The following is a 230,686-nucleotide window of genomic DNA, read 5'->3' as shown; positions in this document are numbered from 1 at the left end:
CCAAAGGGAGTAAGCATCCATCACTGGGGCTAGTAGCAGGGCGATCGCGGCAATTTGGCTGACGGTTTTCAGTTTGCCCCAGAGGTTTGCGCCGGAAATGCTGGTTTGGTTCACGCGCCAACCCGCGATCGTCAGCTCCCGCGCCAAAATCACAAAAACGCCCCAAGCCGGAATTCGTCCCAGCTCCACCAACAGCAGCAAGGGAGCCAAAACCAGCAACTTATCCACCAACGGATCCAAAAATTTGCCCAAGTCCGTCACTTGGTTCAGCTTGCGGGCCAAATATCCATCCAGCCAGTCTGTGCCCGCAGCCACCAAAAACACGCCCAGCGCCCACCAGCGATCGGCTGTGGTGGGTTCGCCGCTGAGCCACCACAACAATAGGGGCACTGCTGCCAACCGCGACACGGTGATCCAAGTGGGCAAATTCACGGCTATTTCTCCAATGCTTGAACAACACTTTTAGCGCGATCGGGTCGGAAAGGCTAGCGATCGCGCCAAAAGTCAGCCCGAAGTCAGTTCAGAATTGATTATTCATGGAGTGGTGATCTTGAGTAATGGTTTTGAGCTAATCCTGAGCTGCTTTTGAGATCTCCAGGAGGGCGATCGGGGTTGATTGCAGTCTATTCAAACGTTAAGGGTTGCAGGTCGATCGACTTTCGATAAATGAGATTGGAGGCATATTCTAGGTAGCGTGTGGCGGCGGTTTCTAGGCGATCAATGCTGGCTTTCATTTGGGCAACGTCATTCGGTGTGGGTTGACAGGTTTTGCTCCGCACACAGTCGGTGACGCGGAGGGTCGATCGTTCCGCGATCGCAAAAAATCCTGCCAAGCTTTTGGGATTTTGTAAGTTAAGATCCTGGGTTTCGTTGCCGGTGCGTAACAGCTCTTTCATGCCCGGAGCTAAGAGTAAATTCGCCTTGCTTTGGTGCAGTGGTAAGTCCATGTACCACTTGTTGCGGCCCTCCCTAAAGGCGGCCCAAACCTTTTCTAACTCCTCTGGGTTGGCCGGTGTGGTGCTTGATAGCAATAGCTCCAGTTCGCGCAAGTTCCAAAGGTGCAGGCTGACGGAATTGGAAAGCCTATCCATGAATTTTTGGGCTTCGTCCAATTGGCGCTTTTCGTATTCAAACTGGGATTGTCTGCGCCAATTTTGATCTTGATACCACTGGGTGAGCAATCCACCAACCAGAGTGGTCAGCACAAAGCCAATGATGAGGCGTGATAGGTCAGAGTTTAATGATTGCCAAACTTTTTCGCGATCCATGGTGCATGAATGATTGATTGGGTTATGAATTCGATAATTTGATAATCCATTGATAAATCATGGGGCGATTAATCGTCATCAATCAAAACCCTCACCCTAAATCCCTCTCCCAGGTCGGGAGAGGGACTTGGCAACCAGCAACGAAATCGCCGTAATTCCCGATTGCTGGCTTCCTTTGGCCCTCCTTGGGAGGAGGGGTTGGGGGATGAGGGTTTTGAGCTGATTCGCGCAAGAGGTCTATTGATCGTGTTGATCGTGTGATTAGCTTGCGTGGTTTAATCGTGCGATTAGATCGTGCGATTAGATTGTGTGGTTAACAATGGCTTGCTGACGGGCAACGGTGAGCAGACCATCGGCCAGGCTGGCTCCATTCACTCCCAAAATCGATCGCTCCTGCACGGCTTGAATACCTGCTTGGGCGTGCCACCAGGCGGCCGTAGCGGCCCAGTAGCCCCAATCGGTGAGGGTGGTGGGGCGAGCTTGGGCGACCAATCCTCCCAGTAATCCGGCCAAAACATCGCCGCTGCCACCCCGAGCTAAACCGGGGGTGCTTTCGGGTACCATCCAGCTTTGGCCGCCGGGTTCGGCCACCACGGTGCGGGCCCCTTTCAACAGGACGATCGCCCCGGTTTGTTGGGCCGCCCGTTGGGCCAGTTCCAGTCGATCGCTGGTTTGGGCAACCAAGTTGGGAAACAGCCGCTGAAATTCTCCCCAGTGGGGGGTGAGAACGACGGGGCCTTGGCGATCGCGCCAGCCCAGTTGGGCCAGGGCGTTCAAGCCGTCCGCATCCAACACCAAGGGCCGATCGCTCTCCCAGACCGCTTGCACAATCGGGGTGGCTTCTCGGGTGAGGCCACAACCACAGGCGATCGCATCGTAGCGGGCGAGATCTAGATCAACGCGGGCAATTTTGCCCATATCCGTTTCGGGACAGGCCACTACGAGGGCTTCGGGAATTTGGGCCACCAACCAAGGTTTGAGACTGGCGGGCACGGCAACGGTTAACATGCCCACGCCGCTCGATCGGGCCCCCAAGGCGGCCAGGAACGCGGCTCCCATATAAACAGCGGAACCCGCCACCACTAGCAAGTGACCTTGCTCGTATTTGTGGGTGGCGGGCGATCGGTTCAGGGGTAATTGGGCGAGGTGGGCGGTGATTCGGTTCAGTTGGGGGTCTGGGCCCAGGATGGCTTGAATGTCGGCTAGGGGCAGGTCAAAGTCAATCAGTTCCGCTTGACCGACCCAATCCAGGGCCCGATCGAGCAGAAGACCCCGTTTCCAGAGGCCCAAACAGAGGGTGAGGGTCGATCGAATGGCTTTACCCAAGACTGCGCCGCTGTCGGTGTGGAGGCCGGAGGGAAGGTCAATGCTAACGATCGGTTTGCCGCTGTTGTTTACTTGCTCGATCGCCTCGGCCAAGGCTCCCTCGATCGGCCGTTCCAACCCAAAGCCAAACAACCCATCCACCAGCCAATCGGCCGCCAAAACGGGGGCTAGATCAGGGCTGACCTCAATGCCTAAGCTGGCGGCGTATTGGGCATGGCGATCGGTCAGTTCCTTGCGTCGCTCAAAGGGCAAGTAAACGGAAACTTGATAGCCGCGCAGGTGCAACTCCCGGGCCACCACCAGAGCATCGCCGCCGTTGTGGCCAGGGCCGGCCAAAATTCCCACCCGGGGCCCTTGGGCGATCGAGCGCCAAGCCAGGACTCGCTGGGTAATGAGTCCGGCCACTTTTTCCATCAAGGCTGCGACGGGCATTCCCGCCGCAAACACCCGAGACTCGATCGCCTGCATTTGGGCCGCCGTGACGACGTAGCGATCGCGCATTTCCCCCATTGGCCCGTTTGACGGTTGCACACCAAGCCTCCTCAAAACCATGCCTTCTCAAAACCACGGAGCAGGGCCGGCCAACTCATGCCAGACCCGATCGTACAGGATCGAGCGGCTAGGGATAGCGCAGGCTCAATCCTGTTAATAAATGGCTTTGCTGCAAAAAATTGGCCCCATCGGGTATTTTGCGCCAAGAATCCCGGTTTTAGGGCAAATTTCGGGGCTGACGTTGGTGCTGGGTGTTTTGGGTCGGCTCTAGGGGCTGATGCTATTGACCATCGCCTGATGCGTCATGGTTGGCCTGTTGCGCTTCTTTAATCATGTCTACCAAAACATGATGGGCGGCCTTGGCATCGGCCAAAGGCGCTTTGAATTCGATGCGCAGGGGCTGGAGATGGCCATCCACTTCCACAGCTAAGTCCATGCCCACTGAATCGATCGACCGCATTCGGGCGCTGGTGGCCGTCGTGATCTGGCCGAAATATTGGGCATAGACCAACACCGCGTCGGCGTGGTCATCGTTCATATGCTTACAGATGCGATCGCTCACTTGGGTCGTGAACGGATTTTCGGGGGTTGTGGTTACCGAGTCGCTCATGGTTCTGATCTGAATGGTTTTAAATCGATTAGCCCGAAACCCACAATCTGCCGTTAGCAGATCGGAGGGGACAAGGGGCTTAGGGGCTGTTGTCAAATCGCCTGAAACCCTGATTTTGCCGTTAGCGGATCGTGGGGGGCAAGGGGCTTAAGCCCCTTGTTACGACAGTTGAGGTAGGGAAAATCAACTGTTAGCAGATCGGAGGGGACAAGGGGCTTAGGGGCTGTTGTCAAATCGCCTGAAACCCTGATTTTGCCGTTAGCGGATCGTGGGGGGCAAGGGGCTTAAGCCCCTTGTTACGACAGTTGAGGTAGGGAAAATCAACTGCTTCAGCCTCGCATCGAGAGACATGCAGCTTGCCTCCAGGAAACAACGACGGGCCCTAAGAGGATGTCTGAGAAGTATCTTGCAGTACGGGCTAAAGGTTAATTGTCGTGGGGGGCAAGGGGCTTAAGCCCCTTGTCTACATCGATCGCTGGGGCGTACAGAGTAGCAATTTTGGTTTTTCAGACATCCATCCTCTAAGCCCTTTGTCTTTGTCCTCGCCAGGCTTTTCCTATTCAACCATTTCTGCCACCACGTCTCGGAGGGTTTGGGTCAGCGATCGGGGTTGCCAGCCCAGCTCTTGGCGGGCTTTGGTAGCATCCACTCGCACGCAGCGATCGTAGATGTAGCGCACTCGCTCGCGGCTGAGGGGGGGTTGCCAGCGAAATAGCCGCCCGATCGGGTCAAGAATCGTCCCCAAAATTCGCACCAACCAAGCGGGCACTTCTTTGGGGGGAGGGATTTCAGCCGTCTCGCCCACCATCCGAAACATTTCTCGGGTGGGACATTCTCCAGCCGAGAGGATATACCAGCCGCCCGCTGTGCCCCGTTCGGCCGCCAAAATCATGCCCGCCACCAAATCGTCCACATGCACAATCCCGGTGGGGCGATCGCCCCCGACCCAGAAGGGCAGTTTTCCGCGCAAAAACTGGCGCAGGACGGGGCCAAAGTGTGGATCGTCGCCACCAAAAATGCCGGAGGGCATGACGCTGATGGCGGCCAGTCCGTTTTCGGCCGCGCGATCAACCAGCACTTGGGCTTCATATTTGGTGTGGTCGTAGGCGGAATCAAACTGAGCTTGCACCCGCTGGAACGTTTCGTCCACCACCTGGCCAAAGGTGTGGCCAAACACCCCGATCGTGCTGCAATAAACCAACCGTTTCACCCCAGCGGCCTGGGCCGCCGCCAGCACCTGGCGGGTTCCTTCCACGTTGGTTTGCCACATTTTTTCGCTGTCCACCAGGCCCAATTCCACATAGGCCGCCGTGTGAAACACCCAGTCCGCTTCGGCCATTCCCTGGGCCAGAGCAGCGGGCTGCTGAAGGTCGCCTTCAATGATTTCAATGGGCAGGCCGGCCAGGCGCGATCGATCCGCCCGGGGCCGCACCAGGGCCACCACCCGATCGCCCCGTTGCACCAGGGCCCGCACCAAATGAGACCCGGTAAATCCCGTTGCACCGGTCACAAATACCCGCACGATCGCCCCCTTTCTAGCCCAATGGTGTGGATTTGCGATTTTCGAGCCACAGGGACACGGCCACCACCAGCCCGATCGCCAGCAGCGCCACCCAGGTGAACTGACTGGCCCAGCTCATCAGGGTTTCCAAGGACACCAACCGCCCGCAGAAGTAGGCCGCTGTGACCGTGACTCCGGCCCAAACGGCGGCCCCGGCTGCGTTATAGGCTAAAAATTTGCCATAGGGCATTTCCACCAAGCCGGCCATCGGGCCCGCAAAAATCCGCAGCAGGGCCACGAACCGGCCCCAAAACACAGCCTTACCGGCATTGTTGCTAAATTGCTCGCGAGCGCCTTCCAGCTTCTCTTCGCCAATCCGAAAGAGTTTGCCCAACCGCACCAACAGCGACCAACCGCCCCAGCGGCCCAGCCAGTAACCCAGGTTGTCGCCCAAAATTGCGCCGCCGATGGCTGTTCCCAGAACGCCGCCATAGCTCAGTTCGCCACTGCCCGCCAAAAAACCGCCCACAAGGGTGATGGTTTCGCCCGGCAGGGGGATACCGGCGTTTTCCAGGGCAATTCCCAGGAATACGGCCCAGTAGCCATATTCTTGCGCGAGCGCTTCGATAGTTTCGAGCGTGATCAGCTCGGGAATCAAAGCGAGCATGGAGGAGGATAGGGGTGGTGTAAAACTTTGTTAACTCATTCTAAACGGCGGGTTGGCGATCGCGGCCATGGAGTGACGAAGTTTTGGGTGGTTGGGGCGAATTGGCACCCGATCGCCCGGGGCCGGCAATTCAAAATAGCCAGTGATAGCCAAGTCAGGGCAGCCAGTTCAAGACAGCCAATTCAGGACAGCAACCAACGCATGGAACCAGCGCATTACTCGGAACGGGATTCAGAGCCGCAGGGAATGCGATCGCCCCGGCCCTATTTGGATGCGATCGCCTATGGCCAGGCCCTGAGCGCTTTGGTGATTACCTGTGTGGATTTGTTGTTCTGCGAGGGCGATCGACGGCTTTTGGGCTTTCGACGACGGCCGCCGCGAGTGGGTTGGTGGTTGGTGGGCGGGCGGATGTTTCCGGGCGAAAGTCCCCACAGCAGCGCCATCCGCAAAGCCAGGGAAGAAGCTGGCCTAGAAATTTTGCCCAACCAGTTGCAGTGGATTGGGGCCTATTCCACGGAATTTGCGGAGCGATCACAGCCACCGGCCGAGGAAGGGTTGCACAGTGTGAATCTAACCTTTGCCGTGAGGCTGACGGCGGCCCAGGCGGCCCAGGTACAACTCAGTGAGGATGAATATTCTGAATGGGCTTGGGTGCGATCGGGTGAGTTGCCCCAGTGGGTGACGGGCAATGGGCCGATGGATGAAGCCCTATTGGCGATCGGGCGGGCTTACGATCGGTTGGGCAGTAATTTAATGGGCAACGGTTCGATCGATCTTGATTCAGATCGAGATCGATCCGATGAAAGGCCTGATTGAGATTTCGATTAACTTCTAATTTCGATCAATATATTGAAGTCCATTCCAATTGCCGACCTTGATTCGGAATCCCCAACGTGATCCAGAGAGCCATCCAGCGAGCAATCCGAACCATCATCCAACGTCGATCGAGGCGATCGGCGGGACGACGCTGGCCATTGGGGGCGATCGTCCTGGGGCTGATCCTCTGGTTGGGGGCCAGCAGTCCCCTGAATGCTCAGGCTCCGGCCGGCTCGACCCTGGAAACCAACTGGGCCAATAGCCTCATTCAGCCTTGGGCTGCTCCTTGGGTGGGCGCTGAGGCCGATCGCCCCCAGGCCGCATGGATTGAATTTGATGGGCGGCCAGTGTTTCAGATTGCAGCCACGCCCAAAGAATTGGCCCGGCGCACCGCCACCATCACCACCCAGTTACAGGGAGCGGGCGATCGGTTCCTCAGCGACCCTAAGGGATCGTTAGCGGTCACCATTGAACTCAGCGCCCCCGCCACCCCGGCCCCCAATGCGGCAGTTCCCGGCCCTGGGTCGGCTCCCACCGTTGCTGCTCCTGTGGCCCCCGCTGCAACCTTGCCCGCTGCGGCTTTGGTTGATGCGCCTCGAATTTTGGTCAATGGTCGCTACATCATGACGGTGACGGCCCTGGATGCGGGAACCCAGCTCACCCAGCCCCGAATCTATGCCACTTCCGTGAAAACGGCCATTGAGGAATCCTTGCAACAGGCCCGGGCCGATCGACAACCGGCGGCCTTGGGGCAACAGGTGCGATCGAGCTTGGCCATTTGGTTAGTGGCCTTGGGGGCCCATTTGATGTTGGGTTGGGGTCTGCAACGGCTCGATCGACTCAGCCACAGCACCCCGCCCGTTGACCCGAAACCCAACGACAGTTTTCCCCTGGCCGCTTGGTTGCAACGCCAGCGCCGAGATCATTGGCTGGCGATCGGGCGGATCTTGATTCAAATTGCCCAGCCTTCCGTATGGGCCGCTGCCAGTTTGTGGGTGTTGGGCAACTTCCCCGCCACCCGCTGGCTCCAGGCCCGAATCTTTGATGCCCTTGAGGCCTATCTCAAGCTGGGTTTGGCCACCCTGGTCACCTACATTGCAATTTTGTTGAGCTACATCGCCGTCGATCGGGCAACGGCGATCCTCACGGCCGGAACCCAAATTGCTCCCCGCACTCGCCCCCGTTTGCAACAGCGCGTCCTCACCCTATCCAGCATTCTCAAAAGTTTCCTGACCGTGTTGCTGGTCATTTTGGGGGCGATCGTCGGCCTGGCTGGCATTGGCGTAGATGTGGGGCCACTGATTGCCGGGGCGGGGTTAATTGGGGTGGCCCTGTCGCTGGCTTCCCAAAACCTAATTAAGGATGCCATTAACGGGTTTTTGATTTTGGCGGAGGATCAATTTTCCGTGGGCGACGCGATCGCGGTGGGCAACCTGACCGGTCGGGTGGAGGCGCTCACCCTGCGGGTCACGAAGCTACGGGATGCAGAACAGCGGCTGATTGTGATTCCCAACAGCGAAATCCGCACGGTGGCCAACCTGTCCAACCACTATTCCCAAGCGGATTTACGAATCCCGATCGCCTATGGAGCCGACTTGGATCAAGCCCTGGCAATTTTGAATCAGCTCAGTGATGATCTGGCGGCGGATCCGCAGTGGTCAGAAATTTTGCTCGATCGTCCCCAAGTGTTGGGGATTGATGAGTTTTCCGCCAGTGGTTCCATGGTGCGGGTTTGGATTCGCACCACTCCCTTGCAACAGTGGGGCGCGGCTCGAGAATTTCGGCGGCGCGTGGCGATCGCCTTTAATGCGGCCCAAATTGGCTTGATGGGGCAAACCGATCCACCTGCTCCGATCGTGCCTTTGGAAATGGAGGACAACGGGGCGCGCGATCGAGCAGAGGAGCGCGACAATGCTGAGCGCGACACCCTGGCCCAACAGTCCCAGTCCCGAAACCCAGACCCCGCAACCAACACAACCACAACGACCAAATCACCGAAGTCCGACAGTAACGGCCAGGGCGCTCACCATGCCCACGCTCCCCGCGATCGGGATGGCGGCGACTCGGCCCCGATCGCGGATGGAATGACCGCTTCTGCGCCCAATCCGGGGGCCGATCTGGAGGCGGGCCCGATCGACCCGTCGGCAAAACCCAGCTAGCTATCTTGCACCGGGTGACTTGTGCCAGTCTGGTTGAGACAGGTCTTGTCCGTATTGGTTGTGTTTGAATAGGTTGCAATAATTACCCTTACCCCCGTGCGATCGTCTCTAATAGGCGATCGCTTCTTTTTTGCACCCACTTGCATCCAGCCAAGCAAGGTTCCCCCCGCCGCAATCCTATTGCGGGCCGGAGTTTGGGGCTGGCCACGAACTGCACCCTAAACGACCATAGAACTGTTAGGCAAGTGTGAAGCTTTCGTAATAGCCAATTTAGGTGGCGAGAACCCAAATTTGACGAAACAGGGTTCATTTAGGAAGGAAAAGCTGTTTTCTGAAATAAAAAGAGGGAAGCTAATCTCGATTAGCTCCCCAAACTACAGGTTCTTGATACCTGCTATACCATTTCAATTATTGACATAATGATGGCCACTTTGCCGAATCACACCGCAGTTAGTAACATTTTGAAGCCAAGCAAAATCAGAATCACACCGCCCACAATCTCTACCTTGCCCACGTGGGAGTAGAGTCGGCAGCCAAAGGACTTCCCTAAAAAGACCCCCGCCAAGCAGACTGCAAAGGTGATGAGGCCAATCACGCCGGCCACTTGCAGGATGGGCGTGTTTACCACCGTCAGCCCCACACCCGCCGCCAGGGCATCGATGCTTGTGGCGATCGCGAGGCCCGTGAGCATTCTGGTGTCAGCGGGGTTGCAGGCTTGCTCGCTGGGGTTGTCGTCGCCATCCCCCAGGGCTTCGCGAATTGTCTTGGCCCCGATCGCCACCAACAACAAGAAGGCAATCCACTGATCGTAGGCCTCAATGGTCGATCGCCAAGTCAGGCTCAGACCCCAACCCAGGATCGGCATCAACATTTGAAACCCACCAAAAAACAGCGCAATTTTGATGGCTTTGTGCCAGCGAGCATACTTCATGGATAAGCCGCTGGACACGGAGACTGCGAAGGCATCTGCTGATAGTCCTAGTCCTAGAGAAGCTGCCGTTAAAATGTCCATAGTGGTTGTTGGGGAGCCTAGTTGAGTTGGGAATCAAGGATGTTTATAAAAATGCTTGATTTCTGATTGGGAACAATTCATCAAGCATAAAATCAGAAATTTTTATTTCAATTCTGAAACAGTGTCATTATAGATAATTTTTTGATTTCTTTGTTTCATATTCAGTTCATCTTTTTCAGTTCATCTTTATTGTTTTATTTTAAATTCATTTTTGATTCATTTTTTAATTCAAATTAATGTCAGCGAGTTGATCAAAATTGGGTTGATCAGAAAAAAATTGAGCAAGATAATCACGATTTTGGACTTTCTTCGGACTAATAATATCCCTTCATTCCAATAAGAGAATTTGCTTAAAATATTTACTGCCAGGGCATTTCGAGCGATTGTGACTTGGTTTAAATCTGTATTTAATCGATTATCATAGTAATGTGGAAACCTTCAAGATCAGTAGTAATAAATTTATTTTGACGAAAATGAAATGATAATGAATAGAAAATGAATTAAATTTGAATTTCAACTCAAAATCTTGGACTCAATCTCCTGTAATCCTTTGGAGAGTTGCGAGCACCCCAAAATACCATCCAGGTGTTCTCTTGACCCTTGATCTTGACTTTTGGTGAGTGATGATTTTCTGGCGCTGGGTAGCTCCTGCCGTAACTTATTTTTTCTGAAATTCCTTAAACTATTTAAACTATATTCAATCGATGAGATAGTCTTTCGCGACGATCTTTTTCAGTCAGTCAGGATGACTTGAGAGGAAAATTCATGGCCAAGGCTCAGCCCTATCAACCTTCGTTATTGCGGTTTTTGCATGGCATCAGTGCCAGCTTGGGGATTGGGGCAATTGTGACGGCGGCCCTGACCTACAACACTTACGACGGTCGGTGGGGCCGGTTGCCGTTGCCCCCGATCGCGGACATTGAAGGCTTGCACGGCACATTCGGTCTGTTTTTCCTGGTGATGCTGTTGCCGCTGGCGCTATATAGCTTCTATTTGGGTTCCCATCGGTTGCTTTCGATCGCGGCGCTGCGGCAACTGGGCAATCAGCAGGCGGGTCAATCTTGGCGATCGCTCCATCGCCTGGCGAATACGTTGATGTTGTTGGCGGCGGGGCTGGCGGTGGTTTCCGGCCGACAAATTAAGGAGGAATGGCTGCCAGCCGGGGAGTTTCACCATGTTTGGTATTCCGTACATTTGGCGGCTTGGGTGGTGATGGTGTTGTGTTTGGGACTGCATGTGGCGGCGGCGTTGCGATCGGGCGGTTGGCCTCTGATTCGATCGATGTTGAGCTGGCAGGTGCGATCGAGCGATCGGCCCCAAGCTTGGTGGTCGCAGGTTCAAGGCATTTGGCGACGTTAAGCCGCTGCTTTTGAGGCAAGGAAGCACTGAGAAATTCGGTATTGCACGGGGGACAAGGGGTTTAAACCCCTTGTCTGTTTGTTTTGTCTGTTTGTTTGTATTTGTTTAAACCCCTTGTTTATTTGTTTGTATTTGGGGCATTGGCAATTTAAGGGCCGGATTTGAGATGGCATAGACCGCAGTTGAGGCATAGACCGCAATTTTGTATCGCAACTTCTAGTTTCTGGAGTGCCTTGGGACTAACTGGCGGTGAGGTCAGGCTCCGTTCGGGGGGGATGGGTCTGTTGGGGGACTGGTGCTGACGGTTCTGTTTTGATCGATTTATTAGAAATCATTTTGAGTTTTTAACAAGTTGACAATTTAAATGTTTGTATTCTCATAAATTTGTATTTTGAAATTCTCAAGACGTTAAATTCTCATAAATTTAAATTCTTTTATTTTTGAGTGGTTGAATGGTTAACCAGTGAGCAAGATGGCGAGTGAGGCGGTAGAATTCGCCTGTGGTCTGGGATGTGGGCAAAACGGGTGGCAAGCACAACGATCGCGATCGTGAATCCCAAAGGGGGTGTGGGCAAAACCACGACGGCGCTTTGTTTGGCGGAACTATTGGCGGCTCGCTTACCTATGGAGTCGCCTGTGGTGATGGTGGATTTGGATCCCCAAGCGCACCTAACGGCCCTGTTGGGGGCGACGGATTCACCCTCGATCGCGACGACGTTGCAAGAGCAGGGGGCGATCGGCGATCGACTGGTTGCGGCGGGCGATCGGGGGTGGCTGTTGCCGGGTGGTTTGGATTTGGAGTCGGCGGCGGTGGCCCTGGCGCGATCGCCCGAAGGGTTGTTGCGGCTTCGTCAGACCCTGGCGCAACCTTGGCCACCTCTGGAATCATTGGGAAAACTTGATGAGCAGAAAACCAAACCGTTTTTGGCAACCTCTCCCGCCCAAACCCAAAGCCCTCTGGTGTTGCTGGATTGCCCGCCGGGATTGGGGTTTTGGACGCTGAGTGCGTTGGTGGCGGCGGATGGGTTGTTGATTCCGGTACAATGCCAACCCTTGGCCTTGCGCAGTTTGTTGGCTCTGATGGAAACGGTGGCCAGTGTTCGATCTCAGCTCAATCCCAATTTGCGGGTTGTGGGGGTGTTGCCGACCATGAGTGAACGACGGGCCCCTTGGTGTGATCAGGTGTTGGCGGGATTGCAAGATTGGGCCCTGGCCAGCCGAGGCGCGATCGCCCTGTTTCCGCCCATTCCTCGATCGGCTTGTTTCCCCAAGCTCACGGTCGATGGAAAATTGTTGAGATCGGGACTTGCTCGCCAACGCCGATCGGTTGTGTTGCAGGGTTATGAGGCGATCGCGGCGGTTTTGGTCGATCGCCCCTCACCCACCAAGCCAACCTGATCGATCGTCTCTATTCATCTCCTCTACAGAGTCTTAAACCGATTGACCTATTTCCCTGCTTTTCCGGATCCATTTCCCAGTTCACCGCTTTAAATCCCCAATCCAGCAATTCACCATGTCTCCAGAACCCACGGCCGGCGATCAGTTGTTAGCGCAATATCTGCAACCCACGGAATCTGAGGCGGATTCGCTGCCGCCCGCACCCAAGGGCCAGGCGGCCAGTTTGCGCCGGGCCACTTTTCAAGTGCGGGAGTCGGTGCTGGACGAACTCGATCGCTTCCATTTGGAGCTGCAATTGGCCCTGGGTAAAAGCAATGCGCCCTACAAGGAAACGATCGTGGAAGCGGCGATCGTCCATCTCCTGAACCAAGCCAAGGAAGATGGGGGGCAATGGATTGAACGATTGCAACAGTGGCAGCAAAGCCGGTTGCGATCGCGTCGCTAGCGCCGTTAAGACCGCGCCAGAATCTGCACCCAAATTGCGCCGTTAGCGCCGTTACTCGTCACTCATCGATCGAGGGGCGATCAAGCGGGTTCACCTCTTCGGGTTGTTCTTGGCCCCAGCGATCGAGCCACCGCAAGCCCCCATAGCCCAACAGGGCCCCAAGGCCGTAGTGGACAAAATCCCACCAATCGAAGTAGCTGCCAAAAATAATTTGCCCCAGGAAGGTGGCGCGAATCGCCTGCAACATCGGTGGATGCCACAGTTGCAGCAGTTCGATCCCGATCGCGATCGCCATCACCCAAGCACTCAGCACCCCAGCCGATCGCCGGGGCCACAGCCAACGGGCCACCCCAATCAGAAAAATCATCACCAACACATCGCCCAGGTGATGTTGCACCCAATTTTCCAGGGGGCCGTGGTAGCGCTTGGTTCCCAACCCGAGGGCTGTGAGCACCCCCAGAATGCCGGCCAATAGCCAACGATTTTGGGGTCTAGAAGCGGTTGGAGTCGCCATCGAAGGGTTTGGGTCACGTAATGGGGTTTCGACCCCCAATTTAGCGTTCTTGAATGCAAGATTAGTTTAGTAATCTTGCATTCAAATCGTCATTCGTCGCCCATTTTTGGATTTGCTGACCGTTAACCAGGGCTTTGACCCGATCGCGCCGCTAACCGAGATGTCAAAATAGCGCGGCGGAGTTTTGGTACAGAGCCATGGGTTCGGCAACGGTAATCGGGGTAGATTTGGGCGGCACAGCCATCAAGTTGGGACGGTATACGGCCACGGGTGATTGCTTGGCTTCGTTGGTGATTGATACTCCCCAGCCGGCCACACCCACAGCAGTCACGGAGGCGATCGCCACCGCCATTCAGCAACTCGACCCCGATCGCTCCTCGATCGCGATCGGGATTGGCACGCCGGGCCCCGCCGACGCGGCCGGCCGGATCGCCCGAGTCGCCATCAACCTAGAAGGCTGGCGCGATGTGCCCTTAGCCGATTGGATGGAAGCGGCCACGGGCCGATCGACCATTTTGGCCAACGATGCCAACTGTGCCGGTTTAGGAGAAGCCTGGTTAGGAGCCGGTCGCCAATTCCAAGACCTGCTGGTGTTGACCCTGGGTACGGGCGTAGGCGGAGCCGTCATTTTGGGGGGCGAACTGTTCACGGGCCGCACCGGAGCCGCCGGGGAATTGGGTCTAATTACCCTCAATCCCGACGGGCCCCCTTGCAACAGCGGCAATCAAGGATCGTTGGAGCAATACACCTCCGTGCAGGCGGTGCGGCGGCGCACGGGTCTGGAACCTCACCAGGTGGCGGCCCAGGCCGCGGCAGGCGATGTTGAGGCGATCGACTTTTGGGCCGCCTACGGCCGAGACTTGGGAGCTGGATTAGCCAGCCTAATCTACATTTTCACGCCCGAAGCCGTGGTGATTGGCGGTGGCATCAGTGCCGGGGCCCAGTGGTTTTTCCCGGCCATGGAAGCGGAAGTGAACCGGCGGGTGCTGCCTTCCTCTCGGGAAGGATTGCAACTGGTGGTGGCGGAATTGGGCAATCAGGCGGGCATGGCCGGGGCGGCCCGGTTGGCTTGGCAGCGATTGGCCTCCTAGGGTGTGACGATCGCGGCGATCGGGACGGGTGAATCAAAAGCGTCCGGATTCAACCCTGCCAGCCAGAAGAGCAAAGTGGGGATACGACCGCCGGGCCTTGGCTAGACACCGCAAGCCCAGGGTGGTTGTGCTGGCTCAGGCCAATCGCTTGGCCCCCTGATTTGCCGTTTTTTGATCGCTTGATTGACGATCCCAGGTCGTTCCTATGCCGCCGCGCGTCACGCTGAACCCCCATCTCAGCCTCGATCGCCTGCGCGATCGCTACCGTCAAGCCAAGGAAGCCACCGAGGCCCGCCGATGGCACCTGCTCTATTTAATTGCCCAAGGCTGGACCATTACCCAAGCGGCCCGAGTGGTGGACTTGAGCTACGACTATGCCAAGGAGTTGGTTCGTCGCTATAACCAACTGGGCCCCAATGCGATCGACCGGCGACCCAGCCAACGCCACCGATCGGCTCGATCGCTCCTGACCACAGAGCAACAACAGGAATTAGCGCAATTGCTGGATCAACCAGCTCCCGACGGGGGCCCTTGGTCAGGGCCCAAAGTAGCCCAATGGATTGCCGAACGAACCGGGCGCGATCGGGTTTGGCCCCAGCGGGGTTGGGAATATTTGCAACGACTCCAAGAGGGGAAACCGAGCAACCACCGCACCAATGGGAAGCAACATTAACGGACAACACCAACAGAGGGGTTAATCAACGGTTGCTAATCGGGCTGAACCAGTGACGCTAAAAACGCTTCCCACTGGGCAACTTCAGCAGGATCGGCCTGTGTTTGCTGTTTCCAAGCCAAGATTCCCTCCGCCCCTTGCCGGGCCGCCGTCAATCGCCCCAACGCCCGATCGGCATAGCACCGAAACTCCAGCGCCATAATTTGCAATTGCGGATCCTGGTTTTCTAGCCCAAAACCATTCACATCGGCGCAATGCTCATCCAGCGCCGCCCAAGCGCTGTGATATTTTTCCCAATACAAAACCCAATACCAAACCGTGCGAAATCGCTCGGCATCCCGTAAATATTCCGTGGCCACATTCATGGCATGGGCAAAGCGATCGATCGCTTCCTCCAGTAAAGACAAATGCCCCAGCGTGTTGCCATAGGCCAGATAGAAATCAAAGATTTCCTCCGTTTCCAACTGCCCGGCCATGCCTCGATCGAGTTCCTGAAAAATCGCCTGAGCGGCTTCATAATTCCGCAAGCTCATCAGGCAATAGGCCTTGCGCAGTTCCACCAGCGCCAAAAATTGTCCCGTCACCAACCCTGAAGGCGGATTACCCAGGCCAGCGAACACCGTTTCGTATTGGGCAAGGGCGCTGGCAATGTCCCCTTCGCCGGCCAACCGGGCTGCCTCATTGAAGCGATCGAGACAAACCTGAGGAACAACCTGAGAACCACCAAAAGATGCGGGATCGGCCATGAACCAACCTCAAAAACAAGCGTCATCGCCCAGCATAACAACGCGATCGCCTGGTAATTTCCGGTGCGATCGCGCTGTTAGGGTTCATCAATTGTTTGTCTTGCGATCTTGAGAGTTTCGCGATGGGGTTCGATGACAGGGGGCGATGGATTCCCGATCGCCCCCTGCACCTAAGAATCCAATTGGAACCTAGAAACTAACGAACTCACCAGCCTACGAACCAATGATGCCGCCGTCCTTCTTGCGAATCACCAGCGTGCAATCGCGAGGAATCCGACCGCTACCTTGGGGCGCTGGGAAATTGGTCTTCGCCGGGTTCCCATCCCCAGGGTGCTGCAGATTCACAAACATCGTGCGGCGATCGGGCGTAACCGTAATGCCCGTCACCTCACAGTCCGTAACCCCCGTCAGCAGGCGGCGAATATCACCCGTTTCCAGGTTGGCCACCAACAACTGATCATTCAGACCCTTCTTCTGAGCACCATCGGTTTCAATGAACAGACGGCCATCGGGATCCGCCCACAGACCATCGGGGCTGCTGAACGTGCGCTCATCGCCGTTACCGTGGGTATCCTTCGCCAGGATGAAAATATCCCAAGTGAAGCTAGTTCCCGTGTAATCATCGCTGTCGCGCCAACTGATGATGTGGCCATCGGGGTTGGGGCCCAAGGGGTTTGCCGCATTCACCTGCGTGTCTTTGCGCTGGGTGTTGTTGGTCAGGGTGCAATAAACCCGTCCATTCGCCGCCGCCGTAATCCACTCGGGGCGATCCATCGGCGTTGCGCCCAAAGCATCCGCCGCCAACCGGGCATAGGTCAACACTTCCGCCTGATCACTGAACTTGCCGCGCAGGGCCGGGTTGCTGATGTTCATCTCCAGCCAACTGCCCGTGCCGTTGTCATTGAACTTGGCCACATAAAGCTTGCCTTCGTCCAAGGGGCTGACCCCACGGGCCCGCATCGATCGCCAGTTGTCCGCCGAAACGAACTTGTAGATATAGTCAAAGCGCTCGTCGTCGCCCATGTAGACCACAATCCGGCCGCCGCGACCTTCCACCACTTCAGCCCCTTCATGCTTAATCCGACCCAGGGCGGTGCGCTTGACGGGGGTTTGGTTGGGGTTCATGGGGTCAATTTCCACGACCCAACCGAAGCGGTTTTCTTCGTTGGCATGTTCAGCACTGGCCAAGTCAAAACGCTTGTCAAACAGTTCCCAGCCATAACCAGCACCGGCCGCCGCAAAGCCGTAACGCTTTTGGGCGTTGGTCGTTTTCCAAGTGCCCGTTTTGGTTTGGGCGTTATAGGTGCTGTCGCCAAAATAGCCGTTGAAGTTTTCTTCGCAGGTGAGGTAAGTGCCCCAAGGGGTTTTGCCGTTGGCGCAGTTGTTCAGGGTTCCCAAGGGCGGGTTACCGGCAGCGGTGCGCAGCAGGGGGCTGTTGGCGGCGGGGCCGCTGAAGGTGACGGGGGTGTTCACATGGATCCGGCGCGATCGGGGGCTGGGCACCGCTTGCCACTTGGCTCCCCGCACCCGCCGAATTTCCACCACCGACACCCCATGGGCGTGCTGCGAAACCCGCACATCTTCCAGGCTGGTGGGCAAGTCTTTGCCAATGACGTGGCTGTTGGTTCCATACTCGTGGTTAATGGCCAACATCCCGTTATCGTTGCCTTGATCCAACGGGAAATACCACATCCCATCGTGACCGATGCCGATTTGCTGGGCCTGTTCGGCCGAACTGGGGCGACGCTTCGGATCCCCGTTGTAATTGGGGCCTTGGCCGGGGCCTTGCAAGGGGCTGCCCCAGGGAATCAGAATGTCGTACTCATAGGCGGAGGAGATGGCCGGCACCGGGCCAGAACCGGCGGAAACGGGGACGATCGGGAAGTCCACCAATTTCCGCGCCTGGGCCAGCAGTTCCCCACCGGCCTGGCCGGCTTCGGGGTTGGCTCCCGTGGCCGCAGCGGCCCCTTGGGCCAGCAGTTTATCGCCAGCCAAGGCCGCTAAAAAGCCGCTGGCTCCCAACATGGCGCTGCGGGCCAAGAGGTTTCGGCGGGACAAGCGGGCGCGCAAAATGTCTTCAAAGGGGCGGTTGTTCGATCGATTGCTGATGCCGTTGTCGTGAATCACGGGTCTTCTCCTAGTCCTGGCGATGCAAGTGGTGGAAACAGGCTGATGAATAGGGCTGGCCCCAGGCGATCGGGGCATCAGGGCCAGGTCACCCCCCAAGAGGTTGCTGTCTTCGTCACTGTTTTAATCGAGGTCGCTGAGATAGTCCTGAGCTTGCGATCGCGTCATTTGACCCGTATCCCAGGCCTGATCAATGGTTGCGCCGCGACCACCCACACCCCGAGGGCCCGTTCCCGGTTGCCCCGACTGCGTTGGGTTAGCCGGTTGTGCCGCCACCAAAGAATCGGGCGGCTCCGCTGGCTGAGGATCCGGCCGTTGCAGCAAGCGACCGGACGCATAATATTGCGTCCAGGCGTTGACCCGTGGGTTTTGTTGCCACTGCGATCGGGTAACACTCACCGTCAAAATGGGCACTAAATTTCCATGGCGATTGCCCAACACCACAACCTGAACCATCGAAAGGGCCGGTTTTTGCTGAAATTCCCGCGCGATCGCCGCTTGAGCCATCCGTTCGGCTTGGGCCACTAAATCGCGCTGTTCGGTCAGGGTATAAATCGGCAATTCGAGAGTTAGGCTGGGGGGGTTGGCCAGGGCCGGCTGATCAATTAAAACCAGGCCGCTCCCAACGTTCCAAGGCCCGATCGCAACGGGATTCAGAACAGCCATGCAAACTGAGGCCAATGCAAACCTAACCAAGCTCATAAATTCAGCGACGCACGAGACCCATTTGCCAAGAAACCAACATCCACCATGTCGGCTTCCGCAAAGAGCCATAGACGCTATTTACGCTAGGTTTCTTCAGTAAAGATAGGGTTAAGTGAAAACTGGATTTTGATTAACTTTTGAGATCCTTGACCCTTAGAAAATCTTAATTTCTTGATTTATTGCATCAAATTCAATCAGAGACAGTCTTAAATCGATCAATCTTAAAATTCTTCGCAATTTGATACAATTCAAGTTTTATAAATTTTCAACGATCTTGAGAAATACAATACAAGGGCCTGTCGTCATTTCCTAGGATCGGGCGGAAACGATTGATTTTCCATGTCCCAGTCGTTGTAACAAGGGGCTTAAGCCCCTTGTCCCCCACGATCTGCCAACGGCGGAATCAAGGTTTCAGGCGATTTGACGACAGGCCCTAGATTTTCGAGTTTAAATTCTTAAAACCGAATCTTCCAGAATTGAATCTAGGCTCAAATTCAAAAATTTAGTCTCAAACAATCAAGGACAAAATTCAGAATTAGAAATTGTCGAAAAATTGTCAAAAAATTAAAGCTAGAATCTAAAGCCAACAATTTAAACTTAGCAACTTGAAATTAATGATTCAAGAGAATCTGAAACCCCAGAAAGTCTCATCCAGAAGCCCTAAAAAAAGGATAGATTTTGACTCTATCCCTTTGGCTCAATCACTCAAAAGCCTGTATCGGTGATGATCCGGAATGGGGATCGGGGATGATGATCCCCCTCGATCCCCATTTCACAGTTAGATCCTTCAGCTCAATCCCTAAGAGGATGTCTGAAACGCCAAAATCGATACTCTGCACGCCTCATCGATCGACGGAGACAAGATGCTCAAGCCCCTTGCCCCCACGACTATTGGTGCATTGCCCGTGCCAAAAGACACTTTTCAAACATCCCCTAAGCCAGGGCCGGCAGCGCTACCCGCAGATGGGGATAGAGCGGGAAGCGATCGCACAGGGCCGCCACCCGATCGCGGCAGGCTTCTTCCGTCGAGGCATCGGCCGCGTTGATCAACCGCTCGGCAATGATGTCGCCGATTTCGGTGAATTCCGCCTTACCCATGCCGCGCGTGGTCATGGCCGGCGAACCCAACCGGATACCGCTGGTGACGAAGGGCGATTGGGGATCAAAGGGCACGGTGTTTTTGTTGGCGGTGATGTTGATTTCACCCAACAGGCGATCGGCTTCCTTGCCGGTCATCTCGATCGAGCGTAGATCCACCAGCACCAAGTGGTTATCAGTGCCGCCGGACACCAGCTTCAGGCCGCGCGCTTGCAACTGAGCACCCATCGCTTGGGCGTTGGCAATCACCTGGGCGGCGTAGGTCTTGAACTCCGGGCGCAGGGCTTCCCCAAAGGCCACCGCCTTAGCAGCGATCACATGCTCCAGGGGGCCGCCTTGGGTTCCGGGAAACACGGATTTATCAAACTTCTTGCCCAGTTCCTCATCGCGGCACAGAATCAAGCCGCCACGGGGGCCGCGCAGGGTCTTGTGGGTGGTGGTGGTCACCACGTCGCAGTAGGGCAGGGGGCTGGGATGCAGACCCGCGGCCACCAACCCGGCAATGTGGGCAATATCCGCCATCAGGTATGCGCCCACTTCATCGGCGATCGCCCGGAATTGGGCAAAGTCGATCGTCCGGGGATAGGCGGAATAGCCGCAAATAATTAGCTTGGGCTTGTGCTCGATCGCCAGCTTCCGGATCAGGTCAAAGTCCAGTTGCTCGGTCTCGGGACTCACGCCATACTGCACGACGTTGAACCACTTGCCGGATACATTCACGGGCGAACCGTGGGTCAAGTGGCCACCATGGGACAAGTCCATGCCCATGATCGTGTCGCCCGGTTGCAGCAGGGTCAGGAACACGGCGAAGTTGGCTTGCGCGCCCGAGTGGGGTTGCACGTTGGCCCAAGCCGCGCCGAACAGTTCCTTCACGCGATCGATCGCCAACTGCTCTGCGCGATCGACAAATTCACAGCCGCCGTAGTAGCGCTTGGCGGGCAGGCCTTCCGCATATTTGTTGGTCAGCACCGAGCCTTGGGCCGCCATCACCGCCGCCGAGGTGAAGTTTTCGCTGGCAATCAGTTCGAGGTGGTCGCGCTGGCGCTGTAACTCGAGACCGATAATTTCGGCCACGAGGGGATCGGATTCGGCCAAAAAATCCAGGTTCGTGCGAGTCACGATGTCAGTTTCCTTGCTTGTTGCGTGGGGGTTGAAAGGCTGGGGCGAGTGAGGGTCGCGCGATCGATCTCAGTACCACATCGGTGCAGCGAAAACACCCCAAGCCAATCATCATACGGCCGATTGGACGGCGGGGCGATCGATCCATAATGCAATCAGCAGTTTCACCAGCCCCGACAGGGCGCGATCGATCATGGTGACGTGGCAATCGTTAAGTGAGCAAGCCGAACAACTGTCCTGGCGCGATCGGCTGCTGTTGATCTGGCAACTGGTGCGATCGTTGGGCAGGCGATCGGCTCCAGTTCAGCCACCGAAAACGCGATCAGTGTTGGATGTTCTCCAACCATTTGTGGGTGTGGGTGATGGGCCTGAAGACCTATCAACAAATCCCGCCTACCTAGAAGGTTATGGTGAGCCTCGTTCCAAATTGATCGCTCCCCTTGATCGGGATCATCAGTCATGACTGATTGGGTTGTGATGATCAGCCCTACTTCGTATCCCCGATCGCCACGAATGCCGCCCAGTTTTGGGGCCCCGGATATTGTGCCCGCACCTGCAACATTGCCGATCGCAAAGCCGTAGCCGCATCTTTTCCGGCTGCTCGCTCCGCATAGAACGCTTGCATCATCAGAGCCGTGGGTTCATCGGGCACTTTCCAGAGGCTCGCCACCACCGTCGGCACACCGGCCTTGAGAAATGCCCGCGCCAAACCGATCACCCCTTCACCGCTGACCGTTCCGCGGCCCGTGTCGCAAGCACTCAGCACGGCCAGCCGCGCTTGCAACTTGCGATCGAAAATTTCCGCGATCGTGAGCCGCCCGTCCTCATTGCCATCGGGAACCAGGGCCAACCAACTCTCCAGCCCGCCAGCGGCCGTTCTGGGCACAACACCGTGGGTCGCAAAATGCAGCAGACTCGCTTGATCAATCTGCTCTTTCACCGTCGATTCAGTGGCTTGGGCCCCGATTAATGGCTTGGCATTTAGGGTTTGGGCGATCGCTTGGGCCTCAACTTCCGAGCCGGGTAATGCTTTTAAACCGTCGGGCATCGGGGCTGGATTGCCCACAATCAAGGCTGGGCCGCTGCTGGTTTTGGGACGGCGAATCGCTTCGTCCAGCACTGAAACCGAGGGAGCAAAGGCGAGAGTGTAGCGATCGATCAGAAATTTGCCTGCTTCATCCCGCAGGGCCGCAAAGGGAACCACCGCCAATTCCCGGTGGGGAATGATGATCAATTTGCTGCCCGTTTCTGAAGGCAATAGGTCAGCGATCGGCTTGATCAACAGATCATAGCCTTGTCGTAAATCTGTTGGATTTTCAGCAACTTGTTGATCGCTCGTTCCTCGGACTTGATTCACAAAGCTGATGAGGGGTTGATCATCACTCGGCATGGCCATTAACCGCAGGGTGACAGCACTGTTGCGTAAGGCTTCAGCCGTTTGACCCAAGCCTTTTGTGGAGTCGGGTAAGGGAATCTTCCGAAAAGCGATCGCCCCCTGAGGTGGAATCACCCAAATATAGAGTTCTCCCCAAACAGCGGAATAGTGAATGATGGTGCCATTTTGCTGTTGGGCGATCGCCTGAATTTCAGCAGCCGTCAGAGATGAACTGGGGGATGTGGAATTAGACTGCAAAAAAGACAGCAAAGAGCGGGCTCGACCGCGATCGGCAACGACAACCCCTTCAGCCGTTTGATTCATGGCGATCAAGGTTCGTTGCAAGGATTGATAAACACTTTGTTGGGTTTCCAGCAGCGAAGTGCGATCGCGATCGTTCTGGCCCAAATCAGCTTGAATGGCTTCTAATCTGTCTAAGCCAGACTGCAACATCTGGGCAGATTTTGCCAATTGATTGGTATAGAAATAAGCAAGGCCGAGGTTGCTAAGTGTCATAGCTACCACCTCGCGATCGCCAATGGATCGGGCGATCGATAAGGACTGTTCGTAATAGTCAATGGCTCGCTGATATTGTTTGAGAGCGTAGTGAGCCATTCCCAAAACACTCAGGGAGTAAGCTTCTCCGGATCGATCGCCAATTTTGCGTTTAATCGCTAGGGACTGTTCATGATAGGCGATGGCGCGTTGATAGTCTCCGAGGTCATGGTAACTATTACCCAAGCTACTCAAAACCACAGATTCACCCGCTTGATCACCGATCGCCCGCTGAATCCCTAAAGCTTGTTCATAAGAAGTAATCGCCTGCTGATGCTGACCCAGATCGTTATAGGCATTGCCCAAACTATTCAGAGAAGTGGCTTCTCCATGGCGATCGCCAATTTCGCGTTTGATCGTCAGGGATTGTTCTTGATATTCAATTGCCCGCTGAGACTGACCAAGAGAATTGTAGATCCCGCCAAGATTACCGAGTGAAATGGCTTCCCCGTTGCGATCGCCAATTTCGCGCTTAATCGCCAGGGATTGTTCTTGATAATTAATTGCTTGTTGATATTGACCCAATGAGCTGTAAATAGTACCAAGATTGCCCAGAGAAATTGCTTCTCCCTGGCGATCGCCCAATTGACGATCGAGGGCTAAAGATTGCTCATGATAGTCAAGGGCACGCTGATAGTTGCCCAAGGCTTGGTAGGCTAATCCCAAATTACCTAAAGAAGCAGAAATTCCTCGTTGATTGCCGATCGCTCGGTCAATTTCCAGAGATTGTTCGTAATAGGTAATGGCGCGTTGATATTGTCCAAGGCGGTTATAAGCAATGCCCAGACTGCCAAGGGAATCGGCCAGGCCTGCTTGGTTACCTAATTGACGTTTGATCGCCAGGGATTGCTCATAATAGGTAATCGCACGTTGATAGTCTCCGAGGGATTGATAAGCATTGCCCAGGTTATGAAGAGACCGGGCAGCTCCCTGGAAATTTCCCCGTTGGCGATCGAGGGCTAAGGCCTGTTCGTGATATTCAACGGCGCGTTGGTATTGACCCAAAGCATCATAGGCATTGCCCAAATTTCCGAGGGCCGCTGCTTCCCCGCTCTGAGATCGAAGGGCGCGATAAATTTCCAGTGCTGCTTCCCAGGACTGAAGGGCCGCCCGAAACTGACTGGTTTGGTATTGTTGAATTCCCTGTTGCAACAGTCGATCGGCCGTTGGCTTTTGGGGCGAGTTGGGGCCAGACTGGGCGAGGTGCAAGGGCGAATTGACCGGCAGCGGTAGGGCGATCGCCCCCGTTGTGCCCAGAACCCACAGCAACCCACCAATCCATAGTCCTCGCATAACCCATTCCTCCGACATGAGCGATCGCCTCGCCACCCACCATAGCCCCGCAATTTTTCAAGCGTCACCTGTGGGTACTGAGTCAGGCGTGATCGCCCCGGCAGACCATGGCAGAATGAGAACCGGTTTTCCGTCCCAAATCGCAACCCGGTAACTGTCCTATGCCGCCCCGTTGGCCCCGTGAACCCGATCGCGCCGATCCTGAATATCGCAAACTCGACGATCGGATGACCTTTGCCACCCATGTGGCGATTTTTGCCGCCAGCAACTCTGGCCTGTGGTTTTTTGAAACCCTGAACCGGGCGAGTGATCCTTGGGCCGTTTGGGTCACCCTGGGCTGGTTGGGAGCCTTGACCCTCCATGGGGTTTATATCTTCGCGATCGCGGACTATTCCGCCTAGATGGGTTGCCCATGACTGCGCTGCTAGAGGCGATCGAACAGGCCCTGGATCATTGGGATCGTCAGCCCTTTGCGCCGGAACCCCTGGCCCAATTGCGGAATCTGCGTCGTCAATTGGCGGAACAGTGGCTGGCCACGCCGGACGCAGCCATGGCGACCCAATGGGAAACCGGACGCGCCGCCCAAGCGGCCCTTTGGGATTGCAACTTGCGCTATGAGGCCTTGACCCCCGAGGAACGCCAGTGGCTGGAGCCGATCGAGCGGGAATTGGCCGCCACTTGGCCGGCTCCCCGCCTCCAAGCGGTTTGGGCGATCGCCCTCTATCAACGGGCCGAAACCTGGTTGCCCGATCTGCATGGGTTGCAACTGCCGCCTTGGGCGATCGAACCCTTTTTTGACTATTGCTTGGCCTTTCCCTGCTTTTTTCGGGAATTGGGCGAGGTCGATCGCTATGCCAACTTCACCATCGCCCTGGTGGACTATTTGCATGAACAAATTTTCCGCTATCCGCAATCGGCACAATGGCAAAAAATCGCCCTGACCTTTAGTAATTTGGCGAACCTGGTTCCGCTTTATTTTTGTGATCGGAACTTGCGATCGACCTTTGCCAAACGGGCCGCGATTTTGGAATTTTCCCTGCGGTTAGCGGGTCATCAATTGGAATATGACTTTGCACCCCGATCGCCCGATCGCCCCAAAATTCGGCTCGGAATCCTGAAAACCAATTATTTATCTCACCCGGAAACTTTTACAACGTTTCCGGTGTTTGAGTGGCTCGATCGCGATCGGTTTGAAGTAATTTTGTATGTCATTGATCGCGATCCAGATTTGCTGAATGCCTATCAACAACGCCGATCGGGAGATGCGATCGTGCCGCTGGTGGGTGATTTAAAACAACAGGTGGCCCGAATTCGGCAAGATGATTTGGATTTGCTGTTGGTGGCCACGATCGTCACCAATTCCCTGCATCGGGTGTTGATGATTGGGGCCCATCGGTTGGCGCGGGTGCAAATCCATTCCGTTTCTTCCCCCGTCACCAGCGGCATGACCCATATGGATTACTACCTGTCGGGTCAGCTCACGGAAATCGCCACCGCCGCCGCCCATTATCAGGAAAAGTTGCTCTGTGTATCGGGGCCCGCCCACTGTTTTGACTATTCCTTGGAAGCCGCCGAACCGCGATTAGTGATCGATCGGGCCAGTGTGGGGATTCCTGAGGGGGCGATCGCCTTTGTTTCGGGAGCCAATTTATATAAAACCATCCCCGAACAGCGAGAAACCTGGGCGAAATTGCTGGCGGCGATTCCTGATAGTTACCTATTGCTTTGTCCCTTTGGAGCCAGTTGGAAACGCAACTATCCCAAGGTGCAATTTTGGCAGCGCTTGCGGGAAACCTTGGCCGCCCATGGAGTCAATCCCGATCGAGCCATTGTGTTTGACCAACTGCCCAGCCGTGCCGATGTGAAAGCGGTGTTGCAATTGGCTGATATCTATCTCGATTCGTTTCCCTTTGGTGGGGCGAATTCCATTGTGGATGCGATCGAGGTGGGGTTGCCGGTGGTGGCCCGTGAAAGCGACTGGTTTCGATCGCGCCAAGGAGCCGCCATTTTGCGCGATGTGGACTTGGGAGATTGGGTCGCCCGCTCAGAGGCCGATTACCTGGCTCTGGCGGGACGTTTGGCGGCGGATCCAACCCTGCGGCAATCGATTCGCCATCACCTGACCCGAGCCTTGGCCCAGCCGCCGCGCTGCCTGGACAGCCGAGCCTACGCGGCCGAGGTGAGCCAGCAGTTAATGCGGGCGTTGGAACAGTGGCAGGGCAATCGGGTTGAGTGATCGAACCTAGTAGCGCGACAGGCTTAATACATTGGGTCAAAGTTGCGGAGCCAGTCGTGTTAACAAGGGGCTTGAGCATCTTGTTGCTTAACGATCAGGTGACGGTAACAGCCATATCATTTGACCCAGCGAATTAAGGCAGCCACGCTACTAGGGTGAAGTTTGGCCGTCGCCGGTCGATCGTTGCATTTGCAGCAGCGACCCGTTGTAAGGGTTCGGTAAGTCCTGTGTCCGAATCCAAGGATCCGACAGGCTTTGGCGCTGAAGCACCTCGTAATACAGGCGGCTGATGTTGCGGCTGTCGGCGTTTGTGCCCTTTTCGGGGAACGGTAGCCCTAGGATGACCTGCAACTGTCCCCAAATCGTTTGATCGGTGTGGGTTGGGGGGTTGTGGCGATAAAACGTTGCGTCAAAGGCTTGGGGAATGGTGGTGATCGGAATGGCGGCCGAGGAACGACTGCCGGGAGTACCGGTTTGCGCCGGGCCGCTGCCCAAGGGGTCGTTTGGCCCCGGCACAATGACCCGATCGCCATAGTCAGCCGACTGGGCCAAGGCGGGGCCCACGCTCAAAACCGTGGCGGCGATCGCCGAGCCGATCACAGTAGCCCAAGTGGTGGTCTTCATTTACTTTGCTCCTAATCGATCGCAGTCTTGCATCGTGCTCGATCGCTTCTCAGACGACCGCCAACGAGTCACGGGCCAATGGCTCCAAAGATCAGCCCCATCTTGCCACGGGTTCCCGAAAGGATGCAATGGACGAAGAGTTTGCAGAGTCCTGATTCCCAATCCTTAAAGATCCAAATAACGCCCAGAACTGTCCTGGGGTCGGGCATGGAGATAGCGGCCTGTGGTGGCAATGCTGGCATGGCCCAGGGTGGCTTGCACCAGGTGAATCGGCGCACCCCGATCGAGGCTGTGGCTGGCGTGGGCGTGGCGCAACCAGTGGGGCGAAACATTGGCCTCAATGCCCACTCGCTGGGCCGCCGATCGCACAATTCGCATCAGTTGCGAGGGATCCAGGTGGCCCCCCTTGCGGCTCCGAAAAATCGGATCTTGGCGATGGGGCAACGGCTCGATCGACTCGCGATAGGCCTGGAGTTCTTGCCAGAGCGTTGGCGGCAGCAACACCGCGCGGGTTTTGTTGCCCTTGCCATAGACCGTCACTTGGCCCCCATCCCCTCGGGGTTGCAAATCTCGCCAACAAAGTCCACAAAGCTCACTAGCTCGTACCCCGGCCGCATAGAGCAATCGCAACATTAATCGATTGCGCAGTTGTGGTTCTGCCGCCAGCATTTCTTGTACTTGAGTCTCACTTAAAATTCGCTCCGAAAGAGTGTCTTTCGTACTGGGGACTTTAAAAGCCACTGCCGGATTGTCGGGAGCCAGGCCCATTTGATGCGCAAACCGCAGCAGGGATTTAATGGCCGCGATCGAACGGCCCATGCTGCTCGGAGCCAGTCGATCGCGCTCCAACTCATCCAAAAACCCCTGCACATCAATGGCGCTCACCTGCTCGATCGGGCAATCCACAAAGGCCAGAAACCGCAAGGCCTCCCGCTGGTAATAGCGACGGGTGTGGCGACTTTTGCCATGGAGCCACAGGGCCAAGAGTCGTTCATGGGCTGGCGAAAGGGGCAAATCTGGGCGATCGACCCGATCGGGTTCAGGCCGTGAGCCGATCGATTTTCGAGAAGCGCCGCCCAATTTCGCCATGAAACCTTTCCCCCAGAACCTATTCCATAATCATCATAATTGTTTAAACAGAAGTTTAAAGTCTCAAAGCCTGTCACAATCGAGTTTTAAGCGAATGTTTAGGATATTAAAAAAGCTCAAATTAATCTATTGTTGATCTGATTGATAATCACTCAGATCATTCGATTGATCAATGAAAATAAAGGCTACCGATCAATTAAGACAAGGGGCTTAAGCCCCTTGCTCCCAGGTGATGAAAACTATGATCGAAAAATCAAGATAAAGGCTACCGATCAATTAAGACAAGGGGCTTAAGCCCCTTGCTTCCAGGTGATGGAAACTATGATCGAAAAATGACCACCAAGCCCACCATAATCATCATCACCGCCGCCATCCGATTCATGATCACCCCTAGTCGTTGGCCAAAACGCAACCTAGCACGACTCGCCAAATAGACATATCCCAATTTAACGCCACCCACCGCCAAAGCCGCAATCGCCATCAGCAACAGAATATCCAAAGTTGTCAACCGCTTCAAATCGACAAAAGCTGGCAAAAATCCTAAATAAAACAAAACAGCCTTTTGATCACCCAAAGTAATCGCTAAACCGGTGATGAAGTGCCCCCAACTCGATGTCCGCATAGAAATAGTTTCGGTTGGCTCCAGTTCCTCCGTAGCGCTCAGGGAGTCATGGTTAATGCGCGACCGCTCCGTTGAACGCCACAACAAACAGCCGATCGCCATCAAATAAGCACCACCCAAATACTGAACAACAGCAAAAGCATTCCCCAGCGATTCAACCAGTAGGGTTAGACCAAACACCGCCAGCAAAATCAACAGTAAATCCCCCAGAACAATGCCCAGCGTTGTCCAAGCGCCTGACCGGAACCCTCCTTGAGCTGCGGCCGCCACCACCGTGAAAACACTGACACTGGGTAATGTGGCCAGGACTGTCATTGCTCCAAAAAGTGCAATTATGCTAGAAAATTCAAAGCTCATTTGAGTTTTTATTTTTTAAGTGATTTAATTGAGTAATTTATTCGGATATTTAAAAAATTGTTTTTGTAAGCTGAATTTAAATTATTTTTAATGAGTTTTTGTCATACATAAAGTCTATTACAAAAAACTTGTTTTAAAGATTTTTTGAGTACCCTTAAAGCGCTTTTATTGCACCCACTGTAACGCAAACAGGCGCGATCGCCCCTCAAAACCAGCCTATCAGCCGCCATGATCATGATTGCGGCCTATAAATTGCGATACAAAACCACAAAGCTAAAAAACCAGCTCGGCCGCGCCGATCGCACCGTTTCGCCCAACCGAGGCCAGTCCTCGATCGCCAACTAAGACCCCATGGGCGATTCAGAACTTGGAACAGTCCACAAGACCAGCGAAATGAGTCGTCTATGATATGCACAATCGTGCAGCGGGGCTGATGGCTAGCTCGCACGGGGTGAGGAGTTGCACCGGGTTTCAGAGCTATGCAGTCGCCAGGAAATTTGCCCGATCGGGAGCCGGATCAGCCCTCCGAGCTTGAGCCATCCCCACCCAGATCGCGCCGTCCCCAAAGGAATCGAAGATCCCTGTGGCGTTGGGTGGGACGGGCGGCCGTTTTGGGGTCGATCGGGCTGGTGGCCGGGGGCCTGGGGTTTGGTTGGTATTGGCTGCACTATCGATTTTCGGATTTTTTGTCCGCGGCCCTCAGCGATGCTCTGATGCGGCCGGTGAAGGTGGGGCCCCTGACGGGGGTGTCTCTGGGCGGGCTGACCTTTGGGGAATCGGCCCTGTTGCCCACTGACCAGGATCCTGACCAGGCGAAGGCCGGTGCGGTTGAGGCCAGGTTTGATTTTTGGTCGATCGCCCAGTTACCCAACTTGCTAGGCGATCGCGTCATCCCGATCGCGATTACCTTTCGGGAGCCGTCGGTGTATGTGGAGCAAACCAACGACGGCAATTTATTTGAAGTGCGCTTGAAGTCGGGCCCGAAGCCGCCCTTTGAGCTGCGGCCCAGTCGGTTTGAGTTCCAAAATGCCCAGGTAACCTTGGTGCCTGCGCCGGCCTTGGTCAATCGACCCCGGCGATCGGCCCCGCCATTGCCCGTGAAGATGGTGGCTTCCGGTTCGGCGGATTTGGAGCAGTGGCGTGCTGGCCAGCCGGAACTGGCGAGGTTTTCGGTGTTGGGAACCGTGGGGCAAGGGCGGCCCGGACAGTTTGACCTCAAAGGAGAGTTCAAAATTCCGACCCAGGAGTTGGCCGTGCGATCGCGCCTGCAAAACCTGGATGTGACCGGATTGGCCCAGGCCATGCCCGCCCCGATGACGATCGAGCGGGGACGGGTGGATGGGGTAGCCGATGGGCGATATCAATTGGGGACGGGCATTCCGGCGCTTCAGGGCACGCTGCAACTGCGAGATTGGCGAATCACCAGTCCCCTCGTGCCTAAGCCCATGGCCCTGACTACGGGGCGGTTGCGGTTGCGGGGGCCTGTTGTGACGCTGGATCAGGCCCAAGGTCAATATGGATCCTTGCAGGCGATCGCCAATGGGCCGGTGGATTTTTCAGGAACAGTGTTGAATCTGCAAAATCCCCTAAAAACCACCCTGGAAGCTGAATATGATCTGACGTTGCGGGCGGAGGCATTGCGGCCGGCGGATGTGGCAACCACGCTCGATCAGACCTTGCCGCTCCCGATCGTGGGGCCAGTGGAGGTGAATGCAAGGCTACGGGGCACGCTCGATCGCCCGCAAATTACCGGCAATTTCGTCTCGGTGGGCGGCCTACGGGTCGATCGCCTGGCCCTTCGGCGCGTTCAGGGCAATTTCTCCGCGATCGGCCAAGGATCGGAACCGCCCCCAAATTCTCCCCTGCGCCTGTTTGAAAATTGGCAAAGTCGGTTAGTGCGGGCCTTTCCCCTGGCGGCTCGGCTCGATCGGCTGCGCGTTGAACCAACGGCCGGGGGCACAATCACCGCCGATGGCTCGGCTCGTTTGTTGGCGAATGGGGCCTTGGATCGGTTGGGGATCGATCGGCTGTCGGCCGATTGGCGGGTTCAGAATCTGCCCCTGGCCCCGATCGCTCAAACCTATGGCCTGAATTTACCCCAGGATCCGGGGCCGGTCTCCGTCACGGGGCGATCGCGCGGCAACCTAACCGCACTGGACACAGAAGCCCGCACGGAACTGCTGGGCGGGCAAATCACAACGGCGGTGCAACTGCGCGATCGGGCTTGGGCTGGTTCAGCCCGGCTGCAAAATCTGCAAGTGGGGCGGGTGATTCCGCAACTCTCGGGCCAACTGACCGCCACGGCCCAAGCCCGGGGCACTTTAGATCGTCCCTTGACCGGTTTGGCTGTGCAGGCGGCGGGCAACTTACAGAATTTGGCCGGCGGCAAGCTGGATTGGGCCGCCCGGGCCACGGGCGATCGCTGGCAATTGCAAACCCAGTTGGCGGGCATTCAGTTGGCGCGGATCGTGCCCCAAGCCACCGGCCAACTCAGCAGCCAAGTCACGGCCCAAGGAACCGTGGCCGGCCTGTTGGCCCGGAATCCCACTTCGATCGCGGCCCAAGTCACGGGGCAACTGCGGCCGGGCGATCGCTCCAGTTTGTTGACCGTTGCCCAGGCCAATTACCTCAACCAACGGCTGCCGATCGACTTTGCGGCCCGTTGGGATGGGCAAGCGATTCGGCTCGATCGGGCCGTGGGGCCCGGATTGCGGGCCGAAGGCTCCTTGTTTCCCTCCATTCCCCCACAACTGGCCGGCTTGCCCACCCTCCGCCATTTGGATTTGCAAGTGGCGGTGCAAAACGTCAACTTGGAACCCTTGCCCGGTTTGGTTCCCGATCTGATCCCGGCTGGGGTGCGGGATGCGTTTCGCGATCGGCCCCTGCTGGCGGGGCGGGCGAATTTTACCGGCCAGATCAATGGCCCTCTAGCTGGTTTACGGGCGATCGGGACGGCCAACCTGGTGGGCTTGGAAGCGGCGGGCGCAAACTTTAATCTGCTGATGAGCGGGCCCGTGGACGTGAGCTTGAATCGGGGATTGTCGATCGACCTGCGGGGCGAGTCCGATCGCCTGGCTCTGCGACTCGATCGACAATTTCTACCCACCAGCCTTGATTTGCAATGGCAAGGGGCCACCGCCACCGGCCGCCGTCAAGGGCGAGATTTCTTGGCCGAGCTGGCAAATTTGCAATTGGAGCGATTGCGTTGGCCCGCGGCCCTCACGGAACCGGCCGGCATTCCCCGAGGGACGATCGCCGCCCAAGCACGCTTGAACCTTGATCGCTTCACCGCCCAGGGTCAAATCAGCGCCGAACAACCGGGCGTGGGGGTAGCCTTTGGCGATCGATTCACCGGCCTGTTTGGGTATGCCAACAACCGCGCCGTGCTGACCGATGGCAAATTAACCCAAGGGGACAGTGAATATCTCGTGGGCGCGGAATTGGTGGTGGCCGCTGATCCGCGCTTCAAGGGCCAGGTGCAAGCTCGCAACGGCAAGCTAGAAACCCTGATTCGGATCCTGCAACTAACGGATTTTGAATCCGCGGCCCAATGGGCCAAAAACCTGCGGCCGCCCACCTATGCCGCCGCTGCCCAGGTGGTGCCCTTGGCGGTGGAGGTGGCAGATCAACCCCTTGCCCAACAGTTGCGGAAGTTGGCGGAAATCAAGGCCCTGCTGAACCAGTCGATCGCCGATCGCTGCAATGCCAGCCCGATCGCCAATCTCGATCGCATCCGGGGCGGGTTTGGGGCCAATCTCACCTTCAACGGCAGCGTGCAAACGGGCATTGCCGCCAAGTTCAATCTCTCGGGTCGCGACTGGAGTTGGTTACCGGAAGAGGCCTGTAGCTTGGCTCAAGTGGCCCTGAATGCGGATCAGGTGGATATTCGCGGCGACTTCCAAGACAACACCCTCACCCTGGCTCCCCTGGAATTTCGCCGCAACGATATCCTGCTGGCCTTTGCGGGGCAAATTGGCAAAACCCAATCGGGTCAATTTCAGCTCACCAACTTTCCCGCCGAATCCCTGGAAAGTATTCCCCAAGTGCGCGAACTTTACGGCCGCACCGGTTTGCCCCGCCTCAGTGGCCGGGTGAATATCACGGCGGCTCTGGCCGGCACGATCGACGATCCAAGGGCCGTGGGGCAAGTGGTGCTCAACAGCGGCAAACTGAACAACACCCCGATCGAAACGGCCACCAGCAACTTTAACTATGCCCAAGCGCGGCTAAATTTCAGCAGCGCCGTGGCGGTTCAAGGCAGCCAAGACAAAGACCCGATCGCGATCACCGGCAGCATTCCCCAAAAGCTTCCCTTCGCCAAGGTGGAACCGGACAACGACAGCCTGCGCCTGAATGCCGAACTGGAAGATAAGGAACTGGGGTTGGCGAGCTTGCTCATTCCACAGTTCCAATGGCTGGGCGGTCAGGGGCGTGTGCGGCTGAGTGTGGGTGGAACCTTGGCCCAACCGCAGGCCACCGGAGAAGCCCAGTTTGCCAACGCGGCGATCGGGCTGCAGGGTCTCTCCCAAACCATCACCAACATCAACGGCCAAGCCACTTTCACGGGCGATCGACTGGTGGTGAACGGCATCAACGGAGCCTTTGGCCAGGGGCAAATTCGGATGGGGGGCATCTTGCCCATTGCCGATACCAAGGCCCTCGGGCCCAATGATTCCCCCCTGAACGTGGCGTTGGATCAATTGCAGCTTAATGTGCGGGATCTCTACGAAGGAGGCGTGAACGGCCAAATCAGCATCACGGGCACGGCCCTCAAGCCGATCGTGGGCGGCAGCCTGGGTCTGGTCAATGGTCGGGTGATCTTGCCCACGGATCCGGCGGCCCTGATGGCCAGCGCACCCAATGCCGCCACCGTGGGGATTACGCCTCGCTTCCAAAACCTGCAAGTGAACTTGGGCCGGGGTCTGCAAATTTTGAAATTGCCCGTGTTGAATTTTCTGGCGGAGGGTGGCCTGGAGCTGAACGGAACCTTGGCTGATCCGCGCCCCAGCGGCCGCATTCGACTGCAACGGGGCTTAATTAACCTGTTCACCACGCAATTTACCCTGGAGCGCGGAGAACCTCAATTTGCGGAGTTTCGCCCCCGATCGGGTCTGGATCCCTACCTGGATGTGAAGATGGTGGCCTTTGTGCCCGACTCCAGCCGCAACCCCCTGCAAATGGACAACACCAGCGGCTTCAACCCCGCCGAAATTCGAGAAAGTGTGGTTGGATCCATGAGTTCCGCTCGCACCGTTCGGATTAAGGCCACCGTCCAAGGTCGCGCCAGCCAACTGCTCGATCAAATTCGCCTCACCAGTCGGCCCGCCCGCAGCGAGGCGCAAATTTTGGCCCTGATTGGTGGCAGCTTAATTAATACCTTTGACGATCGCAGCGGTGGGGCCGTGGTGCTGGCTAACTTGGCCGGCGCTGGGTTGCTCAACAACATTCAAACCAACATTGCCACCGCGATCGGGCTGACGGATTTTCGGATTTATCCCACCACCGTCACTGCTCGGCCTCGGGGCGATAATAACCGGAACGATCGAGCCACCGCCCTCGGTCTCGGCATTGAAGCGGGCGTTGATTTGAATAACAATCTCTCCGTTTCGATCGCTCAGATCATCTCGGAGATTAACAACACCACCCGCCTCAATCTGGACTATCGCCTCAACGACGACACCGTAATTCGCGGCTCCACAGACTTTGCGGGCGAGTCGCGTCTTTCGGTGCAATTCGAGCGCCGCTTTTAGGGGGCTAGTCCAGTCCCTAGCAATCAGCCATAGCCGATTTGTCTGCGCATTTATCTATCGAACTCTTGCCCAACCCCTGCTAAACCCTCACCAGACAAGGGGCTTAAGCCCCTTGTCTCCGCCATCTCAGACCTTTGTCTCCGCCATCTCAGACCTCTCAGGCCTTTGTTCCCAGAATCTTGCAGCGCACCTAGCGAGCTGCCGCCGCCAGATAGCGGGCAATTTCCATCAGTTGATCCTTGGGAAACGTGGAAATCAGAATCCGAGCAGCACCCTTGGGATCCCGGGGAATGCTGACTTGTCCATTGGCCGGGGCTGGGGCCGGAGTAGCGGCCGGAGCGGCTGGGGTCGCAGCGGGAGCGGCCGCAGCGGCTGCGGTGGCCGGTGGAGCAAATTTTTGGAGTTCGGGGCCCAGGGTGATGCTGTGGCCTTTGCCCCCGGCCATTAACTCAGTGGCCTGTTTCAGCTCCCGCACCACGATCGGGGCGATCGCATTGAAGGGCACTTTGGGATGGGCGATCGCCCGGCGGGTGGCTTGGATCAGGGTTTGCCAAGTGGCATAGCCATCACCCAATTGCAGCAGCTTTTGACAGAGGCGATCGAGCTGTGCGCGCAACTCCGGCGTGGCCGGCTGCCTAAACAGCACCACCATTTGCTTCAGCGCTTCCATCACCAACGGGCCAAAATTGGCCGGCAGTGGCTTAGCCGCCGTCGCAGGCGCTGGGGCAGGTGTTTCCGGTTCGCCCGCTGCCCGCTTCTTAATTCGCGCGTACAAAGCTTCCAGAGATGGGCGCAGACTGTCCACGGCCGGAACCGCTTGATCATCGCTGTAGTTGCCGCTCTCCAGGGCTCGGGTCAATTTCTCCAAAAGGGCAATGCCATTTGTGAAATCTCCGTGATCCTTAGCATCTAACTTGATAGGGTTCTCGCGCAGGAATTTAAAACAGTTTTCAAGCAACAAAGCCAGGTGGCGCATTCCCTCAAAGCCAAGCATGGCCGCACTGCCCTTAATGGTGTGGGCGGCTCGGTAGATGGTGTTGCACTCCTCATATTCTTCGATGACTGCTTGCAAGTTCCCCAGGGCCGCCTGCATCGCCTCCAGATGCTCATTGGCTTCCATGATGAAGTACTTGACAACTTGTTCGTTACCACTCACGGGCGGCACTCCTCGCGACGACAGGACGGAAGCAGCGGCCGGACTAGGATCTGAGGCAATCAAAAGGGGGGCAAAACCCCTGGAAGATGTGATGCCACTGAACTAGCCCGCGTTGGTTGGCACGGCTGGGGAATAGCTACGCCCGCGCCACTGCGTCGGCGTTTGCACCGATGATAGCCCAATTCTCAGGGCGGCCAAGGGATCCGCCAAGGGCGACAAGAAGAAAAGCCAGGGAAGCTTTGCGCCGCTGAGGTTATAGGACGGTGCGATCGCCCAATTTAAGGCAAATCGGATGAGCAACAGTGCCAGATTCAGGCCCCAGGCAGCGGTTACCAACCAGGAAGCACTGGCACAGGCCGGCTCGAATAATAACAATACCAAGGGTAAGGGCAAGCCCTGCACTGCTAACAAAAAGAGACAATCCCCCAGGGTTTGGGCCCGGGGGCTGGCATCCTTAAGATCGAGCGATCGGCCCCACTCTCTCCAGGTTTCGGCGGCCCCTTCATACATGCGCACCTCGATCAGCTTGCCCCCATCCAAAAAGCCCACCTTCATCCCTTGGGCCGCCGCCGCCCGCGCCAGGGTCACATCATCACAAAAAGACCCCCGAGCGCTGCTATAGCCGCCCAAGTCCACGAGCCGATCGCGCCGCACCAAAAAGCATTGACCATTGGCCATGGTGCGAGTGGGCCCCCCGATCGAGCTGCCCGCCGGCCCAAACCGATACACCAGCGTCATCAACAGGGCTGGTTGCAAAATCAGCTCACCGGGGGTTTGCAGCAAAAAGCGCGGCGAAAAAGAAACCAGGTCATAGCCCCCCGCTTCGGCCGCCGCGATCGCCGCCGACACCAAGCCCGCCTTGGGCCTCGTATCCGCATCAATCCCTAAAATCCAACGACTTTGTTCGTTGCTGTGGCGAAATCCTGTGTGCAACGCCCAGGGCCGCCCCACCCAACCCCCCGGCAAGGGATCATCCGGCAACAATCGCAGGCGGGGATCTTGGCGGCCGGCGGCCTTCACCAGTTCCGGCGTGCCATCGGTGGAGTCGCTGTCAATCACCAAAATTTCCCGCACCTCGTAGCCCTGAAGCCCCAAGCCCGTTAGGCAGGGCCCCAGCCTGGCCGCCTCGTTCAGGGTGGGCACCAGGATGCTGACGGAACCAAGCTGGTCGTGGGTGGTGTCCCTGGGTTGCAGGGGCTGTTGGCGACCGGGGCCTTGCATTAACCGAGCCAACAAAATGGCAACGGCCGGAAGCTGCACCAATAACAACCCAAGGGCGATCGCCCCCCAAACTACCGCTCCGGTCTCAGTTTCCGCTCCGGTCACCATGCTGCTGTTCTCCAGTGGGATTGATCGCAAAGGGCGATCGAAACAAGGCGCAATATCAAGCGCAATATAAGGCGAAATTCGTCAGCCCAAGGCATTCGTGAACACCCGTCAGGCTCTCAACGTGAATTTTACAGGGGGCTTGCGGCCAATTGGAGCTTGCATCCCTGGCTGAATGGTTTGCTGAACCTCTGGTTGGATTTCTGGCTAAATGCTTCGCTGAACAACAACCCCCCGCACCCGCTCAGAGGGGATTGGGGGGAAAGATTGGAGTTATGGTGCGATCGGCCAAAAGCGGCCAAGCTCCCGTTCGTTACTGAGCAACCACTACTTAGCAACCACTTCCAGCGGGGGAGCATTCAGGGGCGCAGTCTCCGCCGGTTCCGCATTGGGAGCCTCCGTCGGCGCGATCGCCCACAACAGCACCGCCGGCAACACCCCGATCGCCACACTCATCATCGTGGGCACCAGGAAGCCCGGATCCAGCGAAAACACCGTAATTGCTGCCCCAAAGGCAAAGTTCACCAGATAGACAATCACCGGAACCGTCAGTTGCGATCGGGTCAAATTCAACCGCTGACCACGCCACAACAGCGCCGCCACCGACATAAACACCATCCCCGTCGCCACCCAACCCGACAGGTTGCGATAGGGCATTCCAAAGAACTCGCCAATTTCCTCAAATTCCCAGAAGGGCAGCGACGTTTGGCTCATGGCCGGATCCAACACCAGATCCCAAGCCATCAGTAACACCGCACCGCCCACCACGGCCCCCGCCTGGCGCAGCAGTCCTGGCAAATTCAAACGCTCCAGCCCGACCATCACCAGCAGGTAGCACACCGCACCCATATAAAACCAAGACAGCGGAATCGTGAACGGCACTAAACCCGCAACCTTGTATCCCAACCCCGACAGGTAGTGATAGTGGCCAAAGGGGAAGCCTGTGCTGGTTCCGAGCAGTTCGCTACCCAAGGACAAGCCCACCGAGGGCAAGAAAAACAGCAACATCCGTTGCCAACCCAAAACGCGGGCCAGGTACAGGGCCACGGCCGCTGCACCCAGGATGATGTAGCCAACACCCCCCTGACCCATACTCCATTGAAAAAATTGGATCCCAATGGGCGGCAAGCTGGCGATCAGGTCAGGACGAGGCAAGACGTACAGCAACCCAGCCAGGCCAAACGCCATGGCAATAATGTGACCTATCAGGCAAGCGCGCTCAATCAACGAGAGCGGCTGTTGGGGCAGTGACTTCATGACACTCCTCAAAGTTTCGAGACACCGATCGCATCCGGCCAGTCGGGCCCGGATGGTGTCTAACTAGTTTACGAATCTTTAAGAGGATTTTTTAAAAAAGATGAGATTTTGCCAATCCAAGGCCGATCATTCCCCTGGATTGCTACCAGCTCAGCCGAATCATGGCCAACGCCTGGAGTGATGTCAGTTTCGATTGTCAATGCTACAAATCCTCCGCTGAAACCCTTATCAGCCAAGAATCTTGAGTAGCGTCAATTCACGAAATTGGTATTAGCCCCAGGAGTTGCCCTCAGGGATTGACCGCAAGGGGGTGACCTTAAGGGCTTCATTGGATGCCAGCCCCTAGGTTGCGGGATGGGAAGTCGAGGCCATGGGGCCCGTTTGGTGGTGTGGAATTTCAATGACGAAGGTGGCTCCCTGACCGGGCGCAGATTCGCAAATCAAGCGGCCCCCATGGCGCTCTGTCACGATTTGATAGCTGATCGACATGCCCAGACCCGTACCCTTGCCTACGGGCTTGGTGGTGAAGAAGGGATCGAAGAGTCGTTGTTGAATGTCTGGTGCGATGCCCGGCCCATTGTCTGACAGTTGAACTTGCACCCAATGCGGGCCGATCGCCCGGGTCGTGATTGTGATTTGGCTGGGGTGGTTTTTGATGGCTTCGGTGTCGCGGAGGCGATCGCGCTCCTCAAGGGCATCGATCGCATTCACCAAAATATTCATAAACACCTGATTGAGCTGCCCCGCATAGCACTCCACCCTGGGCAAAACGCCGTATTGCTTCACCACCTCAATTCCCGGATGTTCCGGCTTGGGTTTCAGGCGATTTTGCAAAATCAGCAGGGTGCTATCAATTCCCTCGTGCAAATCCACCTCCTTCACGTCCGCTTCGTCCAGTCGGGAGAAGTTCCGCAAGGAGGAGACAATCTCGCGAATTCGATCGGTGCCCACCCGCATGGACTGCAACAGCTTGGGCAAATCTTCCGCCACAAATTCCAAATCCACTGCCTCAATCAGGTCGTTGAGATCAGGGTCTGGATTGGGAATGCGTTCTTGATAGGCTTGCACAATTTCCAGCAGGTCTTCCGCGTAGCGATGGGCATGGCTGAGGTTGCCGTGGATGAAGTTCACGGGGTTGTTGATTTCATGGGCCACGCCCGCCACCAATTGCCCCAGGCTGGACATTTTTTCGCTTTGGATCAGTTGATTTTGCGTATGTTGTAGATCCAGCAATGCTGCTTCGAGGTCGGCGGCCTTTTGTTGGAGGGCATCTTCGGCTTGGCGACGCTTGGTGATGTCGATCGAGGTGGCCACAATTCGATAAACACGCCCCTTCTTGTCAAACAGCGGATTCAGGGTAGTCAACAGCCACAAACGTCCCCGCTGGGTGGTGACGTATTCATCCTGAACAATGGTTTGGCGTTGGTCTACGCAGCTCCAATAATGAGCTTCCATGATGGTTCCGTATTCTTCGCCAAACACTTCGGTGGGGGTGTGGTGATAGACCCGGGATTCATGCAAGCCGGTCACGCGGGCGCTGGCCGCATTCCAACCGATATATTCCAACCGGTGATCGGGCAGGACGGCCAAAACGAAGATGGGATATTCCACCCCGTCAAAGATGGTGCGCAGGAAGGCTTCGCGATCGAACAGTTCCAGTTCCGCCAACTTGCGATCGGTAATATCCGTGTGAACCCCCACCCACTCATAGACATTGGCCACATCATCCAGAATCGGCACGGCCCGCACACTCATGTAGCGATATTGCCCGTCATAGCGCCGCAGCCGGTGCTCCAGGGTGAAGGGCTGTTTGCTGATGATGGAACGAGACCAGGCGGCCTCCGTGGTGGCGCGATCGTTGGGGTGAATGGCATTCAGCCAACCCCAACCCAACAAATCCTGGCGCGATTGGCCCGTAAAGGCCCGCCACTTGGGTTGATCGGCCGCAAACTCTCCCAGGCGACTGGTGACCCAAACAATTTGCGAGGTGGCTTCAATCAGGGTGCGGAACCGCACTTCGCTCCGGCGACGGATGGCCTCCGCCTGTTTGAGATCGCTGATATCCATCAAAATGCCGTAGACCCGCACGATTTGACCGTTGGTATCTCGTTCCGGCAGTCCCTTGACGCGGAAGTAGCGCGGTAACCCGTTGATGTGCTCCAGGCTCTCGAGTTCCAGATCGTAGGGTTGGCCGTCGCTGAGGCATTCTTCAAACGCCATCCGCAAGCGTTGCTGGGAGGAGGGGCTGTAGATGGCAATCGATTGATCCAACTCCGGCACGCCTCCCTCGATCGGGTAGTTAAACAGCCGAAAAATTTCCTCTGACCAACTGACTTGACCGGTTGCCACGTGATATTCCCAGGAACCCAAATGGGCCACCCGTTGGGCCTCTTGCAGGCTTTCGGTGAGGCGACGGAGCCGCTCTTGGGCTTCGTAATACTCCGTCACGTCATACATCACGACCATGGCCCCGATTTGGTAGCCATCGCTTTCCCGCAAGGGTTCTGCGTGGCAAACGATCCGGTGGGGGTCTTCGTTGGGCACATGAACCACCATCTCGAAATCATGCACCGATTCCCCTAGTATTGCCCGGCTTAAGGGCATTTGGGATGGGGCGATCGGGGTGATGCCATCCGACTCCAGGACGGTGTAGAGGCTCATCCACTCTTCGGGCAAGAGTCCTTGCAGGTTGCAGTTGTACCACTGTCGGGCCGTGTGGTTGGCGAGGGTGATGCGCCCGGCCATGTCACAGGCCATCACTCCGTCGGAAACGTTATCCAACACCAACTGCATGAGCGATCGCTCCTGTTGCAGGGCCACTTCCGCAGCCTTGCGATCAGTTACATCCAAAATCAACCCATCCCAGATCGATCGCCCGTCATTTAGAAACCGTCCTCGAGCGGCGGACTGGAGCCACTTCACTTCCCCTTGGGGGGTAATGATTCGATACTCATACTGCCAATTGGTGCGGGCTGCAATGGCAACCTGAATCGATGCTTGGACGCTGAGCAAGTCATCGGGGTGGGTCAGCGTCCAGAGACTGAGGGGATCGTTTTGGCCGCGGATGGGGTCAATGCCATAGACCTCCTGGCAACCGGGACTGAGATACAGAAAACGCCCGACGGGATCATTGCCGGACGTTTCGTACTGATAAATCACGCCGGGTATGCTGTCCGCCAGTCGCTGGAACCGATCGCGCATTTGCTCCAGGTTTTGCAGCGCCAATTGGCGATCGGTAATGTCCAACAGCAATCCATCGGCATGTAGCGTACCTTCTTCACCCATTACCATGCGCGAAATGCCTTGAATCCAGCGCAATTCACCCGAGGGCAACAGAATTCGATATTTATGTCGCCATTCCAGTCCATGGTTCACGGCCCGCTCCATGGATTCCACAAAAGCAGTCACATCATCGGGATGCACACAACCCCACATCACCGCCGAATCCGCCAGGATCGCATCCGGCTCCACATGGAAGATCTCGCGCACCCGGGAGCTGATATAGATAAATTCCCCGAGGGGGTCGCCGGCTCTGCGTCGGTACTGGAAGACGATGCCCGGCAAATTATCGGCGATTTGTTGGAACCGGCTATTGGCCTGGCGCAGGGCCGTTTCGATCCGCCGCTGTTCGGTGATTTCAACCACGATCGTTCCGATCGCGCTGATGGTTCCTTCTCGATCCCAAATGGGGAAATAGGACAGGTTCCAAACCCGATCGGGGTCGGGGTGATGCAGTTGGGCCCCGGTCACTTCTAGGTTTGAAATGGCTTGGCCCGTTTGCCACACTTCCTCATAAAGACGCTCCAACTGAGGGGCCAAGTTGGGCGCGGTGGTCTGCATCGTTTGTCCGAGGTGGTCTGCCACCGTGAGGCCGTTCAACTCGGACAAGCGATGATTGGCTTCCAGAATGCGATAGTGGCGATCGGTAATCGCAATCCCGATCGGGGCCGCCGCAATCAGGGACTTCAGCAACGCCTGTTGTCGCAACAGCTCCTGTTCAGACTGGTAGCGCTCCGTCACATCCTCGTAAATCACCATCAGATACTGCGGGCGATCGCCGTTCCAAATGGCAATGCGGCGGCTTTGTAACCAACGCTGCTCACCACCAATCCGCATGGGCATTGGCGGCTGATCCAAAATTTGTCGCTGGGCCAAGGCCGCCCGATCGTCCGATCGCAACTCCGCCGCCTGTTCCGGCGCAAACAGTTCATCCATGGGCTGGCCCAACAGATCCGCCGCCGCCACCCCAAACAACCGCTCTGCGGCCGGGTTCAAGGTGCTGACTCGCAACTCCGCCGCCTCCTTCACCACCACCGGCATCGGCAAAGCATCCAACACCGCCGACAGGAATCGTTGAGTGCGCCGCAGCTCCTCCTCCGCCTGTCGCTGCTGCGTCACATCAATCACCAAGCCATCCCAAAGCGTCCTCCCATCGGCCAACCGTTCCGGCCGAGACACCAAGCGCAACCAACGCTCTTTCCCCGAGGGCAACATGAACGGCCCTTCCCAGTGAAAATCCGACAGGCTTTGCCGCGATCGCTCCGTGGCCTGCTTCATCGCTTCCTGATCAGCCGGTGACAACATTCCAAACACCTGCGCCATGGCCGCCGGTTCCACCTCGAATAGCTCACGACAGCCGATCGAGGCGTAGGGAAACGTCATCTCACCCGCCGCGTCTACTTGGAATTGGTAGACCACGCCCGGTAAGTTTTGCGTTAGACGATCAAACTGAGTTTGCTGCTGATGAACCTTCAGGCGCAGGGTTTCCAGCTCTTGCTGAAGAGCATTGAACACTTCAGGTTCCAGAACAATCGAAGCAGTCATGGCAGGCGCAGGATGGGGAGAAGGAGCAACTAGGAAGCAACTAGAGATGAACTAGAGCCAATTGGTCAGCCTCAGTGAGTAAATCTGAAGGGCAACTAGAGCCAATTGGTCAACCTCAATTGATTCAAATTAATCACTTTAAAATGGTGAAATATGAGCGAAACATGATGAAAATTCAGCAAAAACACAATATTTTACGGCCCTGCTTTATGTCATGACTTGTACCTCAGTTGCAAAAAGAAATCCATGAGTTTGCTGGTGGAAATTGGCAGAAACTGACAGAAACTGACAGTAATTAATCACCATTGATTCATGACTCAATCACAATCATCTGTAAAAGCATCCACGATTACCATTCACGATCGATATTTACGATTAATGATTACCATTCATCATGGTCACTAGCGATAGTCACTGATTATTGCATCCATAGCAATTGATCATTTCCCCCGAAACTAATCAATCATAGGAGTACAAAATCTGTGAATGCTGATTAATGATCTAGAAATGGTCGATCGGGGCAGGATTTCGGAATTGCAGATGAAATGCAACCTCAACTTGTGAAATTGCGCCCCAAGATTGCTCCAAAAGATCACCAATCTCCCAAACCCATGCCCAAAGTCAAGGCAGAACGTAGACGTTAGCAACTGAGCTGGCAAAAACGAAGAACCCAGCAGGGCTGACTCAAGGCGCTGCTGCCCAAGGGTTGGCTAGCATTTGTTTCGTTTTTGTGAATGAATTTTCGAGAACCCGGATGATTTGACCCGATCGACCTGAGTTCAGCCTATTGACGCAAATCCGGGAGTGATGCATTTGCTGATAGTCTAAGTCTATTCATCCAAGATCCCCAAGCATGAAGATGCCAAAGTTTTTTGAGGCTTGGAGATTGCAGCTCAAAAATGTGCATCGGGATCGTGCCTCGGAAATGCGCAATCGAATCTTCAAATTGCAGTATTGGGTAGAGCAGTGACGGGTTTAGCTGCGATCGAGAGAGCATTAAGGCGGTGGTCATCCCTCGGACTCTCAACAAGACTGAAGAAGCACCCAAAACCGGATGATTACCCATGCATCACCCGTGAATCATTATCACTCTTTGCAGCAGAAGGGAGCGTAAGTAGAATGGCTCAGCGGGCGATCGCCCAATGGTGGCCTTTGGCTCAGTTGCCGGGGCTAAGTGCGAAGGATTTGTTGCAACTTCAGGAATTGGGATTGGTCGATACCCGATCGCTCCTGCGATCGGCCGCGAGTCGCGATCAACAACGGGAGATCGCCGCCCAATTGCAGCTCCACGAGCACCATGTGCGTAAATGGGTTGCCTTGGCGGATTTGGCCCGGGTTCCCAGTGTTGGCCTAGATTACTGTGGTTTGCTGTTGCATTCAGGCATCATTAGCACCGTTCAACTGGCCCAGCAACCGACCCACAAACTCCATCAGCAGGTGCTGCGGTTGCATGTGCGAGAGTTGCAGCGGCGCAATCTTTGTCCCGGCCCGGGTGAGGTGACGCGCTGGATTTTGCAGGCCCGAGAGTTGGTGGGGCGATCGTCGTCCTGATCGCCTCCCCCGATTGCTTGAGTCCCCAGTGGATTCCCAGTTAATTCCAGAGCGAATTCCAGCGGCGATGGCTAAATCACGCGCAGGACGCTGGCTACCGATCGAATGGCATCACTGGCGTGGATGTCGGCCAGGGCGGCGCGGAAGTCCCCTTCTCGCACCGCATGGGTGACCACCACCACTTGGGCTTCATCGCCGTTCACCTCCGTTTGCACCAGCGATTCCAAGCTGACCAGACGGTTCCCAAAGCAACTGCCGATATGGCCGATCGTGCCGGGGCGATCGCTCGTCAGGAAGCGAACATAGAACCGGGTTTCCAGGTCATCCAGCGAGGCGATGGGGCAAAAATCGCTGTGGCTACAAGCCAGCATGGGATTAATGACCGGTGTAGCCCGATCGCCCATGGCTTGCATGGCCGCCGCCACATTCAACACGTCGGAAACCACGGCACTGGCGGTGGGGCCAGACCCGGCCCCGGGGCCAAAGAACATCACCTGCCCGATCGGCTGGCCTTCCACAAAAATTGCGTTGAATGCGCCATCCACGCGGGCTAGGGGGTGGCTGTGGGGCACAAGGGTGGGATGCACCCGCAGGGATACGGCAGGCCCCTGGCGACGGGCGATCGCCAGCAATTTGATCGCAAAGCCCAACTTATCTGCGTAGGTGATATCCGTGGCGGTGATGTTGCGAATGCCTTCCGTATGCACCGCGTCCCGCTTGATGCGGCCTCCAAAGGCCAAAGATGCCAGGATTGCGATTTTGTCGGCCGCGTCCAGGCCATCCACGTCGGCGGTGGGGTCGGCTTCCGCATAGCCCAACCGCTGGGCATCGGCGAGCACATCGCCAAAGTCGGCTCCTTCGGCGGTCATCCGCGACAGGATGTAGTTGGTGGTGCCGTTGATGATGCCGGTGATGCCATTGAGGCGATCGCCCCCCAGGGATTGCTTCAGGGGTTGAATAATCGGGATGCCGCCGCCCACGGCCGCTTCCAGCATCAAATAAACCCCCGCTTGCTTGGCCGCATCAAATAGCTCTGGGCCAAAGCGGGCGATCGCGGCTTTGTTGGCGGTCACCACATGTTTTCCGTGGCGAATGGCTTCCAACATCAGTGATCGCGCCGGTTCCAGTCCGCCAATCACCTCCACCACAATATCCACATTGGGATCGGTGACGATCGATTGCAAATCGGTTGTGAGCTGTTCGCGGGGAATTTCCACCGGCCGGGGCTTATCGAGCGATCGGGCCCCCACCCGATAGAGTTCCAACGATTGCAGGAGCGGGCTGCGGCCGGTCGCGTCCAGCAAAATCTGCGCCACACCCGCTCCAACGGTTCCGAGACCCAACAGACCGACTTTGAAACCCACGACTTTTCCCAACTTTCTCTAAACAATTCGTCCTGGGCCAGGGTGGCCACCCACGGGAGCCACTGACGGAGGAAACGCCCGATCGCAATTGGGATCGCTTGCTCAACGAGCCTGCTCAGCAAACCACCCAAACCAGTTTTCGGAGTTTCGCGATCGATCAAAGTCCCAATCGTCAAATTCCTGACCATGGATATTCTGACATTGGGCGGCCCGCTCAAACGGGCCGGTTCCCCGGGTTCACCCATCACCAAACGATCGCCAGGCAATCACCAGACAACGGCTGGGCGATCGCTAGACAACGGCTGGGCGATCGTCCCTAGGATTCCGAATCCATTTGCTCTAGGTCGATTTGATTCAGGTCGATCGGTTGCAGTTGCGATTCAAAGGGCTTGGTGAATCGGGCGGCCGCAATTTCGTTTAGCTTGTCCAGCGGCGTATCCCAAATAAATTGGGTTGCAGCCTTGGCAAATTCCTGATTTGGGCATTGGTCACCCAAAACACAACCATTGACACAGGCGGTTTTACAGTCGATCGACTGGGGATCCAGGGAATTCGTGATTTGGCTCATGGTGATGATTCCGGCTCTTCTCTGGCCCCTTAACATAGCTGATTTTCCCGTTCAAGCCATCGTAGGTAAGGTGACCTTGCGGGTCTCATCAACCGACACAGACAAGGGGCTTAAGCCCCTTGCCCCCACGACTGCTAATGATTGCCCTCTACCAAAAGACATGCTTCAGATATCCTTCCAAAATAAGGGTTTCAAGGATTTTTGGCCGATCACAAGTCGATCGCAGGGATCTAAAAACTCGCCTTAGAGGATGTCTGAAAAGCCAAAATTGCTACGCTGTGCGCCCCAGAGATCGATGTAGACAAGGGGCTTAAGCCCCTTGTTCCTACGACAATTAGTCTTTAGCCCGTACTGAAAGATACTTCTCAGACATCCTCTTAGCTGTGAACCCGTGCTTGGGGATGCAGCGTCGCCAAAACATTGCTTTCGATCGCCGCCAACTCCGCCAGCCGTTCCATCACCACCGGGCGATCGTAATAGGTATCCGCCAAAACCCAATAAATTCCGTAATGTCGCGCTTCGGAAGCCATTAGGCTGCGATAGAAGGCCGCCAACTTCGGGTTAGGGCAATGTTGCGCCAACAGGCCCAGTCGTTCATGGCTGCGGGCTTCGATTAGCCCCGCCACCAGCAGGGAATCCAGCAGGCGACCCGGTTCTTGGCGGCGAATTTGCGATCGCAGGGTGCCCCCATAGGGCGGAGCTGCCAAGGCCCGAGGGGCAATTTCCAGGCGATCGAGCCATTGGTTCACCTGCTCAAAATGCTCCAACTCTTCCTGGGCGATCGCGGTGAGCTTGCGCACCAGCAGCGTTTTTGTGGGGTATTGGCCCATCAGTTGCAGGGCAACCCCGGCCGCCTTCCGCTCGCAGTTGGCATGATCAATCAGCACCTCATCCAAATGGGCGATCGCCTGGTTCACCCAAGCTTGGGAGGTGGGCTGCTGCAAAAAACGCACCGAGGGCAACTCAGAAACGGCCGGCTGCGGCAGGGAAGGGGAAGACATGGCGATCGGGAGAAAATGACAAAGAACTTGAATTGTCGATGAAGTAGTTGATCGAGCAAGTTCATCAACCTGGCGATCGATTGGGCGATCGACTGGGCGATCGACTCAATGCGAACAAATCCAGTGAACCAGGCCATTGAACAACTGGGCAACCCAAGAGACCAAAACACCTCAAACCGGCCGCGGGCGATCGGGACTGCCTCGAAACCATCCCGGAATTCGCGAAATACAATGGCAAACGTTTCCTAGCCGATCGGGCCAGTTCGCCGCCCCGTCCGCAACCTACGCCGCCGCCCCTCACTCTCCCCACCCCCGTCTATGGCCGTCGCTCGCAAAGCCAAAGCCCGCCCCACGAAAGCCAAAAAACGCAACACCAAAACCAAGAAAAAACGCAATCAGAAACGCAAAAATGCCAAGGTCAAAGTTGATCCCAAGGAGCTGAAAAAGCGCCAGCGGGAACAAGCCAAAGCTCGCCAAGCCTTTATTCAATCCCTCACACCGTCCCTCATTGTGGGGGTGATTTTAGGGGCGATCGCCGCCGTTACTGTTGATCCCAAAATGGGCGTAGTGGCCGGTGCGGCCATTCCGGTTTTGTCCCTGTCCTTGAAATATCCGCGTCAGGCGTTTTGGGGCTTTTTAATGTATTTGCCCCTCAGCGGCACGGTGACCTACGCCTTGGGTGGCAGCGTGGTGTTGCAATTAGCCAAAGACGGGATTTATTTACCTGCTTTGATTGGCATTTGGCGATCGTGTCGGCAAATGAGGATCCCGTTTTGGGCCTCGAAAGCCCTGAAACCCACGCTTCTGATTTTGTTGACTTGCTCCGTAATTACGCTGCTGTCTGTGAATGGAATGCAGCAGCTTAAAAAGCCATTTCCCGACGACAAATCGCCCCTTGCTTTGGGGATTTTGGGCTTCAAGGTTTTCATGGGCTATATTCCCATTATCTTCTGTACCTATCACCTAATTCGCAGCAAAAAAGAACTGCTCTTTGCCACGCGAATCACATCGGTTTTGGCCATTGTTTGTTGTGCATTAGCCTATGTGCAATATTACTTTCTACTGACGGGGCGCTGTGCGGGCACTGACCACTTGGAAGGATCGGGATTGTTTAAGGCTTCGATCGATGCTCGTTGTTTTGTGGGTGGCTCCTTGGTGTGGAGTCCATCGCAAAACATGGTGCGATTACCGGGAACCTTTGTGGCCCCTTGGCAATGGGCTTGGTTCCTAATTTCCAATGCCTTTTTTACCTATACGACGGCTTTTAATGACCCATCTCCCCTGTGGCGGTTGATTGGCTTGGGAGCCATGGGTGGCATCTTCATGAATGCGGTGATTTCAGGCCAGCGAATTGCCTTGGCGCTCGTGCCAGTGGTGACGGTGATTCTGTTGGTTTTAACGGGACAAGTCACCAACTTAAAACGCTTTTTGCCGATCGCCCTCGGTTTGGTGTTGCTGTTGGGTGGCGCTGCGGTTTTATTCCCTGATGTGTTGCAAGAGCGGATCGATAGTTTCACCAGCCGTTGGGCTGCTTCTCCGGCCGATGAATTCATTGGGGAACAGTTTGGATTTGTGCTTAAAAAAGCCCAAAACAATCCCTTTGGAGCGGGCTTAGGCCGAGCCACCAACTCAGCGCGGGTTTTTGGTCGCACAACCTTGATTGAAACCTGGTTTCCCAAGGTGATGTGGGAGGTGGGTTTTCCGGGCATTGCGGCGTTTTTGGCCTTCGTAACGGTGATTACCGTAACCACGTTTAAGGCCTATCGATCGGTCAAGGAAAAAAATCTGCGCGGCATCGGAGCCAGCTATTGGGTGTTTGTGCTGTTCATCAGTTATCAAACCTATTACTACCCGTTGGATGTGGATCCAGTGGCGGTTTATTACTGGTATGCAGTCGGGGTGCTGTTGCGATTGCCCGAGATCGATCGCGCCGATCGCAAGCAACGACTCCTAAACGCTGAGGACGATTCAGAAGACTTAGAGGCAGATTTAACCGATGATTTAGAGGAATCAGCCAATAATGGAACCAGCCGCCGGGGAACCGCCAAGGCCGCTCCCGGTTAGTATCTGGTTTTAGCATCTCGCCATTTTTGTGCCAGTCTTGTGGGATTGAATCAACGAATCGTCAGGAGCGTCAGGGAGCTTTGTGGATGAGACTGACACCCAACACCAAGGTTTTGATTTGTGGGATTGCCGAACCGCTGGCGATCGCCCATGTGCCGCTGATGCGGGACTACGGCACACAGGTGCTGGCGGGTGTCAGCCCCGGCGAAGGGGGCCGATCGATCAATGAAATTCCCGTTTTTGATTTGGTAGAAGAGGCGATCGCCACGGTGGGGCCGATCGATGTGGTGATTGTTTTCTCGCCAGCCTATGCGGCGGTGGATGCGGCTTTGGAGGCGATCGCGGCCGGCATTCGCCAGGTGGTGATGGTGTCGGCCGGTGTGCCGCCGCTGGATATGGTGCGCCTGGTACGGCGGGCAGAGGCCACCGATACGTTGGTGCTGGGCCCCAATTGCCCGGGAATTATTGTGCCGGGACAGGTGTTGTTGGGAATGCACCCGGCCGAATGCTATCAACCGGGGTCGATCGGGATTGTCAGCCGATGCAGCACCCTGGCCTATGAGGTGGCGCTGCAACTGACGCGGGCTGGGTTTGGTCAATCGATCGCCGCTTGCATTGGGGCCGATCGCGTGGTGGGATCGTCGTTGCTGCAGTGGCTGCAAATGCTGGATGAGGACGATCGCACCGAGGCCATTGTGCTGATTGGCGAAGTCAGCGGCGATGGGGAACTGCGGGCCGCGCGTTACATTGCCGAAACGATCGATAAACCCGTAATTGCCTACATTGCCGGACACTTTGCCCCCGTGAACCGCTCGATCGGCCATGCCAACCAGATCGTGGCCTCGCGCACGGAGTTGGGCAAACGGGGCAAAACCGATGTGGCTACCAAGGTCGCCGCCCTCAAGGCCGCCAAGGTGAGAGTGGCCGATCGGCCCTCCAAAATTCCCGAGCTATTGCAAAGGGCCCTGAACACCAAAGCCAAGGCCCCTAGTGCTAAGTCGTAATCGGTTGAGCTAGATCTGATCGTTGGCCAACCTAAGAAGCAGCCAGCAACTCATCTAGCTTGCCTTCCTGTTCCAGGGCGTGGATATCATCACAGCCGCCCACATGCTGGTTATTGATAAAAATTTGGGGAACCGATCGCCGACCATTGGCCCGTTCCGCCATCTTGGCCCGCCCTGGCTCATCGCCGTCTAGGACATATTCCGTATAGTTCACCCCTTTGCGGTCGAGCAATCGCTTGGCCCGAATGCAAAAGGGGCAAGTTGTCCAGAGATAAATTTCAACGTTGGCAGCCATAGGACGCGATCGCAGTGGTGTTCAAGATTTATGAAGGATTGTATCTAGTTTCTCGATCGCTTGTGGCCTAGCCCAGGTGCCAGCCCGCCTTCAGACACCAGAAGGGCGATCGCCCCGTCGGTCGATCGCCCTTCTATTCAGACCCAGTTGAGCCAAGACGCATTGGGATCAGCACCCCAGTGAGCCACCGCGATCAACCGGTGTTCCGCATTCCGGCCGCAATTCCGTTAATGGTCAGCAGGGCCCCGCGCAACAGCTCGCTGCGGCTATAGCGCGATCGCGCCATGCCGGTGGCTGACTGTTGTTTGTGTTGGCGTAACCGCTTGAGCAACGACGCTTGCAGGAAGCCCAGGGGCACGATCGTGCCGTTGCGCAACTGCACCGATCGCTGCAATGCCGGATCTCCATCCAACAGGCGATCGTGGCCCGTAATTTTCAGCACCAGATCCCGAGTCGTCATGTACTCATGGGCAATTTGCTCAAACAGCGCCTCAAACCGGTCTCGGTTGGCCGGCTGCGTCAACTCATTGGTGTAGTGGCGGGCAATTTGCAGATCCACCTTCGCCAGGGTCATCTCCACCTTCGAGATTGCCATCTTGAAGAACGGCCACTTGAAGTAGAAATATTGCAGGAGCTTCAGGTGCTCTTCCGGCTCCTGATCCACAAAGTCTTGCAGGGCCGTGCCCACCCCATACCAAGCGGGCAACAGGAAGCGGCTTTGGGTCCAGCTAAACACCCAGGGAATGGCCCGCAGGCTGCTGAGATCCTTCTTGCCACCCCGGCGGGCCGGCCGCGAAGAGATTTGCAATTGACTAATTTCCTCGATCGGGGTGACCTCATGGAAAAAGTCAATGAAATCCGGTTGTTCGTAAATCAGCGATCGGTAATGTTCCCGCGATCGCGCCGACAGGGACTCCACAATCTCATTCCAAGCCTCGATGTCATCAAACCCCGTGCCCAGCAGGCTTGATTGAATCGTGGCGGCGGCCACCTTCTCCAGGTTATAGAGCGCCAACTCGGGCAAGGAATATTTGGAAGCCAGCACTTCCCCTTGCTCCGTGATTTTGATCCGGCCTTGGATACTGCGGCCCGGTTGGGCCAAGATAGCTTCGTAAGCTGGGCCGCCGCCACGCCCCACGGATCCACCGCGCCCGTGGAAAATCTTGAGGGCCACCCCAAAGCGATCGGCCACCCCTTGCAGCGCCTTTTGGGCCTTGTGAATTTCCCAATTACTGCTGAGGAAGCCCGAATCCTTGTTACTGTCCGAATAACCGAGCATCACCTCTTGCTGATTGCTGGTGGGGGTGTGGGGGCGCATTTTGGCAAATTCTGCGCCCGTTTGCCCTTCGGTGGCCGCTTCCAAAACGGCATCGAGGCGATCGTAGCCACCCGCCAACAATGCGCGGTAAAGCCGCATGGAGAACAGCCCCTCCATCACCGACGGCGCACATTTCAAATCTTCCACCGTCTCAAACAGCGGCACAACGCGCAGGGTTCCTGACCCGGTGGCGGGGTCATAGAGGCCTGCCTCCTTGGCCAGCAGCAACACCTCCAGCAGATCGCTGGCGTTGTGGCTCATGCTGATGATGTAGGTTTGGCAGACTCCGGGGCCAAACTCGTGCTGTAGCTGCCGCACCACCCGCAGGGTTTCGATCGCCTCGCGGGTTTTGTCGGAAAAGGGCAACTCCGCCGGAATCAGAGGACGACGGGTGCTTAATTCCTGCACCAGCCAGGCCGTTCGTTCTGCCTCGTCCATGTCCCGATAGGGCTTGGGCAACAGTTGCAGATATTCCGTGATTTCATCGATCGCAGCCGAGTGACGGCTGCTCTCTTGGCGAATATCCAAATGGGCCAAACTAAACCCAAAAATTTCCACCCGACAGATCAGATCTTCCAAATCCGAGCAAACTAAGCCCGTTTGTTGCAAACTGCGCCGAATGAGGTTCAATTCTGCCAAAAATTCCGTGCCCGATCGATAGATGCTGACCGGATTGTTTTCCAACATATCCGAGTGCAATTCATCTCCTTCATAGAGCCGGTTCGATCGAGCCAGGGTGTTAATCAACCGCTGTTCAATGTAAGCCAGCTTCAGGCGATAGGGTTCTTGGCGGAAACGCACCGCATATTTTTCGTAAATATCCGGCAGTCGAGCCTGCTCCTGCTCCAAGGATTCCAGCAGCTCCGGCAGCACATCGCTCCAGTGCAAAGAAAGGCTCAACAAACTGCTGAGACTTTTCACCGATTGCAGATATTTCTTCAGCACCAAGTTGCGCTGATAGCAAGCGGTTTTCCAGGTCACTTCTGGAGTCACGGAAGGGTTGCCATCGCGATCGGAACCCACCCAAGATCCAAACCGACAAAAATCGAAACGGGGCGGAGTCAGTCCCGGAAATGATGATTTCAAGGCCCGATCGAACCGGTGATAGAGCTGGGGAATCACCTCAAACAGCACTTCTTCAAAATAGTGCAAGGCGTAGTCCACCTCATCGAGCACCGTTGGCTTGAATTGGTGTAATTCATCAGTGCGCCACCAAAGGCGAATTTCCTCCGTGAGTTTTTGGCGCAGGGTTTGGGCCTCGATCGAGGTGCTTAATCCCCGATCGCGCAAATCTTCCTCCACCAAATCCAGCTCTCGCAAAATTTTCACCAATCGCCGCTGTTTGTCGCGAATCGTGTGGCGCACAATTTCCGTTGGGTGAGCCGTAAAGACCAACTGAATATCCAATTGATCAATCAGCTTTTGAATTTGCCGAGGCGGCACATTCAGTTGTTGCAAATAGGGAAATAGCCAATAGAACGTCCCGCAATTATCCGGAATTTGATCTGGTTTCGGAATGCTCCGCTCCAGCACCTTTGCTTCAATTCCGCCCTTTGATTCAGGATTGTCAAAGGGACTATGGTTGCTAAAAAGCTTCGTCGAAATGGGTTGGCTACTGGCGGTTTCGTATTGCCGTTGTTGATCGCGTTGTTCGTAATGTTGCTCAACGATATTAATCAGTTGAAAATAAAGGGCAAAGGCACGCGCAGCCCGAATTGCCGAATTAAGGTCTAGGTTTTCAACCAGCTTCAAAACATCAGCTTCGCAAAAATCAGCGGCTTGGCCGTCCGGTGCGCAGAGATCCAACAGTCGATCTAGCAGGGATACCAATTCCTGACCGCACTCCTGTTGCAACACCTGCCGCCACAGGTCTTCCATCACCTTGAGACGATGCCGCAAAAACAAGTCTGATGCCGAGGCTGCGGCAACTTCTCGATCGAGCGAATGGATGGTCGAACTCATAGAGCGATCGGCTGGCTCGGTAAGGTTGGTCATGCTCCCTAGATTATAGGAAGGCGGGGCTTTAGAAACCCATCCGCATCCCGCCAGCTCGCCAGCGGGTGGGTTGTTGATGAGGGAAGGGAAACCTGAATCCTGTTTGGGTTTGGGGGTGGGCAGTTCCCCCCCAAGGAGGCCACATGGTGCATGAAATCCCGGATGGATTGTGCGTTTAAACGGCCCCAGAATCGGTATAGCCCTGTACGGTTTCCGGGTTTTGCAGCCGAATTAAATCATTTGCTTGGCGGGTTTGCATCGGATCAAGATTTTTGATCACCAACAGGTATTGATCTTGGTCAAGTCGATTGCGATAGGCCAGCACATCGCCGTTACCTCCCGTCAGGCCCAGGCCGCCCCCAACGGTCACGCTGCCCATGGCTCCCCCGATCGCCCCCAACAGGCCACCCACCAGGTGATTGCCCACCGGGCCGGCCCATTCCGTGAAGGTTTGCAACCCCGTTGCCAAGCTGAATCCCACACCGGCCAAAAAGCCAAAGGGAATCGTCCAAAAAGCCATCATCTTAATTTGGCGACGAGCCTGCTGGCTGGGGTCAATGAATCCAAATTCATCGGCGGTTTTGTAGCCCTTGCCCAAAATGGCCATTTGCTTGAGGTCAAAGCCTGCCGCTTCCAGGGCCGTGTAAGCCGCTTCCACGCCCATGCGATCGGCAAAGACAGCAATTAGGTAGTTCATAAACCAGCTCCAAGAAACAAGCCCTAAAAACCAAAATCAGGATTGAGCTTACACTCCATCCTGATTCTGACTCGACAGGCATCATAGCCTACGCACTGTCTTGAGGATTGCCACCGGGCAATCTGACGAGTTGCGGGGCCGGCTGCTGGTCTAGTTGCTGGGCAGGTTAATGGCCATCAGCGATCGATCCAAACCCGCCGAAGTGGCCAGCGCTTGCCAAGCGGCTGCCCGATCGCCCGAGCGATCGGCTTCAATCACGCTGCTCACCGCGTCGTACCAAATGCCCGCACGAGCATAGGCCGCCGCCGCCGCCAGCCGATCGGGAGCTGCCGTTGCTTCCGCCACCGCAGAGCTGGCTTCCACCCGTTGAATCCAGCCGCTAGCGAAGGTGTTGCGCGGTTCTTCACCGTTGGCCGTTTCGCAAGCTACCGAAACGTACCATTGATAGGCTTTGCCAGCGGTCAGGCCTTGGCCCTTATCCCGCAGCTTCACCTGCACCAAGCCACCTTCCTGGGGAAGAGCAATGGTTTGCTCGTCCAGGTCGGCTTCCGTTTCGTCCGTCAACCGGAAACGAGCCGTGCTGCCCATCCCGGCGGGCACATAGACCCACAGCGAAGGATGAGCACTGGCCGTCAGCGCACCCTGTTGGCCTGGAACTAAGGGCATGAGGGCCAAGGCCGAGGAACCACAAGCACCGCGCCGGCCTCCACTGACCGTGTGGCGAAGGGTGCGGTTACCCCGGGGAGCGAACCCAGCTTCTTGGCTCGGGAGCGAATTAAAGCTAACGGCGGGCCCTTCTGAGCCAGCTTGACCGTTAACCAAAGGCATTCCTGCCGAAGCGGTGAAACTTGAAAGGGCGATCGCCCCGGCCGTCAAAACCGAGGAAACAAAGAATCGGGAGAGCATGCGATTGGGCACCATAAGAACTACCCCTCATGAGACTGATACAAGCAAAAGCAGTAGCGACCTACAAGGGCTGGATGTCATCTGTCCTCGCGGCTGCTGTTCCCTACCCCTGAGACTCTATTGAAAACGATACTCGGGAAAAAGTAGTGAACCATGTTCCGATCGCGGCTTCGGTCGGGCCATGGTCTGGATTGATCGTGACCATAGCTGTGCCCTGCGAACCGCAAACTCAACACCAGGCGAGGACGGAAGCGAATTCCCCTTCAGTCAATAGATGCCCCTGGAAGCCGAGTCCGTCTAGACAGTTAACAAACTGTCTCCCAGTGTATGGCATTCCCCCAAACCAGCTATGTACCGATCAACACTCAGTTCACGGTGAGCTGACTGATCTTACCGGCGGGATGACGCGGAACAGGAACCAGATCGATCGCGCTAAATCCTACGCTGAGCAGGATTCACAAGGCAAACTTGGGGGAAGCTTGGCGAAAGCAACCCCCTATTCAGGGTTTTGAAGAAATGTGAAGAAATGTAAAGAATCGCAAACAATCGAAAGCTTGAATTGGGCTTCCTCAAGCTGGATCGAAACGCTAGATCGAATCTGACTCAATCGAAGAGCTAGATCGAATTTGATTCAACTGAATTTTCGGGAGCGGGGCAACACCTCGCCGGCCGGTTCTGAAATCTGAAAACCGCGCTTTTGCCGTTGATTAACCCATTGGCTCCCTAACCCATCAGAATTACCCGATCGAGCACATGGATCACGCCATTGGCCGCTTCGATGTCGGCCGCCACCACCGTGGCATTTTTCACCTCAAAGTTTTTACCAACCCGTACCGGAATTGGAGCACCTTCGAGCGATTCCAATTGGGTCACCTGGGCCAAATCCGCTTGGGTGTATTTACCAGCCACCACGTGATATTTCAGGATGCGAGCCAGTTGTGGGGGGTTTTGCACCAGGGTTTGCACCGTGCCGGGTGGGAGCTGAGCAAAGGCCTGGTCGTTGGGCGCAAACACGGTGAAGGGGCCTGGACTTTTCAGGGCTTCGACCAATCCAGCCACCTTGACGGCGGTTACGAGGGTTTCAAAGGAACCGGCATTAATGGCAATGTCAACAATGTCGGGCATGGTCAAGGATGGGGGTGAAGTCCAGGTACAGGGCAATGCAGAGCCGCTGGGGCCCAAGGTCGCCGCTAAATCCCAATCATCCTACCGCCGATCGCCCGATCGATTGGGGATGGGCAATTTTGGAGTTTTAATACCTTCGATTGGACATGGTTGGCCCGCCTCGCTGTCCTGGGTGTAATGATTGCCAACCCAAAACAGCGGAGCAGGACTCAAACTAGCGACTGGGAGCTACATCGATCGACCTTGATTGATCAACCTTGAGCGCGATCGATTCGGCAACGGGTCACCGCCTCGTTACCAGCCCAACACGTAGGCAAACACCAACGGAGCCACGATCGTTGCGTCACTTTCAATCACAAACCGGGGCGTGTCGATCGACAGTTTGCCCCAAGTAATTTTCTCGTTGGGCACGGCTCCCGAATAGGAACCATAGCTGGTGGTGGAATCGCTGATTTGGCAGAAATAGCCCCACAGCGGCGTTTCCCGCAGCAGGTCTTGTTGCAACATGGGCACAACGCAAATGGGGAAGTCGCCCGCAATGCCGCCCGCAATTTGGAAGAACCCGATCGACTGGCCGCTTTCGATCGAAACCTTCGTGTAGTAGTCCGCCAGGGCCATCATGTATTCAATGCCCGTGCGTACCGTGTGGACATTTTTAATGTCGCCCTCAATGCAGCGAGCCGCAAAAATGTTCCCCAGGGTCGAATCTTCCCAGCCGGGCACAAAAATCGGCAAGTTTCGTTCAGCCGCCGCCAACATCCAGGAATTCTTCGGATCAATTTGGTAATACTCCTTCAAGGAGCCATTCAGCAGCACTTCGTAGAAGAATTCGTGGGGGAACTTCCGTTGCCCAGCCGCATCGGCCGCTTTCCACACATCCAGCACGGCCTTTTCCATGCGGCGAATGGCTTCCTCTTCCGGAATACAGGTATCGGTGACCCGGTTCAGATGCTTGTCCAGCAGTTTTTGTTCATCTTCTGGGGTCAAGTCCCGATAGTTCGGAATCCGCACATAGTAATCGTGGGCCACCAGGTTAAAGATGTCTTCTTCCAGGTTGGCCCCCGTGCAAGAAATCGCGTTGATTTTGCCTTGGCGAATCATTTCCGCCAGCGACAGGCCCAATTCTGCCGTGCTCATGGCTCCGGCCATGGCCAGCAACATCGGATTTCCGGCTTCCACATGCACCTTAAATGCTTCAGCGGCATCCACCAAGGCCGCTGCGTTGAAGTGGCGGTAGTGGTGTTTGATGAACTGACTGACGGGGCCCATAGGTTACTTGCCTTTCAACAAAAGAGTGCGACACAACCAGCAGCCCCGGAATTTGCGTTCAAGGGTCGATCGCGCTGCCCCAGCGTTGACCGAGGATGATTCAAACCCAGCATCCTTCGGCCCAGGGGGGCGATCACGCGCGATCGAAAAAACGGGGCTGCAATCCAAAACGATCATCCTACCGCCTTGGCCTCAACGAAACATTAAGAAGCGGCACAAACCCGGTTCCGTCCTCCATGTTTGGCGGCATAGAGATAGCGATCGGCCTCTGCAATCATCGCCTCATAATCTCCCAAGGCTAAGTGGTCAGAAACACCAATGCTGAGGGTGACGCTGAGTTCTGGGTGAATTTTGGGCCAAGGCGCTTGCTCGATCGCCTGGCGAACTTTGTTGCAAGCCGCCACCGCATCCGCTAAGCCTATGCCCGGCAGTGCAATCACAAATTCTTCGCCCCCATAGCGGGCACAAAGATCACTCGATCGCAGATTTTTTTGCAGAATTTGCGCCACACCTTTCAAGACCCGATCGCCCACCGCGTGCGAAAACCGATCGTTGATTCGCTTAAAGAAATCCACATCCCCGATCGCCACGCTCAAGGAAGAACGATAGCGCTGAGCCTGCTCAAATAATTGGCTCATTTGCCCATTAAAGTGGCGACGATTAAACAGTCCCGTCAGCTCATCTCGAATGCTCAATTCCGTGATCTTGGCGTTCGCCTTTTCCAGATCCAAGATCTTTTGATTCAGGGCCTGTTGCAGTCGATAAATCTGTAAATGGGTGTTGACCCTTGCCAACACTTCCAACTCTTGAAACGGCTTGGCGATATAGTCCACACCGCCGACCTCAAAACCCTTAACCTTGTCGTGAACGGCGTTGGCCGCGCTGATAAAAATGATCGGAATAGATTGCGATTGGCGATCGGCCTTCAAGCGTTGACAAACTTCATAACCATCTAGATTCGGCATCCGAATATCCAATAGGATCAGGTCTGGGCGATGGGCCGCGATCGCCTTCAGTGCCTGTTCTCCGCTGTTGACCGGCCGCACCTTGTGCCCCTCCCGCACCAGTAACTGGCTCAAGACTCGCAGATTCACCAAATTGTCATCCACCAAGAGGATGTTGCCCTGCACTGTGGGGATTGTGCAGGGCGGTTGCGCCAGCTCATGGATGGCTTCATGCTGGCCATCTTCTGGGGGGACACGATCGATCATTGAATAGTTCATCGGCTCTGCATCCTGAAGATTGTGGTCTTGAGTTTCTGAAAATTTGCAAATTTAATTCACAAATTATGAAACTCGAATCATGAAATTCGTGAATTTATACTAATTGCCAATGCAGCGAAGGAGCAAAATACAAGCACAATACTTAAAAAATTCACTAAGCGCTAATTGTAAATACCAATCAAATACCAATCAAATATCAATCAAATCTCATGACAGTTTCATGGCAAATTCATACTCAACAATGACTGCAGTTGCTCATAATCATAATCATGCAAAATACGATTCAGTTGAGCAATGATTAATGCCTCTTCTGGTGGCAACTTATGAATTAAGTATTCCAGTTCAAAAAAGTCCGCTTCTTGGGCTGCTTTCAGCATTTGCTTGCGCCAAGGTTCTGGCAAATTTCGTAATTTTTGACTCACACGATCCGTTAGTTCAGGGCTGCCCACGGGCGATCGCCCGCTGAAACTGCTGCTGATCTCGCTTTCCAGACCGGTGGATAAGTTGGCATATAGATAGCGAACCTGGAGATGATGGGCGATCGCATCTAGAATCGTTTGTTCTCGGAAGGGCTTGCGTACAAATCCATCAAAGCCTGCAGACAAAACCCGTTTCTCATCTTCCTGGAACGCACTGGCTGTCAGGGCCAAAATCGCTACAAACTGTTGTTTTGACTGGGCTAGCTGCTTAATCTGTCTCATGGCCGAAATGCCATCAAGCTGAGGCATTCGTAAATCCATCCAAATCAGGTGAGGCTGCCATTTAGACCACTCCTCGATCGCCTGGTAGCCATCATGCACTTCCCGTACTTCAAACCCTATGCGCTTGAGCAATTGACTCAAAAGGGTGCAATTTTCCAGGCGATCGTCAGCAATCAAAATGCGGGGAATTGGGGAATCGGGCGCTAACCCAATAATTTGCCGGGGATCGGGGTTGGTGCTGTTGGGTTCTCCGATAGGCGCACGGATCCAAAAATGAAAAGCAGTTCCCTGATTGGGCTGGCTTCTGACCGTAATTTCGCCCCCCATGAGTTGTATAAAAGAGCGACTGAGGGCTAAGCCCAATCCGGTTCCCACGCGGCTCGATCGCCCCGATGCAGTTTGCTCAAAAGACTGAAATAACTTGGGCAACTCAGCCGGTTCAATGCCCACCCCGGAATCAATCACCTCCACCACAAGGCGATCGGGCGGGGCATATCGCACTTGCACCGAAATGCCCCCTTCCGGCGTGAACTTAATAGCATTGCCTAATAGATTGACCAACACTTGACGCAATTTTCCATCATCCATCACCAGATAGGCAGGCAAGGCTGAATCCAGTTCAAAATCGAGGCGCAAACCCTTTTGATGGGCAGCTAACTCGAACATAGCCACGATTTCTTTAAAGAGCGATCGCACCTCGATCGACTGTGTAATTAACTCCGCCTTGCCCGCCTCAATTTTGGCCATCGATAGAAAATTATCAATGAGCCTTAATAGATGTTCACCGCTCATTTGAATTACGGCTAGATTCGTTTTTTGTTCCTCAGTTAAGCCCACATCACGCCTCATCAATTGCGAAAATCCAATGACAGCATTCAGCGGCGTTCGCAACTCGTGACTCATATTCGATAAAAACTCACTCTTAGCCTGATTAGCTAATTCCGCCTGGTGCTTGGCTACTTCGGCCTGCTGTTTTTGGCGGGCTAATTTTTGCTCTGCCAATTGCCGTTGGGATCGCATGGCCACAAACTCAGTTGCCAGTTGGCCAATTTCACCATTCGCCCTAACCTTGATCGCGCGGTCTAAATTACCTTGCTTCATCAAACGAACGGCTTCTGTTAATTGCTCCAAAGGCTGAGCGATCGTATTTCCCAAAAAATAACCCATCATGCCAATGGGAAGCGTTGTGACCAAAAAAGCCAACAGAAAACTAACTCGCACACTTTGTTCATAGGCCAGGAAGCTATCATCTACTTCCGAGTCATTTTCAAACACAATGAAGCCAATGGTTTGATCCTTCAATTGCAGCTCAGAAATGCGCTGCGACCATGCTTGAGACCACCAACGTTGCAGGTCAAAAAACGGGACACGATCGCCCCGTGCGGCCCGCTCAGGGGGCAGGATATAGTTGCCTTCTGAGTCCACCACGGAAAACAGCGGTCGGCTGGGGGGCCAGGCTCGCTGATTGGTTCTGGGTTGTCCTGGTTTGGGGGGCAAGAACAGGCCAGGAATCGTTGCTGAATCTTCTGGCAACTCCGGGAAATTCGGCGGCAAAGCGGCTTCCGAATTGCACGATGATGCATCCAAGCTGCCCTGAGCCATGGGAGGCGGGGAAGGCCGCCCAAACATCACCAGGGGGCCTAACCAGGCTTTGAGCCGCTGAAGCCAGCTTTCAACAGGGCAATCGATCGGGCGGGGATCCCTAGGCAGGTCAGCGCTGTGACTACGGGCTAGTTCTGCCCGCCGGCGCTGGATGAAGTGGCCTAAATCTTCCCGCTGCTTGGCCGCATCCCAGGATCCAGCCGATTGGTAATAGGCCAACACATGCGATCGATACTTTTCCTGGTGTCCCTGCACGGTGGCCGGCGAAAAGGAAGCCCGCATCATTTCCAGGGTTAAGTGACCGACCAGCGCCGCCCCCAGCCAGCCACTAGCCATCACAGCCAGGACAATTTTGGTGCGCAGGGGCAAAAACTTCATGGGCAAATTAGGGGCTGAAGACCCTTGCTTCTCACTAGTTCAGTCCACGATCAAAGTCCACGATCGCACGCCACGATCGTCAGAGGGTAGGCTTGGGGATCAATCGTCAGAGGGTAGGCTTGGGGATCAAGGGATCAACTGCACAACCTATCCCTTGGCGCGGCGGCGATGCTTGCGGGCTGCCCGCTCCACCTGATCTTGTTCATAGTCAATTAGCCGGCCAAAGTAGGGATGTTGTCCCAAATCGAGCGACATATAAACGTGGCGGCGCACATTGTCAAAGCCCTTGCGGGTAAAGAACTTCACCGCCGGTTCATTGGCGGGATCCGTGTCAATGAATAGGCTGCGGGCCCCTTGGTGGATCGTGCGCTCCACGAATCGATCGACCAAGGAGTCGGCCACGCCCCGGCGTTGGAATCGGTGATCAACCCCTAGCCAATTGATGTAGCCGTAGGTCACCTGCTTCTCAATCACCGTACCCAACACAAACCCCGCAAACTCGCCCTCCACTTCCGCAATCAGGCAATATTCCGGATCCGTGTTGTAGAGGCCCGTGACCTCCCACTCATCCCAAGTGCGGTAAAGCGTGGGATACAACTCATTTTGGAAAAGCTGCTCGCCCAGGTGAAAGACCGGAGCGAGATCATCGATCGTCATGTCGCGAGTAACCACCGCATTGGCCGGGGCCGGCTTGGCGGCCGCAGATTCCGCAAGGGGTGAAGACTCAGACCCAGAACCAGCATTAGCCCCAGCCTGCAATTCGGACGGCTGAGAAGATAGATGAGGCGGATGAGAAGGTGATGCGTCAGTGGTCACAGTAAACCTTAGGGCTGGTTGAACAACACCAAAACCAGCCCGCGATCGCCATTTTATGCGATCGCCATTTGTCCAGGATCAATGGGAACGGATGCGGAGGGACTCGAACCCCCGACCCTCAGAACCGGAATCTGATGCTCTATCCAACTGAGCTACGCATCCAGGGTCGGCTACGCTAGCGGCCGCACAAGCGCCACTCAACATCGCTTGGCTATATTACCACTTCTGCCAGCGATCGCCCCTCTCATTTTAAAATTTTAGGGTTGTAAAAATGGTTTGATATTCGCCAACCCCATCACAACCAACCATTACACCCAACTAAGGAGAAGCTCGCTGTGGTTGCCACTGCCCTTAACACCACCCGTTCAGAAGAAATTTTTGCCGCTGCCCAAGCGCTGATGCCCGGTGGCGTGAACTCGCCCGTGCGCGCCTTCAAGTCCGTGGGTGGTCAGCCGATCGTGTTCGATCGCGTCCAAGGAGCCTATGCCTGGGATGTGGACAACAACCGCTACATCGACTACGTGGGCACTTGGGGCCCCGCCATCTGTGGCCATGCCCATCCCGAAGTGTTGGAAGCCCTGAAAGCCGCGATCGACAAAGGAACCAGCTTTGGTGCGCCCTGCTACCTAGAAAACGTGCTGGCCCAGATGGTGATCGATGCCGTCCCCAGCATTGAAATGGTGCGCTTCGTCAACTCCGGCACCGAAGCCTGCATCGCCGTCCAGCGTCTGATGCGTGCCTACACCGGCCGCACCAAACTGCTGAAGTTTGAAGGCTGCTACCACGGCCACGGCGACATGTTCTTGGTCAAGGCCGGCTCTGGCGTGGCTACCCTCGGCTTGCCCGACTCCCCCGGCGTGCCGAAAACCGTCACCGCCGACACCCTGACCGCCCCCTACAACGACCTGGAAGCCGTCAAGGCCCTGTTCGCGGAATATCCCGGTGAAATCGCGGGCGTGATCCTGGAGCCGATCGTGGGTAACGCGGGCTTCATCGTCCCCGAACCCGGCTTCCTGGCCGGCCTGCGCGAAATCACCAAGGAAGACGGTGCGCTGCTGGTGTTCGACGAAGTGATGACCGGCTTCCGGATTGCCTACGGTGGCGTGCAAGAAAAATTCGGCATTACCCCCGACCTGACCACCCTCGGCAAGGTGATCGGTGGCGGGTTGCCCGTGGGCGCTTACGGTGGCCGCCGCGAAATCATGCAAATGGTCGCACCCGCTGGCCCCATGTACCAAGCGGGAACCCTGTCGGGCAACCCCCTGGCCATGACCGCCGGGATCAAAACCCTGGAGCTGTTGCGTCGTCCCGGCAGCTACGAATATCTCGATCAAATCACCGGCAAGCTGATTAACGGTTTGCTGGAAATTGCCCGAGAAGCGGGTCACGAAGTCTGCGGCGGCCACATCAGCGGCATGTTCGGCATGTTCTTCACGGCGGGCCCCGTGCGCAACTACGAAGAAGCCAAGGCCGCTGACCTGACCAAGTTCAGCCGTTTCCACCGGGGCATGTTGGAACGGGGCGTGTACCTGGCTCCCTCGCAGTTTGAGGCGGGCTTCACGTCGTTGGCCCACACCGACGAGGACATCGAAGCGACTTTGACCGCGGCCCGCGAGGTGCTATTGAGCTTGTAGTTGCTACCGTTCCAATCCCGAGTTGAGGAAACAGAACTCGGGGCAAATTAGGTGTAAATCTGAATGGGGGCAGGCATAAAATCTGCTCCCAAAACCGATCAAGAAATCCAACAAAACATCAACTCAAGTCCGACAAAGCAGCGGCAGTAAGAACAGCAGGCAACCGATTAGATAGAGATATCGAATTCGGAGTGCAGCCGATGGAAACCCTTGAAGACATCAAGTTGTTGTTGGAAGTGGTGGCGGCTTTGGCGGCTTTGTCGCAAACCTTTCCGGTGGCGGCAATGTTGGCCGGTTCAGCGGCGATCGCCTGGTTGGTGTTTCCTGGCTTGAAGCGATCGCGTGACAAGAAGTAGGTGCGATCGAGGGCGCGGGAACTAGCAACCCTGCGTCCTCAATTTGTTTGGCGCAACAGGGCAACAAAACCGGCTTGTTCAAAGTGGCGATCGTGGGCGAGGGCTTCGCGAATTTGCCGATCGCCCATCACACAAAAGGAGATGCAGTCGGTGTGGCTCCAGGCAGAATCGGGGCGATCGCGATAGAGCTTCAGGGCGCGGTCAAAGAGTTGAGATGTTGCTGGAATGATTTCAACGTTGGGATCGCTCTGGAGCGACTCAACAAACGCTGCTGCTAGTTGACGAACCCGGCGATCTTTTTTGGAAAATGCATTCAGTAATTCGTTGAGTACCCAGTCAGTGGTGACAACTCGAAAAGGGAAAAGTCGCTGGCTCACAACTTTGGCAATGTCGTGTAGTGGATCTTGTGGATAAAGGGTGGCGATCCAATAGCCAGTATCAGCAAAAAAGGTTTTCATTCTTCAACCTTCGGGCTGCCATAAAGGTAGTGATCAAGGTTGATTGAAAAATCGGCTGGCCAATCTTTCCAGGCTTCTTCGGGGAGATCTGCACTTAGGCGCTGGGCGGTGGCAAAAAAGCTGGGTAATGGTGCAGCTTCATCCGTAGTAGATTCTGGTGCTTCTGGTTGGGGTTGTAACGATGACTGAAATTGTTGCTGAACAAACATCAGAAACATCAAAACAATCTCTAGGACGGTTTCGGGTGCTTGGTCGATCGCCAAGAGGAGTCGTTCTTTGACAGTCATCATAATGTTGGCTCGCTAGGGTTGGTAGAAGGCTTTGTTGGTGCGATCAATCTGGAGTGGGGCATCGAACGATCGATAGAGTTCTTGGGCGCGATCGGGCAGCACCTTCAGCCTAGATTATTGCAAGGCTAGTACTAAGGGAGGAGGCAAGCGATCGCCCCCAGCAACATTTTGGTAGTGACCCTTGAGAATTATCGTACTAAAATCAAGTGACGGTTGCTGTAACCGTCGTTGTTACAGCCGTTGTTGCGGCCGTTCAAATAGTCTCTGATGGAGGAGGCGCGATCGATGAAAGGTCACTGTCTGTGTGGGGCGATCGCCATTGAAGTTCCCGACAGAACCACCGTGGAGGCTTGTCACTGTGGGATGTGTCGTCGATGGAGTGGTGGCCCAGCGCTGGGGATTGCTTGCGGTTCCGATGTGCAAATCGAAGGAAGCGAGAAACTGAAGGTTTACCGATCGTCAGACTGGGCCGAGCGAGCATTTTGCGGTGAATGCGGCACTCATTTGTTTTATCGGCTGGTTCCAACTCAGGACTATTTTGTGCCAGCGGGATTATTTGCCGATGACCAGCCTTTTGAATTCACGGAGCAAATTTTCGTTGATCGCAAGCCCCATTACTATGACTTTGCGAATCAGACGGTGAACCTGACGGAGGCGGAAGTGTTTGCTAAGTTTGCCGCGATCGCCCCTGACTCTTCGGAAGGGGAACCCGCATAGTTCCGAATTAATTTGCTGAGTTGAAGTGCCCCATCATTTTGAGTTTCCAACTCGATCGGGGCATTGCAGTTTTGACTGTGAATCATGAAAAACACTGGCAGGGCGATCGATTATTTTCGATCAACTTGCCAGTGTTTTTTTGGGACTGATTGCCCATGTATTGCCCAAAAAGCCAGTAAAGTTTGATTTTTGGGTTGCAAAAATGCAGTTCCTAGATTTGCTCGGGAACCCCAATTTTCATCACCTTCATGGGAGTGGTGATCTGTCTGGCTTTCAGGGCTGCGGCGAACTGTTCCGGTGTACCCGGCAATGAGAACAAGCCGTAGTGCATGGGCACCACTAATTTGGGGCGCACCAATTCCACCGCTTCAGCGGCGCGATCGGGGCCCATGGTGAATTTGCCGCCAATGCAGGTCAACATCAAATCCACGGGGCCAAATTTGGGAATTAGGGCCATGTCTCCGAACAGGTCTGTATCGCCAGTGTGGTAAAGGGTGGGGCCGTTTTTCACCTTGATCCAAAAGCCGCCTGGATTTCCTGCATAAAATGGCTGCGGGTTGCCATCGGTGCTGACGGTGGAACTATGAACCGCTGGCACGAAGGCCACTTCCACATCCCCGTCCAGCAAGGAAATTTGACCGCCAAAGTTGCCTAGGGCCGGAAATTGCATTTGTTCTTGGGGGTAGCCCAACACGGAAACCAGGGCCTTGGCTAGGTCAAAGGTGGCCACCAGTTGGGCCCCGGTTTTTTTGCCGATCGCCACGGCATCTCCCACATGGTCGTTGTGTCCATGGGTGATGAGCACCAAATCAGCGCGATCGAGCTGGTTCAGGACTGCTTTGCCTTCGGGGTTGGCCGGATTTTGCAGCCAGGGATCGAGCCACAGCACTTTGCCCGAAGGGGTGGTGAGCTTGAAGGCCGATTGGCCATACCAAACCAGTTCCGTGCCGCCGGGGGTTGCGGCCTGGCTGGGCTGGGTGGCTCCCCAACTGACGATGCCCCCGATCGCGGCCAGGCCAATGACCAACATGGTTAAGAGTCCCCATTTCAGACTGCCCAAGGGGGGCCAGTGGGGTCGCCAACGGGGCGATCGCGCCGCCAAATTACGCATACTGATCAACCTCTTAATCTCTGAATTTCTGCAACCAAGGTTCTACGCAGGCTTGACGAAGGCTCGACGGTCGAGTTTTCTCGAAGTTTTGCGATCGAATCACCGTCCCATCACCCCCTCATCACCGCTCCAAACGGCATGAGGCGATCGATCCTCTGCGGAGATAATGACTACCCCATTTAGAATTCCCTGGGGTAGATCAAGCCAATGGTAAAGTAGACGGCGTTTGGTGTGCGGGTGCTAACGGCATTCTTGGGCCCCGCTCCCTTAATTTCTCGTCACTTTCCTGTTTTTTGAGGCGATTATTTCGCATGAGTAGCAATCCCCCAAGCATCGCTAACCATCCCGCTCTGGTGGATCAAAATGAGCCAGGCGATCGCTCTGGGGAAATAGCCTATCCTGCTTTTTCTTTGGTGTTGCCGGTTTTTAATGAAGAATTGGGCGTTGCCCCCACCATTGAACATTTGCAAGCCACCCTCAGGGCCTATCCGGGTGTCTATGAAATCATTGCGGTGAACGATGGTTCCAGCGATCGAACCGGTGAAATTTTGCATCAACTGCCCGGTCTTCGGGTCATTGATCACAACATCAATCGGGGCTATGGTGCGGCCTTAAAAACCGGAATTCGTCACGCCAAATATTCTTTGATTGTGATTACCGATGCGGATGGAACCTATCCCAATGAACGGATTCCAGCCTTGGTGAATTTAATTCAACTGGCGGAAGCGGACATGGTTGTGGGGTCGCGAACTGGGGAGAATGTGCAATATTCCAATTTGCGGAAAATTCCCAAGTGGTTTCTCGTTCGCTTTGCGGAGTGGATTACCAAAACCAAGATTCCTGATTTGAACAGTGGCTTGCGGATTTTTCGGAAGGAAATTGTCGATCAATTTTTGAATATTTTGCCCAATACCTTTAGCTTCACCACCACCATTACGGTGGCCATGCTCACCAATGGCTATACGGTGCATTACGAGCCGATCGACTATCACCCGCGCCAAGGCCGCAGCAAAATTAAACCGATTCGGGATACTTTGCGATTTGTGCAAATTATTCTGCGCACGGGGCTTTATTTTGCGCCGATGCGAATTTTGATGCCCGTTTCAGCGGCCTTTGCGATCGGGTTTTGTGTTTCGTTGGCGCAAGATATCTTTGTGCGCAATGACTTGACGGAAACCACCCTAATTCTGCTGTTGGCTGCCACCCAAACGGCCATTTTGGCCTTGCTGGCCGACATGATTGATAAACGGCTTTGAGGGCTGTTTCGTGGGTTTTACGTGGCGTTTGCGTGGGCTTGGCGAGTCAGCGCGAATCAACCGATCGCCCCGTGGCCCCTTAAAACTTATTGGGTTCGGGCTTGGGGGCTTCGCAGGGTTGCCGCACCAACGTGCCATTGGGCAGGGTTGCCCCACATAACTCGGCTCCGTCGCTCCGAATATTCACCAGGTGAGCATCTCTGAGGTTGGCATTGGCCAAGCTGGCTCCCCGCAAGTCCGCGAACATCAAATTAGAACGAGCAAAGTTCACTCGATCGAGCTGGGCTGCACTGAAATTGGTGGCCCGTAAATTCGCCCGTTCTAAGTTGGCTCCCCGAAAATCGGCCCTGGTGCAGTCGGCTGCGCCTAAGTTGGCCTCTGCCAAGTTTGCCCGCTGGAGATTGACGTTTCGCAGGTTGGCTCCGTAGAGGTTCGCCGATCGCAGATCCGCGTCTTGCAGGTTCAAACTGGTGAGGTCTCGATAGCGCAAATCGCAGCCTTGGCAATGGTTGAAAGCCCGCAGTTGCGCCAGCGGATCCAAATTGGGACGGGCGGCAGAAACTTGGGCCACAGGGGCCAACGGCAACCCGATCGCCAGGCCGACCCCCAAAGCCATGCCCCCGATCGGCCCTAAACGGGCCAGTCGATCAAGATTGCGCCAAGACTGGTGAGCGGTAATTTTGGCCACGAATCCAAATCCTCAGGGGAGCGGGAGGCAACGCTTGGGAAAGCGCCTCTATCCTAGCCAGACCCGGGGGCAACTGGCAGCCACTGAAGACCGCTCGATCGCCCCCAGCGCACTGCTCGCGAAAAAACCTTGAAAAACCTTGGTCAAAGCTTTGCGTTTTTTCAAGAGATCATGGTATGGTGATAACCCGTTGCGGACGTATAGCTCAGTTGGTTAGAGCACCACGTTGACATCGTGGGGGTCACTGGTTCGAGTCCAGTTACGTCCATTCAGGCTCCGCAAATTCTTCTACAACACCTGGTAAAAAATCTGGCAAAAATTAGCCGGATCATTTGCTCGATCGCAATTGGGTGACCAACGCCCGCAGCCCCAACCGGTAGCTTTCGGGGCCAAAACCAGAAATTTGCCCGATCGCCACGGGAGCAATATAGGAATGGTGGCGGAAGCTCTCCCGTTTGTGGATATTGCTGAGATGTACTTCCACGGTGGGAATCGCAACCCCGGCGATCGCGTCGCGGATGGCCACGCTGGTGTGGGTGTAGCCACCGGGATTAATCACCAAACCGTCAAATTGCCCCAGAGCTTCATGGATCCAGTCAATTAAGGTTCCTTCGTGGTTGGACTGGCGACAGTCGATCGCCACTTGCAGCTCCGCCGCATCCTGTTCCAAACGTTCGTTAATGGCCGCCAGGGTCAGGGTTCCGTAGACTCCCGGTTCCCGTTGCCCCAGCAAATTCAGATTAGGGCCATGCAAAATCAAGATTTTCACGCGGATTTCGGCGCTCTTTCGCGGTCTAATTCAAGGGATTGAGTAGCCCATTCTCGCAAAATTTCAGCCCCAGTTTTTCTGAGGGTCGCGCCAACCTCAGCTCGGAATTCGCTACCCCAATCTCCTAACTCCACCGTGGCGAGATCGTGGGGGGCAAGGGGCTTAAGCCCCTTGTCTGCCATGGTTGGGACTGCCGTGGTTGGGACTGCCGTGGTTGGGACTGCCGTGGTTGGGACTGCCGTGGTTGGGACTATGGTTTGGACCAGAAAATCAGCATTTCCATGGGGTTAACTGACCGTGCCCAACCCCTTCTTAAAGCACAAGCAAGAGGATAGTCCCCTTGCTTGGCGAATCGTCGGTTTAAATCGGTTGTTGAAAGATACGAACGCTTGACGCTAACTTCTCAGGACAAATATCCAATTAGCGGCGGCGATAGGCGCGATCATCCACAGGCACGGGGATCGGTTCCGCCTCCGGCTGGGCCTGTGGGCCAAGCAGCGCTTCGATCACCTTCTGTGCCCACTGTTTCAGCTTTTCTATCACCTGTTCGATATAGTCCATTAATCGAAGGCTCCTTGACGGCGGTTCGATCGACTGTTGAGGGATCGCTCAGAGTCGCATGTCTTTAGATTAACCCAATCCTCTGTTGAGATGGTGCAAATTTGGTTGCAGTTTGCCCATTGATTTTGCCCTGAATCCCGATCGAAGGACGGGGTGGCCGCTCTCGGGCGTTAGGTATGGATCCGTTAAATTTGCTAAATTTGCGAAGTTAAGTGTAAAGCCGAGCGCAATGTTGTGCCCTTGGCGCGGGGCTGACCGATGCTTTGGCTCTCCTGCGCACTGGTTAGGGAACGAGCGATCGCGCAACGAGCAAGGACGAAACTGTGAGTGTAAGTGATCTGTTTACCAAGGGCGGCCCGGCCATGTGGCCGTTGTTAACGCTGTCGGTGCTGTCAGTGGGGACGGTCTTTGAGCGCTGTTGGTTTTGGGGGCGCATTTTGCTTCGGGAACGGGAAGTGGCCGATCGAATTTTGGAGTCGGCCCGCAATGACTGGAGCAGCGCCGGCCCGATCGCCAGCAAGGCCCGCGACCAACCGATCGGGCGGTTTTTGGCAGCTCCCCTAAAGCTGGAAGACCCAGACCCAGAACTCTTTCGCCTGGCCCTGGAGTCGGCCGCCGAAGAAGAACTCAGCGCCATGCGCAAGGGCGACAAACTGCTAGAGGCGGTGATTGCCCTCTCGCCCCTGTTGGGCCTGTTGGGTACGGTGTTGGGGCTGATTGGCTCCTTGGGATCCATCCGAATTGGGCAGTTGGGAACCGATGCCACGGCGGGGGTCACCCTGGGCATTGGGGAAGCACTGATCAGCACGGCGACGGGGTTGGTGGTGGCGATCGGGTCGTTGGCGTTTTATCGCCTCTTTCAAGGTTTAGTGTTTACCCAAGCCAAGCTGTTTCGGCGGGCGGGCAACGATTTGGAATTGCTCTATCGACAACTGTGGGCCCAGCGGCGCGATCGCCCCGTTCCCCATGGAGAAACGGAGCCAATCCCGGAAGCCTAGGATTTTTAATCCATTGCGATTGATTCTGTATTGATCTGCATTGACCTGTGCCGATCTGTCCCGATCTGTACTGATCCATTCCATATTGATATTGATCGCTATTGATCGATATTGATCGCGGCGATCAGCCACAGCCGATCGACCCTTGTTATCTCGACCGTCGTTATCATCGACCGTAGCGATTATGGCGCTGTTAAATTCTGATTCCATGCGGCAAGCGTTAACCTGCGATCGCCTACCGCTGGCGGTTTACCGTGAACTGGCGGCCCACCTGAACTTGGTGGTTGGGGTGCAGGCGGTCTTGCTGCCCCAAACTTCCCAGGAGTTTGATTATTTGCAAAGTCAGGTGGGAGGCGTGGCGATCGAGCTGGATCCGGTGCTGGGCGATCGGGCCCGGCAGCAGGTGGAAGCGATTTTGAATCACTATGCCGATCGGTTTGGCCCCTGGCGATCGCTCCCCACGGCCTAGGAAGTTGCGGGGGTTAATCAACAGAATTTGCAGGATCTCGGGGCCCCAACCGCTCTAGGATATTGAACGCTTCACCGCCATTTCAATTCGATTTTTTTACCTCGACTCGATCGCCTGCCATGACTGCCATTCAAGCCCTACGCGGAACCAAAGACATTTTGCCGACCGAAATCGGCTATTGGCAGCATGTGGAAGCCACCGCCCGCCAAGTGCTGGGCCGCGCCGCATTCCGAGAAATTCGTACCCCCATCTTTGAGCAAACGGAGCTGTTTGCCCGTGGCATTGGGGAAGCAACGGATGTGGTGGGTAAGGAAATGTATACCTTCACCGATCGGGGCGATCGCTCCTTGACCCTGCGGCCGGAAGGCACGGCGGGCGCGGTGCGGGCCTTTGTGGAGCACAAGCTCTTTGCGGCTGGCGGCCCCCAGCGATTGTGGTATTGCGGCCCCATGTTCCGGTACGAGCGGCCCCAGGCGGGTCGGCAGCGGCAGTTTCACCAAATTGGCGCGGAACTGTTGGGCAGTGGGGATGCGCGGGCGGATGTGGAAGCGATCGCGGTGGCCGTGGAGCTGCTGAATTGCTTGGGGTTGAAATCCTTGCGGATGTTGCTGAATTCCGTGGGCGATCGGGTCGATCGCGCCACCTACCGGGCCCAACTGGTGGACTACCTCACCCCTTATTTTGCGGATTTGGATCCGGATTCCCAAGATCGCCTCAATCGCAATCCCCTGCGAATCTTGGATAGCAAAGTGGCTAAAACCCAGGAAATTTGCCGGGAAGCCCCCAGCATTTTAGATGCCCTCTCGCCCGAGTCGGCCGCACGGTTCGCCAAGGTGCAACAGGCCCTGACGGATTTGGGCATTGCTTATCAGGTGGATTCACGACTGGTGCGGGGATTGGACTACTACAGCCACACGGCCTTTGAAATCCAGTCCGATGATTTGGGCGCACAGGCCACCGTTTGCGGCGGTGGTCGCTACGATGGCTTGGTGAGCGAGTTGGGGGGCCCGGAAACGCCGGCCGTGGGCTGGGCGATCGGGATGGAACGGTTGATTTTGCTGTTGCAGCAGTTGCAACCCTTGACGGGCGATCGGGTGGATTTTTACGTGGTTTCCCGGGGCGAACAGGCGGAACAACAGGCCTTAAAAGTGGCCCAAGTGCTGCGTCAGGGAGGCTTTGCGGTGGAAATGGACTTGAGCGCCAGTGCTTTTGGGAAGCAATTCAAACGGGCCGATCGTGCGGGAGCCGCCGCTTGCGTCATTTTGGGTGATGCGGAGGCCGAAAACGGCACGGTGCAGCTCAAATGGCTGGCTTCTGGGAATCAGGAGGCGATCGCCCAAACGGACTTGGCGGCCAAGGCTGAACAGCTTCGTCAGCAGATCACCCAGCAAATTCCCCAGCAGATTCCCCAATAAATCTGCAAAAGCACTGCAAATAAGCCAAATCAGCGCTTATTTCTGATCTGCTTATGGCTGATCTTCAGGGGTGCGATCGGGAATGCGAGCCGCCGTGCGCAGGATTTGGCCCGCCAGGATCGCCGCCCCGAAGCCATTGTCAATGTTCACCACTCCCACGCCCGCCGCGCAGGAGTTGAGCATCGTCAGCAGCGGGGCCAATCCGTTGAAGTTGGCCCCATAGCCCACGCTGGTCGGCACGGCCACCACCGGCACATCCACCAGCCCCGCCACCACACTGGGCAAGGCCCCTTCCATCCCCGCCACCACAATCAACACGTCCGCCTGGGCCAGGCGATCGCGGTGGGCAAACAGCCGATGAATGCCCGCAATACCCACATCCCAGAGCCGATCGACCCGAAATCCCATTAACTCAGCGGTCACCGCCGCCTCTTCCGCCACGGGTAAATCAGCCGTCCCCGCCGACACCAGGGCGATCGTGCCGGGTCGAAGTGGGCGACGCAGGGCGGCCGGCGACTGCCAAGCACAAATCCGCGCCAAGGCGTGGTAGTACAAATCCGGCACGATCGCGGCAATTTGGTCATAGGCCGCGCGATCGACCCGCGTCGCCAAAATCACCGATGCGCCCCGATCGCGCATCGCCAACATAATTGCTGCGATCTGTTCCGGGGTCTTGTTTTGGCCCCAAATGGCCTCCGGGAACCCCGTGCGCCGTTCCCGTTGCCAATCCACCTTGGCAAACCCTTCCACGGCAAAAAAACCCTGGTCTTGCAGGTTGGCCATGGCCTGGTCAGGAGCCACCCGCCCTGCGGCGACCGCCTCCAGCAACCGTTTCAAGTCCTCCATGGGTTCGCCCTGCTCCATCCTTGCCTTAACGTTTCCCAAACTGCCCAGATTGTGCGGCCATCTTGGCTCCTAGAGATCCAGTTGCAAAATGGGCGATCGGGGATTGGCAATCGTTCTGGCGATCATTTCCGCCACCAATTCCGGTGCTTCCTGAATGCGTTGTCCCCCTTCCAGGGGCAAAAAAGCCTGTCGAGTGCGGGCCAGCCAAGCCGCGTGGGGCCCCTTGGCCGAACGCTCCCGATCGCGCCCGGTTTCGCGCACAGCCCGCAACGTCCAAACCGGACAAACCAGGCTATCCCAATTCTTCGTTTCCAGAATTTCGGCCCGAACCGTGCCCCATTCCAGATTGATCGGTAATTCAGGCGATCGAACCGCTCGCTTCAGCAAGGATGGGGCCGCCGTTTGTCGCCTGCGACGGGGGGAACCCAACTGCGGCCACCGGAATCGTAATTGAGCGCCTTTCAGGGGTTGCTCCGGATCCACCAGCAACACCCCCAACACACGCTGGGGACGATACAGGGCATAGCTGATGGCAATCCAAGCGCCCAAGTCGGCTCCCAACAGCCACAGCCGATCGACCCGCAGCGCGTCCAACCACTCATCGATCGCCGCCAGCAACCCCGGCAACGACTCCCAGCGCGGCCGCCCCGACTCCCCCACCCCGGGCAAGTCCGGCGCAAGGCAATGGTTCGATCGCCCCAAGGCTTCCAAAAGTCCCTGCCATTGGCCACCATCATGGGCCGCCCCGTGCAAACAAACCACCGCCAGCGAGTTCGGCTTTCCCGCCTCTCGCCAAAACCAATCCCCTCGCGGCAGCCGCATTCGGGCATTACGCACCAGTTGAGCCGTTTCCTGGGGCTTAATCCACAACGGCTTGGCCTCTGAAATAATCCTGGACTTGTCTCGCATGATCGTGCGCCAACAACATCCCCCCGATCGAACCTGGCGCAAACAAGCCCACTTCTGCGATTTCCAGTTGATCCACCGGGGCGATCGCCCCAGTTACCTGCACTTCCACGGAAATGTTCACGGCATGGATTCGAGGGTCGCGGTCAAATGCCGAATAAACCCCCACTAACCGCCCCACTGCCACAACGGTGAGCCCCGTTTCCTCCGCCAGCTCACGGTGAATGGTCGAAGCGATCGTGTCGCCCCAATCCACCAAACCACCGGGCAGCGACCAAAGGCCGTTATCTCGCCGCTTCACCAGCACGAATCGGCCATCCGGCATCACCGGAATCATCGTCACGCCCACCAGAGGATGGCGAAACACCACACCCAGAACTGTTTTGACATAGCGCCAAACTTGGGCCCAAGGACGAAAACCGGTCACGGCCAAACTTCCCAGTTCATTCAGGGGATGCCAACGAGGTTGAGAGGTCAGCGAGAACCTGAGCTGGATGAATTTCAGGCTTCACTTTCCGATAGATTTGCTCAATCCTACCATCTACCCCAATAACGAAAGTCTGTCGAAAAACTCCGATATATTCTTTGCCCATGAATTTTTTCGGGCCATAGCTCTCATAGGCTGTGGCGACGGAACCGTCGAGATCACAGAGTAACGGAAAGGGAAGTGAAAATTTTTGAGTGAATTTCTGGTGAGCTTTTGCATCATCTGTGCTGATACCCAAGATCACAGTGTTTGCTGCTTGAAATTCAGCGTGATGGTCGCGGAAACCGCAGGCCTCTTTGGTGCAACCGGGCGTGTTGTCCCGGGGATAAAAATAGAGCACCACCCGCTGGCCCCGCAGCGCCGACAGTTGCACAAGGTTGCCCTCGCCATCGGGCAAGGTGAAATCGGGGGCGAGATCGCCAACTGAAAGGGTCATAGGCCAAAAAACGCACTGCAAGATGGATCTGGAAGCAACGGAGCTGAATTCAACCTGAACTCAACCTGAATTCAACCTGAACTCAACCGAAATTCAAATAGCCAATTCCATCGCAAAACAGCAAAACCCGATCGAGTCAGGCCAATCCCACAGCAGGGCAGCACCTGAACGAGATCGGGTTGCCAATTCGTTCATCAAGCCTTTAAACGGTCATGATGTCCTTTTCTTTTTCCGCTAGCAAGCTGTCAATTTTAGAGATGAATTTGTCCGTGGTTTTTTGCACCTGATCTTGCAAATCACGGGCCTCATCTTCTGACAACTCGGCGCTCTTTTCTTGCTTACGAATTTGGTCGATCGCCTCTCGCCGCACGTTGCGAATGGCGACCTTGCCTTCTTCGGCATACTTCGAGGCCACCTTCACCAGTTCCTTACGGCGCTCCGAGGTGAGCGGCGGAATATTCAAACGAATCACCGAACCATCGTTATTGGGCGTGAGGCCAATATCTTCATCCATCGAGATCGCTTTTTCGATCAACGACAGGGTGGTTTTATCGTAGGGCTGAATCGCAATGGTGCTGGCATCGGGGGTGCTGATGCCGGCCAAGGACTTCAAAGGCGTAGGAGTGCCGTAATATTCCACCACAATTCGATCGAGCAGGGAGGTGTTCGCCCGCCCCGTTCGAAGCGTATTAAAAGAGCGCAGGGTGGCTTCCACACTCTTTTGCATGTTGCTTTCAACGTCAGCTAACTTCACAGCGTCCTCCAACAATCGTGCCGACTGATTCTCCCATGACCGCGCGCTGAATATTGCCGCTAACGGTCAAGTCAAACACCACGATCGGGATGTTGTTTTCCTTGCACAGGGCGATCGCGGTGCCATCCATCACGCGCAGATCCTGCGTCAGAACATGATTGTAATTGAGGCTGGTGTAGCGTTTTGCCTCAGGATTGGTCTTCGGATCCGCATCGTAGATCCCATCCACCTTCGTGGCTTTGAAGATCACATCCGCATCAATTTCCGCCGCTCGCAGTGCTGCCGTTGTGTCAGTGGTAAAAAACGGGTTGCCGGAACCAGCCCCAAAGATCACCACTCGCCCCTTTTCCAGATGACGAATGGCACGCCGTCGAATGTAGGGTTCGGCCACTTCTTGCATGGCGATCGCGGTTTGCACCCGGGTGGGCACTCCTTGGCGCTCTAGGGCATCTTGCAGGGTCATGGCGTTCATTACCGTGGCAATCATGCCGATATAGTCACCCGTGGCTCGATCCATGCCGCCGGCCGCCGCTTTGACCCCTCGGAAAATATTGCCACCGCCCACCACGATCGCCAGTTGCACCCCCGTGGCCATCACCTCCGCCACTTCGCGGGCAATGCCGTGGACAATTTCGGGATCGATGCCATAGGACAAGTCACCCATCAGCGCTTCGCCGCTGAGTTTCAGTAGAATTCTTCGGTATTTAGAGTCCATTCGGCTACGATCTCGCGTTGCTAGAGTCCAAGCTTCCCCCATAGGATATCGCAAGGCATTCCATGCGTATCAGCTTGCCTGAAGGGGCTGCCGCACGACCCTTGGGCGATCGGGCGATCAATAGCAGCCGTCTATTCGGGCCATTTTTGTAAGCTTTCTAAAAAAACTATTAAACTCTTTATGGCTATCCAGTTATACTTATCGGGTCACCATTGGGCCATGACGCGCCAATGCTGCATCGCCCTCGCCCACGGTTTGTTTGCGCCCAACCGCTTGTTGATTCTCCAACGCCATTGCTTGGCCCCCTTCTGGCATGACTGATCAAGATTGCAACCCGCTGACCCCTGAAGTTTTGACCTCGATCGCTGACTATTTCAAGGTGCTTTCGGAAGTGAGCCGCTTGCAGATTTTGTGTTGTTTGCGATCGGGGCCCATGAACGTGATGGAACTGACGGAAGCAACGGGTTTCAGTCAAGCCAACTTGTCCAAACACCTGAAGATTATGACTCAGGCGGGCATCTTGTCTCGGCAGCCCAAGGGCGTTAGCGCCTATTACGAAGTGGCGGATCCCAAGGTGTTTGTGCTTTGTCAGAGTGTTTGCGATGGCATTGGCGATCGACTGCGACAACAGGCTCAACAATTCCAATTGGGCCCGACGGGAATGGGCGATCGAGCAGGGCGATCGGCCGCCCAAAGCCACCCCGGATGATCGCGGCAATTGCGCCAGAGCAACTATTCAAGCGGCCATGAGTAGCGATTAAACAGGCCGTTAACCGAATTCATCGATAGGAAATCACGGACTTTATGGACGTGCAAGAACTGATTCAGCGCGGTGCAGCGGGTGAACAAAAATTCCATCTCATCCAAATGCGGGATGTGGAATTAACCGCCATGAATTTCCAGGGCTTTGATTTTAAGCAAGCGGATTTTCGGCAAGCAAGATTAGGCAAAAGTAACCTCAGCCATTGCAATCTACAACAGGCGGATCTCAGTGAATCCTTACTTTGGGGAACGAATCTGAATGGGGCCGATTTAAGCCGGGCGACCCTGCGGGAGGCGGATTTAACGGGGGCAATTCTGACACAAGCTTGCTTGAAGTTTGCCAACTTTTGCAAGGCAATTTTAAGCGGCGCGGATTTGGCGCGGGCAGACTTGCAAGGGGCCGTTTTATATGAAGCGGATTTTCGATCGACCCCCAATCACCACACCAATTTGCAGCACGCCAACTTTGCAGAAGCGGACTTGAGCTATGGCCAGCTCAGTGGGGCCCTGTTGCGCTATGTATCTTTGGAGGGGGCGAAGCTCTGTCGCGCCAATTTACGCCGTATTTCCGGCGCAACCCCTCTGATTACGGATCTCACGGGGGCCAATCTGAAGCGTGCTGACCTCAGCTATGCGGATCTGACGGGAGCGATTTTGCGGGATGCGGATTTGCGCGGGGCAGACTTGACAGGAACCCTGTTGGGACAAGCGGATTTGCAGGGGGCAGCCCTACCGGATGGATTTGCGTTGCAGATGTCCTAGGGGCGATCGCCCGATCGGGTTGATAGCTCGATCGGCTCCCTATCGTTCTGGCTGTTAAAGCCGCTCAAGATTGCCACCCGCTGCCAGCGCTCATCTTTCAGCTATTGCTTCGGGAAAATTAGAGATCATCCGTTTCCTCGATCGCCTGGTGCTGCAATCGGCGTGAGGTGCGGCGAAATCGTTTGCTATTCAACCGGGGTTCCAGGGCTTCGCGCCCGTCCCGCTGGATTTTGCGCTTAAAGGAGCTTTCGGTTTGGCGTTGGCGCTCTTGGGCCGCTTCGTAGGCGATCGCCTCCTCAAGCAACTCGAGGTAGAAAGGATATCGTTCCCAGTCGCCACGCACGGCACAGTCCGGCTCATTGCGGTGGCGACAATCCCCATAGCGACAGGGGGCGATCGCCAACCGTTGCTGAATTTCGGGAAATAGGGCCGGAATGGCGGCGGGGCCACAGGTCAGTTGAGGCTGATTGAATCCCGGCGTATCCGCCAGCAGGCCACCACCCGGCAGCTCAAATAGCTCCACGTGGCGGGTGGTGTGGCGGCCGCGGGCTAATTTGCCAGAAACGGCGGCCGTTCGCAGATCCGTGCCAATTAAGGCCCCGATCGTGCTGGATTTGCCAACGCCGGACGGGCCCGCCACAACGGTTGTTTGCCCCGAAAGGGCTGCGTGCAGGGTTTGAAGCCCCTGTTGTTGATAAACACTAATCAGCAATGGGTCATAGCCCCAACTTCGCAGCCGATCACGCCATTGTTGGCAGTCCGCCGCCGACAGCAAATCCCGTTTGTTCAAACAAAGGGTGACGGCTAATCCCGTAGACTCCGCTTTCGCTAAGAATCGACTCAGTTGATGGGGATCCAAGGCGGGTTCCGCCAGGGCAAAGATCAACAACACCCGATCCACATTGGCCACGGGCGGCCGATCGAGCCAACTGCGACGGGGTAAGACTTCTTCGATCGCCCCCCGTTGGCCTTGCCAGTCCGGTTCCACCACCACCACTCGATCGCCCACGGCCACTTGCTGACCCACCTTTTTCAGGCGGGCCCGGCGCAAACACAGCAACCGTTGAGTGGCGCAGGTGTCGGGAATGGGAGAACCAGGGTCAAGCTGCACCCAATAGTAGTTGGCTTGCACGGCCAAAACCGTGCCCGTTAACCGCTCGATCGCGATCGGCTCTGGGGTGGGAGTCGTCGCTGGCCCGGTCATGACTCCGCAGCAGCAGCGGCCGGCTTGCGCACTTGCAGCACAAAGTGACCATCCGCCGCCTCGGGTTGGGGGCCCAAAAACTCGATCGCGTAGCCCGCCATGGTTAAACTATCGGGCACTTGCTCGATCGGCTCCCCCGCATCCAACCACACCTCCAGTAGCGATCCAGCCGCCATCTGTTGCAGTTTCAACTTGGTGCGCACAAAGTTGATGGGGCAGGGTGTTCCCCGTAGATCAAGCCGTTCATCCGGTTCCAGGGCGATCGCCGCCATCCTGTCCACTCCCCTTCAAATCCTCTAATGGAACAAATTACCTAAAAAACCGCGGCCCCCCTTATGGGTTGAGTCGCCACGCAGGGCCGCCAGCTTTTCGAGAATTTCCCGTTCCTCATTGCTGATCCGCGTGGGAATTTCAATTTGCACCGTAATCAGATGATCGCCCCGCTGGCTGGGGTTCCCCAGGCGAGGCACGCCCTTGCCTTCCAGGGTTAACACCGTGCTGGGTTGGGTTCCGGCCGGAATTTCCAGCGCCTCCGTGCCATCGATCGTTTCCACCTCGATCGTGGCCCCCAAAATAGCCTGCAAATAGCTCACGGACAGTTCCGACAGAATATTGATGCCATCTCGTTGGAACTGTTCCTCCTCATTCACAAACAGGTAAACGTAAAGATCCCCAGGCGGGCCGCCGGCCTTGCCTGCGTCGCCTTCGTTGGAAACCCGCAGTCGCGTGCCGTTGTCTACCCCGGCTGGGATGGAGATTTTAAGCTTTTTGGTAACCTGTTTAGTGCCGCGGCCGCCGCAGTCGGTGCATTTGTCCTCAATCACCTGACCCGTACCGTTACAGGTCGGGCAAACGGACACTTGTGCAAAACTGCCGAAGGGCGTGCGGGTGGCTCGGCGCACCTGGCCCGAACCGCCACAGGTGCCACAGGTTTTGGGGCTGGTTCCCGGCTTGGCTCCAGAACCGTTGCAGGTGTTGCAGGTTTCCAGATGGCTAATCCGGATTTCCTTTTCCCCGCCAAAGATGGCTTCCTTGAAGTCCAGGCGCAAATCTAGGCGGAGATCATCCCCACGCACCGGCCCGCTGCGTCGTCGGCCACCCCCTGGCCCCCCGACCCCGCCGGTTCCGGCAAACCCCCCAAAGAAGGTCTCGAAAATGTCGGCGAAGCCCCCCATATCGCCCACACCAAAATCGCTGAAGCCTGGCCCCCCGGCGGCTCCCGACACACCGGCTTCACCAAAGCGATCGTACCGGGCCCGCATTTCTGGCTCCGAGAGCACTTCGTAGGCTCGGTTAATTTCCTTAAACCGCTCTTCTGCTCCCGCTTCTTTGTTCACGTCGGGGTGATACTTCCGAGCTAACCGACGGTAGGCTCGCTTAATTTCGTCCTTATCTGCGTCGCGAGATACGCCGAGAGTCTCGTAGTAATCAGCCATAGCGCGATTTCAATCGGTGTGTGGGTGGTTAGGGGCAACTCCAACAGACGAAACTTAACAAAAGGGGGTGTAACGCTGCAACTGGCGAGGGGGCGTAATTGCCGTCTATGGATCAGGGGGGTTACGAAGGCCCGTTTTTGCAGGTTGGCCTTGACGGTTGACTGTTGGAATAGGTCGGAGCTTGATCGGAAATTGATCGAGACTGGCGCGATCGGGCGTTTAGTCTTCGATCGCCTCGTAGTCGGCCGCAATCGTGGAGTCATCGTATTCCGAATCGTCATCGTCCGGTAACTCAATGCCCAAATCCGTGAGGGCGATCGAGGCGATCGGGGACGGCGGATCCACACTCAATTCCGGCATCGCCAGGCTATTCCCATCCCCATTGGCCAACAGGTTCACCGCAGGCGCAGCAGGGGTGACCGCCGGAACTGGGCTGGGGACACTGACAGGCGCGGGACTGGCGGCCACGGGAGTCACGGGCGGCGGCGTGACCGGGGTGGGGGCGATCGGGGGGGAGCTGAATGCTGAACTGGTCGGCCCCGTCACGGAAGGAGCAGGAGCGGGGGATGGGAATTGTGGGGAAGATGGGGGCTTGTTGGCAGCTTCCGAACTCTGATAAGCCCGTTTACCCACCGAGAGCAGGGATTCCTGAAGTGCATTGAACGCCGATTGCAAATCCTCAAAGCGTGCTTCTGGATCGCTATCCAATCGCCCAAGGGTGTCGGCCTGGGTTTTCAGCACTTGGCGCAACGAATCATCGATCAAATCGGCATTACTTTGGAGCGCCGATTCATAGCTATACATCAGGCCATCAATCTGGTTTTTCAGATCCACGCGCTGCCGTCGGCTGCGATCGAGATCTGCAAATCTTTCCGCATCCTGCCGCATCCGCTCCACTTCTTCCGTGGACAGGCCACCAGTATTGGTGATGCGAATACTTTGCCTTTGGCCCGTGCCCTTGTCCACGGCGGAGACCTTGAGGATCCCGTCAGCGTCGATTTCAAAGGAGACTTCGATTTGTGGCAGGCCGCGGGGGGCGGGGGGAATGCCGGTCAGCAGGAACCGGCCAAGGCTCTTGTTGTCGGCAACCATGGCCCGCTCCCCTTGGGCCACATGGATTTCCACGGAGGTTTGACCATCGATCGCGGTGGAGAAGACTTGCGATCGGCAGGTGGGAATTGGGGTGTTGCGATCGACAATCCGCGTAAACATGCCCCCCAGCGTTTCCAACCCCAAGGACAGGGGAGTCACATCTAGCAACAGCAGGTTTTGCACTTCGCCGCCCAAGACCCCCGCTTGGATGGCGGCCCCCAGGGCCACGGCCTCATCGGGGTTCACGGAGCGATCGGGCTGACGACCCGCAAACCGGGCACTGACAGCCTGTTGAACGGCGGGAATGCGGGTGGAACCACCGACCAAAATGATGCGATCGATCTGATCGGGCGAAAGACCCGAGTCCCGCATGGCTTGATCCACCGGGTCGAGCGTGGCCTGCACCAAGTGTGCCACCAGTTCTTCAAACTTGGTGCGGGTCAGCTCCATTTCCAAATTCTTCGGCCCCGTTTCGTCGGCGGTGATGAACGGCAGGTTCAGGGAGGTGGTGGGGGAGCCGGACAGTTCAATTTTGGCCCGCTCTGCCGCTTCTCGCAGGCGCTGGAGGGCCATTTTGTCTTCGAGCAGGTCAATACCCTCGATCGCCTTGAACTCTTCGATCGCCCAGCTAATGATGCAGTTATCAAAGTCATCGCCCCCCAGGTGGTTATTCCCGGCCGTGGCCTTCACTTCAAAAACCCCATCCCCCAGTTGCAGCACCGACACATCAAATGTGCCGCCGCCCAGGTCAAACACCAGCACCGCCCGATCGACATCCTGCTTATCCACGCCGTAGGCCAAAGCCGCCGCCGTTGGTTCATTCACGATCCGCAGCACTTCCAGCCCCGCAATCTGGCCCGCGTCTTTCGTGGCCTGGCGCTGGGCATCGGTGAAATAGGCAGGAACCGTGATCACCGCTTGGGTGACCGCCTCCCCCAGGTAGGACTCCGCGTCCTGCTTCAGCTTGTTCAGCACCATGGCAGAAATCTGCTGGGGCGTGTAGGACTGGTCGCGAATTTTCACATCCACGGTCTCATCCCGTCCGGCCACGCAGGTGTAGGGCATGACGCGCCGCTCGGAATCGGTTTCGTTCCAGCGACGACCGATAAAGCGCTTAATGCTGAAAACCGTATTTTCGGCGTTGGTGACCGCTTGCCGTTTCGCCATTTCCCCTACAAGTCGTTCGCCTCCCTTGCCAAACCCGACGATGCTGGGCGTGGTGCGGGCCCCCTCCGAGTTGGGAATGACGATCGCTTGGCCGCCTTCCAGAACGGCGACGCAGCTATTGGTTGTGCCAAGATCGATCCCGATAACTTTTCCCATAGTTTTCAACTCAATGGCAGCAGCGGTTCGATCATCCCCAATAATTGCAAGATTGATCGATACCTGATCAATACCCAGGCAGTTTCCATCGGCCTTCATATTGACCGGTTTTTGGAACAAACGCACCGCAACCAGGCGATGGATGGTTCAAAACTCAATTTCTAGAACTTAAATTTTTAGAACTTAAATTTCTAGAACTCAAATTTTTGAGAACCCCAACGGTCAGAACCCAAATTTCTAGAACAAGCTGCTAGAACGAATTGCCAGGTAGAGTCAATGACGAAGCTAGGCTGAAGAGGAGGCCACCACATCAGCACTGAACCCGGAACCATACCCAGAGTCGTTGGGCCAGGGACTGGGACGATCGATTCACCGATCACTAACCGATCACCGAGGCGATCGCCCCAGGGCCATCGCTGAATCATCATTGACCCCGGGCCCAACGGGTGCGCCATTGCTCATCCGGCGGCCCTTAGGACTCAGAGGCGGCCTGGTCGTTGTCCTCAGACGCTACCACAGGCTCACCGGGAGCGGCAACTTTCACCATGGCATGGCGCAACACCCGATCGCCCAACAGATAACCATCCTGCAACTGCTCCAGCACCGTGCCTTCCGGGTGCTCATTGGACGGCTCCCGCATCACCGCCTCATGCAAATTCGGGTCAAATTCTTGGCCTTCGGGGCGCATTTTCACCACCCCTAGCCGCTTCAGGCTGTCCACCAATTGGCGATAGATGCCTTGATAGCTCTTGTGCAGATTCAATTCCCCATCGGTTTGGGGCTTGATGAACGATCGGGCCCGCTCAAAGTTATCAATAACGGACAACAGCTCGCGGATCGTATCGCAGCGAATCCGCAACTCCAATTCCTCGCGCTCTTTGGCGGTGCGGCGGCGGAAGTTCTCAAAGTCAGCCGTTAAACGCATGTGCTGGCTGGTGCGATCGTCCAGTTGCCCCTTCAAGCCCTCAATTTCCCGCAACAAATCCGCCACCTGCGGCCCATGGGTTCCTTCGGCTGCCGGTTCTTCCAACTCAGACAAGTCCAGATCGTCCAGGGTGGCCGGTGCTTCCTCGGTGGCGCTGGTTTCGGGGGTAGCGGCTTCGGGGGTCGGGGTTTCGGTGGCCGGGGTTTCGACTGCCGCTTCGGGGGCCGGGGCATTCACCGAGGCATTGTCTTCCGCCAGGTTTTCTTCAGGGCTGTAGGTCATTGGTTCCTCGCTAGCAGTGATCACAGTTGAGTTTTTGTTGAGTTCTTGTTGAGTTTTGACAATCAACAGTCCAACAACGGTCAAATTTCCTGACCTGTGCAAATTGGCCAAATCGGGGCGATCGCCCGTGGGTAGCCCTCACCACTCCAGTGCTCGCTGGAGTGCAGATGGCCCATCACCCACTTGTCCCGCAGGGCTGCCCGGACAGTGACCCGCACAGGCTCAACCTATGTTAGAACGCCACCCGACCGAATCGAACATTTCCCGCCCTGGCCCCTGCCTCCGATGCGAGCTTTCCCGAGACCTTTAGCTTAGGATTGATTTGGTTTTGATCCATTGGCTTTGCCTGACCCGCCAACCAACCCTGAAGCCGGCCCGAGAACAGGCTCGAAACCATAGACCAAAACTCAAAACCATGGCCCAAAAACCAATCAGTGTCAATGCCTTCTATTTCTAAGGATCCAGCTTCAGGATCCAGCTTCGATCCTGAAGCTGCATGGCTGTGGGCTGTTGTTTTAGGGAGGTAGACCGGGGTATACCTTGGTCATGCTGGAGCTGAGTTAGACCCTGTAGCTGAATTGATTGCCCGTCCGTTTCGCTTCTCGCGCCCGATCGCCCGATCGATGCGCCTTCGATCCCGCTAGGTGTCACCTGCTATGACAAACTCCATAAACCGGCGCGCCCTGGTTGTCCAAAGCAATTTTTCGCCCTTCGGTAACAAACTTGTGCAGTCGGGCTATGTGGATCCCGACCAAATGAGCCGCGCTTTGGCTGAACACCGCCAGTCGGGCCGGCCGCTGATGGAAGTGCTGGCAGCGATCGCCGGCAAAGAAGTGCCACCGGAATTGGTGCGCCAGTACAAAAAGCAACTGCTGTTTGAACTCAAAATTCTCCACGGGGTTGAGGCGATCGACCCGGAAATTGAAGAGGTGTCCGCAGCCCAGGTGGAGCAATGCATTGAAACCCTGATTCCGGTGGATGTTTGCCGTCGCTATCGGTTGCTGCCCCTGGGGCGGGCCCAACGGGGCGACTCGCCGGCCATGATGGTGGCCATGGCTGACCCGGACAACCTGGACGCGCTGGACGATTTGAATCGCATCCTGCGGCCCCAAAACCTGGCCCTGATTCGGCGGGTGATTGCCCCCGAAGATTACCAGGCGATCATTAGCCAATACCTAGACGAAGCGGCTCGCAAGTCCCAACAGGCTTCCCGCCAAACTTCCGCCGCCGTCAGTTTCGATGAGTCGGATTTGCAGAACCTCGAAGCCATGCAAATGGAAGAGGCTTCCGACGAATTGGAGACGGACGACCTGGCCAGCTCCATGAACGATGCGGAGTCGGGGCCGATCGTCAACCTGGTGAATAAGGTCTTGATTAAGGCCCTGCAAGACGGCGTTTCGGATATTCACGTGGAACCCCAAGAGGAAGAAATGCGGATTCGGTTCCGCAAAGATGGGGTGCTGCAAGAGGTGTTCCGGCTCCCGAAAAAGGTGGTTCCGGCCGTAACTTCCCGGTTCAAGATCATTTCCAACCTGGACATTGCCGAACGACGGGACACCCAGGATGGGCGGATTCGCCGGGTCTTTGAAGGGCGGAAAGTGGACTTTCGGGTCAATGTGCTGCCCAGTCGCTACGGCGAAAAGATCGTGTTGCGGATTTTGGATAACTCCTCAACACAACTGGGGCTGGATAAGCTGATTGGTCGGCCAGAATCGTTGCAGTTGGTGCGGGAGATGGCCAGCCGCCCCTTTGGGTTGATTTTGGTGACGGGGCCGACGGGTTCCGGGAAGTCCACCACGCTCTATTCAATTTTGGCGGAACGGAACGACCCGGGCATTAACATCAGTACCGCTGAAGACCCGATCGAATATGCCTTGCCCGGGATTACCCAGGTGCAGGTGATTCGGGAGAAGGGGCTCGACTTTTCGCGGATTCTACGGGCATTCCTGCGCCAAGACCCGGATGTGATTCTGGTGGGTGAGACGCGGGACAAGGAAACAGCCAAAACGGCGATCGAGGCGGCCCTCACGGGTCACTTGGTGTTAACCACCCTGCACACCAACGACGCATCCGGGGCGATCGCCCGTTTGGATGAAATGGGCGTGGAGCCTTTCATGGTGGCGGGGGCCCTGTTGGGCGTGGTGGCCCAGCGGCTGATGCGGCGCGTGTGTAGCGAATGCCGCGTTCCCTACACCCCCACGCCCGAAGAGTTGGCCCGCTATGGCATGAGCGCCAACCAAGAATCCCATCTGACCTTCTACAAAGCCAATGTGGTGTCGCCCGATGAGCGCAAGGCCCTGGGCGAAATGGGCAAACTTTGTCCCAAGTGTGGCGGTGTGGGCTATAAGGGCCGTTGCGGGGTTTATGAGGTGTTGCAAGTGACGGAAACCTTGCAAAATCTGATTACCCAAGGGGCCCCGACCGATCGCATCAAAGAAGCCGCCGTTGAAGAAGGGATGGTCACTCTGTTGGCCTACAGTCTGGATCTGGTGCGAGAAGGGCTGACCACCTTTGAGGAAGTGGAACGGGTCACCTTTACCGACACCGGGCTAGAAGCGGAGTTGAAAGCCAAACGCAAGAGCGCTCTCACCTGTCGCACCTGCGCGGCAGAACTCCAGCCAGATTGGATGGACTGTCCCTATTGCCTCACGCCTCGATTTGAAGAGCCGTTGGTGACCGGTCGCTAGCTTTTGGCGATCGCCCATGAATGGCGTGCAGGTGGGCAGGGCATCCAGTCTTGATACGATCGCCCGCACAATTGGGCATCCTCAGGCCAAGTTCACGGCTGAACTCACGGCTAACCGTATCCCCAGTTCCGATGGTTCGCGCTGGTTTGCCCCGTTTAGACTCTTCAAACCCCGCCAGCCTTTCGGGTTCTTCAAGCGTTGTGATTGCGATCGAACCCCATTCGATCGACCCTTCATTCAACCCCTATTCGACCTAACCTCACTCGACAGGAGTAGCGACCATGCCACTGGATTACATGATCGAAGACGTGATGGAATCGCTGATCGAACAAGGCGGCTCCGACATGCATATCCAAGCCGGTGCGCCCATCTATTTTCGGATTAGCGGCAAACTGACCCCCCAACCGCAATTTGGCGAAGTCCTCGACTCCCAGGACTGCCAAAAGCTGATTTTCAGTATGCTCAACAACAACCAGCGGAAAGACCTGGAGCAAAACTGGGAATTGGACTGCGCCTATGGGGTGAAGGGCCTGTCGCGGTTTCGGGTGAATGTCTATCGCGAGCGGGGCTGCTGGGCCGCCTGTTTGCGGGCCCTGGCTTCCCAAATTCCCAACTTTGAAAAACTCGGTTTGCCCCAGGTGCTGCTGGAGATGGCGGAGCGGCCCCGGGGCATGGTGCTGATCACGGGACAAACGGGATCCGGCAAAACCACCACCCTGGCCGCCTGCCTGGACTACATCAACCGCACCCGCGCGGAGCATGTCCTAACGGTGGAAGACCCGATCGAGTATGTGTTCCCGAACATGAAAAGCCTGTTCCACCAGCGGCAAAAGGGCGAAGACACCAAGAGTTTTGCCAACGCCCTAAAGGCAGCGCTGCGGGAAGACCCGGATATCATCCTGGTGGGGGAAATGCGGGACTTGGAAACCATTTCCTTGGCCATCTCCGCCGCTGAAACCGGTCACTTGGTTTTCGGAACCCTGCACACCAACTCCGCCGCCGGGACGATCGACCGGATTTTGGACGTGTTCCCCCCCATCCAACAGCCCCAAGTCCGAGCCCAGATGGCCAACTCCCTCGTGGGGGTTTGCTCACAAAACTTGGTCAAGAAAGTTGGGGGCGGTCGCTGTGCAGCACACGAAATTATGCTGAATACCCCCGCTGTGGCGAACCTGATTCGGGAGGGCAAAACCTCGCAAATCTATTCCACCATTCAAATGGGTGGTAAGCAGGGGATGCAAACCATGGAATCTTGCCTGGCCAAGCTATACCAAGAAAACAAGATCACCTACGAAGATGCCCTGGGTAAAAGCTCCAAGCCCGACGAGCTACAGCGGTTGTTGGGCGGCAAGGTCGGCGCTGGTCGCTAGGCACGCCGCATCACTGCGACATCACTAATGCGACACAACCGATCGGGTGGATAACCGATCAACCCATGGCAACGGACGGGGCGCGATCGCTCGGTAAACCCCCAGGGCGATCGCCCCCATCCCCAGCCCGATTGCCTCCCACCCCTGCCGCCACCCCTGGCCACAGACCCTCGACAGAATTCTTAGGACTCACGTAGTTTGAGCAGCGCCCTATGGCTAAATTCATCGCCACCATCGCTGGCCCCGACGGCAAAGGCAAGCGCGAAGTTGTTGAAGCAGAAAGCATCAACGGGGCGCGCAATAAACTGATTGCCGCTGGGTTTAGCCAAGCCCAAATCCGCGATCTCAAGGAACAGAAAAGCGGCCTAGACATTGACCTCGCTAGTCTCACGGCCAGCGTGACCGTAAAGGATTTGGCTGTGTTTTCTCGGCAATTTTCCGCCATGTTCAATGCGGGCATTGCCATGGTGAAATGTTTGGATATTTTGAGCAATCAATGTGAAAATCCCAAACTGAAAAAAGCCCTATTTAAAATCAATGCTGATGTGCAAGAAGGGGAAACCCTGTCTTCTTCGCTGAAACGACACGGCGACATCTTCAGTAAGCTCTATTGCGCCATGGTGGAAGCGGGTGAAATTGGGGGGGTGCTCGATGAAGTGCTCACCCGACTGGCAACCCTGCTGGAAAATGCCGCCCGGCTACAAAACCAAATTAAGTCCGCCATGTCCTATCCCTCAACGGTGGGATCTTTGGCGGTCATTATCTTTTTGGGAATGACCATTTTCCTGCTGCCAACCTTTACGGGAATTTTCGATAAGTTGGGAGCTGAATTGCCGGCGTTCACGCAAATCATGATTAATATCAGTGAATTTTTGCGTGGCCCCACCTTCCCCGACGATGATCCCAAGGGGCGCAAGAATTTCTATGTGGTGTTTTTGGTCATTGCTTTGGTTGCCGGCAAAGTTGTCTATGACCTGTGGTATAAAACACCGGCTGGCAAGCGCCAAATGGATGCCGTTTTTCTGAAGTTGCCGATTTTTGGAGACATCATTCAGAAAAGCTCGGTGGCTAGTTTTTGCCGCACCTTTGGGACATTGACGCGATCGGGTGTGCCGATTATTCAAGCCCTCGAAATTTGTAAAGATACCGCCGATAACCAGGTGGTTTCGGATGCGGTGGCTTCCTCCATTACCGAAATTCAAGGTGGGGGAACAATCAGTGCGGCGATCGAGCGATATAAAGTCTTCCCGGCCATGGCCATTCAGATGATGATGATTGGTGAGGAAACCGGGGAACTCGACAAAATGTTGATGAAGGTGGCGGACTTCTATGAAGATGAAGTGGAGCAAGCGATCAAGGGTCTAACCAGTATGTTGGAGCCGTTGATGATTGTGGTGATTGGGGGGATGGTTGGTTCGATTCTGTTGGCGATGTATTTGCCCATCTTTGCGGTAATGGATGCGATTAAGTAGTGCTGCAAGGCAACACTATTAACCATCAAAATTCCAAGGCAAAGCGATCGATCATCAAAACTTCCGGTGAATTTTTCGCGGGCGAATTCTTCTCAGATCAGCTTTTCTCAGGCAAACTTTTCTCAGGCGAATTTTTCCAGCGATCGAGTGAGCAGTAGCATCAGCGAGGCAGCCTATGTCCATAAAGTCTGCGGACTATGAGGAAATTCTGGCGACTTATAGTGGGCGGCAGGCGGCGATCGAGCTGCTGCGGGAATATCGGCCCTACTTGGAACTGTTGCCCAGTATGCGGCGGCCCCTGGACAGCACCGTGGTGATTACGTTGCCGTTGGCGCGGATCGATCCCGATGTGTTGGAAATGACCCAACTGGCCGAGGTGGCCGATGTGAGCCGATCGCGCCGTCGCCATTCGATCGAGTCCGAGCGATCGACCAACAAGCCGGGCCGACAGGCGGTGCGGTTGCCCTGCGAGATTGCCCTCCTGATGTGCGATCCCGAGTGGCAGGTGACCACGGGCGTGGCGGTGTTTGTGTTTGTGCATCGGCCCAATGAGGATTTTTATGGGCTGATGAGTCGCTGGCGACAGACGCAATTGCTGCTCGATCGGGATTATGAATGGGTGATGCCTCTGGCTTACCGGCATGTGGTGGGCGATCGGGCCGATCGGATCTATCCGCTGTTTTTGCTGTCGGAGCGATCGCCCGAACGATTGCAACGGGGCTTGAAGGGCGCAACCTTACCCTATGTGGTTTGTCCAACCCAGGCGGAACCCCCTGCCCGATTCGATCTTCAGGCCGACCATACCCCCGCTCCCACCACCGATCTGACCCGCGAAACGCCCCATCCGGGCCCGGGGCGATCGGCCCGCGATGCCCAACCCACCTCTGATCCAGAGCTGGAAGGCGATCTTTGGGTTTAGTGAGGGTCACTGATCGTTTTCTTTGGGGCCAATTCGGTCTTAGGCAACGACTGAGACCCGGATTGGGCCCGGTATCCAATCGGTTGCTTTTGTACCTTGAGTGGCATTGGGCGACACAGCGCCGTTTTCAGCGTGATCGTATAATGCCAAAGCCATCCCACAAGGCTGGCCATCCCCTCCCCACAGCGTTTAGCTAGGTTAACGATGGACTTGCTGGAGTATCAGGCAAAAGCCCTGTTTGCCGCCATGGGCATTCCGGTGCTGCCTTCCCAACCGATCGCCAGCTTGCAGGAATTGCGGGAATTGAAGATTCCCTACCCGATCGCCCTGAAATCCCAAGTGCGGGCCGGGGGGCGGGGGCGTGCTGGTGGGATCCGGTTCGCCAGCAACACGATCGACGCGGTGGCCGCCGCCCAAGCCATTTTCAGCTTGCCGATCGGGGGGGAATGTCCTGCGTTGCTGTTGGCGGAGGCCAAATATAACGTGGAGCAGGAGTTTTATCTGGCGGTGGCGCTGGATGACAACGCCCGGCGGCCGGTGCTGCTGGGATCCACCCAAGGGGGGATGGATGGCAAGCTTTCCGCCGGTACGGTGCATCAAGTGTTGGTGGATGGGGAATTTTCGCCCTTCTATGCCCGCCGTTTGGTGCTGAAGATGGGGCTGCGGGGCGACTTAGTGCCTTCCGTCAGCGAGATTGTGGAGCGGATGTATGCCCTGTTTGTCCAAAATGATTTGGATTTGGTGGAAATCAATCCCCTAGGGGTCGATCGCGCCGGGGGACTGATGGCCCTGGACGGCAAAGTCACCGTGAACGACAGTGCGATCGATCGCCACACGGAGTTGAAATGCTTGCTCAACGGCGTAGTGATGCCGCCCAGCCTCAAGCCCGTTTGGATTGAGGGCGGAACCGCGCCCACTCCGGCGGCCAATGCGGCCCATGGTGCTCAGGGGGCCGTGAACGGTCAGGGCAGCAATTCCACCAATGGCGATCGCAGCAAAAAGAACGCCAGCGCCTCGATCGGGATTGTTTGCAATGGCATGGGGCTAACCCTAGCGGCCTTGGATCTGGTTTGTCGCTTTGGGGGCAACGTGGCCGGGTTCATCAATGTGGGCTGGACCGTGGGCGGTGGCCGCCCCGAAACCCTAGAAGAGCGCCTCGAACAGGCCTTAGCTAGCCTCAGCAGTCCGCACCCCATGCGGGTGGTGCTGCTGGATCTGTTGGGCAGTGCCATCACCCTGGATGGCGTTTTGGCAGTCATTCACCAGTATGCCAAGCGCCATGGTTGGTGGCGACAGGAAACCCAACCGATGGAGGAACTACCACAACCCCTCACAACCACCCGCAGTGAAGGGGACTTGGCTGTGAATAGTTTGGCTAATAATTTGGCCCTGAATAAGGGACGGGGCCCCGCGATCGTGCTGCGGGTGTTGGGAGAACCCAGTGATGAAACGCGCGAGTTAATTGAAAGCTTGCCGATTTCCCTAGCTGACAGCCTCGAAGCCGCCGCAAAACTGACGGCCGTTTTAGCCAGTGCTCCTCAGGCTTAGGGAACTGGTTGAAATGGAGAATAGCGGACTCGAACCGCTGGCCTCTGCGGTGCGATCGCAGCGCTCTACCAACTGAGCTAATTCCCCGAGGCAATTGGCGTATCGGACATGGTAGCACCAATCGGCGGTTCGGGCCGTTCCCGACCGGAAAAAAGCCGCTGCACCCGATCGAGATCCAAGGTATTCAAAAAATCCACCACCCAATCGGCCCGGCGATGCACCATTTGGAATGGGTGACTAGTGGCCACGCCCACCACTTGCATTCCAGCAGCCTTGGCCGCCGCAATCCCCGGATAGGTGTCTTCGATCGCCAAACAATCTTGGGGTTGTAGATCCGGCCGATCGAGCTGCGATCGCAACTGGGCCACCGCTTGCAAATAACCATCGGGAGCGGGTTTGCTCTCTAGGCCCAGATCACCCGTAATCAGCACGCTAAAGAACGATCGCAGCCCCGCCCGACTCAAAACCGTCTCCACCTCCGCCGCCAGGGCCCCGGTCACAATCCCCATGGGCAAACCCAAGGTGCGCACTCGGCTGCAAAAATCCACCACGCCCGGATAGATCGGCAGTTGGGGCAAGTGGGCCAGGCGATCGAGATACAGTTGCGACTTCCGGGCCACCAACCGATCGAGCGTGTCATCATCCACCATCCGCCCCCGCCGCGCCAGCAGATCCCGCAAACAGGCCCGATCGCTCCGGCCCAAACAGACCTCGCGGAATTCCTCCGAATCCGGCCGCAAATTTTCACTCAGCAACATCTCTTGCAGAAGTTGCGCGTGCAGCGGTTCGTCATTGATGATCGTGCCGTTAAAGTCCAGCAGAATTGCTTTGAGGGTCATGGGCAATTGGGCAAACAACGGCCAACGGAGCCATTACCGATTCCCAACTCGGAGCTGGATCCTCGGTGCGGATTTGAGTCCTGAATCTTGGGAACGGGAATTGCGTCCTAAAAGTTTAGCGCCAAACCAGTACCCAACCGTTGAACACCAAAGACCAGGGCCCGATCGCCCGCCCCCTAGCGAGCCGCCGCCCCCAACAGCCGGGGTCGATCGCGCCGTCGCACCCGTTGCCACTGTTCCCGCAAAGCCGCCACATCCGCCGGCCGATCGCCATAGCGCCAATCGCTGTAGGCCCCGGCCACCGCCGCCAACAGAGCCAGGCGATCGCCCGCGCCGGGGCCGCCCCCCTGCTGGGCGAGCCACTGTTCATAGGCGGCCACATATTCCAACGGGGTTTGCCAAGGATAGGCGGGGCAGTCTTCCGCTAGCCAATCGCGCACCTCCTGATACAACGCGGCGATCGGGGCTAACCGAGCCAATCGCCGTCGCCGTTGCCAATTGTGCCAACCCAACCACCCCAACCACAGGGCCCCGCCCACCACCAAGGCCAGGGCGATCGCCGCCAAGATGCCCGTCCAGCCCCCCGTTAACAAACCCAGCAACCGACCCACCAGCGCCAGCAGCCCCCCCAACAACCCTGAAATCACCCCATCCAGCCAATTGCGCAGGGGCGTGGGCAACCAACCGGCCACCCAAGCCCAGAGTTTTTCCAGGGTGCTGAAGGTTTCATTTTTCTCGATCGAGGGCGGAATCAAGGGATGGCCAGGAATCGGGTCAAAGCTATACCAGCCATACCCGGGAAAATAAACCTCCGTGATCAAATGGGCATCGGTGTTGTAAACCTCGTATAGGCCGGTGAAAGGATTGAACCGACCCGGCGCAAACCCGGCCGCCACCCGTGCCGGAATCCCCAAACTCCGCAACATCAGGGTGAGGGTAGTGGGGAAATGGTCGGGATAGCCCCCTTGATACTGAAACAAAAAGCGATCGACCAAATCTTCACCCGCAGCCGGTGGCGGCAAGTCCGGTTGCACGGTGTAGGTTTGCTTCAGGGCTTGGGCTAAGAACAGCGCCTGCTCATACGCGTCATTGCGGGCATTGGGAGCCTTCGCGAGTAACTCTTGGGCCCGTTGTTGCAACTTGGGCCGCAGGGCCGCGGGCACATCGAGGTAATAGTTCCGAATGAAGGGGGGATAGGTGCGGCGGGCCTGGCGCAGTCGGGTGCGATCGCGGTAGGCCACTTGGGAGATGACCGAGTAGGTTAACCCCTCATCCAAAATGCGGGGCGATCGAATGCTGCCTTCCTTGTCGATCGCAATCCCTCGAGTCGGAAAAAACAGCTCCGTCGGTTGGGCCAGGGTGGGAATCAGGTTCGGCAGGGCCGAAAGCACCGTGTAGCTTTGCACCACCTCTTCAATTTGGGCCCGAGTTGGCTCCGGCGGAATCACAAAGCGATAGGACCAATCGGGCCGCACCAGGCTTTGGGTATCGTCATTGCGGGAAATTTCCCATCCGCGGCCGGTGTAGCGATCGAACCCCAACACTCGCCAAAAGCCCGGCGACTGCGATCGCACCCGCATCACCAAGGTGGGAACCAGTTGCCCCTGAAGGGTTTGATCGATCGTGCTGCTAAAGCCGTAATAGAACGTGTTGTCCGTTTGGCCGCGGCCTGCGCCGCTGGTTCCCCCGAGGGCTTGGCCATCTTGCCCATAACCGGGATTGCGAATCGATGCAGACTGATCCCGATTATCAAACATCTGATCCATCAAATTGGGCGGGGCCGTCACCGGGAACTGGCGCAGTTGGTAGCCCGGAAAACGCGGCAGCAGAGCAAAGACCACCATCCCCAAAACCGCCACCACCCCAAACAGCCGCGCCATCTGACCGGGCCGAATTAGCCCCGTGAGGGTGCGCCAATCCCGATCGCCCGGTTCCAAACCCAGGCGCGATCGATAGTCCAACACCAACATCGGCAGCGCCACCCCCACAAAGGCCACCAACACGGGCGCAAACAACATGGTTTGGCTGAGGGTTCCGGCCACCCCCATCAGAATCAGCCCGATCAGCATCGAGTAGCCCAAATCCTTGCGCCGGGGCAAGTCGAAGCAATGGAGCACTTGCAAATGGATCAGCAGTTCCGCCAAAACCAGGCGCGTATCGCCCAAATTGCCCAGGAGCGATCGAAAGAAAACAGCCAAGGCCACCAGCATTCCCGCCGCGATCGCCAGTTGCGCCCCCAGGTTGCGCCGCCGCCGTTGTCGCCAACTCCAGTAGGCCCCACCAAAGCTGAGGGGAATGGCCCACCAACTGGTTTGGGTGCCAGCGGCCACATCGGTGGCCAAAATCCCGATCGCCACCAAAATTTGCACCAAAATTCGCAGGGCGATCGACTCTTCCGGTTGCGGCCGGGGTTGATTTTGCCAAGTTTGCAGCCGTTGCCACCAAGCCTTCCTTGCCGCTTCCGAAACCATGCCTGTTCCCCGGTCTTGCTTCAGCTATTCCCAGGATAATAGGTTGGCCAAAGATCCCCAGATCCTCAACCGGTCGATGCTCAAGATCTTCAACCAAAGGGTTTCGATCGGTCGGGTTTCAATCGGTTGAACTTTGATTCGATCAATCACAGGCACAATCACGATCGCGATCATGACCACGATCGCAACCCCCATCAAAGGGCAATTTCAGGGGTTGGCTCGCGCGATCGCAACTCCGACGGCCCCGAGTCGGTTCCAGGGGGCACAGGGGCCGGCGTTTCTTCCGAGGCCGAGTTGGCTTCCGGATTGGGCCAGGGACTCGATCGCCGCCGCACATAGAGATAGGCCGTCATTCGGCCGCGCCCCTTCACCGGTAAATTAGACCAGCGCTCGAACTCGTAATGATCCTTCAGGTAGGCATAGGTTGCCTCGGTCACCTGAATTTTGCCGGGAATCCCCTGGGACTCCATTCGACTGGCCACATTTACCGTGTCGCCCCAAAGGTCATAGCTAAATTTTTTGATGCCAATCACGCCGGCCACCACCGCCCCCGTGTTGATGCCAATTCGCAAGGCCAGGGGCAGCCCCGTTTCTCGCCGCAGTTGATTAATTTCCCGGCGCATGGCGATCGCCATTTCCATGATGGTGAGGGCATGGTCAGGCCGCGGCACGGGAATTCCGCCGGCCACCATGTAGGCATCCCCGATCGTTTTAATTTTTTCGAGGCCAAACTCTTCGGCTAATCGATCGAACGCCGAAAAAATTCGATTCAACAATTGCACCAACTCCAAAGGCGGCAACTGCACCGAAAGGGGCGTGAAATCCACAATATCGGCAAATAAAATCGTGGCTTCTTCAAACCGATCGGCGAGGATTTCGTTTTCCATCGCCAACCCATCCCCCCTTGCCAGGCGATCGACAATGGCTTGGGGCAACACATTCAACAGCAACTTTTGCGTGCGGCTTTGCTCCTCGCGCAGGGCCGATTCCATTTGCCGCCGCTCCCGCACTTCCCGATCGAGCAAAAAGAGCTGATCTTGCAATAACTCCGCCTGTCGTCGCAAACGCTTTTGCAAACTGGCGGCCAACAGGGCGGGCCCCCGAAACAACGTGAGATTGCGGGCCCGCTCATGGAGTCGATCGAGCCGACTGCGATCCAAATGCAATCGAATGCGCGCCAAAGCCTCCGCCGGTTCCAAGGGCAACAGCAAATAGTCCGCCGCCCCCGCCGCAAACAACGCGCCCCGATCGAGTTGCCCCGCCGCCCCCACCAGCACGATCGGGGTGTTTTGGTAAGGGGCCGCCGATCGCAACTGATGGCACAGTTCCAAGGCCGCCAACTCCGGCCAAGACCCCACCAACACCAAAAGCGGCTGGAGCCGAGCGGCCGCCGCCATCAACTCATCCAAACTCGCGGGGCAATGGGCTTCGCACCCTAACTCCACCGCCACCTGGGCCAAGGCCTGAGCCAACTCCCGATCGGCAATGCCAATCAGAATTGGGCTACCGGAGGCAACCACAGCCGAGCTTGTCGTTGGAGCATTCACAATAATCGCAGCGCCATGCGGCCGAAAACGATGCAGCCTGTCGTAACCATCAGTTACTAGGTAGGGGCTACAACTCCGCACAGACCAAATCCGCCTCAAACCGGAGATTCAGAGGAAATTGCCCCCAAAATCCCGGTATTTCGTGGTCAAAATTCGGTAAATGATGACAACCGACCGCCACAGCGGCGATCGCCCCCCCAAAAGACAGACTGCGTGACAATACGCCGATTAAAGATGCACCAACGGTTTAGCTCCCTGAGGCCGCACTGTGGCATCAAGCAACCTTCAGCTCAGGGTTTTGAGCCAAAAGTATCTTGAGCCTTGAGCCAGCAACAAAGCTGCTGCGATCGTATCAAAATTCCCCCGAATCCAGGTTTCCTGGGCCCCACAAACCCCCACCGGGCGATCGCAGGCTCCGTTGGCATAATGAGACCAACCGCGATCGTGAGGACTAACCGATGATTGCCCAACCCACCCCCACTACGATCACGCCAGGGATTCAGCCCCCACCGATCGACTATCCCGACAGCGATGGCCAGCCCATGGCAGATAACACCAAGCAATTTCAATGGATTCAGACCATTCAAAGCAATCTCGCCGCCATCTTTACCAACGATCCGCAAGTTTTTGTGGCGGGCGATTTGCTCTGGTATCCGGTGGAAGGGGACAACAAAACCCGCCAAGCGCCCGATGTGATGGTGGTGTTTGGGGTTTCCAAGGGCGATCGGGGTTCCTACAAGCAATGGTGTGAAAACAACATTGCGCCCCAAGTGGTGTTTGAGATTTTGTCGCCGGGCAATCGCTTTGGGGAAATGCTGAAAAAGCAGGCGTTTTATGACACCTACGGCGTTGAGGAATATTACATCTACGATCCCGATCGCCATGACCTGAGCATTTTGGGGCGATCGGAACGAGGCGATTTGCAGCTCCGGGGCGATCGCGCAGACGATTGGGTGAGTCCCCGGCTCGGCATTCGGTTCCAAATGGGCGAAGACACCCTCACCCTGTTTCGGCCGGACGGTCAGCCCTTTTCGACCCTGGCGGAAGAAATCCAACGCACCGAACAAGAACGCCAACGGGCCGAGGAAGCAAACCAACGGGCCGATCGCCTGGCGGCCAAGCTACGGGAGTTGGGCATCGATCCCGAGGCGATCGAGTCGGATTGATTGGGTTATGGCGATTATCCAGCGGCGAAATCAGTCAGGCGGCGGCGATAGGGCGATTGAAAACCCAACACGATATCGGTTTTGGGAACACCGAGGGCGAGTAATTCGGTGGCGATACCCAGTTCGGTGCCATCGCGTTCAATCCAGATTTTGCCGTCCTGCAACGTGACGTAGATGATGCAGCCAAATACTCGCTTGGAACCATCCCAACCAAGGTGTAGCAGTTGGTAGCGATCGCGCTCGGTGTCAAAAATTAGTTGTAGGTCGGTTTCACCCCGGCTCAATCCTTTGGTGGTGTGCCGTTTCAGCACATCTTGGATCAGTTGGCTGTAGTTCATTCCTTCCATAGCAAGTCGGATTGATTGGTTTATGGCGGGTCGGGGGTGATCCAATCCGTGAGCGATCGCCCCAGGTAGGCTTCCAAAAAGGCGCGGGCGGCGGCGGGTTCGATCGCCTCTAGGGCTGCCACGATCGCTGGAATTGCGTCGGCTTGGGGATCTTGGGTTTCGTTGAACCAATAATGCACGGTCGATCGGGCAATGCCCATGGTGACGGCGAGCCGGTTTTGGCTGATGCCGTAGTCTTGCAACGTTTGTTTGAGTGCTTTTCCTGCTCGCGCCATGCCCCCAATGGTCTCAAAGGGGGGCGATCGGGTAAATGTTCATAGTTATGAGCAGGTGCAGTATGATCAGAGATGTTCATGATTACGAACATTCGGAAACCTATGAACTCTCAAGCAAGTGACGATGGCCCGGTACTGGAACGCTTAAACCGCCTGGACGATCGCTGTAATCGGATCATCCTGGTTGGTCAGGGCGAGTGGATTGAGCAATTGATCAAAACGTTGCACCTGTGCGGTGTGGGGGAGCCGATTTTGTGGAGTCCGGCTGTCCCCACCGGCCAGGGTGAGCAACGGGTGCGTATTTTGGCGCGATCTCGTCTGTAGCGATCGCGTTGGGCTTGGGTAGGGTGCATGGGAGTACGCCCTAATGGTCACGAAATGGTTGATTCGTACTCCTATGCACCGAGGATTGAGGCGACCCAACCGATCCGTTGTCGTTGAATGTGCCATGGGTGGCGGTGCATGGGAGCGGTGCATGGGAGATGAATTGCGATTGGTATTGTCTTCCGAGCGTTCTCCCATGCACCCTACGGGTTGATCGAGCGGTGAATGGTGGAATAGGGCCAGTCGGTGGGGGTGGTGACGTGGCCGTGTTTGACGGGATTTTGGTGAATGTAGTGGATGTGGTTTTGGAAGTCAGTTTCATCGCGAACTTTGTGCTCCCAGAACCGACGCTGCCAATAGGGGCGATCGCCTCGATGACGACGCGATCGACTGCTGGGTAAGTCGATCGGTAAGTGACGGGTGCAAATCTGAGTGGTGCGGGTTTTGATCAGCCGCCACCGCGTCGAAAAATCATCGTCGCCTGCCGGTAACGTCCAGATGCAATGGAGATGATCGGGCAGCAGCACCCATGCATCGATCGAAAATGGATAGGCGGCTTGGGTGGTGCGAATGGCCTGGCGCAGGGCTTGTCGGGCGATCGGCTCACAAAGCCACGGATAGCGAGCGTAGGTGACAACCGTAAAAAAGTACGTACCCCCTGCCTCTCGCCAGCGCCGATAATTGGGCATCGTATCCATCCTCCCCATGAATTACCGCATCCATTATTCACAACCCCACAAATCCCGTAGGGTGCATGGGAGCAAGCCCCAATGGTCACGAGCCGGTGGATTTGTTCTCCCATGCACCGCAGAGTGATCGCCCCCAACCGATCGATGTTGTTGAATGCGTTATGAATTTCGCCACATCGTAGGGTGCATGGGAGTAATTTCAGTTATTACAAAATGGCACATTTGTTCTCTCATGCACCGCAGAGCGATCGCCCCCAATCGATCAATGTTGTTGAATGCGTTATGGGTTGTGGAAATGGTCGTTGAATGCGTTATGGGTTGTGGTGCATGGGAGAGGAATGGTGATGGTCGTTTGTTCCCGAGCGCGCTCCCATGCACCCTACGGGGTTATGGGGTGAGGTGGGATTGGAGTAGGTCGATCGCCCGGTGTAGGTCGGGGGTTTGGAGGGGCGATCGGGCGATCGCTTGGGAGGCTTCCAGCACGCCGCCGCGAATTACGCAGATTTCGTTGGGGTTGGGGAGGCTGGCGAGGGTCTGGGTGAGTTGCTCAAAACCGGCTTCGACGTTGCCCAACAGGATGGACAGGATCGACCAATGGAGTTGTTCTTGATCGCCAGAGTTGGGGCAGAGTTGCAGGCTTTCGGCTAGGAGCGATCGCGCCTGTTCCAAGTCCGATTGCAGGGCGCGAACGGCGGCCAAGTTAAAGACTGGCATATAGAAATCGGGTTTGAGTTCTCTGGCTTTCAATAAATAGGCGCTGGCTTCGTCTAGGCGATCGCTAATTAGGCACAAAAAGCCGAGATTATTGGGCGAAATTTCATCACTGGGATCGAGTTCTGCTACTTTTTGGAAAGTGGCGATCGATCCAGCAATATCCCCTTGCTCAAATTGAAGCAATCCTAAGTCGTAGTAGGGCGAAGTGTTTTGCGGGTCAAGCTCGATCGCCCGTTGGAAAGCAGCGACCGCCTCATCGTAGCGTTCTTGGGCTTTCAGAACATCACCCAAATTTCTGAAATCACGGGCGCGTTCTTCGATGCTGAGAGCTTGTCGATAGGCGGCTTCGGCTTCGGAATAGCGCTGAAGATTATTGAGTGACAATCCCAGATTGCTGTGGGCATAGACATAGTTCGGGTCAAGCTCGATCGCCCGTTGGTAAGCAGCGATCGCCTCCTCATACCGCTTCAGATCGCTATACGCAAGACCCAAATTGTTGTGGACATAGACAAAGTTTGGGTCAAGCTCGATCGCCCGTTGGTAAGCAGCAATCGCTTCCTCATACCGCTTCAGATCGCGATACGCAATACCCAAATTGTTGTGGGCATAGACATAGTTTAGATCAAGCTCGATCGCCCGTTGGTAAGCAGCGATCGCCTCCTCATACCGCTTCAGATCGCTATACGCAAGACCCAAATTGTTGTGATAAGCAGATCCATTTGAGTCAAGCTCGATCGCCCGTTGGAAAGCAGCGATCGCCTCCTCATGCCGCTTCAGATCGCGATACGCAGCACCCAATCCGTTGTGGGGAGCAGCATAGTTTGGGTCAAGCTCGATCGCCCGTTGGCAAGCAGCGATCGCCTCCTCATAACGCTTCAGCTCGCGATACGCATTACCCAAATTGTTGTAGCGAACTGCATTTGGTTCGATCTCGATCGCCCGTTGGTAAGCAGCGATGGCCTCTTCATAGCGTTCCAGATCGCGATACGCATTACCCAATCCGTTGTGGGCATAGACAAAGTTTGGGTCAAGCTCGATCGCCCGTTGGTAAGCAGCGATCGCCTCCTCATACCGCTTCAGATCGCGATACACATTACCTGAATTGTTGTGATAACCAGCTTCATTGGGGTCAAGCTTGATCGCCCGTTGGTAAGCAGCGATCGCTTCTTCATACCGCTTCAGATTGCAATACGCAATACCCAAATTGTTGTGGGCATAGACATAGTTTTGATCAAGCTTGATCACCCGTTGGTAAGCAGCGATCGCCTCCTCATACCGCTTCAGATCGCGATACGCAAGACCCAAATTGTTGTGGGCATAGACAAAGTTTGGGTCAAGCTTGATCGCCTGTTGGAAAGCAGCGATCGCCTCCTCATACTGCTTCAAACCGTAATACGCATTACCCAATCCGTTGTGGGCATAGACATAGTTTGGGTCAAGCTCGATCGCCCGTTGATAAATCTCAACTGCCTCTTCATTTCGTTTGGCTTCATTCAGCGCAACGGCCTGTCTGTAGAGATACCATGCGCGATCGGGTTGGAGGGTGCAGGCTCGTTCCGCCGCGCGGAGACCTTCCGGGGAAGGCACTGCGGATGTTTTGCCTTCTGGCCAGAGGAAACGGAGAGCCAGATCGTCGTAGAGATCAGCAATTTCTTCGCGCAGGGAATTGCTAGGGTCAGGGTAGCGACGATCGAGCGCTTCCAAAGCCTGAAGCGCCGCGACAAATTGCTTTTGGCCATAGAGCAACCGAGCGCGCTCCAATTCCAGCGTGGCCGCCCGCTCCGGGTAGCTGTCCGTGGCCAGCCAGCCCCGCCGCGCCAACTTGTCCAGCTCATCCAACAACGCCCGCCGCCGATCGCAGTCAAAGTCGCGCCGTTTGTTCCAGTCCCCCTTAAAGCACTCATAGCGGCGGCGACCATCCGCCGACAAACACCGCTCAAACTTGCCCAACACCCGCACCAATTCCCAGGCAAAAACGCGATCGGCTAGCCACCCTTCCACAAACGCCCCCAACCAAAATTTCCAAGCCGCGATTTCGTCCCGATCGGGATCTCGGGCTTTCCAGAAGTGATGGTGCGCCACATCCAACCACAGATCCTTGGCGTTTTTGGACTCAAACCGATCGGCCAAGTCCGGCAACTCCTCGGCTTTGGCCGCTAGCCGATCGCTCAGATGGGCCAAGGCGCGATCGTTTAAGGCTTGTACGGTCGGCCGTTCCCGCTGGGCCGCCATCCGTAAATAGGGCTGCAAATAGTTCAACAAGTTGTCGTGCAGTCGGCAATCATCCGCAAACACAAAGGAATAGCGGGTTTGCAAATTCTCCAGCGCCACACTCAGATCCTCGGTCTGCAACATCGCCGCCAACAGGGATCGATCGGGCCGCCGCACCATCGCCAAGCTATAAATCGCCGCCAAATCTTGCCCCAGCGCTGCCGCCCCATCGCCCGCTTGCAAACAATGCACCAAAAATCGCTCCGTCATGGCCGCGATCGCCCGATCTCGCGGGGTTTTGGTTGCATCCGCCGGAGCCGGAGCCAAAATCTACTTCAGGGTCAAATTCGGGCGATCACGCCAAATGCTGGCAATTTCCGCCACCATGAACGGAATCCCCAAGGAAAACTCCCGAATCGCCTGGGCATCCGCATCTTCATCGTCGATCGGGTGATCGGGCACTTTGCGGGCAAAATACTCGCGAATTTCCGCCTCCCCAAACTCATCCAGCGCCTTGGCATAGAGCTTGGCTTCGGGAAAATCATCGCCATAGCCCTTGAAATAAATCTCGCCCCGCTTGCCGCTGTTCCGCAGGTTCGATCGCCCCGACACCACCCAGCTCACCCGGCCGCCCGCCGCCTGCATCACCAACCGCACGATCGCATCACATTCGGGGCGATCGACCACCTCATAGGTATCCAAAAACATCAGCACGGGTCTTTGGGCCGCCAACTTGCCCAACCCCTTACCCAACGCAGCAGCCAACACCTGAGCGGGCCGCTCAAAAACTTCTAGCTCTTCGCGCTTCAGTTGGGTTTGCAACCAGGTTTTGACCTGCGGCAACACTTTGGTGGTCACTTCGGCCAGGGTGTCGATTTGTCCTTCATAGTCCTTGGCAAAGTCGCTGCGATTGGCCAAGCTCAAAGCTCCTTTCGCCAAACTCGCCAAGGCTTTCGACCAATCTGGATTGCCGCCCTGCTGTTCTTCTTGGAGTTTTTTGCTGACTTTTTCGTTAGCGTCTTCCAAGTTCTTCAGCCGCTGCTCGTAATCACTAAACACCTTGCGATCGATCTTGGCGGCACAATCAAACACCACATCCAACACGGCCCGCGCCGCGATTTGGTCGCGCGGCCCTTGTAGGCTCGGCCGATTGGTGCGCTCGGTTTCCCAGTCAATTTTCAGGATCGTGAACCGATCGACCCAAGCCCGATCACCCGGATTTTTGTCGCGCAATTTCCCTTCCGCGATCGCCATCAACCGCCGAATCAGGGTGCTTTTGCCCATGCCCCCTTCCCCATGAAACAAAAAGATCCAAGGGCTGTTGGGGTGCGGATCGGGTTCGCGATCGTCGCGCATTAACCCGATCGTGTTGAGTAATTTGCGTCGGCGAGATAAGCCCACCTGCGATCGCAACAGTTCCCGAAATCGGCGCTGTTCTTCGGTACGCGCCAGAAAAAACTCAACCTCAGATCCAGCAGGCAAAGCAGCAGGGCGATCGGTCATGGTGAACCAGCAGGAGACGGCCTTCTTTGTAGCTTAGGCCGTCACTTGGGTTCTGAGTAGGGCCGCAACCCGGAAGGCGCGATCGCCCCTAGTGACCGCCGGTTGGTGCTCGGCCCTTGCGACCCTTGCCCAGCAACAACAACAGCGGCAACGAAGCCAAAAACGCCATCCCCACCACCCAAAACGTATCGGCAAACGACAAAATCGACGATTGCAAACTGAGAACGCGATCGAGCGAGGCGATCGCCTGTTGGTGCGCCGTCGTGGGGTCAATGCCGCGACCTTGAAACGCGCCGGTCAGGGCATCCAGCCGCCCTTGGGTTTCCGGGTTATACAGACTCAAGTGCTCACTCAACACACTGCGGTGAAACGCATTCCGCTGATCCAACAGCGTCGTCAAAATCGCGATGCCAATGCTGCCGCCCAATTGCCGCGTCAGGTTATAAAACCCCGACCCGGCGGGAATGTCAGCCGGGGGCAACGAACCGAGGGTCGCCAAACTCAGGGGCAAAAACATCATCACCGTGCCCACGCCCCGGAAAATCAGCGGATAGAACAACGAATCGCTGCTGGAGTCGGGGTTGAGGGTCGCTAGGGAAAACATCACGCCGCTGGTCATGACGCTGCCCACCGCGATCGCCCAGCGGGGATCGATGAAGCTGCTCACTTTGCCCAGGAGCATCATCGTGGCGGCGGAGGCCAGGGCCCCCGGCAACAGCAACAGGCCCGTTTGCTGGGCGGTGTAGTGCAACACGCTCTGGGCAAAAATCGGCACGGCGAACAACGTGCCATACAGCCCCATGCCCACCACGGCGGAATAGACACTGCCGGCCGCGAGCGAGCGATGGCGCAACACGCGCAAGTCCACGGCCGGGTGGCGCACGGTCAGCTCCCGCCAAATAAACAGGGCTAGCCCAACAATCGCGGCGATCGCCAGGGCGATGATCATGGGCGATTCAAACCAGTTGTCCTGCTCCCCTTCTTCCAGGAAGGTTTGCAAGCTGCCCACGGCGATCGTTAGCAGGGCAATGCCCCACCAATCGACCGATCGCCGCTGGCCGGAGCGATCGGGCGGGCGATCGGCCGGCAAAAACAGCAGGGCCATCACCACCGCCGCGATGCCGAAGGGAATATTAATGAAGAAGATCCAGCGCCACCCGAGGGTATCGGTCAAATAGCCGCCGAGGGTCGGGCCGATCGCTGGGCCCGTAATCACGCCGACCCCGAAGACCGCTTGGGCCAGACCCTGTTCGGCGGGCGGAAAGCTTTGGAACAAAATCGATTGGGCCTTGGCCAGCAAACCGCCGCCCAGCAGCCCTTGCAAGATGCGGGCGGCCACTAGCTCGGTCAAACTGCCGGACAGGCCGCAGAGGATGGAGGCGATCGTGAAGCCCGCCAGCGAGAGGACGAAGTAGCGCTTTTGGCCAAAGGTTTCGCCCAGCCAAGCCGTCAGGGGAATCACGATCACGTTGGCGATCGCGTAGCCCGTGACGATCCAGCCGATTTCACTGAGGGTGGCTCCGACGCTGGATTGAATATCCGTGAGGGCGACGTTGACGATGCTGGTGTCGATCACTTCCAGGATTGCGCCCAGGGAAGCGGTGGCGGCGATCGCCCATTTCAGCCAGCCGGTGGGATAGGCCGGGGCGATCGCGGGATGGGAGGTTGCACTCATGGGGCCTGGCTCCTAGCGCACCGCCACGCTGACATTGGCGGACATGCCCGGCGTGACCTGGGCTTCGTAGCCGCGCAAACTGTCGGGGTCGATCGCAATCCGCACGGGAATCCGCTGCACCACTTTGGTGAAGTTGCCCGTGGCGTTGTCCGGGGGCAGCAGGGCAAATTGCGCGCCGGAGGCGGGGGCCAGGCTTTCCACCTGGCCGCGGAACGGGTGATCGGGAAAGGCATCGAGCCGAATTTCGACCGCTTCGCCGGGATGCATCCGCTGCACTTGGGTTTCTTTGAAGTTGGCTTCGATCCAGAGTTGATCCCCGACGATCGCCATTAGGGGCTGGCCCGCCTGCACCTGTGCGCCCACTTCCACGGATTTGCGGCCAATCCGACCGCTGACGGGGGCAACGATCGTCGTGTAGGACAACTGCAACTGGGCGGCGCGCAGGTCGGCGGCCTGGCGGGCAATTTGGGCCGTGGCGGCGGCGTAGCGATCGCGGTTCACCTGGGTTTGGTTGCCGGTGGCGCGGGCCTGTTGCAGATCCCCCTGGCGCGATTGGCGGGTGGCCTTGGCCCGATCGACCCCTTGGCGGGCCTGGGCCACGCGGGCGATCGCCTGTTGCACCTGTTGGCGGGCGGCGGCGGTTTGGGCCAGGGCCACATCGTAGGCCGCCTTGGCCGCATCCCGTTGCTGGGCGGCGATCGCCCCGTCTTGGTAGAGCGCATTGTAGCGATCGAAGTCCGCCTTCGCTTTGGTCAGGGCCGCTTGAGCCTCGGCCAAATTCGCCTGCGCCACCGGCACACCTGCGCTGGCTTCATTCAAGGCTGCCTCGGCATTGGCGATCGCAGCGGTGGCATCGTTCAGGTCACCCCGCGCCGTGGTCAGTTGGGCGGCGGTGTTGGCTCCGGCCAGGGCGATCGAAGATTGGGCCGCCCGGGCATCCTGCTGCGCTGCCACTAATGCCGCCTGGGATTGCTGCATCTTCACTTGATAGTCCGTCGGGTCGAGGCGCACCAACACTGAACCCGCCGCCACATGCTGGTTTTCCTCGATCGCCACCGCCGTTACTGTGCCCGGTACGCGGCTGGCCACTTGATAAAGATGGCCCGCCACCTGGGCGTTGTCCGTTTCCTCGTGGGTGGAGGCGTATTGCCAAAACTGCCAGGCCCAACGACCACCCGCGATCGCCCCGACCGTCACCACCAACACCGCGATCGCCAGGCCGATCGGGTGACGCTTTTGGGGCGCAGGCTCGGGCGTGGGGTCAATGGTTGGGGCGATCGGGCGATCGGTTTCGGGCGCTTCGATCGGCTCCAGCTTGGTCACGGGCGGCTGAGAGCCATTGCGATCAATGTCATTCATCAACTGGGGTTTCACAATCTCTAACCTCCGTGGAACAGTGAAATGGCAGATTATTACGGGTGTTTTTATTTCGTATGCGTATTATTGGGCCGATTAATTAGAGGGCGGTGGGTATTGCCCACCCTACTAGCGGGTTCTGGATTTAGTCGGATCGGATCAAATTGCCGATCGCCCGATCGACTAAATCGGACATCAGTTGGCGATCGGGTTCGGAAAATCCATGCAGGGTTTCCTCGCGCATTTGCACCGCGATCGGCGGCAAAATTTCTCGCATTTGCCAACCCAGATCCGTCAGCCAAATTCGCCAGACGCGCCGATCGTGGCAGTCGCGCTCCCGCCGAATCAGGCCGCGCTCCTCCATTCGATCAAGTGCGCCGGTCATCGTCCCGCCCACCTGCCGCAGCCGATCGCCGATCGCGCAGGTGGCCAGCCCGTCTTGATCCCACAGGCAACAGAGCACCACCCAGTGAAACGGCGTGAGGCCATGGGGTTCCAGCAGTTCTTGAAACCGCCGTCCCATCAGTTGCGACAGCAGCCGGATCCGATAGCCCAGGCCATTGGGAGCCAAGACCTCTCGCCAAGGCGCAGTGGAAAGGGACGATCGAGCAGTGGCGTTCATGGGAAAACCGTAAGCATGATTTATTTCGTGTACTAACTATTTAAGCACGAAATAAAATTCTGAGTACTATCTGAGCACCGCTGGCCATCTGGGCCATGATGAGGTGCTTAGGATCAGGGACGATCACCCCCGATCGCCCCTAAGCCTTGGCTACAATCCGATCGAGCTGCTCGATCGCCCTGACCTATGCCGCCGATCCTTGCTGAAGCCCTGACCCTGCGACCGCTGCAAGTGCGCGATTATCAATGCCTGATTGATCAGGGTTGTTTTGGCCCGGAAGAACATATTGAATTGCTCAATGGTCAACTGATTCAAATGGCTGCTAAGGGAACCCGCCATGCCGCCGCTGTCAGTCGTTTGGCGCGGCTGCTGGGTCGGCAATTGGGCGAAACGGTGCTGATTCGGCTGCAAGACCCGATCGCCCTGAATGACCAGTCCCAACCTGAACCCGACCTGGCGATCGTCCGGCCCCATCCCCTCGACTATGCCGACCATCACCCCACCCCAGCGGAAATCCATTGGCTGATTGAAGTGGCGGACAGCACCCTCACCTACGACACCCAAACCAAGGCCCGTGCCTATGCCCAAGCAAGCTTGGCGGATTATTGGGTGCTAGATTTACCGGGCGATCGGCTCTGGGTGTTCCGCAATCCAAACCAGGCGGGCTATGGACTGGTTATGCAGCTCGATCGCGTCCAATCGATCGCCCCGATCGCCTTTCCGAATTGCACTTGGCCCCTGGCGGACTTGCTGCCGATCGCCTCGGACTCTTGAGCAACCTGGGCCAAGGGGCGTTAGGCTGGGCAAGAGCGCGGCCAAGGAACCTCAAAATGGCATTGGAATCGATCGAACGGGCGGAAACGGTGGAGCGAGCGACCCTGCTGGCGGGGTTCCATGCCCTCGGCGATCCGATTCGGTTGGGGGCGATCGAACATTTGCGGCAGGGCGAATTGTGCGTGTGCGACCTCTGCGAGCTGCTGGGGGTCAGCCAATCAAAGCTGTCGTTTCACCTGAAAGTGCTTCGGGAAGCGGGCTTGATTGAAGTGCGCCAGGACGGCCGCTGGAACTATTACCGGCTGAATCCGGCGGGCTTTGAGCGTTTAGAACAATATTTAACGAGTTTTGCGGGGTTGGTGATTACGGGCGATCGCGCCGCCTGTTCCTAGCGATTCCGCCGCGCCTACCAACTAGCCGCGCCCGCAAACAAGGCTTGCCCCTTCGGTGGGACAGACAAGGGGTTTAAACCCCTTGCCCCCTCGATGGGATTGCTGGGGGTTTTCAAATCAATTTTTTTTGAATTCATCAATTTTTTTTGAACTATTCCTGGCACAATGGAGGCGATCGGGGCAATCGGTGCGCATTGCCCGATCGCGAGGTGCTATGACCATCAATCCCAGTGCCAAGGCCCCGAAGGTGGGCGGCCAACTCAGTTTTTTTGAACGCTATCTGACCGTTTGGGTGCTGGTTTGCATCGGGGTCGGCATTCTGTTGGGGCGGTTGTTTCCCGATGTGGCGATCGCCCTGGATGCCTGGACGGTGCATCAGGTGTCAATCCCGATCGCGGTCTGCCTGTTTTTCATGATGTATCCCATCATGGTGAAAATCGATTTCACCCAAGCCAAACGGGCCATGCGATCGCCCAAGCCGGTATTGCTGACTTTGGTTGTGAATTGGGGGATCAAGCCCTTCACGATGATCGCGATCGCCCAGCTATTTTTAGGCCATTGGTTCCGCCCACTGATCCAAGGTTCCGAGTTATTGCGTGGTGAATCAATTGCTCTCGCAGATTCCTACATTGCCGGGGCAATTTTGTTAGGCATTGCGCCCTGCACGGCCATGGTGTTGATGTGGGGCTATCTCTGCTATGGCAATCAGGGCCACACCTTGGTGATGGTGGCGGTGAATTCGCTGACCATGCTGCTGCTCTATGCGCCTTTGGGGCGATGGCTATTGGCGGCCAACGATTTGGCGGTTCCTTGGGCTACGATCGCCCTGTCCGTGTTGATCTATGTGGGCTTGCCCTTGGCAGCGGGCATCTACACACGCCACTGGATTTTTAAATACAAGGGAGCCGATTGGTTTGAGCAAAAATTTTTGCACTACCTCAGCCCGATCGCCACTTCAGCATTGCTCTTAACCCTGATTTTGCTCTTTGCCTTTAAGGGAGAGTTAATCGTTAACAATCCGCTGCATATTTTCCTAATTGCCGTGCCGTTACTGATTCAAACCCTGGCAATTTTTGGGATCACCTATGCCTTAGCGAAACCCCTGAAATTGGTCTATGAAGATGCGGCTCCGGCGGCTTTAATTGGCGCGAGCAATCATTTTGAAGTGGCGATCGCCACGGCGGTGATGTTGTTTGGGTTGAATTCGGGGGCGGCCCTAGCGACGGTGGTGGGCGTGTTGATTGAAGTGCCGGTGATGTTGTTGCTGGTGGAATGCTGTCGGCGCACGGCCCACTGGTTCCCCCGATCGCCCGAAAAGGCCACCTTGCTCGATCCCCGTTGTGCGCGTCTTTAAGTTGTGTGTGTCTTTAAGTTGTTGAGCTTAGTGCGTTTTGAGATTGGGAGGGCAATGGAATGAAATCGGTGATGTTTGTTTGTCGGCGCAATTCTTGTCGATCGCAGATGGCGGAAGGCTGGGCGAAAACCCTGGGGGCGGGCAAAATTCGGGTGGTGAGTTCCGGTCTCGAAGCCAGCCGGGTGCATCCCACGGCGATCGCGGTGATGGACGAAGCGGGAATTGAGATCAGCGACCAAACCTCCAACGCCCTGGCGGAGTTCTCGCCGGAGGACTTTGATGGGGTGATTTCCCTCTGTGGCTGTGGGGTGAATTTGCCGGAAGCTTGGGCGCTGCGGGAACTATTTGAGGATTGGCAACTGGACGATCCCGATGGCCAACCGATCGAGGTGTTTCGGCGGGTGCGCGACGAAATTCGCGATCGCGTCACGGCCTTGATCGATCAGATCAGCCAGATTAGCCAAATCAGTCCCTAATTCAGTGGCACTAAGGCTTCAACCGCCGCCACCAAGCGCGATCGCACCGTGGGCAAGTCGGCGGCCGGATCCGTGAGCGAAATGACCGATCGGGCTGTTCCCAGCAGCATGGCGTTGAAACCGCCCGCATCGCCGGAGCCGCGAAAATCCGTGCGCAGCGCCACGATCGGCAACTGACGTGCGAACGCATAGCCACATTCCCAACAGGTTCCCGAATCCGCATCGGCCCCGTCCAATACCGCGATCACGGCATTGGCCTGATCCAGCCCCAATCGACAGCGTTCAAAAATCGCTTGCGGATCACTGAGGCCCGCACATTCCGCCTGGGGCAAGAAAACGGCATAGCCCAAGGTTTGCAGTTCCTCGGCGAGGGTTTGGTTCAGCCAGCGCTCTCCCAAGGAAAACAGTGGGCCAGCCCAATAAAGCCGCAAGGGGCGATCGGCCCTTGGGGCGGCCAAATGGGCGCGGCCGGTTTGCAAAATGGCGTGAAACGGTTCCATCAGGGCCGGTGGCATAGGCCCCAGGGCAGTCACCACCTGTTCAGCCCAGTCGAAATAGGCCTGGCGACGGGCGATCGACCAGCGTTCCGGCGGCGACTGATCCACATCCCGCAAGTTGCAAATTTTGTCCACCAGCTTCACCAGCTTGGCCCGATCGCTCAAGGTGGGTGCATGGTCAATTTGCAACTGCTTTCGCTCGGCCTGGGGCAATCGCTTATCGTCCGTTACTTCTTGCACCAGGGCGGCAATGTCGGGGCCAAAGTGGGCGACCAATTCGGCGGCGGTGGTGTCTGTATCCTCGATCGTGTCATGGAGCAGGGCTGCCGCCAACACTTGAGGGTCTGTGATTTGGGCCTCATGCACCAGCGCCCGCAACAGGGCGATCGGGTGGTTGATATAGGGCGATCGCTCTCGATCCTTGCGCCGTTGGTGTCGATGCTTTTCCGCTGCAAAGGCCAAGGCTCGCGCTAACAAATCCAGTTGGGGCCAACCGTTGGGGAAATCGATCGGGCGATGGCTTTCCGATTCAGTGATCGGCTGAGAATCCATAGAACTAAGGGCAAAAACAGCGGTTAAACAGTGGGTGCAGCCGAAAGCGGGAGCGCCTCATCCCCCACACGCGATCGCAACAGTTGCCAAAGTCGTCGATCGGTGAAGTTTTCAATCACCAACGAGGCCCCGGCTTGGGTCAGTTCTTCTGGCGCGTGGGTGGTGCTCAGACCCACGGTGAAAATCCCTGCCGCCACCGCCGATCGCACCCCGGGGGGTGAATCCTCAAAGGCGATCGCCCCACTGGCCAGCAGGTTCAGCCGTTCCAGCCCCAACCGATAGGGCGCGGGATCCGGTTTGCCGGGGGGCGCTTCTTCCGCCAGCACCACCGTTGCGAACCGTTCCCGCAGCCCCAAAGCCGTCAGCATATGGATCGCATTGTCCTTGGGCGCATTGGTCACCACCGCCATCGGCAGATTGCAAGGTTCCAGGGTTTTCAGCAGCAAGGGCAACCCCAGCACCGGTTCCAGGTCGGGGGCTAACTGCCGAAATAGCGCTTCCTTGCGATCGCTCAGGGCTGCTCCCTCGGCCACGGAATAGCTGGGCAACAAATCCACCACAATTTGGGCATTGGTGCGGCCGCTGATGATTTGTTCATAAATCGTGGGCGTAAGGTCATAGCCCACTTCCGCCAAAACCAGTTCCCAAGCTCGGTAATGCAAGGGATTGGTTTCAGTTAAAGTGCCATCCAAATCGAATAGCAAGCCGAAGGAATTGGGCAACGAATCAGCGGACAACATGGCAAACGCAAGGGGAGAAGGGGAAGGAGATGTTATGCAAGTCGATCAATGCAAACCAATTGATTGAATTTGATCGATCAACCATCGATCGAATCTATGAGTTGGTGTTTGATTTTTGATCGCTCGAATCCATGAGTTGGTGTTTGATTTTTGATCGCTCGAATCCATGAGTTAGTGCTTGATCGCGAACGCTTGATCAATCGTGAATGCTTGATCATCAGTTTCGCAATTCACTCATCGGTCATTAGCCGCCACTGCGTTTGGCCTTATAGCCCTGCTCCACCAGCAACACCACCAGTCGATCGGCATAGTCCCCTTGAATCTCAAGGTTGTTGTCCTTGACTGTGCCGCCGGTTCCGCAGCGATTTTTCAGAGTTTTCAGCAGGGCCTGCAACGTCTCGGGCTTGTGCTGAAAGCCGCTGATGACCGTGACGGTTTTGCCGCCGCGGCCTTTACGGGACAGTTGCACTTTCAGGTTTTGTTGGTTGGGCGGCAGGTCAGGAACCGCCCGGGCGATCGCGTCTGGATTCACCGCATCGCCAAATTCCGAATAGACCACACGGCGATCGGGGCGATCGTCAGCAGCACGGCGGGGACTCGGCATTGGTAGCAACCATTCCTTTGCAGTTGGGATTCGTACATTATGATGAAACGACGTTAATCCATGCGGGTTTCATGGCCCTGAGTCGGGGTTTAGCGCCATTGCCCCGCCGCCGGCCCTGGCCCGCAGGTCGATCGCCCGTTTCGCCCGGAGGAGTTGCGTGAACGCCGCCGAACGTGCCCACTCGATCGCCCTAGCCAGCCAAATCGCGGCTGCGGTGAATTTGTTTCGCATCGCTTTTCCCGATGTGCGCGTGGATCTGAAACCTTGGCTCAATGATGCAGAAACCCGCGCCACCGTTGATCCTGATTCGATCGACATTGGGTTTCACTTTCCGGGTTACAGCCGCGCCTGTGCCTGCCGCAGTTTGCTGGTGCAAGTGCGCTTTTTTGCGGATCCGGTGGAAGACACCCAACGGGCGATCGGTGTGGAGGTGGCGGGCTACGACCATCGAGGGCAACAGTGGCGCTTTTCCACGATCGAGGCCTGGCAGTTTGAGGGCGACAGCCAACCCCGCGCCGAACCGGCCGATCGAATTAAGCATTACTGCCGCGAGGTGATGGAACTGTTCAACGGGCGATCGAGCAGCGATTCGGCTGCCTAAGTATGGCTCGATCGTATGGCTCGATCGTATGGCTCGATCGCGCCAACTCAGGTGCAGCCAGTCGAACCGGGAGACGCGAGTAAATTACGAGCGTAAATTACCTTACTCCTGTCCCCAACCATTAGGATTCAGGGTGTTATAGCCACTGATCAGTTTCTTTTGCCCCTTCAACTGATAATAATCATCTTCGTAGATTGAGAACATACAAAGGTCGATCGGGGTCACTTCCGAAGCATTAATCGACCCGATCGCCCCGCTGGCTTCCAAGGCCGCCGCTGCCAATTCTGAACAGAAGAACCGTGAAAAATCTTCCGCATTACGGGTTAATTTCCCGGGAATGGGTAAATTGCTGGGCAAATCAAAGGCGGAGCGAATTGCCTGGGCAATGTCGTAGGAGCGGTGCTCGTTATGGAGCAAAAAATTATAAAAAGCCCGTAAGTCCATGCGATCGCGCACATCCTGTCTGAGGGGCAACCACCACATATCCCCTGGATAAAACTTCACCCGATCGCTCAACCGATTGGCAATGACCCCGGCTCTCGTGCCGCTGGCCACGGTGGACTCCATCACCTGATTAAAGAATCCCTCTTGGGCCTCTCCATAGATAAAAAGTTTGGTTTGAAAAACAATGCCAATGTGGGTGATGTTCGATCGCGTGGCCATCTTAATCAGCGATGAAAATCCCACATTGCTCGAAAACGCAACAATATCGCCGGGATTCATGGCTTTCCGAACTGATTCGTAGGGGGCAGATTTCCAGGGCATGAAACCTCTCCAAAGTTTTTGCTGAGATTGAATGGAATAGATAGATGGGAAAATTAGACAGTCGGGAGCCGCCAAAAAAAGGCTAAGGGTGTGTTCTCATATAGCCTATGATGTGCATCCCATGGTTGGCGAATCCCTGAGCAGATCATGGGTAGCGTAGCCAGTCGCTCAATCGGTAGCGTAGTCAGTCGCTCAAACAAATTTTGAATGCATAATCCCAGGCGATCGCATTCTTTCGCGTCCTTGGCCCACGTCCTTGGCACAGTCGTTCCCTAACCCCCTATGGCAGCCTGCTACGAACAACACGATTGGATCATTTTGGGCGGAACTGCGGCCGGACGGCTGGCGGCCCAACAGGCGACCCGATCGGGGTTGCGGGTGGCGCTGATTGAGCCGTTGGAGTCGGAAACGCGCCCTTGGGCTGAGTTGCTGGTGAGCCAAGGGGCGGCCCTGGCGGCCGGAACGATCGATTGGCGATCGCTGCAACGCCAGGCCCAATGGCACGATCGCCTCTGGGGCGATCAACGGGCTGCCTTGGCGGCGGGTGGGGTGGACTGCCTGGTGGGCGATGGGTTGCTGATGCGACACCGGAATCAGTGGCGGGTGCAATTGGGCGATCGCCTACTGGCGGGGCGGCGTTGCCTGTTGGCGTTGCCGGGCCGATCGACCGTGCCCCTATGGACAGAGCGGGCCCCCGTGGCGGCCTACACCCCGGACACGATCGCCCAATTGGCTCATCGGGGGGTGCGGCCCGGCGAGCGTTGGTTGGTCACCGCCGACAGTCCCATGGCGATCGAGCTGGCCCAGGTGCTCCGGGGGTTGGGGGCCCAAGTGACCTTGGCGGCGGCGGGCGATCGGGTCTTGGGAGGGTTACCGGCGGCCGCGGCCAAATGGTTGCAGGCGGAACTAGAAGCCCAGGCGATCGAGGTGATTTTGCGGGCCGCTCCCCAGCAGTGCAAAGTGTTGGAGGGACAAACTTGGATTCAAGTTGGCGATCGGGCCCGGGAAGTGGATTGCTTGCTCACGGATGGCAACTATCAAGCCCTCTTGCCCAAAGGATTTGAGCAGCTTTGCCCCCGGGCGATCGGGATTGGCGATTGGCCCGCCAATGACCGATTGCAACTGCCCCTCGCGCCAGAACTCTATGGCTGCGGGGCCCTGCTCGGAGGCCACCCGATCGGGGCGATCGCCGCCACCGAAGCCCAACTAATCATCCGCAATAGCCTGCAAAACCCAATCCAACGCCCCCACTGCATCCGCTATGAACAGCAGCCTTGGGCCGTGCGGGGGCCGCTGCCCTTGGCATTGGTGGGCGGCGGCGAAGGGCCCAAACTGCGCACCGCAACCTTGACCCTAGCGGCCGGCCGTTGCCAAATCCAGCATGATCGCCAGGGCCAATTGCAAGGGGCCCTGTTACTCGCGCTGGGGGCGATCGAAGCGATCAGCACCGTCGCCGCCCTGATTGCCCGATCGGGAACCGTTGCCGACCTGGCCCACCTGCCCGCCAACGAATCCCCGGAGATCGACCTGCTGCGGCGCACCGCTCAACAGGCCCTGATCGCCGATCGCTTCCGCCAGTAGCGGGCCTACTCCTGTCCAGATACCAAGTTCGAGTAGGTATCCGCCGTCATCGCCCGATCTAATTCCTGCGGATCGCTCATCCGAATTTTCACCAACCAGCCATCCCCGTAGGGATCCTCATTCACCAACTCTGGAGAACTGTCCACCTCGTTATTGATTGCCACCACGTCCCCGGACACCATGGCATATAGCTCGCTGACGGCCTTCACGGACTCGATCGATCCCACCGATTCGCCGGCCTCGACTCTTTGTCCCACGGACGGCAAGTCCACAAACACCACCTCGCCCAGTTGCTCGGCCGCAAACTCTGTGACCCCCATCGTGGCTTCATTGCCTTCAACCCGGACATATTCATGGGAATCGCTATATTTCAAATCATGGGGAAATTGGTTAGCCATTGCTTTGCCATTCCTTGGGATCGTTGGAACTAAAGACTAAAAATTGCGAATTGCGACCTTGATGGGCCATGAGCCACCGGTCACGAACTGAATGATGAATGACCGAATCGCACGTGAGCGATCGTAAATCGCCCTTGGCCTATTGCACGGGCCCGGCGATTGACTGCAACACAGACACCAACTCCGGCGGCCAGCGACGCATCACCCGCCCCGTTGTTCGATCGACCGGTACTAGGGTGACACAGGCCGTGGCATAACATTCCCCCGTTGCCGCCGATTCCACTTGGTAGTCAAACATCAAGCGGACTCCCTCGATCGGCTCCAGGGCCACCTTCACCACCACCGCTTCGCCCATCCGCGCCGGGCGGTGATATTGAATCCCCAGGTCAACTACCGGCAGCTCACAGCCCATCTCCACCAGTTGCTCATAGGCCAACCCACGCGATCGTAAATATTCCACCCGCGCCGACTCCATCCAAGACAGATAAGTGCCGTGCCACACCACCCCGGCATAGTCCGTGTGATGGGGCTGAACCCGCGCCGGGTAAGCAAAACCCTGAAAATCCGTTGAATTTTGAGTCATCGGAGCTGAGGAGGCAGTTACAGAGGCATTCATAGCGCACATTGCAAAACACATTGCAAAATTGCAGAAGGATTTAATCGGCCAAGGTTCGGGCCGGGCCAATCCCCTTTGTTTGGTCAAACCGCCGATCTCAGGGGGCGATCGAACCGGCGATCGCATGGATTAAACCAGGATTAAACCAGCGATCGTCATTGGGCCCGAGGTCATTCAGAACGCAATCCTCTGATTAACAAATTAAGCGCATGGCCCTCAGACCCACCACCCCCATTTAACACCTCCAGACCCGATCCCGTTGTAATTCTTTAAGGTTTTAATTTTTCCAGCAATTCTTGAAAAATGTAACTATTACAAGGGGTTCTGGCGGCAACTCAGGAATTCGGTGGTAGGCTTTAAATGAACTGTTGAAGTCTGTTGAATCAGCTCATCAACGGTCAGCAAGTGGTGTGCCTACTGTGTTTGTGCCACCCCTGACTCGGTTGATTCACACCGTAAAGAGACATCCTTAAAATAATACCAATCCTAATCAATACCAATTTTGGGATATTCGCCAAATATCCAATTGGTTAGTATTAGGTTGGTATTAGCAGCTTATCGATCTCTTTTGGGTTCAATTTCAACGTTGTTCTTGAGTAGTTCTTGATCGGTCTAGCAACGCGACTCCTTCAGAAGCCATGATTAAAAAAATCTTGTTCGCTGACTCGGGCACGGGACAGTCAGAAGAAATGCTGAAATTTCTGATGGAGATCCCCGCGATCAAAGATGCCCATGTCACCATCTTGCATGTGGTTCCTGGTCGGATTGGGTCTGACCAAATGACCGAAAAGCTGGAAGCGGGTGGCAAGATGCTGGCCAAGGCGATCGAGTTCTTGGGCTTACCACCGGAGCAAGTGTCACCCATGTTGCAGCAGGGTGAACCCAAAGATTTGGTGCTGCGGGTGGCGGACAGTGTGGACGCAGACTTGATCGTGATGGGATCGCGGGGTCTGAAGCGGCTGCAATCGATCCTGGAAAACTCGGTGAGTCAGTATGTTTTCCAATTGTCGGGGCGGCCGATGTTGTTGGTGAAGGATGATATCTACGTCAAGCGGATTAACCGCGTGATGGTGGCGATCGATAAGTCCGATGCCTCTAAGCAAGCGCTGCAATTGGGACTGTTTTTGACGCGGGATATCAAGGGTAGCCAATTGATCTTGACCCACGTGGATGCTAAGCGGAAGCCGGATGAGGTGATCAGCGGCGAGAGCGATGAGGTGCTGGCTGGGGCGATCGCGGAAGCGAAGAAGTTTGGGGTTGGCTACAAGGCCATTTCCGCCGGGGGGCGGGCTGGGGAAACCATCTGTCGCCTAGCGGATGATAACAACGCGGATCTGTTGCTGTTGGGGTCGCCCGATCGCCGGCCGTCGGTGGCGAAGGGGCTGCCGGATCTCGATCGCCTGTTGGGATCGTCTCTGTCGGACTATGTGCGGGTTTATGCCAACTGTCCGGTGTTGCTGACGCGGATTCCGAGTGCGTAAGGTTTTCAGTTTGGGCGCTTGAGCTTAGGGCTTTGAGCGCGAGCCAAGCTTCAGGGGCAAGGGGTTTAAACCCCTTGTCTATTTGTTTTTAGTGTTTGAGCTTAGGGTTTTGAGCACGCGCCAAGCTTTTGGGGGCAAGGGGTTGAAACCCCTTGTCTATTTGTTTTTAGTGTTTGAGCTTAGGGCTTTGAGCACGCGCCAAGCTTCGGGGGCAAGGGGTTTAAACCCCTTGTCTATTTGTTGGTCTAGAGAAAACTGCGGCTCAAGGCCAGGTTTTCTCGCAGTTGATCGCGCGTTTCCATCAGCACCTTGCCCAGTTCATTTTTACCGGTGCGATCGGCTCCACATCCCCAGTAATAATCCGTGGGCGAATCTTCAATGAGTTCTTCGTTACCCGTACTGAGCAACACTTGTGCCAATTCAGGATGGCTGGAAAACTTGACCCATACGCCCTGAGCCATGATCGATCGCTTCACCCGATTCCAGTCCGATCGTAACTGATGGGCCGGGTTGCGCCCCAAGGCGGCCGCTTCTGATGCAGTCAGCGCCGATCGAATTCGATCGATCACCGCCGCCGATTCCGTGCCCACAAACTTCTGCGCCTGATAGAAATGCTCCACCGTTGGCCAATCAACGCCATCAACAACAATCCAATGGGGTGAAAAGTTGGAGAAACACCCATAGGGATCGCCAACTTTGTAGAAGTAAATGGTCATGGGAAATCGATCGGGCAACGGCGGACAGCCCATCAAACCCGGCAAGCATTCCAGCCTGGGATCAATGGGCAAAGATGGATGAGGCGATCGCTGTGTTCTCAAGATTTTTGGGAGCGTGCCTGTTGTTGATCATCGCATAGCAATGATCCCTGAGAGGATGTCTGAAAAGCCAAAATCGATACTCTGCACGCCTCATCGATCGACGAAGACAAGATGCTCAAGCCCCTTGCCCCCAAGACTATTGGTGCATTGCCCGTGCCAAAAGACACTTTTCAGACATCCTCTGAGGGCAATTTTCCGATCGCCCGGCCTAAGCCGACAACGGCGACTCGATCGGCAAGTAATCACCCAAGGTTTCCGCCTCCAGCAGTTGCACCTGCTCCACCAACGGCGCACAACCCAACCAGCGAGTTGCCAAACTGGCAAAGCGATCGGCCTCACCCGTGACACAAAAGCGAGTGGGTTGCGGTTGATCCAAATGCTTCAGGTTAAGCAGTTCCAACTCTTGGGTTGCGGCGGCCACCACATGGGCGGCCGGGTCGATCGTGACCACTCCCGGCGGCAGCAGCGGTTCAATCACCCCCGCCAAGTGTGGATAGTGGGTGCAACCATAAACCAATGTGTCGATCGACTGTTCCAGCAGCGGTTCCAGGTACTGTTGCGCGATCGCTCGAGTGTCGGGTTCGTGCAACCGTCCCTGCTCCACGATCGGCACAAATTCTGGACAGCCCACTTGCCAAACCTGCACCGTCGGGTCAATTTCCACCATGGCCCGGCGATAGGCATCGCTGGCAGCCGTGATCGGCGTGGCAATCACCCCCACCCGGGATCCGCGATCGACCGCCACCCGAGCCGCCGGCAAAATCAAGCCCACAATCGGCAAGTCAAACTCCGCCCGCACCACCTCCAACGCCAACGCCGAAGAGGTATTGCAGGCCATCACAACCATTTTCACGCCCTGTCGTTCCATCCAGGAGAGGATCTCGCGTGAAAATTGGACAATTTCGGCGGGCGATCGCATTCCGTAGGGCAAGCGGGCCGTATCCGCCAAATACAGCAGCGACTCGTTGGGCAGTTGGCGATATAACTCCCGCAAAACCGTTAGGCCACCCACGCCACTGTCAAACACGCCGATCGGCCGTCTGCGGGCATCCCTCGCGATCGCTCCTGAAATTAGCCCCTTCAAACTCCAGACCTCCAATCCTCAAGGATAAGCAACTGCCTTACCAATCACAACCGCACCATTGAACCGCGCCATTAAACCGCACCATTTTGCAACTCCACATCCGGAGCGGCATCCGAGATCAGGTTCAGGAAACCCTAGCTTCAGGGAATCCTAGCCTTTGGCAACTCCGGCGATCTCGCATTCATCGCAGTACCAGCGGCAATGGATGGCGGGGAATGGATGAAGGCTGCAACAGCGATCAGGGCAAGTTCCCATCAATTACGCTACAGCTTGGCGGGGATGTCAACTCTGGAGCCGATCGGGAGCTAATGGTGGGTTAATCGCCGGTTCCGGTGAGGGCCCGCAGGCTTTGGCTTAGGACATCAGCGCGATCGGGCCCGTCGCCGCCCTCGGTAGCGTTTGCGCTTATGAATCACCTTGCCCTTAATTAATTGCCAGGTATGTTCAGAAGGCGGAAAACCTGCCAAAACCGATCGCTGCAAATAGATATGAGTTGCGCGATCGGTTGGATTCATGCTGAGGCATTCCTCAAACAAAGAAGCGGCTTCCCGATATTGCCGACGATGGAATCGCAGCACACCTTCCTCAAATAAACTACTGGACGCACGCTTGAGGGTTTGCAATTCAATCGGATCGGCATTTAGGACTTCATAAACCGCCACAGGTTGAGTTCTTCCGCGCACATACAGCCGATCGATAAACCGAATGCTGTACTTAGAGGGGTTATGCAGCGCTGCCAACAGACGATGGGAAACTAAAATCGAAACACTATATTGCTTCGTTAATTCCTCTAGGCGAGAAGCCAAATTCACCGCATCCCCGATCGCGGTGGTTTCCATGCGGTGAACGCCCCCGATCGTGCCCAAAATCAGCGGCCCCGTATCCAAGCCAATGCCAATGCGAATGGCCGATCGCCCTGCCTTCAAACGCTCCTGGTTATATTCACTCAGCGCCTTGAGCATCGAAATGGCCGCGTCAACTGCCAGGTCAGCATCCCCTTCAAACAGGGCCATAATGGCATCGCCAATGTACTTATCGATGAACCCATTATGTTGGGCGATCGCTCGCTCCATCCGACCCAAATAGGCATTCAAAAAACGCAAATTTTCCTGAGGGGACATGGTTTCCGAAAGGGTCGTAAAACCCCGAATATCGGCAAACATGACCGCCATGGTTCGTTCTGTATAGTCTCCTAGGCTCACTTCCGCCAAGGTTGACCGCTGCAACAATTGCAGAAATTGGGTGGGCACAAATCGCCCATCTAAACCATCCCAATCGGCCGGAGCTTCTGCCAAATCTGTAATATCAATCTCTGCCAAATCCGTTGCTTCAGGATTGGCTTCGTCATTCATTTCCTCAACTTCTTGATCATCGGCTGCTTGATCATCGGCTTCTTGATCATTTTGATCATTTTGATCATTCACGGGCCCATGAACAAGTTCGTTAACGGGTTCATTCAACCCTTGATGACGATTACTGGGGCCATTTTCTCCCTGGTGATCATTAACAAATGCAGAACCATCCGCTTCAAATTCAGCACTGATCTTGAAATTGGAATGATGATGTTGATTGATATCGGAAGAATAATGAGAATTGCAATTAGAAGAATGGCGATCAAAACGATTGACCAGCAGCAAACGGGAATGGGAATCAGAATCCTGAGGAGAACAAGAATGGGCGATCGCTGGGGTGCAGGTTTGGCGGGCAATCCGAAACCCAATCACACTGGCTGCTGAGGCACTACAGAAAGCCACCACTGCGGCAGTGCTGACGGGGGAAACCATCTGGCTCAATTCTGGGGCAGCCTCCGAAAAAAGCAGGAGTTGCCACCGCCAGACCATGGCTCCACTGATGACGGCCGCCAAGGCCGGCGAGGCAATGAATAACCATTCCCACGACCAATTGCGAAATCGCCCACTCAGGGCTTGATAGAACTGAAGTGTTGACATGACTCCCTGAGTGACAGCTTTGGCTCAGATGCTATTTGCATGATGCACACCTTGAGGGAAAAAAATCGGGAAGATGCAGGTAAAAAACGTAAACCATGGGCGCAAATAGCGCTGTGCTTACCGTAGCCTGATTCGATTCCCTGTGCCAGGAATCGTCGTGGATCGTTGGCCTGCCGCGATCGATCCCAGATCTCGCCTCACAGGGCTGGCGAATGGAGAATGGAAAATCATGTGCTCCAAGGGAGCTGAATTGTAAATCTCAATTGCAAACCTTTACTTAACCGCTGCTTTAGATTTGGATCAACTTCTATCCCGCCTGTTGATGCTGTGGGGTGGACATAGCAATAGGGTTGTGGGTTGTCCTCAACTGCTGTTTTGAAACGGCCGAATTGCCCAATGGCTGAATGGGCGACTGAGCTAAGGAGTGGCTGAATGGCTGAATTTTTAATGGATTGCTACTGAATTGCCTCTGAGTGGCTGTTGAACTTCTCAAGTGCTGAATTGTTGGGAGACAAAATCGTGATGCGTGCAGTCTTAACCTTGCTTTTGTTGGGTGCTTGTTCAATGGGAGGGCCTGTGACCGGAGCCGATCGCTCGCCGGTTGTGCCGATCGCTCCCCAATCGATCGCGCCGGTTGCCCAAGCCACGCCCACGCCGCCCGCCCGCATCACTGAGACGATCATGGTTGAAGGGGAATCCGAGTCGATCGAGCTGGAGCGGTTTGCGCCCGATCAATTTCCCGTGGTGACCTATTTGGCTCGGGAAGATTTTGCCCCGATCCTGAATCGCCAAGGGGGCCGCGCGATCGCCCGGTTTGTGGCCCAGGGGGGAGCAGTCCGCAACGAGGCGGCCTATGTCAGTGTGATTGTTCCGGAAACGCCCACCACGCCGGAACAGTTGTGGCAAAGCTATACGGGCCCCGGCGGCTGGTTGGCCGCGAATCGGGCCAGCATTGTTCGATCGAGCGACGACCCCCAATTCAAGCGGTTTGGTTGGGTAAAGCGGGCGATCGCCTTCATGCGCACCGACAAAGGCGAGCCGATCGCCGGGGAGCTTTATTTAGGGGAAATGGCGGGTCGTCCCTTTGTGGTGCTCGTGCATTTGCCCATGGAATACCTGGAAGGCTATGGCCCTCGGGTGAGCTTGCTGCTGAAACATTTGGCAGTGCAGCCAGTGCCTTAATTCAGGCGCTGATTCAGGTGCTGTTGATTGTGGCCGTCCTGGGAATCGACTTCTGCTGAATTAACCTTGCAAGCAACGCAAGGCCTCCAGCACGCCACGCGCCTTATTGAAGGTCTCCTGGTATTCCGTTTCGGGATCCGAGTCCGCCACCAGGCCTGCGCCCGCTTGCACCGACACTTCGTGAGTCCCATCGGCACGGTTGCGCACCAAGGCCGTGCGCAGGGTGATAGCGGTGTTGAGTTGTCCCTCAAAGTCGTAGTAGCCATAGGCTCCGGAATAGGGGCCGCGCCGACAGCCTTCTAGGGCGTGAATGATCTCCATGGCCCGAATTTTGGGCGCACCACTAACGGTTCCGGCGGGAAAGGTGGCGGCCAACACATCCCAAGCCGTGCGATCGCCCGCCACTTGCCCGATCGCGTTGCTCACGATGTGCATCACATGGCTGTAGCGCTCGATCGTCATGAGTTGATTAACCGTGACCGTGCCGCTGTTGCAAACGCGCCCCAAATCATTGCGGCCCAAGTCCACCAACATCACGTGCTCGGCCACTTCTTTGGGATCCGCCAACAGATCCGCCGCCAGGGTTTCATCTTCGGCGTGGTTGGCTCCCCGGGGGCGTGTACCGGCGATCGGGCGAACGGTGGCTTGAATGGTGCCATCGGCCTGGCGATCGGTCTTGACCATGATTTCCGGGCTGGAGCCAATTAATTGCCAATCACCGAATTGGAAATAGGCCATGTAGGGCGAAGGGTTCACCAACCGGAGCGATCGATAAATATCGAAAGGATCTCCTTCAAAATCCGTGCTCAACCGTTGGGAAATCACCACCTGAAAAACATCGCCGGCCTTGATGTGATCCTTGGCCTTGAGCACATTGGCGTGGAAGGCTTCGCGAGTGGTGTTGCTGCGCGGGTTCAAGGGCGGGCGATCGCTCTGGGTGGCCGGAGTCCAGCGCAGGAGTGATTCTTGGCGATCGATACTGCCTTGGAGGCGATCGATCAATTCATCTACCCGCCCACAGGCCGCCTCATAGGCCTGGCGCAGCTCCACCGCCGGATCCCGCAAATCTGCGTAGGCAATCACGAACACCTTACGCTTCACCTGATCAAAAATCATCAGGCGATCGACCTGCATCCACAGCCCATCCGGCAAATCCGCCTCCGTGGGCCCATAGACTGGCACACGCGGCTCAATCCACTGGATCAGCTCATAGCCCCAAAAGCCAAACAGCCCACCAATTCCCGGGGGCAACTGTGGCAGCTTCACCGGCCGCACCGATTCCAAACAGCCGCTCAAAATTTCAAACGGATTGCCCCGGTGCTCCACCACCGTCCCATCCCGGAACGTTTGCACCGCCAAATCTCCACGCGCTTCCAGCACCCACAGGGGGTCACAGCCCAAAAGGCTATAGCGGCCAATATTTTCGCCCCCTTCCACCGACTCCAGCAAGAAGCTGTAGCGTTGGCCCTGGCAAGTGCGCAACCAGGCCGAAACCGGCGTGTCCAAATCCGCAACCCACTCGCGATAAACCGGGACGAAGTTTCCTTGGCGGGCGAGTTCCGAAAATTGGCTAAAGTCGGGCAACATGGGTCAGCAGCAGATGAGCAAGTCTCAAAATACTAGCAACCGTCTGGATTCCTTGCACCAAAACTTCTCGAATCGGGCGATCGCCTCATGGTGTCGATGTCCCAGCGCCGGAATGCACCGGTCATCAGCCAGCCCAACGCAGACAGGCCCAAAACAAAAACGAGCCGCCCCAAAGCAAGGAAGCGGCCCGTTTATTGAGTCGATTTGGCAGTTTTGGAATTGGGAAAAATTCCCCAACCCATGGGCAAACACAAGGATCAAGCGAAGCTGTCAAGCAGAATTCTGAGCAAATTAGCGGTTTAAGTGCAGGAGTCAAAAACCGCCTTGCAATTCAAGCTCAACCCCTCGCCCATCCGAGCGCCCACCATGGGCAACCCCCAAAACCTACACTTCGTAGGTTTCCTTGCCGCTGAACTTGACCGTTGCGGGCTGAGGGTTTTCGCCAATGCGGCGATCCTTCTTGCCGTTGAAGTCGCGACCAGCATTCACCTTTTCGGGGAAGGTGCCATCGGCGGGGTGGATGAACTCCTGTTCGCCGTTGGGATAAATACGATAGACCTTATAGTCTTCGATTTTGGGCTTGAACTTGGTGCGCAGTTGCTTACCAAGGGCGATGCACTGCTCCTTGCGGGCCAAGAACAGCAGGTTTTCGCCTGCATTCATGACGGCAGCGCCACCGGTGGGCATTTCAAAAACTTGTTCTTTGGTACTGGTCCAGGTAATGGCGTATTTCTCTTCGACGTTAGCCTTCGAGAGCAAGCCACCCGTGCTACCGCCAAATTTCGGCGTTTGGCCCGTGAGGCCGCTGGTTTCAGGTGTAGGATTTTCGGACATCGCTTTTTGTCTCGCTAGTCTCTAAAAAGTCTTGCGAATTTACGGGAAATCCTAGCACTGGCGTTGTGTTGAGCCATACCCCCCCGGCCAGAACTGTTACAGTTCTTTATTTGAGCCGATCGAGCTGAGAATGGCTGCTGTAAAGGATCTACGGCACGATCGCCCCGATTTCCGAGCGCTATGCTGAGGACGAAAACCCCTCTTTTCCCTGGAGCTAACCCGATCGCCCGTCAGTGCCCAGAATGCGGTGGGGCCATTGGGGGGATGGTGAGCGGGGCAATCGACCCGTTACCGAGATGGGGGTGCGACCCCGGTGCAGGATCAGCGGGCGATCGGCTCAAAATCTAATCTGAAACTTTGATCTGTTTTTGAGCTGTATTGCGTTTCTGATCTGTTTGGTGTGTTTGGTGTGATCGCGACAGAGGCCCTGCAAATCATGCAAATTCTGATTGTGGAAGATGACACGGAGATTGCGGAGTTGTTGCGCGGCACGCTCGATCGAGAAGGGTTTGCCTGTGGGGTTTGTCACGATGGCCAAGCGGCGATCGAGCAGTTTTATCGATCGCAGCCCGATTTAGTCATTTTGGATTGGATGATTCCGGGTATTGATGGCCTCGAAGTCTGTGCCCGCATCCGCCAAAAACCCGGCGACAAGGATCCTTATATTTTGATGTTGACGGCGCGGGGCGAAGAGTTCGATCGCGTTGTGGGCCTGTCAACCGGTGCGGATGACTATTTAGTGAAGCCCTTTAGCCCCCGCGAGATGGTGGCTCGGGTGCGGGCGCTGTTGCGTCGCAGTTTGCGCCAGGCCGGAACCGGGGGCGATCGGGACTTGACTCCCACCTACGCCACCCACCATTTCAGCCTCGACAGCGATCGGCGCGTGGCCCGTCGCCACCTGCCCGATCACGATTCCGAAGATCTTGACCTCACCACTTTGGAGTTCAATCTGCTGGCCACCTTCCTCAGCTATCCGGGCCGGGTCTGGAGCCGCAGCCAATTGATCGACAAACTTTGGGGCGACGACTTTTTTGGCGATGAGCGCGTGGTGGACACTCACGTGGCCCGCCTGCGCAAGAAAATTGAACCGGATCCCGGGAATCCTCAATTTTTGAAAACGGTGATTGGGGCCGGCTATAAGTTTGAAGATCCTGGGAATTGATCCTGAACTCGCCCCGGAATTCCCTAGCCTGCCAAAACCATTGGCCCAAGGCAATTCGCCTAGCCAGTAGGTTGGATGGCGGCACGAAACCCGGCAACCGTAAGGCTTGTGGTGATCGCGTTGGATTGAGCAAAGCTCAACCCAACCTACCGAAGCAGCGGGCGATTGATTGTTTCGTTAGCCAATTAGCAATCTTGGCGAGAAATTCAAGATCGTGATTGATGCGAGAGGTCTAATGGTCGATCGCACAGGATCGACCTGCCTGGTTGAGACTGAAGCAATAGAAGCAACGTCAGCGAGGATGTGGGTTCAGTTCGGGTTCAGAGCCGACGCTCTTAACCTTTTACCCTTGAACTTTGTTCTTTGAACGGGTCTGACGGGGCTCGAACCCGCAACTTCCGCCGTGACAGGGCGGTGCTCTAACCAATTGAACTACAGACCCAAATCGCTTTTTGGCTTTCGGAGCGCTTTCGTTTCGCGTCCTGCGCCTTCAGCGATATACATATTTGCGGATAAACCCGAATTTGTCAAACGTTTTTCTGAAATTTTCTAAAAAAATTTTCTGAGCGGTCTTTCAGCGGTCTTCCAAAAGATTTTCTAAAAAACTTTTTCGCCCCTTTGGCCGCCGATCGCGGGCCGGGGGTAGGAACCCAAAGCAAAACCGGGCCGGAGAACAGTGCGCCTTAAACATTGACGGGACGATCGCACCTCGTACAATAGGCAGGATCTCGGGCCGGGCGGCCCGTGGTCGATCGAAATCGCTAGTCCCCTGGGATTGCCCTTATGCCCCGCCGCGACGACATTCGCAAGATTCTGCTCCTTGGTTCCGGCCCGATCGTGATTGGTCAGGCCTGCGAATTTGACTACTCCGGTACTCAGGCTTGTAAAGCGCTCCGGGCCGAAGGGTACGAGGTCGTGCTGGTGAATTCCAACCCAGCCACGATCATGACCGACCCAGAAATGGCCGATCGCACCTACATTGAGCCGCTCACCCCGGAAGTGGTTGAGAAAATCATCATCAAAGAGCGGCCCGATGCCTTGCTGCCCACCATGGGCGGCCAAACGGCCCTGAACATTGCCGTGGCCTTGGCCAAGAGCGGCGTGCTGGCTCGCTATGGTGTGGAGCTGATTGGGGCCAAGCTGGCGGCGATCGAAATGGCCGAAGACCGCAAGCTCTTTAAGGAAGCCATGGAGCGAATTGGGGTGGGTGTTTGCCCCTCGGGGTTGGCCAACTCCTTGGAAGAGTCCCGGGATGTGGCGCGCCAAATTGGCTCCTACCCGCTGATTATTCGCCCGGCCTTCACCATGGGCGGCTCCGGTGGCGGCATTGCCTACAACCAAGAGGAATTTGAAGAAATTGCCCAGTCGGGTTTGGATGCCAGCCCCGTTTCGCAAATTCTGATCGAGCAATCCTTGCTGGGTTGGAAGGAATACGAGCTGGAGGTGATGCGCGATCTGGCCGATAACGTGGTGATTATCTGCTCGATCGAGAACTTCGACCCGATGGGGGTGCATACGGGCGATTCGATCACCGTGGCTCCCGCCCAAACCCTTACGGACAAGGAATATCAGCGGCTGCGGGATGCCTCGATCAAGATCATCCGGGAAATTGGGGTCGAAACCGGCGGCTCCAACATTCAGTTTTCGGTGAACCCGGAAACCGGTGATGTGATCGTGATTGAGATGAATCCCCGGGTGTCGCGCAGTTCCGCCTTGGCTTCCAAGGCCACGGGCTTCCCGATCGCCAAGTTTGCGGCCAAGCTGGCCGTAGGCTACACCCTGGATGAAATTTCCAACGACATCACCCAAAAAACCCCCGCTTCCTTTGAGCCGACGATCGATTACGTCGTCACCAAAATTCCCCGGTTTGCCTTCGAGAAATTCCCCGGCACGCCGGCCGTGCTGACCACCCAAATGAAATCCGTGGGTGAGGCCATGGCGATCGGGCGGACGTTCCAGGAATCCTTCCAAAAGGCCCTGCGATCGCTCGAAACGGGCCGGGCCGGTTGGGGCTGCGATCGGGATGAAAAAATTCCCAGCCTGGAACAGGTTCGATCGAGCCTGCGCACCCCCAGCCCGGAGCGCGTCTTTACCCTGCGCTATGCCATGCAGCTAGGCATGAGCGTGGAGGATATTTACGAACTGACCGGCGTTGATCCTTGGTTCCTGGATAAGCTGCAAGAAATTCTGGAAACCGAAAAGTTGCTGAAGCGCACGCCCTTGAAGGACATGAGCGCTGAAATTCTGCTGGCGGCCAAGCAACAGGGTTTCAGCGATCGGCAAATTGCCTACGCCACCAAAACCAGCGAAGACGAAGTGCGGGCCTATCGCAAAGGCTTGGGCATTGTGCCGGTTTACAAAACCGTGGACACCTGCGCCGCCGAATTTGAAGCCTACACGCCCTACTACTACTCCGCCTATGAAACCAGCAGCCTGGTGTTGACCGGTGACGAAGCGGAAACCGTGGCGGCGGAAACGGAAACCCTGCCGAGCGATCGGCAAAAGGTGATGATCCTGGGTGGTGGCCCCAACCGGATTGGCCAGGGGATTGAGTTTGACTATTGCTGTTGCCATGCTTCCTTTGCGCTGCAAGCGGATGGCTACGAAACGATCATGGTTAACTCCAACCCGGAAACGGTTTCCACGGACTACGACACCAGCGATCGGCTCTACTTTGAACCGCTGACCAAGGAAGATGTGCTGAACATCATCGAAGCGGAACAACCCAAGGGGGTGATTGTGCAATTTGGCGGCCAAACGCCCCTGAAGCTGTCGGTTCCCTTGCTGACGGCTTTGCAAAGCAACCCCGACCTGCCAACGGAAATTTGGGGCACTTCGCCCGACTCGATCGACATGGCCGAAGACCGGGAACGGTTTGAGCATGTGTTGCGGGAACTGAACATCACGCAGCCCCCCAACGGCATTGCTCGCAGCTATGGTGAAGCCCTGGACATTGCTCGACGGATTGGCTATCCGGTGGTGGTGCGGCCCAGCTATGTGTTGGGCGGTCGAGCCATGGAGATTGTTTATTCCGATGCGGATCTAGAACGCTACATGACCGTGGCGGTGCAGGTGGAACCGGATCACCCAATTTTGATTGATAAGTATCTGGAAAACGCGATCGAGGTGGATGTGGATGCGATCGCCGACCACGGCGGCAACGTGACGATCGGCGGGATCATGGAACACATCGAACAGGCCGGGATTCACTCCGGTGACTCCGCCTGCGCCATTCCCAGTTTCTCGCTGCCGGCCAGCGCCCTGACCACCATTCGCGACTGGACCGTTTCCTTGGCCAAGTCCCTGAAGGTGGTGGGGCTGATGAATATTCAATTTGCGGTGGTCACGGGCGACGACGGCCAACCCCAGGTTTATATCCTGGAGGCAAATCCCCGGGCCTCGCGGACGGTTCCCTTTGTTTCCAAGGCGATCGGGGTGCCCCTGGCCAAGATGGCCGTGCGGGTGATGTCTGGCAAAACCTTGGCCGAGCTGAACTTTGAGCAGGAAGTGATTCCCGATCGCTTTGCCCTCAAGGAAGCGGTGTTGCCCTTTGAAAAATTCCCGGGCACCGATACGATTCTGGGGCCGGAAATGCGATCGACCGGGGAAGTGATGGGCGTGGATCCGGACTTTGGCACGGCCTTCGCCAAGGCTGCCCTGGGGGCGGGCCAACGGTTGCCCCTAGCCGGGACGGTGTTTGTGTCGGTCAACAGTCGCGACAAGGCGGCGATCGTGCCGGTGGTGAAAGAGCTGCTGGACTTGGGTTTTGAGGTGCTGGCCACCGAAGGCACGCGCAAGGTGCTCCATGAGCATGGCCTCAAAGCGGTGCAATTGACCCTGAAGATCCATGAAGGTCGCCCCAACATTCGCGATGCGATCGTCAATGGTCAGGTGCAGTTGGTGATTAACACCCCCGCCGGAGCACAGGCCCAGTTTGACGATCGAGCCATTCGGCGCACGGCCCTGGTCTACAAAGTGCCCATCATCACCACGATCGCCGGGGCCAAGGCCACCGCCGCCGCCATTCGATCGCTCCAATCCCAACCCCTAACCGTGAAATCCCTCCAGGAATACTTGGCTTAGGCCAAGTAGAGGCGGGGAGGATATCCAGCATTAAGAGGATATCGAGCATCAAACAGACAAGGGGCTTAAGCCCCTTGTTTTTTAGCGAAATTCCTTGATTTCCTCAGCTTTTTCAAGGGATTCCTAGCCCATTTCAGCGCTATGCAAGTCGAAGCGACCTACGATGCTTGATAGGCGGGAAAATCTGCGTAGCCCTTTTCGTCAAAAGCGTACCAAACCTCCAGCGGGGCTTCCGGAGCCAAGGGCCAATCATGGGCAAACCGCTCAACCAAGTCCGGGTTGCTGATGAAAGGTCGCCCAAAAGCAATCAGGTCTGCATTCCCCGACGCGATCGCCGCTTCTGCCGTTTCTTGGGTGTAGCCACAATTGCCCATCAAGGGCCCTGAAAACACCGATCGAAACTCGCTCAGGGTCATGGGTTCACCCAAATTATGGAACCCAATTGCTAGTCCATCCATAACGTGCAAATAGCCCAAATTCAGCGCATTGAGTTGTTGCGCCACGTAGGTAAAGGTTTCCCGATAATCCGGCGAACCCATATCGTTATAAATCCCATTGGGCGCAAGCCGAACCCCCACCCGATCGGACGGGAAAACCGTTATCAGGGCTGCCATAATTTCGCGCAGAAACCGATAGCGATTTTCCAGACTGCCACCGTAGCGATCGGTGCGTTGATTGGTTTTGGATTGCAGGAATTGATCAATCAAATAGCCATTGGCCGCATGAACTTCCACCCCATCAAAGCCCGCCGCCTTGGCTCGTTCGGCGGCCCGGCGATAGTCTTCCACCACTGCCGCCACCTCGTCGGTTTCCAGAGCGCGCGGGGTTTCGTAGGGGTGTTTGCCCGTGGGGGTGTGGATGTGGTCGTTGCTGATGGCGATCGCGGAGGCAGAAACCGGCAGCGACTCATCGGCGCGGAAACTGCTGTGGGAAGCGCGGCCACAGTGCCACAGTTGCAAGAAAATTTTGCTGTCCCGATCGTGCACTGCTTGGGTAACCTGTTTCCAGGCTTCCGTTTGAGCGTCGTTGTAAATGCCGGGAGAGTTTTGCCAGCCAATGCCCTGCTCAGAAACGACGGCGGCTTCGCTAATCAAGAGGCCAGCACTCGATCGCTGGGCATAATATTTCGCCATTAAGGCATTGGGTAGGCGCTCCACCCCTGCACGGGCGCGGGTTAGGGGAGCCAAAACCACGCGATTTTTGAGGGTTAAATCACCAAACGTGAAAGGACTTAGAAGCTGAGGAGATGAACTCACAGAACGATTCCCAATGAATAGCAGGGTTAATAGTCGCGATTGTCAATCTAGCAAATTCATTAGGACTTGGGATTCAACTGGCAGATTAAGTTGCGTTTAAGCATTTAGAGGATGTCTGAAAAGCCAAAATTGCTACTCTGTACGCCCCAGTGATCGACTTAGACAAGATGCTCAAGCCCCTTCCACGACTATTGGTGCTTGTCCGTGCCAAAGAATAATTTTTAAACATCTTCTTAGATCTGAGCAATGGCCCCTACGAACTCTTGGGTAATGATTTAGCTAGGAAACATCACTCACTGATCGCATGAGTGCGAAAAACAATTCAAGATGCTTTTATTGAAATCAAGACAGAAACTTAGTGAAAGGTTTCGGTCAAAAGTTTCGGTCAAAAATTCAAAAATATTCTAGACAAAATTCCAAGAAGCAATTAAGGAGACCAATGACGAACCCACTGGCGAAGCTGGTTTTGAAATCTAGCCATTAGGCTTTTTGGTTCCGAATCTTCCAATAGTCCCGCCACTTCTAAATGGTGGCGATAACTTTCCAACACATCTTGCCGATCGCCCATGGCCTGCGAAATCACCTCCAGCAAATGGGGATGGTTGTTCAGGAGCAGTTGAAACCCATCACGGTGAATCAAAAAAAGTTCGGTGGGTTCCGCCGCTCGCATGGTGGTGGGGTAAGGCACATTCAACATCAGCGGCAATTCACCGAAAAATTCACCCTCTGCAAAGGAAAACAACCGGCGGCTAATGCGCTGATTTTCAAAAATGGCTTCGATCGCCCCTTTCAAAACAATGCAAAATTCATGGGCCCCATCCCCTTGCTGATAAAGAATTTCGGCCGTTGCTAATTGCCGCCGGTAGCCCAATTGGATCAGAAACTCAATTTCCAAAGGGGTGAAACTTTGGAAGTAACTGATCGATCGCAGCAGGTCTTTAAGGGGTTGGGTTGGAACGGTTGCAGGAGCGATCGCCCCAGCCTCGGCCGCTGAAGGTTCCGATTCGGCCGCAACCCAATGAGGAAGGGTTGGTGCAAGCTGGATCTGATGTTGCTGCAAACCATGGGCGATCGCAAAGTGGAGCGCACTGCGAATGCCAGCCCGTTGATCAACCCGATCGACCCAGGCCCAAAGTTCCAAACTGATGCTGCCTTCTTGAAAGCCTTGAAACATCACCTTGGGTGGGGGCGATCGCAAAATGTGTGAGTGGGTAAAAGCCGCCGCCAGCAAAATCTCTGTCACGACTGAAAGATCGCTGGTCGGAACCACTTTCAAAGGAATTTCAATCCGGCTTTGGCAATCTTGATAGCTCCAATTTTCAACCATTCGGTTGGTTAATTCACTGTTGGGCACAATCAATTCTGACCCACGAAAAGTGCGAATCACAGTTGAACGAATGGAAATATCTTGGATATAGCCCAGCTTGTTATTAAATTCAATCAGGTCTCCAACCTTGAGCTTGCGTTCACCCAACAGGGTTAAACCACTGGCCCAGTTTTTAGTTAGTTCCTTCAGACCCAAACCAATGCCAACCCCTAAGCCGCTGACCACCAACGCAAAGGATTCCAATTGCAATCCCATGGCTTGGAGTACCAGCACATAACCCAAAGCGCCCATGCTCCAGCTAAACAAAATGGCGACCGCTCCACGGGTTCCTTCGCTCATGCCTAAGCGTTTCAGGATGATGTTTTTCAGCAGTTGGCGCAGGCCTTTGGTGAATAGACTCACCAGCATCAGCAGCAACGCCACTTGAATCATCCACCCGATCGTGATTGGGGTGGTTCCCAATCTAAAAAGGGGCGCTTGCGTAATTTGTGACCAAGCAACTTGTAAAGCAGCCATGGAAACGTTCCCGATCGGGATTGGGTTGGAAAAGCAGCCAAATTCAGCATTCAGGAAGCATCGTTCAAGAAGGGTTTTTCAAACCAAATTCTTCACAAGAACCCTTTGCAAAAAACTGCAACCCTTTATTCACGAAATTGGCGAGCATAGTAGGCAGCATAACGACCGTTTTGGGCCAGTAGCTGATCATGGCTGCCTGATTCGACAATTTGCCCTTTTTCGATCACTAAAATTCGATCGGCCCCACGCACGGTGGCCAGGCGGTGCGCAATGGTTAGGGTGGTGCGATCGCGCCGGAGTCGATCGAGTGCTTCTTGCACCAGGCTTTCGGATTCCGAATCGAGGGCGCTGGTGGCCTCGTCCAAAATCAGAACTTTCGGATCTCGCAACACGGCCCGGGCGATCGCAATTCGCTGGCGCTGGCCGCCGGACAGGTTGGCTCCCCGTTCGCCCACCCAGGTGTTGTAGCCCTCGGAGAGTTGGCTGATGAAGTCGTGGGCGTTGGCAATTTGGGCGGCTTGTTCGATGTCGCTGCGGCTGGCTTTGGGGTTCCCGAGGGCAATGTTTTGGGCGATCGAGCCGGAAAAGAGGATCGTTTCTTGGGGCACGATCGCAATCTGTTGGCGCAGGCTGTTGAGGGTCACGTCTCGTAGATCGATGCCATCAATGCAAACCTGTCCCCCTTGGGGATCATAGAACCGCAGTAGCAGATTAACGATCGTGCTTTTGCCCGCGCCGGAAGCCCCCACCAGGGCGATCGCCTCACCGGGCCGCACGGTCAGATCCAACCCTTGCAGCACCGGTTCCGCCGCCCTTGGATAGGCAAACTCGATCGCGCGGAATTCCACCCGGCCGGTGATGGCGGGCAGGGGTTGCGCCCCGGGGCGATCGCGCACCGTGGGCGGCACGGCCAGCAGCTCAAACAGCCGATCAACCGAGGCTTCACTTTCCTTGAATTCGTTGTAATTGCTGGTGGTGATCGAAATGGGGTCAATCAACAGGGCAACGGCGGTCACGTAGCTAATGAACCCCGCGCCGGTTAAGTTGCCTTGGCCAATTTGCCAGCTTCCCAACCAAAACAACACCAACACGCTCATGGCTTCCAAAAAGCCCACAATCACAAATTGCGCCGCCTTGGCTTGGGCCGCTTGCAGTTTGGCGTGCCGAGCCGCTTCGGCCTCTTGCTGGAACCGATCGAGTTCCGTGCGCTCGGCCCCAAAGGCTTGCACCAACCGAATTCCCGCCAAAATTTCCGCGATCGTGGCCGCCAGACCCGCAATTCGATCCTGGCTGCGGCGAGCAAAACTCAACAGGCGATCCCCAAACCAAGCAATCAAAACCGCAATCAAGGGCGCGATCGCAAAGGTAGCCAAGGTCAACTGCCAGTTGAGATAGATCATGTATCCCAACACCACCACCAGTTGCAGCACACAGGGCACAAATTGGTGAAACACCTTGCCCACCGCGTCTCCCACCCGATCGACATCGCCCGTGAGTCGATAGGCCAGATCACCCGTTTGCGATCGCTCAAAATAGTCCAGGCTCAGGGTTTGCAAATGCCCATACAACCGCACCCGCAGGGTCATGGCCACCCGCAAAGCCGCCTTGGCCATCAGGGTATCTTGGCCATACTGAAACGCGCCGCGCACCAAAAAAACCAGGGCCGCTAAGCCGGCCAATTGCAGAATTTTGTCTGGCTGACCCGTGCCGATCGGCTCGGCCAACTGGCCCGGCAACCAGGCCAACACCGGCCAAAAGGCCGTGAACCCCACCGTGCAGGCCAATGCCAGGGCGATCGTTCTGGCCTCCGCGCGCACGAAGGGCCACAGTTGCCAATAGTGCGATCGCCCTTTGCCGGTTCGGGACATTGCTTACACCTGCTTTGTGGATAGAGCCAAAATGCTACCCGTTAATCACCCCCGAATCCCGATCGGGCCCCAATCTCCTCCTTGGCCGATCCCCGCGATCATCAGAATTGAAAACCAGAATCGAAAACTAACTGAAAGGGGTTCGAGCCTGTCGTTATTCCCCGGGATCCGGTGAAAACGGTTGATCTTCCATACCCTAACCACCCTAGACAAGGGGCTTCAGCCCCTTGCCCCCCACGATTCGCCATTTCCTGGGATCCGGTGAAAACGGTTGATCTTCCATACCCTAACCACCCTAGACAAGGGGCTTCAGCCCCTTGCCCCCCACGATTCGTTAACCGTGGAGTCAGGGTTTCAGGCGATGGAGTCAGGGTTTCAGGCGATTTGACGATGCGCCCTAATCAATCGATCAGAAAAGGTCGATCGAGCCAGATTCAGTCAATTTAAATGAATGCCCTAACCATGGTCTAAAAAAGAATGGTCTAAAAAATGGCGAATTTAAGCGCTCCTTTGCAGCGAATCCCCCCATGGATCGTTAAAAAACATACCCATTCCTCCGAAGGATCCCCAAAGAGTTATGGTGTTAGCCGTCGTAGCCCTCGGGTGGGTGGTTTAAACTTGAAGCGTGCGACCATCCCGCGCGATCGCCCAATTTTGCCCCCGGATGCCGCTCGCTCCCTACAAACTCACTGCTTTGAACGCTGACACAGTAAACGCAGCCTGGCCCTATGGTGACGCTCTCAGTCGGTCAACTTCTCGACCGACGCTATCGGATCGTAGAAATCCTGTCGTCCGGAGCGTTCGGGCAAACTTACCTGGCTGCGGACTTGCGCCGACCGGGCCTGCCCCACTGCATCGTGCGGCAATTCCAATTCCCCAGTAAGAATTCCAAAGCACTGCAAGTGGTGCAGTTGCTGTTTAAGAAAAAAGCAGAAACCCTCGAAAAGCTGGGCACTCACGATCGAATCCCGCAGCTTTTGGCCTGCTTTGAGCAGGAGGGACAACTTTTTTTCATTGAGGAACTGATCCAGGGGCAAACCATCGCCGAGGAGCTGAAGGCCAATCAGCCCCAACCGGAAGAGTATGTGGTGCGTTTCCTGCAAGATACGCTGGAAGTGCTGGATTTTGTCCACAAAAACGGGGTCATTCACCGCAATTTGCGGCCCGAAACCCTGATTCGCCGCACGATCGATGGGCGAATTGTCCCGATCGAGTTCGGCTTGATTCAAGAAATTGCCAATCCCTCAGCCCGGGCTGATGCGATCACGCCGCCCCCTTCGCCGGATTCGGTGGTTTACATGTCGCCGGAACAGTTGCAGGGAAACCCGCTCTACAACAGCGATCTCTACGCGGTGGGGATGATCTGTGTCCAAGCCCTGACTGGGTTGTCGCCCAATGCCCTGCCCAAACCCAAAGACAACAATGGCGATCGCCCGCCCCATCTGGATTGGCCCAACCACGGGCAAATTAACCCCGGACTGATCTCCCTAATTGAGCGGCTGATTTCTCCCTACTTCGATCGCCGCTATCAGTCGGCCGCCGATGCCCTGCGGGATTTGCAGGAACTTTATGGCCTGTCCATGGGCAGCGGTAGCGGTGTGAATCTCAGCGGTGCGGGCATGAGTGGCCTGCGGGCCCGCCTGGCCAGCAGCAGCCAAAACTCCCCTGCCCACAGCGAGGCCCAGGAAGCAGCCAAACGCCGTTGGCCCGATCGCCGGTTGTGGTTGGGGGTGGCCATTGCGGTGGTGGGACTGGGGTTTGGGGCGTTGCTACTGGCCAGCCCCCTGCGATCGCGCTATTGGGTCGATCGCGGTAGTGACCAACTCAAGGCCGAAAATTTGGAAGAGGCGATCGCCAACTACAGCCAAGCCCTCCAGGTGGATGCCAACAATGCGGAAGCGCTCTACCGACGGGGAGCCGCCTATGAGGAAATTGGGGAATATCAAAAGGCGATCGCGGATTTAGATCGGGCCATTCGCCTGCGGCCCAAACATGCCCCCAGCTACTTCCAACGAGCCAACGCCCGCTACCGTCTCAGCGATGCCCGTGCCGCGATCGAGGACTACGATCGGGCCCTGACCTACGACCCCAACTTGGTGCAGGCTTACCTCAATCGGGGCAACGTTCGGGGCGACATTGGCGACGACAAAGGGGCGATCGAGGACTACAACCGCGTGATTGCGGCCAAGGGAGTGCCGGCCCGCCTCTTGGCCCCCGCCTATCTGAATCGGGGCCTGTCGCGATCGAACCTGGATGACCAGCAGGGGGCGATCGACGATGCCACCAAAGCGATTCAACTCAACCCCAGCTATGCCCTGGCCTATCAAAACCGCGGCCTAGCCCATCGGCGGGCCGGCAACCTCCAGGCCGCCCTGCAAGATTTCAACATTGCGATCCAACTACAACCAGACGACCCAGACCCCTACTACAATCGGGGGCTAACCCGTTGGGATTTGGGCGAAGTGGAAGGCACGATCGAAGACTTCAACAAGGCGATCGAACTGCGGCCCGAACATGCCCTGGTTTATTACGATCGGGGCGTGGCCCGGCTCAAGCAGGGTGACCAAACCGGCGCACTCACCGACTTCCAACAATCGGCCAAGCTATGCATCGACGAAGGCCGTTTGGGTTGTTACCGTGATGCCCAGTACCAAATCCAACAGATCCAAGCGGGCAAATTGCCCACCGATCTCAAATTGTCCAATGAGGAAGAACCCGAAGCCCCACCGCCCGAACCCAGTCCAGCCGCCAGCCCTCCGCCGCCCTAGTCACGCGGCAGGCTTGCTTTCATCGGTCAAGCCATCGGTCAAGTCCAATGACTGTTACCGTTCCCCGATCGTTAGGCAGCAAAAGGCTTCAGCCCCTTGTGATTGCGACTGACTCCGCAATCTGCGCCCAACGAATTAAACCTGTCGTGCGACTAGGCGTGACTATCCATGCACCTGCTGGGGTCTGTCCCACCCTCTAACGCCCCAGACCTCGTTTCTGGATCATTTAACCTGTTGTTTTTGCCCCATCCCTAACCGAACTTGGCCCCCAATACCCCACCTTCTCCTCCACCTCCGGGCGATCGACCTCCCAAACCATCCTTAGGTAAGGATCCTATTACCATTGGCCAACTGCTGGATAAGCGCTATCGCATCTTGCAAGTGCTTGGCTCCGGAGCCTTTGGCAAAACCTACCTGGCTGCGGATCTGCGCCGGCCGGGCTATCCCCAATGTGTGGTGAAGCAACTGCGCCTGTTGCGCCCCAACCCCACCGCCGCCAAAAACGCACACCGTCTCTTTCAACGGGAGGCGGAAATGTTGCAACGGTTGGGAACCCATCCCCAAATTCCCCGCCTGTTGGCTTTTTTTGAAGAAAACGAGCAATTTTATCTCGTCAAGGAATTTGCACCGGGTCACCCCCTCTCGCGGGAGTTGGTGGTGGGGGAACCGCTCCCGGAGCAACGGGTGATTTCCATGGTGGCGGAAATTCTGGAAATTTTGTCCTTTGTGCATGGCAACCGGGTAATTCACCGGGACATCAAACCTGCCAACTTGATCCGCCGCAGCGCTGACGGCCGGTTGGTGTTGATTGACTTTGGTTCCGTGAAGGAAATTCTGCAAACCGATGGGGAATCGGCCGCCGCCCGCACGATCGCAGCGGGTACTCCGGCCTACATGCCGATCGAACAGTTTTATGGCAATCCCCAGTTCAACAGCGATATCTACGCCGTCGGGGCGATCGCAATTCAGGCCTTAGGGGGCTTTTCCTCGGAGGAATTGCAGGCCTTGCGCGGATCCCAGGAGCCGGTGAGTGGCCGCCTGAATTGGCGAGCCAGCATTTCCGTCAGCACGGCGTTTGGAACCGTCCTCGATAAAATGGTGCATCCTTCCTATCAACAGCGCTACGCCAGCGCCGAGGAAGTGTTGATGGATCTGTTGCCGTTAATGGGCGGGAATGTTGGCGAGTCCACCACCACCGCTGCCGAGGAAGAACTAGGCAACCCCATTCCCTGGGCTGAATGGTGGCGACGTTGGTGGCCTTGGGGGTTGGGGCTGTTGGGCACGGTGGTGGGGCTGGCAACCCTCTGGCAGTCGGGGTTGCCCCAGTTGGCCATTGCCCAGATGATTTTGTCGCGGTGGTCTCAAGTGCCCACGGGGTTGGTGATGAACCAAAATGCGTCCCCCTCGGATTTGGTGGGAATTGCGCGGATGTTGGAGGGAAAAACCCCGGCTCCCGATCGCACCTGGGACTACAGCAAGGCTATTCACGACGCAACCCAAGCCCTGGTCTGGTCCGCCAGCAGTTCCGCCTATTTTTTGCGCGGCGTGGCCTACTACAACAGCGGTAACTGGAATGCGGCCTTGGCCGATTTAAACCAGGCCTTGCAGCTCGAAGCTAAGGACGCGATCGCCCGTACCTATCTGGCGGCCACGCAAGATCGCCTAGGCGATTTGCAAAGCGCCCTGGCCAGCTACGATCGCGCCATTAAAGACGATGCCAATTTGAGTGCGGCTTATCTGGGGCGCGGCTTTGTGCGGTTGGAACTGAGCGACGCGAAAGGGGCGATCGCGGACTTTGACAAAGTGCTATCTCAGCAGTCCAGTTGGTCGGCGGCCCACCGTGGCCGGGCCCTGGCCAAAATGCTGGCGGGCGACTCCGAAGGGGCGATCACCGACAGCTCCCAAGCCATTCGGCTCGATCCCAACAACGCCAGGGCCTATCAGGTACGGGGACGCACCCACTTTGCCAGCGGCAATCTGCCCTCGGCCCTGGCCGATTTGACGGTGGCCATTCGATTAGACAGCAAGGATCCGGAGAGCTACTACTATCGCGCCCTCACTCGCCAGGCCCTGGGGGAACCCCAAGGCACTCTCAGCGATCTGAATCAGGCGATCGCCCTGGACGATCGCTACGCCATGGCCTACCAACAGCGGGGATTGGTGCAGGTGGGGTTGGGCAACCGGGCCCCGGCAGCGGCGGATTTTCGACAGGCAGCCAAGCTTTGTCTCGATCGGGGGCAACTGGATTGTTATGACGCGGCCCGCCGTGAGCTAGAGAAATTGCAGGCCATGCCTTAAGGACTGTTCTCTAGTGGCGTGACAGGCTTCATTCATTGGGTCAAAGTCACGAAGCCAGTCGTAGTAACAAGGGGCTTAAGCCCCTTGCTGCCTAACGAGTTGGTGACGGCAACAGTCATTTAACTTGACCTATCAAAATAAGCTTGCCGAACTACTAGATTATTCTCCACCCCCCATACCCTCATGCTGTCGATCGGGAAAATCATCGGTAACCCATGGCCCGGGAAAGTCGCCAGACGCATTCGACAAACCGGACTGACCGGCGCAGTGGTGGGCCTGTTGGTAGGTTGCCAATCGCCCCCATCGCCTCCGCTGTCTTCGTCATCCGCGCCGATCGGTTCGCCCCCGGTGCAACCCTTGACGCGCATCACCCAATCCGGCGGCGGCATTGCGATCGCGCCCGATCGCCTGGCCGTCAGCACAGGCCAGGTGATTTTGGTGCCAGCCTACTCCCATGTGTATTACGGCGATCGGCAGGATGAATTTCTGCTGAGCGTCACCCTCAGCATTCGCAACACCAGTCTCACGGAATCGATTGTGGTGCGATCGGTGCGGTATTACGACTCCCAAGGCAAGCTGATTAAGCAATATGCCAGCAGCGCCTTGAAACTGCCGCCCTTAGCGAGCACAGAATTTTTCATTCCCCAAACCGATCGCAGCGGCGGTTCCAGCGCCAGTTTTGTGGTGGAGTGGGTCGCGGAGCAAAAGCAGGTCACGGCCCCGATCGTGGAAGCGATTATGCTCAGTACCAGTTTTCAGCAGGGCGTTTCGTTCACCAGTCCTGGCCGCGTGATTCAAGAACTTTCGGCCTCACCATCCGCCCGATCGTCCAATTCGCAGTGATGACAATGGGGCTGGACTCGTCGAACCATGGGATGGTTGGGCGATCAAAATCATGCTTCAGCAACCCTGCGGCGGCCGCCGAAATCAGGACTGAGAATTACGGGGATCCTAAAGATTGCAGGGAAATGAACGCGATCGCCATGCCTAAATCCTCGTCATCGGTGGCCAACAACAGGCGAGTGGCGTTCGGCTCCGGAGCCAGGGCGATCGCTTCGATTTTGTGGTTGCCCGCTTGGATCAGATTTTGCGGGCGATCGACCGGCTGCCAAACCCATTGGCCCTCAACCCAAGTCAGCGACCCCACCCAATACAGGGCCGACTGAAAAGGGCCCTGATCACCGCCATCGATGGTGGCCACACCCAACAGGCGACCATCGGCTAAATAAACCAAATCCGAGAGCGATCGCTGGGTGGCCAAATCCAGGGGGCCGGTCACGGGGGCGCTGCCTTGTAGCTCGATCGCGTTGGTGGCCGGGTCAAACCAACCCCAATGGAGGGTGGCGGGGCGGCCCTGGCCACCGCGATCGGCAAACAGAATCACCAGTCGATCGCCCCAGCGCACAATCCGCAGGACTTCGATATCGCGATCGGGTTCCGGAGTTGGGGGCAAGTTAAACACCGCCCGCACAGTCAGTTCACCGGCCAGCGATCGGGGGTCTGGATTCAGGAAAACCTCGGCGATCGAGGAACCGCTCTCCACCGCCGACAACCGATAGGCCCGTCCGCGACTGGTCACGGCTAGATAGTCCCCGGTTCCAGGAATGGCGCTGATGGCTTCGAGGTCGATCGGCAGTTCGGCATCGAGGGGCCAGGCCAGGGACGATCGCCCCCGGGGTGGTTGATCGCCCCATTGCACCTGACTGAGCCGATAAAGCGCCGTTCGGGCCCGATCGCCCTTGGTATCATGCACCGCCAAAAAGAAATCATGATCACCATCGGGCCCCTGCCAGGCCAGGCCACTGATGCCCGAGAAGCGATCGGCCCCGAGTTCTGTCCAGCGCAGCACCAAGGGACTGCGGGCCCAAAGGGGAGCATTGACCAGGCCGATCGCCCCGATGGTCACCAGCAACAGCAGCATCCACCGGCCCAGGCGGCGCAAAAGAATTGGGAGTCGGGGACGAGGCGATGGGGAATCAGGCAGCATCGGCGCAAAATCGATAGCGATCGATCGACTGGGGAGCGACTTCCCTAGTTTGACCGATGGGCTGAAGCGGTTGCCAGCTTAGAGAATGCTTAAAAAGTATTCTTTGGCGCGGGCAAGCACCAAGAGTCGTGAAGACAAGGGGCTTAAGCCCCTTGTCTAAGTCGATCACTGAGGCGTACAGAGTAGCAATTTTGGTTTTTCAGACATCCTCTTAGGCGACGGATTGGAAAAAGTCGATCGTGGCGCGTAGAGCTTGGGCAAACCGATCAATTTCTTCGATCGTGTTGTAGAAATACAGGCTGGCGCGGGCGGTGGAAGCAATATTTAGGGACTTGTGCAGGGGTTGGGTGCAGTGGTGACCCGATCGAATGGCGATTCCCTCCTGATCCAAAAATGAGGAGAGATCGTGGGCGTGAATCCCCTCCACGGTGAAGGCAGCCAAAGCCGCCCGGCCGGAGCCATCCCCTTGGGGACGGGGGCCATAGATGCGCACTTCAGGAATAGCCCCGAGGCGATCGAACAGGTGGCGGGTTAATTCCGCTTCATAGTCGTGAATGGCATCCATCCCGATCGCGCTGAGGTAGTCGATCGCCGCGCCCAAGGCGATCGCCTCGCCAATGGCCGGTGTGCCCGCTTCCAACTTGTGGGGCAAGTCCGCATAGGTCGATCGCTCTAGTTCCACCTCGGCAATCATTTCCCCACCCCCCAAAAAGGGCGGCATCGATCGCAACAGTTCCAACTTGCCGTAAAGGAAGCCAATGCCCGTGGGGGCGCACATTTTGTGACCCGAAGCCACCAGCCAATCACAATCTAGCGCTTGCACATCCAGGGCCAAGTGGGGCGCACTTTGGCAAGCATCAAGCAAGACTTTGGCTCCCACCGATCGAGCGGTGGCCACCACCTCCGCCACGGGCAAAACACAGCCTAAGGTGTTGGACACATGCACCAGGGAGACCAGTTTGGTGCGATCGGAAATCAGCGATCGCAACTGCTCCAAATCCAAGGATTCCGTGGCATCCAAGCCCACAAATTTCAGCACTGCCCCCGTGCGCTGAGCCACCAATTGCCAGGGCACTAAATTGCTGTGGTGCTCTGCCACGGACAGAATCATTTCATCGCCCGGTTGCAGTTGGCTCATGCCCCAACTGTAGGCCACCAGATTGATCGCTTCGCTGGCATTGCGTGTGAACACAATTTCCTGAAACGATCGGGCATTCACAAACTTGGCCACCTTTTCCCGTGCCGCTTCATAGGCATCCGTGGCCCGCATACTCAGGGTGTGAACCCCGCGATGCACATTGGCGTTGTCCCACTCGTAATAGTGCCGCAAGGCATCAATCACCTGTCGGGGCTTTTGGGAGGTGGCGGCATTGTCCAAATACACCAGCGGTTGATCATGCACCCGTTGATCCAGGATCGGGAAATCGGGGCGCACCTGTTGGGCGATCGAGCGGGGCAAGGCGAGGGTCATGGCACAGGGAACAGAACAAGAAAGGGCAGCAGACCTGATGACCAACCGGGAGCAAGGGCAATTAGCTCCCGATCAACCGGTATCGATGGCGACCGATGAACGTTCACTATTGATACGCAGGATTAATCCGTTGGGCAATTTGGCTAGCCAAGGTCGATCGCAACGAGGCGATCGGGAGGCGATCCAAAATTTCCCCGGCAAACCCATCCAACAGGAGCGATCGCGCCGTGGCCAAATCCAAGCCGCGACTGCGACAGTAAAACAGCTCCGTTTCTTCCAGTTGGCTGACCGTGGAACCGTGGGAGCACTTCACATCATCCGCAATGATTTCCAGTTGTGGCTTGGTGTCCACCCGCGCCTTGGGCGACAGCAACAGATTGCGGTTGAGCTGGGCGGCGTTGGTTTGTTGTGCATCATGATCCACAAAAACCCGTCCATTGAAGACCGTGTGGCCCCGATCGTCCGCGATGCACTTGTGCAACTGATCGGCGGTTCCGTGGGGATGGCTCAACACCAGGGAGCTATGGGTGTCCGTTAACTGCTCGCCCGTGGCCACCGACAGGCCGTTCAAGATCGTTTCAGTGCCGGGGCCCGTTTGGGCAATGTCGATCGAGTGACGGGCGATCGATGCACCCTGGCTGATGGTGGTCAGGGTGTAGTGACTGTTCCAGTCCTGGGAAATGGCGGTTTTGCCAATGTGGATCGCCTGTTCACCTTCCCGTTGCAGTCGCACATGGTGCAGGGTGGCGCAATTTCCCAGCACCACTTCCATCACGCTGTTGGTGCAGTAGCCGCCTTGCCCGATCGCCACGTAGTCTTCAATTAAGGTGCAGTGGCTGTCGCCGGCCTTGGCCAACACCAAGCAACGGGGTTGACTGATTGCCGGTTGATCCGCCGTGGCTACATAGAGCAAATGAATGGGTTTGGCCACCTGCACGCGGCGCTCCAGTTCAATCACCACACCATCGCTCAGCCCAGCCGTATTCAGAACCGAGAAGGCATCCTGGCTGCCCTGTTGGCCCAGGTGGTTTGCCAGCCGCTCCCGATCGGTCACGGCCATCAGCGAGCCGATCGTCACGCCCTCGGGTAATTCAGCCAAATTCGATAGTTCCGGCGCAAACCGACCGTTCACCACCACCACCCGCACGGGCGCTTCGGGAATGGCAAACGCCGCGATCGCCGCCGGTTCAAGGGTGGTCAGCGCCGGGGCCCGAAACGCGATCGCCAACATGGGTGACAGATCCGTAAACCGCCAATCTTCATCCCGCGTCGAAGGCAACGCCATTTCCTGCGCCACGGCCTGGGCCTGCGATCGCAGCCGCTGCACCAATTCCCAATCGGTTGTCGGGGTTGCCGCCGTCACCGTGGACAGCAAGCCCGCGTAATAGGTCGATCGCTGGGCCGCTTTGCCGGGTGCGCGATCGCCCGGCGTTGAGTTCGCCGTCAGTGCGTCCAAATCTGCCTTGTTCAAGTCCGTTAAACCACTCAAATCCACGCCCATGGTTACACCCCCACCGGCTGCAACTCATCTACCCAGTCGTAGCCCTTGGCTTCCAACTCCAGCGCCAATTCCTTATCGCCCGTCATCACGATTTTGCCGTCGTACATGACATGGACATAATCCGGAATGATGTAGTCCAGCAGCCGTTGGTAGTGGGTAATCACCAGCATCGCATTCTTTTCGTTTGCCAGTTGATTCACCCCCTCGGCCACAATCCGCAGGGCATCAATATCCAAGCCAGAATCCGTTTCATCCAACACGGCCAAGGTGGGTTCGAGCAGCGCCATTTGCAGGATTTCGTTGCGCTTTTTCTCGCCACCCGAGAAGCCTTGATTCACGCTGCGATCGAGGAAGGACGCATCCATCTGCACCACTTGCAGGCGATCGTGCACCACATCCTCAAAATCAAAGGGATCCACTTCCTCTAACCCTTGGTGTTTGCGGCGGGCATTGTAGGACGCACGCAGAAAATCCAGGTTGGAAACCCCGGGAATTTCGACCGGATATTGGAAGGCCAAAAACACCCCCGATCGGGCCCGTTCTTCCGCCTCCAATTCCAATAGATTTTGCCCTTCAAAGACCACCTCGCCACCGGTCACCTCATAGGCCGGATGTCCTGCCAAAATTTTGGAGAAGGTGCTTTTTCCAGAGCCATTGCGACCCATAATCGCGTGAATTTCGCCGGCCTTAATTTCCAGGTTCAACCCCTTCAAAATCGGCGTGTCATTCACATTGGCAGTGAGGTTTTTGACCGAAAGCACGGTCGGTGCATTATCAACAATCATCGTGGCCCTTCAACCCTTAAAAACATGCTTCCAATTCAACAAACCAGTTCAACAAACCAGTTCAACAAACAAGGGTCTTAGAGCCTGTCGTCACTGCCTGAGATCAAGCGAAAAGGGTTAATTGTCCATGCCCCAATCGTTGTAGCAAGGGGCTTAAGCCCCTTGTCTTTCGCGATCTGTTGATGGTGGAATCAGAAGCCCCTTGTTTCTCAAGATCCGCTAACAGTGAAATCAGAGTTTCAGGCAACTTGGCAATTAAGACCTAAGCCCCTTGTTTCCAATCCCGATCGACCCAGCGTCGTTAGCCCACTGAGCCTTCCAACTTCAGGCTTAGGAGCTTGTCGGCTTCCACCGCAAATTCCATCGGCAACTGGTTAAACACATCCTTGCAGAAGCCCGAAATCATCATTGAAACGGCATCTTCGGCGGAAATGCCCCGTTGCGCCAAATAGAACAGTTGGTCTTCGCCAATCTTGGACGTGGTGGCTTCGTGCTCCACCCTGGCCAACTCGTTTTGCACCTGAATGTAGGGATAGGTGTTGGCTTGGGCATTACTGCCAATCAGCATCGAATCGCATTGGGAATAGTTGCGCGCCCCATCGGCATTGGGGCCCACTTTCACCAGTCCGCGATAGCTGTTTTTGGACTTGCCCGCCGAAATCCCCTTGGAAACGATCGTGCTGCGGGTGTTTTTGCCGATATGCACCATCTTCGTGCCGGTGTCGGCCTGCTGACAGTTATTGGTGAGGGCGACGGAGTAGAACTCCCCGATCGAGTTATCGCCCACCAGCACGCAACTGGGATATTTCCAAGTAATGGCTGATCCCGTTTCCACCTGAGTCCAAGAAATCTTGGAATTCCTGCCTTTGCAGAGGCCGCGCTTGGTCACGAAGTTATAAATTCCGCCCTTCCCGTTCGCATCCCCGGCATACCAGTTTTGCACCGTGGAATATTTGATGCTGGCATTGTCCAGGGCCACCAATTCCACCACCGCCGCATGGAGCTGGTTGCTGTCATACATGGGGGCGGTGCAACCTTCCAAATAGCTGACGGAGCTACCTTCTTCGGCCACGATCAACGTCCGCTCAAACTGACCGGAATCACCGTTGTTGATGCGGAAGTAGGTGGACAATTCCATGGGGCATTCAACGCCCTTGGGAATATAAACAAAGGAGCCATCGCTAAAAACAGCGGAGTTGAGGGCCGCAAAGTAGTTATCCGCGATCGGGACAACGCTGCCCAAATATTTTTTAACCAGCTCCGGATGCTCCTTCAGGGCCTCAGAAATGGAGCAGAAAATCACCCCATGTTCTGCGAGCTTTTCGCGGAACGTGGTGGCCACGGAAACGCTATCAAAGATGGCATCCACCGCCACATTCGCCAGCCGCTTTTGCTCCGAAAGGGGAATCCCCAATTTCTCGAAGGTTTCGAGCAGGGTTGGATCAACTTCATCGAGGCTCTGCTTCTTTTGCGTTTGCTTCGGAGCGGAGTAGTAAATGATGTCTTGGTAGTTGATCGGAGGGTAGTTCACATCGGGCCAGGTCGGCTCCGTCATTTTCAGCCACTGGCGGTAGGCCCGCAGCCGAAATTCCAGCATGAACTCTGGCTCGTTTTTCTTGGCCGAAATGGCGTAGACAGTCTCTTCGCTGAGACCCCGAGGCAGGGTATCTGACTCGATGTCGGTGACGAAGCCGTACTTATAGGGTTGGTTAACGAGGGTGCTGACGGGTGCGCTCATGGCTCGTGGGGGCTGGCGTTCTTCTCGGGGGGGCGGGGGCCATCGGCGGAATGGACGATCGCACCTGTGGCTGCCGGGGCGATCGCACGGATTGTAACCACTCACCGCGCGGAAAATCGCGGGAGTGGGCAGCGCTAGCGCATGTTTAGGATTTCGTCGAGACCGATTTCCTGCTGCTCGCCCCGGAAGTCATTGTCAGGGGTTAGAAACAACATGCAGTGACATTCATAGCGCTCGCGCATGGGCACGCAAGGACAATTCCAATAGGCAGCGGCCACTTCGGCTTCCTTATCTTCGTAGTGCCGACAGGGGCAAAGGGGCGAGCCGAGTTCGTCCTTGTGACGGGCGAGACCTTCGATCACGACAGCGGTCACGCCCGGGTCAGCGCAAAAGTAAGTGCCAGTACGTTTGGCGTAGCTTTCAGCGAACTTCCGAACCGCATCAAGGCTCTTTTCGCTGGCGTGGGTCGTTGCATTGTCCATGTCGGCGGTCTCTAGAAATTAACGGTGGGGTTTGTATAATGACCTTGATTGCTAAAACAACTTGATTGTTGCGTAATCGTTTTTAGCGTACTTTAGCAACGCAAAAGTTGTCAAAGCCTGAGCGATCGAGGCCAGAATATAACAATAGGCTGTTTTCTTAACCGGTTGTTTTGAACGGGCCGATTCACGGTCGATCGACTGGCTGCCGCTGCCGAATGCTGCCCAATCCACGATCCACGGTCTGAGCGAATGAGTGCTCTTCAGCAAGCGTCCACGAAGCATGACATTTTGAAATACCTCCTCCAGCAGGGCGAGGCCACGGCCCAACGGTTGGCGGAGGCGCTGGGCATCAGTCCACAGGCCACCCGTCGCCACCTGAAGGATCTCGAAAGCGAGGGGCTGATTTTGCACGAGGCGGCCAGGGGCGGCACGGGTCGTCCCCAGCACCTTTACCGGTTGAGTCCGGCGGGGCGATCGCAGTTTCCCGACAACTACGATGAATTTGCCGTGGACTTGCTCCACACCCTGACCGAAACGATCGGGAATGATCAAGTGCAGTCCCTGCTGCGACAACAGTGGGTGCGCAAGGCGTTGGACTACCGACGACATCTGGGCGCGGGGAATTTGCGCGATCGGGTGGCTCGGTTGGTGGACTTGCGCCGCGCCGAGGGCTACATGGCTGAGTGGGAAGCGATCGAGCCGGAAGCCGAGGGTCACCCGCGCTATCTGCTGGTGGAACACAACTGCGCCATTTCCACTGTGGCCGAGTCCTATCCCGGCGTTTGCGCCCATGAGTTGGAAATGTTTGCGATCGCCCTTCAGGGCTGCAAGGTGGAGCGCACCCACTGGATTGTGGGCGGCGAGCACCGTTGTGGCTACTCCATCCAAGAGTCGGAAACCACCCCCGCGACCCGCGTCAACTAGGCTCGCCCCACCCGGCCCCACAATCCCCGGCCCCACACTCATATGAGGTGCGACATATGAGAGGTGCAACAGAAGGGGCGATTGAGGGGAGCGATCGGGTCAGAAATCGGGCTAAGGTTAACTAGCGGGGGGTTGCCGATTGCATCGCGCCTGTTCAACTCCGCCTGTTAATCCCACCCATTCCAGCCCGCCCATTGCCTCTCGGGCGCTGTCTCCCAAGCCTGGGTGAACTGAGCCAAGCGATCGCGATGGAAACCGTCCGCCTCGATGCCTATGCCGCTGAACAATCCGATGAATCCTCAGGGTTTGGAGTTTTTGACCCCCGAAGAGTCTGCAAAGGTCGATGCGGCTCTGTTGTCTCAGCCTGAAAAGTTTTTAACGCGGTTGACCCTCTCGTCTTTAAAACTGCTGCGCTACATTGCCGAGGACGAGGGCGTGGCGATCGAAGCGTTAACCCATGATCAGGTGATTGCTTGGTTTGAGCGCGAGGCAAAGCGCAAGCGCGAGCAGGGAATTGATGCGACAGTGCTGAAGTGGGATGTTTAAATCGGTTTACAGACCTGTTTTGGCGGGTCTGTTTTTGATAGATTTTGGGTCTAATGTCCTTTTGAATTGCCTTTCAATTTCCCTTTGAGCTTTAACTTCACGTTCAATTTAAGTTCAATTCCCACTCTAATCCCAACTCTAATTCCCGATTTACACCACCACCATGCTTGACTGGCTGCACACCCTTCTGGGTCACGATCATCACGCCCTATCTCAATCGATCCAAACAAGTTGGCAGTTTGGGTTTTCTGCCTTGCAAACCAGCCCTGCCAGTGAATTTTCACGGGGCTATTGTGTCCAAATCTGTGCCTTTCTGGTGCCGGCCAATTTGTTGGCAACGATTCAAGCGCTGGTGATGATGGTGATCGATCGCCCCCTGCGCGATCGACTGGTGATTGGTTTGGTCGGCAGTCTTTACGCTACCTTGATGGTGTTGCATGTGGCGACCTGGTTTGCGGTGGGCGTGGTGATGGCTCCGACCTATGTGTTGCTGTCGTTGGCGGTGGTTTGTTTGGTGATGAATGGGGCAATTATTGGGAAAGCGGTTCGCTCTCGACCCAACTTGGGCAGCTCCGTCACCGCTTCGGCCCCTGCCCTCTAGAACGACACAATTAAGACTGCACCGATCGATCAGGAACGGAAGAGATGCCTTTTGAGTAGGCACAAGTTCAAATCGATCCCCATCCTTAAAAAGGCCAACCCCAAAAAAACAGACAAGGGGCTTCAGCCCCTTGCCCCCATCATCTTGTCAGCCCACAATCTTGCTGTGGAAGAATCAGGGCTGTCACCCATTCGATTAACCCAGATCTGCTCGATCTCGATCAAACCGACTCGATCAAACCGAGATTAAATCTAGATCAGCTTGATGGCCCGCAGGGTGAACATCATGCCCGCTGCCACGCCCAACATGCCGCCAAAGAAGATGAAATAAGTCATTACGCCAGACATGGGCCAAGCCTCCCAATGGATTCTGAAAAATGGGTTAGTCCCTAACCATTGAACCATCCCGCGCTAAAATACGGCCCGCTCTGGTTTTTTGCCGTTCGTTCACTGTTGCTGGCGCAGTTGCGCTTTGGGTTATGGCCGCTACGATTCGCGTAAATTTACCCCAAAATGCCTACGACATCGCGATCGGGGCGGGCTTGCTCGATCATGTGGGCGATTGGATGCGCGAGCGATCGACCCAAACCAATCCCAAGGTTTTGCTGGTCTCAAACCCGCAAATCTTCAAGCGCTATGGCGATCGGGTGATCACGTCCCTGCGGGCGGCGGGTTACCAAGTTCAAAGCTGCATTTTGCCTGCTGGCGAGCGGTACAAAACCCCCAGCTCTCTCCAAAAAATTCACGATGCGGCTCTCGATTTCCGTTTGGAGCGATCGAGCGTCATGTTGGCGCTGGGCGGCGGAGTGATTGGCGACATGACCGGGTTTGCGGCCGCCACTTGGTTGCGGGGCATCGCCTTTGTGCAAGTGCCCACCTCGCTGTTGGCCATGGTGGATGCCGCGATCGGGGGCAAAACCGGCATTAACCATCCCCGGGGCAAAAATCTGATTGGGGCCTTTCACCAACCGAGGCTGGTGTTGATTGATCCCGAGGTGTTGGCCACCCTGCCAGGGCGGGAACTGCGGGCGGGCATGGCGGAAGTGATTAAGTACGGCATTATCTGGGATCCAGACTTGTTTGATCGGCTGGAAGCGGCCCCGCGCCTCGATCGATTTGCCGCCATTCAACCCCTGTTGGGTGAGATTTTGCAGCGATCCTGCCAAGCCAAGGCCGATGTGGTGGCCCAGGACGAAAAGGAAGGGGGCTTGCGGGCCATTCTCAACTATGGCCACACGATCGGCCATGCGATCGAGTCATTAACTAACTATCGATTGGTGAACCATGGGGAAGCCGTGGCGATCGGGATGGTGGCGGCGGCCGAGTTGGCGGCCAAAATGAGCCTGTGGGATGGGGGAAACTGTGCCCGCCAACTGGCGGTGATCCAAAAAACGGCCCTGCCCGATCGCGTGCCTGCCAGCCTGGATCCGGAGGCGATCGCCGACTCCCTGTTGTTAGATAAAAAAGTCAAAGACGGCAAAGTTCGCTTCATCTTGCCCACTCGGATCGGAGCCGTTGAAATGGTTGATCAAGTCCCCGCCGATGTGTTGTACCCAGTGCTGCGAGCCTTACAGGGTTGATAGTGGGGTCACTGAGCACCGGTCTCTGGCTGGATGCTGGCTTTTCCCGGGTTCGGTCAGTGTTCGGCCAAATGTAGTAGACTCTGCCTGACGCGGGTTCTCGTTGCATTCTGAAACGTTGGTAGCCCCATGTTCCCGTATTTGTTTCATTTCATTGCGTTTCTGGCGGCGGCGGCCATTGTGATGTGGACAACGCCGATCGTCCGGGCTGCGGGCCTCAAAACTGGGCGCTTTGATCTCCCCAACGAGCGTAAAATGCACGATCGCCCCATGGTTCGGCTGGGGGGAATTTCAATCTTTTGCGGCGCGATCGCGGCCCTTGGCCTGGTGTGGTGGCTCGGCGGCTTTGAAACCGCCAGCTCCCACAAAATCAATGAAATTATTGGCGTTTTAGGGGGCGGGATCGCTTTTTTCGCGATCGGGCTGGCGGATGACCTCTATGGCCTTTCTCCCTTCACGCGCCTGGCCATCCAAACCGCCGTCGCCACCATCTGTTGGCATGTGGGCGTTAGCATCGATTTCCTCACAATTCCTGGCTTGGGCCTGGTGCAATTGGGCTGGCTGAGCTTGCCCATCACCGTCCTCTGGTTAGTGGGCATGGTGAACGCCATCAACTGGATTGACGGTCTGGATGGGCTGGCGGCCGGCGTTTCCGGCATTTCCGCCACCGTCATGATGTTTGTGGCTCTGTTTATGAACCAGCCAGCCGTGGGCCTGATTGCTGCGGCCTTGGCGGGCGCGGCCCTCGGATTTTTGCGCTACAACTTCAATCCTGCCCAAATCTTTATGGGAGACGGGGGAGCCTACTTTATGGGCTTTGTGCTGGCAGGGGTTGGGGCGATCGGCCTGGTAAAGGTAACCGCCGTCACTTCTGTGCTGCTGCCTTACCTGATCCTGGCGGTTCCGTTGCTGGATATGTCGGCGGTCATTCTCGATCGCCTGCGCAACGGCAAGCTGCCTTGGATTGCCGACAAGCGACATTTACACCACCGCCTTCTGGATGCCGGCCTGTCCCATCGGGCGGCCGTTTTGTTTATTTACGCCCTGACCCTGTGGGTGGGCACCCTGGCTCTGGCTTTTTCCGGAATGCCCAGCGGTCTTGGCTATGCCCTCGCGGCCACCGCCGTTTTGAGCTACATGGGCTGGCAGGTTTGGCGACAGGCCAAAAACCCCTCCTAGGGCCAACTGAATGGATCCGATCGCCCTACTGATTGGCCTAGGACTAGGCGGGGCGATCGGCTGGTGGGGGCGTGCTGCTTGGCGATCGCCCAAACCCGATTTATCACCCTCCTTGGATCAGCTTCAGCATTACCTGTGGCAGTGGCACGATCGCCATGCCCAATCCTTAGATCTGCTGCTCGATCGACAGACAACCCTGGAACAGCAGTTGCAAACCTTGGGCGATCAATTAGGGGCGATCGAGCAACAGCTCAATACCTTGCCCACCGTCCCGATCGACCCCGAACCCGCACCCCTGGCCTCCGCAATTGGGTTTGATTACCTCCCCCTCAATGACCTGCTCGGCAATGGACAATGGTCAGCCGCCGATACCGCCACCCGAGACTATTTGCTAGCGGCCTTGGGCAAATCGCCCCAGGCTCCCCTCACCCCCGACGATTTCCAAAACCTCCCGCTCACGGACTTAGCCACCATCAATCATCTTTGGACCTACTGGAGCGGTGGGCGGTTTGGCTGGACAGCCCAACAAGCCGCCTGGCAAGCGGCCCAAGGCGACTATGGGCAATTTTGCGATCGGGTGGGTTGGCGCAAAGGTGAATCCTGGTGCTACTCCGACGAACTTTCCTTCCGCAACGATGCGCCCATCGGCCATTTACCCACCATTGTTTGGACAAAACGCGCCTGCTATGGACTAGGAGCCGTTCCCGTATCGAGCCTGTTAGCCGCCCTGCTCGATCGCCTGGCTCAGACCGATGGCTGAGGAGACTAGACACTTAGACAACTAATGGCCTTGGTTGTAAACCCCTTCGTCAAAGCCCCCTAAAGATCCAGATTGATAGGTATAAAAACTTATTCGTTTGAAAAATTGCATCTGTAACAATGACCCTTCTTTTCAATTGTTGAATCAAAAGCAGTGGCAATTCAAAGCCGCTTAAGAATTGCCACTGGGTCTTGCAGTCTGTAACTATCAATGCTGCCTTGGTGGGGTGATAAAAATCACTAATTGAGTGATTGGTATCCGATTACCATCCCAACAGAGCCAAATTGTGCTTCATTTCGAGAAATAGAGCATAGCTATCAGCCGTCAAAGATTTTTCAATAGAAATATTGACCACAGAGTGATTTTTAAGCGATCACGAGGGATTCCTTTGGCGTAGATTAAAAAAGCTAAATTGCGTATCCCCGTTGCTCTTGAGCAATACAAAACTTAATGATTAGAAATCATGATTATTTGCTTAATAGACTGTGATAGCAAGCTGGCTTCAATCGTTCAATACACAAAGCCTGGAATGCTGAAGCATTTCATCTCTGTCATGTTGATCCCATGTCTAGCTTTTCAATCTTTATGGTCAGCACTGACTGCTTATGACTGTGACAAACCTAATTCGATTTAACAATTTACGGGGCGATATATTTGGCGGTGTTACTGCCGCAATCGTTTCGTTGCCCTTAGCCCTGGCTTTCGGCGTGGCCTCGGGTATTGGCCCGATCGGAGGCCTCTATGGTGCTATCTGTGTAGGTTTTTTTGCAGCCCTCTTTGGCGGCACTCCAACCCTAATTTCAGAACCAACGGGGCCGATGACGGTGGTCATGACCTCGGTTGTGGCAGGTCTAACGGCCCAAAACCCTGAAAATGGGTTAGCCATGGCCTTTACAGTGGTGATGTTGGCCGGTTTATTCCAAATTATTTTTGGAATTTTTAGACTCGGAAAATATGTCACCCTGATGCCCTACAGCGTCATTTCAGGCTTCATGTCTGGGATTGGGGTAATCCTAATCATTTTGCAAATTCCCCCCTTCTTGGGCCAAGCCGCTCCGAAGGGTGGGGTGCTGGGAACGGTGTTGGCGATTCCTGAGCTATTGAGCAAAATAGCTCCCGCAGAGGCCATTCTAGGGGCCCTGACGCTGGCGATCATTTTCTTGATGCCCAAAAAGCTGAAGAAGCTTGTACCGCCGCAGTTGGTCGCGTTGGTCGTTGGCACGGTTATTTCATTGACGGTGTTCAAAGACGCGGAAATTCGCCGCATCATTGATGTGGGGCAAATTCCGATGGGCTTGCCGCAATTGCGCTTGCCAATGTTCACCCCAGATCAACTCACAACCATGTTGGTGGATGGTGTGATGTTGGGAATGCTGGGTTGCATTGACACATTGCTAACGGCGGTGGTGGCTGATAGCTTGACCCGGACAGAACACAAGTCTGATAAGGAATTGATTGGCCAAGGTATTGGCAACATTGTTTCTGGCCTATGCGGTGGTTTACCCGGCGCAGGGGCAACGATGGGCACGGTGGTGAACATCCAAACCGGGGCAACCACGGCGGTCTCAGGCCTGACAAGGGCCCTGGTGCTGTTGGTGGTTGTGCTGGGGGCGGCTCGCTTCACGGAGCCGGTACCAATGGCGGTGCTGGCAGGGATTGCCCTGAAAGTGGGGATCGACATTTTGGACTGGAGCTTCCTGAAGCGATCGCACGTGGTGTCCGTCAGAGGCTCGCTGATTATGTACGGCGTGCTGCTGCTGACTGTGTTTGTGGATCTGATTGTGGCTGTGGGCGTGGGTGTGTTTATCGCCAACATCTTGACGATCGAACGCCTGAGCGAACTGCAATCACAAGAGGTGAAGTTAATCACAGACACCGATGATGATGTGCGCCTAACGGACGAGCAAAAGCGGTTGTTGGATCGGGGACAGGGCCGAGTTCTGCTGTTCTATCTCAGTGGGCCGATGATCTTTGGTTTATCCAAAGCGATCGCTCGGGAGCATAACGCCATGCATGAGGGAGATGCATTGGTGATGGATCTCAGCGATGTGCCTTTGCTGGGGGTAACGGCTTCCTTGGCGATCGAGAATGCAATCCGCGATGCCCATGATCGAGGTTTGCAGATCTATATCGTCGGAGCCAGCGAGAAGATCCAGCGTCGTTTGCAACGGTTGGGCCTGATGGATCTGGTCTTGGCGGAACATCTGATCGACGATCGGACCGCGGCCCTCAAAGCTGCCGTTGCCTCAGTTCAAAGCCCCGAGCCGACTTTAGCCTAAGTTTGGCCGGAATCGTTAGGCTAGGAAAAACAGCGATTCCCCGCTCTCCCCCTGCTTTTCCAGCCCACTCAGTCCCTATGAGCCGTTCATGATTCGTGGGCAGGCCCACCACCTGCCCACCCTTAGCTCCCAGTTGGAGTGATTGTTCTTAAACTTCGCAACCAAATCCATGTTCTTACAGGAAACCCTGGCGGCTTTCATCACGCGGATGGATGGCATCGCTCCAAGCAATTTTGTTCCCTTGTTTGGGCCCCTGCTGGCCACCGCCGAAGCTGAAAACTCCCCGATCGTTTTGGCTGGCGTGCTGTTGTCTTTGGTGATCATTTATTTGTCCAGCAAACTTGGCTCAGAAGTGGCCAAGCGATTGGACTTTCCGCCCGTTTTGGGCGAACTGGTTGCCGGGGTGATCGTTGGGGTGTCGGCACTGCACCTGATCGTGTTCCCGGAAGGGGGCTTGACGGCCAATGACTCGATCGTGATGCAGGCCCTCAGCCTGATTAACACCCTCACGCCCGAAGCCGTCACGGATATCTTTAGCTCCCAAAGCGAAGTCATTTCCGTGCTGGCGGAATTGGGCGTGATTGTATTGCTGTTTGAAATCGGCCTGGAATCCGACCTGCGGCAACTCAAAGAAGTGGGCATTCAGGCCACTGTTGTAGCCTGCGTTGGAGTTGTTGTTCCCTTTGTTGCGGGCACTGCGGGGCTGATGACTATTTTTGGTGTGCCCGCCATTCCCGCCATCTTTGCGGGTGCGGCCCTCACCGCCACCAGCATCGGGATTACCTCCAAAGTCCTGTCGGAGTTGAACCAGCTCAAATCCAAGGAAGGACAAATTATCGTCGGCGCGGCGGTGATTGATGATGTGCTGGGAATCGTGGTTTTGGCCGTGGTGGCCAGCCTGGCCAAGACTGGCGAAATTGACACCGGCAACGTGATCTATTTGATTGTTAGCTCCACGGTGTTTCTGTTTGGCTCCATTTTCCTGGGCGGTGTATTTAACAAGTTTTTTGTGAAGACCGTCGAAACGCTGAAAACACGCGGCAACATCGTGATTCCGGCCTTTATTTTTGCCTTCTTCATGGCGTTTTTAGGCAACGCAATTCATTTGGAAGCCATCTTGGGAGCCTTTGCTGCTGGGTTGGTGTTGGATGAAAGCGATGCCCGCAATGAGCTGGATGAATTGGTGAAGCCGATCGCGGATTTGCTGGTGCCCATTTTCTTTGTGACGGTCGGGGCCCGCGCCGATTTGGGTGTTCTGAACCCGGCCGTTCCCGAAAACCGGGCCGGCCTGCTGATTGCCGTGTTCTTGGTGGCTGTGGCGATCGTGGGCAAGTTGGTGACCGGCTGGGCCGTGTTTGGGCAACCGGGCATTAACCGCCTGGCGATCGGGGTGGGCATGATTCCCCGGGGCGAAGTGGGTCTGGTGTTTGCGGGCATCGGTTCCGCCAGTGGTGTGTTGAGCAAGCCCCTGGAAGTGTCGATCATCATCATGGTGATCTTGACCACCTTCCTGGCTCCGCCGTTCTTGCGAGTGGCCTTTGGGCAGCAGGAATCGAGCACCAGCGAATCAACCCCCTAGGGATTTTTTCAGCGATTCGCCCAGTTCTCGAAATTCTCTAAGCAACAATTGCCACTGATCACCATCGATTGCAATTGATTGCTCATCATCAAACTGGATCACCGTCGGGGGCCTTGGCTCCCGATTTTTTTTGCTTGGCCTTGGCTTTTCTGTTGGCTTTTGGGATCGATGATTGGGGCGATCGGGCGTTGGGCAATCCCTCACTTTTTCCAAAATCTGGTAGATTCAGGCAGTCGAACAATGAGTCCTAAGCCGTTATGACCTATTGCCTTGGCATTGTTACCCAGGAAGGATTGGTGATGGCCGCCGATTCGCGCACTAATGCCGGTGTTGATAATGTTTCCACTTATAAAAAGTTATTTGACTTTTCTTTGCCAGGCGATCGGGTGGTTGTTGTTTGCACCTCCGGGAATTTATCTCTCACGCAATCGGTTATTAGTCATCTTGAACAGGATTTAAAAAATCAAGCCAGCATCACGCTCCACTCCCTCACCAGCATGTATGACCTGGCCCATTATGTGGGTCAAACCCTCCGCAAAATTCACCAAGAACATTCTGAGTGGCTGCGGAAAGACAATGTGGATTTTTCGGGAAATCTGCTCTTGGGGGGACAAATTCGCGATGAAGGCCCCCAGCTATTTTTGATTTATAACCAAGGCAATTTTATCCATGCCACGGTAGAAACCCCATTTCTGCAAATTGGGGAAACTAAGTATGGAAAGCCCATTCTCGATCGCACCGTCAGCTTCAACACGCCCCTCAACTCAGCGGCCAAGTGTGCCTTGCTTTCCCTAGACTCCACCATGAAGTCCAATATTTCCGTTGGCCCCCCGATCAACATGGTGATGTATCGCAAAGACTCCTTTGAAATTCGCCATCGGCTGCGGCTACCGGCGGGCGATCCCTACTTGACCAAAGTGGGGCAAGAATGGGCTGCTTCTTTGCGCAAGGCCTTTGATCAAATGCCCGATTTAGAGTGGGAACATACCAACTAACCCAACTCATCACAACTCATTCTCATCACAACTCATCGAAGACAAGGGGCTTAAGCCCCTTGTTACCACGACTGGCTCCGCAACTTTGACCCAATGTATTAAGCCTGTCGCGCTACTAGGTAAAGTTAAGCGCTGGGAAATTGGTTGCGAATCACCACCTCTGAAAGGGGCAATTGGCCACCCCGTTCCCGCGCCGGTTGCACGGCCTTGCCTACCGTAATCATCATGCCAATTAGATGATCGGCCGGGAGCTGAATAATGTCAGCAACCGCCTGGGGATCAAAACCAATCATTGGACAGGTATCGTAGCCCATGGCTTTGGCAGCCAACATCAAGGTTTGGGCCGCAATTCCACAGGAACGCATCGCTTCATCCCGTTGCAGGGCCTCGCTTCCCTCATAGAACTGAATAATCATCGGCACCAATTGTTGGCGAACTGCTTCGGGGGCGTTTTGCCAATAGCGTTCCGGTTGCTGTTGCCAAGCGTTCAAATTTCCACACAACAACACCAACAGGGACGCATCGGTCACTTGGGCTTGATTCCAAGAGGCGGCCCGAATTTGTTGGCGCAATTCGGGATCATCCACAATCACAAATCGCCAATTTTGAATATTGAACGATGTGGGCGAGAGCAACACATGCTCCATCAGGGTCTGAATTTCCGCTTCAGACATTTGATGATTGGGGTCGTAATGCTTGACGGCGCGACGTTGCTGAATAGCGGTCAGGGTATCCATAAGCTGTCCTGAATGGGGTGAATCGACTCAATTGAAGGGAAAGCTGCGGGTCGCCAAGGCCATGGGCCGCCTCCTAGCGACTTTGGCCCAAGCTCAGGGTGGGGAAATCAAATCGGGGAACGAAACCGACGAAAATTTCTCCTCACCCTGCGTTAAGTTTAGTAACATTGCCCGCAACTGCGACGAAGAGGAGAAACACCGTGAATCTGATTCCCGAAGACATTAAGCCCTATCTGAATTTGTTTCACCCGATTTTGATGTGGGTGTTGTTGGGTCTGACGGTTTATGCGCTGTATTTGGGAGTCCAGGCCCGTCGGACTCGGACAGCGGAGGCGGAGGTGCGCAAGGAGCTGATTAAAAGGAAGTTTGCCAATCGTCACTACCAAATCGGCTCGTTGATTTTGGCGCTGATGGTGTTGGGGACGATCGGGGGGATGGCAGCGACCTATATCAATAACAACAAGCTGTTTGTGGGGCCGCATCTGTTGGCGGGCTTGGGGATGACGGGGCTGATTGCTGTGTCGGCGGCCCTTTCGCCGTTGATGCAAAAGGGTCAAGATTGGGCCCGCTATGCCCACATTGGTTTGAATGTGGCAATTGTGGGACTGTTTGGCTGGCAGGCGGTTTCAGGAATGGATATTTTCCAGCGCATTTTGCAGAACTTTTAGGTGCGGGTTGCTGACGGAAGACAGAGTGCCGTTGATGAACCCTATGGATCCTGTGTAGGCGGCCGGTGCGATCGCGCCGGTTTTTTTGGGCCCCGGCTCCGGGGCCGATCGAGACCGGGTGGCCACCAATTTGGAGGCCGGCTCCCCCCTGCCCGTCCGGGCGATCGCAACGTTACCATGGCCAAATTGGGCCCAAACTTGCGCCACCTGCGTTGAAGGGCGTTTAAGGGCGATCGCCTCGCCCGGGGCCGCAGCACCTTCATCCGTTGTTAATACAGCATCGATATCAACCATGCCACAAACGTTTTATGTGAACCCGACCAGCGGTAATGACAGCGCTGATGGATCCCAGGGTGCGCCGCTGAAGACCATTGCGGCGGCCCTGCGCAAAACCCAAGCGGGCGATCGGGTGCAATTGGCTGCGGGAACTTACAGCAGCACCAGCGGCGAAGAATTTCCGCTGACGGTTCCTTCGGGGGTGACCGTGGTGGGCAACGAAGGCACGAAGGGCAGCGGCGTTCTGGTGCGGGGCAGTGGTCGCTATGTTAGCCCCACCTTTGCGGGTCAAAATGTCCTTTTTTTGTTAACGGACGATGCCCATCTGCGGGGGGTGACGGCGACTAATCCGGAAACGCGGGGAACGGCGGCTTGGGTGGAGTCGGCTCGCCCCACGATCGCCAACAACACGTTTGTGAACTCCAACCGAGAAGGGGTGTTCGTCAGCGGCTCCAGTGTGCCCCTGGTGGAAGGAAATTTGTTTGAAACCAACTCCGGTAATGGCTTGTCGATCGACCGGAACTCCAGCGGCACAATTCGCGGCAACACCTTCCGAAATACGGGATTTGGGATTGCGGTGGGGGGCAATGCCAGCCCCACCATTAGCGGCAATGTGATTACGGGGAACCGTAGCGGCGTGGTGGCTTCCCAAACGGCCCGCCCCATTTTGCGCAACAACACGATCGAGAACAATCGAGATGACGGCCTGACGGTGATCAATCAGGCCTTGCCGGACTTGGGCAGCGCCGGACAGCCGGGGAATAATGTGTTTCGGGCGAATGGCAAGTACGACATTCAGAACGCCACCACGAATACGATCATGGCCGTTGGGAACCAGATTGGAACGGTGTTGGGGGCTGTGTCCTCGTCCGGTTCGGTGTCGCCATCGCCCACGCCTGTGCCAATTCCGTCTCCCGACCCCACGCCCACGCCCACGCCCACCCCGATTCCCGTGCCCACCCCGATCGATGACTTGAAGGGCCACTGGGCAGAGGCGTTTATTCGGGCTTTGATCAGCCAGGGAGTGGTGAAGGGGTTTGAAGATGGCTCTTTTCGGCCCAATAACAAGTTGACGCGGGCGGAATATGCGGCGCTGGTGGTGAAGGCGTTCGATCGCCCCCTGGTCAAACCTCCCATTGGTTTTAGTGATGTGCCAGCGGGTTTTTGGGCGATCGGGGCGATCGCCAAGGCCAGCCAAATGGGCTTCATTTCCGGTTTCCCCGACAACAGCTTTCGCCCGGGCCAGAACTTGACCCGCACCCAAGCCCTGTTGTCGATTACCAATGGCTTGGGCCTGTCGGGTGGATCGCTGAATCTGTTGGGGAATTTTGCCGATCGCGCGCAGATCCCCAGCTACGCCACCAACCCGATCGCGACGGCCACCGCCAATCGCTTGGTGGTGAATTATCCCCAACTGAACGCCCTGCGCCCCCTGGAAGACATCACCCGCGCTGAAGTGGCCGCCTTGATCTATCAAGCACGGGTGTTGCTGAACCAAGCGCCGGCCCTCACATCGCCCTACATTGTGCAGCCCGATACGAAGTTGCCGGCCTTTACGGACACGCGCAACCACTGGGCAGAACCGTTCATCGAGGCCTTGGCCAATCGGGGGCTAATCGGGGGCTTCCCCGATGGATCCTTCCGGCCCGATGCCACCATGACCCGTGCTCAGTTTGCCAGCGCGATCGCCAAGGTCTTTAATCCACCGGCCGAGCGACCGGGCAAAACGTTTACGGACGTGAGTTCCAGTTTCTGGGGCAATGCGGCGATTCAGCAGGCCTACCGGGCAGGCTTCATGTCTGGCACGTCGGAAACCACCTTCAGCCCCGATGCCACCTTGCAAAAGGTGCAAATTGCCGTGGCCCTGGCCAGTGGCTTGGATTGGCCGGACGGCACGGAGGCGGATTTGGCTCCCCTAAGCGATCGAGAAGCGGTGGCCAAGTGGGCCCGGCCCAAGGTGGCTGCCGTTTTGAAGCGCAAGGCGTTGGTCAGTTACCCCAGTGCCAATACCTTTGCTCCCGAACGGTTTGCGACGCGGGCGGAGGTGGCGGCCATGTTGTACCAGGCCCTGCGCGATCGGGATGGATCTTTAACGGCCATTAATTCTCCCTACGTTCTTTCGGCTTAGGCCGATCGGGGGGGAGGGGAAGGGATCCTCGATCCCCCCGCAACGCCACAGCCCAGAAATCCCGTTCAGAAATCCAGCCCAGTAATCCAGCCCAACAATCCAGCAAAGCAACGTCGGTGAATCCTGCCATGACTCGGGACTATGACCTGATTGGTTACGGTGATGAAGTGCCAGGGGTTCTGGCCCTGGTGGCGGCGGCCCGAGAATATCGGGCCCGATCGGGCGGTCAGCAACTCAAAACCCTGCTGCTCACGGCCGGTGACACCAGCTATGGCGTGGGTGGCCACCTGATCCGGGGGCAACTGTGCTACCTAGACCGCACCCATTTGGCCCCCAAGCTCCGGGAACAATATGGCATGGGTCTCTATGGCGATCCCGCCAGCCTCTATCAAGAGTTCTTGCAGCGATCGGGCGTGGTGGAAGTGGGCCTCGATTGGCGCAAGGGCGATCGGGCCCTGCGGGAAATGCTGCTGGAAGCGGGCGTGGATATTGTTGATCAGGCAAAAATCGCCCGCGTCCAAAAAACGGGCGATCGGCTCCTGTCCATCACCACCGATGACGGCGATACCTTCCAAGCCAAGCAGTTCATCGATTCCACCGTGAATGCGGGTCTCTTGCAAAGGGCCCGAGGCCTCACCGTCCGAGGCTTTGGCACCTTGGGGCTACCGGAGTCGGCCCTGCCGGTTTCGCTGGTTTTCGAGACCCAGGGCCTCACCGTAGACTTCCTGCGCCGGGCCGAAGCGGGTTGGATTCAACGATTCTGTAATCCCAAGGATGCCGAAGCCCAAAAATATCTCTCGATCGCAGCCGGTGGCGATCCCAAGCGCGTGCAGTGGTTCATCTCCCGAATGCAGGATAGTGCCGGCCGACCAATGACCATGGTGGTTGGCCCCGACTACATCGATGTGCGCTGCCATGTGTTATCGGTGCTCTATCACGCCTATCGCGGGACTGCCTGGAATTTGGAGCAAACCAAATTTGTCCTCGACTCACCGAACATTGCTGTGTTGCCGGGCGGGCGCATGTCCTGGAACGCGCTGCTTTGTTTTGTGACCGCCAACGAAGCGGAAGCCTTGGCCCAAAATGCCGGTCTGCCCACCGCCCGGATGCAGCAGGAGGTGGATCACGTGAGTCGGTGGCTCAAGAGCTTTGGGCAACAAATCACCGTGACCCCGGCCCATGAACTATACATCCGCTATGCGGGCAGCATGGTGGATCCGATTCACCCGTTTTCCGGGGCCCAAATGCTGGCGGGCGGTTTGCCCACCCGTGAGGCCCTGGGCACCTTCTGCTACAAGTTCGATGTGCGGGGCGGCATCCCTGGCCTGGGCAAAAAAGCACTGGCTAAAAATCACAAGAGTTTGCAATTTTTGGCGGAACCTGTACCGGTGTTTAACTACGGCATTCGCCACGCCATTTCCAAATCCGTGCCCAATGTGGCGGTGGTGAGTCCGGCTTCTGGTTATTTCGGCATTGCCCCGGCGGCCGGGCGGATTGTGGAGTTGAATGCGGGGGTGGGCCAAGGTCTGGGGATTGCGGCAGCGATCGCCATTCAAGGGGGGCGAAACCTGGCCGATATGACCAACGTGGAAGTCAATCAGGTTTTGAAAACGCGGGGACAGTTGCCGACCATTTACGGAATTGGGCAGGCCCTCTCCCAAAAGTTTGCAGACTTTGAAAAGGACATGTTTCCTGATCCGTTGCCGATTCCGCAGCCCGATCCGATCGATGATCTGTCCGATCACTGGGCAAAGGGATTCATTCAGATCCTGCGCGATCGCAAGGTGATGGGGGGCTATGAAGACGGCTCCTTCCGCCCCAACAACACCATCAGCCGGGCGGAGTTCTCGGCGGTGTTGGGCCGGGCGTTTGATTTACCCCTGCGGCGGGCGGAGCGAGCGTTTGTGGATGTGCCCAGCAACCATTGGGCCCATGGGGCGGTGCAAAAGGCCTGGCGCATGGGATTCTTAACGGGCTATCAGGGCGATCGCTTCTTGCCCAATGCGGAAATTCGGCGCGGCGATGCCATGACCGCCCTGGTGAATGGTTTGGGGTTACCGGCGGGCGATCTGAAACTGCTGGGGCTATACCAAGACCGGGCCACCATTCCCAGCTACGCAACGGGGGCGATCGCCACGGCCACGGAGCGGCGCATGGTGGTGAACTATCCTCAAAAACGCCAGATTCGGGCCCAAGATCCCCTCACTCGGGGAGAGTTGGCCACCCTGATTCACCAGGCCCTGGCGGCGCGGGGGGCAGTTCCGCCGCTGAACTCCGAGCACATTGTGCAGCCGATCGACCCTAGCACCCTGCCCCTGTTTGCGGATTTGGAAGGGCATTGGGCCCGGCATTTTGTGGAAGCCTTCGCGATCGAGGGTTGGATCAGCGGCTACAAAGACGGCAGCTTTCGCCCCAATGACCCCATGACCCGGGCCCAATTTGCCGTGCTGGTGACTGCCGCCATCAAACCCCTGGCCCGCCGATCCGCCAAGACATTTCGGGATGTGCCCCGAGGCCACTGGGCCGATCGCGCCATTGAGCAGGCCTATGCGGCTGAGTTTCTTTCGGGTATGGGGGCCGATCAATTCCAGCCCGATGGCCCCCTCAAGCGACTGCAAGTGGCCGTGGCCTTGGTGAGCGGGTTGCAGTGGGCCGATGAAGCCGTGGCGGTGCTCGATAGTTTGAGCGATCGCGCTGCCATTCCCACTTGGGCCCAACCCAAGGTAGCCACCGCCCTGCGTCGTCGGTTGCTGGTGAATTATCCCGATCCCCAACGATTTGACCCCGATCGCACCGCAACCCGGGCGGAAGTCGTCGTCATGCTTTACCAAGCCCTGGTCGCCAGCGGCCGGCTCAAGCCCCTGAACTCCGACATGATCAGCCAACCTGCTCCCCTGCCCACTTGAGATCTCATCGGCTCCCCCTTGGCAATTGGGGTGATTTTGGCAACATGGGGGTGCAAACCCGATCAAAATTCCCATGCCTTTCCAAGCCATTCCCCGTCGCCTCAAGCTCTGGCGCAGCCAGCGGCGCTCCAAGCTATTTAGCATTCCCGCGCAAATCTTGTCGCCCGCCGTTTTTCCTTGGACCCAGGACGGAGCCGAAGACTTCTTTGCCGAAGAACCCGGCAGTACTCCGGGAACATTGCGGATTGACCCCGATGCCGCTCCGTCGGAGTTAATCGCCATCGATTACAGTCGCACCCACTGGGAACGGCAACTTTTGGCCGCCCCCACTGACTGTGAACCCCTGCTCGACTCCGGATCGGTCACTTGGTTGGATGTGCAAGGGCTGGGTTCTGAGGACGTGTTGCGCCAGTTGGGACAAGTGTTTCGCCTCCATGCCCTCACCCTGGAAGACATTGCCAATGTGCCCCAACGGCCCAAGGTGGAATTTGAGGACGATCGGATTTTGGTGTTGGTGCATATGTTGTCGCCCAGGGGCAAAGGGGGCGGTTATTTTACAGAACAAGTCAGCCTTTTATTGGGCAGTAATTATGTTGTGACCGTGCAAGAAGAATCGGAGCACGATGCCCTAGAACCCGTGCGAGAACGCCTGCGAACCGATCGGGGAATTATTCGACGCATGGGATCCGATTATTTGCTATGTGCCCTTTTGGATGCGATCGTGGATGGGTGCTATCCCGCCATGGATTATTACGGTCAGGAAATTGAACGATTGGAATGCGCCATTTTGTTTGAACCCGATCGCAAACTAATGCGCGAAATTTATATGATTGAGCGTGATTTATTGACCCTGCGGCGTTGGATGGCTCCCCAAACCCACGCGATCGCCCTGTTGATGCGTGAACAACATCCCCTGATCACTCAAGATGTGCGGGCCTATTTACAGGAATGTTATGAACATGCAACGGATATTTTGGATGTAGTCACGCTCTATCAAGAATTGACCGTGAACTTGATGAATTTATACATGTCCGCTGTTAGCAACCGCATGAATGAAATCATGAAGGTGTTAACCATTGTTTCGGCAATTTTTATTCCCCTTACCTTTTTGGCGGGGATCTATGGCATGAATTTCAACACCGAAACTTCGCCTTGGAATATGCCAGAGCTGAATTGGCGCTATGGCTATCTTGTCTGTTGGTTAGTGATGATTGTCACTGCCTGTGGGTTGGTGCTGTATTTTTGGCGAAGAGGCTGGTTTAAGAATTCTTTTTAAGGCCTTGGTGGGTGCTGTTGATTGTGGTCACTGAGAGGATGTCTGAAAAGCCAAAATTGCTACTCTGTATGCTCCAGCGATCAACGCAAACAAGGGGCTTAAGCCCCTTGCCCCCACGATAATTGATGCTTGGCCCGTACTGAAAGATGCTTCTCAGACATCCGCTGACTGTGACCGCTCGGGCCATGGGAAAATCTGGGTTAAGGGTGATCCGGATCGAGAGCGATCTGGATTGAGGATCGACCCCACCATTGCGAAGCACGATCGAGCGGCTCCGGGATCGAGGAACCGGGCCATAATGAAACTGAACCGGTTTAAGTCTCAGCCGATCGGGCAGTAGCCGCACTTTGTGCAATTAAGCCCAAAACTTCTTGCTGCGGGCCCCTATTTCGGCACAAATCACGATTGATCTGGATTTTGCAATCACCGATCGGGAGGTGGCTATGCGCGCAGTGTTAATGGCTGGTGGTTCTGGAACGCGCCTGCGCCCATTGACCTGTGACTTACCCAAGCCAATGGTTCCAATTTTGAACCGCCCGATCGCTGAACATATTATCAACCTGCTCAAGCGCCACGGAATTTTTGAAATTATCGCTACCCTGCATTATTTGCCCGATATTTTTCGGGACTATTTTCAGGATGGAGCAGATTTTGGGGTGCGCTTAAGCTATGCCGTTGAGGAAGATCAACCCCTTGGCACCGCCGGTTCCGTGAAAAATGTTGAAGAATGGCTCAGTAGCACGTTTTTGGTCATTAGTGGCGACAGCATCACGGACTTTAACCTACAGGCCGCGATTGACTTCCATCGCCAGAAACAATCGAAAGCAACCCTAGTGTTGACAAGGGTTCCCAACCCGATCGAGTTTGGAGCAGTGATTGTGGATGGGGATCAGCGCATCGTTCGCTTCCTAGAAAAACCATCAGCCAGCGAAATTTTTTCCGACACGATCAACACGGGAATTTATATTCTCGAACCGGAAGTTTTGCGCTATTTAGACCGCAATCAGGAAGCAGATTTTTCCACAGATTTGTTTCCCTTACTTCTGGCCGAAGGAGAACCTATTTATGGCTACATTGCTGAGGGCTATTGGTGCGATGTGGGGCATTTAGACACCTACCGCGAAGCCCACTATGCGGCTCTTCACGGCAAGGTCAAACTGGACTTTGCCTATCAAATGATTGCGCCGGGTTTGTGGGTGGGTGAAAATACCGCGATCGACGATCGCGCCAAAATTTTGCCCCCTGTCTTAATTGGTCACAATTGCCGAATTGGCCCCCGCGCCACGATCGAATCCGGCACGGTGATTGGCGATAACGTCACGATCGGTGCTGAAGCGGATCTCAAGCGCCCCATCATTTGGAACGGGGTGATCATTGGCGAAGAAGCCCACCTCTACGCCTGCACGATCGCCCGAGGGGTGCGGATCGATCGCCGGGCCCGGGTGTTTGAAGGCGTGGCGATCGGCTCCCTGTCCATGGTGGGCGAAGAGTCCCAAATCAACAGCCTGGTGCGCGTTTGGCCCAGCAAGCACATTGAGTCGGGAGCCATCCTCAATCTGGATTTAATTTGGGGCCAAACCGCCCACCGCAACCTATTTGGTCAACGCGGCGTAGCTGGCTTAGCCAACATTGACATCACGCCAGAATTTGCCGTCAAGCTGGGAGCCGCCTATGGTTCCACCCTGCAACCGGGCGCACAGGTGACCGTTTCGCGCGACCAACGCAGCATCTCGCGGATGGTGACGCGATCGTTCATTTCCGGCCTGATGTCCGTGGGGGTCAATGTCCAAAACCTGGAAGCCACGCCGATTCCCGTGGCTCGTAGCGTTGTGCCCACCTTGGGAGTGGTGGGCGGTGTGCATGTGCGCATTGATCCCGATCGCCCCGATCGCGCCGCCATTGAATTTTTTGACGACAAGGGGATTAACCTCTCCAAAGGCAAAGAGAAAAAAATCGAAGGGGCCTATTTCAAAGAAGATTTGCGCCGGGTTCAAATTGACGAAATTGGCGATGTTTTTTACCCCAGCCAAACCCTTGAAATCTACCGCAGTTGTTTTGAAAAACACCTCAACCTAGAGGCCATTCGCTACAGCAACGCCAAGGTGGTGGTGGACTATGCCTATTCTGTTTCTGGGGCGATTTTGCCCCAATTACTGAGTAAGTTTGGTTGCGAAGCGGTGGTGCTGAATGCCAGCTTGACCCAAATGGTGGCCGATGCCGATGGTCGAGAGGCCCTGTTGGTGCAGCTAGGCCGCGTGGTGGAAGCGATTTCCGCCACCTTTGGGGCCCAAATTTTGGCCAATGGGGAGCAGTTAATTTTGGCCGACGAGGCCGGTGGTCTGATTCGTGGGGAGGCACTCACGGCGTTGCTGGTGGAAGCAGTGTTGGCGGCCCATCCTCGATCGTCCGTGGTGGTTCCTGTACGGGCCTCCGGGGCGATCGAGCAAATTGCCCGCCGCCATGATGGCCGCGTCATCCGCACCAAATGTAATCCCACCGCCCTGATGGAAGCCTGTCGCGCTTATCCCAATGTGGTGCTCGGCGGCAGTGGAGATATGGGCTTCATTTTCCCAGAATTGCATCCGGGGTTTGATGCGATGTTCTGCGTTGCCAAACTGATTGAATTATTGGCCATTCAAGAGCGAACCCTAGCGGATTTACGAGCCGATAGTTTGCCCCGTATCTATCACAAATACTTCACTGTTCGCTGTCCTTGGACGGTGAAGGGATCCCTAATGCGCCACTTAGTTGAATCCCACTCACCCAGCACCTTGGAAATGATTGATGGGGTTAAGGTGCACGATCGCGCACGGGACAGTTGGATCCTGGTGCTGCCCGATGCCAGTGAACCCCTGGTGCATTTAATTGCCGATAGCCCCAGTCGAGAATGGGTGGAACTGACCCTGCGGGACTATCGCCAATTGGTGCAGGAATTCATTGCGCGCGATCGGGGCATTGAAGAAGTCGTGGAGTTTGAAAACCGGGTTTTGGCCTAGCGGATTTTCGCTCAACTTGTAGTAGCGCGGCTGCCTTAATTGATTGGGTTAAAGTTGCGGAGTCAGTCGTTGTAACAAGGGGCCTAGGGGATGTCGCCATTTTTCAAGGTGATGCTGAAACGGTTGATTTTCCATGTCCTAATCGTCGTAACAAGGGGCTTAAGCCCCTTGTCCCCCACGATCCGCTAACGGTAGATCTAGGGTTTCGGGTTCAACGATGACAAACCCTAAGCCCCTTGCCACCTAACGATCAGGTCACGACAACCATCATTTGACTTGACCGATCAACATAAGCTTGCCGCGCTAGTAGGGTGGGCAATGTCCACCTGCGACTCATTTCTCAACAACTCTGATCGCCCTTTGGGAGAGAGGAATCAGCAACTTGGGGATAGATGTTGCCTTGGCTAGGGAGTCGTGAACAACGCTCACCCTAATAGCTGGATCTTGGCTGAAATCTTGATTCAGGCCTTGGCTGCGGCCAGCCCTCCGCAGCTCCTGCCACAACCCAAGTAACAATTAATACAAACAAATCACTGGAATTGGGATTCCACCCAGAAACCGGTAGCATTCCGTAGCATTCAGTCGCCACCAAACTCGGCACAATCGAGTATTCTGTGAATGACTCTCGCGATCACCCCATGGAAGACCGTCCCACCTCCCGTGACACCCATGCGGACATTGAGCGGCTCATTGAATCGGCTCCGTTTTTTCGGGCGCTGCCGCGTGATGCCGTCGAGTTAGCTACTGCCCACGTTGTCACCCGCACCCACCCATCGAACCAAGTCATTCTGTTGGAAAATGACTGGGGCGGTTCGGTGTACTTCATCTTGGAAGGTTGGGTCAAAATCCGCACCTACAACCTGGAAGGCAAGGAAGTAACCCTGAACATTCTGGGTCGTGGTGAAATTTTTGGCGAAATGGCGGCCCTCGATGAAGTGCCCCGATCGACCGATGCCATTACCTTGGCCCCCACCACCATCGGTAGCATTCCCGCCCAGGACTTCATCACCCTGGTGGAAACAGAACCCCAGGCGGGCATCAAGTTGGCCCAACTGATGGGGCGGCGATTACGCCAGGTGAACCGGCGGTTGCGATTGCGGGAATCCGACAGCGTATCGCGGGTGGCCGATATTTTGATGTTTTTGGCGGAGGGCCAGGGCCGCAGCAGCGATCGGGGCGTGGAAATTCCCAACTTGCCCCATCGCGAACTGAGCAGCCTCAGTGGCCTGGCCCGCGAAACCGTGACCCGGGTGCTGACCAAGCTGGAAAAAAAGAGCCTGATTGAACGGGATGGGGATGTGCTGCGAATCCCCAGTTTGAACGCCTTGGAGCGCACCATTTGCTAGGTTGGTCGCGCCACGGGCTAGCCGAAACCGCGGCCGGAGATCCGCCCCCGATCGCCCCGGCCATGGCCCAGGCCTTGCACGATCGCCTGGCGGCCGCCGGGGGCCAAATTACCTTTGCCGACTACATGGCCCTGGTGCTGTATGACCCCCAGGTGGGCTACTACGCGGGATCGGGCGATCGGGTTGGCATTGGCCCCCAGGGCGATTTTGTCACCTCGCCCCACCTCTGCCCCGATTTTGCGGAACTTTTAGCGGATCAGGTGGCCGAATGTTGGGCGCGGCTGGGTTGCCCGCCTGCCTTTGACCTGGTGGAAATGGGAGCCGGCCAGGGAGTGATGGCGGCGGATTTGCTCACCCATTTGCAAACGGCCCATCCAGGCTGTTGGGCCGCCACGACCTATCGAATTGTGGAAATTTCGCCAGCCCTCAGGGCCGTGCAGCGATCGCGCTTGGCGGCCTGTGCGGCGGCGGGCGATCGGGTCGTTTGGTCCACCTGGGAGACGATCGCCCCCAATTCGATCATGGGCTGCTTTTTATCCAATGAATTGGTGGATGCTTTCCCTGTTCATCGGGTGATTTGGCAAGGGGGGCAGCTCCAAGAATGTTACGTCACCGCCTCGGAAGGACACCTGAGCGATCGCGTGGGGCCCCTGTCCACGGAGCGGCTAGCCACCTATTTTCAGACCCTCAACATTGACTTTGCCCGGGGTGCTTATCCCGAAGGCTATTGCACCGAGGTGAACTTGGCGGCGTTGGACTGGCTGGCAACCTTGGCCGAGCGGCTGCGATCGGGCTATCTGCTCACCATTGACTACGGCTACGAGGCCCAGCGGTTTTACCACCCCAGTCGATCGGGCGGCACGCTCCAGTGTTACACCCGCCACGCCCACCACAACGACCCCTACTGGTTGCCGGGCCAGCAGGACTTAACGGCCCACGTGGACTTCAGCGCCCTGCAACATTGGGGCGAACAGCAGGGCCTGCAAACCCTAGGATTCACGCGCCAAAGTTTGTTTTTAATGGCCCTTGGCTTGGGCGATCGATTGATGGCCCTCAGCCAGGGCGGGGCGATCGCCCAGACGATGGATTTTCAGAAAATTTTGCATCGTCGGGATGTGTTGCACCGCCTCATCGATCCCACGGGTCTCGGCAACTTTGGGGTTCTAATTCAGGGTAAGAACCTGCCACCGGAGGCGATCGATCCTCCCCTCAAAGGCCTGCAAGAACCCATGGGTCTGGGCTTTGTCTAGGGGGAATCTCCAGCCCGATCGCCCGGTTCCAGCGCCGCTTGTCCAGTGGCCGACTACAATCAAGAATGCCGTCCTTTTGGGGCGGGGTTATCAGATCCCGTAATTTTCTAACGAAAAACGGATTCAATCTTCATTCCTTTGAACAGCAACCATGGTCACGCCCGATCGCATCACAACTGCCATCAAGGCCACCCTGCCCGACGCAGAAATTCAGCTTGCGGGTGACGGCGACCACTACGAGGCGATCGTTGTCTCTGCGGCCTTCGCGGGCAAAAGCCGTGTCCAGCAACACCAACTGGTCTATGGCGCACTGAATGACGATCTCCGCAGCGGAGCGCTTCATGCCCTTGCCCTCAAGACCTTTACCCCCGAAAGCTGGGCCGCACAACAAGCCACCGCTTAGGGGCCTCAACCGGGGCCAAACATCAGCAGTTCCTGAGAACGAAGAACCTCTAGAAACCAAAAGTTTCTGGAAAATGGCCCAGTGAAGATGCTGAAAGCGTCAAAAAAAGGCAAAAATTAGCCAAAATTGGCCAGGATGAATCCTTGGCTGTTTCATCTCAATCACCAAGGCAAGGAGCCGCAGTTCCTTGTTTTGTTCTAACTTTGTCCTAACCACGTCCACTATTACGATCGCGGATAGCCACCATGACCCCTGAAACGAAACAACGCATCGAAAGCTTGGTGCAGAACAACAAAGTGATGCTGTTTATGAAGGGCACAAAATTGATGCCCATGTGCGGCTTTTCGAACACTGTGGTGCAAGTTCTGAATGCGGTGGGTGTGCCCTTCGAGTCTGTGAATGTTCTGGATGAGCCAGAAATTCGGGAAGGCATCAAGGAGTTTTCTAACTGGCAGACTATTCCGCAACTTTACATCGATGGCAAATTTATCGGCGGTGCGGATATCACCGTTGAGATGTACCAAAGCGGTGAGCTACAACAACTGTTGGAAGTCGCAATTGCTTCTTAAATGAAGCCTAAAAAGCATCTTGAAGCCATTGCCTTCTAGTCATTTTGGGGGCAAGGGGCTTAAGCCCCTTGTCTTCGTTATAAGCCCCTTGTTTTCGTTAATTGATTAGGCAACTTACCCATTCCCATTCCTAACTCCATGACCCTCCATCCCCTGATGTTTGCCATTTTTGGCCTGTCGTTGGATACGATTTTCTCTACCCAAGGCATCATGGTGCTGCTGTTGATGGCCTATGGGGGAGCCATGTGGATGTTTCTGTCCAGCGCGCCCAAGGTTCACACCATCATGGTGTCGGATTTGGAAATTGCTCGACAGTTCTATGAGGGAGATTTGGAATTGGCAATGGCGGATGTGCCCTTGCAGTATTACTACAATTACGAACAAACCCTCGGGGCTACCGCGATCGACCCGCTTTATATGGCTCCCAGCACCTTTGCGCGCGTCGCTAACCCAGCTCCCTTGCCCGATGGTTTGTGGTATCAACTCAAGAAAAATGTGCAGCTCCATGTGATTGCTGGAGCCAGTTTGGGCGATCGCAACCATCAGCGCCACGTTTGTTTCGATCGCGACTGTCTAGAACAAATTTTGCTGCGAGTTCAGGTGCGAGGAATTCGGCACAAGATCCGCCAGGAGTTACCGCTCAATTTCCTGGTCAAGGATTGGTCGGGTCGCACCTTGGAATTAACCGAAGCGAATCAGTAACCTCAAGGGCGATCGCTCGACCTTAAGGAACCGGAACGAGCGGTGTGGATGAATGGTGAATCGAAGGGGGCTGCCCAAGCCAGGCCTCAGCAGCATCGATCGCCCCGGTGCGATCGACCCAAACGGAAGCGGCCCGGGTCACTTGCCCGGCCAGCAATTCCACCCACACAAAATGGTGTAGCCGTCCCCGATCGTGCTCCCGAATTCGGGGAACCACCGCCGCGTTCACATACACCGTTCCTTGGGCATCGCTAGCCGTGGCTTGCCGCAATCGATCCTTGCGGTGGCGCAGGTGGTGGTGCATGTGGCCAAAGGTAACCAAAGCCACCTGTTGATGGCGCTGTTGGGCGATGCGGATGGCTTGGCGCAGGTCAGGATCGCCAAAATCGCCGCCGAGGGGTTGCCAATCGCGCCCACAAATTGACTCCGGTTGATCCCCAAGCCCATGGGGGCCGTTATGGCCCAGAAAAATGAGAGTGGGTTGGGTGGCGCGGGCCGCCGCTTGGGCAATTCGATCGGCCGAGTCCATCATGCCCCTCACGGCAAAGCGATCGCGGTAAAACTCCCCATAGCTCCAGTTTGGGCCGCCCCAGCTAAAGGGTCGCCCCCCAATCACACTCAACCCCAACTCCGGCCAGTCCAGGCAACCGTAGCCCACATGGGCCACCCCCAACAGATCCAGTTGCTCCTGCACCCGATCTTCGCGGCTGCGATCGTAGGGACATTTTTTGCGGCCCCAAGGAGTCGCGCTATACCAAGAATCGTGGTTGCCCAAAATCACCGCTTTCGGCAAAGGCAACGCCGCGATCGCTCGGGTAATTTCCACCGCTTCGTTGCCAAAATCGCCCACAAACAACGCCGCATCAACGCTTAGACCTTGGAGAGCGTGGGCATCGTCAGCCGTCCACTGGTCATGGACATCGCCAATGATGGCGAGATGGATCGGGCGGGAGGCAGCGGCGGTCATGGCGATTTTAGAGATGCTATTTAGTTAAAACGTCAAGGAAGTGAAAGCGTTGAAGAGGTGAAAGCGTTAAAGATACTATTTAGAAATACCCTTGCAAATGACCTTTAGAAATCCGAAAGACGGTCTAATAGGGCAGCGATCGGGGCGCGATCGAACGCTTGTGGTTTTGCTTCCAAATAGGCTTGCAAATCGGCTCGGGCTTCGGTAAATCGCTCCAATTGGTAATACAACAGTCCCCGATCGCGCCGCTCCTGGATCGCGTCGGGAAAAATCAACAGAATTTGCTCAATCACTCGGGCCGCACGGATCGGATCCTGTTGGCTGATGTAGATCGCCTTGAGGTTGGTCAGCATTCTCACCAGGAAACGATGCGGATCCACCGGTTCCAAAAATTGCGGTTTGAGGGCCACCGGTTGCCCATAAATACTACTGAGGCGATCGGCACAATCCTGCGGAAACAGAATTTCGCCCTGGGCAAAGGCATCCACAAAAATTCCCGCCTCCTCAAAGTCTGGGCGGATGATGAAGTGGCCCGGCATTCCAATGCCAACCATGGGGAAATTCAGCCGCTTCGCAACTTCTAAATAAACTAATGAAAGGGTGATGGGAATTCCCAAACGGCGATCCAACACCTCATTAAAAAAGCTATTGCGTGGATCGTAATAATCCGCTTGATTACCGCTGAATTCTAACTCTGTGAATAGGTATTGATTAATTGCTCGAATTACCCGCATGGGAACCCGATCGCCCGCCAGTCGATCGCCCACCACTGCCGCCATCTGATCCAGTTGGTTTAAATAGGATTCCACCGCCAGGCCCGGGTAGTCTTCTTGGGCAAGGTAAAGGGCTGCTCGGGCTAGATCAATTTGCTCGATCGGCCGTCGAACCTCTTGTAAAAAAGCCTGTCGAGCTTGGGAAAATTCCATCGGGGCGATCGTTGCTAAAGGGCAGAATTGAGAACTTAAGGCCAGCAAAACCCGAAACAGGCAAAACCCAGAAATCAAAATAATAACGGAATTAGAAAAGAACCAACACCGCGCACAAAATCCAACACCGAAATTCCCAGCCCGTTGCCATTGGACTGTTCACGGCTGCCCTTTTTGACATAGCGCTCCAGTTCGTCGGAAAACTTTTCCGCCAAAGCCTGTTGATCGGGATTGTTGGCCTGGGCAAAGAGCTGGGCCGCCACCCGCCCATCCCCGATCGCCCCGCCATAGTCCGCCAAGTGCGATCGCGCCACCGCCCGGTTTAGGTAAGCCTCGGCAAATTGCGGATCCTGGGCGATCGCCTGGTTGTAGTGATTAATCGCCCCGGCGAAATTGCGTCGATCAGCCTCATACACGCCCCAGTTAAAACGCTCACGCGGCGTGGCCACCTCGATCGGCAACCCCACGGCCCCAATCACAAGGGCTTGGGTCATGGTGGCCCCGCTCAGATCGGCCCCAAAGAAAACCGCCTCCCGCAGATCCGTGCTCACCAAATTGGCATTGGTTAACTGAGCATTGGTTAACGTGGCTCCAAACAGGGTGGCGCTCTGCAAATTTGCGCCGCTCAAGTTAGCCTGGCTGAGGTTGGCACGGCTCAGATTTGCGCCCCGTAGGTCAGCCCCCATCAGGTTTGCGCCGCTCAAGTTGGCATAAACCAGGCTGGCCCCCGTCAAATCGCATTGCACACATTGCCGCGTGAGCAAGAGCGTCTGCACATGTTCTGGATTGGCCCCATAACTCGCAGGACTGGCCAGCACCGTCAGTCCCAATGCCCAGCCCAGCCCAAGCAGTCCACGCCCAGCTTCCATGACGGCTTTCTCCTTGTTCTTATGCCGACACCCTATCTTAGAGGATGTTTCAAGCGTCCGAATTGATCGTTCAAGCTGATCGATCGGCCGATCAGTCCAGCCCAACGGATCGGCCGATGAACCCTTGCCCCATTGGCTTCAACTGAAGACCGAGAAAATCCGGGTAGGGGCGTACGGCCGTACGCCCCTACAGGGTGGATGGGTTTCGATCAACGTTGATTGGGATGATTTTGAACAGGCTCACCGTTAAGTTGAAGCACCTGCCCTTGCCCGGGCCCCAAAAACTAGCAAAGATTCAGACCTCCCCCCTAGTCAGCTCAAGTTCAGCTCAATTGAGGTCGCCCATCACAGTTGGCTAACCTGAATCAGTGGTGCTGATTGGGTTGAATTGCTCAGGCTGAATTTCCAGAATTTCGCCGCGCTGTCTTCATTTCAGCCCGCGTCCCTTGGACTCAGAACCATGGCAACAGGGCAGAAATTGAGGAGATTGATCTCAGCATTGACCCGAGATCGAAGCCGGTTTTTGCTCGACGACAAGCTGTTAGAAACTGAAAAAAAACTTCAGATAGCTACAAATTGTCAGTTCCTATGGTCACATCCCGAGAGTTTATGGATAGAATATGCGATTGAAACCGCTATTCGGTAGGGGTTTCAGCCACTCATTCTACTGATTGCCGACCCGGAAACTGGGTTGGCTCCCTTTCGCATTCAGGAGATTTCGGATTATGAATAAAGGCGAGCTGATTGATAAGGTGGCCGAAAAGGCGAATGTCACCAAAAAGCAGGCCGATCAAGTGCTGACGGCCGCTCTTGACTCGATCGTGGAAGCGGTTTCGTCGGGCGAAAAGGTGACTTTGGTGGGGTTTGGCTCATTTGAGCGCCGTGAGCGGAAGTCCCGCGAAGGCCGCAACCCCAAAACCGGCCAAAAGATGGAAATTCCGGCCACCTGTGTTCCCGCCTTTTCTGCCGGTAAGTTGTTCAAGGAAAAGGTTGCGCCTTAGGCAATCCCCTAAGCGCCCTTTCAGGTCTCTGTGGTTGCCATGGCCGACTGGTGTTTGAGGGTCGGTCATGGAATTTGTTTTACCAGCGCCCAACAATCTGCATGGCAAAGCAGCGAGCTGCCCTTGGGCCGATCGAATGGGCCGATCGAACCAGGCCCGCGAGTTGCAAGTGCATTGGGGTTTGGGATTAATCGCCCTGGCGGGATGAATCAACGGAAAAGCATCGGTTGTAGACTAAATCCCGACTGCCCGACCCATCATTTTGCAAATTTGCCATGCACGCTTCCATGGATGCTTCCCCGATCGCCCCGCGCCCGTTGAAGGCTACGGTGCTTCAGTTGCCGGTTCATCTGCTGGATGACTACACCCAGTGGTTGTTGGATCGGCGACAGGAGGGGGGCGCGCAGGTGGTGACCCTCAATGCGGAAATGGCGATCGAGGGGGAACGAAACGCCCGATTGGGAGAAACCATCCGCCAAGCGGATTTATGCATTCCCGACGGGGCCGGCGTGGCCCTATACCTGAAGCTGCGGGGCTATCGCCAAGTGCGCCGAGTTCCGGGCATTGAGTTAGCAGAATCGGTGCTGACGGCCTTTGGGCGATCGCCCAATGCCTACGGAACCGTTTGGTGTTATGGCGGTCAACCGGGTGTTGCGCAGGCGGCGGCCCAAGCCTGGGAAAAACGGGCCCCCGGCATTCAATTTTCAGGGATTTATCACGGCTTTTTGAGCGAAGACGAGCGATCGACCATGGTGCAATCCATGCGGGAAGCCCAACCGGGCCTGATTTTGGTGGCACTGGGTGTTCCTCGCCAGGAATATTGGATTGCGGAACACCGCCACCTTTGTCCCAATGCCATTTGGATTGGCGTTGGGGGCAGTTTTGATATTTGGTCGGGCACAAAAGAGCGTGCGCCCGCTTGGTTTTGCGAAAACAATCTGGAATGGCTCTATCGGCTCTATCAAGAGCCTTGGCGTTGGCGGCGAATGCTGGCTTTGCCGAAGTTTGCTTGGCGGGCGCTGCTGGAAACGCTACGCCCCTAAAACATGCCTTCAGGAATGGGAATATTGCCGTTGTTGTAGTCGTCCCAAACTCGGAACAGGAACATTCGTCGATCGCGGGCAGTGTTGCTGTAGCTTTCTAGCTCCGATCGGAACAGTTTGCGCAGCGTGGGGTTTTGAGCCAGATTCAGCAACTCCTGAAGCTCGGTTTCAGAAAACTGGCTATCGAGACGACGACTGTAGTTGAGGGCAACGGTTTTCCAGCCGGCTCGCTCCTTGAGCACCTCATTCAACCAGTTAATAAATTTCAGGGACTGGTTGGGCGAAACGGCTAAATCTACAGCATTTCCCAAATATTGATCGTAGCGTTCTGAAACTCCCAGTTCTTGCAAAACAGCGGTGATCAGTTGCCGTTTGGTCATGGGCTGTTCAGGCAGGGCCGGCGTAGTTTGCGCAAGCCGATCGCCAGGATTTTCGCTGATTAAATTCACGGTGTCGTGAGGGGCAATATTGCGAGGGGCGATCGGCTCTGTGGCACTGGCTGGCTGCAAATGGGCGATCGCCATGGCAATGCAAAGACCGGCCGCCGCAAGGGCGATCGATTGCCAAAAATTAATCCAACGAACTTGCTTGAGATGGGTCATACCAGTGACTAAAAAAAGGGAAAAGAGGGGTTGAAGGATGAAAATCTTTGGCTAATTTGCACAAAATACTAGCGGCCAGATTGCGATCGCTCTCGTTTGCCGATCGTGCCGCGTGTGACTCCCAGTTGGCTGGACAGTTGCAAATCTTGCCAAAGTTCAGTGCCGGAAATTTCGCCCCGCAGAAGTTGTTGATAGCGGCCGATCGCGTGACTGACCCGATCAGGTGGTTCATTGAGAAACTCCAACCGGAATCGCCGGGCCCCGGACACAATTAACCGTTGCACCACCTCTGCGCCCGTCTGTGCCACCCCATTAAACACCGTGTTTCGACAGCCCGCATCCGCCTGTAACCGATGCTCCACCCCGGCTCGATCGCGCAGGGTAACCGTTTGTTTTTCGCAGGGACGGCCGCAGTTTGTGTGATCGGTTCCGGTGGACAAAAAGGCACAAAAAACACAATGCTCCATATGGAACATGGGCATATGTTGATGAATCGTAATTTCCAACCAATCGGGAGGACAAGCTTTCAGCAAATCGACCAATTGATCGGCATTTAAATCGTAGGAAGCCGTGAGACCGGCCAGTTGAAATTCTTGCTGAAAATAGCTGGCGGCGATCGGGTTGGCCACATTCAACGAAAAATCACCCATGCAGCGATCTTGGGCAAAAAAGCTGAGATGGTCATAATTGCGCACCAAATAGCCATCCGCATGGCTGTTGTGAACTTGCTGCAAAATCCAGGTTTCACCGGTTTTGTAAATCCGAGGGGGCGCAACCCAAAGGGTTTGTTGATCCGATTGTTTTTGGGTGCGAAACCACTCCACCAGCGATCGATATTGGCGCGGATCTTCTAATTCGCAATAGAGCCGATCGATTCCGGCGGCCATGGCGCTGGCCAGTTGGGCCCGGTTACGCACCAAAACCGACAGTTGGGCCAGCTCCGGAGCCGGGCGATCGCCCATGGCGGGCCAAAGATCGCGCGATCTCGCCGTGGCGTGCAATGTCCAGCGGGGTGGCTGGGCCCGCTGCTGTTCCAGTTGAGCCACCAAGTCTCGCCGCATTCGGTTTAGCTCGCTGGCGGGCAAAATCAGATCGCCACTGAGTTGTTGCTCAATGCGATCGAGCCGAAAAGCCGTGTTGCCCAGCCGACCGAACTGGTCTTGCAATCGCTCGGTCGTGAGCGGTTGGCGCTCTGCCACCGCCAGGGGCATGGTGGACACCACTTGGGCAATGTGGCCCAACTCATCCCGGGCGATCGCGGTGGCGGGCTGACCCAGCACCCCATGGAATTCAATGGCGATCGGGCGCTGAAATTTGGGTTGCTCGCCCGCGTAGGTTTGGCGCACCCGTTTTTCCAGTTCCGGATCGGAAGTTTTCCACAGCCGATCGCCCGATCGTACCCGTCGCAAATCCAACTGACTGAAGCGATCGATCCGCAAACCCCACAGCTCGCCCGATCGTCCCGGTTCCCGCACCTCACAGATGCGGCCGCCCTGTTCACCGCCGGGCCCATCCAGACCAATGCCATCCCCGGCACTGAGGTGCAAACCAGTCGATCGCACCCAGAGCCAATCGCCCTCCACCCGCGCCACTTCGCCCAAATAGGCCCCGCGCTTTTTGGCATATTCCCCATGCACCAGCGCTTGGTTATTGATGCCCTCAAACCAGCCCGTGAATAGACCACGAGAAAAGGACATTTCCAACTCGTAGCGATCGGCCGAGTTGGTTGATGGCGATGATTGTGGCTGCGATCGCGATGGGGCAAGGGGCTTAAGCCCCTTGTCTAGCCTGTCACTCACCAATGGATGGCCGATCTCGGCTCGATTCTGTAACACCGAGTCAGCAAGGGGCTTAAGCCCCTTGTCTAGGGTGTTACTCACCGATGGATGGCCGATCTCGGCTCGATTCTGTAACACCGAGTCAGCAAGATGCTCAAGTCCCTTGTCTACCCGGCTGGCCACGGTTGCCACCGCCCGATCGAGCGCTTGGCGATAAATCCTTGTGGTGCTGGCCACATATTCCGGCGCTTTCAACCGGCCCTCAATTTTCAGGCAACTGACCCCCGCCGCCACCAACTCCGACAACACCGGCAGCCCAGACAAATCCTGGGGACTGAGCAGATAGTCCCGATCGCCCAAATCCACCACCTGCCCATCGGCCACCAACTCATAGGGCATCCGACAGGCCTGGGCACATTCCCCCCGATTAGCCGATCGCCCACCCAACGCCTCACTGGTCAAGCATTGGCCCGAATAGGCCACACAAAGGGCCCCATGCACAAACACCTCCAGCGGCAAGGACAAGCCCCGATCGCCCAACTGGGTTTGAATTTTCTGAATTTCCCGAATCGAACATTCCCGCGCCAACACCACCAACTGGCAACCCAAATTCCGCGCAAACGCCACCCCTGTCGCACTGGTGATCGTCATTTGCGTTGAAGCATGGATCGGAAAATCCGGCGACAAATGCCGAATCAACCGCACCAACCCCACATCCTGCACGATCGCCGCATCCACCCCCGCCGCAATCACCGACTTCAGGTAGCGCTCCGCCTCCACCAGCTCATCGGTGAAAATCAGCGTGTTGATCGTCACATAGCCCTTCACCCCGCGCCGATGCAGCCAGGCCATCAGCTCCGGCAAATCCGCCTCCGTGAAGTTTTCGGCCCGCATTCGCGCATTGAAGCGATCGAGACCGAAATAAATTGCATCGGCCCCGTTTTCCACCGCCGCCTTCGCACAGTCCCAATTGCCCGCCGGAGCCAGCAACTCCGGTCGCCCCAGGGGCCGCGAAGCTGTCACCGCATCCTCTGGGCGCGTGGAGCATGGAACATCGGATTGCTGAGCATCGGGCAACGAAGAAAGCATGATGGGGGTTGAAAGCTGCTGGTGGATTCGTTCAAGAGATTCACTAACCAGTATCAGGAAAAAGTACCGCGATCGGTATGTTGGGCAGGCAGTTCCCGCTGAAGTCCTGCGGGCGCGATCGCGGTGGGCTTGCGTGGGCTGCAATCACCTTTCGCGGCCCTCAGTTTCGTTGGATTATTGGTTGAACTATTTTCAGTTGCGTGAAAGTTGTGCAGAGTGGCATGGTGTGCAGAGTTGCGTGGAAGCCTGAAATGGGCTAGGCATGATGAGTTAGTGATCAACCGTGATCAGCCGCCATGATCAATCGCCTCGATTAACTGCCTCGGTCAATCGCCTCAGCATCCCACTCTGAGCCATCTGCGTGAATGAGTTTGTGCTGATGAGTTTGTGCTAATTGGCCTGTGCTGATCAGTTCGTGCTGATCAATCTGTCCGGGTCAGTTAGTCTGTCTTAGTCAGGTTGTTCTGAGAATTCTGGCAGTGGGTGCAGGTTCTGGTTCGATCGAGCCGGTGTTTGCTCCCCTGGCCCAGATCGATCGTTTGAAGTCCCTCGCGTGTCAATTCCTAAATAGCAGCAATGGATCGCCTAAGCATCGTGCAGCCTTTCGGTATTTTGGACGGCAAACAAGCTGGCCCCTTCCGTCAAGAAGTGAGCGATCAGGTTCAGTCAGGGATGCAACATATCCTGGTTGACTTTCAAGATGTGTCTTTCATGGACAGTTCGGGACTGGGGGCCCTGGTTTTAGCCTTGAAAACGGCTCGATCGGCCGGAGCCAAGCTTTATCTTTGCTCAATCAATGACCAAGTGAAGATGCTGTTTGACCTGACAAGTATGGATCGGGTATTTGAAATCTATCCCGACCAGGAGGCGTTCATGGAGCATTTCAATTCCCTTTAACGTTCGATTGAAGGCTCGATCGCCCTCGGGGCCTGGCAGTGAGTGATGGGCAAAAACCCTAGGAATCTGCAAGATCCCTGTGCAATGCTAGGCATCAACGCTGTGGCGGAGTCTCAAAAATCAAGGCGGGCGGATGGGGCGATCGCCCATGTGGCCCCTCCACAAAGCCCCAGCGAGGGCCGGTCTAGATTTGCATCTCCGGTGAACTGCTGGTGAATCTTTGGTGAACCCTGGAATTTGGAACACCAACTTGCAACCCTAGGCCGAAACACTGGATTTGAGCATTTGCATCGGCCCTAGTTCAACTAGCGGAATGAAAGCGCAGTCATGAGTTGGCCAGACTGGACGAGTTTGATCGTAGGGATCGGCATTGGGTTTTATGGGGCGCTGCGACGCTCAACCAGTCCGGCATCATCACCAGAAACACCCAAATCGCAAGCATTGGCCAACTCGTCCGACTCTGACGATTCAGATCCCGATGATTCAGCCTTAGCCGTTGCCTATCATTTGGCGAAACAGTGGGGTGCGTTTCAGGCGGGATTTTTGGCCCGGACAGCCCATGAGTTGCGATCGCCCATGAGCAGCGCGATCGGGCTGCACCAAATGATTTTGAACGATCTGTGTGACGACTTGGAGGAGGAACGCCAGTGCGTGGCCGATGCCAACCAAGCGGCCCAACGGATGGTGAATTTGCTCGATCGCCTGATTGAAGTGTCCAAATTTAATAGCGGAGCCATTGAGCCAGATTTTCAGGTTGTTGCCCTGTCCCTCATTTTGGATGACGTGGAAGGGTTGACCTATTTACAGGCGGCAAACCGTAACATTGGCTTGGATTTTGAGGAACCGCCCGAGGTGGATGTGTGGGTGGATTCCAAGCGAATGCGCCAGTCTTTGGCATTGGTGGTGGATGGTTTGATCACACAGCTTGCCCAAATTAGCGACAAGGGGCCCATTACCCTGCGCACCTCCGTGATTGAGCAGACGGTTCAGATTCAAATTCAAACCACCTGTGCGCTGGAAACCTGGAGCGACCCGATCGACTTGATGGATCCGGGGATGTCCGTTGCCCACAGTGTGGCCGATCTGCGGGCGATGGCGGCCCACAGTCAGCTATCACCGATGATGGGCCTGTGGGTCGCTCAGTTGGCGATCGAGTCGATGGATGGGCAATTAACGGCTACTTCAAGCGAAAACGGCATGGAACTGCTCTGCACAGTTTCCTTGGCTTAGGGAGACTTGGGTTAACGGCGATCGAGAGGTTCCCGCAGTTCCACAGGGGCTTCCAGTAATTGCAGCGTGGCCCGCTCGGCATCGATCGCCACCGGAATCCCGATCGGGAGGGTGAGCTTGTCGGGCACATGGCCCAGGGCCAACCCCTGCCAACTGGGAATTCCCAAGGGGCGAATCCAATCATCCAGCACGCGGTTGAGGGAAAGGGCCGGCTCCCGATCGCCTGGATTGTCGCAGCGGGTGCATTGGGCAAATACAAACCCCGCCAACTGATCCAGCACCCCCGCCAGCTTCAGTTGTGACAACAGGCGATCGATCCGATAGACCGGCTCGCCCACCTCTTCCACCACCAAAATTTTGCCCGACCACTGGGGAAGATAGGTGGATCCCACCATGGCCGCCAACACCGACAGATTCGCCACCACCAAGGGGCCCTGGGCTTGGCCGGGGTGAATCACTCGGTGGGTTTGCTGGGGTGGATTTTGGAGGGTGGCCGCTGTCCCTGCCATCAAAATTTGTTGCCAAGCGGCCGTAGAAAACGCATTCCAGCGGGAAGCGATCACGGGGCCATGGAACGTGACCAAGCCCGATCGCTCGTAATAGGCCAGCAACAGGGCGCTGATGTCGCTGAAGCCCAAGAGAATTTTGGGGTGCGATCGCGCCAAGTCCCAATCCAATAGGGGCAAAATCCGCGCACAGCCCCACCCTCCGCGCGCGCAAATAATCGCCGCCACCTGGGGATCGGCAAAGGCCCGGTTTAAATCCGCCGCCCGATCCCGATCGCGCCCGGCCAAATAACCATCTCGATCGAACAAATGTCGCCCCGGAACCAGCCGGAATCCTTGCTGAGTTAACCACTGCCAGCCCTGCTGGAGGTCGGCGGCCGCAACACGCCCCGCCGGAGCCACAATCGCGATCGTGTCGCCGGGCCGAAGCGATCGCGGCCGCAACAGGGGCCGCATTGCCGGTGGCAATGGCGACAAGGGGGCATCTTCCGCCCTGGCCAGCGATCGGCCATCAATTTGTGTAGCCAAGGCCAGAGCACCCAAACCCCTCAGCCAAAACCGGCGCGATCGCCCATGGTTGATCATCGTCAATCACTTTTTGAAAAAAGTTCTGAATAGAAACAAGAGCGGCTCCGCAGCCTGCTCAAGGATTTATTTCATAATCCCGTGATCATCCATGATCTAATCCTGGCTTCAGACAATCTTTTGTTAAGCTAGACTGAGAATTAATTGCAATAATGCTAGGCTCATACTTCTAAAACGCCGATTATCCAGCCGAGGTGCGATCGCCAGCAGCCATCAGCAATCCTCGATCGACCCGCCATCCCAGGCGCTCAGTGCCCTCGGGGCAGGCCTGGAATGGGGTCGCGACCACGGCTGATCCTGCTGCCCAGACTGACAATCGCCCCGAACCGGATTTTCATCAACCTGACCTTGCCAGCTTCCATGAGACGTTTGACCCGCCGCGCCTTTTTGGCGACCAGCTCAATGGCCACCGCCGCCGTTGCGATCGCCCAGGGCTGCACCCCATCTTCATCCACTTCCAACAACGCCAACAGCAGTTCCAGCAATGGATCCAGCCAAAAAGTGCTGCGGCTCTATTCCGGCCGTCATTACGACAGCGACAAGGCTGTTTATGAAGGATTTGAGCGCAAAACCGGCATCAAAATCGAATATATCTCCGATGATGCCGACAAGCTCATTGAGCGGATCCAAGCAGAGGGCAGCCATAGCGCAGCGGACTTGCTGTTAACGGTGGATGCGGGGCGATTATGGCGGGCTTCGGCGGAAGGACTGTTGCAATCGGTGACCGCCACCCAGTCTCCCAACCTTTACAGCGCGGTTCCAGAAAATTTGCGCCACCCGGAAGGCCAGTGGTTTGCCCTGTCAAAGCGGGCCCGCGTGATTATGTACAACAAAGAAAAGGTGCAACCCTCGGAACTCAGCACCTATGAGGCGCTGGCCGATGCCCGGTGGCGCAGCCAAATTCTGGTGCGCACCTCCAGCAACATCTACAACCTGTCCTGGGTGGGCGAAATGATTGCTGTCCATGGCGAGGCCAAGACGGAACAATGGGCCCGCAGCATGGTGGCGAATTTTGCGCGGCCACCGGAAGGCAATGACACGGCGCAAATCATGTCCTGTGCAGCGGGCATCGGCTCGATCGCCATTTCCAACACTTACTATTTGGTGCGTTTGGCCAAGTCCACCAAGCCGGAAGAGCGCACCGCCTTTCAACGAATTGGAGTCTGTTTCCCCAACCAGGGCGATCGGGGAACCCACATCAACATCAGCGGCGTGGGCTTGGTGAAAAATGCCCGCAACCCCGAAGGGGCGATTCAGTTCATGGAATATTTGCTGAGTCCCGAAGCCCAGGAACTCTTTGCCAAGGGCAACAATGAATATCCCGTTTTAAAGGGTGTGGCGTTGGATCCGGAGTTGGCCAAGCTGGGAACCTTCAAGGAATCCACCGTGAGCGCCACCACCTTTGGTCGCAACAACGAGGTGGCCCTCAAACTGCTCGATCGCGCCGGTTGGAAATAGCATTGCCAGGGCCCTGAACCCACCTCCCGATCGCTCCCCACCCATTTTGAGCGCCTTCGAGCCTCAGCCCCTGCGGGGTGGTCATGGGTTCAGGGCCATGCCTGCTCGATCGCCCAATCCAATTAACTGATTAACTGAACTTATTAGATTGATCCATGAGATCAAGTCATCGGATCAAAAATTCAGCGTGCCTTATGCAAATTACTACGAAATAGTTTCAGTAAGTTACTGAATTTTGCCAACTAGTGAGCTATTGCCGATCGCTCAATGGCAGATTGTGTTTGCCAAGCAAATTCATGCTATCTCCGCAGGCGCAATGTAGCTTTTTTAGCAAGGTTGCCGAGGCGAAAACTCATAATTCTTGAAAATTGATTCAAAACTTAAATTTGCAATGTAAAAAAAATTACAGACCAGCCTCAATTAATGGTTAATCTGTTGATCTCGTCAGGGCAAAATCTTTAGGAAATATTGAAGAAATATTGCAACTATCTGAGAAAGCATCTGAAATTCATTCAGAATCATTTCGTTCAACCATGACAGTCATCTCACTTTCTTGACCAAGATCTGGAACAAGGCGATGAAGGTTTTTGTTTTAAGTTTTGATCTCTCAAAATGGCAAAAACCCTGATCAAGCTAAATGAGAATTGGTTGAGTCAACCCTCATTTTAAAAGCCAGTTTGGTCAGGAGTGCGGGATGGCAAATCAAAATTTTTCTTTATACTAAAGCAGTAACTAGGACAGTGACCTACACTCAAGTTTCGGGCTTCTGAAATTCCCGTGACACTACTTTCCCTGAGTCTGAACCCATGACGAGTGCGCCCGGTTCCACCAACCCAGCGATCGCCCATCTTCCGGCATACCAGGTTCTTGAGCTGATGTATGAAGGCACAAGAACACTAGTCTATCGCGCAGTGGAAAAGGCAACCCAGCGATCGGTCATCATTAAAGTTCTGTCTCAGGAATATCCGAGTTTTGCAGAATTAGTGCAGTTTCGTAATCAATATACGGTCACCAAAAACTTACCCATTGACGGTATTGTTCACCCCCTCAGCCTAATTCCCTACGGCAATGGATATGGGTTGGTGATGGAAGATTTTGGCGCAATTTCCCTTGCTCAATATCTTCAAGACAATACAGTCACTCTCGTTGAAATTCTAGAAATTGCAGTTCGTTTGGTTGAAATTCTCCATGAATTGCATCAATATCGCGTTATTCATAAAGATATTAAACCAACTAATATTCTCATTGACCCCACTTCCAAACAGGTCAAATTAATTGACTTTGGAATTGCTTCTCTGTTGCCCAAGGAAACCCAATCCCTTCAAAGCCCCAAAAGTTTGGAAGGAACCCTCGCCTATTTGGCTCCAGAACAAACGGGGCGCATGAATCGGGCGATCGATTATCGATCTGATTTTTATGCCCTAGGAGTTACGTTCTATCAAATGTTGACGGGAGAATTACCGTTTAAGGGTCAAGATCCTCTGGAGCTAATTCATTGCCATATGACGCAAATTCCACCAGCGGTGGATGTGTTGAACCCTCAGGTTCCTGGCATGGTGGCGGCGATTGTCAACAAGTTGATGGCCAAAAATGCGGAGGATCGCTACCAAAGTGCTTTGGGGTTGAAGCATGACCTGGAGCATTGCCTCAACCAATATGCCCTTCAAGGGCGGGTGGCAGTTTTTTCCTTGGGCGATCGGGACTTAAACGATCGATTCCTGATTCCTGAAAAACTTTATGGTCGCCAAACGGAAGTTCAAGCCCTTTTAGATGCGTTCGATCGCGTGGCCCAGGGAGTCTCGGAATTAATGTTAGTGGCGGGATTTTCCGGCATTGGTAAAACTGCCGTGGTTAGTGAAGTCCATAAGCCGATCGTGCGCCAACGAGGCTACTTCATTAAGGGAAAATTTGATCAATTTAATCGCAATATTCCCTTTTCGGCCTTTGTCCAAGCGTTTCGAGATTTGATGGGGCAGCTTCTCTCGGAATCTGACCAACAACTTGCCCAATGGCGCACCAAAATTTTGACAGCCCTGGGAACCAACGGGCAGGTACTCGTTGAAGTGATTCCTGAGTTAGAGCGGATTATTGGTTCGCAACCACCGGCTCCGGAGTTATCCGGTTCGGCGGCTCAAAATCGATTTAATTTGCTCTTTCAGAATTTCCTCCAAATTTTTACCCAAGCGACCCATCCCCTGGTTTTATTTTTGGATGATTTGCAGTGGGCTGATTCGGCCTCTTTGCAACTGATTAAGATCCTAATGGATGGTCATCCCTATCTTTTATTATTGGGAACCTATCGAGACAATGAAGTCTCGTCTGCCCATCCGTTAATGTTGACCATTGAGGAGCTAAAAAAAGCAGAGGTCACACTGCAAACAATTACCCTTGCCCCCCTAGGGTTTCAAGATACTAATCAGTTGGTGGCGGAAACTCTACATTGCGGCTTGGATCGATCGCGCCTGCTGACGGAGTTAATTTATCTTCGCACCCAAGGAAATCCCTTCTTTACGGCCCAATTTTTGAAGGCCCTCAAAGAAGATGGCTATATTTTGTTTGACCGCGAGCAAGGCATTTGGGAATGCGACTTAGCGCCCATCAGCACCCTGTCTTTAACGGACAATGTGGTGGAATTTATGGCCTTGCAGCTTCAGAAGTTACCCGCGGCCACTCAAGGCGTTTTGAAGCTAGCCGCTTGTATTGGCAACCAGTTTGATTTGAGCACCTTGGCCATTGTTTCTGAGCAGTCAGAAACGGAGACCGCCGCTGCCCTCTGGAAAGCATTGCAAGAGGGGTTAATTTTGCCCCAAAGCGAGGTTTATAAATTCTATTTGGGTCAAGAAATCCCAGAGGCAACGGAAACAGAAACCACAGTGAGCGATCGGGCTGTTTATCGCTTTTTGCACGATCGCGTTCAACAGGCGGCCTATGCCTTGATTGATGATGACCAAAAACAGGCAACTCATCTTTGTGTGGGTCGGTTGTTGTTGGAGCAACTTTCAGAGCGCGATCGGGAAGAGCGGATCTTTGAAATTGTTAACCACCTCAACGTGGGTCAAGCGCTCATTGCAGCCCCCAGCCAACAGCGAGAATTAGCCCAATTAAATTTCTTAGCCGGTTGCAAGGCCAAAGCCGCCACCGCCTACGCAGCCGCATTGACCTATATTCGCACGGCGATCGAGTTACTACCGGAGGCGATCGCCCAAAAAGACTATGACCTCAGTTTTAGACTCGATAAAGAGCGGGCAGAAATTGAATATTTGAACGGCAACTTAGAAGCAGCAGAAATCTGGATTCAAAGAGCCTTGGGCAAGGCCAAAACTTCCTTGGAAAAAGCTGATGTTTACAATATGTCGATCTTGCAATATACCTTGCAAGCCAAATATCCCGAAGCGATTCAAGCGGGCTGTCAAGGCTTAGCGCTCCTGGATATTGACCTGCCTATTGACCACCTGGAAGCGGCCCTGGCTCAAGAATTAGACCAAGCTAAAACATTGGCTAATCATAATTCCTTTGAGGTGCTCACTCAGTTGCCGATCATGACTGAGCCAGAGCAAAAAATGGCCATCAAGCTGTTAATTAGCATGGGGCCGCCCACCTATCGCTCCCATCAACGGCTATGGTCGGTCATTTGTGCCAAGGCGGTGAATCTTTGTTTGCAATATGGCAACACACCGGAAATTGGCTACATCTACCCGGCTTTTGGTGGACTGCGGGGCTATGCCTTGAATAACTATCAAGGCACTGATCAATTGCTGGATATTACCCTGCAGTTAATTCAAGCTTTTAATAACAAGTCCGCTGAAAGCGTGGCTTATCTGATGATTGGCAGTTCCTTGCGCCATTGGTCAGATCCCCTCAAAATCGCCACGGAAGATTATCTATCTTCCTATCGAGTGGGGCTGGAATCGAGCAATTTGCAATACGCGGCCTACGCCTTTGGCCATAATATGTATTGCCGGTTTTATCAAAGCCTGCCTCTAGATCAACTGTTTGATGAAATTACAGAGTATTTAAATTTTAGTCGCAAGCATAAAAATCAGTGGGCGATCGACCTGATGTTGGGTGGGCTGTCCGTGGTTGCCAATCTCCTAGACCCTGAGTATGATCCAACGGATTTATCGATCGGCTGGGGCAAGATTCAGTCGGAGCTAGCCTACCTGGAACAATGCCGAATTCACAAAAATTGGCAAGTTATTTGCATTTTTAATATTCTGCGCACCCAAGTTCTTCTGATTTTTGATCAACTGGAAGAGGCCTATTATTACGGTCAGCAGGCGGAATCAGAAATTATTAATGTGGCTCCTCAAGGGCTGTTACCCTATGTTCATCATTGTTTTGTCTATGCGCTGCTCTTAGCTGCTCGATATGAGCAAACCCCTGAAGAGCAAAAAGCCAGGGATTGGACAACCATTATTCGTTATCGTGACCAGCTCAAGATCTGGGCCGATAACTGTCCTGAAAATTTCTTGCATCTTTACTTTTTGGTGAAGGCAGAAACCGATCGCCTCACCAATCAATATCCTGAGGCGATCGAGTCCTATGATTGGGCGATCGCCAACGCCAAAGGCATGGGCTATCTCCAGGAAGAAGCCCTGGCCAATGAACTGGCTGCGAAGTTTTATATGGGTTGGGGTAAGGAGAAAATTGCCGCTGTTTATCTCCAGGAAGCCTACTATTGCTATGCCCGCTGGGGAGCCAAAGCCAAAATTCGAGATCTGGAAATTCGCTATCCCAAATTGTTGCGACCAATTCTTCAGGCGAGTTCCACCTCGGTTGACTTTCTCAACACATTGATGACTCTTACTTCGGTTAACCCGACCATCCACAGCAGCACGCATAAAAGTGCCAGCAGCGCTCGGCTTAACCAAACCTTGGACTTTGCCAGCATTTTGCGAGCATCACAGGCCCTTTCTAGCACCATTCAATTAGAGGAATTGTTGGGTCAGCTTACACAAATTATTTTGCAAAACTCCGGAGCAGAACGTTGCGTTTTGGTGCTGGCTGATGATAGTGGAAGCTGGCAAGTGCGCGCTACGGCCACACTGAAATTAACCCAATTGGGAAATGATCCTTTAACCGATCATAGTCAAGTGCCAGCCAAGCTCATTCGGTATGTAAAAAATACCCAAGAACTGGTCGTTATTGATGATTTGGTTACGGATTTGCCAGTCATTGGGAATTATTTAAATCAACACCAACCGAAGAGCGTCCTCTGTTTACCGATCCTCAATCAGGGACAATTACTGGGTTGTTTGTACTTGGAAAATCGGCTAACCGCCGGAGTTTTCACCAATGATCGAGTGATTATTCTCAACTTCCTTTGTACGCAAGCGGCCATTTCTCTTAACAATGCCAAGCTTTATCAGCAGGTGCAACAGTCTTTCACGGACTTACAGCAAGCGCAATTAAAGCTAGTTCAAAGTGAAAAAATGTCGGCTTTGGGAAGTTTAGTGGCGGGAGTTGCCCACGAAATCAACAACCCGATCGGCTGCATTATTGGCAACATTGACGCAACCCAAATTTATATTGAAGATCTCCTGGGCTTGCTCGATCTCTATGCTCAAGAGTTGCCGAATCCCAGCGCCCAAATTCAAGCGGAATTGGAAGCAGTGGATTTGGACTATGTGCGCGATGATGCCATGCAACTGATTCGGGCCATGAAAGAAAGTGGCGATCGAATCCGTGCCATCAGCAAGAGTTTGCGAACCTTTTCCCGAGCGGATACGGAAAGCAAGCAATTGTTTGATGTGCGTGAAGGAATTGACAGCACCGTTTTGATCTTGCGCCATCGCCTGAAGGGCAATGATCACCGACCAGCGATTCATGTGGCAACCGATTATGATCCAGTGCCCGAAATTCATTGCTTTCCGGGGCAACTGAACCAGGTGTTTATGAATTTGTTAGCCAATGCGATCGATGCGTTGGATGAGGCCAGTCAAGGGCAGAGTTTTGCAGCGTTAACCGCCGCTGCTCAGGCAATTTCCATTCGCGTCACGTCCGATCAAGCAACTGTTCAAGTCACGATCGCGGACAACGGGGTGGGAATTCCTGAGGAAATTATCGGCAAGATTTTTGACCAGGCATTCACCACCAAGGCAGTAGGTCGCGGAACAGGGCTAGGATTGGCGATCGCCCGCCAAATTGTAGTGGATATTCATGGGGGCAGCTTGGAGGCAAAATCAACGATCGGTCAGGGGACAGAATTTGTGATTTGCTTGCCGATCGATCGCCCCAATTGATCTGTAATCAATTGCTCATCGAATAGACTTCTTGCACGAATCAGCTCACAGCCCTCATCCCCCAACCCCTTCTCCCAAGGAGGGCGAAGGGGAGTCAGAAATCGGGAGTTACGGCGATTTTGTTGTTATTCGTCAAGTCCCTCTCCCAACTTGGGAGAGGGATTTAGGGTGAGGGTTTTGATTGATGCAAGAGGTCTAATGCATTGCTCATCGATCGCCCCCATGAATTGTTTCGCCTTCATGAATCGTTAATGCGATCCAGAATCTGAAATTTAATCCCAGAAATAATCCTATCCAAGAAATTGGATAGCCCCTTGGCGCAACAGTTCCCAGCCCGTCGGCCCCCAGCGCACCACGGTGGATGGCTCGCCGGAACCCACTTCCGAATCGCCCATAGCCGCCACTTCATCGGGGCTAAGGGTCAGCAGTTCGGGAAATTCCCGGTTAATGTCCGCGATCGTCCGCAGAGGAGGTTGCCCCGATCGATTCACACTGGTGGTGAGCAGCGGCCCCGTTTGGGCCAAAATCGCCTTGGCCACTTCGCAGGCGGGAACCCGCAGCCCGATCGAGCGCGTGGGGCCCAAGATGTCGTTCATGGGCGGCAGGCGATCGCTCTGGGCAGGCAACACGATCGTTAAGGCTCCCGGCCAATAGTCTTGGGCGATCGCCTGCCATTGGCCCAGGTCACCAGCCCGATCGTCCACATAGGGCCACAAATCCGCTGGCTGGGCACCCATCAAAATCAAGGGCTTTTGGAAATCGCGCTGCTTGGTGGCATAGACCGCCGGGGCCCGATCGGGCCGGGCCGCCAGAGCCGGAACCGTATCCGTGGGGAAGCTGGCGAGGGCGGTTCCTGTCTGCAAGCCAGCGATCAGGGCTGAGAGGGTGACTTGGGGCAAGCTGAGAACTCCTGGTGCGATCGCAACAGTTGGCCAAATCGGCGAAAAATTACAAGAAATTGGGAGAGATTAGGAAAAATCAGGGTGCGAGAACTGCAGGCGCTTGGCACAACCGGGCGCAACCTAGTGGCGTGACAGGCTCCATTCATTGGGTCAAAGGCACGAAGCCAGTCGTAGTAACAAGGGGCTTAAGCCCCTTGCTGCCTAACGAGTTGGTGACGGCAACAGTCATTTAACTTGACCTATCAAAATAAGCTTGTCGAACTACTAGCCGCTGCATCAACCCCTAAACCTCATCATCTTCGTCATAGAACCGGGTGGAAAAAACAGGCTCCGACATCTTGCTTGTGGGAATTAGGGGCGGCTGTTCTGAGTCGAGGGAGTCGAGGGCCGGCAAATCAACCACCGTGGGAATGATTGGGGGGTCGGTGATTGCATCCTTCGCCTCGTCTGCCAGGGAATCCAAGTCCCGATCGACTGCCGCAACGGCAAAGTCACTCCGATCGCCCGCTTCATCTCGATCGATCGGGTCGATCGCCGGGGGATTGAGCACCTCGGGGAGGGTGGGCGGCTGCGGTGGGTTCGGCTCCGAATCCGTCGCTTCGTCGGGATGCACCGTGGCCCGATCGCTGGCCCGGCGAAACACCAAGCTGGTTTGACCATTCATCTCGATCGCTTCCACCTCGATCGTGTCGCCTTCGGTGAATTCTCCGGCCAGGATTTGATCGGCGATCGGGTTTTCCAGTTCCTTTTGGATCGCTCGCTTCAGGGGACGGGCCCCATACACCGGGTCGTAGCCCACATCGGCAATGTAGGTTTTGGCTGATTCAGACAGGGCGATCGCGATTTTTTGATCGGCCAACAGTCGCTCAATCCGCTTCATTTGAATGGAAACAATTTGTCGCAAATTCGCCTTTGAGAGGGCTTCAAAAATAATCGTTTCATCCACCCGATTCAAAAACTCGGGGCGGAAGTGCGATCGCAAAGCCTTCAGCACCCGATCGCGCATTTCGTCATAACCTTCCTCTTCCAGGCTGGATTTCAAAATATGCTCGCTGCCCAGATTACTGGTCATGATCAAAATGGTGTTCCGGAAATCCGCCACACGCCCTTGACCATCCGTTAAGCGCCCATCATCGAGCACTTGCAGCAAGATATTAAAAATGTCCGGGTGTGCCTTTTCTACTTCATCAAACAAAATCACCGAATAGGGATGCCGCCGCACCGCGTCGGTGAGCTGGCCACCCGCTTCATAGCCCACATATCCCGGCGGCGCACCCACCAACCGCAACACATTTTGCTTTTCCATATATTCGGACATATCAATCCGAATCATGGCATCTTCGCTATCAAATAGCAGTTCCGCCAAGGCGCGGGCCAATTCCGTTTTACCGACCCCCGTGGGCCCCAAAAACAGAAAGGAACCGATCGGGCGGCCCGGGTCTTTCATGCCAGCGCGGGCCCGGCGAATGGCAGCGGCCACAGCGGTGATCGCCTCCTGTTGGCCAATCACGCGATCGTGTAAATAGCGCTCCAATTGCAGGAGTTTTTGGCGCTCCGATTCCATCAACCGATTCACCGGAATGCCGGTCCATTTCGCCACCACTTCCGCAATATCCGCTTCCGTGACCTGCTCCCGCAACATGGGCACGGCCATTTGCGTTTGGATGGCCAACAATTGGGATTCCTTAGCGGCCCGCTCCTCTTGAATGCGCTCTAGGTCACCATACTTAAGCTGGGCTGCCAAGTTGAGATCATAGTCTCGTTCCGCTTGCTCAACTTGTTTTTGCAGGGTGCTTTCTTGCTCTTTTAAATTGCCAATTTCATCGAGTAATTCTTTCTCGCCCCGCCACTGTTGATCCAGCTCCGTTTGTTGGCTCTGGAGGGTGCTAATTTCAGCTTCAATGCGCAGCAGTCGATCGCGCGAGGCCGTTTCGCCCTGCAAGGACAACCGCTCCATTTCCAATTGCCGTAGCCGTCGTTCGATCGTCTCCAATTCCACCGGCTTGGAGGTGATTTCCATTTTTAATTTGGCGGCCGCTTCGTCCACCACATCGATCGCCTTATCGGGCAGGAATCGATCGGGAATATAGCGATTGGAGAGCTGGGTGGCCGCCACCAAAGCCGCATCGGAAATCTTCACCCCGTGGTGAACTTCATAGCGCTCCTTCAGACCCCGTAGGATCGAAACCGTCACGTCGATCGTCGGTTCTTCCACCAAAACCTGCTGGAATCGCCGTTCCAGGGCCGGATCCTTTTCCACATGGGTGCGATATTCATCGAGGGTGGTGGCTCCAATGCACCGCAGTTCCCCCCGCGCCAACATCGGTTTCAGCAGGCTGCCCGCGTCCATGGCGCTGCTTTGGCCCGATCCCGTGCCGATGATCGTGTGCAGCTCATCGATGAACAACACCACGGAGCCGCCCGAGTGGGTCACGGCCCGCAGAACCGATCGCAGCCGTTCTTCAAACTCGCCCCGAAACTTGGCTCCGGCGATCAGGCTGCCCATATCCAGCACAATTAACCGCCGATTTTTGAGGGATTCCGGCACATCCCCATTCACAATCCGTTGGGCCAAGCCTTCCACCACGGCGGTTTTGCCCACGCCCGGCTCCCCAATTAACACTGGGTTATTTTTGCTGCGGCGTGAGAGCACCTGAATCACACGGCGAATTTCCTCATCGCGGCCAATCACCGGATCCAATTTGCCGGCCCGGGCCTGTTCGGTCAGGTCGCGCCCAAAGCGCTCTAGGGCTTCCAGGGGATCTTCTTCCTTGCTCACACTGTCCCGGGCGGGGCCAGCGGCTTCAGTCGATCGCTCCTGGGCCTTGATGGCGCTGCGAATTTCCCGAATGGCCGCCTCCACGTCCTGGGGATCCACCCGTAACGATCGCAGAATTTTGCGCCCCACCCGATCGTCATCGGCAAAGGCCAACAGCAGGTGATCAATGCCAATTTCCCGATCGCCCCAGGACTCCCGAGCCACATCAGCCCGATCGAGCAGGGCATCTAACCCCCGCCCCAGGTAGAGCTGGTCACCCGCGCCGCCCCGGGGTTGTCGTTGGCCAAAATTTTCCAACTGCCGCGCCACCTGGGCCGGATCCAGTTGGGCCCGCTCCAGCACCACCGCCGCCGTGTCGTTAATTTCCAGCAGAGCCAAGATCACATGCTCCACCTCCAGGTTCTGCTGGCGCATCCGGCGGGCCACTTCTTGGGAATTAACGATCGCTTCCCAGGCTTTTTCGGTGAACTGATTGGGGTCGGTGGGCTGCATGGATGGCGCTAGGAAAAGTGAGCATGGCCCGATCGTAGTCGATCGGGAGTGCCTACGAGGACGTTGGCTATTTTAGGGGTTAATCAACAGCCTGAAGACAAGTTTGGGCGAGCTGCTCCGCTTGGGCCGGGTCGATCGACTCAGGCGCGGCCAATACCTGGCCGTTCAGGCCGCTCCCTTGCCAATAGTCCACAAACTCCGACGCAGCACCGCAGAGGATCCAGCGCGAGGGAGCCGCTTGGCCGTAGGCGGTGATGGTTTCGATCGCCAGGGAAAACCCGCCGGCCTTGAATTTGGGGTTCAACTCCCCGTCATATTCAAACTTGCTCAACATCAACTGCACCGCCCGCAAGGATCGGGCATCAAACCCAGGGGCATCGGTCAAGGTGCGGGCCCGAAACACCGGCCGCAAGGTTTGGAACGGAATTCGCACCGTTTGCCAGATGTTGTAGACCGTATCAAAGGAAGCGCAATAGCCAATGCCATCCCAGCGGGATTCCGCGCGCAAAATGAGCTTGTAGCGCTGGCCATCACCCTTGATGCGCAATTCCAACCCCTCAAAGGCCGACAGATTAATCGGCTCCTGAAAATTGCGGGTGCGAATGGAGGCGAACCCCCCGGAATTGTCAGTGGAAACATTCCCCGCAAACAGGCCATATCCATTAAACAAACGCAAATCGCTGCTGCTGACTCCGCCCATCACCACATCATCGATCGCCCCCCAAACTTGGGCCAGTTCGGGGCTGGGTTGCCGAAAGTCGCAAACCATTTGCGGCGATCGTTGGGGCGATCGGGTCGCTTGAGCCGCGCGATCGACCCAGGCTTCGGGGGCCGCCGCTCCAAAAATCAAAATCGCCGCCGCCTGTTCGATCGGCGCTTCCGCCCATTGCTCAAGGGTCAGCCAATGGAGGTTGGGATCCGCCGGCAGCCGGGCCCGATCGACCCCCAAGGCCCAAACTTGATAATTCCGTTGCAGGAGCGATCGCACCACCCGCCGGCCCACATCCCCACAGGCCCCCCACACCAGGGCGATCGGGCGCGGAGCCTGGGCTAAAGACGGTTCCATCCAATCCACCTTGGCCTGTGTCCCCATCAGTTTTTGTACCCAACCAAAATCACCAATCACGGGAAACACCCCAAAATAGCGCAGGGTGCTGACGAATCGATCAAATGCCCAAGTTGCCATTGGTTTGCGTGGGGTGAATCAACGGTCTAATCAAAGACTCGATGCAGTGGACTGTATTGATCCTGTGGACTGTATTGATCCTAATGATTTCCCCCAAGGCTTTGCGGAACCATGGGCCGTTATTTAACCCAATCGGTGGCGCAACCAAAGGGCCATGAGCGGCAAAGCCACCCGATACCCCAACTCGGGCCCATAAACCAAACCCTTTTGTTGCAAGCTGGCCAGGGCCCCTTGCAGGCCGCCCCCCCGCGAAAGGCGGTGTTTTTGAACATATTCCCGCGCATGGGGGCGATCGGTCGGATCCAACGCCAAACTTTCCAGCAGCCGCACTTGGGAATCGGGCAGCAACAACAGCAACGATTCAAACGTGGCCGACAAGTCCTCTACTAACCCGATCGCCGCGCGATCGACCTGCTCCGCCGTGATCGCCACCGGGGTCGCCGTCGATCGGCCCCGTTGCCCCGCCAGCACATCCAGCCAAATTCGCCGAGCCAGGGCGATCGACTCACCAAAATGGCCGCCCGCATTCAGGGCAAACCGCCGAATTGCTTCCGGAGTCCAGTGCAATCCCAGTCGATCGCTCCGTTCCCGCAGCCAGGGTTCCAATTCCGCCGCCGACAGGGGAGGCAGCAACAAAATCGCCAAATTATGATCGGTGACCCACTCATCGGCCGTCGTGGCAATCAGGGCATAGCTCACTCGGGCTTGCCGTTGAATTTCGGCCCGCAAATATTGCTCCCAGCGCCCGTCACGATCCCATGACCTGAGGTGGGGCAAATTCGCCAAAACCATTACCACCCGATAGTTCAGGCCATCGGCCAACTGTTGAGGCAAGGCCAGCAGCGATTGAAAACTCGCCCACTGATCGGCCGTAGGCGGCAACCGCAGTTCTGGCCGATGCCCCCAGCGGATGGTGGCCCCCATGGTCTCGGCCCACCGTTGCAGGGTTTGGCGCTCCCGTTCTTGGCGGCAGGCTTGCAAAATGCCCGTGGCCAAACAGTCCACCAACCGCTCCGGACTCACGGCCCGCAAGCAATCAATTTCCATGACCTGGGCCCCCAAACTGGCGGCCGCATAGGTCAAAAGGGTGCGCCGACCAATGCCCGGCACTCCGGCCAACAGCACGTCGCCATCCGCTTGCAAGATCTGACACAACTGCTCCCGATCGCTCACTCGGCCCACCAAATAGGGCGGAATAAAGGGATTCGGGGGAGGGCGATCGGGAAACACATTCGCAGCCGCCACGGGCGAAAGGATGACCATTTTCACAACCTCAGCCAAACCAGTGACGGACTCCAATCAAGATCGATTGCGATCCTGATAGCACTATATAATAGTGCCAGCCGATCCCGCTGACTCATCTCGCCTTAGGGGATCGCAATTTTTAGCGATCAACGCGACCAAAGCCCATTTGCAAATTTCCTGATCCCAAACCCCGCGATCGCCCACCGTTCAACTAGAGCGATCGGGTTTGGTCACCCACCCCCTCCAGATCTATGACTATTGACTCTCCTGCCCGCACGGCCATCCCCAACGCGGCGGCAGCCAAGCCCGTGGCCTGGCATTCCCTGGATCCACAAGCCGCGATCGAGCAATTGCAGGCCCGGCCCGAAACCGGCCTCAGTTCCGCCGAAGTGCGCGATCGACTGGCCCAATACGGGCCCAACGAACTTGATGATGGCGGTGGCCGCAGCGTTTGGGAAATTCTGTTGGGTCAGTTTGGCGACATCATGTTGCTGATGCTGATCGGGGTTGCCTTCGTGTCCGCCGGCCTGGATCTGTTTGAAGGTTGGCAAAGCACCCAACAGGCCAACCTCAGCTTGGCGGAAGGCTTCCAACAGGGCAAATTTCCCTTTCCCAAGGATGCCTTGGCCATCTTTGTGATCGTGATTTTGAACGGCACGTTGGGCTATTTGCAGGAGAGTCGGGCCGAAAAAGCCCTATCCGCCCTCAAAAAATTGTCATCCCCCCGAGTCCGGGTGCAGCGGGATCAGCAAATCTTGGAAGTGGATGCCAAGGAACTGGTTCCCGGTGATGTGATGTTGATTGAAGCCGGAAACCAGGTGGCCGCCGATGGCCGCATCCTGGAATTGGCCAATCTGCAAATCCAAGAAGCTGCCTTGACTGGGGAAGCCCATGCGGTGGATAAGCAGGTGAATTTGACCCTGGATCCGGAAACGTCCCTGGGCGATCGCATCAACCTGGTGTTTCAAGGCACGGAAGTGATTCAGGGCCGCGGCAAGGTGCTGGTTACGGAAACCGGGATGCGGACGGAGCTGGGCAAAATTGCCACCATGATCCAGTCCGTGGAAGCGGAAGAAACCCCCCTGCAACAACGGATGGAGCAGTTGGGCAAGGCCCTGGTCACCGGCTCCATGGTGTTGGTGGTGCTGGTGGTGGTGGGCGGAACCTTTGCCCTGGGCTGGGAAAACTTCCGCAAGCTGCTGGAAGTGTCCCTCAGTATGGCGGTGGCCGTGGTTCCGGAAGGATTGCCCGCCGTGATTACCGTGACGCTGGCCTTGGGAACGCAGCGGATGGTGCGCCGCCATGCCCTGATTCGCAAGCTGCCGGCCGTGGAAACCCTTGGCTCAGTCACCACCATTTGCTCGGACAAAACCGGGACATTGACCCAAAACAAGATGATTGTGCAGGCGTTGGAACTGTGCGATCGCTCCGTACGGGTCACCGGCCAAGGGTACGAACCCTTCGGCTCCCTGCAACCGGTGGATGCGGCAGGACAGTTGGGCGAGCCGCTCGCTGCTGAAACCTTGGCCCAGGAAGCACCGGACGTACATTTGCTGCTGGCGGCCTGCGTACTCTGTAACGATGCCATTTTGCAGTGCGATAAGACCGTGACCGATCGGGGCAAATCGCCTTGGATGATCATTGGAGACCCCACCGAAGGGGGACTGTTGGCCCTGGCTGGCAAAGGCAACCTGAGCCAGGAAGAGTGGACGAAGCGCTATCCCCGCGCCGCTGAAATTCCGTTTTCGTCCGATCGCAAACGGATGAGCGTGTTTGTGCGCACGGATCAGGCCGGGCCGCTGTCGTTGGCGGCCATCACCGGCCCCGCCAAGGTTTTGATGGCCGGCAAAGGATCGCCAGAACTATTGTTGGAGCGGTGCGATCGCATTCAAAGCGGTGCCCAGTCCCGCCCCCTGACCCCGGCCGATCGCGCGGATATTTTGGAGCGCAATAACCAATTGGCCAGCAAAGGGCTACGGGTCTTGGGCTTGGCCTACAAACCCTTGGATCAACTGCCCCCCGAAGCCAACAATCATTCACCGGAACAAAACGGCTCCACCACCGACCCCGAACAGAACCTAATTTGGCTGGGACTGGTGGGGATGATGGATGCGCCGCGCCCGGAAGTGGCTGAGGCCGTGGCCCGCTGCCGCATGGCTGGCATCCGCCCAATGATGATTACCGGTGACCATCAACTGACCGCTAAGGCGATCGCCCAGGAGTTGGGCATTGCCGCCGAGGGCGATCGAGCCTTGACCGGCACCGAACTGGAAAAAATGACCCAAGGCGAACTGGAAGAAGCCGTGGGCCGCGTTTCCGTCTATGCCCGTGTTTCCCCAGAGCACAAGCTGCGGATTGTGAAAGCCCTGCAACACCAAGGCAAAATCGCCGCCATGACCGGCGACGGCGTAAACGACGCGCCCGCCCTCAAACAGGCCAACATCGGCATTGCCATGGGCATCACCGGCACCGATGCCAGCAAAGAAGCCAGTGACATGGTGCTGCTGGATGACAACTTCGCCACGATCGTCGCCGCCACCGAAGAAGGCCGCGTTGTTTATGACAACATTCGCCGCTTCGTGAAATATATCCTCGGCTCCAACATCGGTGAGGTGCTGACGATCGCCAGCGCCCCCCTGATCATTCCCATTTCCCAAGTGGGCGGTGATTTGGTGCCCCTCACGCCTCTGCAAATTTTGTGGATGAACTTGGTAACCGATGGGTTGCCGGCCTTGGCTCTGGCCATGGAACCCGCTTCCCCGGACGTGATGCAGCGGCCGCCCCACGCTCCCCACGAAGGTATCTTCGCGCGCGGCTTGGGAGCTTACATGGTGCGGATCGGGATTGTGTTTGCGGTGGTCACCATCGTTCTCATGGTCTGGTCCTATAACTATGCCCAAGGCACTGACCACCCCGATAGCTGGAAAACCATGGTCTTCACGAGCCTTTGCATTGCCCAGATGGGCCACGCTTTGGCCGTGCGATCGGACACGAAGTTGATTGTGGAAATGAATATGTTCTCCAATCCCTATGTGCTCTGGTCGGTGACGCTCACCACGCTGTTGCAATTGGCGTTGGTTTACCTGCCGCCGCTGCAATCCTTCTTTGGCACTTCGGCTTTGGACTTCACGGAACTGCTGGTTTGTCTTGGCTTCAGTGCCCTAATTGTGGTTTGGATTGAGGGTGAAAAGCTGTTCCTCCGTTGGTTCTGGAACAAGCGCTAGGCGATCGTCCTTCGGCCAAAATCACGGGAATCATTGGCATAAATTGCCATGACTGATAACGGGGGGGCGATCGCTCCCCTTTTTGATGGCTTGTTTTTGATGGTTGGTGGCGATCGAGTCCAAAGCACGATCGCCACTAGCAGCATCGTCTCCCTGGGGACAGTGGCCGGTAATCAAAAAATTGCTAAATGTAACGTGATCGAGCCAGTCTTCAGGTCTGCTGAACGGAAAGTTTAGATTTCTTTATCAATTCGTGAACAATCACTGACATTCTTCATCGCGATCTCGTCAGCAATCTTGAACACTCAAATGGCTCCATAGCAGGATTTTTGGCAAAAATTGCCCAAAATTCTCATTTTTAATTCTTTACTTACAGCAAAAAAGATTTATGAATAACGCTTTACGAAGTCAGTAGAATAGCAACATCCATAAGGCAGTAAGTATTCTTGCTCACCACCATCATGGCGGATCATTTTCCCTGGCTGACCGCGATCATTCTGTTTCCGCTGATCGCGGCCTTCCTGATTCCCCTCCTCCCCGATCGCAACGGCAAAACCGTCCGCTGGTTCGCACTCAGCATCGGCGTACTGGACTTTCTATTGATGGTCTATACGTTCTGGACGCACTACGACTCCAGCAACTCCAGCTTCCAACTGGTTGAAAAATATCCCTGGCTGCCGCAAATCGGCTTTAGCTGGGCCGTCTCCGTTGACGGCATCTCGATGCCCCTCGTCCTGTTGGCCGGATTTGTCACCACGTTGGCCATGTGGGCCTCCTGGCAGGTCGATCGCAAACCTCGGTTGTTCTATTTCCTGATGTTGGTGCTCTATGCAGCCCAAATCGGGGTATTCGTGGCCCAAGACCTGCTGCTGCTCTTCATTCAGTGGGAATTGGAACTGGTTCCGGTATATCTACTGGTTTCCATTTGGGGCGGTCAAAAACGCCGCTACGCCGCCACCAAGTTTCTGATTTACACCGCTGCTGCTTCGATCTTTATTTTGGTTGCTGGCTTGGCCCTGGCCCTGTCCGGCGACGGCCCGGTCACCTTTGACCTCGCAGACCTGGCCCTCAAGAACTATTCCTTGGGCTTGGAACTGTTGCTCTATGCGGGTTTGTTGATTGCATTTGGGGTCAAGCTGGCTATTTTCCCCATGCACACTTGGTTGCCGGATGCCCACGGGGAAGCTTCTGCGCCCGTGTCCATGATTCTGGCGGGTGTGCTGTTGAAAATGGGCGGCTATGGACTGATTCGTCTGAACCTGGAATTGCTGTCCGATGCTCACATCTACTTCGCACCGGTACTGGCCATTCTCGGGGTGGTGAACATCATCTACGGTGCTTTCGCCTCCTTTGCCCAGAACAATATGAAGCGCCGCTTGGCCTATTCGTCCGTGTCGCACATGGGCTTTGTGCTGCTGGGCATCGCTTCGTTCACGGACTTGGGGGTTAGCGGCGCAATGCTGCAAATGCTGTCCCATGGTCTGATTGCAGCCCTGCTGTTCTTCTTAGCAGGTGTGACCTACGACCGCACCCACACTCTGGCGATGGATCAAATGCGCGGCATGGGTCAATTGATGCCGAAGGTGTTTGCGCTGTTCACGGCGGGGGCCCTGGCTTCCTTGGCGCTGCCGGGAATGAGCGGTTTTGCCAGTGAGCTGGCGGTGTTTGTTGGGTTCACCAGCAGCGATATCTATAGCTCCACGTTCTGCACGGTGACGGTGTTCTTGGCTGCGGTGGGTGTGATTCTCACGCCGATTTATCTGCTGTCGATGCTGCGTCAGGTGTTTTACGGAACGAGTGCGGATCTGGCTTGCGAGGTGGGCAATGCGGGCCTGCAAAACCAAGATGTGGAAGGCGCAGTTTGTTTCGGTACCGATTGCGTGTTGCCGGATCAGGCCGTGTTCCGGGATGCCCGGAAGCGTGAGGTGGCCATTTCGATGGCGTTCCTGATTCCGATCGTGGCGATCGGGGTGTATCCGCAACTAGCCACGAAGGTCTATGACGTGAAGACGGTGGCCGTGAACTCGCAGGTTCGGGAGTCTTACACGATCGCGAAGGCCAATCCTGAGTTCTTTGCCCAGGGTCTGTTCCAACGGTCGATCGCCCAAAAGGTGGCTCAGGCTCCGACGCTGGCGGAATAGGGCAGTGGAACCGGGTTGGAAAATGCCCGGTTTCGCCGCTCGGTTAACTCATCGGTTAACTTAATAAACTCCGATCGGGGGCGATCGCTATCTCAAGGAGATGGTCGATCGCCCCCGATTCAGTTACCAGATTCGCAAAAATACAGCCCCCAAAAAATATAGACCCGAAAGCATAAACCCCAAAATTACAGATCGAAAAAATACAGATCAAAAAAGGGAGCCGATCGACTCCCTTGCAAGCTATCTTTTCAAGCCGCATCCAGTTTGCTAAAGACCCCCTAGGGCCTGTCGTCATTCCCTAGGATCGGGCGGAAACGATTGGTTTTCTATGTCCCAGTCGTCGTAACAAGGGGCTTAAGCCCCTTGTCCTCCACGATTTGCCAACGGTGGAATCAGGTTTTCAGGTGATTTGACGACACGCCCTAGGAAATTCCTGAGAAATTCCTAGAAGTTGCCTAGAAATTGCCTGGGAAGCCTATTTTTGCATCCAGCTAAACATGGCCCGCAGATCCTTGCCGACTTCCTCGATCGGGTGTTCTGCTTCCCGACGACGCATGGCCGTGAAGCCAGCCTTACCGGACTGATTTTCCAACACGAAATTGCGAGCGAAGGTTCCGTCTTGGATATCCTTCAGCACCCGGCGCATTTCATCCTTGGTTTCGTCGGTGATGATGCGGGGGCCGGTCACGTAATCGCCGTATTCCGCCGTGTTGGAGATGCTGTCGCGCATCTTGGCCAAACCGCCTTCCACCACCAAGTCCACAATCAGCTTCACTTCGTGCAAGCACTCGAAGTAAGCCAACTCGGGCTGATAACCCGCTTCCACCAGGGTTTCAAAACCTGCCTTGATCAGGGCGCTCAAGCCACCGCACAACACCGCTTGCTCACCAAACAGGTCGGTTTCCGTTTCTTCGCGGAACGTGGTTTCCAAGATGCCACCGCGAGTGCCGCCGATGCCCTTGGCATAGGCCATGGCCAGGTCACGGGCCTTACCGGTTGCGTCTTGATAGACCGCAAACAGAGCAGGCACGCCTTGGCCTTGCTCATAGGTGCGGCGCACCAGATGGCCGGGGCCCTTGGGAGCCACCATCACCACATCCACATCGGCGGGGGGAACCACTTGGCCAAAGTGAATGTTGAACCCATGGGCGAAGGCCAACAACTTGCCCGCGCTCAGGTTCGGCAGAATTTCGTTGCTGTAAACGGTCTTTTGCACTTCATCGGGCAGCAAAATCATGATGAAGTCGGCACGCTTGGCGGCTTCGGCCACGGACACGACTTCTAGACCGGCTTCCCGCGCTTTGGCGGTGGATTTGCTGCCTTCGTAAAGGCCGACAATGACGTTTACGCCGCTATCTTTGAGGTTAAGGGCGTGGGCATGGCCTTGGGAGCCATAGCCGACGATCGCGACGGTTTTGCCGTTCAGCAGGTCTAGGTTTGCGTCGTTGTCGTAGTACAACCGAGCCATTTGATTTCTCCTTCGGACGTGGGCCGTGCAAGGGGCATTGCAAGTGTTCGATCCTAGCGTAAAACGGCACGGGAACCGTTGGCCCGGCTCAGGTTGCCTGTGGGCATAACGTCAAACGGTGCGAGAACCGTTGCTCTGGCTCAGGTTGCCCTTGGGGAACGCGATCGGGGATTAGTCGTCAAGCGATTTATAGGGAACGTTGAAAGAGGTTTGGGTATGGCGTTGCTAGTGCTGACCGATGGGGATGAGCGGCTGAATTTGACGGAAGCCCAGGCGGTTTTGGGTCAGGGAGGCAATGACTCCCTCACGGGAACCAGTGGCGATGACATCCTCTACGGTGGCCTGGGCAACGACACCCTGATCGGCGGTGCTGGAGCCGACATTCTGGGCGGCAACGAGGGGGACAATCGCCTGCGAGGGGGGGCGGGCAGCGATATTTTTGTGATTGAGGCCGGAACCAGCACCACCGGTACAACAACGGCCCTGCAACGAATTGAGGATTTTGATCCAACGAGCGATCGTATTGGGCTGGCTCCGGGGCTGCGGTTCGAGGATTTGGAGATTGTGCGGGTTAGCGATCGCGCCAATGACACCATCGCCACCAGCACCACCGACAGCCCCGGCGAAGTGCTGATTTTTCTGAAGGGCACAACCAACCTGCTGGCCCGGGTGGCCAATGTGCGGGTAGCCGACTTGGGGCGCGATCGATTTGTGGAAGCGGAGGTGTTGCAATTTAGCGACAGCACCTTCCAGGTTCGGGAAGATGGCACACCGCTCACCAGTATTCGCATTGAGCGCAGTTTTCCCTTCCTAAAATCGCCAATCACCACCAAAACGGTCACGGTGGCCGTGAGCAATGGCACGGCGATCTTGGGCCAAGATTTGCGCTTGGATGGGCCGATCGTGGCGGAGTTTGGGGCCGATGAGCGATCGGTCTCGGTGGTGTTGCCGCTGGTGGATGACTTGCTGGTGGAGGGAACGGAAACCCTACGCCTCACCTTGACGGATCCAACCGGGGGCAGCAAGCTGGGCGATCGCACCCAGGCGACCCTCTTGATTGAGGACAATGACCAGCCTGCAGCGGCTTCACCGGGCCGATTAGATTTCAGCGGCTCCGTCTACAGCGTTGAAGAAAGTGATGGTTCCGCCCTGATTGCCATCACTCGCACGGGGGGCACCAACGGCGAAATTACCGCCACGATCGATATCGTCAATGACAGCGCGATCGTTTTCCGCGACCTGGGCGCACCGGAACCCACCGTGGTGCGGTTTGCCGACGGCGACAGCACCACCCAATTTGTCCGGGTTCCTCTGATTGACAACTTTGTGGAGGATGGAACCCGCAGCGCCATTTTGCGGCTGGTGAACCTGACCAACGGAGCCAGCACCGGAGAACGCCCCGCCGCCCGCTTAGAAATTATCGATAATGACGGCCCGGCCGGAACTTTATCCTTCAGCCAGCCGGTTTTTAGCGTGGTGGAAGGCCAGGCGATCGCCTCGATCACGGTCACCCGCAGCAACGGCAGCAGCGGCCCCGTCACCGCCCTCATTTCCACCACCAGCGGCACGGCCGTTCCCGGTGCTGATTTTGGCATTCCCGCCAGCACCCTGGTGAGCTTTGCCGATGGGGACACCACACCCCAGACGATTCAATTCTCGATCGGGGATGATGCCCTGTTGGAAGCCACCGAAGTGGTGAATCTGGCCTTGGTGAACCCGACGGGCGGGGCCTTGCTGGGGCGGCAAAATACGGCAGTGCTGGAGATTGCCGATAATGATCGATTCACAGCCCAGGTCAACTTTGGGCAAGTGCGCGATCTCCAGCCGATCGGCACGGATCCGATTACGGGCGTTCAATTTTCCAGCAATGCCCTAGGAATTTTGGATTACAACGCGGGTGGCAGTGGCAACTTCACCGATCCGTTGCTGAATGCCGGAGCCGCCGCCCAAGTGATGACCTACGGAGAAGGGCGATCGATTGTGATGACCGTGGCCAACGGGTTTCGCGATCGCCTTAGTTTCCGTTATGCGGCCCCCTTTGCCCTTGATCCTCGCCGCGATCCCGATGGGGATGGCCTCCACGAAGTGACGCTCTACGACGGGCCCAACGGCACTGGAAATATTTTGGCCATTATCGATTTGCCCCGAACTGCCGACAGCAACTTACCCGTGGGAGCCTATGCCCTGACCCGCGATCCCTTCGTGGTTAACTTCAGTGGCATTGCCCGATCGGTCACCTTCGGCAGCCAAGCAGACAAGCTGATTTTGGACGACATCGCGATCGGCTAGGCTCATCTCGTCCCCACTGGCCCTTGATCCCACCAGATCCCCAAAATCGCGAAATTGTCTCAAAAATTCCTCTAATTTCCTCAAATGTCACCTTGTCGTTAAAAATTACTCAAAATTGCGCTAAATCATCCAAAATCACCCAAAAACCAGGGCTGAAGCGGTTCATCAATCGCCAATTATCTGCAATTCGTAGCCTGCGGAACAGCAAAAATTTTGATTTGCTTCAACATTGACGGGTCGCATATCTAGTGTTTGACTGAGAAAGGTTTTCTGTTTCACGCTAGATATTGTGGGTGTCCCATCAGCTATGGTCTCGCAACTTGAGGTTTCCACCCTATCGCGATCGTCCAACTCCCTTGCCCATGGTCTGGTGCAGGTGTTTACCGCACCCCGGCGAACGTTTCTGACAGATGTAATGGCCCAGGCCCTGCGCGTGGCCGGCCAGGGACAGTCGGTGTTAGTGGCCCAATTCCTCAAGGGCGGCATTCGTCAGGGCAGCGACCATCCGATCTCCTTGGTGCAACGGCTGGATTGGCTGCGTTGTGACCTCTCACGCAATTTGGATGAAGCCCAGCCCACACCGGAAGAAATTGCCGCCATTCAGGATCTTTGGCAACAGGTGGTCGCTCGGGTGCAATCGGGACAATACGAGCTAATTGTGTTGGATGAATTAAGCTTGGCAATTCGGCTAGGGGCGATCGACTGCAAGGAAGTGCTGGATCTGCTCGATCGCTGCCCTCAACACCTGGACGTGATTTTGACCGGGCCCGACGTACCCCAATCGCTGTTGGATGCGGCTGACCAAATCACCGAAGTGCGTCGCAGTCGTCGTTCTTGATCGTTAACGCTGGCTTGTTTGGGCTGGTCTGCTCGATCGGGATTGCGCCCTAGATTGCGTCGCCCCAGAAAGGCATCCCAGCCAGGGGTGGCAAGCTCAAGGCTGCTTTATGCTAAGGTGGCTTGCTGCCCCTACCTCACTCGCTGACGATCATGCTCAAGAACGATGCCTGGATTACCGAGATGGCCCGCCAAGGGATGATTTCCCCCTTCGAGCCAAAGCTTGTGCGGCGCATCGATCAGCAGCCCGTCATCTCCTATGGATGCAGCAGTTTTGGTTATGACATCCGCCTGTCGCCCAAGGAATTCAAAATTTTTCGCCACATTCCTGGCACAGTCGTTGATCCCAAAAACTTCAACCCCGCCAACCTGGATCCCGCCGCGCTACACCGCGATGAAAATGGTGAATTTTTCATCCTGCCGGCCCACTCCTACGGCCTCGGGGTTGCCCTAGAGCATTTGCAAATTCCCGACACCATCACCGTTCTTTGCATCGGCAAAAGCACCTACGCCCGTGTTGGGCTGATTGCCAACTTGACCCCAGCGGAGGCGGGCTGGCGCGGCCATTTGACCCTGGAAATTTCCAACGCATCGAGCGCCGATTGCCGGATCTATGCCAATGAAGGCATTGTGCAATTGCTCTTTATGGAAGGGGATCCCTGCGAAGTCAGCTATGAAACGCGCCAGGGCAAATATCAAGACCAACCCGAGTCGATCATAATTGCCCGAGTCTAATTCGCGCCCAGTCTGCCGGTTCTCCATCTTCCTTTTTTGCCCCTCATTGTCGCTTTCCCTCGAACGTCATGGATCTGTTTCGCGTTGAAGTGCTCTCCGCCATGCCCAATCCTCAGCAGTTGGTTTGGGCAGCTATGCATCAGGATTATTCAGAGAATTTTGTGGTTGATGAGCGCGATCAATTTCCCGACGAGGGCCGAGCCGGTGAATTAATTATCAAGCACCTCTTGCAGGGAAATCGAGGACATTTTGGGCCGATCGAGCATCCGCAAATTGTGTTTAATGTGGGCTTTTTTCCCCATTCAACCATGCAGCAACTGCGAACTCATCGAGTAGGAATTTCCTTCGATGTTCAATCTGGACGATATTCAGGAATGCGAATTTTGGACGTAATCGAAGGAAAACGAGCACTGGAAGAAGTTTTTTATTTGCGACCTGTTGACTATTATTCTGATCGTCAAGGGAAAAAGTATTTTTATTCGCCTGAACAACGGCAAGCGGATTTGGATTGGTGCTTAGAAGCTTGCAAGCGCTATAAGCAACGTATTGAAGAAGGCCTGTCCGAAGAGCACGCACGCGGGTTGATTCCCTTCGATGTGCGCCAGCATTTTGTGATGAGTTGCAATGCCCGATCGCTCATGCACATTCTCGACTTGCGGGCCAAAGCTGACGCACAGTTGGAAATTCAAAAGCTGTGCGATTTGTTGATGGTGCATTTCAAAAATTGGATGCCGGCCTTGGCCGATTGGTATGAAACCAATCGGTTGGGTAAGGCGCGGTTGTCGCCCTAGCGTCGAATAATCACGGTCGTGCGATCGAACCCCGGGGGCAGCCCTGGCGGCACTGGAGAACTGGGATTATTCGGCGTGGCGCTGGGGGTGTTGCTGCGGGGGCGATTGGCTCCCTCGCTGACGGTGCTGGGCGTGCCGCTGCCGGTTGCACCGCGCCCACCCAGGGGATCCGCCATCCCATCCAGGGCATCAATCACAAAGGTTTCGGAAAAACCGGTGCGGGCCGGCCGCCGGGACTCTTCAAAAAAAGAGGGCTTGGGACTGCTGCCCGAAGAGCCACTGGGGGCCGCCGGTTGGGCGATCGCCCCCATTGTCCCCAATCCCACGCCTAACAAGACTCCGATCGCCCCGCTGCCCAAACGCCATCCCCAAACCATAGCCCGCCTCATCGCGATCGCCCTCATCACTAATCAAGCTCAACAACCCAGGCAAAATTTCTCGGATTGTAGCCAAGTTATTGCCCCAGCCTGCACCCAGATCACCAGCCAACCCGATCATCATCCAGATTGAATCCGGTGAACTGCCGCGCTAGGATGCCTAAGCGGTGTCCAAAAACGCCAGCAATTTCCCTGTTGGAATTGCTAGACGAGCAAGAGCCATCAATCGTTTCCGTCGTCGCCGCCCAAACAACGTAGAAAACCGCTCCACCCGATCGGCCCCCTTTGCAACCCATGAGCCAAACCAGCAAAAAACGAGTTCTCTCCGGCGTACAACCCACCGGCAGCATCCACCTCGGTAACTATTTGGGCGCAATCCGTAATTGGGTCGTCGATCAACACCAGTACGACAACTTCTTCTGTGTGGTGGATTTGCACGCCATCACCGTGCCCCACAATCCGGCGGTGTTGGCCGCAGACAGCTTCAAGATTGCGGCCCTCTACCTGGCCTGTGGGATTGACCTCAGTTGCTCCACAATCTTCATCCAATCCCACGTGAGCGCCCACAGCGAATTGGCTTGGTTGCTGAATTGCGTCACGCCACTGAATTGGCTGGAGCGGATGATTCAGTTTAAGGAAAAAGCCCTGAAGCAAGGTGAAAACGTCAGCGTGGGTCTGCTGGACTATCCGGTGTTGATGGCGGCGGATATTTTGCTTTATGACGCGGATTTGGTGCCGGTGGGCGAAGACCAGAAGCAGCACTTGGAGTTAACCCGCGATGTGGCGATTCGGGTGAATCATCAATATGGCAGTGAGGAGCGGCCGATTCTGAAAGTGCCGGAACCCGCCATCCGCAAGGAAGGGGCCCGCGTGATGAGCCTGACGGACGGGACGAAGAAGATGTCGAAGTCGGATCCGACGGAGATGAGCCGGATTGAGCTGTTGGACAGCCCCGACACGATCGCCAAGAAAATTAAGCGCTGCAAAACTGACCCCCAGCGCGGTTTGGAGTTTAATAACCCCGATCGCCCCGAGTGTCACAACCTGTTGGGTCTCTACCAAATTCTGTCGGGCAAATCCCGCGAGGAAGTGGCGGCGGAATGTGCCGACATGGGTTGGGGACAGTTCAAACCCCTGCTGACGGAAACGACGATCGCGGCACTGGAGCCAATTCAGCAAAAATATAACGAGGTGATGGGCGATCGGGGCTATCTGGAATCTGTATTGCGGGATGGTCGCGAAAAGGCAGCCGCCGTGGCCAATGCCACCTTGCTTCGGGTAAAGGATGCCTTGGGCTATTCACGACCGCTTTAGGGCCGATTCGAGGGTTAATCCACCGTTGACGCGCGATCGTCGCGGCCCCAGGATTTGAGACCATAACCACCTGGACAATGGAGACAACAACAGCGATGAAAGCCGTGGTGTTTGGTGCAACCGGTGAAACGGGCCGGCGAATTGTGCAAGCTTTGGTCGATCGCCAAGTGCCCGTGCGGGCCGTGGTACGCGATTTGGCGACCGCTCGCGCGATTTTGCCGGATTCGGTGGAAGTGGTGCAGGGCAATTTACTCGATCGCCGCTCGATCGACTTCGCCTTAGCCGGTTGCACGGTGGTGTTGAGCGCGGCCGGAGCCAGGCCCAGCTTGGATCCAACGGGGCCCTTGCAGGTGGATTATCTGGGAACCAAGAACTTAACCGATGCGGCCAAAGCGGCAGGCATTGAGCAGTTAGTGCTGGTCTCTTCCCTTTGTGTGTCCAAGCTGCTTCATCCGCTGAATTTGTTCTGGTTGATTCTGTTTTGGAAACAACAGGGTGAGCGCTACTTGCAAAACAGCGGTCTGACTTACACGATCGTGCGGCCCGGCGGCCTGAAAAACGAAGATCGGGACACCCCTGTGGTGATGAGCACCGCCGATACGCTCTTTGAAGGCTCAATTCCCCGATCGCAGGTGGCCAAGGTTTGTGTCGAAGCCTTGTGGGAACCGGCCGCCCGCAACAAAATTGTGGAAATCGTGGCGCGGGATGATGCCCCCGTGCAGCCTTGGTCAGCCCTTTTTGCCAGCGTTTAAGCGCGGTTCGATCGATGTTTCCTAACTCATCCAATCCTAATCCCTTGGGGGGTTCTGGGCCGTCGCTGCCCGGTTCGTTGCCCGGATCCCCCACCGGAGAACCCGGCGGCGATCGCTACGGTACTGGGCTGGTGGCTCCCCAAAGTGTGGATGCGCGCACCAAAAAATTGATGCAGCGCACCTTCTTGATCTTGCTTTTGGCGGGCTTGGCGATCGGGGCAGTCATCTCCGTTGGGGTGGTGATCGCCTTCCAAAAATTTGGTCTAGTTGGCGTACCCACCCCCAGTACCCCGATCGCGCCAGGGAATTAACCTCAAACTGGCACGCAACAAGTCGTTAGGATTGGCGCACCACCGCCCCTCGCACACATAACCCCAACAAGCTGCCACTCAACAGCAGCTTCAGGGTTTCCAGCCCAAAGTAGCCCCCATGCCAAAGGGTCATGGCCGCCGGAACCGAGGGCGCAGTGCTAGCCCAAGACAGGGAAGCCCCTAGCCCCGCCATGGTTGGTGCGAGCCAATAGGTTTGCGCCAACATAATGGCCATCAGCACCGCCGCGATCGCCACCACCCACCGCTCGCTGAGGCGGCTCACTTCGTGGCGATATCCCAACGCCAGCGCACCGGCCATGACCACCCCAGCGACCAACAGCCCCACATGGTTGAAGCCATTGAGCAATAACCAGCCCACGGGCGCAAAGTCGGGACGCTCCATCATGCCGCCCATGTAGAGGGCCGGCATGGCTGCCAGGTCGATCGCCAAGGTGGCCCCAACCCACAACAAAAGGGCAATCTCAACGGTCATTTTCCAAGCCGATTGCCCCAAACCGAGAGCGCGGCTGAGACTGGCTTTAAATTCAGAACTCATGCGCGATCGCCTCCTAAATTCCAATTTCTAGCCTAGGAAACTTCCGCGATCCGTGATCGCCTTTGTTGGGTTTATTCATGATTTGCACATGAACCGTAATACCGTTGATTAACCCTAACTGCCCTAAGCAAGGGGCTTAAGCCCCTTGTCCCCCACGATCCGCTAACGGCAGATCTAGGGTTTTGGGCTAAACGACAATCAGCCCGGCCCGGCCGGTCGATCGAGGACTTGAATAGCCCAGGTGTTATTAAAGGGTTCGATCGCCTGGATTTGGTAGCGGGGATTGGTTTTGAGTCGATCGAGCCATTCTGTTTTGGGTCGATAGGCGATCGCCCGCTGGATGGTCTCGGGGAGGGGCAAATCGGGTTCCTCTAGATAAATCAGTTGAGCTTGGGGCGGCAGGCGACGGGCCAGGGTGAGCAACCGCAGGGCATTGCCGCTGATCACCACGGGGGGCTGAAGCTCGCTCACCCGCTGGGCGATCGCCGGATCGTCGTAACTGCTGTATTTGTTCCACCAGGTGGGAGCCATCACGCCTTGGCTGCTGGACCACAGCCCCACCACCCACAACAGGGCGATCGCCCCCGCAACCCAAGGCCGCCGCCGCTGGTTAGCCCAAGCCTCGCTGAGACCAAAGGCCAGCAACCAAGTGAGGGCCAAGTAGGCCGGGAGGAAATAGCGGGCAATGGTCGATCGCTGGCCCCCATCCACCGCATCCAACAGGGCAAAGGGCAGGGCGATCGCGCCGGTCAACAGGGGAAACAGCCAAATGTCCGGCGACGCAACCCGCAGCAACCGCCGAATGCTGAGCGCAACCAGCGCCAGCAACAACCCGATCGGGAGCCAATGCCAGGACAGGGCGATCGGGTCGGTTTCTTGGGTGATGTCAAACAGGGGCCGATCAAAACAGGCTTGCCAATCCAGGGCGATCGCGCTGAAATTTAGGCCCCAACGCTGCACCAAGGTTCCCCAAGTCAGCTCCCGATCGATCCAACCCATGGGTTTTCGATAGGTCAGCCAACAAACTAGCCAGGGACTAAACAGCACCAACGCCCCCAGCAGGGAACCACCCCAGGCCAACAGGTTATGGCGCAAGGCATTCCAACCCCGGTGCGATCGCTCCAGCCACCCCCGCAGGGCCACGTAGGCTCCTTGGGCAGCAATTCCGAGGGCCAAGGGTAAATGGCCGTAGAAGTTTAAGGCCACCAACAATCCGTAGGTCATCCAGGCCGATCGGGTGGGTTTGCCCAAGCGATCGAGCTGCAGAGCGCGCAACAGGGCCCAACTGGCCAACAAAAACAACACCACCGCCAAACTGTAGCCCCGAGCTTCGCGGGCATAGACCACTTGGATCGGGGAAACGGCCATTAACCCGATCACCAAACCAATGACCGATCGCGCCCTGGGCCAATCGACTAACCAAGCCTGTCCAAACAGAACCAAAGCCGGAAACACCAGCAGACTCACCAGGGCAGAAAAGGCCCGAATCGCCGTTACCGAGTCCCCCGCCAAATGAGTCCAGCCCCGCAGCAACAGGTAATAGAGCGGCACTTGGTCGGGGGTTTCGGTGGCCAAGCTGTGGAGCGTCGCGAGCCAAGGCCGATCGCCCGATCGCTGCAAGGGAGCCAAATCAGCGGGGAAAACGGGCCGCCCCTGGGGCTGGAAAAAGTCCTCCACTTGCTCCTTGGTGTAGCCAGCAATGCGCACGGAGGTGATGGTTTCGTCGTACCAATAAACAGCACGATCGAGGGCCGAAAACCGCAACAGCACCGCCACCACCAGGACAAACCCAATCACCCAACCCGCTCGGCCTGGCCCAGATCCGCCATGCCAAAAACCGCCTAAATCCCAAAATCGGTCCGATCGCTTCGGGGGGTTGTTCATGGCTTCACGTCCCGATCGCGGGCAATCTCAGCGGCGGCATTTGGCCAATGATCTGGCAAATGATCTAAATCATCGGGGATATCATCCGCTGGCAATCTCAACGCATCCTCTGGGTCATCATCCATGAACCGATCCTCCTCAACGGCCGACCAATCGGCCGGGGGCCAATGGAGCGCCAAATAGGGCACATCCCAGGAATCTTGGCGCGATCGCCCAGCAGCAAAGTTGCGCCCCGTCTCCGCACCGGGGTAGGGCAAATGACCCACCGGGGCCGACAGGTCAAAAATGAGGGAATCGTAGGGAATTAGTTCCACTTCCCGATCGGGCGCAGTGCCCCGAAACCGTTGCCACCAAAGGGCCAGTCGTTGCCAATCGTCCTGAGCGGCTGCATCGGGGTCAAATAGGGTCACCTGCCAGCCCACATAGTCCGCCAATTGCTGATAAACCTCTGGATCCCACTCTCCCGGCTGCCCGCCCAATTCCGTCCACAGGGCCGCTTGGATGCTCCAGCCAAATTGCCCGCGACTGTAGGTCACCCACAGCTCATCAATTTGTTGCAATTCCGCCGTGGGTAATTCTAAAAACGAGCACTGGGCGGCAAAGTAACGCACCAGCCGATCGGTTTCCCGATCGGCCGATCGCCAATCCCCCGCTTTCAGGGCTTCAAACAAATCCCGATACAAATCCTGGCGCGCAAACCCGCCCCTTGCTTCCGCACAAACCCGATGGGCTTCTCCTCGGCGGGCAATGTCTTCGTAAATGAGCAGGCCATCCCGTTCAACCTTGTGGATCCAGTCCTCACAGCCCGTTAGCTCCGGTGCAAAGGCATGGCCACAAAATTTACAAGCCTGGTGATCTAGGGGCGCACCACAATTGGGGCAATGTTCCAAGGAGGCATCCAGGGCCAAGGCTCCACAACTGCCACAGGGGCGCGGGGCTAATTGCACCTGGGCCAAACAGTCTTCATGAAAAAAACGCTGCAACTGGGGTAAATAGACCACCGCTGAGGGAGCGATCGGCTGCTGACAAACCGCACAGGGCAATCCTAAATAGTCGATCGCCCCGCAATGGGGACAGGCCGCCGCCCCCAAGGGCACCGCTCCGCCACAGTCCAGGCAGGTGGATAACTCAGCCATGCATTCTCCTGCGTTGCTCAACCCTGGGCGATCGCTCCAGTTATGCAAGATTTTGCAACCATCGGGGGCGATCGGCGTTTGTCTGTGGGCTATTTTGCCTGATTTTCTGGTTCTCATTTCCTAGCGCTCAGCGGCTGATGAACCCTTCAGGTCATTGCCTGAGCTGCTGAGATTAATCAACCGTTGGGATCACGGGTTGATGGCAGCCCCATTCAGGATCAATGCAGCACCAACTCAGTACCAATCCAGTTCAGTATCAATCCAGTGCCAAAGGTTGAAGGGTTGCAGCCGAGATCACTCGCTTCGGCGGTCGGGGTTGCGGTGTAGTATGTTCGTTGCGACATCCGGCCCGTTTCGGGGGTCGTTGGTTCAGCCGATCGGCGACGCGCAATCCTGAGGCCTATGCAACGCCAAAAATTTACCCTTGGTTTCATTGTGGTGCTGACGATCGCGGCGATCGCCGTGATTGTTAACCTGCCCGTGCAGTTGGGGCTTGACCTACGCGGTGGTTCCCAACTGACACTCCAGGTCATGACCACGCCGGAAATTCCCCAGGTCACGCCCGAAGATCTCTCGGCCGTCCGCAAAGTTATTGATAACCGGATTAATGAGTTGGGGGTTTCCGAAGCCCTGGTGCAAACATCCGGCAGCGATAAGCTAGTGGTGCAACTGCCGGGGGTCAGCGACCCGGAACAGGCGGAGCGGGTTTTGGGCAACACAGCGCGGCTGGAGTTTCGGGAGCAAAAACCGGGAACCGAGGCCCAATACCAAGCGGAACGGCAAGTTTACGACGAGCTGAAGGCAAAACGGGCCGCGCTGATTCAGGCAGGAGACAAGGCCGCGATCGACGAAAATCAGCGGGCGATCGAACGCAGCCAGGAAGCCATTAGCCAACTGTTTGAAAAAGCAGTGCTCACGGGCCAAGACCTCCGAGAAGCAGGAGCCGCCCCGGATGGTGGCTTGGGTAACTCTTGGGTGGTGATTATTCGCTTTTCGGCCGATGCAGCCGATCGCTATGCGGAGCTGACCAAAAAACTGGCCGGTACGGGCCGCGGCTTGGGTATTTTTCTCGATCGGGATCTGTTAACCGCGCCCGTGGTGGGGCCGGAATATGCCCAATTGGGAATTACGGGCGGCAGCACCGAAATTCGCGGTAACTTCACCGCTGACTCTTCCCAAGAATTGGTGATTCAACTGAAGGGTGGAGCCTTGCCCCTGCCCGTGAAACTGGTGGAAACCCGCACCGTAGGCGCAACCCTGGGTCGCGACAGTGTGGAAAGCAGCATTGCGGCCGGTGTGGGTGGCTTGGTGTTGGTGCTGATCTTCATGGCCATCTACTATCGCCTGCCCGGTGTGGTGGCGGACTTGGCCTTGATGATCTACGCCCTGTTGAACTTTGCGGTATTTGCTTTGGTGCCCGTCACCCTCTCGTTACCAGGGATTGCGGGTTTCATTCTCAGCATCGGGATGGCGGTGGATGCCAATGTGCTGATCTTTGAGCGGACGCGCGAGGAATTGCAAGCGGGCAAGAGTCTTTATCGATCGGTTGAATCGGGCTTCTATCGGGCGTTTTCCAGCATTTTGGATGGTAACGTCACCACCCTGATTGCCTGTGTGGTGCTGTTTTGGTTGGGCACAGGCCTGGTGAAGGGGTTTGCCCTCACCCTGGCGATCGGGGTGTTGTTGAGCATGTTCACCGCCCTCACCTGTAGCCGTACCCTGTTGTTTGTGGCTCTCAGTGTTCCCTCCCTGCGCCGTCCTGAGTGGTATTGCCCCGGTTTAAAGGCCAATCTGAAAACGGCTGGCTCGGGCAACTAGCGCCCCCCTTCGCCCCATTCCACCTGCTCTCCTGGATCAGCAAGCGCGATGAACCTGAAGATTATTGAAAAAAGTCGGTTGTGGTGGTCGCTGTCTCTGGCTCTGACCGTTGCCGGGGCGATCGCCGTGATTGGTTGCATGGTCACCTTTGGCACGCCCCTGAAGTTGGGACTGGACTTTGTGGGGGGAACTCGCCTGCAACTGCAATTGGACTGCCCAGCCACCGGGGCCCAACCCCAATGCCAAAAACCTGTAGAGCTGGCCGATGTGCGGGCCGTTTTGAATGCACAGGACTTGAGCGGAGCGGCTGTCCAGTTGTTGGATGTGGACTCCAAGGCCCAAGACCGACACATCATCGCCATTCGATCGCAGGATTTATCGGCCGAAAAGCGCAGCGCCTTGGTGACCGCCCTAGAAGCCAAATTGGGCAAGTTTGATGCTCAGGGAACGCTGATTGATACGGTGGGGCCCGTATTGGGCCAACAGGTGCTCACCTCCGGCGTGACGGCGGTGTTGCTGTCCCTGTTGGGCATTGTGATCTATCTGCGATTTCGCTTCCAGTGGGACTACGCTATTTTTGCGGTGGTGGCCCTGATTCACGACGTACTGATTACGGTCGGGGCATTTGCGGCCATGGGCTGGTTTGGCGGCACGGAAATTGACACGCTGTTTATTGTGGCCCTGCTGACGATCATTGGCTTTTCCGTGAATGACACTGTGGTGATTTACGATCGGGTGCGGGAAAACATTGCCCAAAATCCCACCGCCCCGATCGATACAGTAGTGAACGAGGCGGTGAATCAAACCCTGACCCGATCGCTCAACACCACCGCCAGCACCTTGCTTTCGGTTGTGGCAATTTTCCTGTTTGGGGGTTCCACCCTGCGGGACTTTTCGCTAGCCCTGATCATTGGGTTCATCTCTGGGGCCTACTCCAGTATTTTCATCGCCAGTACCCTCCTGGCCTGGTGGCGATCGCGCCCGGGCTATGTGCCTCCCAAACCCGCTACGGAAACCGAAACCAAGCTCCAAGACTCTATTTAGCCATCCCCTTCTTTGCTGAATCGGTTGGCTGAGCTGGTTTACCGAACGGGTCTACTGAACAGGTTTGCTGGGTTCATGCAACTTTGCCGTTGCTGAGCGTCTTGATGCAAGTTTCTTGCTCGACCCCAGAGACCTCCCCATCGGCCGTTTGTCTCTTTCTCTTCGCCCCTTGCCCAAGCGTGCCTGCTCCTTCTTCCTCTCGCTTGCCCAGTCGATCGCGCTGGTTGCTGCTCGTCCTCTGTTGGGGCACGATCGGCCTAGCTAGTCTCTGGGCAATGCGCGAAGAGTTTGACCTTTGGCGCACCTATTTCACCTGGGCAGCGGTGCGCTATGCCATTTTTTTCAACCGTTGGCCGGTTTTTGGCCTGTCCCTTTGCCTGGGGTTGACTGTCACCACGCTGATCGATTACGGCCGCCATTATTTCTGTGGTCAGCAGCCCGATCACCCGCGTAAACCCTAAATAGGTCACAGGTGTAAGCACTTTAACGCCCCCCAGACCTAGGCATTTTCAAAACCGCGATCGCAAGTTGACTGTCGAGAAAAGTTGATAATAATAAAGAGTGAATTGCAGTGAGCGATCGCTCCTCTTGCTAATCGGGTTTAAGCAATTAGGCCAACGGCTCGATCGCCCCAATGGTTACTGATGCCGTTTACCAAGGAACTACGCCATGTCCGTTGAAATCATAGAAAAGAAGTCAGCCGCCACCATCCGTAAGCCAGCACCTCGCTACAAAGTGTTGCTGCATAACGATGACTTTAATTCCATGGAATACGTGGTGGAAACGCTGTTACAAACCGTTAGCAGCCTCACCCAACCCCAAGCAGTCAATATTATGATGGAAGCCCATTTTAACGGCTTGGCTTTGGTGATTACCTGTGCCCAGGAACATGCGGAATTTTATTGCGAAACCCTCAAAAATAAAGGGCTAACCAGCACGATCGAGCCAGACGAATAGGAACCAATTCATCAGTTGTTTTGAGCGATTCTAAGGAACCAAAGACAAGGGGCTTAAGCCCCTTGCTCCCACCACTACTGGTGCTTTGCCACGAATGGTACTTTGCCAATACCCCAAGTTTCTGAGCGATTCTACGAACGCTAAAGACAAGGGGCTTAAGCCCCTTGCCCCCACCACTACTGGTGCTTGGGAAGTACTCCAAGTTAAGTGCCCCAAGTTACTGCTCAGAGGATGTCTGAAAAGCCAAAATTGCTACTCTGTCCGCTCCAGTGATCGACGTAGACAAGGGGCTTAAGCCCCTTGCCCCCACCACTAATGGTGCTTGAGAAGTACCCCAAGTTAAGTGCCCCAAGTTACTGCTCAGACATCTTCTCGATCAGTTAGTGTCAGTTAGTGGTTGGTTGCCCTATAAAGCAGACGGCTTGTACCCCAGCTTTTGGTAAACCGGTAGGGTGAAATGGAAACAACTCCCGCCGCCCGGCCGCTCATCAACCCAAATTTGTCCATAGTGGGCCCTGATGGCCCGCTGACAGGCGGCTAGCCCAATGCCATATCCTTCTGAGCGTTGATCCCGTTGCAGTCGGAATCGCTCCTTAAAGATGGAGCTACGTTGACTGTCGGGAATGCCGGGGCCGCTGTCGCAAATGCTGACCTGCACATTTTGGGTGGTGCGGTGCAAAGCGGCCACATGGATTGTGCCCCCGTCCGGTGTATATTTCACGGCATTGTCCAGCAGGTTGGAAATCACTTGCCGAATCCGATCGGGGTCGGCATAAACCACCGGTAAATCTTGGGGAATATCCGTTTCTAGGGTCTGGTGCTTCAGGTGAATTCGGCTGCTGAAGGTGTCGATCACCGCGTAACAAAGAGCCTTCAGGTCAACGGCTTGAGGTTGCAAATCGGCCTCTTGCCCCTCCCCTTGGGACACTTCCAACAGGTTGGCAATCAAGCGATCGATCGCCCGAATTTGCGATCGCGCCTGCATCAACAGTCGCTCCCGCAGACTGTCGGTCATCTGGGCCGCCTGAATGGTGTTGGGTCGATAGCTGGCCTCCAGGGTCTCGATCGCCATCGAAGCCGCCGCCAAGGGGTTTCGCAAATCGTGGGCCACAATCTCGATCGCCCGATCCTTAAACCGCAACAGTTCCCTTAATTCCGCCTTTTCCCGCCCTAACCGAAATACCTCATCGGACAGACGAATCACCTCCGCCGCCGTTGCCAACGACGAGGGCGAACCATCCGCCGGCATCATTTCCATCGGCTGGTTGTTCTCTGGCGAGTCCAAACTGTCGTGAATTGCCTCCTGCCACCGCTCCCACCAAGCGTCCAATTGCTGGGCCAAGTCCATCCCCGTCAGGGTTTGGCGAGGGTGGGGATGCACCTTCACCAGCGCGGGCGTGGCAATCAGCCGGAAATGTTCAGCCACGTAGGGCTGCTCGGCCACGTCCACAATGTCGAAGGCAAAGGGGTAACGGGCTTTTAAGGCCTGTAATCGACCCTGAATTAGGCTTGCTTGCTCCCAGGAACTGGAGCGGTGATCCACAAACAGAAGCAGTTGCAAGGGCGCGCGTGAGGCAGGGAAAGGATCGGGCGAAACCGACATAAGCGATGAACCATAAGATCAATAAGTTATGGATCGAGGCGGGCCTGCACCGTGACCATCCACCCGCATTCCAACCAAAAAGGCGCAAACTCTTTACAATCAACATCCAGTAAAGAACACCAAGCAAAATCAAGTCGCAAGCCAGTTGCAATCAAACTACACGCAAAGGCCCGTCACGGGCAGTGGGGGATGATGGAGCTGGCAGTGGTTGCCTCTGTCGATATCAATACCGTAGAAATGCCGTCGCTGGATCAAGGGTGGGGTTGGAAATGGGGCCGCAGGCTAAAAGTCGCCAGTCGGTTGAGTTCAGGCTAAGTTGAGCTTGAATGGGTGTTGATTTCTCCAGCCTATCGCTTTTTTCAGCGGGAGCTGCCAATTACGGTAAATCGGGAGGGGTGGAAGCGGCAATTCGATCGAGCGCCGAGCGGGCCGCCTTCGTCACGATCCCGGTTACAACTAGGGTGGCGATCAAACCCAAAACAAAGAGCAACCACTCGATCGGGCTTTTGGCTCGCTCTCCATACCCCGCAAACAGACTGGCCAAGTCCCGAAAAGAAGCCCCGATATAGACATAGGCAACCGTTCCCGGCAACATCCCGATCGAAGCCAACAGGTAGTCTCGAATCGAAACCTTCGTTAGCCCCAACATATAGTTCAAGGCATTAAAGGGAAACAGCGGCGACAAGCGCATCAGCAACACAATCTTGAGGCCATCTTCTGCAATGGCGCGATCGATCGCCTGAAATTGTCGATTTCCAGCAATCCAGCGCTGTTCCACCCAATCCCGAATGCCATAGCGCCCCACCAGGAAAGCCGCCAGCGACCCCAGCGTGGCCGCCCAGAAAACAATCACCGATCCCCAACCCACCCCAAACAGCACCCCGGCCCCTAAGGTCAACAGCGATCCGGGAACCAGCGCCACCGTGGCAACCACATACACAACCATGAAAGCGACACCGCTCCAGGGCCCCAGATGCATAATTTCCGATAAAACCCACTCCAAGAACGCCTGCACGCTAACCAGCCTCCCTCAGCCCCAAATTGGTGAATTTCAAGGAATCCCTCGTTTTAGCCCCTCAAGGCTCTCCGTTTATAACAATCCGCATCTATAAATCTGCTTCTGCCAACTATCAAGCCATCGAAAATTTCTGGAAAATCTTACTTGAAATTTAGCTTGATCTTTGCTCGATCGCTACTCGATAAATACTGAATCTATATTCCCTTCCCCATGGACAGTTGAATAGCCTCAATCGAGATTTTTCCCGATGAAGACTCCGACGATGGCAGTAAAATGGTTCAATATTACTATTGCCACAAAACTGCTGAAGCAAAAGCTGCAACTAAAACGGTAACCAAATCCCACTAACCTTTAATTTGACTTTAGAGTCTTTTCAGAATCACTTCGTGAATGTCCTATGGATCGGCCGTCCCACACTCCAATTCCGCTGCCTTCACACATTCACTATGAACTACTTCTTCAGTTGCTGGAACGAGAAACCAGTGGCATTCTCAAACGAGGCACCGAGGAACACCGACAGCTCCAAGAATTGGTGGCCACCCTGCGCCGGGCACTCGCCGTTCAAAAACAGTTGGAAGCCAGTTGCCAAAATAAACAGCTCCCGATCGAATATCACTGGTCGTTGAATCTTCCGGCCGTTGGCCCTCTGAGCAACGCTGCCAAAGGCGAAGAATAATCCAGAATCAACCATCGATCAGGAATGATCGATTGATCACAATCATCAATCAATTTCACTGATCAATCATTGATCAATTTCTCATTTTGTATTGATCATTTTTAATGATTGGCGGCTTGACTATAACTACCAAATTAGTAATCTTAAATAGCTCAAGAAATTTTGATAATCTTTGAATAATCCCAAATTCAACTCATTATTGATTCTTTTACTCCATTTGAATATTTTCCTAAAAAGACTGTCACAATTAATCAACAAAATAATTCAGTTACTAATTTTAGCTCATTGAAAATTTGCAACCCCCAAATCTATTTGATTCAGAAATCCAAGGCTAGTGAATTAATTTAAATTCGTTAAATTAGCCAAAATAGATCAACATGAATTAATCAAGATTAATTGATCACCGAAATCTCTGGCTTTTACTCAATTTTTCGACAGCTCAATTGGTCTTTCATGCCGTACTCAGTCCCCAATCCTCCGAAGAAGGATGCCACAGGACACAGGCGATCGCCCGAAGTGTTTGGGATAGCTCGTTTTGTGGCCAATGTTGATCGCCCATCAGCGATCGCTAATTCTTAAGGATTGACCCAAGCCAGTCCGATCGAATCGACCCCACTTTAGAGAGGCTTGTGCCAGTTAGCAGCAGATTGATTTTGGTTTTGTCTACATTTTTATCTGAATCCTAATTGCAAAAGATTCTCGTTTCTAACGATGCCTAAACCTATAAAAACCCCTCCCAACTAAAGATCCAGCCCATCAACAACTCAAGACAAATCTGCCCGATCAGCCGATCGCTTACCGTTCCCAATTTGCAACAAACTGAAATAATTAACAGGATTATTTTTATCGAATTGTGTCAGATCCTAGAATTGCAGATCAGCGCCAATCGGCGATCTGGTAAAAGTGCCTAGAGAGCAAGCGTTTTCGAGTTTCCATCCTCATCCAACCCAGCCGCAGGAGAGAGTACCGGATGTTCACCTACGTCAAGCCCGCCGTGCGCCACGTCCAACCCGAAGATCTTCGGGGGCGGTCTTTAGTCAAGGTGGTCTACGTCGTTCTGGAAGCGCAGTACCAGAGCGCCTTGACGGCAGCAGTCAAGTCGATTAATGCCAACAATCCGAATGTGGCCGTGGAAATCAGCGGCTATTTGATTGAAGAGCTGCGTAGCCCCGAAAATTACGAAGCCTTTTGTGATGATGTGGCCAGAGCCAACATCTTCATTGCTTCGCTGATCTTTATTGAAGACCTAGCCGAAAAGGTGGTGGCCGCCGTGCAGCCCCACCGCGATCGCCTTGATGCGGCGGTGGTGTTCCCCTCCATGCCCCCGGTGATGCGGCTGAACAAGCTCGGCACCTTCTCGATGGCGCAATTGGGCCAGTCCAAGAGCGTGATCGGCGAATTCATGAAGAAGCGCAAACAGCAAAACGGCAGCGGCTTTGAAGACGCAATGCTGAAGCTGTTGCGGACGCTGCCGAACGTGCTGAAATTCCTGCCCGTCGAGAAGGCCCAGGATGCCCGCAGCTTCATGCTCAGTTTCCAATATTGGCTGGGTGGCTCGCCGGAAAACCTGGAAAACTTCCTGCTGATGCTGGCCGATAAATATGTCTTCAAAACAGACAAATCGGGCCGCGATCAGTCACGCGAAAAAATTGATTTGGACTACGCCGAGCCGGTGACCTATCCCGACATGGGAATTTGGCATCCGCTGGCTCCCAAAATGTTTGAGGATACGAACGAGTATTTGGCTTGGTATCGCAGCTCGCAGGTAGTGCCCGATGCGGTGCGGGATCCCGATGCACCCTGCGTGGGCTTGGTGTTGCAACGGACGCACTTGGTAACGGGCGACGACGCGCACTATGTGGGCATGGTGCAAGAGTTTGAAGCCCAGGGCGCGAAGGTGATCCCGGTGTTTGCAGGGGGCTTGGACTTCTCGAAGCCGGTGGATGAGTACTTCTATCTGCCGAGCAAGAATGGCGGTGAACCGACCACGATCGTGGATGCGGTGGTGTCCCTGACCGGGTTTGCCCTGGTGGGCGGCCCGGCGCGGCAGGATCACCCGAAGGCGATCGAGTCCTTGAAGCGGCTGAACCGGCCCTACATGGTGGCGCTGCCGCTGGTGTTCCAAACCACCGAAGAGTGGGAAGAGAGCGAGCTGGGCTTGCACCCGATCCAAGTGGCGCTGCAAATTGCGATTCCTGAATTGGATGGGGCGATCGAGCCGATCATCGTCTCCGGTCGCGACGGCAACACCGGTAAGGCGATCGCCCTGCAAGACCGAATCCAGGCGATCGCTGAGCGGGCCCTCAAGTGGGCCAACCTGCGCCGCAAACCGAAGCTGCACAAGAAGGTGGCGATCACCGTCTTCAGCTTCCCGCCGGACAAGGGCAATGTGGGTACGGCGGCCTATCTGGACGTGTTTGGCTCAATCCACGAAGTGCTGCAAGGGCTGAAGCGCGAAGGCTACGACGTGCAAGACGTGCCCGAGTCGCCCAAGGAGCTGATGGAAGCCGTCCTGAAGGATGCCCAGGCCCAATACGCCAGCCCCGAGCTGAACGTGGCCTACCGGATGAGCGTGCCGGAATACGAAAAGCTGACCCCCTATTCCAAGAAGCTGGAAGAAAACTGGGGCAAGCCGCCGGGGAACCTGAACAGCGATGGCCAAAACCTGCTGGTGTTCGGGAAGCATTTCGGCAACGTGTTCATCGGTGTACAGCCCACCTTTGGGTACGAGGGTGACCCGATGTTGCTGCTGTTCTCGCGATCGGCGAGTCCCCACCACGGGTTCGCCGCCTACTACACCTACCTGGAAAAGGTCTGGGGCGCGGATGCAGTGCTGCACTTCGGGACGCACGGATCGCTGGAGTTCATGCCCGGTAAG

At 56.0% G+C, this 230,686-nt stretch carries 195 protein-coding genes, 4 tRNA genes and 2 pseudogenes (2 of these 201 cut by a window edge); 92 read left to right on the top strand and 109 right to left on the bottom strand.

The features are described 5' to 3' along the window. The 6 genes from pgsA to AC2IAX_RS01445 all read right to left on the bottom strand — a co-directional run. Window positions 1–432, bottom strand: the 5' portion of a protein-coding gene (pgsA, locus tag AC2IAX_RS01470) for a CDP-diacylglycerol--glycerol-3-phosphate 3-phosphatidyltransferase (protein WP_494389006.1). 81 nt of this gene lie to the left of the window's left edge; 432 of the gene's 513 nt are visible here — the first part of the coding sequence; the start codon lies at window positions 430–432; its stop codon lies beyond the left edge, outside the window. Window positions 433–623: 191 nt separating this feature from the next. Beyond that, window positions 624–1,205 (bottom strand): hypothetical protein, encoded by a 582-nt coding sequence (locus AC2IAX_RS01465; RefSeq protein ID WP_494389005.1) that lies wholly within the window; start codon window positions 1,203–1,205, stop codon window positions 624–626. Between the two features lie 363 nt (window positions 1,206–1,568). Then, complete coding sequence (locus tag AC2IAX_RS01460; protein ID WP_494390460.1) at window positions 1,569–3,104, bottom strand: NAD(P)H-hydrate dehydratase; 1,536 nt, start codon at window positions 3,102–3,104, stop codon at window positions 1,569–1,571. A gap of 262 nt (window positions 3,105–3,366) precedes the next feature. Next, window positions 3,367–3,696, bottom strand: a complete 330-nt coding sequence (locus tag AC2IAX_RS01455; RefSeq protein ID WP_494389004.1) for a DUF2470 domain-containing protein — start codon at window positions 3,694–3,696, stop codon at window positions 3,367–3,369. Window positions 3,697–4,252: 556 nt separating this feature from the next. Beyond that, window positions 4,253–5,218 (bottom strand): NAD-dependent epimerase/dehydratase family protein, encoded by a 966-nt coding sequence (locus AC2IAX_RS01450; protein ID WP_494389003.1) that lies wholly within the window; start codon window positions 5,216–5,218, stop codon window positions 4,253–4,255. A 13-nt stretch (window positions 5,219–5,231) separates the two neighbouring features. Then, window positions 5,232–5,864, bottom strand: a complete 633-nt coding sequence (locus tag AC2IAX_RS01445; protein ID WP_190355983.1) for a DedA family protein — start codon at window positions 5,862–5,864, stop codon at window positions 5,232–5,234. 27 nt (window positions 5,865–5,891) lie between these two features. Between AC2IAX_RS01445 and AC2IAX_RS01440 the strand changes: the two genes are divergently transcribed. Both AC2IAX_RS01440 and AC2IAX_RS01435 read left to right on the top strand, forming a co-directional pair. Beyond that, window positions 5,892–6,680: an NUDIX domain-containing protein gene (locus AC2IAX_RS01440; protein WP_494389002.1), complete on the top strand. Its 789-nt coding sequence runs from the start codon at window positions 5,892–5,894 to the stop codon at window positions 6,678–6,680. A gap of 77 nt (window positions 6,681–6,757) precedes the next feature. Then, a complete protein-coding gene (locus tag AC2IAX_RS01435; protein ID WP_494389001.1) occupies window positions 6,758–8,839 on the top strand; it encodes a mechanosensitive ion channel family protein in 2,082 nt (693 codons plus the stop codon). 439 nt (window positions 8,840–9,278) lie between these two features. Here the strand turns inward: AC2IAX_RS01435 and AC2IAX_RS01430 are convergent, their stop codons facing one another. Continuing rightward, entirely contained in the window at window positions 9,279–9,851 is a 573-nt protein-coding gene (locus AC2IAX_RS01430; protein WP_494389000.1) for a manganese efflux pump MntP, read from the bottom strand. 765 nt (window positions 9,852–10,616) lie between these two features. On the opposite strand from AC2IAX_RS01430, the gene AC2IAX_RS01425 reads away from it, so the two are divergent. From AC2IAX_RS01425 to AC2IAX_RS01415, 3 genes are all read left to right on the top strand, one after another. Beyond that, window positions 10,617–11,210, top strand: coding sequence for a cytochrome b/b6 domain-containing protein (locus AC2IAX_RS01425; protein WP_494388999.1), 594 nt, complete (start codon window positions 10,617–10,619; stop codon window positions 11,208–11,210). 525 nt (window positions 11,211–11,735) lie between these two features. Beyond that, the gene (locus tag AC2IAX_RS01420; protein ID WP_494388998.1) at window positions 11,736–12,608 is read left to right on the top strand and encodes a ParA family protein; all 873 of its coding nucleotides are present in this window, start codon (window positions 11,736–11,738) and stop codon (window positions 12,606–12,608) included. Window positions 12,609–12,723: 115 nt separating this feature from the next. Then, window positions 12,724–13,053, top strand: coding sequence for a hypothetical protein (locus AC2IAX_RS01415; RefSeq protein WP_494388997.1), 330 nt, complete (start codon window positions 12,724–12,726; stop codon window positions 13,051–13,053). Between the two features lie 58 nt (window positions 13,054–13,111). Here the strand turns inward: AC2IAX_RS01415 and AC2IAX_RS01410 are convergent, their stop codons facing one another. Then, entirely contained in the window at window positions 13,112–13,567 is a 456-nt protein-coding gene (locus tag AC2IAX_RS01410) for a ribosomal maturation YjgA family protein (RefSeq protein WP_494388996.1), read from the bottom strand. Window positions 13,568–13,764: 197 nt separating this feature from the next. On the opposite strand from AC2IAX_RS01410, the gene AC2IAX_RS01405 reads away from it, so the two are divergent. Both AC2IAX_RS01405 and AC2IAX_RS01400 read left to right on the top strand, forming a co-directional pair. Further along, a complete protein-coding gene (locus AC2IAX_RS01405; RefSeq protein WP_494388995.1) occupies window positions 13,765–14,658 on the top strand; it encodes an ROK family protein in 894 nt (297 codons plus the stop codon). 205 nt (window positions 14,659–14,863) lie between these two features. Then, complete coding sequence (locus AC2IAX_RS01400) at window positions 14,864–15,331, top strand: helix-turn-helix domain-containing protein (protein WP_099534218.1); 468 nt, start codon at window positions 14,864–14,866, stop codon at window positions 15,329–15,331. A gap of 35 nt (window positions 15,332–15,366) precedes the next feature. Here AC2IAX_RS01400 and AC2IAX_RS01395 read toward each other — a convergent pair whose 3' ends face one another. From AC2IAX_RS01395 to glyA, 4 genes are all read right to left on the bottom strand, one after another. Beyond that, window positions 15,367–16,077 carry a hypothetical protein gene (locus AC2IAX_RS01395; RefSeq protein WP_494388994.1) on the bottom strand — a complete coding sequence of 237 codons (711 nt, stop codon included), beginning with the start codon at window positions 16,075–16,077 and terminating at the stop codon, window positions 15,367–15,369. 213 nt (window positions 16,078–16,290) lie between these two features. Continuing rightward, window positions 16,291–18,204, bottom strand: coding sequence for a PhoX family protein (locus AC2IAX_RS01390; RefSeq protein ID WP_494388993.1), 1,914 nt, complete (start codon window positions 18,202–18,204; stop codon window positions 16,291–16,293). A gap of 123 nt (window positions 18,205–18,327) precedes the next feature. Further along, a complete protein-coding gene (locus tag AC2IAX_RS01385; RefSeq protein ID WP_494388992.1) occupies window positions 18,328–18,870 on the bottom strand; it encodes a hypothetical protein in 543 nt (180 codons plus the stop codon). A gap of 972 nt (window positions 18,871–19,842) precedes the next feature. Then, on the bottom strand, window positions 19,843–21,126 hold the full coding sequence (glyA, locus tag AC2IAX_RS01380; protein WP_494388991.1) for a serine hydroxymethyltransferase: 1,284 nt from the start codon (window positions 21,124–21,126) through the stop codon (window positions 19,843–19,845). Between the two features lie 193 nt (window positions 21,127–21,319). Between glyA and AC2IAX_RS01375 the strand changes: the two genes are divergently transcribed. Next, window positions 21,320–21,589 carry a hypothetical protein gene (locus tag AC2IAX_RS01375; protein ID WP_494388990.1) on the top strand — a complete coding sequence of 90 codons (270 nt, stop codon included), beginning with the start codon at window positions 21,320–21,322 and terminating at the stop codon, window positions 21,587–21,589. 24 nt (window positions 21,590–21,613) lie between these two features. On the opposite strand, the gene AC2IAX_RS01370 is transcribed toward AC2IAX_RS01375, so the two are convergent. After that, window positions 21,614–24,349 carry a CHAT domain-containing tetratricopeptide repeat protein gene (locus AC2IAX_RS01370; protein ID WP_494388989.1) on the bottom strand — a complete coding sequence of 912 codons (2,736 nt, stop codon included), beginning with the start codon at window positions 24,347–24,349 and terminating at the stop codon, window positions 21,614–21,616. A 161-nt stretch (window positions 24,350–24,510) separates the two neighbouring features. On the opposite strand from AC2IAX_RS01370, the gene AC2IAX_RS01365 reads away from it, so the two are divergent. Then, the gene (locus AC2IAX_RS01365) at window positions 24,511–24,750 is read left to right on the top strand and encodes a 2TM domain-containing protein (RefSeq protein ID WP_099534230.1); all 240 of its coding nucleotides are present in this window, start codon (window positions 24,511–24,513) and stop codon (window positions 24,748–24,750) included. 11 nt (window positions 24,751–24,761) lie between these two features. Continuing rightward, window positions 24,762–26,585 carry an O-linked N-acetylglucosamine transferase, SPINDLY family protein gene (locus AC2IAX_RS01360; RefSeq protein ID WP_494388988.1) on the top strand — a complete coding sequence of 608 codons (1,824 nt, stop codon included), beginning with the start codon at window positions 24,762–24,764 and terminating at the stop codon, window positions 26,583–26,585. Window positions 26,586–26,735: 150 nt separating this feature from the next. Here AC2IAX_RS01360 and AC2IAX_RS01355 read toward each other — a convergent pair whose 3' ends face one another. The 3 genes from AC2IAX_RS01355 to AC2IAX_RS01345 all read right to left on the bottom strand — a co-directional run bounded on the left by AC2IAX_RS01355 (window position 26,736) and on the right by AC2IAX_RS01345 (window position 29,235). After that, a complete protein-coding gene (locus tag AC2IAX_RS01355; RefSeq protein ID WP_494388987.1) occupies window positions 26,736–27,209 on the bottom strand; it encodes a hypothetical protein in 474 nt (157 codons plus the stop codon). Between the two features lie 165 nt (window positions 27,210–27,374). Then, window positions 27,375–28,298 (bottom strand): tyrosine-type recombinase/integrase, encoded by a 924-nt coding sequence (locus AC2IAX_RS01350; protein WP_494388986.1) that lies wholly within the window; start codon window positions 28,296–28,298, stop codon window positions 27,375–27,377. A gap of 319 nt (window positions 28,299–28,617) precedes the next feature. Beyond that, complete coding sequence (locus AC2IAX_RS01345; protein WP_494388985.1) at window positions 28,618–29,235, bottom strand: LysE family translocator; 618 nt, start codon at window positions 29,233–29,235, stop codon at window positions 28,618–28,620. Window positions 29,236–29,756: 521 nt separating this feature from the next. Here AC2IAX_RS01345 and AC2IAX_RS01340 point away from each other — a divergent pair. Continuing rightward, window positions 29,757–35,027 carry a translocation/assembly module TamB domain-containing protein gene (locus AC2IAX_RS01340; RefSeq protein WP_494388984.1) on the top strand — a complete coding sequence of 1,757 codons (5,271 nt, stop codon included), beginning with the start codon at window positions 29,757–29,759 and terminating at the stop codon, window positions 35,025–35,027. Window positions 35,028–35,217: 190 nt separating this feature from the next. On the opposite strand, the gene AC2IAX_RS01335 is transcribed toward AC2IAX_RS01340, so the two are convergent. From AC2IAX_RS01335 to AC2IAX_RS01320, 4 genes are all read right to left on the bottom strand, one after another. Beyond that, complete coding sequence (locus AC2IAX_RS01335; protein ID WP_494388983.1) at window positions 35,218–36,183, bottom strand: Hpt domain-containing protein; 966 nt, start codon at window positions 36,181–36,183, stop codon at window positions 35,218–35,220. 102 nt (window positions 36,184–36,285) lie between these two features. Continuing rightward, the gene (cruG, locus tag AC2IAX_RS01330; RefSeq protein ID WP_494388982.1) at window positions 36,286–37,512 is read right to left on the bottom strand and encodes a 2'-O-glycosyltransferase CruG; all 1,227 of its coding nucleotides are present in this window, start codon (window positions 37,510–37,512) and stop codon (window positions 36,286–36,288) included. Window positions 37,513–37,836: 324 nt separating this feature from the next. After that, window positions 37,837–38,766 carry a gamma-carotene 1'-hydroxylase CruF gene (gene cruF / locus AC2IAX_RS01325; protein WP_494388981.1) on the bottom strand — a complete coding sequence of 310 codons (930 nt, stop codon included), beginning with the start codon at window positions 38,764–38,766 and terminating at the stop codon, window positions 37,837–37,839. Between the two features lie 342 nt (window positions 38,767–39,108). Continuing rightward, on the bottom strand, window positions 39,109–43,590 hold the full coding sequence (locus AC2IAX_RS01320; protein WP_494388980.1) for a PAS domain-containing protein: 4,482 nt from the start codon (window positions 43,588–43,590) through the stop codon (window positions 39,109–39,111). Window positions 43,591–44,709: 1,119 nt separating this feature from the next. Between AC2IAX_RS01320 and AC2IAX_RS01315 the strand changes: the two genes are divergently transcribed. After that, on the top strand, window positions 44,710–45,141 hold the full coding sequence (locus AC2IAX_RS01315) for a DUF4332 domain-containing protein (protein ID WP_494388979.1): 432 nt from the start codon (window positions 44,710–44,712) through the stop codon (window positions 45,139–45,141). Between the two features lie 71 nt (window positions 45,142–45,212). On the opposite strand, the gene AC2IAX_RS01310 is transcribed toward AC2IAX_RS01315, so the two are convergent. Then, the gene (locus AC2IAX_RS01310) at window positions 45,213–46,505 is read right to left on the bottom strand and encodes a homoserine dehydrogenase (protein WP_494388978.1); all 1,293 of its coding nucleotides are present in this window, start codon (window positions 46,503–46,505) and stop codon (window positions 45,213–45,215) included. Window positions 46,506–46,603: 98 nt separating this feature from the next. Between AC2IAX_RS01310 and AC2IAX_RS01305 the strand changes: the two genes are divergently transcribed. Next, window positions 46,604–46,825: a hypothetical protein gene (locus tag AC2IAX_RS01305; protein ID WP_494388977.1), complete on the top strand. Its 222-nt coding sequence runs from the start codon at window positions 46,604–46,606 to the stop codon at window positions 46,823–46,825. Here the strand turns inward: AC2IAX_RS01305 and AC2IAX_RS01300 are convergent. Together AC2IAX_RS01300 and AC2IAX_RS01295 are read right to left on the bottom strand one after the other, a co-directional pair. After that, entirely contained in the window at window positions 46,822–47,073 is a 252-nt protein-coding gene (locus AC2IAX_RS01300; protein ID WP_494388976.1) for a hypothetical protein, read from the bottom strand. The two genes, AC2IAX_RS01305 and AC2IAX_RS01300, sit on opposite strands and share 4 nt — an antisense overlap. Before the next feature lie 377 nt (window positions 47,074–47,450). After that, entirely contained in the window at window positions 47,451–48,074 is a 624-nt protein-coding gene (locus AC2IAX_RS01295; RefSeq protein ID WP_494388975.1) for a MiaE family protein, read from the bottom strand. 318 nt (window positions 48,075–48,392) lie between these two features. On the opposite strand from AC2IAX_RS01295, the gene hpsL reads away from it, so the two are divergent. Beyond that, window positions 48,393–50,138 (top strand): hormogonium polysaccharide biosynthesis protein HpsL, encoded by a 1,746-nt coding sequence (gene hpsL / locus AC2IAX_RS01290; protein WP_494388974.1) that lies wholly within the window; start codon window positions 48,393–48,395, stop codon window positions 50,136–50,138. An 86-nt stretch (window positions 50,139–50,224) separates the two neighbouring features. Further along, the gene (locus AC2IAX_RS01285) at window positions 50,225–51,142 is read left to right on the top strand and encodes a succinate--CoA ligase subunit alpha (RefSeq protein ID WP_494388973.1); all 918 of its coding nucleotides are present in this window, start codon (window positions 50,225–50,227) and stop codon (window positions 51,140–51,142) included. Window positions 51,143–51,173: 31 nt separating this feature from the next. On the opposite strand, the gene grxC is transcribed toward AC2IAX_RS01285, so the two are convergent. The 10 genes from grxC to AC2IAX_RS01235 all read right to left on the bottom strand — a co-directional run bounded on the left by grxC (window position 51,174) and on the right by AC2IAX_RS01235 (window position 63,629). Next, window positions 51,174–51,437, bottom strand: a complete 264-nt coding sequence (gene grxC / locus AC2IAX_RS01280) for a glutaredoxin 3 (RefSeq protein ID WP_494388972.1) — start codon at window positions 51,435–51,437, stop codon at window positions 51,174–51,176. A gap of 193 nt (window positions 51,438–51,630) precedes the next feature. Next, window positions 51,631–54,717: a phosphoenolpyruvate carboxylase gene (ppc, locus tag AC2IAX_RS01275; protein ID WP_494390459.1), complete on the bottom strand. Its 3,087-nt coding sequence runs from the start codon at window positions 54,715–54,717 to the stop codon at window positions 51,631–51,633. A gap of 208 nt (window positions 54,718–54,925) precedes the next feature. Beyond that, window positions 54,926–55,447: a hypothetical protein gene (locus AC2IAX_RS01270; protein ID WP_099532052.1), complete on the bottom strand. Its 522-nt coding sequence runs from the start codon at window positions 55,445–55,447 to the stop codon at window positions 54,926–54,928. Window positions 55,448–55,597: 150 nt separating this feature from the next. Next, window positions 55,598–56,368, bottom strand: coding sequence for a DUF928 domain-containing protein (locus tag AC2IAX_RS01265; RefSeq protein ID WP_494388971.1), 771 nt, complete (start codon window positions 56,366–56,368; stop codon window positions 55,598–55,600). Window positions 56,369–57,076: 708 nt separating this feature from the next. After that, window positions 57,077–57,478, bottom strand: coding sequence for a fasciclin domain-containing protein (locus AC2IAX_RS01260; protein ID WP_494388970.1), 402 nt, complete (start codon window positions 57,476–57,478; stop codon window positions 57,077–57,079). 294 nt (window positions 57,479–57,772) lie between these two features. After that, window positions 57,773–58,747, bottom strand: coding sequence for a deoxyhypusine synthase family protein (locus AC2IAX_RS01255; RefSeq protein ID WP_393014565.1), 975 nt, complete (start codon window positions 58,745–58,747; stop codon window positions 57,773–57,775). 203 nt (window positions 58,748–58,950) lie between these two features. Beyond that, on the bottom strand, window positions 58,951–59,970 hold the full coding sequence (locus AC2IAX_RS01250; protein ID WP_494388969.1) for a diguanylate cyclase: 1,020 nt from the start codon (window positions 59,968–59,970) through the stop codon (window positions 58,951–58,953). A gap of 218 nt (window positions 59,971–60,188) precedes the next feature. Then, window positions 60,189–62,651, bottom strand: coding sequence for an ATP-binding protein (locus tag AC2IAX_RS01245; protein ID WP_494388968.1), 2,463 nt, complete (start codon window positions 62,649–62,651; stop codon window positions 60,189–60,191). Window positions 62,652–62,798: 147 nt separating this feature from the next. Next, a complete protein-coding gene (locus tag AC2IAX_RS01240; RefSeq protein WP_099532059.1) occupies window positions 62,799–63,308 on the bottom strand; it encodes a GNAT family N-acetyltransferase in 510 nt (169 codons plus the stop codon). Window positions 63,309–63,555: 247 nt separating this feature from the next. Further along, a tRNA-Arg gene (locus tag AC2IAX_RS01235) sits at window positions 63,556–63,629 on the bottom strand. Between the two features lie 173 nt (window positions 63,630–63,802). On the opposite strand from AC2IAX_RS01235, the gene hemL reads away from it, so the two are divergent. Continuing rightward, window positions 63,803–65,101, top strand: a complete 1,299-nt coding sequence (gene hemL / locus AC2IAX_RS01230) for a glutamate-1-semialdehyde 2,1-aminomutase (protein WP_494388967.1) — start codon at window positions 63,803–63,805, stop codon at window positions 65,099–65,101. A gap of 200 nt (window positions 65,102–65,301) precedes the next feature. Further along, complete coding sequence (locus AC2IAX_RS01225) at window positions 65,302–65,457, top strand: hypothetical protein (RefSeq protein ID WP_494388966.1); 156 nt, start codon at window positions 65,302–65,304, stop codon at window positions 65,455–65,457. A 38-nt stretch (window positions 65,458–65,495) separates the two neighbouring features. Here AC2IAX_RS01225 and AC2IAX_RS01220 read toward each other — a convergent pair whose 3' ends face one another. Both AC2IAX_RS01220 and AC2IAX_RS01215 read right to left on the bottom strand, forming a co-directional pair. Continuing rightward, window positions 65,496–65,915, bottom strand: coding sequence for a type II toxin-antitoxin system VapC family toxin (locus AC2IAX_RS01220; protein ID WP_494388965.1), 420 nt, complete (start codon window positions 65,913–65,915; stop codon window positions 65,496–65,498). Beyond that, window positions 65,912–66,205, bottom strand: a complete 294-nt coding sequence (locus AC2IAX_RS01215) for a hypothetical protein (RefSeq protein ID WP_494388964.1) — start codon at window positions 66,203–66,205, stop codon at window positions 65,912–65,914. Before AC2IAX_RS01215 ends, AC2IAX_RS01220 begins: the two co-directional genes overlap by 4 nt. A gap of 285 nt (window positions 66,206–66,490) precedes the next feature. Here AC2IAX_RS01215 and AC2IAX_RS01210 point away from each other — a divergent pair, with 285 nt between their 5' ends. Beyond that, window positions 66,491–66,922, top strand: coding sequence for a GFA family protein (locus AC2IAX_RS01210; protein WP_494388963.1), 432 nt, complete (start codon window positions 66,491–66,493; stop codon window positions 66,920–66,922). A 211-nt stretch (window positions 66,923–67,133) separates the two neighbouring features. Here the strand turns inward: AC2IAX_RS01210 and AC2IAX_RS01205 are convergent, their stop codons facing one another. After that, complete coding sequence (locus AC2IAX_RS01205; protein WP_494388962.1) at window positions 67,134–68,033, bottom strand: metal-dependent hydrolase; 900 nt, start codon at window positions 68,031–68,033, stop codon at window positions 67,134–67,136. A 311-nt stretch (window positions 68,034–68,344) separates the two neighbouring features. Between AC2IAX_RS01205 and AC2IAX_RS01200 the strand changes: the two genes are divergently transcribed. Then, on the top strand, window positions 68,345–69,289 hold the full coding sequence (locus AC2IAX_RS01200) for a glycosyltransferase family 2 protein (RefSeq protein ID WP_494388961.1): 945 nt from the start codon (window positions 68,345–68,347) through the stop codon (window positions 69,287–69,289). A 79-nt stretch (window positions 69,290–69,368) separates the two neighbouring features. Here AC2IAX_RS01200 and AC2IAX_RS01195 read toward each other — a convergent pair whose 3' ends face one another. Continuing rightward, window positions 69,369–69,977 (bottom strand): pentapeptide repeat-containing protein, encoded by a 609-nt coding sequence (locus tag AC2IAX_RS01195; RefSeq protein WP_494388960.1) that lies wholly within the window; start codon window positions 69,975–69,977, stop codon window positions 69,369–69,371. A 194-nt stretch (window positions 69,978–70,171) separates the two neighbouring features. Between AC2IAX_RS01195 and AC2IAX_RS01190 the strand changes: the two genes are divergently transcribed. Continuing rightward, a tRNA-Val gene (locus tag AC2IAX_RS01190) sits at window positions 70,172–70,245 on the top strand. A 60-nt stretch (window positions 70,246–70,305) separates the two neighbouring features. Here the strand turns inward: AC2IAX_RS01190 and aroQ are convergent. From aroQ to AC2IAX_RS01175, 3 genes and pseudogenes are all read right to left on the bottom strand, one after another. Next, window positions 70,306–70,746 (bottom strand): type II 3-dehydroquinate dehydratase, encoded by a 441-nt coding sequence (gene aroQ / locus AC2IAX_RS01185; RefSeq protein ID WP_199858076.1) that lies wholly within the window; start codon window positions 70,744–70,746, stop codon window positions 70,306–70,308. A gap of 162 nt (window positions 70,747–70,908) precedes the next feature. After that, a pseudogene (locus AC2IAX_RS01180) lies at window positions 70,909–70,986 on the bottom strand (hypothetical protein); the annotation flags it as partial. A 180-nt stretch (window positions 70,987–71,166) separates the two neighbouring features. Next, complete coding sequence (locus tag AC2IAX_RS01175) at window positions 71,167–71,307, bottom strand: hypothetical protein (RefSeq protein ID WP_190355392.1); 141 nt, start codon at window positions 71,305–71,307, stop codon at window positions 71,167–71,169. Between the two features lie 323 nt (window positions 71,308–71,630). On the opposite strand from AC2IAX_RS01175, the gene AC2IAX_RS01170 reads away from it, so the two are divergent. From AC2IAX_RS01170 to hisS, 3 genes are all read left to right on the top strand, one after another. Next, entirely contained in the window at window positions 71,631–72,305 is a 675-nt protein-coding gene (locus AC2IAX_RS01170; protein ID WP_494388959.1) for a MotA/TolQ/ExbB proton channel family protein, read from the top strand. Window positions 72,306–72,513: 208 nt separating this feature from the next. Then, on the top strand, window positions 72,514–72,774 hold the full coding sequence (locus AC2IAX_RS01165) for a hypothetical protein (RefSeq protein ID WP_494388958.1): 261 nt from the start codon (window positions 72,514–72,516) through the stop codon (window positions 72,772–72,774). Between the two features lie 119 nt (window positions 72,775–72,893). Then, window positions 72,894–74,189, top strand: a complete 1,296-nt coding sequence (gene hisS / locus AC2IAX_RS01160) for a histidine--tRNA ligase (RefSeq protein ID WP_494388957.1) — start codon at window positions 72,894–72,896, stop codon at window positions 74,187–74,189. A 51-nt stretch (window positions 74,190–74,240) separates the two neighbouring features. Here the strand turns inward: hisS and larB are convergent, their stop codons facing one another. From larB to pyrH, 6 genes are all read right to left on the bottom strand, one after another. Next, the gene (gene larB / locus AC2IAX_RS01155) at window positions 74,241–75,035 is read right to left on the bottom strand and encodes a nickel pincer cofactor biosynthesis protein LarB (RefSeq protein ID WP_494388956.1); all 795 of its coding nucleotides are present in this window, start codon (window positions 75,033–75,035) and stop codon (window positions 74,241–74,243) included. 69 nt (window positions 75,036–75,104) lie between these two features. Next, the gene (locus AC2IAX_RS01150) at window positions 75,105–75,905 is read right to left on the bottom strand and encodes an alpha/beta hydrolase (RefSeq protein WP_494388955.1); all 801 of its coding nucleotides are present in this window, start codon (window positions 75,903–75,905) and stop codon (window positions 75,105–75,107) included. Further along, on the bottom strand, window positions 75,895–76,368 hold the full coding sequence (locus AC2IAX_RS01145) for an NUDIX hydrolase (protein ID WP_494388954.1): 474 nt from the start codon (window positions 76,366–76,368) through the stop codon (window positions 75,895–75,897). Before AC2IAX_RS01145 ends, AC2IAX_RS01150 begins: the two co-directional genes overlap by 11 nt. Before the next feature lie 16 nt (window positions 76,369–76,384). Next, complete coding sequence (gene bcp / locus AC2IAX_RS01140) at window positions 76,385–76,864, bottom strand: thioredoxin-dependent thiol peroxidase (RefSeq protein ID WP_494388953.1); 480 nt, start codon at window positions 76,862–76,864, stop codon at window positions 76,385–76,387. A gap of 202 nt (window positions 76,865–77,066) precedes the next feature. Continuing rightward, a complete protein-coding gene (gene frr / locus AC2IAX_RS01135; protein WP_099532072.1) occupies window positions 77,067–77,618 on the bottom strand; it encodes a ribosome recycling factor in 552 nt (183 codons plus the stop codon). Beyond that, complete coding sequence (gene pyrH / locus AC2IAX_RS01130) at window positions 77,605–78,333, bottom strand: UMP kinase (protein ID WP_099532073.1); 729 nt, start codon at window positions 78,331–78,333, stop codon at window positions 77,605–77,607. Before pyrH ends, frr begins: the two co-directional genes overlap by 14 nt. A gap of 180 nt (window positions 78,334–78,513) precedes the next feature. Here pyrH and AC2IAX_RS01125 point away from each other — a divergent pair, with 180 nt between their 5' ends. The 3 genes from AC2IAX_RS01125 (at window position 78,514) to hetL (ending at window position 79,857) form a co-directional block, all read left to right on the top strand. Continuing rightward, on the top strand, window positions 78,514–78,654 hold the full coding sequence (locus AC2IAX_RS01125) for a hypothetical protein (protein WP_494388952.1): 141 nt from the start codon (window positions 78,514–78,516) through the stop codon (window positions 78,652–78,654). Then, on the top strand, window positions 78,647–79,042 hold the full coding sequence (locus AC2IAX_RS01120) for an ArsR/SmtB family transcription factor (protein WP_099532074.1): 396 nt from the start codon (window positions 78,647–78,649) through the stop codon (window positions 79,040–79,042). The genes AC2IAX_RS01125 and AC2IAX_RS01120 overlap by 8 nt, the downstream gene beginning before the upstream one ends. Window positions 79,043–79,137: 95 nt before the next feature. Then, on the top strand, window positions 79,138–79,857 hold the full coding sequence (gene hetL, locus AC2IAX_RS01115; RefSeq protein WP_494388951.1) for a heterocyst differentiation pentapeptide repeat protein HetL: 720 nt from the start codon (window positions 79,138–79,140) through the stop codon (window positions 79,855–79,857). 118 nt (window positions 79,858–79,975) lie between these two features. On the opposite strand, the gene rsgA is transcribed toward hetL, so the two are convergent. From rsgA to dnaK, 4 genes are all read right to left on the bottom strand, one after another. After that, window positions 79,976–81,061, bottom strand: coding sequence for a small ribosomal subunit biogenesis GTPase RsgA (rsgA, locus tag AC2IAX_RS01110; RefSeq protein ID WP_494388950.1), 1,086 nt, complete (start codon window positions 81,059–81,061; stop codon window positions 79,976–79,978). After that, complete coding sequence (locus AC2IAX_RS01105; RefSeq protein ID WP_494390458.1) at window positions 81,058–81,333, bottom strand: sulfurtransferase TusA family protein; 276 nt, start codon at window positions 81,331–81,333, stop codon at window positions 81,058–81,060. Before AC2IAX_RS01105 ends, rsgA begins: the two co-directional genes overlap by 4 nt. A 24-nt stretch (window positions 81,334–81,357) precedes the next feature. Then, on the bottom strand, window positions 81,358–82,497 hold the full coding sequence (gene dnaJ / locus AC2IAX_RS01100) for a molecular chaperone DnaJ (RefSeq protein ID WP_393014601.1): 1,140 nt from the start codon (window positions 82,495–82,497) through the stop codon (window positions 81,358–81,360). A gap of 219 nt (window positions 82,498–82,716) precedes the next feature. After that, on the bottom strand, window positions 82,717–84,858 hold the full coding sequence (dnaK, locus tag AC2IAX_RS01095) for a molecular chaperone DnaK (protein ID WP_494390457.1): 2,142 nt from the start codon (window positions 84,856–84,858) through the stop codon (window positions 82,717–82,719). On the opposite strand from dnaK, the gene AC2IAX_RS01090 reads away from it, so the two are divergent. Beyond that, window positions 84,742–85,077 (top strand): hypothetical protein, encoded by a 336-nt coding sequence (locus tag AC2IAX_RS01090; RefSeq protein WP_494390462.1) that lies wholly within the window; start codon window positions 84,742–84,744, stop codon window positions 85,075–85,077. The genes dnaK and AC2IAX_RS01090 overlap by 117 nt on opposite strands. A 307-nt stretch (window positions 85,078–85,384) precedes the next feature. Here the strand turns inward: AC2IAX_RS01090 and grpE are convergent, their stop codons facing one another. Together grpE and AC2IAX_RS01080 are read right to left on the bottom strand one after the other, a co-directional pair. Continuing rightward, window positions 85,385–86,182, bottom strand: coding sequence for a nucleotide exchange factor GrpE (gene grpE, locus AC2IAX_RS01085; protein ID WP_494390456.1), 798 nt, complete (start codon window positions 86,180–86,182; stop codon window positions 85,385–85,387). Window positions 86,183–86,199: 17 nt separating this feature from the next. After that, on the bottom strand, window positions 86,200–86,337 hold the full coding sequence (locus tag AC2IAX_RS01080) for a hypothetical protein (protein WP_494388949.1): 138 nt from the start codon (window positions 86,335–86,337) through the stop codon (window positions 86,200–86,202). A 438-nt stretch (window positions 86,338–86,775) separates the two neighbouring features. On the opposite strand from AC2IAX_RS01080, the gene AC2IAX_RS01075 reads away from it, so the two are divergent. Further along, window positions 86,776–88,806 carry a GspE/PulE family protein gene (locus AC2IAX_RS01075; RefSeq protein ID WP_494388948.1) on the top strand — a complete coding sequence of 677 codons (2,031 nt, stop codon included), beginning with the start codon at window positions 86,776–86,778 and terminating at the stop codon, window positions 88,804–88,806. 281 nt (window positions 88,807–89,087) lie between these two features. Further along, window positions 89,088–90,176 carry a type IV pilus twitching motility protein PilT gene (locus AC2IAX_RS01070; protein WP_099532084.1) on the top strand — a complete coding sequence of 363 codons (1,089 nt, stop codon included), beginning with the start codon at window positions 89,088–89,090 and terminating at the stop codon, window positions 90,174–90,176. Window positions 90,177–90,234: 58 nt separating this feature from the next. Here the strand turns inward: AC2IAX_RS01070 and AC2IAX_RS01065 are convergent, their stop codons facing one another. Further along, window positions 90,235–90,369, bottom strand: coding sequence for a hypothetical protein (locus tag AC2IAX_RS01065; protein WP_494388947.1), 135 nt, complete (start codon window positions 90,367–90,369; stop codon window positions 90,235–90,237). A gap of 19 nt (window positions 90,370–90,388) precedes the next feature. Between AC2IAX_RS01065 and AC2IAX_RS01060 the strand changes: the two genes are divergently transcribed. The 4 genes from AC2IAX_RS01060 to AC2IAX_RS01045 all read left to right on the top strand — a co-directional run bounded on the left by AC2IAX_RS01060 (window position 90,389) and on the right by AC2IAX_RS01045 (window position 94,115). After that, window positions 90,389–91,648, top strand: coding sequence for a type II secretion system F family protein (locus AC2IAX_RS01060; RefSeq protein ID WP_494388946.1), 1,260 nt, complete (start codon window positions 90,389–90,391; stop codon window positions 91,646–91,648). Between the two features lie 66 nt (window positions 91,649–91,714). Continuing rightward, window positions 91,715–91,849 carry a pentapeptide repeat-containing protein gene (locus AC2IAX_RS01055; protein WP_494388945.1) on the top strand — a complete coding sequence of 45 codons (135 nt, stop codon included), beginning with the start codon at window positions 91,715–91,717 and terminating at the stop codon, window positions 91,847–91,849. Next, window positions 91,824–92,567, top strand: a complete 744-nt coding sequence (locus AC2IAX_RS01050) for a hypothetical protein (protein WP_494388944.1) — start codon at window positions 91,824–91,826, stop codon at window positions 92,565–92,567. The genes AC2IAX_RS01055 and AC2IAX_RS01050 overlap by 26 nt, the downstream gene beginning before the upstream one ends. Window positions 92,568–92,771: 204 nt before the next feature. After that, window positions 92,772–94,115 (top strand): ATP-grasp domain-containing protein, encoded by a 1,344-nt coding sequence (locus tag AC2IAX_RS01045; RefSeq protein WP_494388943.1) that lies wholly within the window; start codon window positions 92,772–92,774, stop codon window positions 94,113–94,115. A 14-nt stretch (window positions 94,116–94,129) separates the two neighbouring features. Here AC2IAX_RS01045 and AC2IAX_RS01040 read toward each other — a convergent pair. From AC2IAX_RS01040 to AC2IAX_RS01020, 5 genes are all read right to left on the bottom strand, one after another. Continuing rightward, window positions 94,130–94,202: transfer RNA gene (locus AC2IAX_RS01040), tRNA-Ala, on the bottom strand. Continuing rightward, window positions 94,193–94,954 carry an HAD family hydrolase gene (locus AC2IAX_RS01035; RefSeq protein ID WP_494388942.1) on the bottom strand — a complete coding sequence of 254 codons (762 nt, stop codon included), beginning with the start codon at window positions 94,952–94,954 and terminating at the stop codon, window positions 94,193–94,195. The genes AC2IAX_RS01040 and AC2IAX_RS01035 overlap by 10 nt, the downstream gene beginning before the upstream one ends. 176 nt (window positions 94,955–95,130) lie before the next feature. Beyond that, window positions 95,131–97,425, bottom strand: a complete 2,295-nt coding sequence (locus AC2IAX_RS01030) for a transglutaminase TgpA family protein (RefSeq protein WP_494388941.1) — start codon at window positions 97,423–97,425, stop codon at window positions 95,131–95,133. Window positions 97,426–97,619: 194 nt separating this feature from the next. Further along, window positions 97,620–98,972: an adenylate/guanylate cyclase domain-containing protein gene (locus AC2IAX_RS01025; RefSeq protein WP_494388940.1), complete on the bottom strand. Its 1,353-nt coding sequence runs from the start codon at window positions 98,970–98,972 to the stop codon at window positions 97,620–97,622. Between the two features lie 67 nt (window positions 98,973–99,039). Beyond that, window positions 99,040–99,192, bottom strand: a complete 153-nt coding sequence (locus AC2IAX_RS01020; RefSeq protein ID WP_494388939.1) for a hypothetical protein — start codon at window positions 99,190–99,192, stop codon at window positions 99,040–99,042. A gap of 238 nt (window positions 99,193–99,430) precedes the next feature. Here AC2IAX_RS01020 and AC2IAX_RS01015 point away from each other — a divergent pair, with 238 nt between their 5' ends. After that, window positions 99,431–100,138 carry a Uma2 family endonuclease gene (locus tag AC2IAX_RS01015; protein WP_494388938.1) on the top strand — a complete coding sequence of 236 codons (708 nt, stop codon included), beginning with the start codon at window positions 99,431–99,433 and terminating at the stop codon, window positions 100,136–100,138. Window positions 100,139–100,152: 14 nt separating this feature from the next. On the opposite strand, the gene AC2IAX_RS01010 is transcribed toward AC2IAX_RS01015, so the two are convergent. Together AC2IAX_RS01010 and AC2IAX_RS01005 are read right to left on the bottom strand one after the other, a co-directional pair. Further along, on the bottom strand, window positions 100,153–100,485 hold the full coding sequence (locus tag AC2IAX_RS01010; protein WP_494388937.1) for a XisI protein: 333 nt from the start codon (window positions 100,483–100,485) through the stop codon (window positions 100,153–100,155). A 20-nt stretch (window positions 100,486–100,505) separates the two neighbouring features. Further along, window positions 100,506–100,760, bottom strand: a complete 255-nt coding sequence (locus tag AC2IAX_RS01005) for a helix-turn-helix domain-containing protein (protein WP_099533679.1) — start codon at window positions 100,758–100,760, stop codon at window positions 100,506–100,508. Between the two features lie 102 nt (window positions 100,761–100,862). On the opposite strand from AC2IAX_RS01005, the gene AC2IAX_RS01000 reads away from it, so the two are divergent. Further along, entirely contained in the window at window positions 100,863–101,084 is a 222-nt protein-coding gene (locus AC2IAX_RS01000) for a hypothetical protein (protein ID WP_494388936.1), read from the top strand. Window positions 101,085–101,287: 203 nt separating this feature from the next. On the opposite strand, the gene AC2IAX_RS00995 is transcribed toward AC2IAX_RS01000, so the two are convergent. The 6 genes from AC2IAX_RS00995 to AC2IAX_RS00970 form a co-directional block, all read right to left on the bottom strand. Further along, window positions 101,288–101,773, bottom strand: a complete 486-nt coding sequence (locus AC2IAX_RS00995) for an REP-associated tyrosine transposase (RefSeq protein WP_494388935.1) — start codon at window positions 101,771–101,773, stop codon at window positions 101,288–101,290. A gap of 387 nt (window positions 101,774–102,160) precedes the next feature. After that, entirely contained in the window at window positions 102,161–105,025 is a 2,865-nt protein-coding gene (locus AC2IAX_RS00990; RefSeq protein ID WP_494388934.1) for a tetratricopeptide repeat protein, read from the bottom strand. 3 nt (window positions 105,026–105,028) lie between these two features. Beyond that, window positions 105,029–106,201: a hypothetical protein gene (locus AC2IAX_RS00985; RefSeq protein WP_494388933.1), complete on the bottom strand. Its 1,173-nt coding sequence runs from the start codon at window positions 106,199–106,201 to the stop codon at window positions 105,029–105,031. Window positions 106,202–106,289: 88 nt separating this feature from the next. After that, the gene (locus AC2IAX_RS00980; protein ID WP_494388932.1) at window positions 106,290–107,876 is read right to left on the bottom strand and encodes a DHA2 family efflux MFS transporter permease subunit; all 1,587 of its coding nucleotides are present in this window, start codon (window positions 107,874–107,876) and stop codon (window positions 106,290–106,292) included. Window positions 107,877–107,888: 12 nt separating this feature from the next. Next, window positions 107,889–109,250 carry an HlyD family secretion protein gene (locus AC2IAX_RS00975; protein ID WP_494388931.1) on the bottom strand — a complete coding sequence of 454 codons (1,362 nt, stop codon included), beginning with the start codon at window positions 109,248–109,250 and terminating at the stop codon, window positions 107,889–107,891. A 127-nt stretch (window positions 109,251–109,377) separates the two neighbouring features. Further along, window positions 109,378–109,854 carry a MarR family winged helix-turn-helix transcriptional regulator gene (locus AC2IAX_RS00970; RefSeq protein ID WP_494388930.1) on the bottom strand — a complete coding sequence of 159 codons (477 nt, stop codon included), beginning with the start codon at window positions 109,852–109,854 and terminating at the stop codon, window positions 109,378–109,380. A 186-nt stretch (window positions 109,855–110,040) separates the two neighbouring features. Here AC2IAX_RS00970 and AC2IAX_RS00965 point away from each other — a divergent pair, with 186 nt between their 5' ends. The 4 genes from AC2IAX_RS00965 (at window position 110,041) to arsC (ending at window position 112,850) form a co-directional block, all read left to right on the top strand. Then, entirely contained in the window at window positions 110,041–110,628 is a 588-nt protein-coding gene (locus AC2IAX_RS00965) for a Uma2 family endonuclease (RefSeq protein ID WP_494388929.1), read from the top strand. 56 nt (window positions 110,629–110,684) lie between these two features. Then, window positions 110,685–111,020 carry an ArsR/SmtB family transcription factor gene (locus AC2IAX_RS00960; protein WP_494388928.1) on the top strand — a complete coding sequence of 112 codons (336 nt, stop codon included), beginning with the start codon at window positions 110,685–110,687 and terminating at the stop codon, window positions 111,018–111,020. A 214-nt stretch (window positions 111,021–111,234) separates the two neighbouring features. Continuing rightward, complete coding sequence (gene arsB / locus AC2IAX_RS00955; protein WP_494388927.1) at window positions 111,235–112,374, top strand: ACR3 family arsenite efflux transporter; 1,140 nt, start codon at window positions 111,235–111,237, stop codon at window positions 112,372–112,374. 59 nt (window positions 112,375–112,433) lie between these two features. Next, a complete protein-coding gene (gene arsC / locus AC2IAX_RS00950; RefSeq protein ID WP_494388926.1) occupies window positions 112,434–112,850 on the top strand; it encodes an arsenate reductase, glutathione/glutaredoxin type in 417 nt (138 codons plus the stop codon). Here the strand turns inward: arsC and AC2IAX_RS00945 are convergent. The 4 genes and pseudogenes from AC2IAX_RS00945 to AC2IAX_RS00930 all read right to left on the bottom strand — a co-directional run bounded on the left by AC2IAX_RS00945 (window position 112,847) and on the right by AC2IAX_RS00930 (window position 115,243). Next, window positions 112,847–113,350, bottom strand: coding sequence for a nucleoside 2-deoxyribosyltransferase (locus tag AC2IAX_RS00945; protein ID WP_494390455.1), 504 nt, complete (start codon window positions 113,348–113,350; stop codon window positions 112,847–112,849). The two genes, arsC and AC2IAX_RS00945, sit on opposite strands and share 4 nt — an antisense overlap. Continuing rightward, window positions 113,333–113,830, bottom strand: a pseudogene (locus AC2IAX_RS00940) (HD domain-containing protein); the annotation flags it as partial. The gene AC2IAX_RS00945 and the pseudogene AC2IAX_RS00940, both read right to left, overlap by 18 nt. 92 nt (window positions 113,831–113,922) lie before the next feature. Beyond that, entirely contained in the window at window positions 113,923–114,639 is a 717-nt protein-coding gene (locus AC2IAX_RS00935) for an HAD family hydrolase (protein ID WP_494388925.1), read from the bottom strand. Window positions 114,640–114,883: 244 nt separating this feature from the next. After that, entirely contained in the window at window positions 114,884–115,243 is a 360-nt protein-coding gene (locus AC2IAX_RS00930) for a translation initiation factor (RefSeq protein ID WP_494388924.1), read from the bottom strand. A 157-nt stretch (window positions 115,244–115,400) separates the two neighbouring features. Here AC2IAX_RS00930 and AC2IAX_RS00925 point away from each other — a divergent pair, with 157 nt between their 5' ends. After that, window positions 115,401–115,844, top strand: a complete 444-nt coding sequence (locus AC2IAX_RS00925; protein WP_494388923.1) for a Tery_1686 family protein — start codon at window positions 115,401–115,403, stop codon at window positions 115,842–115,844. Between the two features lie 102 nt (window positions 115,845–115,946). Here AC2IAX_RS00925 and AC2IAX_RS00920 read toward each other — a convergent pair whose 3' ends face one another. Beyond that, entirely contained in the window at window positions 115,947–116,609 is a 663-nt protein-coding gene (locus AC2IAX_RS00920) for a hypothetical protein (RefSeq protein WP_463183514.1), read from the bottom strand. Between the two features lie 282 nt (window positions 116,610–116,891). Between AC2IAX_RS00920 and AC2IAX_RS00915 the strand changes: the two genes are divergently transcribed. After that, the gene (locus tag AC2IAX_RS00915; RefSeq protein ID WP_494388922.1) at window positions 116,892–118,190 is read left to right on the top strand and encodes an FAD-dependent oxidoreductase; all 1,299 of its coding nucleotides are present in this window, start codon (window positions 116,892–116,894) and stop codon (window positions 118,188–118,190) included. A gap of 5 nt (window positions 118,191–118,195) precedes the next feature. Here AC2IAX_RS00915 and gcvH read toward each other — a convergent pair whose 3' ends face one another. Together gcvH and AC2IAX_RS00905 are read right to left on the bottom strand one after the other, a co-directional pair. Beyond that, window positions 118,196–118,588 carry a glycine cleavage system protein GcvH gene (gcvH, locus tag AC2IAX_RS00910; RefSeq protein WP_494388921.1) on the bottom strand — a complete coding sequence of 131 codons (393 nt, stop codon included), beginning with the start codon at window positions 118,586–118,588 and terminating at the stop codon, window positions 118,196–118,198. Between the two features lie 139 nt (window positions 118,589–118,727). Continuing rightward, complete coding sequence (locus AC2IAX_RS00905; protein WP_494388920.1) at window positions 118,728–119,171, bottom strand: acyl-CoA thioesterase; 444 nt, start codon at window positions 119,169–119,171, stop codon at window positions 118,728–118,730. 671 nt (window positions 119,172–119,842) lie between these two features. Here AC2IAX_RS00905 and AC2IAX_RS00900 point away from each other — a divergent pair. Beyond that, window positions 119,843–120,685, top strand: a complete 843-nt coding sequence (locus AC2IAX_RS00900) for a universal stress protein (RefSeq protein ID WP_494388919.1) — start codon at window positions 119,843–119,845, stop codon at window positions 120,683–120,685. Window positions 120,686–120,930: 245 nt separating this feature from the next. Here the strand turns inward: AC2IAX_RS00900 and ybiA are convergent, their stop codons facing one another. From ybiA to AC2IAX_RS00885, 3 genes are all read right to left on the bottom strand, one after another. Beyond that, the gene (ybiA, locus tag AC2IAX_RS00895) at window positions 120,931–121,401 is read right to left on the bottom strand and encodes a riboflavin biosynthesis intermediates N-glycosidase (RefSeq protein WP_494388918.1); all 471 of its coding nucleotides are present in this window, start codon (window positions 121,399–121,401) and stop codon (window positions 120,931–120,933) included. Between the two features lie 310 nt (window positions 121,402–121,711). Continuing rightward, window positions 121,712–122,563, bottom strand: coding sequence for a glutamate racemase (gene murI / locus AC2IAX_RS00890; protein ID WP_494390454.1), 852 nt, complete (start codon window positions 122,561–122,563; stop codon window positions 121,712–121,714). Between the two features lie 386 nt (window positions 122,564–122,949). Next, window positions 122,950–124,536 carry an adenylate/guanylate cyclase domain-containing protein gene (locus AC2IAX_RS00885; protein WP_494388917.1) on the bottom strand — a complete coding sequence of 529 codons (1,587 nt, stop codon included), beginning with the start codon at window positions 124,534–124,536 and terminating at the stop codon, window positions 122,950–122,952. A 564-nt stretch (window positions 124,537–125,100) separates the two neighbouring features. On the opposite strand from AC2IAX_RS00885, the gene AC2IAX_RS00880 reads away from it, so the two are divergent. After that, the gene (locus AC2IAX_RS00880; RefSeq protein ID WP_494388916.1) at window positions 125,101–125,718 is read left to right on the top strand and encodes a hypothetical protein; all 618 of its coding nucleotides are present in this window, start codon (window positions 125,101–125,103) and stop codon (window positions 125,716–125,718) included. A gap of 60 nt (window positions 125,719–125,778) precedes the next feature. On the opposite strand, the gene AC2IAX_RS00875 is transcribed toward AC2IAX_RS00880, so the two are convergent. After that, entirely contained in the window at window positions 125,779–127,305 is a 1,527-nt protein-coding gene (locus AC2IAX_RS00875; RefSeq protein ID WP_494388915.1) for an anthranilate synthase component I family protein, read from the bottom strand. 384 nt (window positions 127,306–127,689) lie between these two features. After that, a complete protein-coding gene (locus AC2IAX_RS00870) occupies window positions 127,690–128,139 on the bottom strand; it encodes a photosystem I reaction center subunit II PsaD (RefSeq protein ID WP_393014672.1) in 450 nt (149 codons plus the stop codon). A 436-nt stretch (window positions 128,140–128,575) separates the two neighbouring features. On the opposite strand from AC2IAX_RS00870, the gene AC2IAX_RS00865 reads away from it, so the two are divergent. Next, on the top strand, window positions 128,576–129,301 hold the full coding sequence (locus AC2IAX_RS00865) for a response regulator transcription factor (protein WP_494390453.1): 726 nt from the start codon (window positions 128,576–128,578) through the stop codon (window positions 129,299–129,301). A gap of 368 nt (window positions 129,302–129,669) precedes the next feature. Here the strand turns inward: AC2IAX_RS00865 and AC2IAX_RS00860 are convergent. Then, window positions 129,670–129,743 (bottom strand) — tRNA-Asp (locus AC2IAX_RS00860). A gap of 341 nt (window positions 129,744–130,084) precedes the next feature. On the opposite strand from AC2IAX_RS00860, the gene carB reads away from it, so the two are divergent. Then, a complete protein-coding gene (gene carB, locus AC2IAX_RS00855) occupies window positions 130,085–133,384 on the top strand; it encodes a carbamoyl-phosphate synthase large subunit (protein WP_494388914.1) in 3,300 nt (1,099 codons plus the stop codon). 158 nt (window positions 133,385–133,542) lie between these two features. Here the strand turns inward: carB and AC2IAX_RS00850 are convergent, their stop codons facing one another. From AC2IAX_RS00850 to AC2IAX_RS00840, 3 genes are all read right to left on the bottom strand, one after another. Beyond that, window positions 133,543–134,640, bottom strand: coding sequence for an alkene reductase (locus AC2IAX_RS00850; protein WP_494388913.1), 1,098 nt, complete (start codon window positions 134,638–134,640; stop codon window positions 133,543–133,545). Between the two features lie 427 nt (window positions 134,641–135,067). Next, entirely contained in the window at window positions 135,068–136,483 is a 1,416-nt protein-coding gene (locus AC2IAX_RS00845) for a mechanosensitive ion channel domain-containing protein (protein WP_494388912.1), read from the bottom strand. 125 nt (window positions 136,484–136,608) lie between these two features. After that, window positions 136,609–138,351, bottom strand: coding sequence for an ABC transporter ATP-binding protein (locus tag AC2IAX_RS00840; RefSeq protein WP_494388911.1), 1,743 nt, complete (start codon window positions 138,349–138,351; stop codon window positions 136,609–136,611). 728 nt (window positions 138,352–139,079) lie between these two features. Here AC2IAX_RS00840 and AC2IAX_RS00835 point away from each other — a divergent pair. From AC2IAX_RS00835 to AC2IAX_RS00825, 3 genes are all read left to right on the top strand, one after another. Next, on the top strand, window positions 139,080–141,119 hold the full coding sequence (locus tag AC2IAX_RS00835; RefSeq protein ID WP_494388910.1) for a tetratricopeptide repeat protein: 2,040 nt from the start codon (window positions 139,080–139,082) through the stop codon (window positions 141,117–141,119). 261 nt (window positions 141,120–141,380) lie between these two features. Continuing rightward, complete coding sequence (locus AC2IAX_RS00830; RefSeq protein WP_494388909.1) at window positions 141,381–143,417, top strand: protein kinase domain-containing protein; 2,037 nt, start codon at window positions 141,381–141,383, stop codon at window positions 143,415–143,417. Between the two features lie 183 nt (window positions 143,418–143,600). Then, window positions 143,601–144,260: a DUF3124 domain-containing protein gene (locus AC2IAX_RS00825; protein ID WP_494388908.1), complete on the top strand. Its 660-nt coding sequence runs from the start codon at window positions 143,601–143,603 to the stop codon at window positions 144,258–144,260. A gap of 97 nt (window positions 144,261–144,357) precedes the next feature. Here AC2IAX_RS00825 and AC2IAX_RS00820 read toward each other — a convergent pair whose 3' ends face one another. The 7 genes from AC2IAX_RS00820 to AC2IAX_RS00790 form a co-directional block, all read right to left on the bottom strand. After that, window positions 144,358–145,404 (bottom strand): SdiA-regulated/phytase-like domain-containing protein, encoded by a 1,047-nt coding sequence (locus tag AC2IAX_RS00820; protein ID WP_494388907.1) that lies wholly within the window; start codon window positions 145,402–145,404, stop codon window positions 144,358–144,360. A gap of 211 nt (window positions 145,405–145,615) precedes the next feature. Then, window positions 145,616–146,875: a SufS family cysteine desulfurase gene (locus AC2IAX_RS00815; RefSeq protein WP_494388906.1), complete on the bottom strand. Its 1,260-nt coding sequence runs from the start codon at window positions 146,873–146,875 to the stop codon at window positions 145,616–145,618. Window positions 146,876–146,981: 106 nt separating this feature from the next. Continuing rightward, the gene (gene sufD, locus AC2IAX_RS00810) at window positions 146,982–148,376 is read right to left on the bottom strand and encodes a Fe-S cluster assembly protein SufD (protein ID WP_494388905.1); all 1,395 of its coding nucleotides are present in this window, start codon (window positions 148,374–148,376) and stop codon (window positions 146,982–146,984) included. Window positions 148,377–148,378: 2 nt separating this feature from the next. After that, the gene (gene sufC, locus AC2IAX_RS00805) at window positions 148,379–149,161 is read right to left on the bottom strand and encodes a Fe-S cluster assembly ATPase SufC (RefSeq protein ID WP_494388904.1); all 783 of its coding nucleotides are present in this window, start codon (window positions 149,159–149,161) and stop codon (window positions 148,379–148,381) included. A 301-nt stretch (window positions 149,162–149,462) separates the two neighbouring features. Further along, complete coding sequence (gene sufB / locus AC2IAX_RS00800) at window positions 149,463–150,899, bottom strand: Fe-S cluster assembly protein SufB (protein ID WP_494388903.1); 1,437 nt, start codon at window positions 150,897–150,899, stop codon at window positions 149,463–149,465. Between the two features lie 134 nt (window positions 150,900–151,033). Continuing rightward, window positions 151,034–151,381: a ferredoxin-thioredoxin reductase catalytic domain-containing protein gene (locus AC2IAX_RS00795; RefSeq protein ID WP_099535546.1), complete on the bottom strand. Its 348-nt coding sequence runs from the start codon at window positions 151,379–151,381 to the stop codon at window positions 151,034–151,036. Between the two features lie 51 nt (window positions 151,382–151,432). Beyond that, complete coding sequence (locus AC2IAX_RS00790) at window positions 151,433–151,612, bottom strand: hypothetical protein (protein WP_494388902.1); 180 nt, start codon at window positions 151,610–151,612, stop codon at window positions 151,433–151,435. 18 nt (window positions 151,613–151,630) lie between these two features. Between AC2IAX_RS00790 and sufR the strand changes: the two genes are divergently transcribed. The 3 genes from sufR (at window position 151,631) to AC2IAX_RS00775 (ending at window position 153,452) form a co-directional block, all read left to right on the top strand. Next, window positions 151,631–152,305 (top strand): iron-sulfur cluster biosynthesis transcriptional regulator SufR, encoded by a 675-nt coding sequence (gene sufR, locus AC2IAX_RS00785; protein ID WP_494388901.1) that lies wholly within the window; start codon window positions 151,631–151,633, stop codon window positions 152,303–152,305. Window positions 152,306–152,578: 273 nt separating this feature from the next. Then, complete coding sequence (locus tag AC2IAX_RS00780) at window positions 152,579–152,851, top strand: NDH complex assembly factor CRR9 (protein WP_494388900.1); 273 nt, start codon at window positions 152,579–152,581, stop codon at window positions 152,849–152,851. Between the two features lie 163 nt (window positions 152,852–153,014). After that, on the top strand, window positions 153,015–153,452 hold the full coding sequence (locus AC2IAX_RS00775; RefSeq protein ID WP_494388899.1) for a hypothetical protein: 438 nt from the start codon (window positions 153,015–153,017) through the stop codon (window positions 153,450–153,452). Window positions 153,453–153,703: 251 nt separating this feature from the next. On the opposite strand, the gene petL is transcribed toward AC2IAX_RS00775, so the two are convergent. After that, the gene (petL, locus tag AC2IAX_RS00770) at window positions 153,704–153,799 is read right to left on the bottom strand and encodes a cytochrome b6-f complex subunit PetL (RefSeq protein WP_494388898.1); all 96 of its coding nucleotides are present in this window, start codon (window positions 153,797–153,799) and stop codon (window positions 153,704–153,706) included. Window positions 153,800–153,930: 131 nt separating this feature from the next. On the opposite strand from petL, the gene aroB reads away from it, so the two are divergent. The 6 genes from aroB (at window position 153,931) to AC2IAX_RS00740 (ending at window position 161,823) form a co-directional block, all read left to right on the top strand. After that, window positions 153,931–155,031, top strand: a complete 1,101-nt coding sequence (gene aroB, locus AC2IAX_RS00765; RefSeq protein WP_494388897.1) for a 3-dehydroquinate synthase — start codon at window positions 153,931–153,933, stop codon at window positions 155,029–155,031. A 129-nt stretch (window positions 155,032–155,160) separates the two neighbouring features. Then, complete coding sequence (locus AC2IAX_RS00760; RefSeq protein WP_494388896.1) at window positions 155,161–156,210, top strand: MraY family glycosyltransferase; 1,050 nt, start codon at window positions 155,161–155,163, stop codon at window positions 156,208–156,210. Window positions 156,211–156,220: 10 nt separating this feature from the next. Then, window positions 156,221–156,970, top strand: coding sequence for a GUN4 domain-containing protein (locus AC2IAX_RS00755; RefSeq protein ID WP_494388895.1), 750 nt, complete (start codon window positions 156,221–156,223; stop codon window positions 156,968–156,970). Between the two features lie 605 nt (window positions 156,971–157,575). Beyond that, entirely contained in the window at window positions 157,576–159,249 is a 1,674-nt protein-coding gene (gene bicA / locus AC2IAX_RS00750) for a bicarbonate transporter BicA (RefSeq protein WP_494388894.1), read from the top strand. 208 nt (window positions 159,250–159,457) lie between these two features. Next, complete coding sequence (locus AC2IAX_RS00745) at window positions 159,458–160,828, top strand: cation:proton antiporter (protein ID WP_494390452.1); 1,371 nt, start codon at window positions 159,458–159,460, stop codon at window positions 160,826–160,828. A 257-nt stretch (window positions 160,829–161,085) separates the two neighbouring features. Beyond that, the gene (locus AC2IAX_RS00740) at window positions 161,086–161,823 is read left to right on the top strand and encodes a proteasome-type protease (RefSeq protein WP_494388893.1); all 738 of its coding nucleotides are present in this window, start codon (window positions 161,086–161,088) and stop codon (window positions 161,821–161,823) included. A 125-nt stretch (window positions 161,824–161,948) separates the two neighbouring features. Here the strand turns inward: AC2IAX_RS00740 and AC2IAX_RS00735 are convergent, their stop codons facing one another. Beyond that, on the bottom strand, window positions 161,949–162,560 hold the full coding sequence (locus AC2IAX_RS00735; protein ID WP_494388892.1) for a nitroreductase family protein: 612 nt from the start codon (window positions 162,558–162,560) through the stop codon (window positions 161,949–161,951). A gap of 257 nt (window positions 162,561–162,817) precedes the next feature. Here AC2IAX_RS00735 and AC2IAX_RS00730 point away from each other — a divergent pair, with 257 nt between their 5' ends. Then, on the top strand, window positions 162,818–163,228 hold the full coding sequence (locus AC2IAX_RS00730; protein WP_494390451.1) for a DUF4079 domain-containing protein: 411 nt from the start codon (window positions 162,818–162,820) through the stop codon (window positions 163,226–163,228). Here the strand turns inward: AC2IAX_RS00730 and AC2IAX_RS00725 are convergent. Next, window positions 163,187–163,522: a hypothetical protein gene (locus AC2IAX_RS00725; protein WP_494388891.1), complete on the bottom strand. Its 336-nt coding sequence runs from the start codon at window positions 163,520–163,522 to the stop codon at window positions 163,187–163,189. The genes AC2IAX_RS00730 and AC2IAX_RS00725 overlap by 42 nt on opposite strands. Between AC2IAX_RS00725 and AC2IAX_RS00720 the strand changes: the two genes are divergently transcribed. The 9 genes from AC2IAX_RS00720 (at window position 163,521) to AC2IAX_RS00680 (ending at window position 177,080) form a co-directional block, all read left to right on the top strand. Then, window positions 163,521–165,632 (top strand): S-layer homology domain-containing protein, encoded by a 2,112-nt coding sequence (locus tag AC2IAX_RS00720; RefSeq protein ID WP_494388890.1) that lies wholly within the window; start codon window positions 163,521–163,523, stop codon window positions 165,630–165,632. The two genes, AC2IAX_RS00725 and AC2IAX_RS00720, sit on opposite strands and share 2 nt — an antisense overlap. Window positions 165,633–165,760: 128 nt before the next feature. Then, window positions 165,761–168,538, top strand: coding sequence for an S-layer homology domain-containing protein (locus AC2IAX_RS00715; protein WP_494388889.1), 2,778 nt, complete (start codon window positions 165,761–165,763; stop codon window positions 168,536–168,538). Between the two features lie 73 nt (window positions 168,539–168,611). After that, window positions 168,612–169,814, top strand: coding sequence for a magnesium/cobalt transporter CorA (gene corA / locus AC2IAX_RS00710; protein WP_494388888.1), 1,203 nt, complete (start codon window positions 168,612–168,614; stop codon window positions 169,812–169,814). A gap of 443 nt (window positions 169,815–170,257) precedes the next feature. Then, window positions 170,258–172,810: a sugar phosphate nucleotidyltransferase gene (locus AC2IAX_RS00705; RefSeq protein WP_494388887.1), complete on the top strand. Its 2,553-nt coding sequence runs from the start codon at window positions 170,258–170,260 to the stop codon at window positions 172,808–172,810. A gap of 638 nt (window positions 172,811–173,448) precedes the next feature. Next, window positions 173,449–174,156 (top strand): Crp/Fnr family transcriptional regulator, encoded by a 708-nt coding sequence (locus tag AC2IAX_RS00700; protein WP_099535580.1) that lies wholly within the window; start codon window positions 173,449–173,451, stop codon window positions 174,154–174,156. Then, a complete protein-coding gene (locus AC2IAX_RS00695) occupies window positions 174,150–175,406 on the top strand; it encodes a class I SAM-dependent methyltransferase (protein ID WP_494388886.1) in 1,257 nt (418 codons plus the stop codon). The genes AC2IAX_RS00700 and AC2IAX_RS00695 overlap by 7 nt, the downstream gene beginning before the upstream one ends. Before the next feature lie 151 nt (window positions 175,407–175,557). Next, a complete protein-coding gene (locus AC2IAX_RS00690; protein WP_494388885.1) occupies window positions 175,558–175,809 on the top strand; it encodes a BolA family protein in 252 nt (83 codons plus the stop codon). 245 nt (window positions 175,810–176,054) lie between these two features. After that, window positions 176,055–176,378 carry a Grx4 family monothiol glutaredoxin gene (gene grxD, locus AC2IAX_RS00685; RefSeq protein WP_494388884.1) on the top strand — a complete coding sequence of 108 codons (324 nt, stop codon included), beginning with the start codon at window positions 176,055–176,057 and terminating at the stop codon, window positions 176,376–176,378. Window positions 176,379–176,516: 138 nt separating this feature from the next. Continuing rightward, the gene (locus AC2IAX_RS00680) at window positions 176,517–177,080 is read left to right on the top strand and encodes a VOC family protein (RefSeq protein ID WP_494388883.1); all 564 of its coding nucleotides are present in this window, start codon (window positions 176,517–176,519) and stop codon (window positions 177,078–177,080) included. A gap of 22 nt (window positions 177,081–177,102) precedes the next feature. Here AC2IAX_RS00680 and AC2IAX_RS00675 read toward each other — a convergent pair whose 3' ends face one another. From AC2IAX_RS00675 to AC2IAX_RS00665, 3 genes are all read right to left on the bottom strand, one after another. Further along, window positions 177,103–178,047, bottom strand: coding sequence for a TIGR04168 family protein (locus AC2IAX_RS00675; protein ID WP_494388882.1), 945 nt, complete (start codon window positions 178,045–178,047; stop codon window positions 177,103–177,105). 104 nt (window positions 178,048–178,151) lie between these two features. Next, the gene (locus AC2IAX_RS00670) at window positions 178,152–178,973 is read right to left on the bottom strand and encodes a SirB1 family protein (RefSeq protein WP_494388881.1); all 822 of its coding nucleotides are present in this window, start codon (window positions 178,971–178,973) and stop codon (window positions 178,152–178,154) included. 74 nt (window positions 178,974–179,047) lie between these two features. Next, entirely contained in the window at window positions 179,048–179,842 is a 795-nt protein-coding gene (locus AC2IAX_RS00665; RefSeq protein WP_494388880.1) for a pentapeptide repeat-containing protein, read from the bottom strand. Window positions 179,843–180,567: 725 nt separating this feature from the next. On the opposite strand from AC2IAX_RS00665, the gene AC2IAX_RS00660 reads away from it, so the two are divergent. The 3 genes from AC2IAX_RS00660 (at window position 180,568) to AC2IAX_RS00650 (ending at window position 181,886) form a co-directional block, all read left to right on the top strand. Beyond that, window positions 180,568–180,843 (top strand): HU family DNA-binding protein, encoded by a 276-nt coding sequence (locus AC2IAX_RS00660; protein ID WP_099535592.1) that lies wholly within the window; start codon window positions 180,568–180,570, stop codon window positions 180,841–180,843. 67 nt (window positions 180,844–180,910) lie between these two features. Beyond that, window positions 180,911–181,051 (top strand): hypothetical protein, encoded by a 141-nt coding sequence (locus AC2IAX_RS00655; protein WP_494388879.1) that lies wholly within the window; start codon window positions 180,911–180,913, stop codon window positions 181,049–181,051. Between the two features lie 94 nt (window positions 181,052–181,145). Next, window positions 181,146–181,886, top strand: coding sequence for a WecB/TagA/CpsF family glycosyltransferase (locus tag AC2IAX_RS00650; RefSeq protein WP_494390450.1), 741 nt, complete (start codon window positions 181,146–181,148; stop codon window positions 181,884–181,886). Here the strand turns inward: AC2IAX_RS00650 and AC2IAX_RS00645 are convergent. Next, window positions 181,883–182,488: a hypothetical protein gene (locus AC2IAX_RS00645; RefSeq protein ID WP_494388878.1), complete on the bottom strand. Its 606-nt coding sequence runs from the start codon at window positions 182,486–182,488 to the stop codon at window positions 181,883–181,885. The genes AC2IAX_RS00650 and AC2IAX_RS00645 overlap by 4 nt on opposite strands. 68 nt (window positions 182,489–182,556) lie before the next feature. Further along, window positions 182,557–185,355 (bottom strand): peptidase U32 family protein, encoded by a 2,799-nt coding sequence (locus AC2IAX_RS00640; RefSeq protein ID WP_494388877.1) that lies wholly within the window; start codon window positions 185,353–185,355, stop codon window positions 182,557–182,559. A 576-nt stretch (window positions 185,356–185,931) separates the two neighbouring features. Between AC2IAX_RS00640 and AC2IAX_RS00635 the strand changes: the two genes are divergently transcribed. Both AC2IAX_RS00635 and AC2IAX_RS00630 read left to right on the top strand, forming a co-directional pair. After that, window positions 185,932–186,252, top strand: a complete 321-nt coding sequence (locus AC2IAX_RS00635) for an STAS domain-containing protein (RefSeq protein ID WP_494388876.1) — start codon at window positions 185,932–185,934, stop codon at window positions 186,250–186,252. A 441-nt stretch (window positions 186,253–186,693) separates the two neighbouring features. Beyond that, window positions 186,694–187,482, top strand: coding sequence for a sensor histidine kinase (locus AC2IAX_RS00630; RefSeq protein ID WP_494388875.1), 789 nt, complete (start codon window positions 186,694–186,696; stop codon window positions 187,480–187,482). An 11-nt stretch (window positions 187,483–187,493) separates the two neighbouring features. On the opposite strand, the gene AC2IAX_RS00625 is transcribed toward AC2IAX_RS00630, so the two are convergent. Further along, window positions 187,494–188,573 (bottom strand): S66 peptidase family protein, encoded by a 1,080-nt coding sequence (locus AC2IAX_RS00625; RefSeq protein WP_494390449.1) that lies wholly within the window; start codon window positions 188,571–188,573, stop codon window positions 187,494–187,496. A gap of 360 nt (window positions 188,574–188,933) precedes the next feature. Between AC2IAX_RS00625 and AC2IAX_RS00620 the strand changes: the two genes are divergently transcribed. Further along, on the top strand, window positions 188,934–190,031 hold the full coding sequence (locus AC2IAX_RS00620) for a Fe(3+) ABC transporter substrate-binding protein (protein ID WP_494388874.1): 1,098 nt from the start codon (window positions 188,934–188,936) through the stop codon (window positions 190,029–190,031). 806 nt (window positions 190,032–190,837) lie between these two features. Continuing rightward, a complete protein-coding gene (locus tag AC2IAX_RS00615; RefSeq protein WP_494388873.1) occupies window positions 190,838–196,273 on the top strand; it encodes a trifunctional serine/threonine-protein kinase/ATP-binding protein/sensor histidine kinase in 5,436 nt (1,811 codons plus the stop codon). Between the two features lie 290 nt (window positions 196,274–196,563). On the opposite strand, the gene AC2IAX_RS00610 is transcribed toward AC2IAX_RS00615, so the two are convergent. From AC2IAX_RS00610 to AC2IAX_RS00595, 4 genes are all read right to left on the bottom strand, one after another. Beyond that, a complete protein-coding gene (locus AC2IAX_RS00610; RefSeq protein WP_494388872.1) occupies window positions 196,564–197,172 on the bottom strand; it encodes an L-threonylcarbamoyladenylate synthase in 609 nt (202 codons plus the stop codon). Window positions 197,173–197,458: 286 nt separating this feature from the next. After that, complete coding sequence (clpB, locus tag AC2IAX_RS00605; RefSeq protein ID WP_494388871.1) at window positions 197,459–200,446, bottom strand: ATP-dependent chaperone ClpB; 2,988 nt, start codon at window positions 200,444–200,446, stop codon at window positions 197,459–197,461. A 79-nt stretch (window positions 200,447–200,525) separates the two neighbouring features. Then, on the bottom strand, window positions 200,526–201,632 hold the full coding sequence (locus AC2IAX_RS00600) for a CIA30 family protein (protein WP_494388870.1): 1,107 nt from the start codon (window positions 201,630–201,632) through the stop codon (window positions 200,526–200,528). Window positions 201,633–201,755: 123 nt separating this feature from the next. Beyond that, window positions 201,756–202,895, bottom strand: a complete 1,140-nt coding sequence (locus AC2IAX_RS00595; protein WP_494390448.1) for an ATP-binding protein — start codon at window positions 202,893–202,895, stop codon at window positions 201,756–201,758. 233 nt (window positions 202,896–203,128) lie between these two features. On the opposite strand from AC2IAX_RS00595, the gene AC2IAX_RS00590 reads away from it, so the two are divergent. From AC2IAX_RS00590 to AC2IAX_RS00580, 3 genes are all read left to right on the top strand, one after another. Continuing rightward, complete coding sequence (locus AC2IAX_RS00590) at window positions 203,129–206,101, top strand: cation-translocating P-type ATPase (RefSeq protein ID WP_494388869.1); 2,973 nt, start codon at window positions 203,129–203,131, stop codon at window positions 206,099–206,101. A gap of 48 nt (window positions 206,102–206,149) precedes the next feature. Continuing rightward, window positions 206,150–206,338, top strand: coding sequence for a hypothetical protein (locus AC2IAX_RS00585; RefSeq protein ID WP_494388868.1), 189 nt, complete (start codon window positions 206,150–206,152; stop codon window positions 206,336–206,338). A gap of 221 nt (window positions 206,339–206,559) precedes the next feature. After that, entirely contained in the window at window positions 206,560–208,242 is a 1,683-nt protein-coding gene (locus tag AC2IAX_RS00580) for an NAD(P)H-quinone oxidoreductase subunit 4 (RefSeq protein ID WP_494390447.1), read from the top strand. 475 nt (window positions 208,243–208,717) lie between these two features. Here AC2IAX_RS00580 and ilvC read toward each other — a convergent pair whose 3' ends face one another. Continuing rightward, window positions 208,718–209,710 carry a ketol-acid reductoisomerase gene (ilvC, locus tag AC2IAX_RS00575; RefSeq protein ID WP_099533592.1) on the bottom strand — a complete coding sequence of 331 codons (993 nt, stop codon included), beginning with the start codon at window positions 209,708–209,710 and terminating at the stop codon, window positions 208,718–208,720. Between the two features lie 216 nt (window positions 209,711–209,926). Here ilvC and AC2IAX_RS00570 point away from each other — a divergent pair, with 216 nt between their 5' ends. The 4 genes from AC2IAX_RS00570 to thyX all read left to right on the top strand — a co-directional run bounded on the left by AC2IAX_RS00570 (window position 209,927) and on the right by thyX (window position 214,362). Further along, window positions 209,927–211,999, top strand: coding sequence for a Calx-beta domain-containing protein (locus tag AC2IAX_RS00570; protein ID WP_494388867.1), 2,073 nt, complete (start codon window positions 209,927–209,929; stop codon window positions 211,997–211,999). A 307-nt stretch (window positions 212,000–212,306) separates the two neighbouring features. Continuing rightward, window positions 212,307–212,837 (top strand): cob(I)yrinic acid a,c-diamide adenosyltransferase, encoded by a 531-nt coding sequence (locus tag AC2IAX_RS00565; RefSeq protein ID WP_494388866.1) that lies wholly within the window; start codon window positions 212,307–212,309, stop codon window positions 212,835–212,837. Window positions 212,838–212,989: 152 nt separating this feature from the next. Continuing rightward, the gene (gene dcd / locus AC2IAX_RS00560; RefSeq protein ID WP_494388865.1) at window positions 212,990–213,571 is read left to right on the top strand and encodes a dCTP deaminase; all 582 of its coding nucleotides are present in this window, start codon (window positions 212,990–212,992) and stop codon (window positions 213,569–213,571) included. 68 nt (window positions 213,572–213,639) lie between these two features. Beyond that, complete coding sequence (gene thyX / locus AC2IAX_RS00555; protein WP_494388864.1) at window positions 213,640–214,362, top strand: FAD-dependent thymidylate synthase; 723 nt, start codon at window positions 213,640–213,642, stop codon at window positions 214,360–214,362. On the opposite strand, the gene AC2IAX_RS00550 is transcribed toward thyX, so the two are convergent. Continuing rightward, complete coding sequence (locus tag AC2IAX_RS00550) at window positions 214,359–214,739, bottom strand: hypothetical protein (protein WP_494388863.1); 381 nt, start codon at window positions 214,737–214,739, stop codon at window positions 214,359–214,361. The two genes, thyX and AC2IAX_RS00550, sit on opposite strands and share 4 nt — an antisense overlap. Before the next feature lie 294 nt (window positions 214,740–215,033). On the opposite strand from AC2IAX_RS00550, the gene trpS reads away from it, so the two are divergent. From trpS to AC2IAX_RS00535, 3 genes are all read left to right on the top strand, one after another. Next, the gene (gene trpS, locus AC2IAX_RS00545; protein ID WP_099533599.1) at window positions 215,034–216,053 is read left to right on the top strand and encodes a tryptophan--tRNA ligase; all 1,020 of its coding nucleotides are present in this window, start codon (window positions 215,034–215,036) and stop codon (window positions 216,051–216,053) included. A 95-nt stretch (window positions 216,054–216,148) separates the two neighbouring features. Further along, complete coding sequence (locus AC2IAX_RS00540; protein WP_494390446.1) at window positions 216,149–216,805, top strand: SDR family oxidoreductase; 657 nt, start codon at window positions 216,149–216,151, stop codon at window positions 216,803–216,805. 14 nt (window positions 216,806–216,819) lie between these two features. Continuing rightward, a complete protein-coding gene (locus AC2IAX_RS00535) occupies window positions 216,820–217,116 on the top strand; it encodes a hypothetical protein (RefSeq protein WP_494388862.1) in 297 nt (98 codons plus the stop codon). Window positions 217,117–217,141: 25 nt separating this feature from the next. Here AC2IAX_RS00535 and AC2IAX_RS00530 read toward each other — a convergent pair whose 3' ends face one another. The 3 genes from AC2IAX_RS00530 to AC2IAX_RS00520 all read right to left on the bottom strand — a co-directional run bounded on the left by AC2IAX_RS00530 (window position 217,142) and on the right by AC2IAX_RS00520 (window position 220,692). Next, on the bottom strand, window positions 217,142–217,672 hold the full coding sequence (locus tag AC2IAX_RS00530) for a hypothetical protein (protein WP_494388861.1): 531 nt from the start codon (window positions 217,670–217,672) through the stop codon (window positions 217,142–217,144). Between the two features lie 198 nt (window positions 217,673–217,870). Then, the gene (locus AC2IAX_RS00525; protein WP_494388860.1) at window positions 217,871–219,469 is read right to left on the bottom strand and encodes a glycosyltransferase family 39 protein; all 1,599 of its coding nucleotides are present in this window, start codon (window positions 219,467–219,469) and stop codon (window positions 217,871–217,873) included. An 83-nt stretch (window positions 219,470–219,552) separates the two neighbouring features. Beyond that, window positions 219,553–220,692 carry a GUN4 domain-containing protein gene (locus AC2IAX_RS00520; protein WP_494388859.1) on the bottom strand — a complete coding sequence of 380 codons (1,140 nt, stop codon included), beginning with the start codon at window positions 220,690–220,692 and terminating at the stop codon, window positions 219,553–219,555. On the opposite strand from AC2IAX_RS00520, the gene AC2IAX_RS00515 reads away from it, so the two are divergent. From AC2IAX_RS00515 to clpS, 5 genes are all read left to right on the top strand, one after another. Next, window positions 220,691–220,816 carry a hypothetical protein gene (locus AC2IAX_RS00515; RefSeq protein WP_494388858.1) on the top strand — a complete coding sequence of 42 codons (126 nt, stop codon included), beginning with the start codon at window positions 220,691–220,693 and terminating at the stop codon, window positions 220,814–220,816. The genes AC2IAX_RS00520 and AC2IAX_RS00515 overlap by 2 nt on opposite strands. A 278-nt stretch (window positions 220,817–221,094) precedes the next feature. Continuing rightward, a complete protein-coding gene (gene secD, locus AC2IAX_RS00510) occupies window positions 221,095–222,510 on the top strand; it encodes a protein translocase subunit SecD (protein WP_494388857.1) in 1,416 nt (471 codons plus the stop codon). 48 nt (window positions 222,511–222,558) lie between these two features. After that, entirely contained in the window at window positions 222,559–223,554 is a 996-nt protein-coding gene (secF, locus tag AC2IAX_RS00505; RefSeq protein WP_494388856.1) for a protein translocase subunit SecF, read from the top strand. 179 nt (window positions 223,555–223,733) lie between these two features. After that, complete coding sequence (locus tag AC2IAX_RS00500; protein WP_494388855.1) at window positions 223,734–224,015, top strand: hypothetical protein; 282 nt, start codon at window positions 223,734–223,736, stop codon at window positions 224,013–224,015. Between the two features lie 208 nt (window positions 224,016–224,223). Next, window positions 224,224–224,511, top strand: coding sequence for an ATP-dependent Clp protease adapter ClpS (gene clpS, locus AC2IAX_RS00495; protein ID WP_099533615.1), 288 nt, complete (start codon window positions 224,224–224,226; stop codon window positions 224,509–224,511). Between the two features lie 406 nt (window positions 224,512–224,917). Here the strand turns inward: clpS and AC2IAX_RS00490 are convergent, their stop codons facing one another. Beyond that, window positions 224,918–226,114, bottom strand: a complete 1,197-nt coding sequence (locus tag AC2IAX_RS00490; protein ID WP_494388854.1) for a histidine kinase — start codon at window positions 226,112–226,114, stop codon at window positions 224,918–224,920. Window positions 226,115–226,165: 51 nt separating this feature from the next. On the opposite strand from AC2IAX_RS00490, the gene AC2IAX_RS00485 reads away from it, so the two are divergent. Then, complete coding sequence (locus AC2IAX_RS00485) at window positions 226,166–226,429, top strand: hypothetical protein (RefSeq protein WP_494388853.1); 264 nt, start codon at window positions 226,166–226,168, stop codon at window positions 226,427–226,429. A 61-nt stretch (window positions 226,430–226,490) separates the two neighbouring features. On the opposite strand, the gene AC2IAX_RS00480 is transcribed toward AC2IAX_RS00485, so the two are convergent. Next, window positions 226,491–227,060, bottom strand: a complete 570-nt coding sequence (locus AC2IAX_RS00480) for a TVP38/TMEM64 family protein (RefSeq protein WP_494388852.1) — start codon at window positions 227,058–227,060, stop codon at window positions 226,491–226,493. Window positions 227,061–227,529: 469 nt separating this feature from the next. Between AC2IAX_RS00480 and AC2IAX_RS00475 the strand changes: the two genes are divergently transcribed. After that, entirely contained in the window at window positions 227,530–227,808 is a 279-nt protein-coding gene (locus AC2IAX_RS00475; RefSeq protein WP_494388851.1) for a DUF5340 family protein, read from the top strand. Between the two features lie 970 nt (window positions 227,809–228,778). Further along, on the top strand, window positions 228,779–230,686 hold the start of the coding sequence (locus tag AC2IAX_RS00470; RefSeq protein ID WP_494388850.1) for a magnesium chelatase subunit H. It continues 2,109 nt past the right edge of the window; the window shows 1,908 of its 4,017 coding nt (coding positions 1–1,908); it begins with the start codon at window positions 228,779–228,781; the stop codon falls past the right edge of the window.

This window comes from Limnothrix sp. HT2024 (assembly GCF_059138625.1).
This window is presented reverse-complemented; position numbering and strand designations above follow the sequence as displayed.

Coding starts and splice junctions, on each gene's coding strand:
- hetL (WP_494388951.1), top strand. CDS start 79,138: ATGGACGTGCAAGAACTGATTCAGCGCGGTGCAGCGGGTGAACAAAAA.
- AC2IAX_RS00730 (WP_494390451.1), top strand. CDS start 162,818: ATGTGGGTGTTGTTGGGTCTGACGGTTTATGCGCTGTATTTGGGAGTC.
- AC2IAX_RS01285 (WP_494388973.1), top strand. CDS start 50,225: ATGAGACTGACACCCAACACCAAGGTTTTGATTTGTGGGATTGCCGAA.
- AC2IAX_RS01400 (WP_099534218.1), top strand. CDS start 14,864: ATGCCGCCGCGCGTCACGCTGAACCCCCATCTCAGCCTCGATCGCCTG.
- AC2IAX_RS01120 (WP_099532074.1), top strand. CDS start 78,647: ATGACTGATCAAGATTGCAACCCGCTGACCCCTGAAGTTTTGACCTCG.
- AC2IAX_RS00660 (WP_099535592.1), top strand. CDS start 180,568: ATGAATAAAGGCGAGCTGATTGATAAGGTGGCCGAAAAGGCGAATGTC.
- AC2IAX_RS00970 (WP_494388930.1), bottom strand. CDS start 109,854: ATGAACGCCACTGCTCGATCGTCCCTTTCCACTGCGCCTTGGCGAGAG.
- AC2IAX_RS01255 (WP_393014565.1), bottom strand. CDS start 58,747: ATGGGCCCCGTCAGTCAGTTCATCAAACACCACTACCGCCACTTCAAC.
- AC2IAX_RS00985 (WP_494388933.1), bottom strand. CDS start 106,201: ATGACCGATCGCCCTGCTGCTTTGCCTGCTGGATCTGAGGTTGAGTTT.
- AC2IAX_RS01445 (WP_190355983.1), bottom strand. CDS start 5,864: ATGCTCGCTTTGATTCCCGAGCTGATCACGCTCGAAACTATCGAAGCG.
- sufB (WP_494388903.1), bottom strand. CDS start 150,899: ATGAGCGCACCCGTCAGCACCCTCGTTAACCAACCCTATAAGTACGGC.
- AC2IAX_RS01010 (WP_494388937.1), bottom strand. CDS start 100,485: ATGGAAGGAATGAACTACAGCCAACTGATCCAAGATGTGCTGAAACGG.
- AC2IAX_RS00600 (WP_494388870.1), bottom strand. CDS start 201,632: ATGGCAACTTGGGCATTTGATCGATTCGTCAGCACCCTGCGCTATTTT.
- AC2IAX_RS00640 (WP_494388877.1), bottom strand. CDS start 185,355: ATGCTTTCTTCGTTGCCCGATGCTCAGCAATCCGATGTTCCATGCTCC.
- AC2IAX_RS00915 (WP_494388922.1), top strand. CDS start 116,892: ATGGCAGCCTGCTACGAACAACACGATTGGATCATTTTGGGCGGAACT.
- AC2IAX_RS00530 (WP_494388861.1), bottom strand. CDS start 217,672: ATGAGTTCTGAATTTAAAGCCAGTCTCAGCCGCGCTCTCGGTTTGGGG.
- AC2IAX_RS00645 (WP_494388878.1), bottom strand. CDS start 182,488: ATGACCCATCTCAAGCAAGTTCGTTGGATTAATTTTTGGCAATCGATC.
- AC2IAX_RS00980 (WP_494388932.1), bottom strand. CDS start 107,876: ATGAGTGCAACCTCCCATCCCGCGATCGCCCCGGCCTATCCCACCGGC.
- AC2IAX_RS01410 (WP_494388996.1), bottom strand. CDS start 13,567: ATGGCGACTCCAACCGCTTCTAGACCCCAAAATCGTTGGCTATTGGCC.
- AC2IAX_RS01175 (WP_190355392.1), bottom strand. CDS start 71,307: ATGGACTATATCGAACAGGTGATAGAAAAGCTGAAACAGTGGGCACAG.
- AC2IAX_RS01240 (WP_099532059.1), bottom strand. CDS start 63,308: ATGACGATCGATGATCTCGCTCCGGTCTTTCACCTGGGCGAGCAGCTT.
- dcd (WP_494388865.1), top strand. CDS start 212,990: ATGCTCAAGAACGATGCCTGGATTACCGAGATGGCCCGCCAAGGGATG.
- thyX (WP_494388864.1), top strand. CDS start 213,640: ATGGATCTGTTTCGCGTTGAAGTGCTCTCCGCCATGCCCAATCCTCAG.
- AC2IAX_RS01015 (WP_494388938.1), top strand. CDS start 99,431: ATGATTGCCCAACCCACCCCCACTACGATCACGCCAGGGATTCAGCCC.
- trpS (WP_099533599.1), top strand. CDS start 215,034: ATGAGCCAAACCAGCAAAAAACGAGTTCTCTCCGGCGTACAACCCACC.
- AC2IAX_RS00760 (WP_494388896.1), top strand. CDS start 155,161: ATGTTCCCGTATTTGTTTCATTTCATTGCGTTTCTGGCGGCGGCGGCC.
- AC2IAX_RS01415 (WP_494388997.1), top strand. CDS start 12,724: ATGTCTCCAGAACCCACGGCCGGCGATCAGTTGTTAGCGCAATATCTG.
- AC2IAX_RS00675 (WP_494388882.1), bottom strand. CDS start 178,047: ATGACCGCCGCTGCCTCCCGCCCGATCCATCTCGCCATCATTGGCGAT.
- AC2IAX_RS01260 (WP_494388970.1), bottom strand. CDS start 57,478: ATGCCCGACATTGTTGACATTGCCATTAATGCCGGTTCCTTTGAAACC.
- AC2IAX_RS01295 (WP_494388975.1), bottom strand. CDS start 48,074: ATGTCTTCCCCTTCCCTGCCGCAGCCGGCCGTTTCTGAGTTGCCCTCG.
- AC2IAX_RS01360 (WP_494388988.1), top strand. CDS start 24,762: ATGACTGCGCTGCTAGAGGCGATCGAACAGGCCCTGGATCATTGGGAT.
- AC2IAX_RS00735 (WP_494388892.1), bottom strand. CDS start 162,560: ATGGATACCCTGACCGCTATTCAGCAACGTCGCGCCGTCAAGCATTAC.
- AC2IAX_RS01430 (WP_494389000.1), bottom strand. CDS start 9,851: ATGGACATTTTAACGGCAGCTTCTCTAGGACTAGGACTATCAGCAGAT.
- AC2IAX_RS00715 (WP_494388889.1), top strand. CDS start 165,761: ATGACTCGGGACTATGACCTGATTGGTTACGGTGATGAAGTGCCAGGG.
- hpsL (WP_494388974.1), top strand. CDS start 48,393: ATGGCCGTCGCTCGCAAAGCCAAAGCCCGCCCCACGAAAGCCAAAAAA.
- AC2IAX_RS01355 (WP_494388987.1), bottom strand. CDS start 27,209: ATGAAGACCACCACTTGGGCTACTGTGATCGGCTCGGCGATCGCCGCC.
- AC2IAX_RS01075 (WP_494388948.1), top strand. CDS start 86,776: ATGACAAACTCCATAAACCGGCGCGCCCTGGTTGTCCAAAGCAATTTT.
- bcp (WP_494388953.1), bottom strand. CDS start 76,864: ATGACCCTTTCAGTTGGCGATCTCGCCCCCGATTTCACCTTGCCCGAT.
- AC2IAX_RS01345 (WP_494388985.1), bottom strand. CDS start 29,235: ATGACAGTCCTGGCCACATTACCCAGTGTCAGTGTTTTCACGGTGGTG.
- grxD (WP_494388884.1), top strand. CDS start 176,055: ATGACCCCTGAAACGAAACAACGCATCGAAAGCTTGGTGCAGAACAAC.
- AC2IAX_RS01005 (WP_099533679.1), bottom strand. CDS start 100,760: ATGGCGCGAGCAGGAAAAGCACTCAAACAAACGTTGCAAGACTACGGC.
- AC2IAX_RS00585 (WP_494388868.1), top strand. CDS start 206,150: ATGACTGATAACGGGGGGGCGATCGCTCCCCTTTTTGATGGCTTGTTT.
- AC2IAX_RS00590 (WP_494388869.1), top strand. CDS start 203,129: ATGACTATTGACTCTCCTGCCCGCACGGCCATCCCCAACGCGGCGGCA.
- pyrH (WP_099532073.1), bottom strand. CDS start 78,333: ATGGACTCTAAATACCGAAGAATTCTACTGAAACTCAGCGGCGAAGCG.
- AC2IAX_RS01425 (WP_494388999.1), top strand. CDS start 10,617: ATGGCCAAGGCTCAGCCCTATCAACCTTCGTTATTGCGGTTTTTGCAT.
- AC2IAX_RS01105 (WP_494390458.1), bottom strand. CDS start 81,333: ATGGCGGCGATCGCCCTGGAACCGGATGAACGGCTTGATCTACGGGGA.
- ilvC (WP_099533592.1), bottom strand. CDS start 209,710: ATGGCTCGGTTGTACTACGACAACGACGCAAACCTAGACCTGCTGAAC.
- corA (WP_494388888.1), top strand. CDS start 168,612: ATGCCTTTCCAAGCCATTCCCCGTCGCCTCAAGCTCTGGCGCAGCCAG.
- AC2IAX_RS00870 (WP_393014672.1), bottom strand. CDS start 128,139: ATGTCCGAAAATCCTACACCTGAAACCAGCGGCCTCACGGGCCAAACG.
- AC2IAX_RS00635 (WP_494388876.1), top strand. CDS start 185,932: ATGGATCGCCTAAGCATCGTGCAGCCTTTCGGTATTTTGGACGGCAAA.
- petL (WP_494388898.1), bottom strand. CDS start 153,799: ATGTCTGGCGTAATGACTTATTTCATCTTCTTTGGCGGCATGTTGGGC.
- AC2IAX_RS00880 (WP_494388916.1), top strand. CDS start 125,101: ATGGGAGGGCCTGTGACCGGAGCCGATCGCTCGCCGGTTGTGCCGATC.
- cruF (WP_494388981.1), bottom strand. CDS start 38,766: ATGAAGTCACTGCCCCAACAGCCGCTCTCGTTGATTGAGCGCGCTTGC.
- AC2IAX_RS00740 (WP_494388893.1), top strand. CDS start 161,086: ATGACCTATTGCCTTGGCATTGTTACCCAGGAAGGATTGGTGATGGCC.
- secD (WP_494388857.1), top strand. CDS start 221,095: ATGCAACGCCAAAAATTTACCCTTGGTTTCATTGTGGTGCTGACGATC.
- AC2IAX_RS00875 (WP_494388915.1), bottom strand. CDS start 127,305: ATGTTGCCCGACTTTAGCCAATTTTCGGAACTCGCCCGCCAAGGAAAC.
- AC2IAX_RS00520 (WP_494388859.1), bottom strand. CDS start 220,692: ATGGCTGAGTTATCCACCTGCCTGGACTGTGGCGGAGCGGTGCCCTTG.
- AC2IAX_RS01165 (WP_494388958.1), top strand. CDS start 72,514: ATGCGGCAAGCGTTAACCTGCGATCGCCTACCGCTGGCGGTTTACCGT.
- AC2IAX_RS00900 (WP_494388919.1), top strand. CDS start 119,843: ATGATTAAAAAAATCTTGTTCGCTGACTCGGGCACGGGACAGTCAGAA.
- AC2IAX_RS00865 (WP_494390453.1), top strand. CDS start 128,576: ATGCAAATTCTGATTGTGGAAGATGACACGGAGATTGCGGAGTTGTTG.
- sufR (WP_494388901.1), top strand. CDS start 151,631: ATGAGTGCTCTTCAGCAAGCGTCCACGAAGCATGACATTTTGAAATAC.
- AC2IAX_RS00725 (WP_494388891.1), bottom strand. CDS start 163,522: ATGGTTGATATCGATGCTGTATTAACAACGGATGAAGGTGCTGCGGCC.
- AC2IAX_RS00515 (WP_494388858.1), top strand. CDS start 220,691: ATGCATTCTCCTGCGTTGCTCAACCCTGGGCGATCGCTCCAGTTATGC.
- ybiA (WP_494388918.1), bottom strand. CDS start 121,401: ATGACCATTTACTTCTACAAAGTTGGCGATCCCTATGGGTGTTTCTCC.
- AC2IAX_RS01205 (WP_494388962.1), bottom strand. CDS start 68,033: ATGCGTAATTTGGCGGCGCGATCGCCCCGTTGGCGACCCCACTGGCCC.
- cruG (WP_494388982.1), bottom strand. CDS start 37,512: ATGGTGACCGGAGCGGAAACTGAGACCGGAGCGGTAGTTTGGGGGGCG.
- AC2IAX_RS00815 (WP_494388906.1), bottom strand. CDS start 146,875: ATGACCCTCGCCTTGCCCCGCTCGATCGCCCAACAGGTGCGCCCCGAT.
- AC2IAX_RS00820 (WP_494388907.1), bottom strand. CDS start 145,404: ATGCTGCCTGATTCCCCATCGCCTCGTCCCCGACTCCCAATTCTTTTG.
- AC2IAX_RS01030 (WP_494388941.1), bottom strand. CDS start 97,425: ATGGTTTCGGAAGCGGCAAGGAAGGCTTGGTGGCAACGGCTGCAAACT.
- AC2IAX_RS00570 (WP_494388867.1), top strand. CDS start 209,927: ATGGCGTTGCTAGTGCTGACCGATGGGGATGAGCGGCTGAATTTGACG.
- AC2IAX_RS01220 (WP_494388965.1), bottom strand. CDS start 65,915: ATGAAAACCTTTTTTGCTGATACTGGCTATTGGATCGCCACCCTTTAT.
- AC2IAX_RS00995 (WP_494388935.1), bottom strand. CDS start 101,773: ATGCCCAATTATCGGCGCTGGCGAGAGGCAGGGGGTACGTACTTTTTT.
- AC2IAX_RS01035 (WP_494388942.1), bottom strand. CDS start 94,954: ATGACCCTCAAAGCAATTCTGCTGGACTTTAACGGCACGATCATCAAT.
- clpS (WP_099533615.1), top strand. CDS start 224,224: ATGTCCGTTGAAATCATAGAAAAGAAGTCAGCCGCCACCATCCGTAAG.
- AC2IAX_RS01460 (WP_494390460.1), bottom strand. CDS start 3,104: ATGGGGGAAATGCGCGATCGCTACGTCGTCACGGCGGCCCAAATGCAG.
- AC2IAX_RS01340 (WP_494388984.1), top strand. CDS start 29,757: ATGCAGTCGCCAGGAAATTTGCCCGATCGGGAGCCGGATCAGCCCTCC.
- AC2IAX_RS00595 (WP_494390448.1), bottom strand. CDS start 202,895: ATGGTCATCCTTTCGCCCGTGGCGGCTGCGAATGTGTTTCCCGATCGC.
- AC2IAX_RS01000 (WP_494388936.1), top strand. CDS start 100,863: ATGAACTCTCAAGCAAGTGACGATGGCCCGGTACTGGAACGCTTAAAC.
- AC2IAX_RS00655 (WP_494388879.1), top strand. CDS start 180,911: ATGGAATTTGTTTTACCAGCGCCCAACAATCTGCATGGCAAAGCAGCG.
- AC2IAX_RS01270 (WP_099532052.1), bottom strand. CDS start 55,447: ATGAACTACCTAATTGCTGTCTTTGCCGATCGCATGGGCGTGGAAGCG.
- AC2IAX_RS01225 (WP_494388966.1), top strand. CDS start 65,302: ATGGAAACCCTTGAAGACATCAAGTTGTTGTTGGAAGTGGTGGCGGCT.
- AC2IAX_RS01455 (WP_494389004.1), bottom strand. CDS start 3,696: ATGAGCGACTCGGTAACCACAACCCCCGAAAATCCGTTCACGACCCAA.
- AC2IAX_RS00625 (WP_494390449.1), bottom strand. CDS start 188,573: ATGATCAACCATGGGCGATCGCGCCGGTTTTGGCTGAGGGGTTTGGGT.
- AC2IAX_RS00690 (WP_494388885.1), top strand. CDS start 175,558: ATGGTCACGCCCGATCGCATCACAACTGCCATCAAGGCCACCCTGCCC.
- hisS (WP_494388957.1), top strand. CDS start 72,894: ATGACTGCCATTCAAGCCCTACGCGGAACCAAAGACATTTTGCCGACC.
- AC2IAX_RS00945 (WP_494390455.1), bottom strand. CDS start 113,350: ATGGAACCGTTTCACGCCATTTTGCAAACCGGCCGCGCCCATTTGGCC.
- AC2IAX_RS00670 (WP_494388881.1), bottom strand. CDS start 178,973: ATGGAATTTTCCCAAGCTCGACAGGCTTTTTTACAAGAGGTTCGACGG.
- AC2IAX_RS01060 (WP_494388946.1), top strand. CDS start 90,389: ATGGCTAAATTCATCGCCACCATCGCTGGCCCCGACGGCAAAGGCAAG.
- AC2IAX_RS00935 (WP_494388925.1), bottom strand. CDS start 114,639: ATGTTGTCCGCTGATTCGTTGCCCAATTCCTTCGGCTTGCTATTCGAT.
- AC2IAX_RS00700 (WP_099535580.1), top strand. CDS start 173,449: ATGGAAGACCGTCCCACCTCCCGTGACACCCATGCGGACATTGAGCGG.
- aroB (WP_494388897.1), top strand. CDS start 153,931: ATGGCCGCTACGATTCGCGTAAATTTACCCCAAAATGCCTACGACATC.
- dnaJ (WP_393014601.1), bottom strand. CDS start 82,497: ATGGCTGATTACTACGAGACTCTCGGCGTATCTCGCGACGCAGATAAG.
- AC2IAX_RS01370 (WP_494388989.1), bottom strand. CDS start 24,349: ATGCGAGGACTATGGATTGGTGGGTTGCTGTGGGTTCTGGGCACAACG.
- AC2IAX_RS01070 (WP_099532084.1), top strand. CDS start 89,088: ATGCCACTGGATTACATGATCGAAGACGTGATGGAATCGCTGATCGAA.
- AC2IAX_RS00965 (WP_494388929.1), top strand. CDS start 110,041: ATGCCGCCGATCCTTGCTGAAGCCCTGACCCTGCGACCGCTGCAAGTG.
- rsgA (WP_494388950.1), bottom strand. CDS start 81,061: ATGACCGGGCCAGCGACGACTCCCACCCCAGAGCCGATCGCGATCGAG.
- clpB (WP_494388871.1), bottom strand. CDS start 200,446: ATGCAGCCCACCGACCCCAATCAGTTCACCGAAAAAGCCTGGGAAGCG.
- AC2IAX_RS00535 (WP_494388862.1), top strand. CDS start 216,820: ATGTTTCCTAACTCATCCAATCCTAATCCCTTGGGGGGTTCTGGGCCG.
- grxC (WP_494388972.1), bottom strand. CDS start 51,437: ATGGCTGCCAACGTTGAAATTTATCTCTGGACAACTTGCCCCTTTTGC.
- AC2IAX_RS01215 (WP_494388964.1), bottom strand. CDS start 66,205: ATGATGACTGTCAAAGAACGACTCCTCTTGGCGATCGACCAAGCACCC.
- AC2IAX_RS00665 (WP_494388880.1), bottom strand. CDS start 179,842: ATGGAAGCTGGGCGTGGACTGCTTGGGCTGGGCTGGGCATTGGGACTG.
- AC2IAX_RS00705 (WP_494388887.1), top strand. CDS start 170,258: ATGCGCGCAGTGTTAATGGCTGGTGGTTCTGGAACGCGCCTGCGCCCA.
- AC2IAX_RS00475 (WP_494388851.1), top strand. CDS start 227,530: ATGGATCGGCCGTCCCACACTCCAATTCCGCTGCCTTCACACATTCAC.
- AC2IAX_RS01375 (WP_494388990.1), top strand. CDS start 21,320: ATGGTGACGTGGCAATCGTTAAGTGAGCAAGCCGAACAACTGTCCTGG.
- ppc (WP_494390459.1), bottom strand. CDS start 54,717: ATGAGTTCGACCATCCATTCGCTCGATCGAGAAGTTGCCGCAGCCTCG.
- AC2IAX_RS00930 (WP_494388924.1), bottom strand. CDS start 115,243: ATGCCGAGTCCCCGCCGTGCTGCTGACGATCGCCCCGATCGCCGTGTG.
- AC2IAX_RS00795 (WP_099535546.1), bottom strand. CDS start 151,381: ATGGACAATGCAACGACCCACGCCAGCGAAAAGAGCCTTGATGCGGTT.
- AC2IAX_RS00775 (WP_494388899.1), top strand. CDS start 153,015: ATGCTTGACTGGCTGCACACCCTTCTGGGTCACGATCATCACGCCCTA.
- AC2IAX_RS00480 (WP_494388852.1), bottom strand. CDS start 227,060: ATGGTTGTGTATGTGGTTGCCACGGTGGCGCTGGTTCCCGGATCGCTG.
- AC2IAX_RS00845 (WP_494388912.1), bottom strand. CDS start 136,483: ATGGCTGCTTTACAAGTTGCTTGGTCACAAATTACGCAAGCGCCCCTT.
- secF (WP_494388856.1), top strand. CDS start 222,559: ATGAACCTGAAGATTATTGAAAAAAGTCGGTTGTGGTGGTCGCTGTCT.
- AC2IAX_RS01045 (WP_494388943.1), top strand. CDS start 92,772: ATGGACTTGCTGGAGTATCAGGCAAAAGCCCTGTTTGCCGCCATGGGC.
- AC2IAX_RS01300 (WP_494388976.1), bottom strand. CDS start 47,073: ATGAGCCAAATCACGAATTCCCTGGATCCCCAGTCGATCGACTGTAAA.
- sufC (WP_494388904.1), bottom strand. CDS start 149,161: ATGATTGTTGATAATGCACCGACCGTGCTTTCGGTCAAAAACCTCACT.
- arsB (WP_494388927.1), top strand. CDS start 111,235: ATGACCATCAATCCCAGTGCCAAGGCCCCGAAGGTGGGCGGCCAACTC.
- AC2IAX_RS00920 (WP_463183514.1), bottom strand. CDS start 116,609: ATGCCCTGGAAATCTGCCCCCTACGAATCAGTTCGGAAAGCCATGAAT.
- AC2IAX_RS00780 (WP_494388900.1), top strand. CDS start 152,579: ATGCCGCTGAACAATCCGATGAATCCTCAGGGTTTGGAGTTTTTGACC.
- sufD (WP_494388905.1), bottom strand. CDS start 148,376: ATGGGCGTGGATTTGAGTGGTTTAACGGACTTGAACAAGGCAGATTTG.
- AC2IAX_RS01200 (WP_494388961.1), top strand. CDS start 68,345: ATGAGTAGCAATCCCCCAAGCATCGCTAACCATCCCGCTCTGGTGGAT.
- AC2IAX_RS01125 (WP_494388952.1), top strand. CDS start 78,514: ATGGCTATCCAGTTATACTTATCGGGTCACCATTGGGCCATGACGCGC.
- AC2IAX_RS00490 (WP_494388854.1), bottom strand. CDS start 226,114: ATGTCGGTTTCGCCCGATCCTTTCCCTGCCTCACGCGCGCCCTTGCAA.
- AC2IAX_RS00565 (WP_494388866.1), top strand. CDS start 212,307: ATGGTCTCGCAACTTGAGGTTTCCACCCTATCGCGATCGTCCAACTCC.
- carB (WP_494388914.1), top strand. CDS start 130,085: ATGCCCCGCCGCGACGACATTCGCAAGATTCTGCTCCTTGGTTCCGGC.
- AC2IAX_RS00615 (WP_494388873.1), top strand. CDS start 190,838: ATGACGAGTGCGCCCGGTTCCACCAACCCAGCGATCGCCCATCTTCCG.
- larB (WP_494388956.1), bottom strand. CDS start 75,035: ATGGAGGACTTGAAACGGTTGCTGGAGGCGGTCGCCGCAGGGCGGGTG.
- AC2IAX_RS00905 (WP_494388920.1), bottom strand. CDS start 119,171: ATGACTCAAAATTCAACGGATTTTCAGGGTTTTGCTTACCCGGCGCGG.
- AC2IAX_RS00840 (WP_494388911.1), bottom strand. CDS start 138,351: ATGTCCCGAACCGGCAAAGGGCGATCGCACTATTGGCAACTGTGGCCC.
- AC2IAX_RS01395 (WP_494388994.1), bottom strand. CDS start 16,077: ATGGCCGATCCCGCATCTTTTGGTGGTTCTCAGGTTGTTCCTCAGGTT.
- bicA (WP_494388894.1), top strand. CDS start 157,576: ATGACTGTGACAAACCTAATTCGATTTAACAATTTACGGGGCGATATA.
- AC2IAX_RS01350 (WP_494388986.1), bottom strand. CDS start 28,298: ATGGCGAAATTGGGCGGCGCTTCTCGAAAATCGATCGGCTCACGGCCT.
- AC2IAX_RS00540 (WP_494390446.1), top strand. CDS start 216,149: ATGAAAGCCGTGGTGTTTGGTGCAACCGGTGAAACGGGCCGGCGAATT.
- AC2IAX_RS00885 (WP_494388917.1), bottom strand. CDS start 124,536: ATGTCAACACTTCAGTTCTATCAAGCCCTGAGTGGGCGATTTCGCAAT.
- AC2IAX_RS00620 (WP_494388874.1), top strand. CDS start 188,934: ATGAGACGTTTGACCCGCCGCGCCTTTTTGGCGACCAGCTCAATGGCC.
- AC2IAX_RS00960 (WP_494388928.1), top strand. CDS start 110,685: ATGGCATTGGAATCGATCGAACGGGCGGAAACGGTGGAGCGAGCGACC.
- AC2IAX_RS01385 (WP_494388992.1), bottom strand. CDS start 18,870: ATGGCTGTTCTGAATCCCGTTGCGATCGGGCCTTGGAACGTTGGGAGC.
- AC2IAX_RS01265 (WP_494388971.1), bottom strand. CDS start 56,368: ATGGTGCCCAATCGCATGCTCTCCCGATTCTTTGTTTCCTCGGTTTTG.
- AC2IAX_RS00825 (WP_494388908.1), top strand. CDS start 143,601: ATGCTGTCGATCGGGAAAATCATCGGTAACCCATGGCCCGGGAAAGTC.
- AC2IAX_RS01245 (WP_494388968.1), bottom strand. CDS start 62,651: ATGAAGTTTTTGCCCCTGCGCACCAAAATTGTCCTGGCTGTGATGGCT.
- arsC (WP_494388926.1), top strand. CDS start 112,434: ATGAAATCGGTGATGTTTGTTTGTCGGCGCAATTCTTGTCGATCGCAG.
- AC2IAX_RS00835 (WP_494388910.1), top strand. CDS start 139,080: ATGGTGACGCTCTCAGTCGGTCAACTTCTCGACCGACGCTATCGGATC.
- AC2IAX_RS01405 (WP_494388995.1), top strand. CDS start 13,765: ATGGGTTCGGCAACGGTAATCGGGGTAGATTTGGGCGGCACAGCCATC.
- AC2IAX_RS00745 (WP_494390452.1), top strand. CDS start 159,458: ATGGATGGCATCGCTCCAAGCAATTTTGTTCCCTTGTTTGGGCCCCTG.
- AC2IAX_RS00720 (WP_494388890.1), top strand. CDS start 163,521: ATGCCACAAACGTTTTATGTGAACCCGACCAGCGGTAATGACAGCGCT.
- AC2IAX_RS00550 (WP_494388863.1), bottom strand. CDS start 214,739: ATGGTTTGGGGATGGCGTTTGGGCAGCGGGGCGATCGGAGTCTTGTTA.
- gcvH (WP_494388921.1), bottom strand. CDS start 118,588: ATGGCTAACCAATTTCCCCATGATTTGAAATATAGCGATTCCCATGAA.
- AC2IAX_RS00755 (WP_494388895.1), top strand. CDS start 156,221: ATGGATCCGATCGCCCTACTGATTGGCCTAGGACTAGGCGGGGCGATC.
- AC2IAX_RS01320 (WP_494388980.1), bottom strand. CDS start 43,590: ATGACTGCTTCGATTGTTCTGGAACCTGAAGTGTTCAATGCTCTTCAG.
- AC2IAX_RS01050 (WP_494388944.1), top strand. CDS start 91,824: ATGTCCATAAAGTCTGCGGACTATGAGGAAATTCTGGCGACTTATAGT.
- AC2IAX_RS01315 (WP_494388979.1), top strand. CDS start 44,710: ATGGCTCAGCGGGCGATCGCCCAATGGTGGCCTTTGGCTCAGTTGCCG.
- AC2IAX_RS01250 (WP_494388969.1), bottom strand. CDS start 59,970: ATGAACTATTCAATGATCGATCGTGTCCCCCCAGAAGATGGCCAGCAT.
- AC2IAX_RS00680 (WP_494388883.1), top strand. CDS start 176,517: ATGACCCTCCATCCCCTGATGTTTGCCATTTTTGGCCTGTCGTTGGAT.
- AC2IAX_RS01365 (WP_099534230.1), top strand. CDS start 24,511: ATGCCGCCCCGTTGGCCCCGTGAACCCGATCGCGCCGATCCTGAATAT.
- AC2IAX_RS01210 (WP_494388963.1), top strand. CDS start 66,491: ATGAAAGGTCACTGTCTGTGTGGGGCGATCGCCATTGAAGTTCCCGAC.